This is a genomic window from Pseudomonas sp. Fl4BN1, from assembly GCF_009908285.1.
Taxonomy (GTDB): Bacteria; Pseudomonadota; Gammaproteobacteria; order Pseudomonadales; family Pseudomonadaceae; genus Aquipseudomonas.
In genome coordinates this window covers 114,843-345,528 of the sequence record NZ_JAAARM010000003.1, presented here as the reverse complement: position 1 = coordinate 345,528, position 230,686 = coordinate 114,843, and the positions used below count along the sequence as shown (strand labels likewise).

The 230,686-nt window shown below is 63.0% G+C and carries 197 protein-coding genes and 5 pseudogenes (2 of these 202 only partly in view); 134 read left to right on the top strand and 68 right to left on the bottom strand.

All coding sequences use genetic code 11. The features are described 5' to 3' along the window. The 8 genes from GV818_RS05395 to praB form a co-directional block, all read right to left on the bottom strand. Window positions 1-2,487: the 5' end (the start) of a TcdA/TcdB pore-forming domain-containing protein gene (locus GV818_RS05395; RefSeq protein ID WP_161775980.1), read on the bottom strand. 6,462 nt of this gene lie to the left of the window's left edge; the window shows 2,487 of its 8,949 coding nt (coding positions 1-2,487); its start codon is at window positions 2,485-2,487; its stop codon lies off the left edge, out of view. A gap of 115 nt (window positions 2,488-2,602) precedes the next feature. Next, on the bottom strand, window positions 2,603-4,750 hold the full coding sequence (locus tag GV818_RS05390; protein ID WP_161754673.1) for a type I secretion system permease/ATPase: 2,148 nt from the start codon (window positions 4,748-4,750) through the stop codon (window positions 2,603-2,605). Between the two features lie 2 nt (window positions 4,751-4,752). After that, window positions 4,753-6,141: an HlyD family type I secretion periplasmic adaptor subunit gene (locus GV818_RS05385; RefSeq protein WP_161754675.1), complete on the bottom strand. Its 1,389-nt coding sequence runs from the start codon at window positions 6,139-6,141 to the stop codon at window positions 4,753-4,755. Then, a complete protein-coding gene (locus tag GV818_RS05380; RefSeq protein WP_161775979.1) occupies window positions 6,138-8,270 on the bottom strand; it encodes a peptidase domain-containing ABC transporter in 2,133 nt (710 codons plus the stop codon). The genes GV818_RS05385 and GV818_RS05380 overlap by 4 nt, the downstream gene beginning before the upstream one ends. A gap of 234 nt (window positions 8,271-8,504) precedes the next feature. Then, window positions 8,505-8,909: a DUF2251 domain-containing protein gene (locus GV818_RS05375; RefSeq protein WP_161775978.1), complete on the bottom strand. Its 405-nt coding sequence runs from the start codon at window positions 8,907-8,909 to the stop codon at window positions 8,505-8,507. Window positions 8,910-9,015: 106 nt separating this feature from the next. Then, complete coding sequence (locus GV818_RS05370; protein ID WP_161754680.1) at window positions 9,016-9,849, bottom strand: enoyl-CoA hydratase/isomerase family protein; 834 nt, start codon at window positions 9,847-9,849, stop codon at window positions 9,016-9,018. A 186-nt stretch (window positions 9,850-10,035) separates the two neighbouring features. Further along, window positions 10,036-10,983: an ABC transporter substrate-binding protein gene (locus GV818_RS05365; RefSeq protein ID WP_161754682.1), complete on the bottom strand. Its 948-nt coding sequence runs from the start codon at window positions 10,981-10,983 to the stop codon at window positions 10,036-10,038. A 196-nt stretch (window positions 10,984-11,179) separates the two neighbouring features. After that, window positions 11,180-11,671: an alkane oxidation protein activator PraB gene (gene praB, locus GV818_RS05360; RefSeq protein WP_161754684.1), complete on the bottom strand. Its 492-nt coding sequence runs from the start codon at window positions 11,669-11,671 to the stop codon at window positions 11,180-11,182. 335 nt (window positions 11,672-12,006) lie between these two features. Here praB and GV818_RS34060 point away from each other — a divergent pair, with 335 nt between their 5' ends. Both GV818_RS34060 and GV818_RS05355 read left to right on the top strand, forming a co-directional pair. Next, on the top strand, window positions 12,007-12,168 hold the full coding sequence (locus GV818_RS34060; RefSeq protein WP_178124725.1) for a hypothetical protein: 162 nt from the start codon (window positions 12,007-12,009) through the stop codon (window positions 12,166-12,168). Between the two features lie 56 nt (window positions 12,169-12,224). After that, window positions 12,225-12,812, top strand: a complete 588-nt coding sequence (locus GV818_RS05355; RefSeq protein WP_372242052.1) for a helix-turn-helix domain-containing protein — start codon at window positions 12,225-12,227, stop codon at window positions 12,810-12,812. A gap of 71 nt (window positions 12,813-12,883) precedes the next feature. Here GV818_RS05355 and GV818_RS05350 read toward each other — a convergent pair whose 3' ends face one another. Continuing rightward, window positions 12,884-13,387 (bottom strand): hypothetical protein, encoded by a 504-nt coding sequence (locus GV818_RS05350; RefSeq protein WP_178124724.1) that lies wholly within the window; start codon window positions 13,385-13,387, stop codon window positions 12,884-12,886. A 397-nt stretch (window positions 13,388-13,784) separates the two neighbouring features. Here GV818_RS05350 and GV818_RS05345 point away from each other — a divergent pair, with 397 nt between their 5' ends. The 6 genes from GV818_RS05345 to GV818_RS05320 all read left to right on the top strand — a co-directional run bounded on the left by GV818_RS05345 (window position 13,785) and on the right by GV818_RS05320 (window position 18,064). Beyond that, window positions 13,785-14,594, top strand: a complete 810-nt coding sequence (locus GV818_RS05345) for an AraC family transcriptional regulator (RefSeq protein WP_161775977.1) — start codon at window positions 13,785-13,787, stop codon at window positions 14,592-14,594. A gap of 82 nt (window positions 14,595-14,676) precedes the next feature. Further along, window positions 14,677-15,312, top strand: coding sequence for a LysE family translocator (locus GV818_RS05340; RefSeq protein WP_372242051.1), 636 nt, complete (start codon window positions 14,677-14,679; stop codon window positions 15,310-15,312). Window positions 15,313-15,471: 159 nt separating this feature from the next. After that, a complete protein-coding gene (locus tag GV818_RS05335; RefSeq protein ID WP_161754692.1) occupies window positions 15,472-15,888 on the top strand; it encodes an NUDIX hydrolase in 417 nt (138 codons plus the stop codon). A gap of 17 nt (window positions 15,889-15,905) precedes the next feature. Continuing rightward, window positions 15,906-16,853: an alpha/beta hydrolase gene (locus GV818_RS05330; RefSeq protein ID WP_161775975.1), complete on the top strand. Its 948-nt coding sequence runs from the start codon at window positions 15,906-15,908 to the stop codon at window positions 16,851-16,853. A 126-nt stretch (window positions 16,854-16,979) separates the two neighbouring features. Further along, window positions 16,980-17,585 (top strand): SCO family protein, encoded by a 606-nt coding sequence (locus GV818_RS05325; protein WP_161754696.1) that lies wholly within the window; start codon window positions 16,980-16,982, stop codon window positions 17,583-17,585. After that, a complete protein-coding gene (locus GV818_RS05320) occupies window positions 17,585-18,064 on the top strand; it encodes a copper chaperone PCu(A)C (RefSeq protein ID WP_161754698.1) in 480 nt (159 codons plus the stop codon). Before GV818_RS05325 ends, GV818_RS05320 begins: the two co-directional genes overlap by 1 nt. A gap of 175 nt (window positions 18,065-18,239) precedes the next feature. On the opposite strand, the gene GV818_RS05315 is transcribed toward GV818_RS05320, so the two are convergent. Then, window positions 18,240-18,857, bottom strand: a complete 618-nt coding sequence (locus tag GV818_RS05315; protein WP_161775974.1) for a class I SAM-dependent methyltransferase — start codon at window positions 18,855-18,857, stop codon at window positions 18,240-18,242. 74 nt (window positions 18,858-18,931) lie between these two features. After that, a complete protein-coding gene (locus tag GV818_RS05310) occupies window positions 18,932-19,849 on the bottom strand; it encodes a LysR family transcriptional regulator (RefSeq protein WP_161754702.1) in 918 nt (305 codons plus the stop codon). Between the two features lie 161 nt (window positions 19,850-20,010). On the opposite strand from GV818_RS05310, the gene GV818_RS05305 reads away from it, so the two are divergent. The 4 genes from GV818_RS05305 (at window position 20,011) to GV818_RS05290 (ending at window position 27,221) form a co-directional block, all read left to right on the top strand. Continuing rightward, a complete protein-coding gene (locus tag GV818_RS05305) occupies window positions 20,011-21,702 on the top strand; it encodes an AMP-binding protein (RefSeq protein ID WP_161775973.1) in 1,692 nt (563 codons plus the stop codon). A gap of 32 nt (window positions 21,703-21,734) precedes the next feature. Next, window positions 21,735-25,007, top strand: coding sequence for a carboxyl transferase domain-containing protein (locus GV818_RS05300; RefSeq protein ID WP_161775972.1), 3,273 nt, complete (start codon window positions 21,735-21,737; stop codon window positions 25,005-25,007). A gap of 132 nt (window positions 25,008-25,139) precedes the next feature. Continuing rightward, the gene (locus GV818_RS05295; protein WP_161754708.1) at window positions 25,140-26,618 is read left to right on the top strand and encodes an alpha/beta hydrolase; all 1,479 of its coding nucleotides are present in this window, start codon (window positions 25,140-25,142) and stop codon (window positions 26,616-26,618) included. Between the two features lie 90 nt (window positions 26,619-26,708). Then, window positions 26,709-27,221, top strand: coding sequence for a sn-glycerol-3-phosphate transporter (locus GV818_RS05290; protein ID WP_161755271.1), 513 nt, complete (start codon window positions 26,709-26,711; stop codon window positions 27,219-27,221). A 198-nt stretch (window positions 27,222-27,419) separates the two neighbouring features. Here the strand turns inward: GV818_RS05290 and GV818_RS05285 are convergent, their stop codons facing one another. From GV818_RS05285 to GV818_RS05270, 4 genes are all read right to left on the bottom strand, one after another. Continuing rightward, window positions 27,420-27,689, bottom strand: a complete 270-nt coding sequence (locus GV818_RS05285; protein ID WP_161754710.1) for a hypothetical protein — start codon at window positions 27,687-27,689, stop codon at window positions 27,420-27,422. A gap of 31 nt (window positions 27,690-27,720) precedes the next feature. Further along, entirely contained in the window at window positions 27,721-28,191 is a 471-nt protein-coding gene (locus GV818_RS05280; RefSeq protein WP_368668872.1) for a hypothetical protein, read from the bottom strand. Continuing rightward, entirely contained in the window at window positions 28,185-28,640 is a 456-nt protein-coding gene (locus tag GV818_RS05275; RefSeq protein ID WP_161754712.1) for a glucosaminidase domain-containing protein, read from the bottom strand. Before GV818_RS05275 ends, GV818_RS05280 begins: the two co-directional genes overlap by 7 nt. Window positions 28,641-28,715: 75 nt before the next feature. Next, window positions 28,716-29,150 carry a tetratricopeptide repeat protein gene (locus GV818_RS05270; protein WP_161754714.1) on the bottom strand — a complete coding sequence of 145 codons (435 nt, stop codon included), beginning with the start codon at window positions 29,148-29,150 and terminating at the stop codon, window positions 28,716-28,718. A 265-nt stretch (window positions 29,151-29,415) separates the two neighbouring features. On the opposite strand from GV818_RS05270, the gene GV818_RS05265 reads away from it, so the two are divergent. The 4 genes from GV818_RS05265 to GV818_RS05250 are packed head-to-tail and all read left to right on the top strand — an operon-like array spanning window position 29,416 to window position 33,353. Continuing rightward, complete coding sequence (locus GV818_RS05265) at window positions 29,416-30,432, top strand: iron ABC transporter substrate-binding protein (protein ID WP_161754716.1); 1,017 nt, start codon at window positions 29,416-29,418, stop codon at window positions 30,430-30,432. Window positions 30,433-30,436: 4 nt separating this feature from the next. Beyond that, the gene (locus GV818_RS05260; RefSeq protein WP_161775971.1) at window positions 30,437-32,047 is read left to right on the top strand and encodes an ABC transporter permease; all 1,611 of its coding nucleotides are present in this window, start codon (window positions 30,437-30,439) and stop codon (window positions 32,045-32,047) included. After that, entirely contained in the window at window positions 32,044-33,114 is a 1,071-nt protein-coding gene (locus GV818_RS05255; protein ID WP_161754720.1) for an ABC transporter ATP-binding protein, read from the top strand. The genes GV818_RS05260 and GV818_RS05255 overlap by 4 nt, the downstream gene beginning before the upstream one ends. A 26-nt stretch (window positions 33,115-33,140) precedes the next feature. Further along, a complete protein-coding gene (locus tag GV818_RS05250) occupies window positions 33,141-33,353 on the top strand; it encodes a FecR/PupR family sigma factor regulator (RefSeq protein ID WP_161754722.1) in 213 nt (70 codons plus the stop codon). A gap of 10 nt (window positions 33,354-33,363) precedes the next feature. On the opposite strand, the gene GV818_RS05245 is transcribed toward GV818_RS05250, so the two are convergent. Further along, on the bottom strand, window positions 33,364-34,305 hold the full coding sequence (locus GV818_RS05245; protein ID WP_161775970.1) for a site-specific integrase: 942 nt from the start codon (window positions 34,303-34,305) through the stop codon (window positions 33,364-33,366). A 461-nt stretch (window positions 34,306-34,766) separates the two neighbouring features. Between GV818_RS05245 and arnB the strand changes: the two genes are divergently transcribed. The 11 genes from arnB (at window position 34,767) to GV818_RS05190 (ending at window position 46,649) form a co-directional block, all read left to right on the top strand. Continuing rightward, window positions 34,767-35,906: a UDP-4-amino-4-deoxy-L-arabinose aminotransferase gene (arnB, locus tag GV818_RS05240; RefSeq protein WP_161754726.1), complete on the top strand. Its 1,140-nt coding sequence runs from the start codon at window positions 34,767-34,769 to the stop codon at window positions 35,904-35,906. Window positions 35,907-35,911: 5 nt separating this feature from the next. Then, window positions 35,912-36,931 (top strand): undecaprenyl-phosphate 4-deoxy-4-formamido-L-arabinose transferase, encoded by a 1,020-nt coding sequence (gene arnC / locus GV818_RS05235; protein WP_161754728.1) that lies wholly within the window; start codon window positions 35,912-35,914, stop codon window positions 36,929-36,931. Continuing rightward, window positions 36,928-38,934 (top strand): bifunctional UDP-4-amino-4-deoxy-L-arabinose formyltransferase/UDP-glucuronic acid oxidase ArnA, encoded by a 2,007-nt coding sequence (gene arnA / locus GV818_RS05230; protein ID WP_161754730.1) that lies wholly within the window; start codon window positions 36,928-36,930, stop codon window positions 38,932-38,934. Before arnC ends, arnA begins: the two co-directional genes overlap by 4 nt. Further along, a complete protein-coding gene (gene arnD, locus GV818_RS05225) occupies window positions 38,934-39,818 on the top strand; it encodes a 4-deoxy-4-formamido-L-arabinose-phosphoundecaprenol deformylase (protein WP_161775969.1) in 885 nt (294 codons plus the stop codon). The genes arnA and arnD overlap by 1 nt, the downstream gene beginning before the upstream one ends. Beyond that, a complete protein-coding gene (gene arnT, locus GV818_RS05220; protein ID WP_161775968.1) occupies window positions 39,815-41,464 on the top strand; it encodes a lipid IV(A) 4-amino-4-deoxy-L-arabinosyltransferase in 1,650 nt (549 codons plus the stop codon). The genes arnD and arnT overlap by 4 nt, the downstream gene beginning before the upstream one ends. Next, window positions 41,461-41,805 (top strand): 4-amino-4-deoxy-L-arabinose-phosphoundecaprenol flippase subunit ArnE, encoded by a 345-nt coding sequence (arnE, locus tag GV818_RS05215; protein ID WP_161754736.1) that lies wholly within the window; start codon window positions 41,461-41,463, stop codon window positions 41,803-41,805. The genes arnT and arnE overlap by 4 nt, the downstream gene beginning before the upstream one ends. Next, complete coding sequence (gene arnF, locus GV818_RS05210; RefSeq protein WP_161754738.1) at window positions 41,802-42,215, top strand: 4-amino-4-deoxy-L-arabinose-phosphoundecaprenol flippase subunit ArnF; 414 nt, start codon at window positions 41,802-41,804, stop codon at window positions 42,213-42,215. The genes arnE and arnF overlap by 4 nt, the downstream gene beginning before the upstream one ends. Then, on the top strand, window positions 42,212-43,576 hold the full coding sequence (locus tag GV818_RS05205; RefSeq protein ID WP_161754740.1) for a UDP-glucose dehydrogenase family protein: 1,365 nt from the start codon (window positions 42,212-42,214) through the stop codon (window positions 43,574-43,576). Before arnF ends, GV818_RS05205 begins: the two co-directional genes overlap by 4 nt. Then, window positions 43,577-45,202, top strand: coding sequence for an ArnT family glycosyltransferase (locus GV818_RS05200; RefSeq protein WP_161775967.1), 1,626 nt, complete (start codon window positions 43,577-43,579; stop codon window positions 45,200-45,202). Window positions 45,203-45,244: 42 nt separating this feature from the next. Further along, entirely contained in the window at window positions 45,245-45,760 is a 516-nt protein-coding gene (locus GV818_RS05195; RefSeq protein WP_161775966.1) for a GNAT family N-acetyltransferase, read from the top strand. Window positions 45,761-45,950: 190 nt separating this feature from the next. Next, window positions 45,951-46,649 (top strand): HPP family protein, encoded by a 699-nt coding sequence (locus GV818_RS05190; RefSeq protein WP_161775965.1) that lies wholly within the window; start codon window positions 45,951-45,953, stop codon window positions 46,647-46,649. 76 nt (window positions 46,650-46,725) lie between these two features. Here the strand turns inward: GV818_RS05190 and GV818_RS05185 are convergent, their stop codons facing one another. Beyond that, entirely contained in the window at window positions 46,726-47,589 is an 864-nt protein-coding gene (locus GV818_RS05185; RefSeq protein WP_161775964.1) for a LysR family transcriptional regulator, read from the bottom strand. Window positions 47,590-47,971: 382 nt separating this feature from the next. Between GV818_RS05185 and GV818_RS05180 the strand changes: the two genes are divergently transcribed. The 5 genes from GV818_RS05180 to GV818_RS05160 all read left to right on the top strand — a co-directional run bounded on the left by GV818_RS05180 (window position 47,972) and on the right by GV818_RS05160 (window position 53,198). Beyond that, window positions 47,972-48,385 carry a GtrA family protein gene (locus GV818_RS05180; RefSeq protein ID WP_161775963.1) on the top strand — a complete coding sequence of 138 codons (414 nt, stop codon included), beginning with the start codon at window positions 47,972-47,974 and terminating at the stop codon, window positions 48,383-48,385. Then, on the top strand, window positions 48,372-49,364 hold the full coding sequence (locus GV818_RS05175; protein WP_161754753.1) for a glycosyltransferase family 2 protein: 993 nt from the start codon (window positions 48,372-48,374) through the stop codon (window positions 49,362-49,364). The genes GV818_RS05180 and GV818_RS05175 overlap by 14 nt, the downstream gene beginning before the upstream one ends. Further along, complete coding sequence (locus GV818_RS05170; protein ID WP_161775962.1) at window positions 49,361-50,770, top strand: ArnT family glycosyltransferase; 1,410 nt, start codon at window positions 49,361-49,363, stop codon at window positions 50,768-50,770. Before GV818_RS05175 ends, GV818_RS05170 begins: the two co-directional genes overlap by 4 nt. A 165-nt stretch (window positions 50,771-50,935) precedes the next feature. After that, window positions 50,936-52,042: an enoyl-CoA hydratase/isomerase family protein gene (locus GV818_RS05165; protein ID WP_161754755.1), complete on the top strand. Its 1,107-nt coding sequence runs from the start codon at window positions 50,936-50,938 to the stop codon at window positions 52,040-52,042. A gap of 4 nt (window positions 52,043-52,046) precedes the next feature. Then, window positions 52,047-53,198 (top strand): acyl-CoA dehydrogenase family protein, encoded by a 1,152-nt coding sequence (locus GV818_RS05160; RefSeq protein ID WP_161754756.1) that lies wholly within the window; start codon window positions 52,047-52,049, stop codon window positions 53,196-53,198. Between the two features lie 132 nt (window positions 53,199-53,330). On the opposite strand, the gene GV818_RS05155 is transcribed toward GV818_RS05160, so the two are convergent. The 8 genes from GV818_RS05155 to GV818_RS05120 all read right to left on the bottom strand — a co-directional run bounded on the left by GV818_RS05155 (window position 53,331) and on the right by GV818_RS05120 (window position 64,480). Then, window positions 53,331-54,914: a type VI lipase adapter Tla3 domain-containing protein gene (locus GV818_RS05155; protein ID WP_306108690.1), complete on the bottom strand. Its 1,584-nt coding sequence runs from the start codon at window positions 54,912-54,914 to the stop codon at window positions 53,331-53,333. After that, complete coding sequence (locus tag GV818_RS05150; protein ID WP_161775961.1) at window positions 54,914-57,085, bottom strand: T6SS effector phospholipase Tle3 domain-containing protein; 2,172 nt, start codon at window positions 57,083-57,085, stop codon at window positions 54,914-54,916. The genes GV818_RS05155 and GV818_RS05150 overlap by 1 nt, the downstream gene beginning before the upstream one ends. A 333-nt stretch (window positions 57,086-57,418) precedes the next feature. Beyond that, complete coding sequence (locus GV818_RS05145; RefSeq protein WP_161775960.1) at window positions 57,419-58,192, bottom strand: enoyl-CoA hydratase; 774 nt, start codon at window positions 58,190-58,192, stop codon at window positions 57,419-57,421. A 21-nt stretch (window positions 58,193-58,213) separates the two neighbouring features. Further along, window positions 58,214-59,341, bottom strand: a complete 1,128-nt coding sequence (locus GV818_RS05140) for an acyl-CoA dehydrogenase (RefSeq protein ID WP_161775959.1) — start codon at window positions 59,339-59,341, stop codon at window positions 58,214-58,216. A 12-nt stretch (window positions 59,342-59,353) separates the two neighbouring features. Beyond that, window positions 59,354-60,544 carry an acetyl-CoA C-acyltransferase gene (locus tag GV818_RS05135; RefSeq protein WP_161754764.1) on the bottom strand — a complete coding sequence of 397 codons (1,191 nt, stop codon included), beginning with the start codon at window positions 60,542-60,544 and terminating at the stop codon, window positions 59,354-59,356. Window positions 60,545-60,556: 12 nt separating this feature from the next. Further along, window positions 60,557-61,318: an SDR family NAD(P)-dependent oxidoreductase gene (locus GV818_RS05130; RefSeq protein ID WP_161775958.1), complete on the bottom strand. Its 762-nt coding sequence runs from the start codon at window positions 61,316-61,318 to the stop codon at window positions 60,557-60,559. A gap of 14 nt (window positions 61,319-61,332) precedes the next feature. After that, on the bottom strand, window positions 61,333-62,997 hold the full coding sequence (locus tag GV818_RS05125; RefSeq protein WP_161775957.1) for an AMP-binding protein: 1,665 nt from the start codon (window positions 62,995-62,997) through the stop codon (window positions 61,333-61,335). 460 nt (window positions 62,998-63,457) lie between these two features. Continuing rightward, on the bottom strand, window positions 63,458-64,480 hold the full coding sequence (locus GV818_RS05120) for an AraC family transcriptional regulator (RefSeq protein ID WP_161754770.1): 1,023 nt from the start codon (window positions 64,478-64,480) through the stop codon (window positions 63,458-63,460). A gap of 390 nt (window positions 64,481-64,870) precedes the next feature. Between GV818_RS05120 and GV818_RS05115 the strand changes: the two genes are divergently transcribed. From GV818_RS05115 to GV818_RS05085, 7 genes and pseudogenes are all read left to right on the top strand, one after another. Further along, entirely contained in the window at window positions 64,871-66,142 is a 1,272-nt protein-coding gene (locus GV818_RS05115; protein ID WP_256679420.1) for an ABC transporter substrate-binding protein, read from the top strand. Window positions 66,143-66,298: 156 nt separating this feature from the next. After that, window positions 66,299-67,225: a carbohydrate ABC transporter permease gene (locus tag GV818_RS05110; RefSeq protein WP_161775955.1), complete on the top strand. Its 927-nt coding sequence runs from the start codon at window positions 66,299-66,301 to the stop codon at window positions 67,223-67,225. Between the two features lie 10 nt (window positions 67,226-67,235). Further along, window positions 67,236-68,066, top strand: coding sequence for a carbohydrate ABC transporter permease (locus GV818_RS05105; protein WP_161775954.1), 831 nt, complete (start codon window positions 67,236-67,238; stop codon window positions 68,064-68,066). 23 nt (window positions 68,067-68,089) lie between these two features. Then, window positions 68,090-69,193 (top strand): ABC transporter ATP-binding protein, encoded by a 1,104-nt coding sequence (locus GV818_RS05100; RefSeq protein WP_161754780.1) that lies wholly within the window; start codon window positions 68,090-68,092, stop codon window positions 69,191-69,193. 18 nt (window positions 69,194-69,211) lie between these two features. Next, a complete protein-coding gene (locus tag GV818_RS05095; RefSeq protein ID WP_161775953.1) occupies window positions 69,212-70,687 on the top strand; it encodes a mannitol dehydrogenase family protein in 1,476 nt (491 codons plus the stop codon). Beyond that, window positions 70,687-72,183 carry a xylulokinase gene (xylB, locus tag GV818_RS05090; protein WP_161775999.1) on the top strand — a complete coding sequence of 499 codons (1,497 nt, stop codon included), beginning with the start codon at window positions 70,687-70,689 and terminating at the stop codon, window positions 72,181-72,183. Before GV818_RS05095 ends, xylB begins: the two co-directional genes overlap by 1 nt. A 13-nt stretch (window positions 72,184-72,196) precedes the next feature. Further along, a pseudogene (locus GV818_RS05085) lies at window positions 72,197-73,133 on the top strand (carbohydrate kinase family protein). Between the two features lie 151 nt (window positions 73,134-73,284). Here GV818_RS05085 and GV818_RS05080 read toward each other — a convergent pair. Next, window positions 73,285-74,586 (bottom strand): OprD family porin, encoded by a 1,302-nt coding sequence (locus tag GV818_RS05080; RefSeq protein ID WP_161775952.1) that lies wholly within the window; start codon window positions 74,584-74,586, stop codon window positions 73,285-73,287. Between the two features lie 645 nt (window positions 74,587-75,231). On the opposite strand from GV818_RS05080, the gene GV818_RS05075 reads away from it, so the two are divergent. The 17 genes from GV818_RS05075 to GV818_RS04995 all read left to right on the top strand — a co-directional run bounded on the left by GV818_RS05075 (window position 75,232) and on the right by GV818_RS04995 (window position 93,694). Then, entirely contained in the window at window positions 75,232-76,584 is a 1,353-nt protein-coding gene (locus tag GV818_RS05075) for a UDP-glucose dehydrogenase family protein (RefSeq protein ID WP_178124723.1), read from the top strand. Then, window positions 76,581-77,600, top strand: coding sequence for an NAD-dependent epimerase (locus tag GV818_RS05070; protein WP_161754789.1), 1,020 nt, complete (start codon window positions 76,581-76,583; stop codon window positions 77,598-77,600). The genes GV818_RS05075 and GV818_RS05070 overlap by 4 nt, the downstream gene beginning before the upstream one ends. A 63-nt stretch (window positions 77,601-77,663) precedes the next feature. Beyond that, window positions 77,664-78,416: a sugar transferase gene (locus GV818_RS05065; RefSeq protein WP_161755279.1), complete on the top strand. Its 753-nt coding sequence runs from the start codon at window positions 77,664-77,666 to the stop codon at window positions 78,414-78,416. A 1-nt stretch (window position 78,417) separates the two neighbouring features. Continuing rightward, the gene (locus GV818_RS05060) at window positions 78,418-79,062 is read left to right on the top strand and encodes a CpsD/CapB family tyrosine-protein kinase (RefSeq protein ID WP_161775951.1); all 645 of its coding nucleotides are present in this window, start codon (window positions 78,418-78,420) and stop codon (window positions 79,060-79,062) included. A 22-nt stretch (window positions 79,063-79,084) separates the two neighbouring features. Next, window positions 79,085-80,104: a polysaccharide biosynthesis/export family protein gene (locus tag GV818_RS05055; RefSeq protein ID WP_161775950.1), complete on the top strand. Its 1,020-nt coding sequence runs from the start codon at window positions 79,085-79,087 to the stop codon at window positions 80,102-80,104. Window positions 80,105-80,115: 11 nt separating this feature from the next. Continuing rightward, window positions 80,116-81,708, top strand: coding sequence for a GumC family protein (locus tag GV818_RS05050; RefSeq protein ID WP_161775949.1), 1,593 nt, complete (start codon window positions 80,116-80,118; stop codon window positions 81,706-81,708). Beyond that, window positions 81,693-82,820 carry a glycosyltransferase family 4 protein gene (locus GV818_RS05045; protein ID WP_161775948.1) on the top strand — a complete coding sequence of 376 codons (1,128 nt, stop codon included), beginning with the start codon at window positions 81,693-81,695 and terminating at the stop codon, window positions 82,818-82,820. The genes GV818_RS05050 and GV818_RS05045 overlap by 16 nt, the downstream gene beginning before the upstream one ends. After that, the gene (locus GV818_RS05040; protein ID WP_161775947.1) at window positions 82,817-84,184 is read left to right on the top strand and encodes an O-antigen ligase family protein; all 1,368 of its coding nucleotides are present in this window, start codon (window positions 82,817-82,819) and stop codon (window positions 84,182-84,184) included. Before GV818_RS05045 ends, GV818_RS05040 begins: the two co-directional genes overlap by 4 nt. A 138-nt stretch (window positions 84,185-84,322) precedes the next feature. Continuing rightward, window positions 84,323-85,288, top strand: coding sequence for a glycosyltransferase family 2 protein (locus tag GV818_RS05035; RefSeq protein WP_161775946.1), 966 nt, complete (start codon window positions 84,323-84,325; stop codon window positions 85,286-85,288). Beyond that, the gene (locus GV818_RS05030; protein ID WP_161754803.1) at window positions 85,281-86,417 is read left to right on the top strand and encodes a glycosyltransferase; all 1,137 of its coding nucleotides are present in this window, start codon (window positions 85,281-85,283) and stop codon (window positions 86,415-86,417) included. The genes GV818_RS05035 and GV818_RS05030 overlap by 8 nt, the downstream gene beginning before the upstream one ends. A gap of 1 nt (window position 86,418) precedes the next feature. Continuing rightward, a complete protein-coding gene (locus GV818_RS05025) occupies window positions 86,419-87,417 on the top strand; it encodes a polysaccharide deacetylase family protein (protein ID WP_161775945.1) in 999 nt (332 codons plus the stop codon). Beyond that, window positions 87,414-88,721 carry a lipopolysaccharide biosynthesis protein gene (locus GV818_RS05020; protein ID WP_161775944.1) on the top strand — a complete coding sequence of 436 codons (1,308 nt, stop codon included), beginning with the start codon at window positions 87,414-87,416 and terminating at the stop codon, window positions 88,719-88,721. The genes GV818_RS05025 and GV818_RS05020 overlap by 4 nt, the downstream gene beginning before the upstream one ends. Continuing rightward, the gene (locus GV818_RS05015) at window positions 88,721-90,649 is read left to right on the top strand and encodes a hypothetical protein (protein WP_161775943.1); all 1,929 of its coding nucleotides are present in this window, start codon (window positions 88,721-88,723) and stop codon (window positions 90,647-90,649) included. Before GV818_RS05020 ends, GV818_RS05015 begins: the two co-directional genes overlap by 1 nt. Further along, window positions 90,646-91,350 (top strand): GNAT family N-acetyltransferase, encoded by a 705-nt coding sequence (locus GV818_RS05010; RefSeq protein ID WP_161775942.1) that lies wholly within the window; start codon window positions 90,646-90,648, stop codon window positions 91,348-91,350. The genes GV818_RS05015 and GV818_RS05010 overlap by 4 nt, the downstream gene beginning before the upstream one ends. Then, entirely contained in the window at window positions 91,347-92,474 is a 1,128-nt protein-coding gene (locus tag GV818_RS05005; protein WP_161775941.1) for a GNAT family N-acetyltransferase, read from the top strand. Before GV818_RS05010 ends, GV818_RS05005 begins: the two co-directional genes overlap by 4 nt. Continuing rightward, window positions 92,471-93,250 (top strand): carbohydrate deacetylase, encoded by a 780-nt coding sequence (locus tag GV818_RS05000; protein WP_161775940.1) that lies wholly within the window; start codon window positions 92,471-92,473, stop codon window positions 93,248-93,250. The genes GV818_RS05005 and GV818_RS05000 overlap by 4 nt, the downstream gene beginning before the upstream one ends. Window positions 93,251-93,439: 189 nt before the next feature. Beyond that, window positions 93,440-93,694: a DUF2790 domain-containing protein gene (locus GV818_RS04995; RefSeq protein ID WP_161754817.1), complete on the top strand. Its 255-nt coding sequence runs from the start codon at window positions 93,440-93,442 to the stop codon at window positions 93,692-93,694. Between the two features lie 60 nt (window positions 93,695-93,754). Here GV818_RS04995 and GV818_RS04990 read toward each other — a convergent pair whose 3' ends face one another. Continuing rightward, window positions 93,755-94,018, bottom strand: coding sequence for a DUF1652 domain-containing protein (locus GV818_RS04990; RefSeq protein WP_161754818.1), 264 nt, complete (start codon window positions 94,016-94,018; stop codon window positions 93,755-93,757). A gap of 515 nt (window positions 94,019-94,533) precedes the next feature. Between GV818_RS04990 and eco the strand changes: the two genes are divergently transcribed. Further along, window positions 94,534-95,010, top strand: coding sequence for a serine protease inhibitor ecotin (gene eco, locus GV818_RS04985; RefSeq protein WP_161754820.1), 477 nt, complete (start codon window positions 94,534-94,536; stop codon window positions 95,008-95,010). Window positions 95,011-95,038: 28 nt separating this feature from the next. Continuing rightward, a complete protein-coding gene (locus GV818_RS04980; protein ID WP_161754822.1) occupies window positions 95,039-95,344 on the top strand; it encodes an NIPSNAP family protein in 306 nt (101 codons plus the stop codon). Between the two features lie 46 nt (window positions 95,345-95,390). Here GV818_RS04980 and ilvA read toward each other — a convergent pair. After that, window positions 95,391-96,386 (bottom strand): annotated as a pseudogene (gene ilvA / locus GV818_RS04975) (threonine ammonia-lyase, biosynthetic); the annotation flags it as partial. 315 nt (window positions 96,387-96,701) lie between these two features. Between ilvA and GV818_RS04970 the strand changes: the two are divergent. Next, window positions 96,702-96,902, top strand: coding sequence for a ParD-like family protein (locus tag GV818_RS04970; RefSeq protein ID WP_161754827.1), 201 nt, complete (start codon window positions 96,702-96,704; stop codon window positions 96,900-96,902). Next, entirely contained in the window at window positions 96,899-97,663 is a 765-nt protein-coding gene (map, locus tag GV818_RS04965) for a type I methionyl aminopeptidase (protein ID WP_161775938.1), read from the top strand. The genes GV818_RS04970 and map overlap by 4 nt, the downstream gene beginning before the upstream one ends. A gap of 113 nt (window positions 97,664-97,776) precedes the next feature. On the opposite strand, the gene GV818_RS04960 is transcribed toward map, so the two are convergent. Beyond that, a complete protein-coding gene (locus GV818_RS04960; protein WP_161754831.1) occupies window positions 97,777-99,363 on the bottom strand; it encodes a RimK family protein in 1,587 nt (528 codons plus the stop codon). Window positions 99,364-99,456: 93 nt separating this feature from the next. Here GV818_RS04960 and rimI point away from each other — a divergent pair, with 93 nt between their 5' ends. Further along, window positions 99,457-100,563 (top strand): ribosomal protein S18-alanine N-acetyltransferase, encoded by a 1,107-nt coding sequence (rimI, locus tag GV818_RS04955; RefSeq protein WP_161775937.1) that lies wholly within the window; start codon window positions 99,457-99,459, stop codon window positions 100,561-100,563. A gap of 102 nt (window positions 100,564-100,665) precedes the next feature. Here rimI and GV818_RS04950 read toward each other — a convergent pair whose 3' ends face one another. The 3 genes from GV818_RS04950 to lpxO all read right to left on the bottom strand — a co-directional run bounded on the left by GV818_RS04950 (window position 100,666) and on the right by lpxO (window position 103,433). Next, a complete protein-coding gene (locus GV818_RS04950; protein WP_161775936.1) occupies window positions 100,666-101,817 on the bottom strand; it encodes a PQQ-dependent sugar dehydrogenase in 1,152 nt (383 codons plus the stop codon). A 77-nt stretch (window positions 101,818-101,894) separates the two neighbouring features. Then, complete coding sequence (locus GV818_RS04945) at window positions 101,895-102,266, bottom strand: hypothetical protein (protein WP_161775935.1); 372 nt, start codon at window positions 102,264-102,266, stop codon at window positions 101,895-101,897. A 267-nt stretch (window positions 102,267-102,533) separates the two neighbouring features. Further along, window positions 102,534-103,433, bottom strand: a complete 900-nt coding sequence (gene lpxO, locus GV818_RS04940) for a lipid A hydroxylase LpxO (protein ID WP_161754839.1) — start codon at window positions 103,431-103,433, stop codon at window positions 102,534-102,536. Between the two features lie 364 nt (window positions 103,434-103,797). Here lpxO and GV818_RS04935 point away from each other — a divergent pair, with 364 nt between their 5' ends. The 3 genes from GV818_RS04935 (at window position 103,798) to GV818_RS04925 (ending at window position 107,830) form a co-directional block, all read left to right on the top strand. Beyond that, window positions 103,798-104,550: an alpha/beta fold hydrolase gene (locus tag GV818_RS04935; RefSeq protein ID WP_161775934.1), complete on the top strand. Its 753-nt coding sequence runs from the start codon at window positions 103,798-103,800 to the stop codon at window positions 104,548-104,550. Between the two features lie 228 nt (window positions 104,551-104,778). Continuing rightward, the gene (locus tag GV818_RS04930) at window positions 104,779-106,368 is read left to right on the top strand and encodes an ABC-F family ATPase (RefSeq protein ID WP_161754843.1); all 1,590 of its coding nucleotides are present in this window, start codon (window positions 104,779-104,781) and stop codon (window positions 106,366-106,368) included. Window positions 106,369-106,642: 274 nt separating this feature from the next. Next, window positions 106,643-107,830 carry an MFS transporter gene (locus tag GV818_RS04925; RefSeq protein WP_161775933.1) on the top strand — a complete coding sequence of 396 codons (1,188 nt, stop codon included), beginning with the start codon at window positions 106,643-106,645 and terminating at the stop codon, window positions 107,828-107,830. Window position 107,831: 1 nt separating this feature from the next. On the opposite strand, the gene GV818_RS04920 is transcribed toward GV818_RS04925, so the two are convergent. Both GV818_RS04920 and GV818_RS04915 read right to left on the bottom strand, forming a co-directional pair. Further along, complete coding sequence (locus tag GV818_RS04920) at window positions 107,832-108,869, bottom strand: alpha/beta hydrolase family protein (protein WP_161754847.1); 1,038 nt, start codon at window positions 108,867-108,869, stop codon at window positions 107,832-107,834. 255 nt (window positions 108,870-109,124) lie between these two features. Then, window positions 109,125-109,736 (bottom strand): FMN-dependent NADH-azoreductase, encoded by a 612-nt coding sequence (locus tag GV818_RS04915; protein WP_161754849.1) that lies wholly within the window; start codon window positions 109,734-109,736, stop codon window positions 109,125-109,127. 131 nt (window positions 109,737-109,867) lie between these two features. Between GV818_RS04915 and GV818_RS04910 the strand changes: the two genes are divergently transcribed. Next, window positions 109,868-110,776, top strand: a complete 909-nt coding sequence (locus GV818_RS04910; RefSeq protein WP_161754851.1) for a LysR substrate-binding domain-containing protein — start codon at window positions 109,868-109,870, stop codon at window positions 110,774-110,776. An 11-nt stretch (window positions 110,777-110,787) separates the two neighbouring features. Next, window positions 110,788-111,132: an MmcQ/YjbR family DNA-binding protein gene (locus GV818_RS04905; RefSeq protein ID WP_178124731.1), complete on the top strand. Its 345-nt coding sequence runs from the start codon at window positions 110,788-110,790 to the stop codon at window positions 111,130-111,132. Here the strand turns inward: GV818_RS04905 and GV818_RS04900 are convergent. Beyond that, window positions 111,129-111,551 (bottom strand): DUF1294 domain-containing protein, encoded by a 423-nt coding sequence (locus GV818_RS04900; protein WP_161754855.1) that lies wholly within the window; start codon window positions 111,549-111,551, stop codon window positions 111,129-111,131. The two genes, GV818_RS04905 and GV818_RS04900, sit on opposite strands and share 4 nt — an antisense overlap. Then, window positions 111,548-112,378, bottom strand: coding sequence for an undecaprenyl-diphosphate phosphatase (locus GV818_RS04895; protein WP_161754856.1), 831 nt, complete (start codon window positions 112,376-112,378; stop codon window positions 111,548-111,550). The genes GV818_RS04900 and GV818_RS04895 overlap by 4 nt, the downstream gene beginning before the upstream one ends. A 293-nt stretch (window positions 112,379-112,671) precedes the next feature. Between GV818_RS04895 and GV818_RS04890 the strand changes: the two genes are divergently transcribed. The 9 genes from GV818_RS04890 to GV818_RS04850 all read left to right on the top strand — a co-directional run bounded on the left by GV818_RS04890 (window position 112,672) and on the right by GV818_RS04850 (window position 120,752). After that, entirely contained in the window at window positions 112,672-114,306 is a 1,635-nt protein-coding gene (locus GV818_RS04890; RefSeq protein ID WP_161755281.1) for a methyl-accepting chemotaxis protein, read from the top strand. A gap of 79 nt (window positions 114,307-114,385) precedes the next feature. Next, on the top strand, window positions 114,386-114,949 hold the full coding sequence (gene pnuC, locus GV818_RS04885) for a nicotinamide riboside transporter PnuC (RefSeq protein WP_161754858.1): 564 nt from the start codon (window positions 114,386-114,388) through the stop codon (window positions 114,947-114,949). Beyond that, a complete protein-coding gene (locus GV818_RS04880) occupies window positions 114,946-115,470 on the top strand; it encodes an AAA family ATPase (RefSeq protein ID WP_161775932.1) in 525 nt (174 codons plus the stop codon). Before pnuC ends, GV818_RS04880 begins: the two co-directional genes overlap by 4 nt. A gap of 329 nt (window positions 115,471-115,799) precedes the next feature. Next, complete coding sequence (locus GV818_RS04875; protein WP_161775931.1) at window positions 115,800-116,243, top strand: hypothetical protein; 444 nt, start codon at window positions 115,800-115,802, stop codon at window positions 116,241-116,243. A gap of 1 nt (window position 116,244) precedes the next feature. Continuing rightward, entirely contained in the window at window positions 116,245-116,823 is a 579-nt protein-coding gene (locus GV818_RS04870; RefSeq protein ID WP_161775930.1) for an adhesin, read from the top strand. A gap of 63 nt (window positions 116,824-116,886) precedes the next feature. Further along, a complete protein-coding gene (locus tag GV818_RS04865) occupies window positions 116,887-117,873 on the top strand; it encodes a heme utilization protein (RefSeq protein WP_161775929.1) in 987 nt (328 codons plus the stop codon). A gap of 63 nt (window positions 117,874-117,936) precedes the next feature. Then, window positions 117,937-118,617 carry a C39 family peptidase gene (locus tag GV818_RS04860; RefSeq protein WP_161754869.1) on the top strand — a complete coding sequence of 227 codons (681 nt, stop codon included), beginning with the start codon at window positions 117,937-117,939 and terminating at the stop codon, window positions 118,615-118,617. Window positions 118,618-118,665: 48 nt separating this feature from the next. Further along, window positions 118,666-119,406 carry a hypothetical protein gene (locus GV818_RS04855; RefSeq protein WP_161775928.1) on the top strand — a complete coding sequence of 247 codons (741 nt, stop codon included), beginning with the start codon at window positions 118,666-118,668 and terminating at the stop codon, window positions 119,404-119,406. Between the two features lie 47 nt (window positions 119,407-119,453). Continuing rightward, window positions 119,454-120,752, top strand: coding sequence for a transporter (locus GV818_RS04850; RefSeq protein WP_161754873.1), 1,299 nt, complete (start codon window positions 119,454-119,456; stop codon window positions 120,750-120,752). Between the two features lie 76 nt (window positions 120,753-120,828). Here the strand turns inward: GV818_RS04850 and GV818_RS04845 are convergent, their stop codons facing one another. Next, the gene (locus GV818_RS04845) at window positions 120,829-122,154 is read right to left on the bottom strand and encodes a sigma-54 dependent transcriptional regulator (RefSeq protein ID WP_161754875.1); all 1,326 of its coding nucleotides are present in this window, start codon (window positions 122,152-122,154) and stop codon (window positions 120,829-120,831) included. Between the two features lie 353 nt (window positions 122,155-122,507). Between GV818_RS04845 and GV818_RS04840 the strand changes: the two genes are divergently transcribed. Continuing rightward, on the top strand, window positions 122,508-122,774 hold the full coding sequence (locus tag GV818_RS04840) for a hypothetical protein (RefSeq protein ID WP_161754877.1): 267 nt from the start codon (window positions 122,508-122,510) through the stop codon (window positions 122,772-122,774). Between the two features lie 190 nt (window positions 122,775-122,964). On the opposite strand, the pseudogene GV818_RS04835 reads toward GV818_RS04840, so the two are convergent. The 4 genes and pseudogenes from GV818_RS04835 to paaY all read right to left on the bottom strand — a co-directional run bounded on the left by GV818_RS04835 (window position 122,965) and on the right by paaY (window position 128,347). After that, window positions 122,965-125,113 (bottom strand): annotated as a pseudogene (locus tag GV818_RS04835) (phosphocholine-specific phospholipase C). Between the two features lie 352 nt (window positions 125,114-125,465). After that, entirely contained in the window at window positions 125,466-126,476 is a 1,011-nt protein-coding gene (locus GV818_RS04830) for a poly(ethylene terephthalate) hydrolase family protein (RefSeq protein ID WP_161775927.1), read from the bottom strand. 290 nt (window positions 126,477-126,766) lie between these two features. Then, entirely contained in the window at window positions 126,767-127,690 is a 924-nt protein-coding gene (gene paaX, locus GV818_RS04825) for a phenylacetic acid degradation operon negative regulatory protein PaaX (protein WP_161775926.1), read from the bottom strand. 63 nt (window positions 127,691-127,753) lie between these two features. Next, on the bottom strand, window positions 127,754-128,347 hold the full coding sequence (paaY, locus tag GV818_RS04820; RefSeq protein ID WP_161754886.1) for a phenylacetic acid degradation protein PaaY: 594 nt from the start codon (window positions 128,345-128,347) through the stop codon (window positions 127,754-127,756). A 365-nt stretch (window positions 128,348-128,712) separates the two neighbouring features. Here paaY and paaF point away from each other — a divergent pair, with 365 nt between their 5' ends. From paaF to nhaB, 16 genes are all read left to right on the top strand, one after another. Beyond that, window positions 128,713-129,486: a 2,3-dehydroadipyl-CoA hydratase PaaF gene (gene paaF, locus GV818_RS04815; protein ID WP_161754888.1), complete on the top strand. Its 774-nt coding sequence runs from the start codon at window positions 128,713-128,715 to the stop codon at window positions 129,484-129,486. Between the two features lie 45 nt (window positions 129,487-129,531). Next, entirely contained in the window at window positions 129,532-130,323 is a 792-nt protein-coding gene (gene paaG, locus GV818_RS04810) for a 2-(1,2-epoxy-1,2-dihydrophenyl)acetyl-CoA isomerase PaaG (protein ID WP_161775925.1), read from the top strand. Window position 130,324: 1 nt separating this feature from the next. Next, entirely contained in the window at window positions 130,325-131,842 is a 1,518-nt protein-coding gene (gene paaH, locus GV818_RS04805; protein WP_161775924.1) for a 3-hydroxyacyl-CoA dehydrogenase PaaH, read from the top strand. Further along, window positions 131,835-132,284 (top strand): hydroxyphenylacetyl-CoA thioesterase PaaI, encoded by a 450-nt coding sequence (gene paaI, locus GV818_RS04800; protein ID WP_161754894.1) that lies wholly within the window; start codon window positions 131,835-131,837, stop codon window positions 132,282-132,284. The genes paaH and paaI overlap by 8 nt, the downstream gene beginning before the upstream one ends. Beyond that, window positions 132,277-133,485 carry a 3-oxoadipyl-CoA thiolase gene (gene pcaF / locus GV818_RS04795; protein WP_161754896.1) on the top strand — a complete coding sequence of 403 codons (1,209 nt, stop codon included), beginning with the start codon at window positions 132,277-132,279 and terminating at the stop codon, window positions 133,483-133,485. Before paaI ends, pcaF begins: the two co-directional genes overlap by 8 nt. A 103-nt stretch (window positions 133,486-133,588) precedes the next feature. Continuing rightward, the gene (gene paaK / locus GV818_RS04790) at window positions 133,589-134,908 is read left to right on the top strand and encodes a phenylacetate--CoA ligase PaaK (protein WP_161754898.1); all 1,320 of its coding nucleotides are present in this window, start codon (window positions 133,589-133,591) and stop codon (window positions 134,906-134,908) included. Between the two features lie 178 nt (window positions 134,909-135,086). Continuing rightward, entirely contained in the window at window positions 135,087-136,076 is a 990-nt protein-coding gene (gene paaA, locus GV818_RS04785) for a 1,2-phenylacetyl-CoA epoxidase subunit PaaA (protein ID WP_161754900.1), read from the top strand. 42 nt (window positions 136,077-136,118) lie between these two features. Continuing rightward, on the top strand, window positions 136,119-136,400 hold the full coding sequence (gene paaB / locus GV818_RS04780) for a 1,2-phenylacetyl-CoA epoxidase subunit PaaB (protein WP_161754902.1): 282 nt from the start codon (window positions 136,119-136,121) through the stop codon (window positions 136,398-136,400). An 8-nt stretch (window positions 136,401-136,408) separates the two neighbouring features. Next, the gene (gene paaC, locus GV818_RS04775; RefSeq protein ID WP_161754904.1) at window positions 136,409-137,170 is read left to right on the top strand and encodes a 1,2-phenylacetyl-CoA epoxidase subunit PaaC; all 762 of its coding nucleotides are present in this window, start codon (window positions 136,409-136,411) and stop codon (window positions 137,168-137,170) included. Then, complete coding sequence (gene paaD / locus GV818_RS04770; RefSeq protein WP_161775923.1) at window positions 137,157-137,690, top strand: 1,2-phenylacetyl-CoA epoxidase subunit PaaD; 534 nt, start codon at window positions 137,157-137,159, stop codon at window positions 137,688-137,690. The genes paaC and paaD overlap by 14 nt, the downstream gene beginning before the upstream one ends. Before the next feature lie 33 nt (window positions 137,691-137,723). Next, window positions 137,724-138,800: a 1,2-phenylacetyl-CoA epoxidase subunit PaaE gene (gene paaE, locus GV818_RS04765; RefSeq protein ID WP_161754909.1), complete on the top strand. Its 1,077-nt coding sequence runs from the start codon at window positions 137,724-137,726 to the stop codon at window positions 138,798-138,800. An 84-nt stretch (window positions 138,801-138,884) separates the two neighbouring features. Beyond that, window positions 138,885-139,193 carry a DUF485 domain-containing protein gene (locus tag GV818_RS04760; RefSeq protein ID WP_161775922.1) on the top strand — a complete coding sequence of 103 codons (309 nt, stop codon included), beginning with the start codon at window positions 138,885-138,887 and terminating at the stop codon, window positions 139,191-139,193. Further along, window positions 139,190-140,836, top strand: coding sequence for a cation acetate symporter (locus GV818_RS04755; protein ID WP_161775921.1), 1,647 nt, complete (start codon window positions 139,190-139,192; stop codon window positions 140,834-140,836). The genes GV818_RS04760 and GV818_RS04755 overlap by 4 nt, the downstream gene beginning before the upstream one ends. 29 nt (window positions 140,837-140,865) lie before the next feature. Beyond that, window positions 140,866-142,119: an OprD family porin gene (locus tag GV818_RS04750; RefSeq protein WP_161775920.1), complete on the top strand. Its 1,254-nt coding sequence runs from the start codon at window positions 140,866-140,868 to the stop codon at window positions 142,117-142,119. Window positions 142,120-142,174: 55 nt separating this feature from the next. Further along, window positions 142,175-144,229: a phenylacetic acid degradation bifunctional protein PaaZ gene (paaZ, locus tag GV818_RS04745; protein WP_161775919.1), complete on the top strand. Its 2,055-nt coding sequence runs from the start codon at window positions 142,175-142,177 to the stop codon at window positions 144,227-144,229. A 147-nt stretch (window positions 144,230-144,376) separates the two neighbouring features. Continuing rightward, window positions 144,377-145,879, top strand: a complete 1,503-nt coding sequence (gene nhaB, locus GV818_RS04740) for a sodium/proton antiporter NhaB (RefSeq protein WP_161754919.1) — start codon at window positions 144,377-144,379, stop codon at window positions 145,877-145,879. Between the two features lie 87 nt (window positions 145,880-145,966). On the opposite strand, the gene GV818_RS04735 is transcribed toward nhaB, so the two are convergent. From GV818_RS04735 to gnd, 3 genes are read right to left on the bottom strand one after another with little or no spacing between them, the layout of a single operon-like run. Beyond that, window positions 145,967-146,788: a Cof-type HAD-IIB family hydrolase gene (locus GV818_RS04735; protein ID WP_161775918.1), complete on the bottom strand. Its 822-nt coding sequence runs from the start codon at window positions 146,786-146,788 to the stop codon at window positions 145,967-145,969. Next, window positions 146,785-148,302: a glucose-6-phosphate dehydrogenase gene (gene zwf, locus GV818_RS04730; protein ID WP_161754924.1), complete on the bottom strand. Its 1,518-nt coding sequence runs from the start codon at window positions 148,300-148,302 to the stop codon at window positions 146,785-146,787. The genes GV818_RS04735 and zwf overlap by 4 nt, the downstream gene beginning before the upstream one ends. Further along, the gene (gene gnd, locus GV818_RS04725) at window positions 148,299-149,279 is read right to left on the bottom strand and encodes a phosphogluconate dehydrogenase (NAD(+)-dependent, decarboxylating) (RefSeq protein ID WP_161754927.1); all 981 of its coding nucleotides are present in this window, start codon (window positions 149,277-149,279) and stop codon (window positions 148,299-148,301) included. The genes zwf and gnd overlap by 4 nt, the downstream gene beginning before the upstream one ends. Before the next feature lie 404 nt (window positions 149,280-149,683). Here gnd and GV818_RS34055 point away from each other — a divergent pair, with 404 nt between their 5' ends. From GV818_RS34055 to GV818_RS04705, 5 genes are all read left to right on the top strand, one after another. Then, window positions 149,684-149,860 (top strand): DUF6026 family protein, encoded by a 177-nt coding sequence (locus tag GV818_RS34055; protein ID WP_178124722.1) that lies wholly within the window; start codon window positions 149,684-149,686, stop codon window positions 149,858-149,860. 272 nt (window positions 149,861-150,132) lie between these two features. After that, entirely contained in the window at window positions 150,133-151,875 is a 1,743-nt protein-coding gene (locus GV818_RS04720) for a phosphoethanolamine transferase CptA (RefSeq protein WP_161775917.1), read from the top strand. A 304-nt stretch (window positions 151,876-152,179) separates the two neighbouring features. Next, a complete protein-coding gene (locus tag GV818_RS04715; protein WP_161754931.1) occupies window positions 152,180-152,404 on the top strand; it encodes a hypothetical protein in 225 nt (74 codons plus the stop codon). A gap of 397 nt (window positions 152,405-152,801) precedes the next feature. Continuing rightward, window positions 152,802-153,476 (top strand): heavy metal response regulator transcription factor, encoded by a 675-nt coding sequence (locus tag GV818_RS04710; RefSeq protein ID WP_161775916.1) that lies wholly within the window; start codon window positions 152,802-152,804, stop codon window positions 153,474-153,476. Continuing rightward, complete coding sequence (locus tag GV818_RS04705; protein ID WP_161775915.1) at window positions 153,473-154,900, top strand: heavy metal sensor histidine kinase; 1,428 nt, start codon at window positions 153,473-153,475, stop codon at window positions 154,898-154,900. Before GV818_RS04710 ends, GV818_RS04705 begins: the two co-directional genes overlap by 4 nt. Here GV818_RS04705 and chrA read toward each other — a convergent pair. From chrA to GV818_RS04670, 7 genes are all read right to left on the bottom strand, one after another. Beyond that, window positions 154,897-156,090 (bottom strand): chromate efflux transporter, encoded by a 1,194-nt coding sequence (gene chrA / locus GV818_RS04700; protein WP_161775914.1) that lies wholly within the window; start codon window positions 156,088-156,090, stop codon window positions 154,897-154,899. The genes GV818_RS04705 and chrA overlap by 4 nt on opposite strands. Further along, the gene (locus tag GV818_RS04695) at window positions 156,090-156,581 is read right to left on the bottom strand and encodes a GNAT family N-acetyltransferase (RefSeq protein ID WP_161754940.1); all 492 of its coding nucleotides are present in this window, start codon (window positions 156,579-156,581) and stop codon (window positions 156,090-156,092) included. Before GV818_RS04695 ends, chrA begins: the two co-directional genes overlap by 1 nt. Window positions 156,582-156,738: 157 nt before the next feature. Continuing rightward, window positions 156,739-157,866: a cell division protein ZapE gene (gene zapE / locus GV818_RS04690; RefSeq protein WP_161775913.1), complete on the bottom strand. Its 1,128-nt coding sequence runs from the start codon at window positions 157,864-157,866 to the stop codon at window positions 156,739-156,741. Window positions 157,867-157,936: 70 nt separating this feature from the next. Further along, entirely contained in the window at window positions 157,937-158,278 is a 342-nt protein-coding gene (locus GV818_RS04685; protein ID WP_161775912.1) for a nuclear transport factor 2 family protein, read from the bottom strand. 52 nt (window positions 158,279-158,330) lie between these two features. Next, window positions 158,331-159,047 carry a helix-turn-helix transcriptional regulator gene (locus GV818_RS04680; RefSeq protein WP_161754946.1) on the bottom strand — a complete coding sequence of 239 codons (717 nt, stop codon included), beginning with the start codon at window positions 159,045-159,047 and terminating at the stop codon, window positions 158,331-158,333. Between the two features lie 195 nt (window positions 159,048-159,242). After that, a complete protein-coding gene (speB, locus tag GV818_RS04675; RefSeq protein ID WP_161754949.1) occupies window positions 159,243-160,202 on the bottom strand; it encodes an agmatinase in 960 nt (319 codons plus the stop codon). A 10-nt stretch (window positions 160,203-160,212) separates the two neighbouring features. Next, window positions 160,213-161,307 (bottom strand): polyamine ABC transporter substrate-binding protein, encoded by a 1,095-nt coding sequence (locus GV818_RS04670; RefSeq protein WP_161775911.1) that lies wholly within the window; start codon window positions 161,305-161,307, stop codon window positions 160,213-160,215. 101 nt (window positions 161,308-161,408) lie between these two features. Here GV818_RS04670 and GV818_RS04665 point away from each other — a divergent pair, with 101 nt between their 5' ends. The 3 genes from GV818_RS04665 (at window position 161,409) to GV818_RS04655 (ending at window position 164,577) form a co-directional block, all read left to right on the top strand. Next, a complete protein-coding gene (locus tag GV818_RS04665) occupies window positions 161,409-162,308 on the top strand; it encodes a LysR family transcriptional regulator (protein ID WP_161754953.1) in 900 nt (299 codons plus the stop codon). A gap of 199 nt (window positions 162,309-162,507) precedes the next feature. After that, entirely contained in the window at window positions 162,508-163,947 is a 1,440-nt protein-coding gene (locus GV818_RS04660; RefSeq protein ID WP_161754955.1) for a nucleobase:cation symporter-2 family protein, read from the top strand. 168 nt (window positions 163,948-164,115) lie between these two features. Beyond that, on the top strand, window positions 164,116-164,577 hold the full coding sequence (locus GV818_RS04655; protein WP_161754957.1) for an LEA type 2 family protein: 462 nt from the start codon (window positions 164,116-164,118) through the stop codon (window positions 164,575-164,577). A 7-nt stretch (window positions 164,578-164,584) separates the two neighbouring features. Here the strand turns inward: GV818_RS04655 and glsB are convergent, their stop codons facing one another. Next, window positions 164,585-165,493 carry a glutaminase B gene (gene glsB, locus GV818_RS04650; RefSeq protein WP_161754959.1) on the bottom strand — a complete coding sequence of 303 codons (909 nt, stop codon included), beginning with the start codon at window positions 165,491-165,493 and terminating at the stop codon, window positions 164,585-164,587. A 522-nt stretch (window positions 165,494-166,015) separates the two neighbouring features. On the opposite strand from glsB, the gene GV818_RS04645 reads away from it, so the two are divergent. Then, window positions 166,016-167,269: a ferredoxin reductase family protein gene (locus GV818_RS04645; RefSeq protein WP_161775910.1), complete on the top strand. Its 1,254-nt coding sequence runs from the start codon at window positions 166,016-166,018 to the stop codon at window positions 167,267-167,269. On the opposite strand, the gene GV818_RS04640 is transcribed toward GV818_RS04645, so the two are convergent. After that, a complete protein-coding gene (locus GV818_RS04640) occupies window positions 167,245-168,807 on the bottom strand; it encodes an MFS transporter (RefSeq protein ID WP_161775909.1) in 1,563 nt (520 codons plus the stop codon). The genes GV818_RS04645 and GV818_RS04640 overlap by 25 nt on opposite strands. A gap of 127 nt (window positions 168,808-168,934) precedes the next feature. Here GV818_RS04640 and GV818_RS04635 point away from each other — a divergent pair, with 127 nt between their 5' ends. Continuing rightward, window positions 168,935-169,849 (top strand): LysR substrate-binding domain-containing protein, encoded by a 915-nt coding sequence (locus GV818_RS04635; RefSeq protein ID WP_161775908.1) that lies wholly within the window; start codon window positions 168,935-168,937, stop codon window positions 169,847-169,849. Continuing rightward, on the top strand, window positions 169,846-170,394 hold the full coding sequence (locus tag GV818_RS04630) for a GNAT family N-acetyltransferase (protein ID WP_161775907.1): 549 nt from the start codon (window positions 169,846-169,848) through the stop codon (window positions 170,392-170,394). Before GV818_RS04635 ends, GV818_RS04630 begins: the two co-directional genes overlap by 4 nt. A 13-nt stretch (window positions 170,395-170,407) precedes the next feature. Here the strand turns inward: GV818_RS04630 and GV818_RS04625 are convergent, their stop codons facing one another. After that, window positions 170,408-171,328 (bottom strand): carbon-nitrogen hydrolase family protein, encoded by a 921-nt coding sequence (locus GV818_RS04625; protein ID WP_161775906.1) that lies wholly within the window; start codon window positions 171,326-171,328, stop codon window positions 170,408-170,410. Window positions 171,329-171,412: 84 nt separating this feature from the next. Between GV818_RS04625 and GV818_RS04620 the strand changes: the two genes are divergently transcribed. Next, complete coding sequence (locus GV818_RS04620) at window positions 171,413-172,348, top strand: LysR family transcriptional regulator (protein WP_161775905.1); 936 nt, start codon at window positions 171,413-171,415, stop codon at window positions 172,346-172,348. Here GV818_RS04620 and GV818_RS04615 read toward each other — a convergent pair. Next, window positions 172,320-172,574 (bottom strand): hypothetical protein, encoded by a 255-nt coding sequence (locus tag GV818_RS04615; RefSeq protein WP_161754974.1) that lies wholly within the window; start codon window positions 172,572-172,574, stop codon window positions 172,320-172,322. The two genes, GV818_RS04620 and GV818_RS04615, sit on opposite strands and share 29 nt — an antisense overlap. A 240-nt stretch (window positions 172,575-172,814) precedes the next feature. Between GV818_RS04615 and GV818_RS04610 the strand changes: the two genes are divergently transcribed. Continuing rightward, window positions 172,815-173,135: a DUF883 family protein gene (locus tag GV818_RS04610; protein ID WP_161754976.1), complete on the top strand. Its 321-nt coding sequence runs from the start codon at window positions 172,815-172,817 to the stop codon at window positions 173,133-173,135. 64 nt (window positions 173,136-173,199) lie between these two features. Here the strand turns inward: GV818_RS04610 and GV818_RS04605 are convergent, their stop codons facing one another. Then, window positions 173,200-174,237 (bottom strand): Ldh family oxidoreductase, encoded by a 1,038-nt coding sequence (locus GV818_RS04605; RefSeq protein ID WP_161754978.1) that lies wholly within the window; start codon window positions 174,235-174,237, stop codon window positions 173,200-173,202. 330 nt (window positions 174,238-174,567) lie between these two features. Between GV818_RS04605 and GV818_RS04600 the strand changes: the two genes are divergently transcribed. Further along, complete coding sequence (locus GV818_RS04600) at window positions 174,568-175,572, top strand: FecR family protein (RefSeq protein WP_161775904.1); 1,005 nt, start codon at window positions 174,568-174,570, stop codon at window positions 175,570-175,572. A gap of 49 nt (window positions 175,573-175,621) precedes the next feature. On the opposite strand, the gene pvdQ is transcribed toward GV818_RS04600, so the two are convergent. Beyond that, window positions 175,622-177,958, bottom strand: coding sequence for a bifunctional acylase PvdQ (gene pvdQ, locus GV818_RS04595; protein WP_161775903.1), 2,337 nt, complete (start codon window positions 177,956-177,958; stop codon window positions 175,622-175,624). A 296-nt stretch (window positions 177,959-178,254) separates the two neighbouring features. Here pvdQ and GV818_RS04590 point away from each other — a divergent pair, with 296 nt between their 5' ends. After that, entirely contained in the window at window positions 178,255-178,635 is a 381-nt protein-coding gene (locus tag GV818_RS04590; protein ID WP_161754985.1) for a fe2+ zn2+ uptake regulation protein, read from the top strand. A 17-nt stretch (window positions 178,636-178,652) separates the two neighbouring features. On the opposite strand, the gene GV818_RS04585 is transcribed toward GV818_RS04590, so the two are convergent. Beyond that, on the bottom strand, window positions 178,653-178,841 hold the full coding sequence (locus tag GV818_RS04585) for a hypothetical protein (RefSeq protein WP_161754987.1): 189 nt from the start codon (window positions 178,839-178,841) through the stop codon (window positions 178,653-178,655). A gap of 171 nt (window positions 178,842-179,012) precedes the next feature. Here GV818_RS04585 and GV818_RS34345 point away from each other — a divergent pair, with 171 nt between their 5' ends. Continuing rightward, window positions 179,013-179,141, top strand: coding sequence for a hypothetical protein (locus GV818_RS34345; protein WP_256667397.1), 129 nt, complete (start codon window positions 179,013-179,015; stop codon window positions 179,139-179,141). 97 nt (window positions 179,142-179,238) lie between these two features. Here the strand turns inward: GV818_RS34345 and GV818_RS04580 are convergent, their stop codons facing one another. Beyond that, entirely contained in the window at window positions 179,239-180,153 is a 915-nt protein-coding gene (locus GV818_RS04580) for a LysR family transcriptional regulator (protein WP_161775902.1), read from the bottom strand. 120 nt (window positions 180,154-180,273) lie between these two features. Between GV818_RS04580 and GV818_RS04575 the strand changes: the two genes are divergently transcribed. After that, a complete protein-coding gene (locus tag GV818_RS04575; RefSeq protein ID WP_161775901.1) occupies window positions 180,274-181,269 on the top strand; it encodes an aldo/keto reductase in 996 nt (331 codons plus the stop codon). 55 nt (window positions 181,270-181,324) lie between these two features. On the opposite strand, the gene GV818_RS04570 is transcribed toward GV818_RS04575, so the two are convergent. Then, complete coding sequence (locus tag GV818_RS04570; protein WP_161754992.1) at window positions 181,325-181,858, bottom strand: hypothetical protein; 534 nt, start codon at window positions 181,856-181,858, stop codon at window positions 181,325-181,327. A 465-nt stretch (window positions 181,859-182,323) separates the two neighbouring features. On the opposite strand from GV818_RS04570, the pseudogene GV818_RS34915 reads away from it, so the two are divergent. The 19 genes and pseudogenes from GV818_RS34915 to GV818_RS04480 all read left to right on the top strand — a co-directional run. Further along, window positions 182,324-183,457 (top strand): annotated as a pseudogene (locus GV818_RS34915) (cache domain-containing protein); the annotation flags it as partial. A 15-nt stretch (window positions 183,458-183,472) separates the two neighbouring features. Continuing rightward, a complete protein-coding gene (locus tag GV818_RS34910) occupies window positions 183,473-184,318 on the top strand; it encodes a methyl-accepting chemotaxis protein (protein ID WP_372242050.1) in 846 nt (281 codons plus the stop codon). 79 nt (window positions 184,319-184,397) lie between these two features. After that, complete coding sequence (locus tag GV818_RS04560; RefSeq protein ID WP_161775899.1) at window positions 184,398-184,853, top strand: SRPBCC family protein; 456 nt, start codon at window positions 184,398-184,400, stop codon at window positions 184,851-184,853. Window positions 184,854-184,938: 85 nt separating this feature from the next. Further along, window positions 184,939-186,720 (top strand): copper resistance system multicopper oxidase, encoded by a 1,782-nt coding sequence (locus GV818_RS04555; protein ID WP_161775898.1) that lies wholly within the window; start codon window positions 184,939-184,941, stop codon window positions 186,718-186,720. Further along, window positions 186,710-187,654, top strand: coding sequence for a copper resistance protein B (locus GV818_RS04550; protein ID WP_372242047.1), 945 nt, complete (start codon window positions 186,710-186,712; stop codon window positions 187,652-187,654). The genes GV818_RS04555 and GV818_RS04550 overlap by 11 nt, the downstream gene beginning before the upstream one ends. A gap of 71 nt (window positions 187,655-187,725) precedes the next feature. Further along, entirely contained in the window at window positions 187,726-188,103 is a 378-nt protein-coding gene (copC, locus tag GV818_RS04545) for a copper homeostasis periplasmic binding protein CopC (RefSeq protein ID WP_161775897.1), read from the top strand. Between the two features lie 3 nt (window positions 188,104-188,106). Beyond that, on the top strand, window positions 188,107-189,045 hold the full coding sequence (gene copD, locus GV818_RS04540) for a copper homeostasis membrane protein CopD (protein ID WP_161775896.1): 939 nt from the start codon (window positions 188,107-188,109) through the stop codon (window positions 189,043-189,045). Window positions 189,046-189,202: 157 nt separating this feature from the next. Next, on the top strand, window positions 189,203-189,652 hold the full coding sequence (locus GV818_RS04535) for a DUF411 domain-containing protein (protein WP_161775895.1): 450 nt from the start codon (window positions 189,203-189,205) through the stop codon (window positions 189,650-189,652). Then, window positions 189,649-190,086, top strand: coding sequence for a YqaA family protein (locus tag GV818_RS04530; protein WP_161775894.1), 438 nt, complete (start codon window positions 189,649-189,651; stop codon window positions 190,084-190,086). The genes GV818_RS04535 and GV818_RS04530 overlap by 4 nt, the downstream gene beginning before the upstream one ends. A 17-nt stretch (window positions 190,087-190,103) precedes the next feature. Then, a pseudogene (locus GV818_RS04525) lies at window positions 190,104-190,417 on the top strand (alpha/beta fold hydrolase); the annotation flags it as partial. Between the two features lie 15 nt (window positions 190,418-190,432). Then, the gene (locus GV818_RS04520; protein WP_161775893.1) at window positions 190,433-191,386 is read left to right on the top strand and encodes a D-2-hydroxyacid dehydrogenase family protein; all 954 of its coding nucleotides are present in this window, start codon (window positions 190,433-190,435) and stop codon (window positions 191,384-191,386) included. Window positions 191,387-191,881: 495 nt separating this feature from the next. After that, on the top strand, window positions 191,882-193,450 hold the full coding sequence (gene glgA, locus GV818_RS04515) for a glycogen synthase GlgA (protein WP_161775892.1): 1,569 nt from the start codon (window positions 191,882-191,884) through the stop codon (window positions 193,448-193,450). Window positions 193,451-193,463: 13 nt separating this feature from the next. Then, the gene (treZ, locus tag GV818_RS04510; protein WP_161775891.1) at window positions 193,464-195,260 is read left to right on the top strand and encodes a malto-oligosyltrehalose trehalohydrolase; all 1,797 of its coding nucleotides are present in this window, start codon (window positions 193,464-193,466) and stop codon (window positions 195,258-195,260) included. Beyond that, window positions 195,257-197,338 carry a 4-alpha-glucanotransferase gene (malQ, locus tag GV818_RS04505; protein ID WP_161755015.1) on the top strand — a complete coding sequence of 694 codons (2,082 nt, stop codon included), beginning with the start codon at window positions 195,257-195,259 and terminating at the stop codon, window positions 197,336-197,338. The genes treZ and malQ overlap by 4 nt, the downstream gene beginning before the upstream one ends. Then, a complete protein-coding gene (locus tag GV818_RS04500) occupies window positions 197,335-200,121 on the top strand; it encodes a malto-oligosyltrehalose synthase (RefSeq protein WP_161775890.1) in 2,787 nt (928 codons plus the stop codon). Before malQ ends, GV818_RS04500 begins: the two co-directional genes overlap by 4 nt. Window positions 200,122-200,142: 21 nt before the next feature. Then, a complete protein-coding gene (locus GV818_RS04495) occupies window positions 200,143-200,430 on the top strand; it encodes a DUF2934 domain-containing protein (RefSeq protein WP_161775889.1) in 288 nt (95 codons plus the stop codon). Window positions 200,431-200,543: 113 nt separating this feature from the next. Continuing rightward, the gene (gene glgX, locus GV818_RS04490) at window positions 200,544-202,706 is read left to right on the top strand and encodes a glycogen debranching protein GlgX (RefSeq protein ID WP_161775888.1); all 2,163 of its coding nucleotides are present in this window, start codon (window positions 200,544-200,546) and stop codon (window positions 202,704-202,706) included. Window positions 202,707-203,081: 375 nt separating this feature from the next. Continuing rightward, window positions 203,082-203,840, top strand: coding sequence for a PIG-L deacetylase family protein (locus tag GV818_RS04485; RefSeq protein WP_161775887.1), 759 nt, complete (start codon window positions 203,082-203,084; stop codon window positions 203,838-203,840). Window positions 203,841-204,102: 262 nt separating this feature from the next. Beyond that, the gene (locus tag GV818_RS04480; protein WP_161755025.1) at window positions 204,103-204,792 is read left to right on the top strand and encodes an alpha/beta hydrolase; all 690 of its coding nucleotides are present in this window, start codon (window positions 204,103-204,105) and stop codon (window positions 204,790-204,792) included. 108 nt (window positions 204,793-204,900) lie between these two features. Here GV818_RS04480 and glgB read toward each other — a convergent pair whose 3' ends face one another. From glgB to GV818_RS04465, 3 genes are all read right to left on the bottom strand, one after another. Next, window positions 204,901-207,132: a 1,4-alpha-glucan branching protein GlgB gene (gene glgB / locus GV818_RS04475; RefSeq protein ID WP_161775886.1), complete on the bottom strand. Its 2,232-nt coding sequence runs from the start codon at window positions 207,130-207,132 to the stop codon at window positions 204,901-204,903. Then, window positions 207,129-210,476 carry a maltose alpha-D-glucosyltransferase gene (gene treS / locus GV818_RS04470; RefSeq protein WP_161775885.1) on the bottom strand — a complete coding sequence of 1,116 codons (3,348 nt, stop codon included), beginning with the start codon at window positions 210,474-210,476 and terminating at the stop codon, window positions 207,129-207,131. Before treS ends, glgB begins: the two co-directional genes overlap by 4 nt. Before the next feature lie 153 nt (window positions 210,477-210,629). Next, window positions 210,630-212,624, bottom strand: a complete 1,995-nt coding sequence (locus GV818_RS04465) for an alpha-1,4-glucan--maltose-1-phosphate maltosyltransferase (protein WP_161775884.1) — start codon at window positions 212,622-212,624, stop codon at window positions 210,630-210,632. Window positions 212,625-213,502: 878 nt separating this feature from the next. On the opposite strand from GV818_RS04465, the gene ccoG reads away from it, so the two are divergent. The 6 genes from ccoG (at window position 213,503) to GV818_RS04435 (ending at window position 219,951) form a co-directional block, all read left to right on the top strand. Beyond that, window positions 213,503-214,918 (top strand): cytochrome c oxidase accessory protein CcoG, encoded by a 1,416-nt coding sequence (ccoG, locus tag GV818_RS04460; protein ID WP_161775883.1) that lies wholly within the window; start codon window positions 213,503-213,505, stop codon window positions 214,916-214,918. A 164-nt stretch (window positions 214,919-215,082) separates the two neighbouring features. Beyond that, on the top strand, window positions 215,083-216,492 hold the full coding sequence (mapR, locus tag GV818_RS04455) for a GntR family transcriptional regulator MpaR (RefSeq protein WP_161755034.1): 1,410 nt from the start codon (window positions 215,083-215,085) through the stop codon (window positions 216,490-216,492). A 197-nt stretch (window positions 216,493-216,689) separates the two neighbouring features. Then, window positions 216,690-217,745, top strand: coding sequence for a hypothetical protein (locus GV818_RS04450; RefSeq protein WP_161775882.1), 1,056 nt, complete (start codon window positions 216,690-216,692; stop codon window positions 217,743-217,745). 14 nt (window positions 217,746-217,759) lie between these two features. Continuing rightward, a complete protein-coding gene (locus GV818_RS04445) occupies window positions 217,760-218,548 on the top strand; it encodes a PoNe immunity protein domain-containing protein (protein WP_161775881.1) in 789 nt (262 codons plus the stop codon). A gap of 14 nt (window positions 218,549-218,562) precedes the next feature. Then, the gene (locus GV818_RS04440; RefSeq protein ID WP_161755040.1) at window positions 218,563-219,354 is read left to right on the top strand and encodes a PoNe immunity protein domain-containing protein; all 792 of its coding nucleotides are present in this window, start codon (window positions 218,563-218,565) and stop codon (window positions 219,352-219,354) included. 42 nt (window positions 219,355-219,396) lie between these two features. Continuing rightward, window positions 219,397-219,951: a hypothetical protein gene (locus tag GV818_RS04435; RefSeq protein ID WP_161755042.1), complete on the top strand. Its 555-nt coding sequence runs from the start codon at window positions 219,397-219,399 to the stop codon at window positions 219,949-219,951. Between the two features lie 92 nt (window positions 219,952-220,043). Here the strand turns inward: GV818_RS04435 and GV818_RS04430 are convergent, their stop codons facing one another. The 5 genes from GV818_RS04430 to GV818_RS04410 form a co-directional block, all read right to left on the bottom strand. Next, window positions 220,044-220,790, bottom strand: coding sequence for an SDR family oxidoreductase (locus tag GV818_RS04430; protein ID WP_161775880.1), 747 nt, complete (start codon window positions 220,788-220,790; stop codon window positions 220,044-220,046). 137 nt (window positions 220,791-220,927) lie between these two features. Next, complete coding sequence (locus tag GV818_RS04425) at window positions 220,928-223,003, bottom strand: putative bifunctional diguanylate cyclase/phosphodiesterase (RefSeq protein WP_161755046.1); 2,076 nt, start codon at window positions 223,001-223,003, stop codon at window positions 220,928-220,930. Between the two features lie 329 nt (window positions 223,004-223,332). Further along, entirely contained in the window at window positions 223,333-224,826 is a 1,494-nt protein-coding gene (locus tag GV818_RS04420; protein WP_161775879.1) for an efflux transporter outer membrane subunit, read from the bottom strand. Then, a complete protein-coding gene (locus GV818_RS04415; RefSeq protein WP_161755050.1) occupies window positions 224,823-227,930 on the bottom strand; it encodes an efflux RND transporter permease subunit in 3,108 nt (1,035 codons plus the stop codon). The genes GV818_RS04420 and GV818_RS04415 overlap by 4 nt, the downstream gene beginning before the upstream one ends. A gap of 91 nt (window positions 227,931-228,021) precedes the next feature. Then, a protein-coding gene (locus tag GV818_RS04410; protein WP_161775878.1) for an MdtB/MuxB family multidrug efflux RND transporter permease subunit crosses the window boundary here: on the bottom strand, window positions 228,022-230,686 show its 3' portion. It continues 434 nt past the right edge of the window; 2,665 of the gene's 3,099 nt are visible here — the last part of the coding sequence; the start codon falls outside the window, past its right edge; it ends in the stop codon at window positions 228,022-228,024.

Sequence of the window (230,686 nt, the reverse complement as noted above, 5' to 3'; positions counted from 1 at the left end):
GTCCGGTCCCTGGGGTTCATAACGGGCGGCCACATACAGGGTCTCGAAGAACGAGTGATAGCCGTTGCGGATCATGAAGGCCGCGTTGGCCATCTGGAACTGCCAGTACTGCTTGACGCTCAGGGCACCGCCGAACAACTCCGGCAAGACGTTGCTGACGGTCTGGGTGGTTCCGGAAATACCGCCCACGAACGGCGTGTCCAGGTCACTCATGTAGCGGCTGGCGGGATTCGCCGGGTCGGGACGGAACTGGTTGTAGCTGCGGTACTTGTCGTCCTCGATCAGCGATGTGGCAGCAGCCTGGGCCTGCTCCGGGTGGGTGTTGAGGATCAGCTTGTCGGCGCCGGTGGGCGGTGCCAGCTCGGGGTGGCCATTGACCGGCGCCGCAGCCTTGGAAAAGCTGTCGGCCGCCGGCCGCAGGGCATGGAACAGCGCCTGTTTGCGCAGGCTGCGGCCCTGGTCGCCGGCCAACTGCGCCTCGACCCCGGGGCGCAGTTGGGCATCGCCCGCCTCCAGCCCTGCGGGGCCCCGCAACAACAGGTTCAGCAGCTTGCTGTCCAGGGCGCGCTCCACCGCCACCTGATCGAAGACATGCACCTTGGGGTTGCCAGGGTGCTGTTCGGCGTTGGCAGTGGCGACCCGCTGAGTTTCTGTCTCGAACGCCTGCGCCCGCCATTGCTCATACAGCGGTGCCAGCAACAGCTTGGCCTGGGCAATGTCGCTCTGCACATAACCGCCCTGCAGGACCTTGGCCAGCGCCGGGGTCTGGGCCAGCTTGTCGGCCAGGCCGAACAGCAGCCCGTCGCTATCCCGGCTCTGCCACACCGACGCGGCGAAGGACTGCTCCCAGAGCACCTTGTTCAGGTTGTTGCCCTTGATATCCCGCAGGTTGGCACGGATGTGTTGCGGCATCAGCACCCCGGCCGGGGTGATGTGGTTGCGCTCCAGCAGGCGGCTCAGTTGCTGGATGAAGTTCGCGCGCTCGCTGCTGCCTTCGAACAGGCGGCTGGCCTCGGTGCCACCGTCGCGCAGTTGTTCCAGCTTGTCGAAAAACGCCGCGTTGTACTGGTACAGGGCCTTGGTCTGGGCCTTGCTCAGGTGGCTGCTGCTGACCTTGTCGCCGTCGACGCTCATCAGCGCAAACGGCGTGGCGGCGCGGAACTCGCCGCCCTGGGGCATTTCCAGCAGGTACTGGCGCTCGGTGAAGCCCACCGAGCGTTCCAGCTCGTGGATGTTGACGAAGACCCCGTCGCGGTCCGGCTGGTAGCTGTTCTGCCGGAAGTCTTCGAGGCCGATGGTCTGGAAGCTGGTGATGTCGGCGTTCTGGTTGATCAGCTCGCTCAAGGCACTGCCCAGGGGCACTTCGCGGCGGACGCTGGTGCTCGGCGACTGGCCCGATACCTGGACCCCGACCTGGTTGGGCACCTTGCGATCGACGCTGGTCAGCAGCAGCGTGTGGCCGTCACTCAGGACCTGGGCCTTGAAGCCTTCGCGCAACGAGCTTTCCGACACCAGGTGGTGGGCAAAGTACTGCTCGACGAAGCCGGTCTTGACCAGCACCGAGCGGATCGGCGCATAGGTCGGTGAGCGCATGGACGGCGGCTCGTTCTTCAGCCGGTACTGTTGCTGCCAGGCCAGGGAACGGGCCGCGGTGCCGAAGGAGAAGTTCAGCACCCCATCGGTGGGCACCACCAGCCGCCCGCCGTCCAGGTAGAAGTCCTTGAAGCGCCCGTCGGTACTGGCATTGACCAGCGCCACGTTCATGCGGATGTAGCCCGGGCGTTCTTCCATCATCAGCAGGGAAATATTCACCGGCAGATCGTCGGAAGCCCGGGGCGGCTTGGCCAGCGCTGCGAGGCTCGCGGCCTGCTGCTTGGGCGCGGCCTTGAGCAAGGCGTCGTAGCGGGCACTGACCTCCTTGTAGGCCTGCAACTCGGAGAACAGGTTCACGTAGGTCTGGCTGAAGGTGGTGTCGGCCACCTGCACCTCGAGTTGCTGCTCCAGGCCCTTGATCCGCTTGGCGAGCTTGCCCTGCTTGGCCGGCCCATCGGCGGTCAGGCCCTTCAGGTCGGGTTTTTTCCCGCCGGCGGAGCCGAGCACGCCCAGGGCCTTGGTCCAGGTCTTGTCATAGCGGCTGACGGCCGCGTCCTGCCGGCTGTACAACAGAATGTCGCGGTCCAGCTGCTGCTTGTAGGCGCTGGTGGCCGGGGTGTCGGCGATGGCGTTCATCTCTTTGCGCCGTTGTTGCAGGGTCTGCAACTGGTCGCCGAGGGAGACCGGGTTGTCCTGCATCTGAAAGTGCTGGGCGGCCAGCACGCTGAGGGTGCTCTGCTGCATATCCAGCAGGCGCTCGCCGACCTCGCCGATGTACGCGGCGCGCTCGTCGGCACTCATGTTGAACCATTCGGTTTGGCGCCCGGCGGCCTTGATCTGTTGATCGATCAGGGAATTGAGCAGGCGCGTGAAGTCCTTGGACATGGAAGCCATTGCAGTGATCCTTTGTCTGTTTTGAGCAAAGCCCTTCGCGTTGCGAAAGGCTGCCTAGGGGAATGCGGGGTGGGGAGACATGACTGGTGGGTGAATCCTCCTGCCGTCGGTGGGGTCAGTCCTTCATCTGCAGGGCCCACTGCCGGGCATAGAGCCCGTCCAGGGCCAGCAGCTGTTGGTGTGTGCCTTGTTCGAGCACCCGGCCCTGATCGATGACCAGAATCCGGTCGGCATGGCGCAGGGTATTGAGGCGATGGGCGACACTGATCACCGTGCGGCCGCGGACGATGCCCTGCAGGTTGGCCATCACCGCCGCTTCCGACTCGTAGTCCAGGGCGCTGGTGGCTTCGTCGAGCAACAGGATCCCGGGGTTGGTCAGCAGGGCCCGGGCCAGGGCAATGCGTTGTCGCTGGCCGCCGGAGAGCTGGCCGCCGCGTTCTCCTACCTGGGTCTCGTAGCCTTGGGCCAGGGCCTCGATAAAGCTCGCCGCCCCCGCCAGGCGGGCGGCGTGCTGCACCTCGGCATCACTGGCCTGGGGCCGGCACAGGCGGATGTTCTCGGCCACGCTGCCGGCGAACAACACGCTTTCCTGGAGCACCACGCTCATGTTGCGGCGCAGGGCCACCGGGTCGGCGATGGCCAGGTCGATGCCGTCCACCATGACCCGCCCGTGCTGCGGCACATACAGGCGCTGCAACAGCCGGGTCAGGGTCGATTTGCCGGAACCGGAAGGCCCGGTGATGCCGACGAACTCCCCCGGGCGGATCTCCAGGTCGAGCTGACGCAGCACCTCCTGGCCGTCTTCCTGGTAACGAAAGCGCACCCCCTGGAAACTCACCCCGCCCTGTAGCGCCGGCACCGAAGCCAGGCCACCGCTGCCGTTTTCGCACTCGGTGTCGAGAATGTCGCCCAGGCGGCGCAGGGAAATCAGGGTGTGCTGGAAGTCCTGCCAGACCTGGGCCAAGCGCAGGATCGGCTCCACCACATGCCCGGCGAGCATGTTGAAGGCCACCAGTTGGCCGGGGCTCAACTGTCCGTCCAGCACCAGCATCACCCCCCACCAGAGCAACAGCGCTGAGGTGAGTTTCTGGATCAGGCCTATGCCCTGCCCGGCCCAGATGCCGACGATGCGGGTGTGGAAGGCCGCCCGCACATAGGCCGCCAGTTGGCGCTGCCACTGCTGCTGGAAGCCGCTTTCGATGGCGCCGGTCTTGATGGTCTCGATGCCGGTCACGGCCTCGGTGAGGAAGGCAGTGTTGGCCGCATTCAACTCGTACTCGCGCAAGGCGCGGCTGCGCAGCAAGGGCCCCACACACAGCCAGAACAGGAAATACAGGGCCAGGGAACCCACCACCACCCAGGTCAGCAACGGCGCGTAGCTATACATCACCGCGATGAACATCCCGCAGAACGCCAGGTCCAGCACCAGGGTCAAGGCCGAGCCGGTGAGGAACTGGCGGATCTGTTGCATCTCGCCGACCCGGGCGATGATCTCGCCGGTCTGGCGCCCCTGGAAATACCCCAGCGGCAACTGGATCAGGTGCTGGTAGAGGCGCGCCGACAACTCGGCGTTGATCTTGCTCGCCACATTGCTGAACAGCCAGGAACGCAAGAGGCCGAACAGCGGCTCGAACAGCGCCAGGGCCAGCATGGCGATGCCCAGCACTTGCAGGCTCGACAGGCCGCGGCTGACCAGCACCCGGTCGATGATGTTCTCGAACAGCAACGGGGTCACCAGGGCCACCCCTTGCAACATCAGCGACACCAGCAGCACGCTGCGAAACTGCCGCCCGTGCTTGAGGATCGACGGCAGGAACCAGGACACCCCAAACCCCTGGGCCTTGGCCTGCACATGCTGCTCGGCCAGCAACAGCACCTGGCCCTGGGGCGGCCAGAGCTGGGCCAGTTGCGCCCGAGACAGGGTCTGGCATTGCCCCAGCAGCGGCCAGTAGACGCGCAACTGGTCACCTTCTACCGCGTCCAGCACCGCCCAGCCGTTGGTCGTTTCCAGCAGGGCCGGCAACGGCAGGTGGTCCAGGCGCTGCACCTGGCTGTTCACGGCCCGGGCGCGCAGGCCGATCCAGCCGGCGCAGCGCCGCAGGTCAAGGCTGTCGGCCAGGCCCTCGACCCGCCCCAGGCGGTGCGTCAGTTGCGCCACGCTGATGCTCAAATCAAAACGCCGGGCGGCCCAGGCCAGGGAGTGCAGGCCGGTGTCGAGCAACGTCGGCAAGAGTTCGTCGGCGGGGTTGCAGGCAGTGGTCATGCTCAACGCTCCCGCAACGCTTCGGATTGATACTCGCGAATCGGGCTCAGCAGGTAATTGATCACCCGCCGCTCACCGGTGCGAATCTCGCCGGTCACGCTCATGCCGGCCTGCAAGGGCATCCAGCCCTGCCCTGCGGCGATTGCCGCGCGCTCCAGGCGGATGCGGGTGGGGAACACCAGCCCCAGCTGCTCGTCCTTGATGGCATCCCCCGAGACATGGGCCACGGTGCCGCGCAAGGTGCCGTAGCGGGTATAGGGGAACGCATCCACCTTGATCTCCACCGGCTGCCCGGCCCGAACGAAACCGACGTCCTTGTTCAGCACCATGACCTCGGCATCCAGCTCGGCGCCCTCGGGCACGATCACCAGCAACTGCTGCGCCGCCTGCACCGCGCCGCCCAGGGTGTGCACCGCCAGTTGCTGGACCACCCCGTCCACCGGTGCCAGCAGGGTCTGCAGGCGCTGGCGGTCGCGGCCACGGATCAACTGCTGCTCCAGCACGGCGATGTCCTGCTGGCTGCGGTTGAGCGCTTCATGCTGTTCGCGCTGGGTCCGGGCCAGGAAGCTGTCGCGCTGCTCCCGGCGATTGCTGGCCTGGGCCTTGAGCACCTGCAACTCGGCCTGTTGCTGGGCCAGTGAACGCTCGACGTCCAGTTGCTCCTTCTCCTGCTCCAGCAATTCCACCAGGGGCATCAGTTGCTCGGCGGCCATCGCCCGGCGTGCATGGAGCCGTTTGCGGACATTGCTCGCCAGCTTGCCCAGGGCACTGATCTCGCTGCCCCGGGCCTGCTGACTGGCCTGGTTGATGGCGATCTCGGCGTTGAGGCTGTCGAGGTTGGCGCTGATTTCCTTCCAGGTACTGAGCAGTTGCTCCCGGGCCGCCGCTGCCTGTTGTGCATCCAGCCCCGCAGGCACCTGATAGCTGTGCAATGGCTCCGGGGTCAGCAGTGCCCGGGCCCGGGCCAGCTCCAGACGCTTGAAGTCCAGTTGGGTTTGCAGCTCGCTCAATTCGGCGTCGATGCCGATCGGGTTCAACGCCACCAGCACCTCGCCGGCCTTGACCCGCTGCCCGTCGCGCACATGGATGGCGCGCACTTCCCCAGCCTCGTGGGCCTGGATCACCTTGGTGTAGCTGGAGACCATCAGGCGCCCGGCGGCGCTGGCATGAATGTCGAGAAAGCCGAGGATCGCCCAGCCCAGGGCCAGGAGGATGCTGAAGATCAGCAGCAACGCCGTGGCCCGCGCCCAGGGCGCCGGCGGACGCTCGACAATTTCCAGGTAGCCGGGCTGGAATTCGTATTCGTCGCGGTTGCGCTTGAGCAGCGCCGGCGCCTGACCCAGGCGCTGACGGGCACGGCGCAAGGTGCGCAGCAGTGAGCCGAAAATCATGCCTCCTCCTTGCGCAGCGCCTGTTGCAAGGCCCACAGCCGCGAGTAGCAACCGCCGTTGGCCAGCAGTTGCTGGTGGCTGCCCGACTCGCTGATGCGCCCCTGTTCCAGGGCGATGATCCGTTGGCAATGGCGCACCGCCGACAGGCGGTGGGCAATGATGATCACCGTGCGGTCCTGGGCGATGCTTGCCATGTTGTCCTGGATCAGCGCCTGGGATTCGTCGTCCAGGGCGCTGGTGGCTTCGTCGAAGATCAGGATGCGCGGGTCGCCCATCAGCGCCCGGGCAATGGCGATACGCTGCCGCTGGCCACCGGACAGCGAGCTGCCGGCTTCGGCCAGCACCGTGTCGTAGCCCAGGGGCAGGCGCAGGATGAAGTCATGGGCCCCGGCCAGGCGCGCAGCGTCGATCACGCTTTCCAGGGAGGCGGTGGGATGGCGCAAGGCGATGTTGTGCCGCACGCTGCGATTGAACAGGTAGTTTTCCTGCAGCACTACGCCGATCTGGCTGCGCAGCCAGGCCGGCGGCAATTCGGCCAGAGGCTGGCCGTCGATCAGGATGCGCCCGGCATCAGGGGTGTAGAGCTTCTGCAGCAGGCGGGTCAGCGTGCTCTTGCCCGAGCCGGACGGCCCGACGATGCCCAGGGTCTGTCCGGCGGCGATATGCAGGTCGAGGCCGCGCAGCACCAGCGCCAGTTCCGGACGGTAGCGGAAAGCCAACTGCTCGATGCGCACCTCGCCGCGCAACGGCTGCTCTGGGGGGCGGTCGCCCTCGGCCTGCTCCACCGGCAGGTTGAGCATGTCCCCCAGCTTGTCCACCGATACCCGCACCCGGACGAACTGCTGCCAGACGTCGATCAGTTTGGCGATGGGCTGGCTGACGTGGGACAGCATCATGTTGAAGGCGATCAATTGGCCGATGGTCATCTGCAGGTCGATGACCTTGCTCGCGCCCCAGCAAATCACCGCCACCGCGGTGACTTTCTGCAGCAGCATCACCGCCTGGCTGATGGCGCTGCCCAGGGTCTGGCTGGCGAACCCGGCCTCGACCATTTCCGCGGTCTGCGATTCCCAGCGCCGCTGCATGCGCGGCTCCACTGCCAGGCTCTTGATGGTTTCGCTGCTGCTCACGGTCTCATTGAGAAAGGCAGTGTTGCGCGCGGCACTGTAGAACTGCTGCTCGATGCGCTTCTCCAGCGGGCCGGTGCTGACCCAGGCCAGCAACACATACAGCGGCAGGGTCAACATCACCAACAGCGTCAGCGGCCATGAGATCCAGGCCATGACGGCGAAAAACACCAGGGTGAAGGCCACATCGACACACAGGGTCAGCAGAGAACCGGTGAGGAACTCGCGGATGCTGTCCAGCTCCTGGACCCGAGTGATGATCGCGCCGACTTGACGCTGCTTGAAGTACAGCAACGGCAGGCCGAGCAGATGGCGGAACAGCTTGACGCCAAGACCGATATCGATGCGATTGGTGGTGTGCGCCGACAGGTATTCACGCAAGCCCTTGAGCAGCACCTCGAACAGGCCGACCACCACCAAGGTCATCACCAACACGTCGAGAGTCGACAGCGCCCGGTGCACCATGACCTTGTCCATGACCGCCTGGAAGAATAGCGGGGTCGCCAGGGCCAGTACCTGCAGCAACAGCGAGCAGAGCAATACCTCACCCAAGACCCGCCGGTGGCGCAGCAGCTCCGGAATGAACCAGGACAGATCGAAACGCAGGCCGCCCTGACGCAGACGAATCACCTCCCCGCTCCACTGCTCGGCCAACTGCGCACGGTCCATCACGTCAGGGGTCTGCACTGAAGGTCGCTGCACCAGTGCCTGGGTGTCAGAGAGCCGGGCCAGCAGGATGAAATCGCCGTGCCGGTTGCGCCAGACAAGGGGCACCATCTTCGGGGTCAGCCTGGTCAATGCCAGGCGTTCAAGGCGTAGTTCGACGCCGGCGGTTCGTGCGTAATCCCTGACCGCCCGGCGCAGGTCAAGCGGCGGGGCTGGGGCCGGGGGGGCGGCTTGCGGCGCGCGCTCCTGGGTCAGTTGCAGCAGCAGGTGGCAACAGGCCAAGGCTGAATGAACGGCCGCACCGGCTGGGGATGAAGTGGCAGACAACCGCGTCATAGCGCAGCGTCCGTTAAGCATTGGCAGCAGGGTGTTGCAGAACTGACTGGCATAGACCGCTCGTTTCTTGCTCCAGAGAGCGTGGAGGCACGAACGAAGTCTGAGTCAGAAAACTGACGATGATAATCAGCGTTTGGATTGAAGCGTTTTAACTAAAACTTGAAGTCTTCCCGGAAAAACACCTTCCGCTTCGATTGAAATCATGAAAAAAGCCTGGCAATGCCAGGCTTGTCATCAAGCAAACAGATTGAGCGCGGCGTCGTCCCATTGATGACCGCCTTCGGACCAGCCTTTGCCCATCTGCGGTGGGAAGCCGGATCTGCAATATCCCTGCCTGGCGTCGAAATCGAATACCGCGTGGGGATAATCGTTGATCAGCAGCACCGCCTTGCGGTGGTCGATGGACCAGCCGATTTTCACCACCGATGGCTTGTCGTTGTCGGAAACATCGGCAACGTTGTAGATATGCAGCGCATCGTGAATCGGGTTGTCGGCGATGGCAGTATCCAGTGCGTAGAAGTAAGCGGTGTGCCCATCGTCTTCAAAAACTACGACCAACGAGCCTTCCTCTGCGGGAGCCTCCAGTACCAGATCCTGGCCTACATTCAGTTCACTTTCAGCTGCTAGATAAATGGGCATTGCGGCAATCCCTGTCCTGTTGAGTGTTGAAAGGCACGCATGATGACAACCCGGAGTAATTCCGGCAATCGCCAAGCCGAGGTCGACTTGGGCGTGCCCTTGGCACTCAGTCCCTGACAATTCCCGGTGTCCTGGATGGCTGTCGGGCCGAGCGATCGGGATGGTCACGCTCGATGAACTGGCGCAAACCTTCCTGGGTCTCGGGCTGATGCACCGATCGATTGAAGCACTGGGCTTCGATCTTCAAGCCCTCGGCAAGGGGGAGCCCGTAACCTCGAATCGCGGCTTCCTTATCTGAGCGCATGGCCGGTTGTGGCAGGCCGGCAAGGACATTGGCGAGTTCCATCGCCCGTTTGAGCGAGCGTCCGCTAGGCACCACTTCGTTGACCAGGCCGATACGGTACGCCTCCTGGGCATCGATCACCTTGCCCGTCAGAATCAATTCCATGGCCCGTCCCATACCGATGATCCTCGGCAAGCGCTGGGTGCCTCCGTCCGCCAGGCCGATGTTCCAGCGGCGGCAGGTGACGCCGAACGAGGCATGCTCTTCGGCGATACGCATATCGGCAAAACAGGCCCATTCCAGGCCACCGGCATAGGCCACGCCGTTGATTGCGGCGATCACCGGCTTATAGAGGTCGGTCCAGCGGCTGGGGCCGATGATGCCCGGGCGTTCGCCACGGTCATGGGCGGCGATTTCCTCAGCGCTGGAAGGCACCAGTTGCGCCGCCGCCTTGAGATCGCCGCCGGCACAAAACGCCCTGTCGCCGGTGCCGGTGATGATCGCTACCAGGGCGCTTTGGTCCTCGCGAAAGCGGGTCCAGGCTTCGATCAGTTCACGGTGGGTGACAGGTCCGATGCAGTTGCGCTGCTCAGGACGGTTGAAGCGAATGACGACCACCGGTCCATGTTGTTCGTAGGCTATTTCGCTGAATGTCATACACGCTCCGGTCAACTCTTCCTTGGGCCAGGACGCGGCGCCTGGCTGCCTGGAAGGATTATAGGAGCAGGATTGAGTGCTCATTGCTGACCTTCCAGTGCCCTGCCCGGCACGTTGCCTGGCGACCCAATGCCCGGGGCTCAGCCATCGCCGGCAAGCCGGCTGCTACAAGGAGTGGCAGGCGGTTCAGTCCGCCAGGGCCTGCTGGAAGGAAGGGTCGATGATCGACGCGGTGGCCAGCGGTGCCGGCAGTGCTTTGACCTTGAACAGGAAGTCTGCGGTGCTTTGCAGGTCTGCCGCAGCCTGTGGGTCCACAGGCCCCAGGGTCAGGTGTGCCTGGCGCAGCCAGTGCCGAGACACGTTCTGGTCGAGGTTGGCTTTTTTCGCCCAGAGATCGGCGTATTCGTCGGTGTGGTTGTCGACCCAGGCCCGGGCCTTTTTCAGGCGTACCAGGAAGTCGGCAATGGCCGCGTGTTTGTTGTCGATGGCTGCAGTGGATGCGGCCACAGCGCTGAGGCCAGGCATCAGGTTCTTGGCGGTGAGGATCGGGCGCGCGCCGGAGAACACGATCTGCTGGGAAATGTAGGGTTCCCACACCGGGAAGGCGTCGATGCCACCCTGCGGCAAGGCGGCTGCAGCGTCGATCGGCATCAGCTTGATGAAGTCCACGTAGTTTTCCGGCAGGCCGGCCTGCTCCAGGGCTCGCAGGGTCAGTTGCTGGCTCCAGGCACCGGGCCAATAGGCAACCTTTTTGCCCTTGAGGTCGGCGATGGTTTTCACTGGCGAGTCCTTGGGCACCAGCAGCGCGATGGTGTCCGGGTTCTGCCGAGAGACCCCGATCAGCTTCACCGGCGCCTGTTTGGCCGCCAGGAACAGGAAGCCCGAATCACCGAGAAAGCCCAGGTCCAGGGCGCCACTGTTCAAGGCTTCGGCCAGGGGCGCGGCCGCCTGGAAATGTTTCCACTGCACCTTGTAGGGCGCGCCTTCGAGTACCCCGGAAGCCTCCACCGAGGCACGGATGTTGTAGTAGTTCTGGTCGCCGACGTTCAGCTCCAGTGGCTCGGCGGCCTGGGCCAGGGGAGTGACGAGCAAGGCACTGACGAGCAATTCGCGCAGGCGTCGTGAGAGGTTCATGGGGCGGTTCCTTGGGCAGGGATCAGGGGATTCATATAGACCATAACGATCTTTACAGACCATCCTGAAATTCTCTTTTTGCATAAGCTAAGAGAGCCTGGAACTTGCCCCGCCTGCAGCGCACAGCAGGCAGCGTCGAGAACCCCGGGACCGAAGGTCCCGGGGCAGGTGCAACTGGGCTAACAGCGACCGGGGATCAATTCACCACCGTCAGCAACGGCAAAATCGCCACATCCAGGGAGATGAGCTTGCAATAGCCCCCCAGCGACTGGTTGGAGGCGTTCAAGCTGGAGGAGGCATTGTTCCATTGGATACGGATGGTATTGATTCCGCAGTTCGAGGAGGTCCCGGTCAGGGCCAGCCCCATCTCCGAAATGCCACCGCTGAGCTGGCTGTCCATGTACATCGGCCAGGAAAGACTCTTGGCCACCAGCAGTGAGCAAAAGGGCGAGCTGCCCGAGAACCTGGCCGAAGTGATTTTGGCGCTGTTCAGCGGATTGACCGAGCCATCGATGTTGATGTTGCAGACGATTGTCTGCTGGAGGGTCGCGGGGGTTTGCAAACGAATGGTGCCATGCCCCTGGAAACTCGCCACGGGAGTGAAGTGCGGGTCAGCCACTGCGGACGATGCAGCAGCGCAAGCCAGTATCAGCGTACTGGCGACAAACAGGCGATTCAGGTTGTTCATTGTTATTCCTCGCAGGTAGGGCGATGCAGATCGCCGGGTAATGGCCGTGATCGAGAAGTCACGAGAAACGGCAGGACATCCCTTTCCAGCCAAATTTCAGAGCAATTACCGCTGCGCACGGGCAGCCAGGAGGTACGCGATAGCAGCACATTTCCAGCGAATTCAAAATACACATTTAAAAATATTTTTGAATCATTGGTCGGATCCAGTCGAAATCGGCCTTTTATAGAATCAGAAAGAATTAATAAATGAATATTGATTATTTATGGCTATATGAAAATCCACGTACTCTTCAGCTCACCCGAGACTCCTCGTCATCACAGTGAGTGCCCACCATGCAGCCGACTGACAACCTCATCGACCTGGCCCGCTACCGCAAACGCAAACAGGCTCAGCAACGGGCACAACTGATGTGGGAAATCTATGCGCGCAATGCCGCCTGCCAGGCCGGGCAATGGGCCCAGGCCCAGCACGGCAATGAGCCCTGCCACGGGTGAACGCTCAGGACCCCTCGCGCTTTCTGGCCGGCGATGCCTCGTCGCTGCTGGACCTCGTGCCCCTGCATGCACAGGACGAAGACCCCATCAGCCAGCGGGTTGCACAGAACCTGCTGCGCTTGCGTGGCAAACGCCACCTGTCCCTGGATGCCCTGGCCCGCCAGTGCAGCGTGAGCCGGGCGATGCTGGCGCAGATCGAGTCCGGACGCAGCGTGCCGTCGATCAAGGTGCTGTGCAAAATCGCCAAGGGCCTGAAGGTTTCGGTGGCGGCCTTTCTCGAGCATCGGGCCTTCGAGGGCGTGGCGCTGCTCACGGCGAGCCAGAGCAAACGCCTGGTCAGTGCCAATGGCGCCTTCGTCAGCCGTGCGCTGTTTCCCTTCGACGTGGCACGCCAATCGGAATTCTACGAGTTGCGCATCGCGCCCTTGGGTGAAGACCGCTCCGAAGGCCACGGGCCGGGCGTCCAGGAGAATCTGGTGGTGGCCCAGGGGGTGCTGGAAATCAGCGTCAACGAGGAGCGTTACTTGCTGTCGCCGGGCGATTCGATCCTGTTCTATGCCGATCAGCCCCATCGCTATCGCAACCCGGCAGACAGTGAGGCCGTGGCCTATCTGGTGGTGACCCACCCCGAACGCCTGGACTGATCGGCCCACGCAATAAAAAGCCCGGCGGGGGAGTCATCCCCGCCGGGCTTTTGCGTGAAGCCGTTGCTGGCTTAGCAGGTGCAGCACATCATCGGCATGCCATTGCAGCTCATCATCATCGGCATGCTGCAATCGTTCATCATCTTCATCATCAGGGTGCAGCTGTTCTGCATCATGTCCATGTTCATGCCGGCCATGGGCATCAGCTTGCACAGCATGCCGTCGGCCACCAGGGTGCATTCCATCACGCACTTCATCGAGGGCATCGGCATACCCACCATCGGCATGGGCATCATCATGTTCATCATCGGCATGGCCATGGCCGCCTGGGACATGCACAGCATGCTCATGTTGGCGCAGTGCATCATCATCGGCATGCCGCAGTTCATCATCATCTGCAGCATTTCGGCGCTGTTCTTGAACATCGCCATGTCCATGCCCGCGGCCGGCATCATCTTGCACTGCATGCCGTCTTCGAGCATTTCGCAGCTCATGGTCGCCATCATCATCGGCATACCCATCATTGGCATCATCGGCATGGCGCTGTTCATTGGCATCTGCATGGCGTTCAGCATGATCTTGTTCCCTGAAGTATCGATAGTTGGATGAAGCGAATGGAGCGGATTCTAAGCAGCGCCGCAGGATCGGCAAGGGGCCGGTCCTGCAGCGGCGACGGCTGTCGCGACCCGCTTTTCAGCGTGGCGCAGCCGAGAATGTCCGTTGCAGCAGCGACCTGTATTTCATAGCGGATGGAAATGGCTTTTCAGCGTCATTGCGTCTGCTGTGGATATGTGAAAAACAGCTATTTACATAACCCGGAGAAATAAACGTTCTAACCGAGCCGGATTTTTTCCCCGCCGTACTCCCAGGGGCGCCGACTGGCCGGCGAGCACCCTGCTCCGGCCCACACTGGTCCCCGTACAGTCTTGCCTGTTAGCCTACCTCCCGCTCCCCTTACCGCAGACCTGCACCATGACCCCCACAGCGCAATTCTGGCGTGACCCGAACCTGCCTTACGTCGAAAGTCGCCGGGCCTGTGACAGCCGCGCCAACTACAAGGCCCACAGCCACCCGACGGTATCCATCGGTGCCGTGGACCGTGGGGTCAGTGTGTTCAGCGGTGGCGCCGAGGGGCCGACCCTGATCCGGGCCGGCAGTGTGGTGTTTGTTCCAGCCGATTGCGCCCATGCCTGCAACCCCCAGGCCGACAGCGCCTGGAGCTACCAGATGCTGCATCTGCAGGCCCGCTGGGTCGAGGACATCCGCCAGGAGTCGCGGCAGGGCCTATCGACGCCGCTGTGCCAGGTGCTGCTGAGCCACAATGACGACTTGTACCGGCGCTTCAGCCAACTCAACCAATTGCTGTTTTCCAGCGCCAGCTGGCAGGACAAGGAAGCTGCGCTGATCGAGTTCATCGGCGATTTCCCAGCCCGCGGCCAACCGGTGATTGCCCTGGCGGCCGATCCGGCCCGGGCCAGCAACGGCGTACGCCGGGTCATGGATCTGCTGCAGCAGGACCCACAGGCCATGTGCCCCCTGGAGCAGTTGGCAGAGTTGGCCGGTATCAGTCGCTATCAGTTGATCCGCGCATTTCGCAGCGCGACCGGGATGACGCCCCACGCCTATCAGTTGAATCAGCGGATCATCCAGGCCCGGACCTCGCTGCAGGCCGGAGAGGCCTCGGCGGCCCTGGCCCAGCGTCTGGGATTTGCCGACCAGGCGCACTTTCAGCGGGTATTCAAGGCCCATGTCGGTGTCACTCCGGGGCGGTACAAAGCCTAGGGCCGCGCAATTTTCTTCAATACCCGGATCACCGGGCGCAGCAGACTTCCAGCCACTCAGGTCTCTGGAAGTCTTACCGATGATTCAACAGTTTCTGCTGGTTGCCGCCGCGCACTTTCTCGCCCTGCTCTCCCCCGGCCCGGACTTTTTCCTGGTGGCACGGATGTCCATGGCCTCAGGCTGGAAGCCAGCCACCGGTGCCTGCCTGGGGATCGCCCTGGCCAACGGTCTGTTTATTGTCCTGGCCTTCGGCGGGGTCTCGGTGTTTCGCCCGGACAGCCAGCTGTTCCTGGTGATCCAGCTGGCCGGGTGTGGCTATCTGCTCTATATGGGCTGGCTGTTCATCCGCCACGCCGGCGGCAGTTCCCTGGCCGGTGTGGCCAGTCCCGGCGAAACCCGGGCATTGAACCTTGCCACTTGGTGGCGCGGCCTGGGCATGGGCTTTGTATCGGGCATCCTCAACCCGAAAAACGCCTTGTTCTATGTCAGCCTGGCGTCTCTGGTGGGGAACCAGACCAGCCCCGCCTGGAAGCTGATCTACGGCTTGTGGATGTTCAGCGTGGTGCTGCTGTGGGACCTGTTGGTGGCGCTGGCCATTGGCAATGCGACGGTGCGTGAGCGTTTTTCTCGAGTCCTGCCCTGGTTGGAAAGAGTCACCGGGGGGATCCTGATCCTCCTGGCCCTGGTGGTTATCGCGGCCACTTTGCTGCGCCATTGAACAGGCGGCGCAGGCTTCGCGCGCTATAAAGAAAATTACAAATAAGCAACAAAGCAACACTCTGTTGTCATCCTCGGCAGTCGATAGTGTCGGATCGCTCAGCAGGCCGCCGGGCAACCTCCAGCGCCTGTTACACCTGCGCCGCCAAGGAGAATTGCCATGCCACAACAGCCTCGCCTGGGGTGCGGCGCCGCCATCGTCCGCGATGGTCAACTGCTACTGGTCAAGCGCCGGCGCGATCCCGAAGCCGACTGCTGGGGTCTGCCCGGCGGCAAGGTCGACTGGCTGGAACCGGTGGAACAGGCCATGCGCCGGGAAATCCTCGAAGAGCTAGGGCTGACGCTGCAGGGCGTCAGCCTGCTGTGCGTGGTGGACCAGATTGACCCCGAGCGACAGGAACATTGGGTGTCGCCGGTGTACCTGGCTTCAGCCCCGGCCATGCAGCCACGTAACTGTGAGCCGCAGAAACACAGCGCTATCGCCTGGTTCGAACTGGATCGCTTGCCCAAGCCCCTGACCCTGGCCACCCGTGCGGCCGTCCGGGCACTGGTGCAGATGGCGGCGGTGGAAAATTGAAGCGCGGCGTGCGCTGGATGGCAGCAGGGTGGCTGATCCTTGCCGCTCTGGCCCAGGCCGATACGCTATTGCCGACGCCCGCGCAGCAGCGCCAGGCCCGGCCCGACGGCTCACAGATCGCCTACTACCTGCTGCAGCGCACCGAGGCCAGATCAGCCAAGGCCTTGCTGCTGATCATCCAGGGTTCGGACTGCAACAGCGTGACGCGTATCCCCAGTGTCTATCGGCATCTGGCTCAGGCCATGCCCGAGGCGGACGTGTTGACCGTGGAGAAGTACGGCCTCGATGCCAGGTTGCCCTACAGCAATGAGGCCGAGCGCGCGGATTGCCCAGCGTCCTACCTCAAGCACGACAGCCCGAGCCAACGTGTGGAGGACCTGCTGGCGGTCATCGGTCAACTGCGCAAAAGCCACGCCTACACGCGCATCGTCGCCCTGGGTGGCAGCGAAGGTGCAGTCATCGCTCACGCCTTGGCGGCCCGTTCGAACTGGATCGACGCCACCGTGGCCTTCAATGGCGGCGGCCAATGGTTCCTCGACGACCTGTTGCACAGCGTGGCCGTCAGCCCATTGTCGGCGGCGCAGAAAAGCGAGTCGCGCGCGAGCCTGCTGGCGTTTACCCGGCAAGTGCGCGATCAGCCCCCGGAAGGCCTGCAAGTGAGCGGGCATGGTGCCCGCTGGTGGCAGGAGGTGTTGCGCCTGGATCAATTGGCGTTGCTGCAAGCGACTCGGACCCCGGCCTTGATCATTCAATCGGCGGCCGATGAGTCGGTGTCGGTCCTGGCGGTAACGAGCATGATCAGCAAACTGCGCCAAGCGGGCCGACCGGGCCTGGCGTTTCACTTCTATCCCGGGCTCGACCACCGCCTGATGGACGCCGATGGCCGCAGTCGCATGGCGGATGCGGTGCAGGACATCGCCTCGTGGCTGCGTCAATTACAGGCTCCCGAGCGCGAACCTGGCTGAATCCGCCAGCCCCGGACTGCGACCGATAGCCGCAGGCATTGGTCTAATTAGCCCGCCGTGGCTTTCGTCTGTTTGCTACCATGCGCGGGTTTTTTGCCTGTCTGGCTGTTCAAAGGGCGTTATTTCATGAGTGTTTTGCTGACTCGCCGCACCCTGCTCACCAGCGCCGGGGTCCTCGGCCTGGGCCTGCTCGCCGGTTGCGACAACAGTCCCCGACTGTCCTTCAAATACGGCAAGGACCTGAGCAATCAGATTCTCGGCCGGACCTTCAAACTCACCGATTCCCAGGGCGAAACCAAGTCGCTGTCCAGCTACCGTGGCCTGATGCCGATGATCTTCTTCGGCTTCACCCAGTGCCCGGCGGTCTGCCCCACTACGCTGGCCCGTGCCGCACAGGCCAAGAAGCTGATGGGCCGTGATGGCGACCGGCTGAAAGTGGTGTTCATCACCCTCGACCCGGAGCGCGACACGCCTGAGGTGCTGGATGCCTACGTCAAGGCATTCGACCCGAGCTTCGAAGCGTTGTACGGCACCCTGGAACAGACCGCGGCCACCGCCAAGGAATTCGGCGTGTTCTACGAAAAGATTCCCAGCGGTTCGACCTATACCCTGTCCCACACCGCCACCAGTTTCGTCTTCGACTCCCGGGGCACCCTGCGCCTGGGCCTGTCCCAATCCCTCAACGCCCAAGAGTGCGCGCAAGATCTGCTCACTGTCATGGAGGTTTGTTAATGAATTCGCCACAACGCCCATCCCGTATCAAGCACGCTCTGCTGTTGATCTCCCTCTTGGGCCTGGCCGGCACTGCCAGCGCCGCGACCCAGGTCGACAACGCCTGGGTCCGTGCCACCGTGCCCGGCCAGCACGCCAGCGGCGCCTTCATGGACCTCACTGCCAGCACTGACAGCAAGCTGATCGCGGTGCAATCGCCCGTGGCCAAGAACGTGCAGATCCACCAGTCGAGCATGCACAACGATGTGATGAGCATGCAGCAAGTGGACGCCGTGGCCCTGCCGGCCGGGCAGAAAGTCAGCCTGGACAGCCACGGTTACCACGTGATGCTCATGGAGCTGACCGGGCAGATCAAAGCCGGCGACAAAGTGCCACTGACCCTGACTGTGGAAAACGCCAAGGGCGAGAAGGAAACCATCAAGGTGCAAGCCGAAGCCCGGGCGCTGAATGCGCCGGACCACAGCATGATGATGCACTGAGATAACCGGCTTCAGGCCAACGACATGCTCAAGCGCAAGCGGTTCATCAATGCAAGCGACGCGGTCATGCAATCGCTGGCGAGACGCCCGGCGTTCATCCTCGGGTTCCTTTGAGCTACGTGCGCTGGGCATCTGCCTGCGCGACATCGCCAAGCAACACGGCGCGATCTGAACCTCAGTAAATCGCTCGTGCCAACCACACCGTCAGCCCGTCACATTGCGGATCTTCACTGACCTGCTGGACCACCTCGAAGGCATGGGTGTCCAGCAAGGTGCAGTACTCCCCCGGGTCCAGGCTGGCGTGGTACAACGCCTCGCCCTGGAACTCGCCAATGGCCTCGCCGGCCGCCGGGCCGCTGGTGAACATCAGCGCGCATCCCGGTCCGGCATGGCGCTCGAACAGCGCAAACATCTCGCGCTGATCGTCCGGTGTCAGATGAAAGAAACTGTTCCAGGCGAGGATTCCGTCAAAGCTCTGGTCCAGGGCCAGGCTGCGCATGTCGGCGTTGATCCAGCGCTGTCCGTGATAGCGCTGGCGGCACAGGTCCAGTAGCGCGGACGAGCTGTCGACGCCGGTCAATTGGTAGCCGTTATCGATCAGGTGGCCTGCTATTGGCCAGCCGGAACCGCAGCCCAGATCCAGCACCTGCCGGCCCTCCCCCATGACTTCACGAAAGCGCTGCAGCCAGACCTGCTCGCGCTGGAACGCCGCCGGGTTGGCCTGACGAGCCTGATCCCAGGCCTCGGCGTGACGCTGGTACAGGCTGACAATCTGGCGTGCGGACTCATGCATGTGGCGGCTTCCGTGGGTGGGCTCGGCGCGGGATTACACCCCAGGGACCTTGCGGGCACAAGCGCCGGAGCGATTCAGTCCCGTCCCGCCAGCGCCAGCAGCTGCTCGCGCAACCAGCGGTTGGCCGATTCGTTCTGCATCGGCTTGCTCCAGTACAGGTTCAGGCACACCTCGGGCAGGGTCAGGGGCATGTCGAGGATCTGATTGTGCAGCCCGGCATTGATCAGTCGCGCATTGTTGCGGGTCAGGGTCAGCAGCCCGTCGCCCTGGGCCACCAGTTGCGCAGCCGTGAGGAAGTGCTGGCAGTGCTGGCCAATGCGCCGCCGCACCCCCAGGTGCCCCAGGGCCAGGTCTTCGACGCAGATGCCGCGGCGCCTTGAAGTGACCGCCACGTGCTCGGAGGCCAAGTAGCGCTCCGCTGTCAGCTCGCCGTGAAACCCCGGCCCGGCCATCACACAGAAGGAATCCTGCAGCAATAGCTGCTGTTGCAGCTGTGGATCGGTCAGGCGCGACAGCTCGATCGCCAGGTCGATGCGCCCGGCAATCATCTCCAGTTTCAGGTCGGCCCAGTGCACGCTGGTGCTGCGCACTTCCAGGTGCGGGGCCAGTCGATTCAGGTGCGCCAGGATCCTCGGCAGAATCACCGGTTCCAGCTGCTCCGGCATGTTCAGGGTGAAGCACCGCCGGTCCTGCAAGGGGTCAAAGGCCTGGGCCGGGTTGAGACTGCGGCGCAAACCGCTGAGGGCGTCCTGGATCCCCGGCGCCAGTTGCTTGGCCAGGGGCGTCGGCGCCACGCCATAACCTTCGCGGACGAACAGCGGGTCATCCAGTTGCACCCGCAGCCGCGCCAGGGCGTGGCTGATGGCCGACTGACTGAGGTGCAGCACCGAGGCGGCACGGGTCAGGTTGCGCTCCTGGTACACCACCTCGAACACCCGGAACAGGTTCAGGTCCAGCCGGCTCAGCCCCGACCATTCATGCGGTGAGTTCATGGTTGTGCCCTCGCAGTCTCGACCCGCAGCAGGCTAGCAGCCGCTTGCGAGCGGTAGAACCATGTAGCGCATTCATGAATCTCGATGAATAACCGTCGGTTCTGCCGGGCGTCGGACGCTGCCTAAGATAGCCCTGCCGATAACAATAAGCAGGAGGCACCGTGGACCTTGCAGCCTATCAGCAACACCTTCGCGCCTTGCAACAAGCGGCCTGGCCCGCAGGGACGCCGCGCGCCCCGCAGTATCCCCATGGCCAGCAACCGCTCACCGAATACCTGCGGACCTGGGCGCAGCGGCAAGGGGCTGCGGTGGCCCTGGACTTCTATGGCTACCAGCTGACGTTTGCCGAGTTGGACCGGCTCTCCGATCGTTGCGCGGCGCTGCTCTGCGAGCTGGGGGTGGCCCCGGGGGATCGGGTCGCGGTGTACATGCCCAACTGCCCGCAATTGCACATCGGTTTCTGGGGCATTCTCAAGTGCGGTGCGGTGTACGCCCCGGTCAGCCCACTGGCGCGGGCCCTGGAGCTGGAATACCAGCTTAAGGACAGCGGCGCGCGGGTCATCCTGTGCTTCGACCAGTTGCTGGACCTGGTCGCAGCCGTGCAGCAATCCTGTGCCTTGCGCCAGGTCCTGGCCAGCAGCCTGTCAGAGCTCTGCCCGACGAACCCGAGCATCCCGGTGCCGGACCTGCTACTGGCACCCAAGCGCCTGGATGCCGGGGTAATCGATTTCTATCCGGCCCTGGAGGATTGTCGCGCAGTCACCCCCGCGCACCGCCCTGCCCTTGAGGACATCGCCGCCCTGAACTACACCGGCGGCACCACCGGCATGCCCAAGGGCTGCATCCATAGCCACGGTGACATGCTCTACACCTGCGCCAGCTTCGTACCCGTGGCCCTGGGGCTGGAACCGCACAGCGTGATGCTGAATTTTCTTCCGGAATTCTGGATCGCCGGGGAAAACGCTGGCCTGCTATTTCCTGTCTACGCCGGCTGCCGCCTGGTGTTGCTGGCCCGTTGGGAGGCCCTGGGGTTCATGGCGGCGGTCGCCCATTACCGGGTCAGCCACTGCGGTTTGTTGGTGGACAGCGCCGCCGAAGTGCTGGAACACCCCGCCGTCGCCGACTTCAACCTGAGTTCCCTGCGGGCTACCGGCTGCATCTCCTTCGTCAAGAAGCTCACCCCGGATTATCGCCAGCGCTGGCGCACGCTGACCGGCTGCACGCTGTTCGAATTCAGCTTCGGCATGACCGAAACCCACACCTGCGACACCTTCACCGCCGGCCTGCAGGCCGACGACTTCGACCTCAAGAGCCCGCCGACCTTTGTCGGCCTACCGGTGCCGGGCACCGAGTTCAAGGTCTGCGACTTCGATAGCGGCGCCCTGCTGCCCCTGGGTAGCGAAGGCGAACTCTGTGTACGCAGCCCGTCCTTGTTGCAGGGCTACTGGCAACGTCCCGAGGACTCCGCCGCGGTACTGCGCGACGGCTGGCTGCACACCGGCGACCTGGGGCAGATCACTGCACAGGGTTTTATCCGCTACCTGGGGCGACGCAAGGAAATGCTCAAGGTCAACGGCATGAGCGTGTTTCCCAGCGAGCTGGAAGCACTGTTCGGCCAGCACCCGCAGGTGTTGGCCTGCGCGGTGATCGGCCGCAGCGATGAGCGTCGCGGCCAGCAACCGGTGGCCTTTGTGGTGCTCAAGCCGGACGCGCCCCAGGACCCGCAGGCCCTGGCCAGCTGGTGCCATGCGGTAATGGCGGCCTACAAGGTCCCGGAAATTCGCCTGGTCAGTGCCCTGCCCATGACCGCCACCGGCAAGGTCAAGAAGAACGAGCTGGAACACCAGCTTTGAGTCGCCCTTCCCTATTGTGAGAACTGACTGCCATGTTCCAGAGCCTGTTGATCGCCAATCGTGGCGAGATAGCCATCCGTATCGCCCGGGCTTGCGCCGACCTGGGCATTCGCAGCGTCGCGGTGTTCGCCGAGGACGACCACGCCAGCCTGCATACGCGCAAGGCCGACCTGGCCCTGGCGCTGAATGGGCGTGGCGTCGCGGCCTACCTGGATCGCCAGCAACTGATCAGCATCGCCCTGGCGCAGGGCTGCGAGGCGATTCATCCGGGCTATGGCTTTCTGGCGGAGAACGCCGATTTCGCCCTGGACTGCAAAGCTGCCGGGTTGACCTTCATCGGTCCTGCGCCCGAGGTGCTGCAACTGTTTGGCGACAAGGCGGCGGCCCGCGCTTTGGCCGAGGACTGCGGGGTGCCAGTGCTCGGCGGGATCAATCAGCAAGTGACCCTGCAACAGGCTGCGGCCTTCTTTGAAGAGCACCGCGCCCTGATGCTCAAGGCCTTGGCCGGCGGTGGTGGCCGCGGCATGCGGGCTGTCACCGAGCGCGGGCAATTGGAACAGGCCTTTATCCGCTGCCAATCCGAGGCCCAGGCCGCGTTCGGCAACGGTGCCTTGTATGTCGAACAGTTGCTGCAACGGGCACGGCACATTGAAATCCAGGTCGTGGGGGACGGCAGTGGCGCGGTCAGCCATCTGTGGGAGCGCGATTGCAGCCTGCAACGCCGTCACCAGAAGCTGGTGGAAATCGCCCCCAGCCCGGACTTGTCCGATGGCCTGCGCCAGCAGTTGATCGCTGCCGCGCTGAAACTGGCCAGCCGGGTGCGTTACCAGGGCATTGGCACCTTCGAATTTCTCCTCGACCAGGACCGGCCGGGGAGTTTCTATTTCATGGAAGCCAACCCACGAATCCAGGTGGAGCACACGGTGACCGAGGCCATCACGGGCGTCGATTTACTGCATAGCCAACTGCGGCTGGCGACGGGCGCGTCCTTGGCGAGCCTGGGGCTGGACACGCCACCGGCGCCCCAGGGTTATGCGTTGCAGGTGCGGATCAACCTGGAGCAGCAGCTCGCCGACGGCGGCACGCGCCCGGTGGCTGGCACCTTGAGTGCTTACGAAGCGCCCAGTGGCCCGGGCCTGCGGGTCGACGGTTATGGGTATGCCGGGTATCCGGTCAGTCCCAGCTACGACTCGTTGCTGGCCAAGCTGATCGCCCATGGCGCGGATTACCCCAGTGCCCTGGGACGGGCCTATCGCGGACTCTGCGAGTTCCGCCTGGAAGGCGTGGCGAGCAACCTGGGGCTGTTGCAAAACCTGCTGCGGCATCCGGCGGTGGTCGGGTATCAGCTCAGTACCGGGTTCGTCGAAGCGCACTGGGCGCAGTTGCTGCAAAGCGGCGCCGAGCCTCACCGGTCGCTGTTTTTCGAGCAAGTGCTGGCGGCCCCGGACACTCCGAGTGCTGGTGCTCAGGCACCCGCGGGCACCTTGGCAGTCAGTGCGCCAAGTACCAGCGTACTGGTGAGCCTGGAGGTGGCCGAGGGCGACCAGTTGCAACGTGGCCAGCGAGTCGCGGTGCTGGAAGCGATGAAGATGGAGTTCGAGGTCAAGGCCCAGTGCAGCGGTATCGTCCGGGCCCTGGCGGCGCAGGTTGGTAACGCGGTGAGCGAGGGGCAGCCGTTGCTGTTTCTGGAACCGGCCGAAGTGCTCGGCGACAGCCAGTGCAGCGAGGAGCCGCTGGACCTTGAATGGATCCGCAGCGACCTGGCCGAGGTCCGCGAACGCCACGGGTTGCTGCAGGACGCGCAGCGTCCGGAGGCGGTGGCCAAGCGCCGCAAGAATGGCCAGCGCACCGCCCGGGAAAACCTCGACGACCTGCTGGACCCCGGCAGCTTCATGGAGTACGGCGCCATGGCCCTGGCCGCCCAACGCCGCCGGCGCAGCGCCGAGGAACTGCAGGCCCTGAGCCCGGCCGATGGCCTGGTGGGCGGCATTGGCACGATCAACTCCGAGCACTTCGACAGCACAGGCTCCAGGTGCCTGGCGCTGGCCTACGACTACACCGTGTTCGCCGGGACTCAAGGAGTGATGAACCACAAGAAGACCGACCGCCTGCTGGGCCTGGCTCAGGAATGGCGGCTGCCGGTGGTGCTGTTTGCCGAAGGCGGTGGCGGGCGCCCCGGTGACAGCGACTTCGTCGGGGTCGCGGGCCTGGACTGCCACACCTTCGCCGCCATGGCCCGGCTCTCTGGTTGGGTGCCAACAGTGGGCATCGCCTCAGGACGCTGCTTTGCCGGCAATGCCGCATTGCTCGGCTGCTGCAACCTGATCATCGCTACCCGCAATGCCTCGATCGGCATGGCCGGCCCGGCGATGATCGAAGGTGGCGGTCTGGGCCGTTTCAGCCCGGAACAGGTGGGCCCGGTGACGGTGCAAGGGCCCAACGGGGTGATCGATGTCCTGGTACAGGATGAAGCCGAGGCGGTACGGGTGGCCAAGCAATACCTGGGCTACTTCCAGGGGCCGCTCAAGGACTGGCAGTGCGCGGACCAGCGTGAACTGCGCCAGCTGATCCCGGAAAACCGCCTGCGGGTCTATGACATACGCCGGGTGATCGAAACCCTGGCCGACCGCGACAGCGTGCTGGAACTGCGGCGGCAGTTCGCCCCGGGGCTGATCACCGCGCTGATCCGCATCGAGGGCCGTGCCTTTGGCCTGCTCGCCAACAACCCCGCAGTGCTGGGCGGGGCCATCGACGCAGCGGCCGGCGACAAGGCCGCGCGCTTCATGCGCCTGTGCCAGGCCTTTGGCCTGCCGCTGGTGTCCTTGTGCGACACCCCGGGGTTCATGGTTGGTCCCGAATCGGAGCAGCAAGCCACGGTGCGCCATGTGTCGAGAATGTTCGTCAGTGCCGCCAGCCTCACGGTGCCGTTCTTCACCCTGGTGCTGCGCAAGGGCTACGGCCTCGGCGCCCAGGCCATGGCCGCCGGGAGTTTCCACAACCCGTTGTTCACCGTCGCCTGGCCCAGCGCCGAGTTCGGCGCCATGGGCCTGGAAGGCGCCGTTCGCCTGGGCTTCTCCAAGGAGCTGGCGGCCCAGCCCGATGCGCAATCGCGCCAGGCGCTGTTCGATAAACTGCTGGCCAAGGCCTACGCCCAGGGCAAGGCCTTGAACATGGCCAGCTATTTGGAGATCGACGCCGTGATCGACCCCTTCGACAGCCGTTGCTGGTTGCTTCGCGGATTGCAGGCCGCGCCCCAGGCGAAGCCGTGGACCGAGCGCGAGCAGGGGTTTGTCGATACCTGGTAGCCGGCCGCTCCTGCAGAGCGCCCGGGGGTCGATGCAGGAGCCTGTTATTCTTGGCGGGTCATGACGCATCAGAAGCGTTCTGATCCGGGTATCGCTGCTCGGCTCCATGTCATCTGCAAGAGTTGATACCCCGTGATAGCACCTGCCCTGTCTCAACTGCTCAAGCGTGGCGCGCTGACCCTTGGCGTCTCGATCCTGGTCCTGCTGGCCTGGCGGATCTACGACACTGAGCGTGGCCCGGCGCTGCAACCCTGGCACTTGCGGGTGCCCCACGAACTCAGCGTCGAACAGCTCGACAACGCCGACTGGTCGACCTGGCTCAAGGCCGAGGATCAGGTGTTCGCCGAGGTCAAGCGCGAGGTCACCGACACCCTGGACCCTGCCCAGGTGCCGCCCTTCAACCGCTACCGCGCGGACAGCCGGGTCTATCCACCGCGGTTTGCCACAGACTGGAACCGCTCTTACCTGCTGCGCCCGCCTGGTACGCCACGGGGGGTGGTGGTGCTGCTGCACGGCCTGACCGACTCGCCCTACAGCCTGCGCCACATCGCCCAGCGCTACCTTGAACACGGTTATCTGGCCATCGGCCTGCGCTTGCCGGGCCACGGCACAGTGCCGGCGGGCCTGACCGATGCCCACTGGCAGGAATGGCTGGCGGCCACGCGCCTGGCACTGCGCACCGCGCGGGCCGAGGTGCCGGCCCCCGCGCCGTTGCACATCGTCGGTTACTCCAACGGTGGCGCCCTGGCGGTCAAGTACGCGCTGGATGCCTTGAGCGATGCGCAATTGCCAGAGGCCCAGCGACTGGTGTTGATTTCACCGATGATCGGCGTCGCTCAGTCCGCGCGTTTTGCCGGGCTGGCCGGCTGGCCCGCGGTGTTTCCCGCGTTCAGCAAGGCCGCCTGGCTGAACCTGCGTCCTGAATACAACCCGTTCAAGTACAACTCCTTTCCGGTCAATGGCGCGCGTCAGTCCTGGCTGCTCACCGATGCCCTGCAACGCCAGTTGCAGGCTTTGGTGGGCGACCCGCGCCTGACCCGGCTACCGCCGATTCTGAGCTTCCAGTCCCTGGCCGACGCCACCGTCAGTACCCCGGCCCTGGTCAGTGGGCTGTACCGCCAGCTACCGGCCAATGGCAGTGAACTGGTGATTTTCGATCTCAATCGGGTCCAGGACTTCGAAGGCCTGCTGGACCCGGCCAGCGTCACTTCCCTGGCCAATCTGTTGCCGGCGCCACCGCGCAACTACGCGACCCAGGTGCTGACGAATGAGGGTACCGGCACGGCCAGGTTGGAAGCCGTCAGCACCGCGGCCCTGAGCCTGGACAGCCGTCGGCTGCCACTGGAACTGACTTACCCGCCGGGGGTATTTTCCCTCTCGCATGTGGCGTTACCGTTCCCCTCGGACGACGGCTTGTATGGCACCCAACCCGCCGCCAACGAGGATTTCGGCGTGCATCTGGGCACCGTGGCCGCCCGCGGCGAACGAGGGGTGCTGGTGGTGCCCATGGATGAGCTGATGCGCCTAACGTCCAATCCGTTCTACTCCTACCTGATTCAGCGTATTGATATGGATATAGACAAAGCCACAGTGCCTTCATTGATTCACTGAATAGACAAATGTTAGCGTGCGCCCCCTTTTGCCCCCTTGATTTCCGAGGGGGCACAACTGCCACTACGGCAGGGAAATGCGATGAAACCGATGATTCGACCCTGGGCCCTGCGCCTGTCTCTCCCGAAACGCCGCACTGTTTGCACGACCGTCGGCGCGGCCTTGCTGTCACTGAGCGCCTTGCAGAGCGCGCAAGCCGATCAACAGCAGGACTACTGGCTCGTGCAGACCAGCGTCTACACCAATCATTGGAGCAATGATCCTGATCACAACAACCATCAAGACCTGATCGGCCTTGAGCGCAACTACGCCGATGGCGAATTGTGGGGGGTGAGCACCTTTCGTAACTCATTCTCCCAGCGTTCCTACTACGCCTATGTCGGCAAGGCTTGGGAAAACGCCGAGTGGCCGGTGTATGCCAAGCTCAGCGGCGGCCTGATCCAGGGCTACAAGGGTGAGTACAAGGACAAGATCCCGCTGAACCACCTTGGCGTGGCGCCGGTGCTGATTCCGGCGATCGGCGTGCATTACGGCCCGGTAGCCAGCGAACTGGTGGTGCTCGGCACGGCAGCGGTGATGGTCAACGTTGGCTATCGCTTCTGAACCACGAGGTGCTCAGGTGATACGCGGCCCAGCGTGGTAGCAGCAGACGCTGGCTGCTTCCCTCCCCCAAGCCGATCAAGGAACGTCATAGAGCGCGGGCATCAAGGATTGGGCCAAGCGCGGGCATTCATTGCGCCGCATCGAGCGCTTAGGGGCCTAGTGCAGCGGCCACCGCTTCGAGCACCATCGCCATCACACCTACGCGGTCGGCCGGAGCCTGGCGCAATCGGGAGCCAGGTTCTTCACCCGGTTGCGGGTCACCGCCTCGATCAACAGCCGCGACCTGCCGATTGCCTTCACTTCGTCTACAGCGAGCCGCTGGCGGCGTCCATTTTCCTGTTGATCGTCGCCGGCATTGCTCTGACCGACAGCCTTGGCCTGATCACCTGCGCCGCGACTGGCGCGGCAGCGTACTGCGCGGTGGTCCAGTTGGCCGCCGCGACCTGAAACCGCAGCGCCCATAACCACCAAGGGCTCTTGAAGGCCGCTGGCCCACTGCCTATTGTTGATCCTCACAACCCAGGCCCTGGCGCTGGGGTTCTTCATCGACCAGGGTCTTGCCGGTACGCGCCATGATCTGAGCCTGCAAGGTGCGCAACTCGCTGCCCGTGAGGCGCTTGCAGCGGTTGATTTCCCAGACATCACCGGTGGCGATGCTCACCGAGAACAGTCCCCAGTACTCGGTGGCGCCGGCCTTGGGGGCGTTGTAGCCCAGGCTGAAGTCGAAGTACCCCGGATGTGGCGGCTGGCCGTGCTCATCCTGCAGGTCGCCATCGACAAACACCCCGGGCTTGTTCAATGAATAATCCTGGTACTTGAGGGCTACCTGCAACACCGCCTGGGCCTGCTCACGCGTCAGCCCCGACGCCTTGACCTCGGCGGGCTGCAGGGTGCCGGCAGCACAGGCCGCAAGGGTCACGCTCGCCAGGGACAGGCTCAACATCCAGCCCCGCACCTGTCTGATCAGCACGCCAAACGTCCTCTGACCGCGACGATGATGTCCGCCAGGTACTTGGCGAAACCGTTGCGTCCACCCGTGGCCGCATCACCGCTGTTATAGCCGCTGAACACCAGGGCCTGGGCGAACGCCATGGGATCGCGCTTGCTGCGCACCGCTGAGCCATAGCGTAAGGCGAAGGACTGGGCGCATTGCTGGAAGGAGTCGAAGGTTGCCACCTTGATGCTGGCATTGCCCTGGGGCGACTCGGCACTGCGTTGCAAAGGTGCCGGCGCGTGCAGGGAGAAATAGTTGTTCAGTTCCCGGGCAATCCGCCCGGTGCCGTACTGACTCTCCTGGGCGGCCAGGCCAAGGATGTTTTCCACTGGCAGGTCCAGTTGCTCGGCAATCGGTTGGCAGACGGCCTTGTACTTGCTGACAAAGGTCACGGCGCTGATGTTGTTGCACAGTTTGGCGCTCAAGAAGGCGGCCTCTTTTGAGTGTGTGATTACATGTCCATTGTTGCTTGAGGCCGGGCCCGAGTGTCCGGGCGCCGGCTACAGCTTGGCCCGGGTCGCCAGGAACTGCAGGTAGCGGGGATCATCATGGGCGAATATTTCCTCACCGGCGCCCATATAGGCGCGCATCAGTTGATCCGCCGCCTGGTCGTCATTGCCGGTTTCGAACAAGACCTGCCCCAGGCGCAGATGCAAGAAGGGATTGCCCAGTGCATCGGGACAGGTCATCGCATATTCCAACGTTGCGCGCGCCTCCTGGAATTGACCTGACAGGAACAGCGCATCGGCGATGGCAGCCAGCACCCAGGTGGCCGCTTCCCAGTCATTCTGCGGTTCGGGGAGCAACTTCCAGGCAGCCTGGTAGTGCACCAGGGCTTCGCTATAGCGCTCTGCCTCGGCCAGCTTGTCGCCATTGGCACACAGGGCCTGAAGCTGTTCATGAAGCGAATCGGGCAATTGCCGATCTTCGTGCATGGCACGCAATCCTTTGCTGGTAATGCCGGCTCTGTTCAGCGACCGGCGAATGACTGTGCGGCGAGGGCGCAGCCTCTGATAGGTGGCTACGAATCAAAACAGAAATGACATGGATTCACCATAAATTTGACGAATTTTTCTTGTTTGCATATCTACATTGCGCGCAGATTACATATGCAAATGATTCGCATTGTTTTAGTGGTCCCGATGGACCCTGTGCGTGGTTCAGACGCATTCCAACAACAACCGCAGGAGCTGCAATCAGATGACCGTTCGTCTCTCTTCCTTATTCAAGCGCGCATTGCTGGCCAGCGCCTTTCTCGCCGCTGGGCATGCCTACGCCGCGTCCGATGCCGACGGCATCCTGGTCTACAACGCCCAGCACGAAGGCCTGACCAAGGCCTGGGTCGAAGGCTTCACCCGGGACACCGGGATCAAGGTGACCCTGCGCAACGGCGATGACAGCGAAATGGGCAACCAGCTGGTGCAAGAAGGCAAGGCCTCGCCGGCTGACGTGTTCCTCACCGAGAACTCCCCGGCCATGGCCCTGGTGGATAATGCCGGGCTGTTCACCAAGGTGGCACCCGCCACCCTGGAGCAGATCGACGCGGCCTATCGTCCGGCCCACGGCAAATGGGTGGGGATTGCCGCCCGCTCCACGGTGTTTGTCTACAACCCGGCCAAGCTGAGCGCGGCCGAGTTGCCTAAATCCCTGCTGGACCTGGCATCGTCGAGCTGGAAAGGCCGCTGGGCAGCCTCGCCGGCCGGCGCCGACTTCCAGGCGATTGTCAGCGCGGTGCTGGAACTCAAGGGCGAAGCCGCGACCCTGGAATGGCTCAAGGGTGTGAAAGCCAATGCCGCGGTCTATCGCGGCAACAGCGCGGTGCTCAAGGCGGTCAACGCCGGCCAGGTCGACAGCGGCGTGATTTATCACTATTACAGTTTCGTCGATCAGTCCAAGACTGGCGAAAACAGCAAGAACACCGCCCTGCACTACTTCAAGCACCAGGATCCGGGCGCCTTTGTCAGCCTCTCCGGCGGCGCGGTGCTGGCCTCCAGCAAGCACCAGGAACAGGCCCAGGCATTCCTCAAGTGGATCACCGGCCCCCAAGGGCAGAATGTGCTCAAGACCGGCAACTCCTATGAGTACGCGGTGGGCCTGGGCGCTCAGTCCAATCCCAAGCTGGTACCGCTGGCCGAACTCGATGCGCCCAAGGTCGACGCAGCGAAACTCAACAGCAAAAAGGCCGTTGACCTGATGACCCAGGCCGGAATCCTTTAAGCCCATGGCCGACGACTTGACCCTGCCCCGTCCCGGCGCAGTCAGCGCGACCACTGCGCCAGCCTTGAGCGGCTATCGGCGGCGCGCCCTGGGTAAATCCTCGGCGCCCTGGCTGATGGGCGCGGCACTCCTGGTTTCGCTGCTGGCCCTGCTGCCTCTGGGTTTTGTGGTCGGCATCTCGATCCAGACCGGCTGGGCGACCATCGCTCAGCTGGTGTTGCGGCCGCGGGTGGCGGAGCTGCTGTACAACACCCTGCTGTTGCTGATCCTGACTCTGCCCCTGTGTGTGCTCTTGGGCGTGGCCCTGGCCTGGCTGACCGAGCGCACCGACCTGCCCGGACGACGTGCCTGGTCGCTGCTGGCCGTGGCGCCCCTGGCGGTGCCGGCGTTCGTCCACAGCTATGCCTGGGTCAGCCTGTGGCCCGCGCTGCACGGGCTGCCTGCGGCGGTGCTGGTGTCGGTGATTGCCTATTTTCCCTTTGTCTACCTGCCGGTCGCTGCGTCCCTGCGCCGGCTCGACCCGGCCATCGAGGATGTTGCCGAGTCCCTGGGACTCAAGCCCCAAGCAGTGTTCCTGCGGGTGGTACTGCCGCAACTGCGGCTGGCGATTGGCGGCGGCATGCTGCTGGTGGGCCTGCATCTGTTAGCGGAGTACGGTCTGTACGCGATGATCCGCTTCGATACCTTCACCACTGCCATCTACGACCAGTTCCAATCCACCTACAACGGCCCGGCGGCAAACATGCTGGCGGGGATTCTGGTGCTGTGCTGCCTGGTGCTGCTGAGCCTGGAGTCCGCTACTCGGGGCCAGGCGCGCTATGCCCGGGTCGGCTCCGGTGCTGCACGAACCCAGCGCATCCAGGCCTTGCGCGGCGGGTCCCGGTACGGCGCATTGGTCGTACCGATCCTGACCAGCGTCCTGGCCCTGGGGGTACCACTGCTGACCCTGGGCAACTGGCTGCTGGCCGGCGGTATCGAGGTCTGGCAGGTGCCGGAGTTGCTGCCCAGCCTGCGTCAGACCCTGATGCTGGCAAGCCTCGGCGCCCTGCTGATTACCTGCGCGGCGGTGCCCATGGCCTGGCTGTCGATTCGCGCGCCCGGCCCGTTGCTGCGACTGCTGGAAAGCTGCAACTACATCACCAGTTCCCTGCCGGGCATCGTCGTCGCACTGGCGCTGGTGACGATCACGGTGCAGTACGCCCGGCCGATCTACCAGACCAGCATCACCGTGCTGCTGGCCTATGGACTGATGTTCCTGCCCCGGGCCCTGGTCAGCTTGCGGGCCGGTATCGCCCAGGCTCCGGTGGAGCTGGAGAATATCGCCCGCAGCCTGGGCCGCACCCCGGCGCAGGCGCTGTGGCGCATTACCCTGCGTTTGGCCGCGCCAGGGGCGGCGTCCGGCGCGGCCCTGGTGTTTCTGGCCATCAGCAATGAGCTCACTGCCACCCTGCTGCTGGCCCCCAATGGCACCCGGACCCTGGCCACCGGCTTCTGGGCCAGGACCAGCGAGATCGACTACGCCGCCGCGGCGCCTTATGCGTTGATCATGATTGTGCTTTCACTGCCGTTGACCGGCCTTCTCTACCATCAATCCAGACGTACGGCGGGCCGATGAACACTCTCGAACTCCATGCACTGCACAAATCCTTCGGCAGCGTGCCGGCGGTCGACAACATCAGCCTGAGCTTGCCGGCCGGCAGCCGCACGGCGATTGTCGGGCCTTCCGGCTCCGGCAAGACCACCTTGCTGCGGATGATCGCCGGCTTCGAGTTTCCCGACAGCGGCCGCATCACCCTCAACGACCAGGTCCTGGTGGATGGCCGTGGCGCGGTACCGGCCCATCAGCGCCTGATCGGCTATGTGCCGCAGGACGGTGCGCTGTTTCCACACCTGAGCGTGGCGGCCAATATCGGCTTCGGCCTGCCGGGCAAGCAGGCGGCCAAACAGTCGCGCATCGCCGAGTTGCTCGACATGGTCGCGCTGGACGCCAGCCTGGCCGCGCGCTGGCCACACGAGCTGTCAGGCGGCCAACAGCAGCGGGTAGCGTTAGCTCGGGCCCTGGCCCAGCGCCCCAGGCTGATGCTGCTGGACGAGCCCTTTTCTGCCCTCGATACCGGCTTGCGGGCCTCGATGCGCAAGGCCGTGGCCCGCTTGCTGGCGGACGCCGGGATCACCAGCGTGCTGGTCACCCATGATCAGGCCGAGGCCCTGTCCTTTGCCGACCAATTGGCGGTGATGCGCCAGGGTCGCTTGATCCAGGCGGGGGCGCCGCTGGAGTTGTACCAGCGCCCGCGAGATGCGCAGACCGCAATGTTTCTCGGTGACGCGGTGCTGCTGCCGGCACAGCTCGACAATGGCATGGCCAACTGCGACCTGGGCTTGGTGCCAGTCCGCGATCACTCACTCAAGGGCCCGGCGCGGATCATGCTGCGTCCCGAGCAACTGCAACTGAGCGCCGACGCTCCGGAAGCCGGGGATGGCACGGGCTGTGTCGGAGTGGTCAGCGACTGTGATTTCGCCGGCAACACCTGCACCCTGAGCATTCGCATTGCCACGGCCAGCGGTGCCGAACAACTGCTGCCGGTTCGCAGCTCGGGGCTGCATGCACCACAGACCGGCAGCCGCGTGCGAGTAACCACTCTGGGACATGCCCATGTGCTGGATGCGCAGCCCGCCAATTGAGCACCACCTTGAGCCAGGATTGAACGATGACTGAGCCCGCTGGCGAAACAGGTGACTACCTGATGATGCAGGCCGCCCACTGGTGCATGCGCCTGCGGGAAGCCGATTGCAGCCTGGAGGAGCGCCGGGCGTTCGAAGACTGGCTACAGGGCGATCCGAGTCATGCCTTCGAGTACGCCAGGATGCTTGAGGTCTGGGACCTCGCCGGACAGCTGTCGCCGTCGGTTCTCGCTCCTTGAGCCTGAGCCTTCACAGATCGAAACGGTCAATGGCCCGGCGGCGCTCGTTGTCGTCACGCATATCGTAACTGGCGGTGGTCTGGATATTGGTGTGGTGCGCCAGCTTCTGGGCAATTGACAGGTCATGCTCCTCGATCACCCGGGTAATGAACGAACGGCGAAAATCGTGGGGCATGATGCGCACCCCGACCTGGGCGCCCCGTTGCCGGGCAATGTAATAGATCGCGTGCTTGCTGATGCGCTCGCGGGTGATGTGGCCGCCACGACGAATCCGGTTGAACAGGAACAGGTCATCCCCCTGCCCTTCGGGCAATTGCGCGCGCCGCAGCTCCAGCCAGGCCTGCAACTTGTCGAAGGCCCAGGTCGGGGCGTACTTGATCAACTGCTTGTTGCCCTTGGCCAGTACCTGCAGGCTGCGCTGGGCGAAATCCACCTGGGCCAGGTCCAGGTTCACCGACTCGGACTTGCGCATGCCCGAGCCGTAGAGCACCGCGATGATTGCAGCATCGCGCACGCCCTGGGGACGTGGGTCGGCGGCGCACACCGCCAGCAAATCCTGGATCAGCCCGCGCTTGAGATTGCGCCCCCGGGACAGGCGCGTACCGCTGATGGCCTTGACCGAACGCATTTTCAGCAGGTGGTCCTGGCTGATCAGGCTGGCACGCCAGGCCTCGTTCATCACCCCGCGCAAAGCGTTGACGTACAGCGACGAGGTGTTGGGCGCATAGCCGTCGCGGCGCAAGGTGGCTACCAGCGCGGTGACCTGCTCGGGCTGCAACTGGTGCCAGGGAATGTCCTCCAGGTTGAGGTCTTCGTAACCCAGGCGGTCAGCAGCATCCTGCAACACATAGCGCAGGGTCGACTGGCTGGAAGGTGCCAGGCGTGCCAGGTACAGGCAAAGCGGGTTGGCAGTGGCGCCGCTACCGGCGGCATTGAACGCCGACACAGTCATAGGGTCTCCGAGATCAAGGGTTGCACTGGGTGGCACCTGGGGGCGCTGATAAAAAGCCTGGTGGCGCCCCCTTTTCTATCCGCTGGAAACCCGCTAAAACAGTCACCGGCGCTCAGTTGATTAATAACTTTACAAACAAACTGAACACTTGCTGTCTGGTTGGCAGAAAAACGGACTTTTGCCTTATTTTTCATATTAGTTTCACATTTTTGCGCTTAATCTCAGCCCCGGCAGCCCGCCTTCCGAGTGCAGCATTTTCTCAGATTGCAAAGATAACACCTTGATCCACATTTACTTTTCACAAACATAGTCTTTACTGAGGCGCTGCATGGAACGCCACGCTGGCTTGATAACAGGATGTGCCTAGATGACTGCATGACCTCCCCGCTCCCCCTGAATCACCCGTTCTTTCGCTGCACCCCGTATTTCCGGCTTTTGCATTGTGTAAACCCGAGGTAACCATGAACCAGGCTTTCCTTCCTTTCTCGCGCCCGAGTATCGGCGAAGAAGAGATTGCTGCCGTAGAGCAGGTTCTGCGCTCCGGTTGGATCACCACCGGCCCGAAAAACCAAGAACTCGAACAGCACTTCGCCGAGCGCGTTGGCGCCCGTCATGCCGTGGCCCTGTCCTCGGCCACCGGTGCGATGCACATCACCCTGCTGGCCCTGGGCATCGGCCCGGGTGACGAGGTGATCACTCCCTCGCAAACCTGGGTCTCCACCGCCAACATGATCTGCCTGCTGGGCGCGACCCCGGTGTTCGTCGATGTCGACCCCGACACCCTGATGAGCGACGCGGCGACCATCGAGGCGGCCATCACCCCGCGCACCAAGGCGATCATTCCGGTGCACTATGCCGGCGCCGCCTTCGATCTGGACCCGTTGTACGCCCTGGCGGACAAACACGGGATCACGGTGATCGAAGATGCCGCCCACGCCGCTGGCACCACCTACCGTGGACGGGCAATCGGTGCCCAGGGCACGGCAATCTTTTCCTTTCACGCAATCAAGAACATGACCTGCGCCGAAGGCGCGATGTTCGTCAGCGATGACGAAGCCCTGGCCAACCGAGTGCGCATGCTCAAGTTTCACGGTCTGGGCGTAGATGCCTACGATCGCCTGACCCACGGCCGCAAGCCCCAGGCCCAGGTGATCGAGCCGGGCTTCAAGTACAACCTGGCGGACATGAACGCCGCCATCGCTCTGGTGCAACTGCAGCGCCTGGACGAGATCAACGCCAAGCGTGAAGTACTGGCCCAGGCTTACCTGGAACGCCTCGCCGGTTTGCCGGTACAGCCCCTGCACCTGCCCCAGTACCCGCAGCAGCATGCCTGGCACCTGTTCATCCTGCGGATCGACGCCGAACGCTGCGGCATTGACCGCGAAGCCTTCATGAAGGGCCTGCAGGAGCAGAACATCGGCACCGGCATTCACTTCATTGCGACCCATATGCATACCTATTACCGACAGCGCTTTGCGCATGTGCAGTTGCCCCATACCGAATGGAACTCGGCGCGGCTATGCTCGATCCCACTGTTTCCGGACATGACCCTCGACGACGTCGAACGGGTTGCCGGTGCCATTGAAAACCTCTTGGACTGAAGCCTTTGAAACCTTATCCGATTCAGTTCGTGTCGATCGTCATTCCGGTCTACAACGAAGAACAGAGCCTTCCCGAGCTGTTGCGGCGCACCGAAGCAGCCTGCCGCCTGCTCAAGCACGACTTTGAAATCGTCCTGGTGGACGATGGCAGTCGCGACGAGTCGGCGAACATCCTGCAAGCGGCCGCCGAACGCGAAGGCAGCCCGGTGGTGGCGGTGATCCTCAACCGCAACTACGGCCAGCACGCGGCAATCATGGCCGGCTTCGAGCAATGCCGCGGCGACGTGGTGATCACCCTCGACGCCGACCTGCAGAACCCGCCGGAAGAAATCCCGCGCCTGGTGGCCCAGGCCGAACTCGGCTACGACGTGGTCGGCACCGTACGCAACAATCGCCAGGACTCGGCCTTGCGCCGCTGGCCATCGAAGCTGATCAACCTGGCGGTGCAACGTTCTACCGGGGTTGCCATGAGCGACTACGGCTGCATGCTGCGGGCCTACCGCCGGACCATCATCGACGCGATGCTGGCCTGCACCGAGCGCAGCACCTTCATCCCGATCCTGGCCAACAGCTTCGCCCGCCACACCACCGAGGTACTGGTGGAACACGCCGAGCGCGAACACGGCGACTCCAAGTACAGCCCGATGCGCCTGATCAATCTGATGTTCGATCTGATCACCTGCATGACCACCACGCCCCTGCGGCTGTTGAGCATCATCGGTTTCGGCATGGCCGGCATCGGCGCCCTCTTCGCCCTGGCGCTGATCTTCCTGCGGTTGATCTTCGGCGCCACCTGGGCCGGCGACGGCACCTTCGTGCTGTTCGCGGTGCTCTTCGTGTTCACCGGTGGCCAATTCATTGGCATGGGTCTCTTGGGTGAATACCTGGGGCGCATGTACAGCGATGTGCGGGCCCGCCCGCGTTTCTTCATCGAAAGAGTCTTGCGCAGCCAGCCCGCGGCCCCTGCCCCCGCTGTGACTGTTGACGGTTTATCTTCCACCCATACTGATCAGGTTTCGCCATGAGCAATAAAGCTGTCGTCTTCGCCTACCACGATATCGGCTGTGCAGGCATCGAAGCCCTGCTCAATGCAGGTTATGAGATCGCTGCGGTCTTTACCCACGCCGATGATCCCAAGGAAAACACCTTCTACGGCTCGGTTGCTCAACTGTGCGCACGCAAGGGCATTGCCGTGCATGCTCCGGAAGATGCCAACCACCCGCTGTGGATCGAGCGCATCAGCAAGCTCGACCCCGACTACCTGTTCTCCTTCTACTACCGCAACCTGCTGAGCGAGCCGCTGCTGGCCACCGCCCGTAAAGGCGCGTTCAACCTGCACGGTTCCCTGCTGCCGCACTACCGTGGTCGTGCACCGGCCAACTGGGTCCTGGTCAAGGGCGAAACCGAGACGGGCGTGACCCTGCACCGCATGGTCAAGCGCGCCGATGCCGGCGCCATCATTGCCCAGGAACGCGTTGCCATCGAGCGCAGCGACACCGCGCTGAGCCTGCACCACAAACTGCGTGACGCGGCCGCCAGCCTGCTGCGCGACACCCTGCCGGCACTGGCCCAGGGCAAGATCAACGAAACCGCCCAGGACGAATCCAAGGCCAGCTACTTCGGTCGTCGCACCGCGGCGGACGGCAAGCTGGACTGGAAACGCCCGGCCGAAGAACTGTTCAACCTGGTGCGCGCGGTCACTCAACCTTATCCGGGTGCTTTCTGCGACGTGGGCGAGCACAAGCTGATCGTCTGGAGCGCCGAGGTCATGCAGGGCAACGAAGGCCAGGCCCCAGGCCGGGTCATCAGCGTCGACCCACTGCGCATCGCCTGTGGCGAAGACTCCCTGGTGATCACTTCGGGCCAGCGCAACGCCAACGGCCTGTACCTGGGTGGCCCGCAACTGGCCAATGAACTGGGCCTGGTGGACGGTTCGGTGCTGCGCGGCGCTGAATCCGGTCGCAAGCCACGTCGTACTCGCGTACTGATCCTCGGCGTCAACGGCTTTATCGGTAACCACCTGTCCGAGCGCCTGCTGCGTGACGACAAGTACGACGTCTACGGCCTGGACATCGGCTCCGATGCCATCGAGCGCCTGCGCAGCCACCCGAACTTCCACTTCGTCGAAGGCGATATCAGCATTCACTCCGAGTGGATCGAATATCACATCAAGAAGTGCGACGTGGTCCTGCCGCTGGTGGCCATCGCCACCCCGATCGAATACACCCGCAACCCGCTGCGCGTGTTCGAGCTGGACTTCGAAGAAAACCTGAAACTGGTTCGCTACTGCGTCAAGTACAACAAGCGCGTGATCTTCCCGTCGACTTCAGAAGTCTATGGCATGTGCCAGGACAAGAACTTCGACGAAGACACCTCGAACCTGATCGTTGGTCCGATCAACAAGCAGCGCTGGATCTACTCGGTATCCAAGCAGTTGCTGGACCGGGTGATCTGGGCTTACGGCGCCAAGGGCCTGAACTTCACCCTGTTCCGTCCGTTCAACTGGATGGGCCCGCGCCTGGACCGTCTGGACTCGGCACGCATCGGCAGCTCCCGCGCCATCACCCAGTTGATCCTCAACCTGGTGGAAGGCACTCCGATCCGTCTGTTCGACGGCGGCGAGCAGAAGCGCTGCTTCACTGACATCGCCGACGGCATCGAAGCCCTCGCACGCATCGTCGACAACGAAAACGACTGCTGCAACGGCCAGATCGTCAACATCGGCAACCCGGACAACGAAGCCAGCATCCGTCAGCTGGGCGAAGAGCTGCTGCGTCAGTTCGAAGCTCACCCGCTGCGCAGCAACTTCCCGCCGTTCGCCGGTTTCCGCGACGTCGAAAGCAAGGCGTTCTATGGCGCTGGCTACCAGGACGTGGAACACCGCAAGCCAAGTATCGACAACGCCAAGCGCCTGCTGAACTGGGAGCCGACCGTGGAGATGAGCGAAACCATCGGCAACACCCTGGACTTCTTCCTGCGTGAGGCGATGCTCGAAATTGCCGATCGCTCTAAAAAAGAAGTGCGCTGATGCAGGCAGGTCTGCGCATTGATGTCGATACCTACCGCGGCACCCGGGAGGGGGTGCCGCGGCTGCTCGAATCGCTGGACGAAGCCGGGGTCAAGGCGACCTTCTTCTTCAGCGTCGGGCCGGACAACATGGGGCGCCACCTGTGGCGCCTGATCCGTCCGCAGTTCCTCTGGAAAATGCTGCGGTCCAATGCTGCGGGCCTGTACGGCTGGGATATTCTCCTGGCCGGCACTGCCTGGCCGGGCAAACCTATTGGCCGCGACCTGGGGCATCTGATGCGCCAGGCCCTGGCCGCCGGCCATGAAGTCGGCCTGCACGCCTGGGATCACCATGGCTGGCAGGCCAACACCGGGCGCTGGAGTCAGGCACAGCTGATCGAACAGATCCGCCGTGGCGTCGACAGCCTCAACGATATTCTCGGGCAAGCGGTGAGCTGCTCGGCGTCCGCCGGTTGGCGCGCCGATGAGCGAGTCATCGAAGCCAAGCAACAATTCGGTTTTCGCTACAACAGTGATTGCCGCGGCCAGAGCCTGTTCCAGCCACGTTTGGCGGACGGCAGCCTGGGCGCGCCACAGATTCCGGTGGACCTGCCGACCTTCGACGAAGTGGTCGGTCCGGTAGTTGCCGCCAACGATTTCAACCGCTACATCCTCGATCGGTTCAGCCCGGACAAGCTCAACGTCTATACCGTGCACGCCGAAGTAGAAGGGATTCTCATGGCCAACGACTTCCGCCAACTGCTGGCCAGTGCCAAGCAGCGCGACATCCATTTCCAGCCCCTGGGGGACATGCTCCCGGCCGACATTGCCAGCCTGCCTGCGGGCCAAGTGGTGCGCGGCGCCCTGGAAGGCCGTGAAGGCTGGCTGGGAGTGCAAGGCGCATGACCAGACGTTGGGCCCTGCCTCTGCTGTTGATCGCATTTGGTCTGTTCTACCTGCTGCCCATGGCCACCCACGGCCTGTGGATTCCCGATGAAACCCGCTATGCGCAGATCAGCCAGGAAATGCTCCTGAGCGGGCACTGGGCATCGCCGCATTTCATGGGCATCCGCTATTTTGAAAAGCCCGTGGCCGGCTACTGGATGATCGCCATCGGCCAGGCGCTGTTTGGCGACAACCTGTTCGGTGTGCGCGTGGCTTCGGCCCTGAGCACGGGCCTGAGTGTGGTCCTGGCCTATCTGCTGGCCCGGCGCCTGTGGAACGATCCGCGCAAGAGCCTGGCCAGCGCCCTGCTCTACATGAGCTTCACCGTGGTCGCACTGCAAGCCGGCTACGCCAACCTCGATCCGCAGTTCACCTTCTGGGTCAACCTGAGCCTGGTGGCGCTGTGGTTCACCTTCGACTGCCAGACCCCACGTGGCCGCGTGCTCGCCTGGGTGCTGCTGGGCCTGGCCTGTGGCATGGGCTTCATGACCAAGGGTTTTCTTGCCTGGCTGCTGCCGGTACTGGTGGCCCTGCCCTACGCCGTGTGGCAAAAACGCTTGCGCCCACTGCTGACCTACGGTGGCATTGGCGTGCTGGTGGCGATTCTGGTCAGTCTGCCCTGGGCCCTGGCGGTGCATTCCCAGGAACCTGACTACTGGCGTTTCTTCTTCTGGCACGAGCACATCCGCCGCTTTGCCGGTGATGATGCCCAGCATGCCTCGCCCTGGTGGTACTACTTGCCGTTGCTGGTGGGTTTCAGCGTGCCTTGGGTCCTGCTGTTACCGGCCACCTTCAAGCAGGCCTGGCAGCAGCGACGCTTGAGCAGCAGCGGTTTCCTGTTGCTGTGGCTGGTGCTGCCCCTGGCCTTCTTCAGCCTGAGCAAAGGCAAGCTGCCGGCCTATATCCTGCCATGCCTGTTGCCTCTGGCGTTGTTGATGGGCAACACCCTGATGGACCGCCTGGCCGCGGACAAGACCCGGATCATCGGTTTCAATGGTGTGCTCAACCTGGTGGCCGGGCTGTTGGGCCTGCTGGCCCTGGTGTATTTCCAGATGAAGAAACCGGTGTATGTGGATGAGCCACAGCACTTGATCCTGGTGTATGTGCTGTTGCTCGGTTGGATTTTCAGCAACCTGCTGCAGGCCATGCGTCCGAAGACGCTGTGGGCGGCGCCGGCCCTGGGCAGCTTCCTGCTGGTGGCCCTGGCCCCGGCGGCGCTGCCCAACTCGGTGGTCTACAACAAGATTCCCGACCAGTTCATCATCGATCACGTGGCCGAGTTGGGTCAGGCCAAGGCCTTGCTGAGCAACGACCTGGGCGCTGCATCCGCGCTGGCCTGGCGTCTGCGTCGGCCCGACGTGACCCTGTACAACACCGAAGGCGAGCTGAAGTACGGCCTGGCCTATGAAGACACGGCCCAGCGCAAGGTCGACCTGTCCCAGGTCCAGCCCTGGATCGCCGAAGCCCGCAAGCAGGGCTCGGTGGGCGTGGTGATGCGGGTCAAGAGCAGTGACGAAGCCCATGAAGTCGAATTGCTGCCCAAGGACGCCAAGCGTTACGAACAAGGCAATATCGTGATCTTCATCATTCCCCAGAGCCAGCCATGAGCCTGTTGCTGCTACTCCTGGCCTGCGGGCTGACCTGCCTGGGCCAGGTGGCACAGAAGTTCGCCGTGGAGAGCTGGCGCGATCGCCCCTCCTCGGTGCTGGACAAGCTGCGCTCGGCCTGGCTGTGGCTGGCCCTATTCAGCCTGGGCCTGGGCCTGCTGGTCTGGCTGCTGGTGTTGCAACGCATGGAAGTCGGCGTGGCCTACCCGATGCTCAGCCTGAATTTCGTGTTCATCACCCTGATCGCACATTTCGTCTTCCGTGAGCACATCGACCGGCGTCATTGGCTGGGGGTCGCCCTGGTGATTGGCGGCGTGTTGCTGTTGAGTCGCCACGCATGAGCCGGGCCAAGGGATTTGCCTTCGCCATGGGCAGTGTGGCCCTGGTCAGCGGCGCCCAGTTGGGCATGCGTTGGAGCATGACCCGCCTGCCCGCCCCGGACCAGTGGCTGGCGGCCCTGGCCGCCGGCAGCGTCGATCTGGCCGCCTTGGCGGTGGTCGTCGCGGCCATCGGCGCCTACGCGCTGTCGATGCTCTGCTGGCTGCTGGCCCTGCGCGACCTGCCGCTGGGTCGGGCCTATTCACTGCTGAGCATCAGCTACGCCCTGGTCTACCTGCTGGCCGCCAGCCTGCCGCTGTTCAACGAACCGTTCACGCTTTCCAAAACCCTCGGGGTGGCCTTGGTCATCCTTGGGGTCATCACCATCAACTCTCGATCTGCACCCGCGACAAGTCCCAGGAATACCCCATGAAAATCAGCGTATTTGGAAGTGGTTACGTCGGCCTTGTACAAGCCGCCGTGTTGGCTGAAGTCGGCCATGATGTCATCTGCATGGACATCGACGAGAAAAAGGTCAAACAGCTGCAACAGGGACATGTGAGCATCTTCGAACCCGGGCTCGCCAGCCTGGTGAAGGAAAACCTCGAAGCCAAGCGCCTGCACTTCACCAGCGACGAAAAGCTTGCGGTGCAGCACGGCCAGGTATTGTTCATCGCCGTGGGCACGCCTTCCAGCGACGACGGCTCGGCCGACCTGCGCTACGTGTTGTCGGTGGGCGATGCGGTGGCTCGCCACCGCGTGCAGCCGGCGATCCTGGTGGAAAAATCCACCGTGCCAGTGGGCACCGGCGACACCCTGAAGGCGCACATCGAAAAGGCCCTCGACGGCCGCGCCCTGCAGTTCGATATCGTCTCCAACCCGGAATTCCTCAAGGAAGGCTCGGCGGTCACCGACTGCCGCCGTCCGGACCGCATCATCATCGGCTGCGAGCGTGAAGAAGTCCGCGACGTGATGCGCGACCTGTATGCGCCGTTCAACCGCAACCACGACCGCATCATGTTCATGGACTTGCGCAGCGCCGAGCTGACCAAGTACGCCGCCAACTGCATGCTGGCCACCAAGATCAGCTTCATCAACCAGATCGCCGAGCTGGCCGAACACCTGGGTGCCGACATCGAATCGGTGCGCCTGGGCATCGGCGCCGATACCCGCATCGGCTATCACTTCATCTACCCGGGCTGCGGCTACGGCGGTTCGTGCTTCCCCAAGGACATGCGCGCGTTGATCCACAGCGCCCAGGAAGCCCATTGCACCAGTGATCTGCTGCAAGCGGTGGAAGCCATCAACGAGCGGCAGAAACACAAGCTGTTCGAACGGGTCAAGGCCTTCTACAAGGGCGACCTGGCGGGCAAGACTTTCGCCGTCTGGGGCCTGGCGTTCAAGCCCAACACCGACGACATGCGCGATGCGCCGAGCCGGGTGCTGCTGGATGCCTTGTTCGCCGCGGGCGCCGAAGTCCGTGCCTTCGACCCGGAAGCCATGCAGGAAACCCAGAAGCTGTACCCGGACGAATCGAAGCTGATGCTCATGGGCACCCCGGAATCGGTGCTGGTGGGCGCCGACGCACTGATCATCTGCACCGAGTGGCAACAGTTCAAGGCGCCGGATTTCGACTTGATCGAGCAGCGCCTGAAATCGCCGGTGATCTTCGATGGCCGCAACCTGTACGACGCCGAGCGCCTGGCGCGCAATGGCTTCACCTACTTCCCGATTGGTCGCGGCGAATCGCGCAACCTGCCGATTCCTCACCAGCAGTGGTCCACAGAGGCCTGAATGAACACTCACTCCAGCTCCCCTTCGAACACACTTCTCTGGCAATCGTTGGGGCTGGGGTTGGTGGCCTTGCTGCTGTTCTGTGCCGGCGCCGACCATCAGTCGGCGATCGGTTTCGACTCCCGGTTCGTGCTCTTCGCCAAGGAGATGCTGCGCCATGGGCCGGGGTTCTTCCCCACCACCTATGGCCAGCCTTACGCCGACTATTCCAGCGCCTCGACCCTGTTGGTCTGGCTGTTTTCCCTGCCCTCGGGCCAGGTCACCAGCTTCACCGCCTGGTTGCCCACGGCTATCGCCTCGGCGCTGATCGTCAGCCTGATCTATCGCCTGCTGGCGCCCTATTCCAAGACCTGGGCCTTGCTCAGCGTCGCCCTGCTGTTGCTCAGCAACACCTTTATCAGTGAAACCCGCGCGGTATCCCTGGACCAGATGCTCGCCGCCGTGTCCCTGGCGGTGTTCTACCTGGGGTATGCCCATGACCACTTTGGCGCCCGGCGGCACCTGGGCTGGATATTCCTCCTGCTGGTCCTGGGTTTTGCCATTCGCGGGCCTATCGGCCTGGTAATCCCCACCGGCATGCTGTGCAGCTACTACCTGCTGGGCGGCCAGTGTCGCCGCCTGTTCAGCGTCGGCTTCAGTGCCCTGCTGCTGCTGGGTGCCTGCGTTGCCTTGTTGCTCTGGCTGGCCAAGCTCAGCGGCGGCCAAGTCTTTGTCGACGATGTGATCCGCATGCAATTCATGGGACGCATGGACGGCAGCGAAGGCTCCAGCGGCGTGTTCTATTACTTCACCAGCTCCCTGGGCAACTACGCCCTGGCCTTCCCACTGGCAATCCTGGCCTGGATCGCGGTGTTGCTGACTCGCTCCGCCGAACAGGGCACGGCGCTGAAACTGCTGCGCCTGTGCACCGCTGCGGGCCTGGTGGTGATGATCGGCTTGTCGATTCCCCAGGCGAAAAAAGCCCGCTACCTGCTACCGATGCTGCCGATGGCGGCAATCATCGCGGCCTACCCGTTCCAGGCCGGCCGGGGGCGAGTCATGGGCTGTCTGCGCGGATTGATCCAGGGCCTGTGGCTGTTGCTGCCGGGGTTGCTGATCGTCGGGCTGATGGTGTTGCGCCGCAGGTTTCCCGAACATCTGACTGACCTCACCCCGATGCTGCTGGTCTTGGGCCTGTTGCAACTGCTGTCCCTGGGGCTGCTGTTCAAGCGTCAGTGGCGCGCCGTGGGCCTGGCCTACAGTGCGGTGGCCGCGGTCTGGGCCTGTTACATCGGTGTGTTCGAACCGGTGGAACACCAGCTCTATGACACCCGGGCATTCAGCCACGCGGCCATGCAATTGATCGAAGCGGACCCGGCGCCGGTGATCCTGCACCGCATGGGCAAGGACGCCAAGGCGATCAAGTTCATGGTCAACCTGGACCAGGACCTGCAACCACAGTTCACCGATCAGCCCGCCGCCCTGGCCCAGGTGCCGGGCCCGGCCTGGGTGATCATCGACCAGAGCGATCTGGCCAGCCTGCAGGGTACGCCCCTGGCGGGACTGACCCCGGTGCTGAGCGGGCGTTTCGACAAGAATGACTTCGTCCTCCTGCACCTGCCCAAGAGCGTCAGCGCACAACCCTGAAAGCGTTGCACAGCCCCTCGCAGGCTCCTTACACTCGCGCCCATGACTATTGTGATTCGCCGGGCGCGAGTGCCCGATGCAGCCTTTCTTCCCGCCATTGAAACCTCAGCCGCCGAGCTGTTCCGCGAGGATCCGCAACTGGCCTGGTTGGCAGAGGCGGAAGTGGCGGATGTCGCCAGCCATCAACAGAACATCCAGCGCCACCCGGTCTGGGTCGCGGTGACGGTGGACGGTGTGCACTGCGGTTTTCTCAACGCCGAAACCTGTGACCGCGAGTTGCATGTATGGGAGGTTTCCGTCGCCCGTGGCTACCAGGGCCGGGGCATTGGCAAACGGCTGCTGCAGGCGGCGCGCGAATATGCCCAGCAGCAGCGGCTGGATGCCCTGACCCTGAGCACCTTCCGCCAACTGCCGTGGAACCAGCCTTTCTATCAGCGCCTGGGCTTTGTCACCCTGGAGGCCGGGCAATTGGCGCCGCGCTTGCGCCAGGTCCTGGCCGATGAGGCCCGGCATGGGCTGCCCGTAGAACGCCGGTGTGTCATGCGCCTGACTTTGTAGGGTTCTGCCTGCCCAGGTAAAGTGCAAAAATATTGCACTTAAACAGCATTATTATGAATTTGTAAGCCAACGGATTCCTCGGCAGACTGTGCCGGTTCCTCCCCCAAATGCTGGAACGTTCAAGGGCTTTCTGGTGCTCCAGACAAGCCCTTCTTTTTGCCTGCTGTGCTGGAAATGGATCATTTTGCCAATGTTTGCCCGCTGGAAACCCGCCGCCATCAATACCCGCCCCCTGGAATGGAGCCGCGCCGCCATCGGCATGGCCCTGGGCATCCTGTTCAGCGTCTGGCTCTGCGCCCAAGTCTTCGGCATGCCAGTGGCACTGCACCTGATCGGCCCACTTGGCGCTTCGGCGGTGCTGTTGTTCGCGGTGTCTTCCGGTGCCCTTGCGCAACCCTGGTCGATCCTCGGCGGCTACCTGTGCGCTGGCGTGGTAGCCCTGTCGGTGGCCCATGTCCTGGGGCGTACCCTGGGCAGCGCCTGCCTGGCAGCGGGCATGGCCCTGGTGCTGATGTGCTGGTTGCGTTGCCTGCACCCACCGGCCGGAGCCCTGGCCCTGACTCTGGTGCTGGCGGACCCGGCCAGCATGGCCCTGGAATGGCGGGAACTGGGGCCGGTGATGCTGGCGGCGGCCAGCCTGTTATTCAGTGCCCTGGCCTACAACAACCTGACGCGGATTCGCTACCCCAAAGGGTCGAGCGATGTCCCCGTGGTCCTGGCATCCGCCAGCGACAACCTGGCGATTACCGCCGAGGACCTGAAATTGGCCCTGGCGGAGATGGAAGAGTTTTTCGACGTCACCCCCGAAGACCTCGAACAACTGATCCACGCCAGCGAAGCCCACGCCCGGCGGCGCAGCATTGGCCAGGTCCTGTCGTCACGCCCCTGAAACTACCGTCCTCAGCATATTCCGCGTGGACGCCGGCTTGCCCGCGCAAGCGCGCCTCAGAGCGGCAGGGCTCGGGTCATACCAGCGGTGACCAGCGCTGGGACCAGTCGTGGTCATGCTCGATCACCTCACGCAAGACCTCGAAGGCCTGCTGCAACGCCGCCGAGTCCCGTTCGCGGGCGTACAGCAGGTAGGTGGGAAAGCTGAACTCCGGTGCCTTTTCCACCCGCTCCAGCACACCACTGTCCAGATAACTCTGGACCACCCGGGTACGGAAATAACCACTGCCGCCGGCATCCAGAATGAACTGCAAAGCCAGCGGCCCCAGGTTGAAACCGACCGCGGCCTTGGCCTGCTCCGGCAAGGCGGCATCGTGCTGACGACGGAAGTCCTCGCCCCAGTCGATATACACATAGGGATCGGGGCGCCCTGCCAGGCGTACCTGAATCAGCTTTTCTTCGAGCAATTGCTCCACCTGCAATCCCGCTGAATACAACGGCTGGAACACCAGCGCCGCGTCCAGTACCCCCAGCTCCAGTTGCCGCTGCAAGCTGGCACCTTCGGCAATCTGGGTGCGCACCGCGTGGTTGGGCAGCGCCTGGCGCAGACGCCGTACCCAGTTGAGCATCAGAGGGTTGCACAGGCTCAGTTCACCGCCGATGTGCAGCACGTTGCGATAACCCGCCAGCAGCGGCAGGTCGCGCTGGGCAGCTTCCCAGGTCTGCACCAGTTGATTGGCATAGACGATAAACGCCTCGCCGTCGGCGGTCGGCCTGGCGCCGGCGCGGTTGCGCACCAGCAGCTTGCAGTTGAGCTGGCCTTCCAGATTCTGCACCCGGGCGCTGATGGCCGTCTGGGTCAGGTGCAGGCGCTCGGCAGCGGCGATCAGGCTGCCGCTGCGGACGATTTCCAGGAAGGTCCGGGCCAGATCAATGTCCATGGTGCCTCGTCGTTGCAAAGTCGAGCGCCATTGTAGCCGCGACGCCCAAAAGACGCGCCATTGTTCCCGCAGCAACCGATGTTCCTGCACCGGTTTGAGGTCTTGATGCCATTACCGATCAATAAATAAAGAATCAACTAAATGACGAATCAATAACATTGTCGTTATTTAAATTCAGCAAGTTATTATTACCAGTCTGACATCTTGCAAGTGCTTTCATGGCCGACAACAAATAACATTTTTGCAACTATAAGTCTTGAAACATTTTATCGTCAAAACAAGTAGCCTTTTTACTAGGCAGGCGTCGATTAATGAGCGCTTATGGCAGCATAATCGCCATTCCGATCACCACAGCCTTCTCTGTTAAATACAGGAGCATTTGATGTTGCGTTTCCTGGAGAGCATTCAACGACAACACTCCATTCAACTTCCGCGCTACTTGATCGTTGGTGGCTTGGCCACGGCGAGTCATTACTGCATGTTCCTGTTGCTGATCAACTTTGTGGCGCCACTGCCCGCCAGTCTGGCGGGCGCAGTAGCCGGCACGCTGATCAGCTATCAGGGCAACAAGCGTTGGACCTTTGCCCAGGGTGCGCAGGCTCCGTGGCATGGCCAGATGCTGCGATTCTGCCTTACGGCCTTCGCTTACAACCTGGGAAACGCGCTGATGATGTTGCTGTTACTGGATCGCTGGCCCCAGTCGCCATTGCTGGTACAGATGTTCAGCACGGCAAGCCTGACACTTGTCAGCTACTGGATTAATCGAACCTGGACATTCAAGCATGAAACGTTCTGATGATGTGAATGCTCTGGGAACACGCCTCTTGAGCGTGGTGATCTGCTGTTATAACGAAGCTCATGTATTGCCGGAGTTTCATGCCCGATTGATGTCAGCCATGAGAAAGTTACAGATTCGCCATGAAGTCCTGTATGTAAACGATGGCAGCAACGACGGCAGCCTGACTATCTTCGACGAACTCTGCCAGACACCACAGGTGCGTTGCCTTAATCTCTCTCGCAACTTTGGCAAGGAGTCGGCCATGGCCGCGGGCATTGACCATGCCGGTGGCGAGGCCATCCTGTTTATCGATGCCGATCTGCAAGATCCTCCGGAGTTGATTCCATTGATGGTCGAGCATTGGCTGGCCGGTTGCGACATCGTCAACATGCAACGCAGCGATCGGCGCGGCGATACCGCCGGCAAGCGCATCAGCGCCAGGTTGTACTACCGCCTGCTAGGGCTACTGGTCGACCGATATGCGGTCCCGCAGGACGTCAGTGATTTCCGTCTGATTGGCGCTGCGCCATTGCAGGCTCTGCGGGCCATGCCCGAACGTGCGCGCTTCATGAAGGGCATGGTCAACTGGCTGGGGTTCAAGACCATCGAGTTGCCTTATGACCGCGTAGCCCGTGGCGCCGGTCAATCCAAGTGGGGGCCGCTGGCCCTGGTCGACCTGGCGATCGAAGGCATCGTGGCCTTTTCACGCAAACCCCTGCGCTGGTTCAGCTTGCTCAGTGCGTCGATCTTTGTCCTGACCCTGCTCTACATTGCCCAGCAGATCGGTACCGGCAGCCTGGATATTCATGATTTCATCCTCGGCGTCGGCGCCATGCTGGCCTTGGGCGTGGCCCTGGTTGGCGAATACATCGGTGCCACATTGAGCGAGGTCAAGCGCCGCCCGGTGTACCTGCTCAGCAGCACCTTCGGCGGGTTTTCCAAGCGTCTGGCAGCGCCAGCGACCCGGCAGCTTGGCAAAGAAGAGCAAAACGGATGAGCCGACTTTCCATTCGTACGTTGTGGTGGCTGCTACTGGCGATCCTCGGCTTGCGCCTGATCAGCCTCGGGTTGTACCCGCTGATGGATACCTCTGAGGCCCGTTATGGAGAAATGGCCCGCAAGATGCTCGAACTCGATGATTGGGTCACCCCGATGTTCGATTACGCCGTGCCGTTTTGGGGCAAGCCGCCGCTGGCCTTCTGGAGTCAGGCGCTGAGCATGCAACTGCTGGGTGTCAACGAGTTCGCGGTGCGTTTTCCCGCCTGGTTGTTTCACCTGGGCAGTTGCCTGCTCATCCTGCGATTTGCTCGTGAGGAGCACGACCTGCGTACCGGCCTGTATGCAGCAATCATCTTTTCCAGCACCACCCTTGGTTTTCTCAGCGCCGGCGTGGTGCTGACCGATCCGGCCCTGGGCTTTGCCCTGCTCCTGGCAACCTATGGTTTTTGGCGTGGCACGGTGCGGGGTGATCGGTGTTGGGCGCTGGCCGGGTTTTTCGGCCTGGGCTTGGGCTTGCTGGCCAAAGGGCCATTGGTCCTGGTGTTGGTCGGGGCCCAGGCCGGGCTTTGGACGCTGTTCAATCGACAATGGCAAGCGCTCTGGCGCCTGCCGTGGGTGCCGGGCCTGGGCTTGATGCTGTTGGTGGCCGTGCCCTGGTACGTGCTGGCGGAGATACGCAGCCCTGGTTTCCTCGACTATTTCCTCGTGGGTGAGCACTGGAAGCGTTATGTGGTCAGCGACTGGGCCGGCGACCTGTATGGCAGCGCCCACGCTCGACCCGCGGGCAGCATCTGGCTGGACCTGCTGCTGGCGCTGTTTCCCTGGAGCCTGTGGTTGCCGTTGTTATGGCTGCAGCGCCGGCAATACCTGGCCCAGCCTCGCTACTTCAGCTTCGTGGCCTTATGGGCATTGGTCACCCCGGCGTTTTTTACCCTGTCGGGAAATATCCTCTGGACTTACGTCCTGCCGGCGTTGCCAGCGTGGAGCTTGTTGCTGGCGACGGCCTGGCCAACCTGTCAGCCCACCGCAGGCCGTTTTGCCCAGGCTGCGGCGCTGGGCAGCGGGCTATTGCTCCCTGTCGGCTTGTTGCTGGCAGTCATCGAGGGGTCGCTGTTCGCCCGGCCGAACAATCAGCAGGCGCTGGCGACCGCCTGGACAGTGCTCCAGGCAAGCGAACCCGGTCCGCTTTACTACTGGGGGCGACGCTCGTACTCAGGGGAGTTCTACAGCGCTGGCCAGGCTCGGCAAATAGAGGATTTTTCCTTGCTGCCAAACACCCCCCGGTTCTATCTGGCACGCCGCGAAAAGGACCTGAAGCACGGACTTGCCGAGTTGGCGTCATTGGCTTGCACCGAACAGTTGCGGGCCAGCCAGAGTGTGCTGTTCAAGTGTGTGAGGCGCTGAACGGCGCCGACTTCCGGCAGGCCAGGGCGTGTTTTTTCCTTGATGTAAAAATGCACAGTCAACCTGCAGTTTTTACGGTTGTACTGGGCAAATTTGCACTGTTACGATCCGTCGATGCTCGCGCGCGAGCCTCATGTAAAAAACAATAAAAGCAGGGAGTTAGTGATGACTGCTCAGGTTTCATCCCAGGCGCCACGGGAACTCGACGCCACCCCGGACGAAGTGCTGGTCGAGGTGCGCAACCGCATCGGCCACCTGACCCTCAACCGCCCCGCCGGTCTCAATGCCATCACCCTGTCGATGGTGCGTACCTTGCAGCAACAATTGGATGCCTGGGCCCAGGACCCGGACGTGTATGCCGTGGTCTTGCGTGGCGCCGGTGAAAAGGCCTTCTGTGCCGGCGGCGACATTCGCTCGCTGTACGACAGCTACCAAAACAGCGGCACCCTGCACGAGGATTTCTTCGTCGAGGAATACGCCCTGGACCTAACCCTGCACCGCTACCGCAAGCCGATACTGGCCCTGATGGACGGTTTCGTCCTCGGCGGTGGCATGGGCCTGGTGCAAGGTGCCGATTTGCGCGTGGTCACCGAGCGCAGCCGCCTGGCAATGCCGGAAGTGGCCATCGGTTACTTCCCGGATGTCGGCGGCAGCTATTTCCTGTCGCGGATTCCCGGTGAACTGGGCACCTACCTCGGCGTCAGCGGCGTGCAGATCCGCGCCGCCGACGCCCTGTATTGCGGCCTGGCCGACTGGTACCTGGAGAGCGACAAGCTGAGCCTGCTGGAGCAGCGCCTGGATCGCCTGCAGTGGGGCAACTCGCCGCTCAAGGACCTGCAAGGCCTGTTGGCCAAACTGGCCGTGCAAACCCTGGCCAATGCCCCTCTCGAAGCCCTGCGTCCGGCCATTGATCACTTCTTCGCCCTGCCCGACTTGCCCAGCATCGTCGAGCAATTGCACAGCGTGACGGTGGCCGACAGCCACGCGTGGGCCCTGGCTACCGCCGACCTGTTGCAGAGCCGCTCTCCCCTGGCCATGGCTGTGACCCTGGAGATGCTGCGCCAGGGTCGCCAGTTGAGCCTGGAACAGTGCTTCGCCCTGGAACTGCACCTGGACCGCCAGTGGTTCGAGCGCGGCGACCTGATGGAAGGCGTGCGCGCCCTGATCATCGACAAAGACAAGACCCCGCACTGGAACCCGCCGACCCTGGAGGCCCTTGAAGCCGAACGGGTAGCGAGCTTCTTCAGCGGTTTTGACGGCAGCGGGAGCTGAACTCATGCACGACATCGAATTGACCGAAGAACAAGTAATGATCCGCGACATGGCCCGGGATTTTGCCCGAGGCGAGATCGCGCCCCATGCCCAGGCCTGGGAAAAAGCCGGCTGGATCGACGACGCCCTGGTGCGCAAGATGGGCGAACTGGGCCTGCTGGGCATGGTGGTGCCCGAGGAATGGGGGGGCAGCTATCTCGACTACGTGGCGTACGCCCTGGCCGTGGAAGAAATCTCCGCTGGCGACGGCGCCACCGGGGCCTTGATGAGCATCCACAACTCGGTGGGTTGTGGGCCAATCCTCAACTACGGCAGCCAGGAGCAGAAACAGGCATGGTTGCCACGCCTGGCCAGTGGCGCGGCCATCGGCTGCTTCGCCCTGACCGAACCCCAGGCCGGTTCCGAAGCCCACAACCTGCGTACCCGCGCCGAACTGCGCGACGGCCAGTGGGTGATCAACGGTGCCAAGCAGTTCGTCAGCAATGGCAAGCGTGCGCAGCTGGCCATCGTCTTCGCCGTGACCGATCCGGAGCTGGGCAAGAAAGGCCTGTCGGCGTTCCTGGTGCCCACCGATACCCCGGGTTTTGTGGTCGATCGTAGCGAACACAAAATGGGCATCCGCGCTTCCGACACCTGCGCCGTGACCCTCAACCAGTGCACGATTCCCCAAGCCAACCTGCTGGGAGAACGGGGCAAAGGCCTGGCGATTGCCCTGTCCAACCTCGAAGGCGGCCGCATTGGCATCGCCGCCCAGGCCCTGGGCATTGCCCGCGCCGCCTTTGAAGCGGCCCTGGCCTACGCCCGGGAGCGGGTGCAGTTCGACAAACCGATCATCGAGCACCAGAGCATCGCCAACCTGCTGGCGGACATGCACACCCGGCTCAATGCCGCGCGCTTGCTGATCCTGCACGCCGCGCGTCTGCGCAGCGCCGGCCAGCCGTGCCTGTCGGAGGCATCCCAAGCCAAGCTGTTCGCTTCGGAAATGGCCGAAAAGGTCTGCTCCTCGGCGATACAGATTCATGGCGGTTATGGGTACCTGGAGGATTATCCGGTGGAGCGTTACTACCGTGATGCGCGGATTACCCAGATCTATGAAGGCTCGAGCGAAATCCAGCGCATGCTGATTGCCCGGGAGTTGAAGCACTACCAACTGTGAGCGCCGCAGCTTGAGATGAAAAATCGCAGCCTTGGCTGCGATTTTTTATTTTCGCCACAGAGACCCTCTTCTCAGGGAAGCGTCCTCTGCCTTTGATCTGTATCCATCAAAGCTACGGTTGAATACCAGCCGCTAGAGATCATCCATCCAGTTATCTTTAGGCCTCAACTCAGCCAGGAACTCTTCCAGCGTGTAATCCTCTTCCACCACCGGCATGCGCGATGCCGCCGCTGGGGCTGGTTTTACAGGGGTGTTGTCTTCACTGCTGGCGGTCTGCGGCATCAGCGTCACGCCAAAATGGTGACTGCCAACAGGCTTTTGACCGGGTGTGGGTGAGGTGACAGCGATGATCGTTGCCTGGTCCTGGCGACGCATGGGCATCACCACGCTGGTGTCGGCATTCAGGTAACTGGCCATGGTCGCCAAGGCAATGCCCACGAAAGGAGACGCTGCGCCGGTGTCCCCCAGGCGCTGGGTGAGGTCGTAGCTTTCTCGCGAGTCGAGCAGGTCCAAGGCGCTATGGGCAACGCTGAGGGCCGGTATCAGTTCGGCCAGTGGCGTCCTGTTCAAGCCAGCGTCGTAGAACAAACGAGAGGGTTTTGGGGTGAGTTCGTCGGTGGCCTTTTTCCAGCCTGTGGCCAGTTGTGCGCTCAAGGCATCGGGCTTTAGGCGCTCGCCATTATCCGGGCGTTGCAGTGAAATCGTGACGGGGCGATGGATCTTGGCCAGTACCGGCAGTGCATCCCATTGCTCAAAGGCCCGCTTGGTCCAGGGTTGGGGAATGAACTCCGAGGGTTGGAATTCCACAGCGGGTTTACGCCAGCCCCAACCGGTGAACTCGGGGTCGATGGGGTTTTTGTTTGTCTTGGCGAACTGAGCGTAGTAGCGCAGCCACTCGACCCGCTCGGGACGTCCGATGACCAGAGCAACCATTGAGTCGGTGAGTTCACCTTGCTTACGTGGCCCAGGCCCACCAATCAGTGGAGCCTTTTTGGCTGACAGCGCATATGACATGCTGAAACCTTCATTGGCGTAAACCAATACCGCCGGAAGATCTGGATTGCGCTCAAATATCTGGAACAGGAACTCCATCACACCCTCGGGAGTATCGTTACAGACGATACCGTCCTGAAAATTACGAATTCGATGCCAATGCAGCCCCGCAGGTGTTCGCATGTCATTGACCATGACAGACAGGCTTTCTTGAGTCCTTTCAGGAGTGAAACGCAGATTCGGTTCTTTAGGATTCCAGCCACGAACCACAGTGATGGTGGGGATTGGCCACTTCTCCATAAAGTCCCTTAGTCCCAACTCCAGTGCGTCCGTTTCCCGCTTGTCATAGGCCATATCCTTATCATCGGAAGTCTGGGGATACTTCGTGGGGTCCATAGGCAAGATGCTGCCAACGTGCAGGGCTTCGAACTGCGTAGCGTTTTGTTGTTGCAGAGCCTGCCAGGCCTGGCCTTGCCTAAATATATCCAGACTTACACCAATGCTGAGGACATCCAAGGTTTCCAAGCGAGGTGAAGTAACGGGGGCACGATAACGAGTATCAGCAGACATAGAGGCTGCCTCCTTGGCAGGGACATAGGCAGAAACGGGTGTGGCGGGGCTGGAAAAACAACGAGTCACTGCAAGCGGGAGTTCGGCCGCCTGGCCCACATGACTGCTCATGAGCAGGCAGGTAATGGATAAGCACGAGAATATGCAGCGCATCAGACTTCTCCTCCAGAACGGACGGGTTTTCCGCGTTGATACTCACTCCAGGTCTGAGAGGCCACCAAGCTGGGCATTTTGGTCTTGCCAACAATGTCCGGCAATGCGCCACTCGTGCGATACGCCACTGTGGAGTCGATCAGGTCTCGACTCTTGCTCTCCTCTTGACGATAGAGTTTCTCCACATCCTCATCGGGAAGGTCTAGCTCTGTATCAAACTGAGAGTTCGCACTAGCTCGAGTTCTTTTCCAATCCAACCGCCAATCCGCCACCCGACACAAATACGCATAGAACGTCACATCATCCACGCTCTCCCCCGCCCCAATCGCCACGTCATACGCCAGCACCCGCCGGCTGTGCTGCGGATTGTTCGGGATACCCGAGTGGAACGACTGCGCTTCTCGAAACTCGTCGCCTTGCAGGCGCAAGCCGGCTTCGTACGGCGTTTCTCCCCGGGTAATCAGTACCTGGCCATTGCCCAGAGCCCGTGAGGTAAACACATGGGCACGCTGGGACATCTCGTAGAGATCATCACGGGCCTTTTTCACACTAACGGGATCACGGCCGTACTTGAACGCTACGGCCTCCTCCAGGGTCTCTTGGCGTGCATATTTCGGATCCTTGGGATTCCAGGCTTTCTTGATCAGCAGCGACTTGTCATTGCTCAGGCCAATCAGCGCATCGATGGGGTCCAGATTATCCATGATCTGGTACAGACCACTGTCCGACTCCACCCCCGGAGCAGTTACAACGCCATCCGTGGCGAAGTCGGCCTCTGTCGGCACGGGCAATAACGGGGCGGTCAACAGTACTCGCATACCCGGTTTGAGAGTGCCCCTTCCACTGCGGTCCATTAGCCCTAAACCGCTGTCTTCCCAGGTTGCTTCGCCCTCAAGGATCAACGGGTAGACGTAAGGAGGCAGATGTTTGCCGATCGCTTCCTTTTCGCCATTGCGCTTGCGCAAGGTAAAGATCCGCTGATGAAACTGTATCGGCAGCAGCGTCCGCACCGCCTGGCCGTCAACGCTATCGTCGACGCCGCGCCAGCCGATCCCCTGCACGTTGGAAAGGCCCACGACCTGATCCTGAGGGGTGAAGTAGAGGTAGATACTGCCGCGGTTGTCGCGCTCGTTGAACGAGACTTTTTCACCGTCGATGGTGGTGTGCGACGCAGGCCCGCCGCTCCAGCCCGACCCGCCAATGGCGCCATAACCCTGGCAGTTTTTCAGGGCGACGCTCGACAGCGCCGGAACCGAATTAGGGCTGTGGGCAATGAATTGCAGGATGCCATTGAGGGTCGCGATCCGTGCCCCGGTGGTTTGTTGCCCAAGCCAGTTCTGCAGCTTGTCGTTGAATGGCTGGTACAGGCTGTAGGGCGAGTTGAGCATGATCACGCCGTCGGCCGGGCGTACCGTTTCATCCTTGAGAAAGGCATGCGCCAGCAGGTTGAGCAGTGTGCCCTGGCTATGCCCGACGACGTTGATGGTGTCATTCGGGTAGCGTTTGCGGATGATCTTGATCAGCATCGCCAGGCGCATGGCGGCCAGCACCATGTAACGGCGCCCCGCAGCTGAAAACAGCGGATGACTGCGCTGGCCCCCAATCATATTGAGGGGAATGATGCCAAACGGAAAACCGTTGAAGCCTTCGCCCCACATGTCCGGCAGATTGGTGGTGGCGTTGGCGAATTGGCCGCCTTCCTTGGTGCCGCTCTTGTCCAGGCGGTTTCTATTGCGGTCCATCCACTCGCCGTGAGGGGCATCCTTGATGATCTTCCCCTCTTCCTCGCGAAACCCCCAATAGAACGGGATCACCACGCTTCGCGTGTCCGCGCCATTGGCCGCGGCACTGAACTTGCGCCGGTAATACACCGCATCCGGGTTGCTGGCCTTGCCACCATCGTCCTCGGGCAGGCTGTAGCTGGCAGAGCGCAGGAACCCCGGGTTGCTCATGCCGTTGGGCAGCACTGACGGCATGTCCAGGCGCTCATTCAGCCCCGCACACAAGCCGCGCTCGATGCGCTCGTAGCAACCGGCCAGGTCGTTGACCCCATGCACGACGATGGTCACGCAGGGCTTGGGCGGAGTCGCGATCAGGTGCACATCACCACCGCCCGGCATGGTGATCGCCTGGCCGGTGCAAATGGTCCTCATCCGAACGGCGTCATTCATTGTGCATTCGCTCCTTGATGGCCTGAAAGACAACCTTTACGTCGTCCAGCCGGGTCACGTCCAATCCACTCAGGGACGAGGCTTGCGCAGCAAGGCTGAATGGTTTGGCCGTGACGACACGGGCGCCAGACCTGACCTTCTACTGATGCTGGGCAAAAAAATCCGGCGTCAGACCATAACAAAAGCGCCAGCGAATAAATCTAGGAACTGTCTCAAAGGCGTCCTGACCGCTGCGCGGCCCACTGTCACAGGTACTTCCAAGGCAAAAAATCGCAGCCTTGGCTGCGATTCTTGTACCTCTGGAACTGGCTTGCTGAGCGCGTGCCCTGGGCGTTACTGGTCCTTGAACTGCGGGTCGCGCTTGGCGATGAAGGCCGCCATGCCCTCTTTCTGGTCCTGGGTGGCGAATGCCGCATGGAACACCCGGCGCTCGAAGCGCACGCCTTCGGACAGGCTGACTTCGAAGGCGCGGTTCACGCTTTCCTTGATCATCATGCTCACCGGCACCGATTTGCCGGCAATCAGCGCGGCCACTTTCAGGGCTTCTTCCAACAACTCATCGGCGGGCACGATACGCGCGACAATCCCGCAACGCTCGGCTTCCACGGCATCGATAAAGCGCCCGGTCAGGCACATTTCCATGGCCTTGGCCTTGCCCACGGCGCGGGTCAGGCGCTGGGTGCCGCCCATGCCTGGCAATACGCCGAGGTTGATTTCCGGCTGGCCGAACTTGGCGTTGTCACCGGCCAGGATGAAGTCGCACATCAGCGCCAGTTCGCAGCCGCCGCCCAGGGCGAAGCCGTTGACCGCGGCGATGATCGGCTTACGGCGGTTGGCCACTCGGTCGCTGTCGCTGAACAGGTCGTCGAGGTAGATCTGCGGGTAGCTCAGTTCGGCCATTTCCTTGATGTCGGCACCGGCGGCGAAGGCCTTCTTCGAGCCGGTGATAACGATGCAGCCGATTTGCGGGTCGGCTTCCAGGCGATCCAGGGCCTGGTTCACCTCACTGACGATCTGCGCATTGAGGGCGTTCAGTGCCTGGGGACGATTGAGGGTGATCAGGCCGACCCGGCCCTTGATGTCCAACAGAATGGTTTCGTAGCTCATGAATCAGCTCCTGCTAAAAAGTCAGAGGTTGCGCGAAATGACCATGCGCTGAATGTCGCTGGTGCCTTCGTAGATCTGGCACACCCGCACATCACGGTAGATCCGCTCCAGCGGGAAGTCGCTCAAGTAGCCATAGCCGCCCAGGGTTTGCAACGCCGCAGAACAGACCTTCTCGGCCATTTCCGAAGCGAACAGCTTGGCCATCGAGGCCTCCACCAGCGCCGGCTTGCCGCTGTCGCGCAGGGCCGCGGCGTAGTGCACCATCTGCCGTGCCACGGCGATCTGGGTGGCCATGTCTGCCAGGCGGAAGGCGACCGCCTGGTGTTCGATGATCGGCTTGCCGAAGCTTTCCCGCTCACGGGCGTAATCGCGTGCGGCCTCGAACGCGGCCCGGGCCATGCCCACCGATTGTGCAGCGATGCCCACGCGCCCGCCCTCAAGGTTGGCCAGGGCGATCTTGTAGCCTTCGCCCTCCTCGCCCAGGCGGTTGGCCACTGGCACCTTGACGTCCTCGAAGAGGATCTGGCAGGTGTCGGAAGCATGCTGGCCGAGCTTGTCCTCGACCCGCGCGACCTTATAGCCAGGGGCATCGGTGGGCACGATAAAGGCGCTGATGCCACGCTTGCCGGCTGCCGGATCGGTGACCGCGAAGACGATCACCACCCCGGCGTTCTGCCCCGATGTGATGAACTGCTTGCAGCCATTGAGCACGTAGTGGTCGCCATCACGGCGGGCCCGGGTTTTCAGGCTGCTGGCATCGGAACCGGCCTGGGGTTCGGTCAGGGCGAAGGCACCCAGCATCGCGCCGCTGGCCAGAGGCTTGAGGAACTGCTCCTTCTGCGCATCGTTGCCGAACTTGAGGATCGGCACGCAGCCCACTGAGTTGTGCACGCTCATGATTGTCGAGCAGGCGCCGTCGCCGGCGGCAATTTCTTCCAGGGCCATGGCGTAGGCCAGGTAGCCGGTGTCGCAGCCACCCCACTGCTCGGGCACCAGCATGCCGAAGAAGCCCAGCTCGGCCATTTCGCCGATGGCCTCCCGGGGAAACCGGTGCTCACGGTCCCAGTCGGCGGCAAAGGGCTTCAGCCGTTCCTGGGCGAATTGCCGGGCCGCGTCACTGATCTGCAGTTGTTCGTCATTGGGCAACATCGCTAGTCCTCGTTACAGGCATTCAACGGCCATGGCCGTGGCTTCACCGCCGCCGATGCAGATGGCAGCAACACCGCGCTTCAGGCCTTTCTGGCGCAGGGCCGACAGCAGGGTCACCAGGATCCGCGCACCGGAAGCACCGATCGGGTGGCCCAGGGCGCAGGCGCCGCCGTGGACGTTGACCTTGGCATGGGGAATTTCCAGCTTGGCCATGGTCACCAGGCTGACTACCGCAAAGGCTTCGTTGATTTCGAACAGGTCGACTTCGTTCAGCGACCAGCCGGTCTTCTTCATCAGCCGCTCGATAGCGCCCACTGGCGCCACCGGGAACAGCCCCGGGGTGTCGGCGAACGCCGCATGCCCGTGAATCACGGCCAGCGGCTTGAGGCCACGCTGCTCGGCTTCGGAGCGGCGCATCAGGACCAGGGCCGCAGCACCGTCGGAGATCGAGCTGGAGTTGGCCGCGGTCACGGTACCGCCGTCGCGGAACGCCGGCTTCAAGGCGGCAATCTTGTCCAGCTTGGCCTTGGGCGGTTGTTCGTCGTCGCTGATCAGCTTCGATTCTTTGCCGATCATCACTTGCAACGGCACGATCTCGTCCTTGAACAGGCCATCCTTGATCGCCTGCTGGGCACGGGTCAGGGAGGTCACGGCAAAGGCGTCCTGGGCTTCGCGAGTAAAGCCGTGGGTCTCGGCGCAGTCCTCGGCAAAGGTGCCCATCAAGCGGCCCTTGTCGTAGGCATCTTCCAGGCCGTCGAGGAACATGTGGTCAAGCACCCGGCCGTGGCCCATGCGGTAGCCGCTGCGAGCACGGTCCAGCAGGTACGGGGCGTTGGACATGCTTTCCATGCCACCGGCGATCACCACCTCGGCACTGCCGGCCAGCAGCATGTCGTGGGCCAGAATGGTCGCCTCCATGCCGGAGCCGCACATTTTGTTCAGGGTGGTGCAGCGGGTGCCCTTGTCCAGGCCCGCGCCCAGGGCTGCCTGGCGCGCCGGGGCCTGGCCGAGGCCGGCGGCGAGCACGCAGCCGAACAGCACTTCCTGTACCGCATCGGCCGCGATGCCGGCACGCTGCACTGCGGCGCGGATCGCCTCAGCCCCCAGCTGCGGGGCGCTGAGGCCTTTCAATTCACCCTGGAAACCGCCCATGGGGGTACGAACAGCACTGACGATGACAATCGGATCTTGAGCAATGGACATGATGAATCCTCCTTATTTGGCGGCCATGCGCAAGGCACCGTCGAGACGGATCACCTCGCCGTTGAGCATGCTGTTTTCAATGATATGCCGCACCAGCGCGGCGTACTCGACGGGCTTGCCCAGGCGTGGCGGAAACGGCACGCCGGCGGCCAGGGAAGCGCGTACTTCGTCGCTCATGCCGGCCATCATCGGGGTTTCAAAAATCCCCGGGGCGATGGTCATCACGCGGATGCCGAAGCGTGCCAGTTCACGGGCGACCGGCAGGGTCAGGCTGGCGATGGCGCCCTTGGACGCGGCATAGGCGGCCTGGCCGATCTGCCCGTCGAAGGCGGCGATCGATGCTGTGTTGATGATCACCCCGCGCTCGCCGTCGGCGTCGGCCGGGCTCTCGGCGATGGCTGCCGCGGCCAGGCGCAGCAGGTTGAAACTGCCGATCAGGTTGACGTTGATCACCTGGCTGAAGCTGGCCAGGGCATGCGGGCCGTTCTTGCCCAGGACCTTCTCGCCACGCACGATGCCGGCACAGTTGACCAGGCCGTTGAGCCCGCCAAAGGCCTTGACCGTGGCCTGCATCGCCGCTTCGGCCGCAGCCTCCTGGCTGATGTCGGCGACCACACTCTGGCAACCCAACTGCAGGGCCTTGGCCGCTACCGCCTCGGCATTGAGGTCCACCAGCATCACCTTGGCGCCGGCCGCCACGAGCATTTCGGCACTGGCTGCGCCGAGCCCTGAAGCACCGCCGCTGACGAGAAAAACCTTGTTTTCGATCTGCATCATTTCAGTCCTGTTTACGCTGAAGCGGTGGACGCCGCGGCCTCTTGAGCCTTGGCGATTTCCTGGTTGCGCAAGATAAAGCGCTGCAATTTGCCGCTGGGGGTTTTCGGCAAGTCGCTGACAAATTCGATTTCACGGGGGTAGGAATGGGCCGCCAGGCGCTTGCGCACATGCTGGCGCAGCTCCTCGGCCAGTTCCGTGGTAGCCCGGTACTGCTCGCTGAGCACCACGAAGGCCTTCACCAATTCGGTGCGCTCCGGGTCAGGCTTGCCCACCACCGCCGCTTCCACCACGGCCGGATGCTCGATCAGTGCGCTTTCCACGTCGAACGGACCGACCCGGTAGCCGGAGGTGGTGATCACATCGTCACTGCGGCCAACGAAGCTGATGCTGCCGTCCTGGTTCAGCTCGACGGTGTCGCCGCTGAGGTAGTAGTCACCGACAAAGGCCTTGGTCGGCACCCCGGCGTAACCGGCGAACCAGCACATCGGCGACTGGCTGCGGTCGATGGCGAGAATCCCCGGCTGGCCGACGCCGAGCTCCTGGTACTGCTCGTCCAGGACCACGATGCGGTGCCCCGGCGAGGCGAAACCGGCGGCGCCGACATGCACCGGATGCTCCAGGCCGTGGTGGTTGCACAGCACCATGCCCAGCTCGGTCTGGCCGTAGTGGTCGTGGATCACCACGTCCAGTTGCTCGGCGAACCAGCGGATGACTTCAGGATTGAGCGGCTCGCCGGCGCTGCTGACGATGCGCAGGCGGCCCTTGATCGAGCGGGCGAACTGCTCGCCACCGGCGATCAGCAGGCGGTAGGCCGTGGGCGAACCGGTGAGGTTGGTAATGCCGTACTTGTTGATCACCCGGCAGGTGCTTTCCAGGGTGAAGGGGCCGTCGTAGAAGGTGATCGGGTGGCCCAGGCCCAAGGGCCCGGTAACGCCGAAGTAGATGCCGTAGGCCCAGCCCGGGTCAGCGACGTTCCAGAACGCATCCTCGGGGCGCAGGTCCACCGCGTCACGGGTGTAGCTCTGGAACGCAACGATAGCCTTGAGCGGTACTTCCAGGGCCTTCGACGGGCCGGTGGTGCCGGAGGTGAACATCAGCAGGAACGGGTCTTCGCCGGTGAGCAGCAGCGGCTCGCACTGGGCCGGGTATTGCTCCAGTTCAGCCCAGAAGCTGAAATCACCGCGCACGATGCCCTGGCCCTTGGCTCCGCCGACGGTGACAATGGTCGGGCATTCAGCGACTTCCGCCAGCTTGGGCCGGTTCCCTGCATCGCTGACCACCAGCTTGGCCTTGGAACTGTTGAGGCGGTGCTCGATGGCCTTGGGGCCGAAAGCGGTGAACAGCGGCTGGTACACCGCGCCGATGCGCCAGGTGGCCAACACCGTGATCAGCAACTCGACATTGCGCGGCAGCAGCCCGGCGACCTTGTCGCCCTTGCCTACCCCCTGGGCCAGGAAGAAGTTGGCCAGGCGTGCGGCCTTGTCCTGCAGTTCGGTGAAGGTGTAGCTGGCGCTGCTGCCGTCCCGGCCCTCCCAGAACAGTGCGATACGACCGGGCAATGCATGCCGGTCACAGCATTCGACACAAGCGTTGAGCGCCGACAGCGAACCCGCCAAGGCGGCATCGACGGTGTGCTGATAGTTAAAATCTTCGGTGGCAGACAGGTAGTTGCGCATTGCCAGAATCCCTCACTGTTCTTATTAGGATGGGAACCTCATGAAAATCAGGCAAATACTGGCGCTAGAGCCCGCGCGGGACAATGGTCAAAGCTATCAAGTTGCGTGACCGGTTTGGCCAAGAACCTGCTGTGCCCACCGGCATCGCAGCCCAGGGTGGCCCGGGCGTGTTCGTTGTAGGAGCTGGCTTGCCAACGAAGGCGTCGGCCAGGGCGGCACAAGGCTTAAGGGCCTCTTCGCCGGCAAGCCGGCTCCTACGATGGGTCGGCGGGGTTTGTTGTAGGAGCTGGCTTGCCAGCGAAGGCGTCGGCCAGGGCGGCACAAGACTTCAGGGCCTCTTCGCCGGCAAGCCGGCTCCTACAGGAGGCTGGCGGGGTTTGTTGTAGGAGCTGGCTTGCCAGCGAAGGCGTCGGCCAGGGCGGTACAAGGCTTCAGGGCCTCTTCGCCGGCAAGCCGGCTCCTACAGGGGGTTGGGGTCGTTGAGGATCAGGCTGCGGTAGTGCCCGGGGTTGGAGCCGGACCATTTGCGAAAGGCCTTGTAGAACGAGCTGGTGTCGGCAAAACCCAGGCGCCCGGCAATCTCGGCAAAGCTGATCTGCGGCTCTGCCAGCCAGACAATCGCCAGCTCCTTGCGCACGCTGTCCTTGAGCGCCTGGTAGTTCTGGCCCTCTTCCGCCAGACGTCGGCGCAGGGTCGAGGCGGACATGCACAGGCTCTGGGCCAGGCTTTCGCTCTCCGGCCACTGTTCCCCGGGCAGTTGCCGCAGTTGATGCTTGATCCGGCTGGCCAGGCTCTCGGGATCGCGGTACTTGACCAGGATATTGGCCGGGGCATGGGCCAGGAAACGCTTGAGTTCTTCTTCGCTGCGCTTGATCGGCAGGTCCAGGCAGTCGGCGGCGATGATCATCCGCGTGCGCGGGCGATCAAAGCGCAGGTTGTCGGAAAACATCACCCGGTAGTCGTCGCAGAAATCCGGCTCGGGGCAGCGCAGCTCGATGGCCAGGATCGGGATGCGCCGGCCGGCCAGCCAGCAGGCCACCCCGTGGACGATCATCCAGTAGGTGAAATAGGTGAACGCCCGGCGCGGCTCGTGCGGTTCTTCCAGCAGGACGATCTGCGCCAGGCTTTGCTGGTGCACCAGTTGCGCCGGCAGGCGTTCGAACATCAGCGACAGGAACCCCAGCACCGAGTCCAGGCCTGTGGCCAGGGTCGGCTGGGCGATGGCCGAACGACAGAGAAAGGCCAGGCTGCCGGATTTCAGCTGGCGCGGGTCCATGCCGAAAAACTCATCGTCCAGACGCCGCGCCAACAGGCGCCAGAGCCGCGCATAAGCGCCGGCCGGGACCCGGGCCGTGCCCTGCTGCAAACCGGCTGGATCGATGCCGACCTTGTTCAGCACTTCATCGGTGGCCGCGCCCGGCGCACAGCTTTGCAGCAGTGCCTCGCGCACCAGCTGCATGGAGATGGTGTCTTTTTCCGACATCGTGGCCAACGGCTTCCCGGGTGAAAGGATCAGGACGGCCATCTTAGGCAGTGGCCGGGAAAAAGCCAGTGGGCTTTGGGCTAAGTGACGGCACGTCCTGGGCTTGAAAACCAATACGGATCCGCCCCTGCCACACAGCCTTTGATGCCAGCCAAGCCCCGAAAACCGCCAGCCAAGCTCACTCCCCCCGACTGCCTCAGTGCAAAAAAGTACCAATTGAAGTGTCAGGGATGATTTGTCAGCGCCGCGTTAGAGGGCTGTAATCAGCCCACATTCTTCCTCCCTGGCGGAAGACATAACAACAATAATCGTCCTTCTGTCGTCATCACTGGCGCAGAAGAGGAGTGACCGATGAAACCTTGCACCAAAGCTCTGCTCCTCAGCACCTGCATGACCCTCAGCAGCGTCACCTTGGGCGCCCAGACCCTGACCATCGCCACCGTCAACAACAGCGACATGATCCGCATGCAGCGCCTGTCCAAGACCTTCGAAACCGAGCACCCGGACATCAGGCTGAACTGGGTGGTGCTGGAAGAGAACGTCCTGCGCCAGCGCCTGACCACCGACATCGCCACTCAGGGCGGACAGTTCGACGTGCTGACCATTGGCATGTACGAAGCCGCACTCTGGGGCGCCAAGGGCTGGTTGCAGCCGATGCAGGACCTGCCCGCCGCCTATGACCTCAACGATGTTTTCCCTTCGGTGCGCGAAGGCCTGTCGGTCAAGGGCAGCCTGTACGCCCTGCCGTTCTACGCCGAAAGCTCGATGACCTACTACCGCGCCGACTTGTTCAAGGCCGCCGGGCTGAGCATGCCCGAGCGGCCAACCTGGGAGCAGATCGGCGAGTTCGCCGCCAAGCTCAACAAACCCGAACAGGAACAATACGGCCTGTGCCTGCGGGGCAAGGCTGGCTGGGGCGAGAACATGGCGCTGATCACCACCCTGGCCAACAGCTACGGTGCGCGCTGGTTCGACGACAAGTGGCAGCCTGAATTCACCGCCGCGGCATGGAAGAATGCCCTGAGCTTCTACGTCGACACCATGAAGAAGTCCGGTCCGCCCGGGGCTTCCAGCAATGGTTTCAATGAGAACCTGGCGCTGTTCAACAGCGGCAAGTGCGCAATCTGGGTCGACGCCAGCGTTGCCGGCTCCTTCGTCACCGACCAGAGCCAGAGCAAGGTCGCCGAACATGTGGGTTTCACCTACGCGCCGCATCAAGTCACCGATAAGGGCAGCGCCTGGCTGTACTCCTGGTCCCTGGCAATTCCCGCCAGTTCCAAGGCCAAGGAAGCGGCGAAGACCTTCACCACCTGGGCCACCTCCAAGGAATATGCGGCCTTGGTGGCCGAAAAGGACGGTATCGCCAATATGCCGCCGGGCACCCGGGCCTCCACCTACAGCGAGGCCTACATGAGCGCCGCGCCGTTCGCCAAAGTCACCCTGGAATCGCTGAAAGCCGCGGATCCGAGCAAGCCGACGCTGAAACCGGTGCCCTACATCGGCATCCAGTTGGTGACCATTCCCGAGTTCCAGGCCATCGGCACCCAGGTCGGCAAGCTGTTCTCCGCCGCGCTGATCGGCCAGACCACTGTGGATCAGGCACTGGCTGCGGCGCAGCAGACCACCGAGCGGGAGATGCAACGCGCCGGCTACCCCAAGTGACCCGGCGCTTCCTGTAGGAGCCGGCTTGCCGGCGAATGGGCCCCCGAGCCTCATGCCTGGCTGACGGGCGCCTTCGCTGGCAAGCCAGCGCCTACCGTCCGCCGGCAATGCCAGCGCGCTGTCGCGCACTCTTGTACCCAACTGGTTGTGAGCCTCATGAATACCTCGACTGCCAAGCTCCATGTGCAACCGCAGGCGGCATCCCGCAAGCGGCGCCTGGCCAACCCCGGCTGGTTCCTGGTCAGCCCCTCGGTGGCGCTGTTGCTGCTGTGGATGATCGTGCCCCTGGGCATGACCCTGTACTTCTCGCTGATCCGCTACAACCTGCTCTACCCCGGCGAGAATCAGTTCGTCGGCCTGGAAAACTTCAGCTACTTCCTCAGCGACTCAGGTTTCCTCCCCGGGGCCAGCAACACCTTGTTGCTGGTGGGCAGCGTGCTGCTGATCAGCGTGGTGTTCGGGGTGCTGATCAGTGCGCTGCTGGAGGCCAGCGAGTTCTTCGGTCGCGGCCTGGTGCGGGTGCTGCTGATCTCGCCGTTCTTCATCATGCCCACGGTGGGCGCGCTGATCTGGAAGAACCTGATCTTCCACCCGGTGTCGGGGATCCTCGCGGCACTGTGGAAGCTGTTCGGCGCCCAGCCGGTGGACTGGCTGGCTCACTACCCGCTGCTGTCGATCATCATCATCGTCTCCTGGCAGTGGCTGCCGTTCGCCATCCTGATCCTGATGACCGCCATGCAGTCCCTGGACCAGGAACAGAAGGAAGCCGCGCGCCTGGACGGCGCCGGGGCCATCGCGATCTTCTGGCACCTGACCCTGCCCCATCTGGCGCGACCGATCGCCGTGGTGGTGATGATCGAGACGATCTTCCTGCTCTCGGTGTTCGCCGAGATCTTCACCACCACCAATGGCGGGCCGGGCTACGCCTCGACCAACCTGGCCTACCTGATCTACAACCAGGCGCTGTTGCAGTTCGATGTCGGCATGGCTTCCGCCGGCGGGTTGATCGCCGTGCTGATCGCCAATATCGCCGCGATCATCCTGGTGCGGATGATCGGCAAAAACCTGACTGACCAGCCCTGAGGTGCGCGCCATGACCCTGCAACAATCCCGACGCCTGCAAAGCCTGCTGCTGGGCACCCTGGCCTGGGCCATCGCGATCCTGATCTTCTTCCCGATCTTCTGGATGGTGCTGACCAGCTTCAAGAGCGAAATCGACGCCTTCGCTACGCCGCCGCAGTTCATCTTCACCCCGACCCTGGAGAACTACCTGCATATCCAGGAGCGCAGCAACTACGCAAGCTTCGCCTGGAACTCGGTGGTGATTGCCTTCAGTGCCACGGCCCTGAGCCTGCTGATCGCGGTGCCGGCGGCCTACTCCATGGCCTTTTACGAGACCGGCAACACCAAGCGCACCCTGCTGTGGATGCTCTCCACCAAGATGCTGCCGCCGGTGGGCGTGCTGATGCCGATCTACCTGCTGGCCAAGAACTTGGGCCTGCTGGACACGCGGATTGCGCTGATCGTGATCTACACCCTGATCAACCTGCCGATCGTGGTGTGGATGGTTTACACCTACTTCAAGGACATTCCCCGGGACATCCTCGAAGCCGCCCGCCTGGACGGTGCAACCCTGGTCCAGGAGATGCTCCGGGTGCTGTTGCCGATCGCCAAGGGCGGCCTGGCGTCCACCGCACTGCTGTCGCTGATCCTGTGCTGGAACGAGGCCTTCTGGTCGCTGAACCTGACGTCTGCCAATGCCGCCCCGCTGACCGCGCTGGTCGCCTCCTACTCCAGTCCCGAAGGTTTGTTCTGGGCCAAGCTCTCGGCGGTCTCGACCCTGGCCTGCGCGCCGATCCTGATCTTCGGCTGGTTCAGCCAGAAGCAGCTGGTGCGTGGCCTGTCCTTTGGCGCGGTGAAGTAATCATTGAAATCCGGAGAGATTCCATGGCTCATTTGAAAATCCACAATCTGCAAAAAGGCTTCGAAGGTTTCTCCATCATCAAGGGCATCGACCTTGAGGTGCACGACAAGGAGTTCGTGGTCTTCGTCGGCCCTTCGGGCTGCGGCAAATCCACCTTGCTGCGGCTGATCGCCGGGCTGGAGGAAGTCAGCGGCGGCAGCATCGAGCTGGACGGCCGCGACATCACCGAAGTCAGCCCGGCCAAGCGCGACCTGGCCATGGTGTTCCAGACCTACGCCCTGTATCCGCACATGAGCGTGCGCAAGAACATGTCCTTTGCCCTGGACCTGGCCGGAGTCGACAAGCATCTGGTGCAGAAAAAAGTCGAGGAAGCGGCGCGCATCCTCGAACTCGGGCCGATGCTTGAACGCAAACCCAAGCAGCTCTCCGGCGGTCAACGCCAGCGGGTCGCCATCGGCCGGGCGATCGTGCGCAATCCGAAGATCTTCCTGTTCGACGAACCGCTGTCCAACCTCGACGCCGCCTTGCGGGTGCAGATGCGTCTGGAGCTGGCGCGCCTGCACAAGGAGTTGCAGGCGACCATGATCTACGTGACCCACGACCAGGTGGAAGCCATGACCCTGGCCGACAAGGTGGTGGTGCTCAACGGTGGCCGGATCGAGCAAGTGGGTTCGCCCCTGGAGCTCTACCACCACCCCGCCAACCTGTTTGTCGCAGGGTTTCTCGGCACGCCGAAGATGGGCTTTCTCCAGGGTAATGTCAGCCAGATGGACGGCCAGGGCTGTGAGATCCAACTGGCGGCCGGGGCGCGCTTGCGCCTGGCGCAGAGCAGCCCGCAGCTCAAGCCTGGCAGCCCGGTGACCCTGGGCATTCGCCCTGAGCACCTGGAACTGGGGGAGCCAGGCCCCGGCAGCCTGCAAGTCACCGCCGACGTTGCCGAACGCCTGGGCAGCGATACCTTCTGCCACGTCCTGAGCGCCACCGGCGAAGCGCTGACCCTGCGCATCCGCGGCGATCTGGCGAGCCGCTACGGCGAGTCGCTGAACCTGCGGCTGGCCCCCGAGCACTGTCATTTATTCGATGCCGAAGGTGTCGCCGTCCCCCGTTCGCTGCGCGCCGCCGCCTGATCCCCGAGAGCATTCCGCATGAAACTCAATCGCTTCAATCTCAGCCAGCTGCCGCCCCAAGTGAACATCCCCAGCTACACCGCCGCCGACACCCGCCAAGGCATCGTGCACATCGGCGTCGGTGGTTTTCACCGCGCCCACCAGGCCTGGTACACCGATGCCTTGATGAACCAGGGCCAGGGCCTGGACTGGAGCATCTGCGGGGCCGGCCTGCGCCCCGACGACCGCCGTACCCGGGACGACCTGGCGGGCCAGGACTATCTGTACACCCTGCTCGAGCTGGGTGACGGCGAGACCCACGAAGTGCGGGTGATCGGCGCCATCAGTGAAATGCTGCTGGCCGAGGACGGTGCCCAGGCGCTGATCGACAAACTCGCCAGCCCGCAGATCCGCATCGTCTCCCTGACCATTACCGAGGGTGGCTACTGCATCGACGACAGCACCGGCGAGTTCATGCTCCATCTGTCGCAGATCCAGCACGATCTGGCCCATCCCCAGCAACCACGCACCGTGTTCGGTTTCCTTTGCGCGGCCCTGGCCAAGCGCCGGGCAGAGGGGACTCCCGCGTTTACCCTGATGTCCTGCGATAACCTGCCGCACAACGGCGCGGTGACCCGCAAGGCGCTGCTGGCCTTTGCCGCACGGCGCGATGCCGACCTGCATGACTGGATCGCCAGCCAGGTGAGCTTTCCCAATGCCATGGTCGACCGCATCACCCCCATGACCAGCACCAGCCACCGCCTGCAGCTGCACGACCAGCACGGCATCGACGATGCCTGGCCGGTGGTCTGCGAACCGTTCGCGCAGTGGGTCCTGGAGGACAAGTTCGTCAATGGCCGTCCCGCCTGGGAACAGGTCGGCGTGCAATTCACCGACGACGTCACGCCCTATGAGGAGATGAAGATCAAGCTGCTCAACGGTAGCCACCTGGCGTTGACCTACCTGGGCTTTCTCAAGGGCTACCGCTTCGTCCACGAAACCATGAACGACCCGTTGTTCGTTGCCTATATGCGCGCCTACATGGACCTGGACGTGACCCCGCAACTGGCCCCCGTGCCGGGCATCGACTTGAGCGCGTACAAGAACACCCTGGTCCAGCGTTTTTCCAACCAGGCGATCGCCGACCAACTGGAGCGCGTGTGCAGCGACGGTTCATCGAAACTGCCAAAATTCACCGTGCCGACCCTCCGCCGCCTGATCGCCGACGGCCGTGATCTAGAGCGCGCGGCGCTGGTGGTGGCGGCCTGGGCCCTGTACCTCAAGGGCGTCGATGAAAACGGCGCGAGCTACCGGATCCCCGATCCCCGGGCCGAGTTCTGCCAGGCCCTGGTAGCGGATGACACCTTGCTGAGCCAACGACTGCTGGGGGTAGAAGAAATCTTCGGCCCGACGATTGCCCGCTCCACCGCGTTCGTCGATGCCTTCGAGCGCTGCTTCAACAGCTTGCGCGAGCACGGTGTCAGCGCGACCTTGCAGCAGGTGCTGGCCCGATGATGAGCACGCCAGCGCTGTACCTCGGTATCGATTGCGGTACCCAGGGCACCAAGGCCCTGATTCTCGACAGCCAGAGCGGTGAAGTCCTGGGTCACGGCAGCGCGCCCCACAGCCTGATCAGCGACGCCAACGGCCGCCGAGAACAGGACCCCGCGCAATGGCTGCAAGCCTGCATCACCGCCACTCACCAGGCACTGCACGCCAGCGGCGTCGATGGCCAACAGATTCTCGGTGTCGGCGTTGCCGGCCAGCAGCACGGCCTGGTGCTGCTGGATGATCAAGGCCAGGCGATGCGCCCGGCAAAGCTCTGGTGCGACACCGAGACCGTCGGGCAAAACCAGCGCTTGCTGGATTACCTGGGGGGTGAGCAAGGCTCCCTGGATCGCCTGGGCATCGCCATCGCCCCCGGCTACACCCTGTCGAAACTGCTCTGGACCCAGGAACAGCATCCGCTGCTGTTCCAACGCATCGCGCACATCCTGCTGCCCCACGATTACCTCAACTTCTGGCTCACCGGGCGCAGTTGCAGCGAATACGGCGACGCCTCCGGTACCGGTTACTTCAATATTCGCAGCCGTGACTGGGACCGTGCCCTGCTGACCCACATCGACCCTGGCGGAGGCCTGGAAAATGCTTTGCCGGAATTGCTCCAGGCCCACCAGCCGGTGGGCCGGGTGCTGCCGCAGATCGCTAGGCAACTGGGCATCAATCCCCGCGCAATGGTGGCCAGTGGCGGTGGCGACAACATGCTGGGGGCCATCGGCACCGGCAACATCGAGCCCGGCATCATCACCATGAGCCTGGGCTCGTCCGGTACGGTCTACGCCTACGCCGCGCAACCGCCTGTCAGCCCCCAGGCCGGGGTGGCAAGTTTCTGCTCCTCAAGCGGCGGCTGGTTGCCATTGATCTGCACCATGAACCTGACCAACGCCACCCGCCTGGTGCGCGAATTGCTGGCGCTCGACCTGGAGACCTTCAATCAACGGGCCGCCCAGGCCCCCATCGGCGCCGAAGGCCTGTGCCTGCTGCCGTTTTTCAACGGCGAGCGGGTTCCCGCCCTGCCCCATGCCCGGTGCAGCCTGCTGGGCATGACCCTGGATAACCTGACCCAGGCCAACCTGTGCCGTGCGGTACTGGAAGGCACCACCTTCGGTTTGCGCTACGGTCTCGACCTGCTGCGCGCGGGTGGGCTGCAGAGCCAGAGCATCCGCCTGATTGGCGGCGGGGCAAAAAGTCCGCTGTGGCGGCAGATGGTCGCCGATATCATGCATACCCCAGTGATCTGTCCCCGCGAGGTCGAAGCCGCGGCACTCGGGGCGGCGATCCAGGCCGCCTGGTGCCATGGTCGCCAGGCGGATCCGGCCTTGAGCCTGGGGCAACTCTGCGAGCGCTGCGTGCACCTTGATCCAGGCAGTGAAACCTGGCCCCGAGCCGAACACGTGAGCGCCTACGGGCCGCTGTATGAAAGCTATCGACAGCATCTGGCAACCCTTTGAAGAGCGAATGACTATGTATCTGGTTTGTGGCGAGGCACTGTTCGATTTTTTCAGCGTGGATCAGGCAAGTAACCGGGCCAATACCCTGAACTTCCAGGCGCTGGCCGGCGGATCACCGTTCAACGTGGCAGTGGGATTGCGCCGACTGGGCATCGACGTTGCGCTGTTGGCCGGGCTGTCCCGGGATTACCTGGGACAGCGCCTGCGCCAGGTGCTGGAAACCGAGGGCGTGAATACCGACTACCTGCGCGAGTTCGACGCGCCCACCACCCTGGCGATGGTCGCGGTTGGGGCCGACGGCTCGCCCCACTACAGCTTTCGTGGCGAAGGCTGCGCCGACCGCCTGCTCTTGGAAGCGCACCTGCCGGTGCTGGATCAGCGAGTACGCGGGCTGCACATCGGCTCCTTCTCCCTGGTGGTGCAACCGATCGCCGATACCTTGCTGGCCCTGGTCCGTCGCGAGCGCGGCCGGCGCTTGATCAGCCTCGATCCCAATGTACGGCTCAACCCGCAGCCGGATATCCAACTGTGGCGCCAACGCATTGGGGAGCTTGTGAAGCATGCCGACCTGATCAAGGTCAGCGATGAAGACCTGGCCCAGTTGTACCCGGGACAGGCGCCTGAAGCGCTGATCCAGGGTTGGCTGGAGCACAGTGCCAAGCTGGTGTTCCTGACCCGGGGCAGCCATGAGCGCGACCGTTTTCAGTCGCGCTCATGGCAGTTGGTCGGTAGCCGCGCAAAAAGTCACGGTGGCCGACACGGTGGGCGCCGGCGACACCTTCCAGGCGGCGTTGATTGCCTGGTTGACCGAACACCGCCTGGATTCGGCCCAGGGCCTGGACCGCTTGAGCCGCGAGCAGATCGACGCCCAGTTGCGATTCGCCGTGGGCGCCGCGGCCCTGACCTGCACCCAGACCGGCCCCGAACTGCCCTACCGCCACCAGCTGTAGGCTCGGCGGCACAGTGTCACGCGGGCCGGCAGAAAGGCCCGCAAAACGTGCACCGATGCCAGCAGCGCCTTGGTTGGCAAGCCTACGCCCACAACCGCCGGGGACAATCGCAACCGCGCAACAGTCGGCTTGCCGGTAAAGGCCGGCAGGATCAGAGGATCGAAAAGTTGTAGCTGACGATCAGGCGGGTCTCGTCCATGTCACGGGCAATTTTCTGGTAGTTGCTGCGGTAGCTGGCGTTGCGCAGGCGCAGGCTGACGTCCTTGAAAGTGCCACTCTGCACCACGTACTTGAGCTCGCTGTCACGCTCCCACTCGCGGCCTTCGCGCAGGCTGCCCGGGACCTTGATGTGGTCGCCGCTGACGTAACGGGTGAGGAAGCTCAGGCCATTGAGGCCAATGGCCTTGAAGTCGTAGTCATAGCGCAATTGCCAGGAGCGTTCCTGGATCGCGGCAAAGTCGTTTACCTGGACGTAGTTCACCAGGTACGGGTTGCTGCCATCCAGGTACGGCATCGAGTTATCACCGTACATACGCTGCCAGCCGGCGCTGAACACGTGCCCGCCAAGGCTATAGCCGAGCATGCTGCTCAGGGCCCGGTTGTCGATGCTGCCTGCTCGCTCGGCGCCGCTGTCGGCGCTCTTGAACAGGCGCAGGTCAGCTTTCAGTACGCCAGGCCCCAACGGTTGGTTCGCCAGCAAACCGACAAAATGCTGACGGTAGATGTCTTGCAGTTCGGCGTAGTGGTACTGGCCGCTCAGGCGGTCGTTGAACTTGTAGTCCGCGCCGTAGGTGTCGAAGTGGTCCGCGGTGGTATTGCAGGCATAGCGCTTGTTCTTGCAATGCACACGGATGTCCTGGGCATCGGTGGAATCCCGGGCGGTGTATTGGTCCAGGCGCGCGGCGGTCAAGGTCAGGTCCTTGATCTCCCTGGAGGTCAGTACCGCGCCATTGAACATGGTCGGCAGCAGGCGCCCGTCGTTGTACTTGAGCAATGGCAAATCCGGCAATTGCGCGCCGTACTTGAGGACGCTCTGCGACACCCTGATCTTGGCGGTCAGGCCCAGTTTGGCGTACTGATCCGCCGAACCTCGCGGGTCGTGCCCGCTGGACGGCAGCAGGCCGCTGTTGCTGCGATCAGGGCTGGAGTCCAGCTTGACCCCCAGCATCCCCAAGGCGTCCAGGCCAAAACCCACGGTGCCTTCGGTGTAGCCCGATTGCAGGTTGAGAATCAAACCCTGGGCCGACTCCTCGCGCTTGGAAGCTCCCTGCTCGGTGTTGCTGTGACCGTCACGAAAGTCCCGATTGAAGTAGACCGTACGCGACTCCAGCTTGGCGCTGGCGTCCTCGAAGAAGCCTCCGGCATTGGCCAGGGGGGTAAAACCCGAGCACAGGACGGCAGCTCCGAGGCCCAGCAACGGGCACGGTTTGAGTAAAGGGAAAGGGGGACGCATGAACAGGCTCCAGCAGAAAATCAGTGACGCGAGGTAAAGAATGACCCAGGGGAAATTCACCCTGCGAATCAGCGATCACAGGTTGAATTGATTGAATCAATGAAGGCCGACAATGATGGCAGATGGCCCCGGCCGTCCCAACCCGACTTTAGTCTGACTCGCGGGTCGAAAAATCCGCACCATCAGCACTCGATTCAACGTGGGCATAACCGTGGATAAACTGATCAATTCCGCCAATTTTCAACCCGGCAGAAAGCGTCAATAAAGCTGTCCGACTGATCAGGAAACACATCGGCAATACCTGTTCTCTTCTCGATAATGGCCAAAAAGCATCAACCTTTTGTCTTAGATTGCTACCGCTTGTCGGATTTATTGTTTTTTTTGAACAAGCAAACAAGTATTTGACAGTTTCTATGACGACCATCATCAATAGGTATAACTAGTTGTTTTATAAGGTATTTATATTTTTAATAAAATAAATAATACGCCTGCGTCATTTATGTAACACCGACAAACGTCAATTAAACGTCTCAACCCTATGGTAGTGTCAAAAAAAGAACGCAGTAGCGGCTATGTGTCGCATGCGGTTTTCCGGAAGGTGAGCTACGCCCTCACCCCACACTCATCATGGACGAGGTCGTTCCCTTGGAAGTCAGCGTTTTTGGTACTGGCTATGTCGGTCTGGTACAAGCAGTAGCTCTCGCCGATGTCGGGCACAACGTGGTCTGCGTCGATATCGACAGCCACAAGATCGCCCAGCTGCAACGTTCTATTCCACCGATTCACGAACCGGGCCTGACGACCCTGATTGAAGAGAATCAAAAAGCCGGTCGACTGCACTTCACCACCCAGGCCAGCGATGCCGTAGGCCATGGCCAAGTGATCTTCATTGCCGTCGGCACCCCCTCCAATGAAGACGGTTCTGCGGACCTCGACCATGTCTTGGCGGTGGCCCGGCTCATTGCCTGCCTGATGTCCAGCGACAAAACCCTGGTGATCAAATCCACGGTGCCGGTGGGTACTGCTGACCTGGTGGTCGAGACTGTTGCCGAACAACTGGCGGACCTGGGCAAGTCCCAGCTGCGGGTGCATGTGGTCTCCAATCCGGAGTTCCTCAAGGAAGGCTCGGCAGTCGCCGACTGCATGCGTCCGGACCGGATCATCGTTGGCTGTGCCCACGACCTGCCCCGCCAGCAATTGACTGAGTTGTACGCACCGTTCAACCACAACCATGACCGCTTGATGTTCATGGATAACCGCAGCGCCGAACTGGTCAAGTACGCGGCCAACGCGATGCTTGCCACCCGCATCAGCTTCATGAACGAGATGGCCAACCTGGCAGAGCGCCTGGGCGTGGACATCAACGCCGTGCGCAAGGGCATCGGCGCCGACCCGCGCATCGGTTATCACTTCATCTACCCCGGTGCCGGTTTCGGTGGCTCGTGTTTCCCCAAGGACCTGCGAGCGTTGATCCACACCGCAGAAAGCCACGGGCTGGAGCCGCACATGCTCAAGACCGTGCGCGACGTCAACGAACAGCAGCGCCATGTGCTGTTTCGCAAGCTCAAGGCACACCTGGGGGACAACCTCCAAGGCAAGGTCATTGCGCTCTGGGGCCTGGCCTTCAAACCCAACACCGACGACATGCGCGAAGCCACCAGCCGCTACCTGATGCAAGCGCTGTGGGAAGCCGGGGCCAAGGTGCATGCCTACGACCCGGAAGCCATGACCGAATGCCGGCGCCTGTACGGCTATCGCGACGACCTGCTGCTGTGCGCTACCCGCGACGACACCCTGCAAGGTGCCGACGCCCTGGTGATCTGCACCGAATGGAAAGCCTTTCGCGTGGTGGACTTCAAGATGCTGCGCGACTCGCTCAAGGATCGCCTGATTGTTGACGGTCGCAACCTCTATAGCCCGCAACAAGCTGCGGACGCCGGCCTGCACTACCTGAGCATCGGTCTGCCGTATCGCGTTCCGGAGGCGCTCGACGCATGAATATCCTGATCACCGGGGCCGCCGGTTTCATCGGCGCCCATACCGCACTGCGTTTGCTCAAGGATGGGCATCAGGTCACCGGGCTGGATAATTTCAACGACTACTACGACCCCCAGCTCAAGCGCGACCGAGTGCGCTGGGTGGAGCAGCAAGTGGGGCACTTCCCCCTGCAACGCCTGGACCTGGCCGACAGCGAGGGCCTGGAACGGCTGTTCGCCGAAGTCCGCCCGCAGGTGGTGATCAACCTCGCCGCCCAGGCCGGAGTGCGCTACTCCCTGGAGAATCCCAAGGCCTACCTGGACAGCAACCTCAGCGGCTTTCTCAACCTGCTGGAGATGTGCCGGCGCTACCCGGTAGAGCACCTGATCTACGCCTCTTCCAGCTCGGTGTACGGCGCCAACCAGCAGACCCCGTACAAGGTCAGCGACAACGTCGACCACCCGTTGTCGCTGTACGCGGCGAGCAAGAAAGCCAATGAACTGATGGCCCACAGCTACAGCCATCTGTTCGGCGTGCCGGCCACCGGCCTGCGCTTCTTTACCGTGTACGGCCCCTGGGGCCGGCCGGACATGTCGCCGATCCTGTTTGCCGATGCGATCAGCCAGGGCCGACCGCTGAAGTTGTTCAACTACGGCATGCACCAGCGCGACTTCACCTACATCGACGACATCGTCGAATCCCTGGCACGCCTGCTGGGCAAGCCGCCGGTGCGCGATCCGCTGTGGAACCGCGAACAGCCAGACCCGTCCACCAGCATGGCGCCCTGGCGCCTGTTCAACATCGGTGGCCAGCGCCCAGTGGAGCTCAAGGACTACGTGGCGACCCTGGAAAAACTCCTCGGCCGTCAGGCTCAGGTGGATTACCTGCCCCTGCAACCCGGGGACGTACTCAACACCTGCGCCGATGTCAGCGCCCTGGAAAACCTCACCGGTTTCGGGCCACAGGTGCCGCTGGAGGAAGGCTTGCGCAGCTTTGTCCAATGGTACTTGAGCTACTACCAACGCGGCGCGTCCTGAACCGACGCCCCGCCCCTGCGCGTTTCCCCCCAACCTTTTGCAATGGATGTACTTCCGGTGGATATGGAAAGACCCTTCTCATCGCCTGCAACCGAGGTGCCGGCCCCTGCTCGCATCGACCGGCGCAACGATCCGTTCCGGCGCAAGGTCCAGGCCGCCATCGACCTGCAGCACCATGGCTGGATCACCGGCCGCGACGGCGGTCGCTCCTGGACCCTGTCACGCAGCAAGCGCCTGACCTCGGCGCTGCTGGCGGCGCTGTTGCTGGTGCTGTTGTCGCCACTGCTGCTGGTGGTGGCGCTACTGATCAAGTTCACCAGCCCCGGCCCGGTGTTCTTTGTGCAGCTGCGTACCGGCTTTCGTGGCCGGCGCTTCGGCATGTACAAATTTCGCACCATGGTGGTCAACGCCGAGGCCTTGAAGGACTCGGTGCGCCACCTGAACAAGCACGGCCCGGACTCGGTGGACTTCAAGATCGACCGCGATCCACGGATCACCGGGATTGGCGGTTTCCTGCGCCGCACCAGCCTCGACGAACTGCCGAACCTGATCAACGTGGTGCTCGGCCAAATGCGCATCGTCGGTCCGCGCCCTACCTCGTTCCATGCCCAGACCTACAAGGCACACCACCTCGGCCGGCTGAGCATCTACCCCGGGATCACCGGGCTGTGGCAGGTGTCCGGGCGCAGCGACGTGGATTTCGACGGTCGGGTAACCCTCGACATGACGTACATCTTCCAGCAGAGCCCCTGGCTCGACCTGAAGATCCTGATCAAAACCCCCTTCAAGGTCCTCAATGGCCACGGAGCAAGTTGAAATGGCGGCAGCAACCTTTGCCAGTCTGAATATCCAGAGCCCCAGCGAAAGCAACCTGGCGGTGACCGTGCTCGACCAGGAGCTGCGGGTGATCCTGCTCACGGCGGCCAATCGCAACAGCGGCATCACCAGCAGCAGCCTGAGCATGGCCAACGAACTGGCGCGCACCAGCCGCGGCCGGGTGTTGCTGGTGGACACCAGCCTCTCGGAAAACAGCCTGACCCGGCGCCTCGACCTGGATGACCGTGCGGGTTTTCTCGACCTGGCCCTGGCTGACACTCCGCCGACCCTGGCCTTCTGCATCGAAAGCCGCGACGAATTGAACTTCGACTTCCTGCCCCTGGGCCGGCGCCAGCAATACGCCGAGCGCCTGACCCCGCAATTGCTGCGCGAAGTGTTGCAGAGCCTGGCCAAGGAATACCGCTTCGTGATCATCGATGGCGACCCGGTGTACAGCAGCGGCGACATCCTCACCTTGAGCACTCAGGTGGATGGCGTGGTGCTGGTGGTACGCAGCGAGGAAACCCGCTGGGAAGTGGCCCAGGCCGCGGCGCAGCGCTTGATCCAGGCCGAAGCGAAATTGATCGGCAGTGTGTTCAACGCCCGCAAGTACTACATGCCCAAGTGGGTTTATGACCGTCTCTGACCGGCACAAGGAACGTGTAACCATGAACAAACCCATACTTTCCCTGCTGAGCCTGTCGCTGCTGGTGGCCCTGGGTGGCTGCATCAACCGCGAGCCGCAGCAGATGCCAGTGCAGATTCTCAGTGCCGCGGCCGATCAGGCCCAGCTCACTGAAGTCATGCCCATCGAACAGGTGCTGCGCCCGCAGGACGTGCTCGATGTGATCTTCCACATCGGCACCACCAGCCAGAGCCGCTATCTGGTGCAGCCTGGTGATCAGGTCGACGTGAGCTTCCTCACCGCCCCGGAACTGGGGGGCAGCAAGCTGGTATTGCCCGACGGCAGCATCGACATGCCCTACGTGGGCAATATCCAGGTTGCCGGGCTATCGGCGGAACAGGCGCGCCAGGTTCTGGAGACGCAGTACGCCAAGGTCTTGAAGAAGCCGCAGATCACCTTCTCGATTTCCCACGCCATGGCTCAGCTGGACAATCTGCGCACCAGCCTGACCAACCCCGCTACCGGCCTGAGCCGCGAGATCGTCGTGGGTTCCGACGGCCGCGCCAGTTTCCCGCTGCTGGGCAGCCTGTCCTTGCAGGGCAAGAGCCTGAGCGAGCTGCAGAGCCTGATCAACCAGCGCTACGCCAAGGAAGTGGGAGCAGTGAGCGTCGATGTACTGCTCAAGACCACCGCCGCCAACGAAGTGTTCGTCATGGGCGAAGTCGGCCAGCCGGGAGCCTACCCGATCCGCCGGCCGATCTCGGTGCTCGAGGCCCTGACCCTGGCCAAGGGCGCCGGACCCACCGCGCGCCTGGACTCGGTGGTGATCATGCGGCGCAAGGGCAACCAGGTCGAAGCGCGGGTCTATGACGCCGATGCGGCGCTGGACGGCAAGGCCTTGCAGTTCGCCTACCTGCAGCCGGACGACATGCTCTACGTACCCAAGACCCGCCTGGCCAAGGCCGGGGCCCTGAGCAAGCAGCTGGCTGACGTGATCATGTTCCAGGGTGTCGGGTTCAGCTTCGGCTACCGCGTCGACAACAAAGAAACGAAAAATAACTGAGCCCCCTCTTGATGACCAAGATCGAAAACTACCTGCACGAGTTCCTGCTCGTGTTCTTTGTCAATCGACGCCTGATCAAACGGGTGTTCCTGGGCTTCGCGCTGATCGCCCTGCTACTGCCGCTGGTGCTCAAGCAGAGCTTCGAGGTCACTGCCGAAGTGATTGTGCAGTCCAAGAAGCTGTCGCAGACCGACGCCAACACCATGCTCACCCCGGACTCCGACAAGTTCATCCCGCCGTCGCTGGCGGACATGGAGACCGAGAGCAATATCCTGCGTTCGCCGACCCTGATCCGCACCACCATCGACCAGCTGCGCCGCGAGGGCCAGTTCGGTGGCAGCGAGGGCCTGTTGAGCAAGCTGATCGTCAAGCCGATCAAGAACGGCCTGATCGATCCGCTGCGCAATCATGTGATCAATCCCGTGCGCGGCTTCTTCGGGCTGGCCGTGGATCCGGTGCGCGACACCAGTCTGGATGCCTTCACCGACCAGGCGGTCAAGGACCTGAAGATCGGCACCCTGCCCGGCTCCAACGTGATCTCGGTGGTCTACAGCAGCCCGAATGCCGCCGAAGGCACGCGCTTCGTCGAGCGCCTGCTGGCCAACTACCTGAAGAATCGCCAGGACCTGCAATCCAACGAACTGCCCGAAGCCTTCTACGAACAGAAAAAGGCTCAGTACCAGTCGCGCCTGGATGACCTGGAAGGCAAACGCCAGGCCCTGCTGGAAGCGGCCCATGCCTCCGACCCCAAGGAAGAAATCACCTTCCGCCTGAACGCCATCAACACTGAAGAGCAGTCCCTCAACGGCTACCGCGACCAGGCCCTGGAGAACCAGCGCCGCCTGGACTACCTGCAGAAGAACCTGGCGGCTGCGCGCAAGGCCAACCTGACCGACTACACCTTCCCCTTCGCCTTTGCCAACACCGTGGACAACGTTGCCTACGAAGACCGCGAGATCAAGCAACTGGGCGAGCAGCTGACCAACCTGGTGACCCAGTTCGGCACCACGGCCGACACCTACCGGGCCGACAGCGTACCGATGCAGCAGCAGCGCGAGCAGATCGTGCGGGCCCGGGCGCAGTTCCTCAAGGTGGTGGAAAACCGCGTGCGCGAGCGCAGCAGCGACCTGCAGATCACCCAGTCGGTGATTGCCCAGAAGAGTGCGCGGATCAACGAGTACAAGACCCGGGTACGCGACCTGCAGGAAGTGCTGAGCAAACTGCGTCAGCTGGACACCGAAATCGATGCCTTGCACAAAGCCTTCTTCACCTACACCCAGCGCTACGAAGAAAGCCGCGGCGAACGCCTGATCAGCGGTGAACTGTCCAACGCGCGGGTTCTCAGCCAGCCCTATGAACCCAGCGAAGCGGCGTTCCCCAAACCGATGCTGATCATTCCCCTGGGCCTGCTCACCGGCCTGCTGCTGGCCATCGCCCTGGGCTATGTCTACGAGTTCTTCGACCACCGCTTCAAGCACCCGGCCCAGGTCAGCGATCACCTCGGCCTGCCGGTGCTGATGGTGCTCAACGCGGTTGAAGAGCAGCAGGTCAATCCCTATCCACGCTGGACCTGGCGCTGGGCCTGGTATTGGGCCAAACAGTGAACGACCTGAGCCGGGCCGTGCAGCCCATCGTGCACCTGATCCACAGCGGCGGCTTCTATGGTGCCGAACGCATGCTGCTGGATCACTGCCTGGTCACGCCGGGGCAGCACCGGGTGGTGTTCCTCAACGCTCCGGCAACACTGCTGGAACGTTTTGCCAAGGCCGGTGTGCCAAGCCACAACTGCCAGTGCTTGAAAGAGTTGCTGGCTCACCTGCGGCACCAGCCTGGGCTGCTCAACGCCCACAACTTCAAGGCCCAGGTGTTCGCCTGGGTTTGCGCCCGGCGCCTGCACCTGCCCCTGGTGCTGACCCAGCACGGTTTCACCCCGCGCAGCCTGAAACAGAAGCTCTACACCTGGATCAGCCTGCGCCTGTGCCGCAGCCGCCAGGTACGCCGGGTGGCCTGCGTGGCCCAGAGCATTGCCCAGTTGCACGTGCAGGCGGGCGTGGCCGAGGCCAAGCTGCGGGTGATCCCCAACGGCCTGCCGGAGCCCAAGCTGACCCTGCCGGCGAGCACCGATGGCCCGCCGCTGCGCGAGCCCGAAGTGCGCCGCGACGAGGCCGAACCCCTGGTGGGTTTTGTCGGCCGCTTGAGCGCGGAAAAAGGCCCGGACCTGTTCCTCGATGCGCTGATTGCCCTGTGCCACCAGCGCCCCGGGCTCAAGGCCGTGCTGCTGGGCGACGGCGAGCAGAACCAGGCCTTGCGCCAACGTATCGAAGACGCCGGGCTGGCGTTGCGGATCCTGTTGCCGGGTTATCAGAACGACATGCAGCCCTGGCTCAAGCGCCTCAACGTATTGGTGCTCAGCTCACGCACCGAGGGCACGCCGATGATCCTCCTGGAAGCCATGCAGGCCGGCACCCCAGTGGTGGCCTTTGCCGTGGGCGGCATTCCCGATGTGCTGCAACACCGGCACAACGGCCTCTTGGCCAAGCCCCTGGACAGTGCCGAGCTGGAACGCCGCATCGGCGAGCTGCTGGATGATCCGGGCTTGGCCGAGGAACTGGCCGGCGCCGCCCGTGTTACCCAGCGCAAGTACTATCACCTGCCCACCCTGGCCCGCAGCTGGGATGAGCTGTACCGCGTCGCCAGAGAGGCCACCCCGGTATGATCGCCGCCCCGTTCCTCGGACTTCTGTTGGGCCTGGCCAGCTTGCTGCTGCTTGCCAGCCCGTGGCCGTTTCTCGCGCCGCTGGTGGTGGTCGGGTTATTTGGCCTGGCCGTGCTGTATCGCCGCCCAGGCTGGGGCCTGCTGGGGATTTGTGCCCTGGTGCCCTTCGAGGGCCTGTTCAAGGACAGCGCGTTTTCCGGGGCCAAGCTGCTGGGCGCCTCGCTGATCCTGATCATGCTGTTCAAGCTGCTGTTGCGGCAGATCCCCGAAACCCGCTTGCGCAGCAATCTGTGGCGGGCCCTCGGGCCGTTCCTGCTGTGCCTGCTGCTGAGCCTGATGTACAGCGAGAATCTGCTGGTGTCCCTGGACAACCTGCGGGAGCTGGCGGTGGGCCTGGTGCTGTTTTTCGTCACCCTGCTGATCGCCCGCGAGATCAACCTGTTGATGCTCTGCCGGCTGTTGGCGGTGAGCGTGGCAATCACTTGCGTGATCGCGTTGATTTCCGCCAAGTACCAGGTGGGTGGCCGGGCTATCGGCCTGTTGCAGGACGCCAACTATTTCGCCCTGTTGATCGCCATGGCGGTACCACCGGCGATCTTCCTTGCCTTGCGCTCGCCCTACTGGCCGGTGCGGCTGTTCTGGGTCGGCATCAGCCTGACCCTGATGGCCGGCATGACCAAGACCGACTCGCGCTCCGGCCTGCTGGTGGTGCTGTTCACTATCGCCATCGGCGCCTGGCACTACCGCGACCGGCTCAAGGGCCTGCGACCCAAGCACCTGGGGTTCGCCATGTTCGCCGTGGCGATCGTCGTGCCCCTGGGGATTGCCGCACTGCCGGCGGACTATGTGGCACGGATCAAGTCCCTGGGCATGCTCAAGTCCGGTGCCCACTCGGAAGACACCTCTCTGGGCCGGCGCACCTCCTACCTGGTAGTGGGTGGCCAGATGATCCGAGAAAACCCGCTGCTGGGCTCGGGCCTGGGCACCTTCCCGATTCATTACGCACAGACCGGTTTTGCCAGCAGCTTCTCGGAAAACATGAACGAGCCGGACCTGTTCCGCCGGGCCCACAACACCTACCTGGAACTGTTCAGCGAACTGGGGATTCCCGGCGGCCTGAGCTTTGTGGTGCTGATGCTCATGGGCCTGCGCAATTTCGAGCGGGCACGCCAGGGGTTTCTCGCCCGTGATCAGCGCGAGCAGGCCGATATCGCCACCCACCTGGGCTTGAGCCTGCTGGCCATGGCGGTGTTCCTGCTGTTTCTCAGCGCGCCGAACCACAAGTACCTGTGGATCTTCCTGGCCCTGTCCAGCGTGCTCCGGTTGCAGGCCGAAGAAGCCCCGGCGCGCCGTGCCCCGACCTGATCGGTAGTCCCTGAGCCTCCCTCCTGCGCCGCTTGCGAGCGGCGCCAGGCGGTATGGCCAACACCGAGCAAGGCCGAAAAAACAGCGCCGAGACAAGGCGTCCATGACAACAACGCAATCTGGCCAAGGGAGGCAAAGATGCAAAGGATCAGCGTGATAGTGCCCATGTACAACGAGGTACGTCACATCACCCGGACCCTGGACAGCGTGCTCCGCGCGGCCAGGGCTGCCGCCGTCGACTGCGAATTGATCGTGGTCGACAACGGTTCCACCGACCAGGGGCCGCAACAGGCCCAGGCGCTGGGCGCGCGGGTCCTGCTCTGCCCGGGGATCAGCATCGGGGCCTTGCGCAATCGCGGAGCGGCCGTCGCCACTGGCGATTGCCTGGCATTTCTCGATGCGGATATCGAGGTCCCCGAGAACTGGCTGCAACTCTGGCAACAGGCCTTGGCCGAACAACGCGCCGAGGTCTTCGCTCTGGACTGCGCAGCGCCTGCCAGCGCTCCCTGGTTCGCCAGGGCCTGGCAACGTCGCAGTCTGGCCGGCGGCCAGCAAGCCCGCCTGCTGCACTGGATGCCTACGCCCAATCTGTGCCTGCAGCGGGTCTGGTTCGAACGTGTCGGCGGCTTTGACGAGCAACTGCGCACTGGCGAAGACAAGGACTTTGGCTTGCGCCTGCACGCTGCCGGCGCCCGCCAACTGAGCCAGCCGCAACCCCAGGTGCTGCATTGGGGGTTCGAGGGCAGTTGGGGCGAATGGGCCGGCAAGGAGCGCTGGCGCCAGGGCAGCCATGTGCAACTGCTAAAGGGCAGTGGCCTCAACCTGCGTTTGCTGCGTTTTCCCCTGTTGTGCCTGGCCTGTGCGGCACTCAGCCTGCTGGCCCTGCTCGGCCTGCTGCTGGGGCGTCCGGCCCTGACCGCGCTGTGCCTGTTGCTGGGGGGGCTGGTGCCCCTGGTCCTGGCCCTGCGCCAAGGCCTGCGTCAGCGTGATCCGCTGTTTGTCCTGCAACTCTGGGTCCTGCACTGGGTGCGTCTGCACCTGGGGGCCGTGGCACTGATTCAGGGTCTGTTCAACCGTTCTGCTGTGAGGCCTGACCGTGGCTAAAATAATTTTCTGGCTGTGCCTGTTACTGCCCTTCTATGCCTGGGTTGGTTATCCGCTGCTGTTGGCCCTGCTGAGCCTGTTCGTCAAACCGCGACCGCAGGAACCAGGCCCGCCCCTGTCGGTCAGCGTGATCATTGCCGCGCATAACGAAGGCCCGCACATCGAACACAAGCTGCGCACCCTGCTGCAACAGGATTACCCGGCCAGCGACCTGCAGATCATCCTCGCCAGCGACGGCTCCAGTGACGACACCGTGGCCACCGCCCTGGGCGTACGCGATTCGCGGATCGTGGTCCTCGACCTGCCCAGAGTGGGCAAGGCCGGGGCCCTGAACGCCGCCGTGGAGCTGGCGCGCAACGACATCCTGGTGTTCACCGACGCCGACAACCAGTGGTCCACCGATACCCTGGGCAAACTCTTGGCGCCCCTGGCCGATCCGCAGGTCGGGGCCTGCGGCGGGCACATGATCATCCCCAACCCGGGGCACAACCTGAGCCTGGGAGACAGCCTGTACCGGCATTACGAGGCCTGGTTGCGCCAGGCGGAAAACCGTACCGGCTGCATGGTTTCCGCCGACGGCGCATTGCTGGCCCTGCGCCGCGAGCTGTTCCAGCGGATTCCCGCCGAGGTCAACGATGACTTCTTCATCAGCACCTGCGCCCCGGTGGCCGGCAAGCGCATTGTCTATGTCGAAGAGGCCCAGGTACTCGACCAGGGCGTCGACGAAGCCGGCAAGCAATACCGCCGGCGCCTGCGGGTCACCGTCGGCGGCCTGCAGAGCCTGGCCCAGCGGCGCGAGCTGATGAACCCGTTGCGCCACGGCGCCTACGCCATTGCCCTGATCAGCCACAAACTGATACGCCGCCTGGCCCCGGTGTTGTTGCTGCCGCTGCTGCTCAGCAGCCTGTGGCTGTGGAACGCCGGAGCCTTCTACAGCCTGAGCCTGATCGCCCAGGTGCTGGGTTACGGTGCCGGGGTGCTGGGGCTGCTGGACAGTCGCGGGCGCCTGCCCAAGGTGTTTCGTCTCGCCGGCTTCGTGCTGGTGACCCTGGCCGGCATGAGCATGGGCCTCTGGCAGTTTCTCCGCGGGCGGCGTTATGCCCTGTGGAACCCACAACAGAACCGCTGACATGAACTTCAAACAATCCCTCAAGCGCCTGCTCGGCAGCGCCTACCTGCACAGCCTCGGCCGCGCCCGCCTGAGCGACGCCGGGGTGGTGCTGATGCTGCACCGGGTACTGGCCGACTCCACCGCCGCGCGCAAGCCCCACCGGGCTCCGTTGTGCGTTGGCCAGGATCATTTCGAGCATCTGCTGCGCTGGTTGCGGCGGCATTTCGACTGTGTGCCGCTGCAGCACTTGCTGGAGTATCCCGGTGGCGATCGGCCGCGAGTGGCACTGACTTTCGACGATGGCTGGCGCGACAATGCCGAGGTCGCCTATCCGCTGCTGGAGCGTTACGAGGTGCCGGCGAGCATCTTCCTGTCCACCGATTTCATCGGCAGCCAGCAAGGTTTCTGGTGGGAATCGATTGGCGAAACCCTGTGGCAGCACGGCGCCAGCCCCGCAGCACAGCCGCTGCTGGTGCAGTTGCGGGCGCTGCAACTGACGCCCCCGCCCAGCTTGCTGCAAACCGACGACAGCGACGCTCGCAGCCGAGCACTCGGGGGCTTTTTGCAATGCCTGAAAAACCTGGCTCCCGAGACCCTGCAAGCCCTGGCCGACAGTTGCCCCGCCGCCAGTGCCCCCCACAGCCTGGACTGGGCCCAGGTCGAGCGCCTGGAACGCTCTGGGCTGGTGCGCTTTGGCCCCCACGGCGCCAGTCACGGCATCCTCACCCGCCTTGACGGCCCAGCGTTGCGCAGCGACCTGCACCGTTCCCACGCGGCCTTGCAGGAACACTGCCAGGCGCCACTGGGGGTGTATTGCTACCCCAATGGCGATCACAGCCCCGAGGTGCGCGCAGCAGTCGCCGAGCTGGGCTATCGCTACGCCCTGGGCACGCGCCCCGGCTTGATCGAGGCCGACGGCAATCCGCTGCTGGCCTTGCCGCGCATCGATGTCAGCCACGCCAGCGCCGGGCGCCCGGGCCTGCTGGCCTGGCGCTTGCTGCAGGGAGCGCGGGCATGAAGCGCGGCAGCTACCTCTGGCACCTGGCCCTGAGCATGGGCACGCGGCTGGCGATGATCGGCCTGCGATTACTGCGCAACGTGTTGCTGGCACGCCTGCTGGGGCCCGCCGATCGCGGCCTGTTCGCCCTGCTCAGCACCTTGCCGGACCTGATCGCCGCGCTCACCAGTGGCGGCCTCAACACCGCTGTCGGTTATGAGGCGGCGCGCCAGCGGCCCATGGGGCTGTTGCTGACCCAGGTGCTGATCTACGGCTGCCTGCTGGCCGGCTTGCTGACCCTGGCCGGCCTGGCCGTGAGCAACACCTTGGGCAGCCAGTGGGAGATCAGCCTGCAACTGGGGGACCTGGCCTGGCTGTTGTTGCTGGCGGTGCCGATCACTGTGCTCAAGAGCGGCTTGCTGACCCTGCACAACGCCGATGGCCGGGTCGAAGCCTTCAATGCCCTGCGCCTGCTGGAATCCCTGGTGCCGCTGCTGTTGTTCGTCGGCCTGTGGTGGATCTGGCGCGACCAGCCGCTGTCCGCCGCACTCATCAGTTGGCTGGGCGGCACCGTGTTGGTGGTGGTGGTCGGCTGGTGCTGGTTGGCGCGTTTTCATGATTTGCGCCTGCGCTGGCAGGCCGGGGAACAAGGCAAGCTGCTGCGCTACAGCGCCCAGAGCCATCCTGGGGTGCTGTCCCAGCAACTGATGCTGCGTTCGGACTACCTGTTTATCGGTGCCCTGCTCGATCCGGCCGCCCTGGGCTGGTATGCCATGGCCAGTGCCGCCGCCGAGCTGTTGCTGATCATTCCCGAGGCAGTGACCACACCCTTGATGAAGCGCCTGCTACAACAGGGGGCCGGCATCGAGCAACTCACCGCCCTGGCCCTGCGCCTGACTGCCACGGTCATGCTCGGCGCCTGCCTGTGCATGGCGCTGATCGGCCAGTGGCTGATCGTCACCCTATTCGGCGCCGAATACGCCCCGGCGTACAGCGCGCTGCTGGCCCTGCTGCCGGGGCTGTTCGGCCTGTGCTACGCGAGCATCCTGCGCCTGGACCTGCTGGGCAAGCAGCGTCCTGGGGCCCTGTCATTGCTGTTGGCCGGCGGTGCCCTGCTGAACCTGGCGCTCAACGCCGTATTGATCCCGCACCTGGGCATCGTCGGCGCCGGCCTGGCCTCGTCCATCGCCTACCTGGCGGTGAGCCTGGTGATGCTTGGCCTGTATTGCCACCTCAGTGGTGTGGCCTGGTACCGCACCCTGATCCTGCTACCTGGAGACATTGTCTACGTGCGTCACTTATTGCGTCCTAAGGAAAAGGCCTGATGAAACCCTGCTCCCTGCTCGCCCTGATGCTGATCTCAGCGGCTTCATCCCTGCACGCGGAGCCCATGCAATGGGCGGATATCCGCGACGGCAGCCTGTATCTGCAGGCCGCTGCCGCAGACACCCTGCAATTGCGCTGGAGCCCGGCCTGGCAAAGCGATGCCAACCAGGAACAGCTGTACCTGCTGGGCCCCGACGGCCAGTTGCTGCAACAGTTGGAAATCCGCGCCGATCAACCTTATGGCCAACGGGAAGTCCAGCTGCCGGCCGCCCAGGGTGACTATCGGCTGCAAGTCCCGGGCTACAGCTTCCGTAACTTCAAGGTCAACCACGACAGCGCCACTCGCGGCCAATTCGAACCAGCCAAGGTACATTTCAGTGCCGACGTCCCCAGCGGCGTCGAGCTGTACTTTCGCGTGGCGGCTGGCGAGCAGGCGGTGCTGGCAGGCAAGTATTACGGCGGCGTCAGTGTGCTCCAGGCTTCACGCCTGAGTGACGGCCAACTGGTCCGGCTCAAGCTGGTGGAGCACCCGCAGTACGGGCAGTTCGACCAGGCCGCCTTGCCGGTGGCCCAGCAGGACGAAGTCTGGCGCTTGTCGCTGGGCGGTTCGGGCAAGGTCGGGTTCTGGCTCGACGGCACCGCCAACCTGTTCGCCCAGGACCTGCGCCAACTGCACCCGCTGCAGTGGGCACCGAGCCGGGTCGAGCTGACCCTCAAGCCCCAGGTACGCGGCCCCAGCCCGCACCTGGGGATCGCCCTGCCCTATGCCGAACCCCCGCAGTCGACGTTCGAATTGCTGCGGGCCCTGGGTCCGCGGTCCGCCAACTTCTACAGCTTCGTCGATGTGATCAAGCAAGAGCCGCAGCGGGAAATCGCCTTCCGTCGGTTGTACCGCGAGACGTTCAAGATCGACCGCGACATCACCTTGCTCGCGGGCACCGGCCGCCAGGCAGTGCTGGAGGCCGGCAGCCAGACCTTTGCCGGACTCGATGCCTGGCTGGCCGACAGCGTCCAGTTGGGTAACCAGGGCTTGCACTACCTGGCATTCGCCGACGAGCCCAACCTCAACTACCCGAGCTACGCGGTGTTTGCCGCGTATTTTGCGCGGATGCTGGAACACACCAAGGCCAACCCTGACGCCCGTGCCGCGGGTGTACGCATTGCCATGCCGGTGAGCTCGCGCTTGCTCGATGGACCCTTCCGGGTCGGTGCCGGGCAACGCCGGGGCATCGACTGGGCCCGGCAATTGCTGGCCGAGCACGGCGCCGATATCGATGCCCTGGCCTGGCACGAGTGGATGGTTCGCGATCTGCTGGCCACCCGCCGTTATCGCGCCAGCGTGCGCGCCGCAGCCGACCTGGTGGGGCTGGACGAGCACGGCCGGCCGCGCAAGGCACTGTTGCTGAGCCAGACCAATATCTCCAGCGGCCCGGACCTCAGCCCCTATCAGCAAGACACCCACTACGCCGCCCTGTGGTGGGCCTCGGTGGTGATCAACGCTTCCCAGGACGGCCTGCTGGACATGCTCAACTGGTTCCAGGCCGCCGACGAGCCCGAGTACCCCAAGGGCATGCTGTCCCAGCAAGATGCCCAGCGCTTCAGCCTGAAGCCGGTGGCACGGGCCCAGCAGTTCATCCAGCAGCATTGGCTGGGCGAAGTGCAGAGCCTCGATAACCCGGCGTTCGAGGTGGATGCCCTGGCCCTGCGCGACGGCCCGCGCCACAGCCTGTTGGGCGTGGCCAAGACGCCCCGTGCCTACACCATTGACCTGGCAGGTGCACTGGATATCTGCCAGTCGAACCCGAGCCTCGAACTGCTGGGCCCCGATGGCCGCAGCCGCGCTGCAGCGGTGCAGTGCAGCGATGGCCGGGCGCAGTTCCAACTGCCCGCTGAAACCCTGTTTGCCTTGACCTGGAAAACCCTATGAATCGCTTGACCGGCCTGTTGGCCAAAATCCGCCGCAAGGGCCTGCGCGGCAGCCTGCGGGTGTTCTGCGAACGGTTCTTTTTCTACCACTGGGAACTGCTGACCCTGGAGCGTTCCCTGACCCTGCCGGTGCCCTGCCCCATCAACCCCAGCCGCTGGCCCCAGGTGCGTATCACCACCGACCTGCTGCCGGCTTTCGACAAGTACTTCAAGGCCCAGCTGCCAGCCATTCGCGGCCTGCTGAACAAGGGCAGCCGCGGCAGCGCGCACCTGGATGAAGACGGTAACGTGATGATGATGGTCTGGGTCAGCGAGCGCGATTACTACGACGACCAGTTGTACCGCTGCTGGATGCGCATGCCGCCAGGCTGCCTGTACCAGTTCGCCGGTGAATGTGCGCCGCCGTTTCGCGGTTCGGGGGTGGTGATCCTGGCGCAGAAGATGCTCTGGGACGAGTACCGTGAGCGTGGTTTCAAGGCCACCCGGGCCTTGGTCAATGTGCGCAACGAAGCCGCGCTGAAAATGCACATGCGCCTGGGTTTTCAGGAGATCGGTGAGTCCTTGCACGTCTATTGCCTGCTGCGGTGCCTGCATTTCCATCGCCGCCGCCCCTATCACCAGACCCGCCTGCATCATCTGCGCCGGGGGCGCCTGGCCCAGCATCCGGTCTCTTCCAGCCAGACTGATAAGGACCTCTCGTGAGCTTTCGGTGGCAATGGTGCGCAAGCCTTGCGGCAGCAGATTTCCCCGTGGCGGCCTATGAACAGCTGCGCCAACGCTGCGTTGACGCCACGCCCTTCAACCGCCTGAGCTGGTTGCAGGGTGCCGAACAGGCGCTCGATGGCCGACAACACTTGCAGATTCTGCTGGGCTGGCAAGATCAGCAACTGCTGCTCTGCCTGCCACTGATCCGCGGCCGCGAGCGCAAGGCCGGACTGCCCCTGCAGGTGGTACGCCATTTGGGCCACCCCCTGAGTGACCGCCTGGCGCTGCTGGTCGCAGACCCGGCGCAAAGCGCGATGCCCGAGGCGTTGCAGGAAATCCGCCGGCAGATGCCCCACGACCTGCTGCAGTTCCACGAACTGGTCAATGCCGCCAGCCTGCTCGCGCCTTGGCGTCGGGCCAGTTGGTACAGCGAGCAATCCTTGAGCTGTCGCGCGCCGGAACACTTGATCGTCGACAGCGACCGTGGGGAAGCCAGTGGCACTTTGCGCTATGAACTGCGGCGAGCGAAGAAACGCTGCGGGGAAATCGATGCCCGAGTGGTGCGCATGGCGCCCGAGGCAGATGGCATCGATAGTGTTCTGCAGAGGCTCAGTGAGGTGGAACAGGCCAGTTGGAAAGGCGCCGACGGCCTGGGGATTTTCTCCGGAGAACAACGCCAGCAATGGATGCAGACGGCGTTGCGCGGGCTGGCCGCCGAGGGCTGCGTGCGGGTGGTGATGCTCGAACATCAGGGGCACTGCATCAGCTATCGTCTCGGCCTGCTGGAGCGCGGTCGCCTGTATGACTACAACATCGCCTTCTTGGCCGAGCACGCCAACCTCGGCAGTGGCCGGTTGCTGCTGGACGAGTGGATTCGCTGGGGGCTGGACGAAGGCTGGCAGTGGGTGGATGCCTCTCGGGTCAGCCTCAGTCGCTCCAGCCACCAGTTGCATGAACGCATGAGCGGCCTGGTGGAGCACCAGCGCTGGAGCTTTTACTCCTGGCGCCCCCTGGGCCTGCTGGCGGGCGTCGCCGAACGCCTCTGGCAATACCTCAAACCTCGCCTCAAAGCCTGGCGCGAACGCCGCCAGGCCGGCACTGCACAAGGGGCTCACCGATGAACTACACCCTGTCCGTTCCACGCGTGCACCGGGTCATCGTCAATGCTGACGACTTCGGTCTCGACCTGGACTACAACCAACTGACCCTGCGCGCCTTCAAGCGTGGGGTGATCAGTTCCGCCACCCTGATGGCCAACATGCCGGCCTTCGAGGATGCCTGCCGCCTGGCCCACGAACATGCCTTGCTGGGGCGCATCGGCTTGCACTTCAACCTGACCTATGGCGAGCCACTGAGCCCGGCGATCCGCACCCAGCCGTTGTTTTGCGACGCCAAGGGGCAGTTCGATCTCAACCTGCCGCGCTCGGCCTTGCGCCTTTCGGCCCCCGCGAGCGAAGCCGTCAGGCAGGAGCTGCAGGCCCAGTGGCAACGCTGTGTTGATCAGGGGCTGCGCCCCAGCCATATCGACTCGCACCAGCACGTGCACAATATCTGGCCGATTGGCGTGATCGTTGCGCGCTTTGCCGCCCAGCAGGGTGTGCCGGTGCGCCTGGCTCGCAATCTCGGCGGCAATATCGGCCCGCTCAAGCGACTGTTCAAAAGCTCGCTGAACCGGCGGATTTGCGGGTTATCGGGATTTGGCATGATCACGGTATGCACGCCCAAGGACCTGCTGGACGGATTTCGTCCCGAGGGCGTGGTGGAAGTGGTGGCCCATCCGACGCAATTGGCCGATGGCGATTTTGGCGACGACTACCTGCCGCCGGAGCAGTCACTGGAGCAACTGCTGAACATGGCCCTGCCCAGGCATCAGCGGATTGCCTACAGTGAACGGTGAAGCGCGAGTGGGAAAGCGGGCGCGATAGTCAGGATAATCATTAGCTCCCTACTGACTTAATCGGCGGTTAATCCTGCAGGTCAACAGTGTCCTCGACCGCGCTAACTCAGATCTTTCTGATGCGCTGCGCGGCAAGTTCTACGCCTGATGGGCGCTGAACTGACGTTCAGTCTGTAGAGGAGAAGCGCCATGAACCTGCGTATCGGCTTGACCGCTGTCCTGCTGCTCAGTGCCGCCAGCGGCCTGGCCCAGGCGGACAGCACCACAGCTGTGCCCTATCACTATGGAATGCCTGTGCACGTGGCCAAGGTGATCTCGATGAGCGAACCTGAAACCCAGGATTGCAAAGTGATCACCGCCGACATGAAGTACATCGACAATGCCGGCAAGCCCGAGGAGATCACCTACCGCAAGCTGTCGGACGCCTGCAGCAATCAGAATTGAGGCACGAAGTGCAGTATTGAGTCTGGCGAGGGAAGCGCTTCCCTCGCCATGGTGGCACCCTCAATGAGCCCGTTTGAGGGCCGTGACATGCCCCGGGTTGTGGGCCAGGTCGTAACGTAATTCAGCAATCAGTTCATTGATTTCACGGCAGCCATTGAGGTGCGCGGCGTCGATGCCGGTCACCACCAGGTCGACCCGGTCGGTCTCATGGTCACCGAAGACTTTCACTGTCATCGACAGGTCAGGGCTCAGGGTGCATTGGCAACGTTTGGGCAGGAAACTGCTTTCAATGATGTTGCGCAGTTCCAGGGTAGATAAAAACATGGCGACTCTCTCCTTTTTTCGAGACGGCCAATCAATTGGCAAACAGCTTCACAGCACTGACGTCCGTGTTCGGTAGTGATCCGGCTCGGTCCTGATAGTCCTTGCAGACAGAGCCAAGTCACAGACTAAGCCGCTTTTACGCCCTTGCTAAATTCGATTTCGCTCTGAGTACCGGGCTTTTGGACCTGAATCGGCGATCGCCGGCAAAGGCCGCAGCCGGCTCCCTCTATCTGCCTGCAAACGGTGATTTTCAGGGCCTTGCTCAGCGCGGTCTGAACGTTCTGGAGCAGGAAGCGTGCCTGGATCGACGTTGCGTCGCCGCCTGTCAAATCAACGCCTTGGCAATTCCGAGCCATACCAGGTGCAAGAAACAGCCTTGACCACCTTGCAACATATCCGGTGATATAGGCGGGTTTGCATGGGCGCTTTCGCGCCCTGCAGAATGCCCGGGTTGGGTTTAACCTTCGGCTCCAGCCAAACGGCTGGATGCCCTGCTCAACAAGCCAGGAGGCGTTATGCGTCTGATCCCCCTTTCCACTGCAATTGTGCTTTCGATCCTGTCGGTGTCGGCCTTGGCCGCCAAGCTTGAAGACACCGCGCCCTACCCCAAGGCCGAAGACGGCTTCACCCGCCAGGTAATCCACCTGCCCAAACAGCCCCATGAAGATCGCTACAAGGTCGAGATCCTCGCCGGCAAGATCCTCACCGTGGACTGCAACCAGCAGCGCCTGGGTGGCAACCTGGAAGAGAAGAACCTCGAAGGCTGGGGCTACCCCTACTACCGCCTGGAAAAAGTCAGCGGGCCTATGAGCACGCTGATGGCCTGCCCCGACGGCAAGACCCGCAAGGATTTCGTAGCAGTGATCGGTGAAGGCTTTGTCCTGCGCTACAACAGCAAACTGCCCATCGTGATCTATGCCCCCAAGGACGTCGAGGTGCGCTATCGCCTGTGGAGCGCCAGCGACAAGGTCGAGCCCGCCCGTCAGGAATAATCCGCCGTCATTACCAGGAGCACTGTCCTTGATTACTTGCCACGTCAAATATGTGATCGATCCTTACCAGTTGGCCGAGTTCGAAGCCTATTCCAAGGCCTGGATCGCGGTCGTCCGGCGCTTGGGCGGCACTCACCATGGTTATTTCCTGCCATCCGAGGGCGCCAGCAATATTGCCTACTGCCTGTTCAGCTTTGCGTCACTGGCAGATTACGAAGCCTATCGCCAGGCGGCCTTGACCGATGCCGAAAGCGTGGCCCTGGTGGCCTCGGTGGTGGAGAAGAAGTTCATCCTCAACTACGAGCGCAGCTTCATGCGCCCCCTGTTGTCCTGAGGCCCGTCGCAGCCGGCAAGCCGAGCGCCGGCTACAAGGGGGGGCACAGCGCCGCACGCTCGACCACATGGCGCAGGCTGTCGAAGTTGATGTTGGCTCCCGAGTCGATGGCCACCAAGGTCTGCCCAGTGGCCCCGCTTTGCGCCACGTACTCCTTGATTCCGGCCACCGCCAACGCTCCCGAAGGCTCGGTGATCGAGCGGGTGTCATCGTAGATGTCCTTGATCGCAGCACACAGTTGGTCATTGCTGACGCTGATCACCTGGTCCACGTGGTGCCGGCAGATCTCGAAACCATGCTCGCCGATCTGCGCCACCGCAACGCCGTCGGCAAAGGTGCCCACTGTCGGCAAGATCACCCGCTCCCCGGCCGCCAGCGCTTGCTGCAGGCAATTGGAGTGCTCGGATTCGACGCCAATGATACGGACCTCTGGCCGCAGGTATTTGACGTAGGCGGCAATCCCGGCGATCAGCCCGCCACCGCCCACCGGGACGAAGATCGCGTCCAGCGCTCCCTGCTGCTGACGCAGGATCTCCATGGCCACGGTGCCTTGCCCGGCAATCACCAGCGGATCGTCAAAAGGAGAGACGAAAGTCCCGCCCGAGCTCTGCGCAAGGCTCAGGGCATGGGCCAGGGCAAAGGGGAAGCTTTCGCCATGCAGGATCGCCTCGGCGCCTCGGCTGCGCACGCCCAACACCTTGAGCCCGGGAGTGCTGGCGGGCATCACGATGGTCGCCTTGATGCCCAGTTCACGCGCCGCCAAGGCCACTCCCTGTGCGTGATTGCCAGCGGACGCGGTGATCACTCCGCGTTGTCTTTGCTCATCACCAAGCTGTGCCAGGCGGTTGTAGGCACCGCGGATCTTGAAGGAAAAGGTCGGCTGCAGGTCTTCGCGCTTGAGCAAGACCTGGTTGCCCAACCGTTGCGACAGCGCCGGTGCCACCTGCAGGGGCGTGCAGATCGCCAGGTCATACACCGGCGCGGCAAGAATCATCTTCACATAGCGCGCCAGCAAGGCCATGTCGGCGCTGGGTGGGGCCATGCTGGCAAAACGACTGAGTGGACTCATGGTGGATCTCCTGGCGGTGTTCAAAGCCCGGGAGACAGAGAGAAAAAACCCGCCTCCAGGGCGGGTTGGGTGCAGTCGTCAGCAAGCCCGCCAATAAGGAATGGCGGTAATAATGCTTGGCTGGGAACGCAAGGATGGAAAACTCATGGCTGGAAATTAACCAATCCGGATGGCGGCTGCAAGCACCAGGCAACGGGTTTTTCTGTTGCTGCGTGAAGCTTGCCACTTGAGCCGGCATATACGAAACATATATGCTTCGTATATTTCCTCAAGAGAGCCGCAATCAACATGGGCATCGTCAAGATCTCCGATGAACTGCACGAGCAGATCCGTGTGGCCAGTGCCGCGATGGATCGCTCAATCAACGCCCAGGCCGAGTTCTGGATGAAGATTGGCCTCTTGGCCGAGCTCAATCCGCACCTGGCCTATAACGACCTGATCAATGGGTTGCTGCTGAACAAGCCTGATCTGCTCCGGGGTCGCCCATGACTCAGGCTCTGATCAAGACCCCGGAGCAACTGGCGCTGATGCGCGAAGCCGGGCGCCTGCTGGCCCAGGTGTTCACCTTTCTCGACGGCTTTGTCGCCCCTGGCCTGTCCACCATGGAACTGGACAGCGCGGTGGAACAGCTGATCCGTCATGAGCTCAAGGCGCGCCCGGCGAGCAAGGGCCAATACAACTACCCCTACTGCATCAACACCTCGATCAACGAGGTGGTGTGCCACGGCATGCCCCACCCCAAGGCGCTGCTCAAGGACGGCGACATCATCAATATCGACATCACCCTGGAGAAGAACGGCTACATCGCCGACTCCAGCAAGATGTACCTGATCGGCAACGTCGGGCCCAAGGCCAGGCGCCTGGTGGACACCACGTTCGAGGCCCTGTGGGCGGCAATCAAGGTGGTGCGCCCGGGGGCCCGGCTGGGCGACATCGGCCATGCCATCCAATCCCTGGCCGAAACCAAAGGCTACAGCGTGGTCCGCGAATACTGCGGCCACGGCATTGGCCGGCAGATGCATGAAGAACCGCAGGTCCTGCATTTCGGGCGGCCCGGCACGGGCCTGGAGTTGCGTGAAGGCATGGTCTTCACCATCGAGCCGATGCTCAACCAGGGCAGCGCCCGGGTGCGTGGACTCAAGGACGGCTGGACCGTGGTTACCCGCGACAACGGGCTCTCCGCCCAGTGGGAACACACCGTGGCGGTGACCCGGGACGGCTTTGAGGTGCTGACCCTGCAGGCGCAATAAACTCCGCACGTTCGTGGCACTGTCGATCCGCAGAGGCACAGCCAGTGTCCGCCAGCCGAGGCACCGCCTGCACGCCGCCAGAGGCTGGTGGATATCCGTGGGTCGACGCCACCTCACCAGGCCTGGCCGCGGCGCTTGAGCTCCAGGCGGCGGACGAACTCCTCCAGCACCAGGGAGTACAGATCGTCCTGCAGGTAGGCGTCTTCGATGCCGGCATCGAGGTTGGGGTTGTCGTTGACCTCGATCACCACCACCTTGTCGCCGGACTGCTTGAGGTCGACTCCGTACAGGCCGTCGCCGATCAGGTTGGCGGTCTTCACTGCCAGTTCCACCACCGCTCGCGGTGCTTCGTGGATCGCCAGGGTACGGCACTCGCCGTTGATGTCCTGGCCCTTGGCCTTGTGGTTGTAGATCTGCCAGTGGCCCTTGGACATGAAGTACTGGCAGGCAAAGATCGGCTTGCGGTTGAGCACGCCAATACGCCAGTCGTACTCGGTGTAGAAAAACTCCTGGGCCAGCAGCAGCACCGAATGTTCGAACAGTTCGGCAGTCGCCTCGAGCAGCGCCTGCTGGCTTTCAACCTTGATCACCCCGCGGGAGAAACAACCGTCTGGAATCTTCAGCACCAGCGGAAAGCCCAGGCGCTCGCCGACCCGTTCGAAGTCTTCCGGTCGCTCCTTGTAGAGGATTTCGGTGGCGGGCATGGCCAACTGATGCCCCTTGAGCAGGTCGCTGAGGTAGACCTTGTTGGTGCAGCGCAGGATCGATGCGGGGTCGTCCATCACCACCAACCCTTCGCTTTCGGCTTTCTTGGCAAAGCGGTAGGTGTGGTTGTCGACGCTGGTGGTTTCGCGGATCAGCAAGGCGTCGTATTCGGCCAGGCGAGAGTAATCCTTCTTCTCGATCAGCTCGACATCGATCCCCAGGCCCTTGCCCACCCGGATAAAACTCTCCAGTGCCCTGGCGTTTGAGGGTGGCAGCGCTTCCTGGGGATCGTGGAGTATCGCCAGGTCATAACGTGCCAGCCGCTTGGAGCGCGGAACACGCCAGACCTTGCGACTGAAACTGTCCAGGGAGTTGGCGAATTGATCTTCCTGGTCTTCGCGCAACTTATGCAGCGCACCAAACTTTACACCTTCGATGTGCCAACTGTTAGTTCGTTTGAAATCAACTAGCAAAATTGGGCAAGGGAACAGTTCAAACAATTGGCGAGCCAATTCTTGCAGCGGCTCGATATGCGTCTTGCCGAAATAGAGCGTCAGGGTAAACCCTTCGGTATCGCTGTACAGGTGATTGCTCAGGGCTTTTTCCAGGGTTTTATCCAGATCGTCCAAGGCCAGTCCGTAGAGCGCCTTGCGGGTCAGTTCACTGATCGTCCGCACCGTTGGAATCACCCGGTGACCCCGGGCTTCCGCCAGCAGCGAGCAGTAGTAGCCGTGCCCCAGGTACTTGTAGCTGCGGCACAGGTTGATCACTTGAAGCCTTTTCCCCGGCTCGCTTTCGCGGCTTTGCTCGAGGTATTCCTGGGCGGTGAGCATGTCTTCGCTGGGGAAGTAGGAGGCCCAGTCTTCCTTGCGCTCGACAATGATGATGACCTGGCTGGAAATCTTATCGACTTGAGTAAAATAACCTGTCGAAGTGATTGTCGCCGGCAAACTTTGCTCGGATACTTCTCGCCAATGACCTTGTACCGCTGACATAAAGTTCGCTCTCGCTGAAGAACCTGACCCTTTCTATTAAGCACGAACTTTTTCCGAAGTCTCGTTCCGTTACGCAACTTTTACGGCGGTTATATGGATCTTGTCTTTCGCACTGCAACCCCAGCCGACCTGCCGGCTTTGGTGAGCCTGGAACAGCAATGCTTCACCAGCGACCGGCTGACGCCACGCAGCTTCCAGTGGATGATCAACCGCGCCCACGGGCAATTGCTGGTGGCCGAACACCAGAAGCGCTTGTTGGGTTATGCCCTGGTGCTGTTTCATCGTGGCACCTCACTGGCGCGCCTGTACTCCATCGCCATTGCCGAGGACGCCCGGGGCCTGGGCCTGGGCAAACGCCTGCTGCAACGGATCGAAGCCTGTGCCCTGGCCCATGACTGCGCTTACCTGCGGCTTGAAGTGCGCAGCGACAACCCGGCGGCAATCGCCTTGTACGAGCGCCATGGTTATCGGCGTTTCGCCCGGATCCACGACTACTACGAGGACCATGCCGATGCCCTGCGCCTGGAGAAACGCATCCTTGAGCACCGCGAGACCCGCAGTATCCGCGTGCCGTACTACCAGCAGACCACCGACTTCACCTGCGGTCCGGCCTGCCTGTTGATGGCCATGGCTGCACTGCAACCATCAAGGCCGCTGGAGCGCCGCGAAGAACTGCAGATCTGGCGTGAAGCCACCACCGTATTCATGACCGCCGGGCATGGCGGCTGCAGCCCCCAGGGACTGGCCCTGTCCGCCTGGCGCCGTGGCTTTGCCGTGCGTCTGCAGGTCAACAGCGCCGGGCCGCTGTTTCTCAACGGCGTGCGCGACGAGCATAAAAAGGACGTCATGCGCCTGGTCCACGACGAGTTCTGCAAGGAATTGGATGCCAGCGAGGTGCAGCAGGTGCTGGGCGGTCCGCTGGACTTGCCGAGGTTATTGGCGCAGGGCGGCCAGCCCCTGGTACTGATCAGCAGCTACCGCCTGACCCGCTCCAAGGCGCCGCACTGGGTGATAGTGACCGACTGCGACGAGGAATTCGTCTACTTGCATGATCCGGATGTCGATCACAGCCAACACCGGCAGCCGATGGACTGCCAGCACCTGCCGGTGAGCCACGGCGAGTTCGACAAGATGTGCAGCTTTGGCAGCAGCAAGCTGCGAGCCGCCGTAATCCTCAGCGTAACGCCGCGCCCATCGTAGGATGCCGGCTTGCCGGCGAAGAGGAGCGCAGCGCTGCAGCCTCCTCGTCGACACCTTCGCTGGCAGCTCAGCTCCCGTGCAAGCCGGCTCCTGCAGGACGGGTTATTCCAGGCCGACCTTGTACAGCACCCCCTGGTCTTCGTCGGTGAGGATATAGAGGTAGCCGTCCGGCCCCTGGCGCACGTCACGAATACGCGCCTTGAGGTCGCCTAGCAGACGCTCTTCATGCTCGACCCGATCGCCATCGAACTGCAGGCGGATCAGCTCGCGGCTGGCCAGGGCGCCAATGAAGACGTTGTGCTGCCAGGGCTTGAAGCGCTCACCGGCATAGAACGCCATGCCGCTGATGCCGGGGGATTTCTCCCAGACATGGTGCGGTGCCACGCTGCCCGGTGCAGTCTGGCCGCCGGCCTCGGGAATTGGCTGGCCGGAATAGTCGATGCCGTGGGTCGCCTGGGGCCAGCCGTAGTTCTTGCCACGTTCGATGATGTTGATCTCGTCACCGCCCTTGGGCCCGTGCTCGTTCTCCCACAAGGTGCCATTCCAGGGGTTGAGCGCCGCTCCCTGGGGGTTGCGATGGCCATAGCTCCAAATCTCCGGGCGCACCCCGGGCTGCCCGACAAAGGGGTTGTCCTCCGGTACCCGACCGTCCGGGTACAGGCGCACAATCTTGCCCTGGAGCTTGTCCAGGTCCTGGGCGGTAGGCCGGTCGTTGTTTTCCCCCAGGGTAATGAACAGGTAGCCATCACGGTCGAACACCAAGCGTGAACCGAAGTGGTTGCCCGTGGACAGCTTCGGCTCCTGGCGGAAGATCACCTGGAAGTCCTTGAGCCCGCTCAGGTCCTCGGCCAGCCGGCCGCGCCCCACCGCGGTGCCGGCGGTGCCCCCTGCGCCACCGCCTTCGGCGTAGGACAGATAGACCATGCGATCCTGTTTGAAGTCCGGTGACAACACCACATCCAGCAAGCCGCCCTGACCATTGGCCCAGACTTGCGGTACCCCGCTCAAGGGCGCCGAAAGCTGGCCTTGCGGGCTGACCAGGCGCAGGTTCCCTGGCCGTTCGGTGACCAGCATGCCTTGACGATCCGGCAGGAAAGCCAGGGCCCAGGGATGGTTCAAGCCGTGTACCAGCGGTGTCAGGCGCACGCTGCCCTGCTCACTGGGATACGACTGGGAGCTGGCGGCCGAAGCCGGCACGGTGCTGCCCAGCACAATGCTGGCGCACAAGGTGGCGAAGAGAGTTTTACCCAGCATGTTCGCTTCCTTTTATCGATCAAGAGATTCCCTGGCAACCGTGTACGAGGCCGCTGCTAGCTTCCCACGCAAGCGCCTCAGCGCCGGTTGCTGTCGTCGTCTCGAGGGTTGTGCACCCGGGGATCGGGGGCTGGTGGCTGGACGCCGCCGCGTGGGTAGCCGTTGCCGATGCCGCCATTTTCCAAGGTCGGTGGTCGGCTGATCGGGGCCGTACCGGGGCCCCGAATACCCGGGTTGCTGGGCTGGGTGCCCTGCATGCTGTTGGGATTGGCTCGGCGAATCGGGTTGCTGTAAGGATCGTTGTTGCCGCTGTTGGGCAGATTTTGTGCCAGCTGCAAGGTGCTGGGGAGCTGGCTGGGCGGGAGCGCTCCAGGGGTAGCGGCCCAGGCTGCGCCGGTGGCCGAACCCAACGCGATGATGGCCGCTAAGCCGCGAACCAGACTGTTCATGACAAGCCTCCTGAGGCGTGACGGGGTATCGAATACGATTCCACGCTACGCCCAGGGTTCGGCTTTGTTAATTAAATAATCCTTCAGAACATGTAACACCCGGTATCTGCAAGGAGCCAGGTGTGCAGTCCACGGGGCTCTTTGCCATGGCGGGCGGCTTGCCGGCGAACAGGCCCTCAAGGCTTGCATCGCCCCCGCGCAGCCATCATTGGCAAGCCAGTTCCTGCAACCGCAGGAACCAACGAGAAAGCCGCGACACTGGCAGTGTCAGATATAGATGAACAACAACAGCAGCGCCGCGAAGATCGCCCACTTTTCCAGGTAGTAACGAGTGCGATTGCGCTTCTTCAGTTCCTTGCCCCGCAGGCGAATCTTGTACAGCTTGGTGAAGGCGCGATTGAGCCCCCCGGTCTTGTCACCGGCGTCATTGGGTGCACCTGCAGCGGACATCACGGTACGGCTGAACCAGCCGTTGAATGCCGCAGCCCAGCGATACTTCATCGGCCGCTCGACGTCGCAGAACAAAATGATGCGGTTCTGCTGCGTGGTGTTTTCCGCGTAGTGGATATAGGTCTCGTCGAACATCACCGCTTCGCCGTCACGCCAGTGATAGCGCTCGCCATCGACCTCGATGAAGCAGCCTTCGTCATTGGGCGTGGACAACCCCAGGTGGTAGCGGTAGGAGCCGGCATACGGGTCGCGGTGACGCACCAGTCTGGAGCCCGGTGGCAACTCGGCGAACATCGCCGCCTTGATCGAACCGATGCTCTGCACCAGTTCGGTAGTACGCGGGCACAGCTTCATCGCTGAAGGATGGCTGTCGCCGTACCACTTCAGGTAGAAGCGTTTCCAGCCGGTCTTGAAGAATGAGTTGAAACCCACATCGTTGTACTGGTCGGAGCGTTTGATCTCACCGGCCTGCAACAGGCTCTGCCCCTCGGCGCGGATCTCTTCCCAGTGCTCTTGCAGCGTGCTCATTTCGGGGAAGTCGGCTGGATCCAGATAAGGCCGGTTGGGGTGCTTGGAAAACAGATAGAGGAAGCAGTTGATGGGGGCCAGAAAGGTTGAGTGATCACTCAGTTGGCGACCCAGTTTATGGCGCACGCGCCCCCGCAGGTGTACGTAGGCAATGGATAGAACGTATACAGCGGCAATGATGAGTTTCACGGAAATGTCACACGTCAGAAGAGAACATGCTGCGCCCCTGAAAGCCCGGAGGGCCAAAGGCAAGTGGCAGCGTCTGCGTTGAAAAAAACGTAATCGGCTACGGTCTTCGTCGCCGACCCGACCCTCGGCGTCTGGCCGTCTGCTGGCATTTTAGCCACAGTTTGTAACCAATGGTTAACTCAAATTTGTGAAAAGCTGTGGTGCTTCTGTAGGAATATGCGTGTATTGCGCCAGGCTTTGATTCAGCTCAATGGAAGTCGCTCGACGGCTCTACCCCGTACTGGCCAGCTGTGTTGGCCGTGATTACCGGGGTATCCTGCACGCCGCTGACCTCCCCCTCTCCCCGGCAAGGATCGCAGAACCGATGGACTTAACACTGAGCCCGACCCTGATCCTGCTACCGGGCATGGACGGCACCGGCAGCCTGTTCGAGCCCTTGCTACAAGCCCTGGACCCGGCTTGGCCGGTACAGATCGTGCGCTACCCCAGCGATCAGCCCCTGGATTACCCGGCCCTGATCGCCCGGGTGATGGCGCAATTACCGACGGATCGGCCTTTTGTCCTGTTGGGCGAATCCTTTTCCGGCCCGGTAGCGGTGAGTGTTGCCGCCAAGTGCCCGAGCGGGTTGATGGGGCTGGTGCTCTGCAGCAGCTTTGTCTGCAATCCACGGCCCGGATTGGCGCCCCTGAGCCCGCTACTCAAGTTCCTGCCGCTGCAGCGCCTACCTTTCTGGCCGATGGACGCCCTGCTGCTGGGTGGTTTTTCCACGCCAACTTTGCGCACAGCGCTGGCCGCCGCGATTGCCCAGGTGCAGCCGCAGGTGTTGCAGGCCCGGCTGCAGGCGGTGATCGCGGTGGATGTACGCCAGGCCCTGGCCACCTTGGAGCTGCCGCTGCTGTACCTGCGCGCCCGTCGCGATCGCCTGGTGCCTTCCTCTGCTTCGGCCCTGGTCCTGCACCTGCGCCAGGATGCCCGAGTCGTGGCCATCGACGCGCCTCATTGCCTGCTCCAGGCCGCGCCTGTCGAGGCTGCGCTGCACTTGCAGCAGTTCATGCAGCGGCTGCTGAACACCAGGGCCGTGGCCAGCGGCGGATCGAGTATCGGCCATCCGAGCTAAATTCCCTGCCAGAGCGTCATACAACTGCTCGTTTACATATGCGACAATGCGCACAAATTCCAACATGCACCCCGCACCTTTTGCTCGGCAACCTGGCCTCGATGCCGGAATGTTGCGCTCGACGTACGCCCGCTGGCTCAGTTCCACACCCAGACCGGCCCGACCTGGAAGGCTCCAGATCGCGCTCTGTGGATTCGGCCCAGCGCTAAATCATTGGTAGGTAAGTAATTGATCTCCACAGCTAACATCACCATGCAGTTCGGCGCCAAGCCGTTGTTCGAGAACGTTTCGGTCAAGTTCAACGGTGGCAACCGTTACGGCCTGATTGGCGCCAACGGTTGCGGCAAGTCGACCTTCATGAAAATCCTCGGTGGCGACCTCGATCCGTCGGGCGGCCAAGTCATGCTGGAGCCGAACGTGCGCCTGGGCAAACTGCGCCAGGACCAGTTCGCTTACGAAGAATTCAGCGTACTCGACACCGTGATCATGGGTCACGAAGAGCTGTGGAAGGTCAAGGCCGAGCGCGATCGCATCTACTCGCTGGCGGAAATGACCGAGGCCGACGGCATGGCCGTTGCTGAACTGGAAACCGACTTCGCTGAAATGGACGGCTACACCGCCGAATCCCGCGCCGGTGAGTTGCTGCTGGGCCTGGGTATCGGCATCGAGCAGCACAACGGCCCGATGAGCGAAGTGTCGCCAGGCTGGAAACTGCGCGTATTGCTGGCCCAGGCGCTGTTTTCCGATCCGGAAGTGTTGCTGCTCGACGAGCCAACCAACCACCTGGACATCAACACCATCCGCTGGCTGGAAAACATCCTCACCCAACGTTCGAGCTTGATGATCATCATCTCTCACGACCGTCACTTCCTGAACAGCGTCTGCACCCACATGGCTGACCTGGACTACGGCGAGCTGCGCCTGTTCCCGGGCAACTACGACGAATACATGACCATGGCGACCCAGTCCCGCGAGCAGTTGCTGTCGGACAACGCCAAGAAGAAAGCCCAGATCTCCGAGCTGCAATCGTTCGTCAGCCGCTTCTCGGCCAACGCCTCGAAAGCCAAGCAGGCCACTTCCCGCGCCAAGGCGATCGACAAGATCCAGCTGGCCGAAGTCAAGCCGTCGAGCCGCGTCAGTCCGTTTATCCGCTTTGACCAGACCAAGAAGCTGCACCGCCAGGCGGTCATCGTCGATCGCATGGCCAAAGGCTTTGACGGCAAGCCGCTGTTCAAGGACTTCAGCTTCCAGGTTGAAGCTGGCGAGCGCGTAGCGATCATCGGCCCGAACGGTATCGGCAAGACCACCCTGCTGCGCACCCTGGTCAACGAACTGACCCCGGACGCAGGCACCGTGAAATGGACCGACGCGGCCGAGGTCGGCTACTACGCCCAGGACCACGCTTCGGACTTCGAAGACGAATCCAACCTGTTCGACTGGATGGGCCGCTGGACCAAGGAAGGCGAACAAGTGGTTCGCGGCACCCTGGGCCGCATGCTGTTCTCCAACGACGAGATCCTCAAGTCGGTCAAGGTGATTTCCGGTGGTGAGCAAGGGCGCATGCTGTTCGGCAAGCTGATCCTGCAAAAGCCCAACGTACTGGTGATGGACGAACCGACCAACCACTTGGACATGGAATCCATCGAGGCGTTGAACCTGGCGCTGGAAAACTACCCGGGCACGCTGATCTTCGTCAGCCACGACCGTGAGTTCGTATCGTCCCTGGCCACCCGCATCATCGAGCTGAGCCCAAGTGGCGTGATCGACTTCAGCGGCACCTACGACGACTACCTGCGCAGCCAGGGTGTGGTGTTCTAAAAGCAGCGGCACGTTTCAAGCTACAAGCGTCAAGGGAAAAGCCCCGTCCAGTGTGACGGGGCTTTTTCGTATGCGCGGTCCTCCCCCTGAACCTTGTACATCGGTCATCGCCGTCACTGGCGGCAAGAGCTGGCTTGCAGGTTTCTCAACCTCGCACGGCATCGGGCAATTGCCACTGCCGGGCCGACAGGGAATAGATCGTTAGCCTGCTTCCTTTTATTTTCATGGCACGCGATGATGCATCTCTCTAACCGCCGCCCGCGAACGAGCCTTCATGCCCGAGCCACAAACGCCCGCTCAAAGTTCCATGGCGATCACCCTGCAGATCGTCTCCATCGTCTTCTATACCTTTATCGCCTTTATCTGCATCGGCCTGCCGATTGCCGTGTTGCCGGGGTATGTGCACGGGCAATTGGGCTTCAGTGCAGTAGTCGCGGGGTTGACCATCGGTTCCCAGTACCTGGCGACCCTGCTCAGCCGGCCCATGGCCGGGCGCATGTCGGACACGGTGGGCACCAAGCGCTCGATCATCTACGGGCTCTTGGGGATCCTGCTCAGCGGTGTGCTGACACTGGTTTCCGGGCTGCTGGAAAGCCTGCCACTGCTGAGCCTGAGCATCCTGCTCGGGGGCCGTGTGCTGTTGGGCGTGGCCCAGGGATTGATCGGAGTCGGCACCATCAGCTGGTGCATGGGCCAGGTCGGTGCCGAACATACTGCACGATCGATTTCCTGGAACGGTATCGCCTCCTACGGCGCCATCGCGATCGGTGCACCGCTTGGGGTGGTGATGGTCGAGCAATACGGTTTTGCTAGCCTCGGCATCGCCCTGTCGAGCCTGGCGCTACTGGCCCTGATACTGATCCGCAACAAACCCTCGGTGCCGGTGATTCGCGGTGAGCGCTTGCCGTTCTGGGCGGTGTTCGGGCGCATCGCGCCCTTCGGTGCCAGCTTGAGCCTGGCCTCCATCGGCTACGGCACCCTGACCACCTTCATTACCCTGTTCTACCTGAGCCGCGGCTGGACTGGCGCCGCTTATTGCCTGACGGTATTCGGGGTGTGCTTTATCTTCTCGCGGTTGCTGTTCATCTCCTGCATCAGCCGTTTTGGGGGGTTTTCCTCGGCGATTGCCTGCATGTGCATCGAGACCCTGGGGCTGATCCTGCTCTGGCTCGCACCCTCCACTGCCTGGGCACTGATCGGCGCCGGGCTTACCGGGTTCGGCCTGTCGCTGGTCTACCCGGCACTGGGGGTGGAAGCCATCAAGCAGGTGCCCAGTAGCAGCCGCGGCGCCGGCTTGAGTGCCTATGCGGTGTTTTTCGATCTGGCGCTGGCGATCGCCGGCCCGTTGATGGGTGCGGTAGCGCTGAACCTGGGGTATTCCTGGATCTTCTTCGGCGCCGCTCTGCTCTCGGTCAGCGGCCTGGGGCTGACCTTGCTGCTCAAGCGCCGGGCCGGCGCCTGAGTCACTGATCCGCGGTCTGCATCCCTGCCCGGCTCGGCCTGCTCAGGGTATGGGCGAAGAACTTTCCAGCTTCGGAAATCAGGTTGCGGTGAATGTCCTCGCGGTCGACGCCATCGGCATCGGTGCACAGGGCCGGCATGGCGGCCATTTGCTCAGCGGTGCACGGCGCCATGAACACAAAGTGCCCGGCACCGGCCAGCAACTTGAAGTCCGGCGCCACCGGCAGCTTGCGCGCCAGGGCGGCGGCGTTCTTGTCCAGGGCCACCAGCTTGTCACCATCACCGCTGTACAGCAGCACCGGCACATGCACCCCGGCCAGGGTATGACGGCCGAACTTCAAGCTCAGGGGCGCCATCAGCATCAGCGCATGCACCCGTGGATCGGCTACTGGCTGCAAGTCGTCGCGGTCGACAATCAGTTCGCCCCGGGTATTGCAGGCATCGCCGTCATCGGGACGCTCCTGGCAGTAGCGCCGCAGCCGGCCCAAGTCCGGCATGGCCCCGGAGAGGATCAAGGCTGTCTCGCCACCGGCGGAGTAACCGATCACCCCCACCTGATCGGCGTCGACAAAAGGTGACAGCATCGGGTCGCCCAGGGTTGCGGTAATGGCTTCGGAGATCTGGATCGGCCGCCCATAGAGGTTGCTCAAGGTCCCCAGGCGGCTGTGATCCTTGGAATTGTCCCCGGGGTGAATCACCGCCACCACGACAAAACCTTTACGTGCCAGGGACGTGGCCAGGTCGTGCAGGGCCAGCGGCGTGCCGGTGTTGCCATGGGACAGCATCAGCATCGGGAAACGGCCGATGGCGATCTTCGCATCCCGGGACGCGGCGATCTGATAACCCTCGAGATTACTGGCATGTTCGATGCCGGTGGACGGATAGAACGCAATTGCGCGCATCGGTTGCAAGTCCAGGGGATCGAGAAAGCTCATCTCATGGAAACCGACGCTCCAGTGCGGGTGTGGCGCAGGTGCGGCCTGCACTGAAATCAGGCTGCTGAGCAGGCAAATCAGTAACATTGCACAAAGACGTTTCATCACTCGCCCACCTTTGCTGCTGGATCGAGAAAGCGCTTTCCCCCAGCCATCCCTTGCCGCCAAGGCCTTGAAGCGGTAACGGCCTGTCACCATGGATGCACAGAAAGGGGGCATTACTCCCTGCTCTGCATAACCTGGGCCAGAAACACTGAAAAACACCAATAAAAAAACTCCGCACCCTGCTCACTTAAAACAGTGAGCAGAGTACAGAGTTTAGTGGTGCTTACCGCGTCTGGAAGCGTCTTTACACAAGTATTACGCGGCAGCGAAGAGCTGTTCGCTGATCTGCACCTGAGCGTCATTCATGGCTTTGCTGCGCATCTCTTCACCGTAGGCCAGGCCGTGGGCACGAACGAATTCGATATCGGTGATGCCGAGGAAGCCGAACAGCACTTTCAGGTAGTCCTCATGGGCAACACCGGTGGCTTGACCGGCGTGCAATCCACCGGAGGTGGAGACCACGATCAGCTTTTTGCCACCGCACAGGCCTTCGGGACCGGCTTCGGTGTAACGGAAGGTCTGGCCAGCGACGGCGATGCGGTCGATCCAGGCCTTGAGCTGGGTCGGGATGGTGAAGTTGTACATCGGCGCAGCCAAGACCACCGCATCGGCATCGAGGAACTCGGCCAGGGTCTGGGCGCTGAGTTCGGCCTCGTGCTTTTGTGCAGCATCACGCAGTTCGGCGGCGGTGCCGGCAGCTACCAGGGTGGCGGCGGAAAAATGATTGATCGCATCGCCGGCCAGGTCACGGTAGGTCACCACGGCGCCCGGCTGCGCGGCCTTCCAGGCTTCAACCACGGTGTGGCTCAGCTGGCGGGAGGCCGAGTTGTCACCAAGAATGCTCGAATCGATATGCAACAGTTTCATCAGGAATCTCCAAGTGAGGACCGCCACTGAGCGATCGGATGCTGGCAATCCTACAGGTGAAACCAATAGCTGATTAGTCAGCATAAATGCGATAGTTCGTCCTATCAGCAGGACAATAGAGCCCTACTCCCATGCAAGACCTCAACGACCTGTATTACTTCGCCAAAGTGGTCGAAGCCGGTGGCTTTGCCGCGGCCGGGCGCCTCCTGGGCATTCCCAAGTCGCGCCTTTCGCGGCGCATTGCCGAACTGGAGGAGCGCCTGAAGGCGCGACTGCTGCAACGCACCACCCGCCAATTGAAGCTGACCGCCGTAGGCGAGCGTTACTTGCGCCACTGCCAGGCAATGCTGCTGGAAGCGGAAATGGCCGACGAAGCCGTGGCCAGCATGGCCAGTGAACCCCGGGGTCGTCTGCGAGTGTCGAGCCCGGTAGGCCTGGCCCATGAGTTGATGACACCCCTGGTGAGTTCCTTCCTGGAGAAGTACCCGCAGGTGCAATTGGAGATGCTGCTGCTCAACCGCCGCGTCGACCTGATCAACGAAGGCATCGATGTGGCCCTGCGGGTACGCGAACAGGGCGATGAGGATCCGCTGCTGGTGAGCCGTCGCCTGCGTCCGGCACAGACGGCGATGGTCGCCACTCCCGCGTTCCTGCGGGACAACCCGGTGGAGCATCCCGAGGACCTGCGGCGCCTGCCGATACTTGGCGCACTGGAAGCCGATCGCCTGGTGCACTTGCGCCTGCTGGACCAACAAGGCAACGCCTGTGAGCTGGCCCTGGAGGCACGCCTGGGTATCGACGATTTCATTGTCCGTCGAGCCTGCGCCCTCGCCGGCCTGGGCTGTACCATGCTGCCGATGCTGTATTGCGAGGAAGAACTGGCCAGCGGTCAGTTGGTCCAGCTACTGCCGCAGTGGTCGTTGCCCGGCGGCTGGCTGCAAGCGGTGTATCCTCACCGCCGGGGGGTGTTGCCGGCCGTACGGGCCTGGATCGAACACCTGAGCGAATCCTTCGAACGCTGTGGAGAACGACTGTTGTGAAAGCCGGAACCCTGAATGAGCAGCAAGTGGCGCAATTCTGCCTGGCCCTGCCAGGTGCGCGGGAAGACTACAAGTGGGGTGGCGTACGAGTCTTCTCGATCGCCGGCAACAAGATGTTCGCCGTGCAGAACCTGCGGGGCGACTCCCTGGCGTTCAAGGTCGATCAGCAACTGTTCCTCGGTCACGTCGATCGGCCGGGCATCGCCCCGGCGCCCTATCTGGCCCGAGCGCACTGGATCATCATGCAAACGCCCTACCCGCTGGGCGCCGAGGAACTCAAGGCGTTGCTGCAGCGCTCCCACCAACTGGTGGCAAGCAAGTTGCCCAAGCGGGTCCAGACCGGCCTCTTGCTCTAGAGCAGCGTCAGCAGGCTGTTCTCCAGGAACAGCCGGTCGATCCAGTACACCTGATGCAGCGCCACGATCAACCAGAACAGAGCCTGGTAGGACACCTTGCGGGTCTTGTGGCGCAGCAGTTGCTGCGCCAGCAAGGCACCGGGCCAGCCACCGGCCAGCTCCAGTGCGTGCAGGACATTCTCCGGGACTCTCTGACCCTCGACCCGGGCTCGGCGCTTGTCGTGCCAATACACCAGGAACGTCAGCAGGCTGACCACGCCATAGGCGGCCAGGGGAATCAGCGAGATCCCCCGCCACCACAGGGACAATGAGCCAAACAGCGGCAGCCCGCACAACAGCACAAACGCCAGCAGCTTGGCCCGTGGATGCTGGATGCGCACGCCGTTGCCAGAGCGCGAATCACCACGCGAGGCCGTCATGACTTGGCCGCCGCCCAGTCGATCCAGCCGAACTGCCAGGTCGCCAGGATCAACAGGCCGAAGGCGATGCGGTACCAGGCGAACGCCGCATAGCTGTGGCTGGCGATGAATTTCAGCAGGCCCTTGACGGCGATCATGGCGAAGATGAAGGCGGTGACAAACCCTATGGCGAACACCGGGAAATCATCGGGCTGGAACAGGTGCCGGTATTTGTAGCCGGAGTACACCGCAGCACCGACCATGGTCGGCATTGCCAGGAAGAACGAGAACTCGGTGGCCGTCTTGCGTGACAGGCCGAACAACAACCCGCCGATAATCGTCGAGCCGGAGCGCGAGGTGCCTGGGATCATCGCCAGGCATTGGGCACAACCGACCTTGAGCGCATCTTTCCAGGTAATTTCATCCACGCTCTCGGCATGCACCTGATGCTGCCGGCGCTCGGCCCAGAGCATGATGATGCCGCCGATCACCAGGGCCGTGGCCACAGTGATGGGATTGAACAGGTAGGCATGGATCAGGTCGGCAAAAATCACCCCCAGCACCACCGCCGGGAAAAAGGCGATCAGCAGGTTGACGGTGAAGCGCCGGGCCTTCGGCTGGGTCGCCAGGCCGCTCACCACCTCGAGGATCTTGCGCCGGAACTCCCAGACTACGGCCAGGATCGCGCCCAATTGAATGATGATGTTGAAGGCTATCGCCCGCTCGCCACCGAAATTCAGCAAGTCGGCCACGATAATCTGGTGCCCGGTGCTGCTGATGGGTAAAAACTCGGTCAGGCCTTCGACAATCCCGAGTATCAATGCTTGTGCGGCGGTCCAAAGATCCATCCATCCCCCATGAGGCTATGCTCCTGGCATGCCTCTTTTTAAGTAGTCAAAGCGTTCACTGCGTCGAGCGCCACCGAGATTTCGGTGCCTGTAAGCTAAACACAAGCCCATGAAAATCCTCTGAAAATTTCAGAAAGATTGAGGTTTTGCGCGAAGCCGCCGAAATCCTAGCAGACAGGCGCAAAACGCGCCGCGATGTTATTGGACTTCCGTAGGGTTGGCGCTCAGAGGCAGGCATGCTTGGATGCTCGCGGCCTTTTATGACAAGAACAAGAATCTGGAGTGACCGGATGATGAATAGCTTACGCAAGATGTCCATCAGTCAGCGCCTGTGGCTGATCCTGATCGTCGCCGTACTGACCCTGGTGACCCTGGGCGTGATGATGCTGCAGCAGATTCATGGCGACCTGTACCAGGCCAAGGCACAGAAAACCCAGCATGTGGTACAGACCGCTGCTGGCGTGCTGAATTACTACCATGGCCTGGAAACCGCCGGCAGCCTGAACCGCGAGCAGGCGCAACAGCAGGCGCTGCAGGTGATTCGCGGGCTGCGCTATAACCAGAGCGACTATTTCTGGATCAACGACCTGACGCCGGTGATGATCATGCACCCGGCCAACCCCAAGCTCGACGGGCAGAACCTGGCGGCCGTCAAGGATCCGGACGGTTTCGAAGTGTTCAACCAGATGGTCAGCCTGGCCAAGGCCAAGGGCGCCGGCATGGTGGACTATCGCTGGCCCAAGCCCGGGGCCGAGCAGCCGGTGCAGAAAACCTCCTATATCCAGCTGTTCCAACCCTGGGGCTGGATCATCGGTTCCGGGGTGTACATCGATGACCTGCAGGAGGAGTTCTATGCCCAGGTCCTGCGCGCCTCCTCCGTCGGCCTGGTGATTGCCCTGCTGATGGCTGGGCTGGTGGTGTTGATCGTGCGCAGTATCGTCAGTCCGCTGCGGGAAACCGTGCACGCCATGGCCAATATTGCCAGCGGCGAAAGCGACCTGACCCGCAGCCTCGACACCCACGGCCAGGATGAAGTCACCGAACTGGCCCGGCACTTCAACGGCTTTACCGCCAAATTGCGTGGGGTGGTGACACAACTGCAAACCAGCGCTGGTGCCCTCGAGCAGTCCTCCAACGAGCTGGGCAGCAATGCCTCCGAGGCTCAGGAGCGCAGCCAGCAGCAATCCCAGCAAATGGAACAGGTGGCCGCTGCCATCAGCCAGGTCACCAGCGGGGTCCAGGACGTGGCGAAGAACGCCGAGCATGCCGCCAGTGAGGTTCGCGAAGCCGAGGCCCAGGCCCAGCAGGGGCAGGTCAATATCGACGGCAGCCTGCAACAGATCGAGCAGTTGTCAGCGACCATCAACCAGGCAGTGGAAGTGATTCGCACCCTGGCGACGGAAAGCACCCAGATCGGCACGGTACTGGAAGTGATCCGCTCGATTGCCGAACAGACCAACCTACTGGCCTTGAATGCTGCCATCGAAGCGGCGCGCGCCGGAGAACAGGGCCGCGGCTTTGCCGTGGTGGCCGATGAGGTGCGCCTGCTGGCCCAGCGGACCCAGCAATCCACCGCAGAAATCCAGGGCATGATCGAACGCCTGCAGAACCACTCGGAAGCCGCGGTCAAGGTCATCGGCGACAGCAGCCGCGCCTCGCAATTGACCATCGAACAGGCCGGGCTTGCCGGCGCCAGCCTCAATGCCATCGGCCAGGCCCTGCGCACCCTCAATGGTTTGAACGCGTCGATTGCCAGCGCCACCATGCAGCAGGCCCATGTGGTGGAGGACATCAATCACAATGTCAGTCAGGCCGCGGGACTGTCCCAGGGCACCGCGTTGGCGGCCCAGCACTCCAGTGTCGCCAGCCGTCATCTCAAGGAGCTGTCCGAGCAGCTCAATGGCCTGCTCCGGCAGTTCCGCGTCTGAGCCAAGGGTCCCGGGCTAACGCCCGGGGCCCAGTCTGGGTACAATCCGCCCCCTCCTCTATTTCCCCCAAGGAATCGCCATGTCCGGGCTTGAACTGTTTGCCGCTGCCCTCGGCGTTATCGCCGTCTGGCTAACGGTCAAGCAGAACCCCTGGTGCTGGCCCATCGGCCTGGTCATGGTGCTGCTCTACAGCTGGATCTTCTACGAGGTCAAACTCTATTCCGACATGCTGCTGCAGGTGGTCTATGCGGTGCTGCAACTCTATGGCTGGTGGCAGTGGACCCGCGGAGGTGAACAGCATCAGGGCCGTCCGGTCAGCCAGTTGCAGGGCCCGGCGCTGCTCCAGGGGCTGGCCCTTGGGGCACTGGGCAGCCTGTTGCTGGGTGCGGCCATGGCCCACTGGACCGACGCCGCGCAACCCTGGTTGGACGCTGCCCTGACCGGCTTCAGTCTGGTGGCGCAATGGTGGATGGCGCAGAAACGCGTGCAATGCTGGCCGTTGTGGGTGGCCGTGGATGTGATCTTCGTCGGCCTGTTCATCTACAAAGAGCTGTACCTGACCGCAGCCCTTTATGCGCTGTTCACCCTGATTGCACTCCAGGGCTGGCGCGCCTGGCGGGCCGACCCGGCCCTGCAATCATGAAGGTGCTGGTCCTGACCGGCCCCGAATCCAGTGGCAAAAGCTGGCTCGCGGCCGAGCTGCAAGCCCACTTCGGCGGTGTCCTGGTGGGTGAGTATGTACGGCACTTCATCGAGCAGCAGCGCCGTGACACCTGCTTCTCGGACATCCCCGAGATCGCCCGCGGGCAATTGGCCTGGGAAGATCAGGCGCGGGCACAACGGCCCGCCCTGCTGATTCTCGACACCCATTTGCTGAGCAACCTGCTGTGGAGCCAGACCCTATTCGGCGACGTCCCAGACTGGCTTGAGCCGCAACTGTTGGCCCGTCACTACGACCTGCACCTGCTGCTCTCCCCGGAGGATGTCGCCTGGAGCGACGATGGCCAACGCTGCCAACCGCAACTGGCTGAACGCCTGGTCTTCTTCGAGGCCACGCGGCAGTGGCTGGAGCAGCACCAGCAGCCTTATCGAGTCATTCGCGGCGATTGGCAGGCGCGTCGGCACCAGGCTTTCGAACAGGTCCGGCAACTGCTGGAGGCTTGACTGGGGAGCATGCCTGAAGGCCGCAAGTGTCCATTGCTGAAACACTTCCCTGGCCATCAGGCCGCTATTTCCCGGGGTAGCGCGTGCTGCCGGGGAAACTGTTAAGCCACTGATACAACCCCGCAGCAACCCCTGTTCCAGAGCATTCCCCCAGCCATGGCCAATGGCCGCCGGAGGAACTTGTCTCATTCCTGAAACAGTCACGCCGACGCACTCCCCTTAGCCATCCCAAGCCATTGATTTTTTTATAAAAATCAAAAGCGGCACGGCTTCTGCTCTCTTCCTCCCAACGCTGACTAGGGCCAGCACTGAGAAGAAGGAATGCCGCCGTGGGGAATCTGAATACTCGTTTCACCCGCCTACTGCTGATCGGTTGCACCATCAGCGCGGTGCACTGCCTCCCGGCTCTGGCGGCAGGCAATGGCGAGATCGTCCTTGAGCGCGAAGTACACCCCACCGCTATCGGTCGCCCTATGCAGCTCGACCCCAACCCCACCACGGTCAACGCCAATCCATCCGGGTTGGTCTCTGGCACGCTCAATAGCGAGATGAGCGACAACGAGTTCGCCGGGGTCAGCAGCGGCTCATTGATCCACCGCACCGTGACACCCAACGGCACCGGTGTCGCCGGGCTGAATGTGGTGACCAATCCGGACGGCTTACCCGGCATGACCGCCGGCCACGGTGGTGGTTCCGGCGCTTCGATCTCCGGCTCGATCAGTCGCTCCATCAGCTCCGGCATGGCGCCCTTGAGCAATATCGGAGGCCACTGAGATGAGACATTCGCTGATCCTCCTCGCCCTGCTCGGCTGCGCCTCGGCCATGGCCGATAGCGGCGGCCAGACCCAGGACACCGCGACCCTGAGCAACTCCGGGGCGGGCTATACCGGCAACTTCAACATCAACCAGGCTGCCGGCGACCAGCAACAGCAAACCAACGTGCGGGCCATCGCCATCGGCACCAATGCCAATGCCAGCACCAGCGTGACCCAGAAAATCACCACGCCAGCCGATCGCTCGGTCAACGCCAGCAGCACCATCGGTGGCAACTCTTTCAGCAACGGCAACGGCGCACTGGGCGTGAACCAGTCCTCCGGGGCCAATAACCAAATGGTCAATGCCTTGCGGATCAGCATCAGCGCCAATCCGCAAAGCGTCGACGACAGCGCGCTCTCACAGCAGAACGTTGCGCTGTTACCAAACTCAGGAGCATCTGGCTCTCAGCAAGGCAGCCGCCAGGTCGTTACCAGCGACCAGGCCTTCACCGGCAGCCGGGGAGTGATTCAGGTGAACCAGAGTGCCGGGGTGGGGAACCGAATGGCTAACACCCTGAGCATCCGGGTCGCCGATTGACCCGTCGTAGTGCGATTAGAAAGTACCAACACTTAACTCACTAATAAGCACCGGAGAAACACCATGAAACCAACAATGGCTCTCAAACCACTGGTTTTCGCACTGGCCGCCGTCATGGCAATGGCAGCTCAGGCAGGTGGTAACGATCATGGTAACAACGGCGGTCATGGCCACGATCATGGCGATCAGGGTCCAGACCTCAGCACTCTGCTGCAAATCACCGCTGGGGCCGGTGCTGCAGTGATCGACGTCCAGAACAGCAACACCAACGTGGTGAAAAACCAGGGCACCCTCAACAGCGGCAAGATGGACAACTCCCTCAATGGCTCCAACGGCAACATGGGTGCCAACGTCGCAGCCGGCGACGGCAACCAACAAGACAACGCCGCCGCCCTGGCCACCGCCGATGAGACCTTCATCTTCGGTAGCGCAGTAGCCGCCTCCAGCGCTACTCAGGTGAACAACAACAACTACGTGAAAAACTCTTCGACCCAAAACAACGCCGTGCTCAACAACTCCGGCAACAACGGCTCCGGCAACATTGGCATCAACGTCACCGCCGGCGACTTCAACCAACAGAAAAACAACCTGGCAATCGCCGTATCCGGTGGTCGCGTAGCCACCGCCGCGGCTTCGGCCAACCAGTCCTCGACCAACTTGGTGGTGGATAACAAAGGTGTCCAAGCCTACAAAAAAGACACCCTTACTGGCAGTTTCGTTGCCTCCGGCACCTACAAAGGCACCGGCAGCGGCAAGATCGAAGGTGGCGACGATCATGGCGGTGGCCATGGTTATGGCGACAACAAAGGCCACGGCAACGACGATCAGAAACTCACCTTCAAAGAACAAGGCACTATCGAACTGGCTGGCTACTGGACCCAGCAAGTGCTGACCAAAGACGGCTGGAAAAACCCAGTGGTCAACAACGCCAGCATGACCGGCTCGATGAACGGCTTCTCCGGCAACGGCGGCGCCAACGTCTCGGCCGGTGTGGGCAACCAACAAAGCAACTCGCTGTCCATCGCCGCTGGCTGCAAAGCCTGCATGTAGTCGCGATCGTCACGAAAGCCCCGGAAACGGGGCTTTTCCACAGTCTCACCAGGCGTAACGATCATGCGTACTGCGATCATCATTCTACTGCTGAGCCTTTGCGGCACCGTGCATGCGGCACAGATGGCGGTTGCCGGACTTCCCGACGGTGGCCTGATATTCAAGAAAGTGCAGAGCGTGCGTGAGCGCAGGTTCAGCGACATCGTCGAACAGAAAACCGATTTCAGCTGCGGCGCCGCCGCACTGGCCACCATCCTGCGTCAGGCTTACTGGCTGGATGTCAACGAGGAACAGGTGATCAAGGGCATGCTGGTGAATTCGGATCAGAAACTGGTCCAGACCCAGGGCTTCTCGATGCTTGACATGAAGCACTACGCGGAAAGCATCGGCATGCGTGCCAGGGGTTACAGGATTCCTCCTGAAAAGCTTGAGGCGGTGACCATTCCGGTGGTGGTGCTGATGGAAATACGTGGCTACAAGCACTTTGTGGTGATGCAGCGCGCCCAAAAAGACTGGGTCTACATCGGCGACCCAGTGTTGGGCCACAAGCGCTACAGCCATGAAGACTTCGTCAAAGGCTGGAATGGCATCGTCTTCGCCATCATCGGCCCCGGCTACGACAAGGCCAACGCCTTGCTCGACCCGCCAGCTCCCCTGACCGCTAAAAACAAGATTGACAGCTTCTACCCGGTCAAAGATGCAGAGCTGATGGATTTCGGTTTCATCCAAAGCGACTTCTTCTAGAAGAGCACTCAACGAAAAAAAGGGGGCAGGACGCTCCAGGAGCAGCAGATGAAGACTTCATACTGGTTGGCTGCGGCCTGCCTGGCAGCAGCTCTTCCGGCCCATGCTGGTTTCAAACCGATCGAAATTCAGGACCAGGAACTCTCGCAGTTGCGTGGCCGTTATGTGATGCCGGGACGGATCATAAGTTTCGGCATCGTCATGAGCAGTACCTGGCGTAATGGCAGTGGCGACCTGATTGGCGCCACCAGCACCCTGCAGGTCCAGCAAGCCACCGTAACCCCGCAATTCTATGTCACCACCATCAACCAGACCGGCAACGGCACAATCCCCTCCCTGGGCACCGGCAACGTCATCGGAGGCGCAGGCCTGGCTGCCAACCAGGGCGTGACACAGAGCGTGCGTGCCGCAGGTGACGGCAACACGGCCTACAACAATGTCAGCATCAACGTGAGCGAAGCCAATCAGGCTCCGGTCATACTCAGCAATCCGGGCCAGGCCTTGCTGAGCGGCCAGACCATCACGGGCAGCGGTCCCGCCGGCAGTGTTTCGGTTTCCGCAGTCAATGGCGGGGTCCAGATGGCGATCCTGGCCAACAGCAATCAAGGCAATACCCTGCAGCAGGTGGCCCAGGGCAACGTCCTGCAGAACACCCGGCTGCTAGGTAACAACAACCTGGTCAATAACCTGACCCAACTCAATGTAGTGCTGCAAAACAACGGCCCCAGCACCGGAGCGCTGGACTGCAACCTGACCACGCTCAATGGACTGCGCAACATGAAATTCTGAACTACGCTCCTTTCGACCATTGGGGTTCACAAGGGAAGGTTTATTTCATGTATCGATCGGTTTCACTGCGCGCGGTGGTGTGTTTGAGCACGCTATTTCCGGCGGCAGCGCTGCAAGCAGCGCCCGACGCGGATGTAGCAACCCTAAAACAGGAACTTCTGGAGCTGAAGCAACGTTACGAAGTGCAGCAGAAGGCGCTGGCAGTGCTGGAACAACGTGTACGACAGGTTGAGGACCAGCCTGTAGCGCCACCGCCCAAGCGCCTGGCAAAATCACCGGCCGACTTGAAAGGCAACCAGCAAGTTGCCGGCAGAGGGGCCGCAGCAGCGTCCGGGGGCGCTGCCGGGGGAGCAAGCTACGGTCAATCACTCAAGGATGACTCGGCACCGGCGCAGAGTGTGACCAACCTCTACGACGAGGCCAGCGGCTTCTTTGGCGGCGGTAAGTTCAGTATTGAAACAGGCTTGACCTATGCCCGCTACGACACTCGCCAACTGACCCTCAACGGCTTCCTGGCACTGGACTCGATCTTTCTCGGCAATATCAACCTGGATCGAATCAAGTCCGACACCTGGACCATGGACCTGACCGCTCGCTACAACCTCAATAACCGCTGGCAGTTCGACATCAACGCGCCAGTGATCTACCGCGAGTCCACCTACCAGTCAGGGGGAGCCAACGGTGGTAGCGGCGGGAGCCTCGCCGAAGAAACCATCACCCGTAACCCGACCTTGGGTGACGTCAACGTCGGGGTCGCCTACAAGTTCCTGGATGAGTCGGACAACCTGCCTGACGCCGTCTTCAGCCTTCGGGTCAAGGCCCCCACGGGCAAGGATCCTTTCGGTATCAAATTCGTCACATCACCCAAGAGCGACAGTCTGAAAGTGCCTGAGAGCCTACCAACCGGTAACGGCGTCTGGGCCATTACCCCCGGGATCTCCCTGGTCAAGACTTTCGACCCGGCGGTGCTGTTCGGCAGCCTGTCCTACACCTATAACATGGAAGATTCCTTCAGTGACCTCAGCCCCGACCCGGCGGTCAAGGCCCCCGGCAAGGTGCAACTGGGCGACAGCTTCCAGATTGGTGCGGGTGTAGCCTTTGCCCTTAACGAGAAGATGAGTATGGCGTTCTCGGTATCTGACCAGATCCAAAGGAAAAGCAAGATCAAGTACAACGGCCAGGACTGGCAATCGATCGTTTCCAGCGATGCCAACGCTGCCTACTTCAACGTCGGCATGACCATTGCCGCTACCGAACACCTGACCATTGTGCCCAACCTGTCCCTGGGCATGACCCAGGACGCGCCGGACTTTACCTTCAGCCTGAAATTCCCGTACTACTTCTGAGGCTCATCACGTCACAAAAAAACGCCAAGGCCCGCTGCGATCCTCATCGCAGCGGGCCTTGGCGCTTCTCCCCGCCCTAGCGGATCTGGTGCTTGTGCAGCAAACGGTAGAACGTCGGACGCGAGATACCCAACACTCGCGCAGCCACGCTGAGGTTGTCGCTGTGCCGGTTCAGCACATCGCACAAGGCCTGGTGTTCAGCACGGTGCTTGTAGTCTTCAAGGGTGCCCATCGCCAGATCCTGGCCCAGCAAGCTGTGTAATCCCAGGTCACTGGCCTGGATCTGCCGCCCTTCGGCCAGTACCAGACCACGCCGGACACGGTTGGCCAACTCGCGGACATTGCCCGGCCAATCATGCTTGCCCATGGCGACCAACGCATCCTCACTGAAACTGCGCGGGCGCCGTCCGGTTTCCTGACTGTAGAAATGTGCGAAATGACTGGCCAGCATCCCCAGGTCACCATGACGCTCGCGCAAGGGCGCGGTGATCACCTGCAGCACATTCAGCCGGTAATACAGGTCTTCACGGAAGCGCCCACTGGTGATGGCCGCCTCCAGATCCACATGAGTCGCGGCCAATACCCTGACATCCACTGGAATGGGCTGACTGCCGCCGACCCGCTCGATATGTTTTTCCTGGAGGAAGCGCAGCAGATTGGCTTGCAGTTCCAAAGGCAGGTCGCCGATTTCATCGAGAAACAAGGTGCCGCCGTGGGCCGCCTCAATGCGTCCGACCTTGCGCTGATGGGCACCGGTAAAGGCGCCCTTTTCATGGCCGAACAGTTCGGACTGGATCAAGTGCTCCGGAATCGCCCCACAATTGATCGCGACAAAGGGCTTGTCATGACGCTGGGACTGGCGATGCAGGGTACGCGCCACCAACTCCTTGCCTGTGCCGCTTTCCCCGCGGATCAGTACCGGTGACTCGGTGGGTGCCAATTTGCTCAGCAGCTTGCGCAGATCACGGATCGGCCGGCTGTCCCCCAACAATTCGTGCTCGGGCTGGTCGACATGAATCGAACCCTGCCCGCGCAGGCGCGCCATGCCGAAGGCCCGGCCCAATGTCACCTGGACCCGAGACACATCGAACGGCAAGGTATGAAAGTCGAAAAACCATTCGCAGACGAAGTCACCGACCTTTTGCAGGCGCAGCACTTCCTGGCTCAACACCGCGATCCACTCAGTGCCGCTGTGGCTGATCAGGTCCTTGACGGCTTCCGGCCGCTCCAGATGAAAGGGTTGCAGGCGCAGCAGGCCGACATCACACGAGCGCTCTCGGGCGGACTGCAGGTCACAACTGTCGACATCCCAGCCTACGGTGCGCAATCCAGGTACCAGGCGATGACAGTCATCACAAGGGTCGACCACCAGCAAACGGCGCTGCACGGGAGCTTCGAGCATGACTGTTCCTTGGCGCCAAAGAGTGGAAAAGTTATTAGAAACAGTGGTTTGTCAAACCTGGCTGTAACATTAGCAAGAACTTGACAGCTGAATGTATCAATTGCTTATAGCGCTGCTTACCAAAGGAACTAATGTGCGGGCTTAACATCGTTGCGAGCGACTGATTGTCGCAGCTATTTGTTAAAAACCCCATAACTAAGGGCTCTGCCACAGGGTGTGAGCTCGAAAGTTGTAAAAACTTGTTTTTCCGTGTGACCTGATCGATACCTCGGTGCATCAGTACAAGTGACCAGCCGAACGGTAAGCCCAGCCGACGGCACATCATTTGATTGGGCACATAGAGAGAAGACCCCATGAACGCCCCGCTCCGTATCAACGAAGCACTTTTGATCGCCGACCGCGCATTCCAGCCTTTCCAATGCGTGGCCTGGGCCCCACAGGACGGACATGGCGAGCTGAGCCTGAGCGTCATCGACCGTACCAGCACCCGTATCGGTCACACCCAGATTCCCAGCAGCGCCTACTCCGATCCTGCTCAGTTGGAAGACCTGTTGAAACAAGCCCGCGCCGAACTGAGCCAGGACGGTTACGCACTGCAGTCCTGGGCGATGCCCAAGTAAGTGATGTTGCTAACGGATCACCGCAAGCGGTGATCCGTTATTTAAAGCAAACAACTAAGCAGGCTATCTATCTAACCTGGCCACAACTTCTACCCTCAGGGTATTAGTTGTTTTTGCCGTAATGAATTCAGCAAGCCCGCCCGCTCTCGGCGATGGGCAACAGTGCTTGCCGATCCCTGCAAAAGAACCATCATTGCCGCCCCATTAAAGGATCGCTGATGCTATGCATCCCGGTCTCCAGTCTCCCGGCAATCCTGCGCAACCAGCCACCGTCACTGTGCAGCGTCAGGTCGTACCAGCCACCGCTGGACTGACAGGCGAAGACTTGGCGCAACTCCCCTCCCGCCGGTATTACAAGAGTCCATGGACCTTGCTGAGTGTAAGGACAGCGATCGATGCTGATGGAAATCCCTTGGTCCCGCGGATTACTCAGGGTCAGTTGCAATTGGTTGTTGCTGGAAGTCACCAGCAGTTCAGGCTGGCGTTGTTGCAGATTGCCGTGAAAGCTACGGTGAAAACCGTTGGGGCCCAAGACCCAGAGCTGGTAGCTCTCTAGCACCGACCAGGTGTCCTGGAGTGCCTTGCCGGCCTCCACTGTATAGCGACGAGGAATGTCATTCAGGTGCAGGCCGTCATAGACGTGGAACACCACCCCCCTGCCCCCCTGTGTTCTGCAGGCTCAGCGACAACGTCCGAGCCTTGGCATCGACCTGACTGTCGACATGCAGGCGATAGGGCAATGCCCGTGAGGGTCGTGCCAGGCGCTTCTGCTCCGGTGGCAATTGCTGGCTGGCCGAAGGCAGCGGTACCGGAAGCAGTTTTTCCTGGCGTTGGCGCAGGCTGTCTGCGGCCTGGCGGGTGGTGGTCTGCAGGGCCGGAAGCGGCTCGTGGTTGGGGTCGACGAAGTTGAACGCCGAAGTCAGGTCGCCGCAGACCGCACGGCGCCACGGGCTGATGTTCTGCTCCCTGACGCCGAAGCGCTTCTCGAGAAATTGCAGCACCGAGGTATGGTCGAACACTTGCGAGTTGACCCAACCGCCGCGGCTCCAGGGTGACAGCACCAGCATCGGCACCCGCGGCCCAGGCCCATATACACCGCCATCGGGCCGTGGTTGCTGGGTCGAACCGGCCGGCGCCGGATGCTTGAACAGCTCGCTATCGAAACCCAGGGTGGACTTGCCGGCAAAGCTGCCGTCCGGGCGCTGGGAAGGTGCCGAAGGCGACGGCACATGGTCGAAGAAACCGTCGTTTTCATCGTAGGTCAGCAACAGCACGGTCTTGCTCCAGACCTCGGGATTATTGGTCAGCGCCAGGAGAATCTCCTGAGTGAACCAACCGCCCTGCACCGGGCTCGATGGGCCGGGATGCTCGGAGTAGGCCGCCGGCGCGACAATCCAGCTGACCTGGGGCAGCTTGCCGGCCTGCACATCACTGCGAAATCCGCCAATGATCGCTTCCAGGTTGCTGCCACTGCTGGCCGGCAGGGTATTGCCATTGCCTTTGTACAGAGGAGCCGCGGCGTTCAAGGCATCGCTGTAGGGCACAAAGGCGTTGAAGTCCTTCGGCGGCTGCGCCGGGTTGCCCACCTGCACGCTGGCGGCACGGTACTGGCGAAAGCCCGCCAGTGGGTTGTCGCCGAAGTTGTCCGGTAAATGCTGGTAAACCTTCCAACTGACGCCTTGCTCTTCCAGGCGCTCGGGGTAGGTCTTCCAGGTGTAGCCGACGTTCACCGCTCCCGGGCCGTCCCATTCGTTGACCACCGCAGCGACCTGCCCACCGGTTGGGCCGTTGCTGCCGGTCCAGAGAAACAGCCGGTTGGGGTTGGTGCCGGCATGCACCGAGCAGTGGTAGGCGTCACACAGGGTGAAGGTGTTGGCCAGGGCGAACTGGAACGGCAACTCCTGCTCGCGGTAGTAGCCCATGGAGGTGGCGGTCTTATGGGTCGGCCAGGCGCTCATGCGCCCGTCGCTCCAGGCCGAATGGGCATCCGCCCAGGAATGCGGCGTGCCACTGACACGCTGGGCATTACCCCGAGCACTGTCCAGGTGATAGGGCATCACCCGCCGGCCCTTGCCCTGCTGCTCCCAGACTTCGCGCTGACCGGGTAGCGGAATGGTGAAACGGTCGCTGAAACCGCGAACGCCGGGAAAGGTGCCGAAGTAGTGATCGAAAGAGCGATTTTCCTGCATCAGGATGACCACATGCTCAACGTCCTTGATCGTCCCCGTGCGGTTGTTGGCCGGTATCGCCAAGGCCTGGCGAATAGCCACTGGCAAGGATGAAAAGAAAGAACCGATGGCGGCCGCTTGCAAGAGCTTCCTGCGTGAAAGACTGGGCATGGCTTATAGAGTCCTTGTGGTTGCAGTGCGATATATAACGCTGCATGCAAGGTATTCATTTCAAATAACAATGCAGTGACATTGGTATTGCAGTTATTTCATCCATGACTCAAGAACCGGATTTCAGTTTTGCTGACCTGCTCGCGAATAACCGATAATTGCCAGAAACTGGAAGAATATTCCATGAACAAAACACCCGATTTCACGAAGGGCCAGATCGAACCGGTCAACCTATGAATAAATGCCTATAGGCATGACCATGACTACAAACTTGAGCCGAGAGCAGTTAACACCTGCTCTCGAGCGTTCTCATGCAAACAGCCTTTCCAGCAACCTAACTCGGGCAACCACCTTATTGAAGGTTATCCGCCACTTCATTGCGTTGAACTCGCAGTGGATTGAACAGCAGACGGATAAACTGCGGGTCCCGGGAGAGCTTATAGTCTTCGCCGACAAAGTACTCCTTGGCCGCCGGCTCATTCTTGCCAATGTATAGGATCCATGCAGTGGTAATACCCGCGAACTCGTCTTCCCTGATACTTCTCACCGGGCTGAAATGCGTGGCGTTATGGGCCGTAGCGCTCCACCCCGGCACTGTGCGGATCAACCCGCCCTGCCAGATTCGCGGCCAGGCCCACGCCGGCACCACCACGTCCGCGGCTCCCGTGAGTACCAAGGTAGGAGTCTTCACCGTAGAGCCAAGCCCAATCGGCCCGGGTTCGATCGGAAGCGAACCTATGAAGCTCAGCTGCGGGTCGATAGCCTTCAAGGTCTCTGGCAAGAGACTTGACGACAGAATCGATGCTCCACCTCCCGCCGAGTGCCCCGCCACGATGGTGCGTGACAGATCGACCTTGCCGAACAGCGGCGAGGTCGGGTCCTGGTTGAGCTTGCTCAATTCAAGCGCACCGAGTACATGCATGGTCGGTGCGGTATTGATGAAGTCGGAGGAAATGATCACGATAAAGCCATAACTCGCCCACAGCCTCAACAAATCCGTATATTGCCCCTGATTGGAAAGAATACCCCCTACAAAGTTGACTACCGGCAACTTATCCAGGGTCTTTATATTGCTCGGATAATAGACGCTGGTTGAAATCGGACTGGAAAAACCGTAGGGAAAGGATTGATTGCACTGAAGACTGTTGTCCAAGAGCATGATTCTGGCCAGCACCCCCAGCAAACCGCGACAATCACTCAGGACGGCATTGGTACTGACACTGTAGGGGCCCGGAGACTTGGCATACTGATCATTTGCCAGCCCGAACGCCGGAACAAGTTGCGAAGCGCTGGCCAAGCCACCCCCAACAACAAACATACCGACCAGGCAAAGTTTTACCGCGAAGTTCCGTATCACTCTCATTGAAATTCCCTTTATCTGTCTGCTTTCCCTGCAGGACCGAATACCGGTGTCTGGTCATGCTCTCCTTACTGCAAATCACCTGAACTTCCACATGAAGTCATCCAGCTGCAATGCTTCTGAAATACTCTGGATTTAGTTGCGCGCTAGATGCATGCGTCCCTAGGATAGGACAAATTAAAAGGTCGATGGTTATTTAAGTTCAGCCCCTGCACCGCAGGTTCAAGGTACTGGACAGCGTCGTGCGAGACACACAACGCCACGGATGCCTGGACCAGGATGGCGCAGGCCGATCAGGTCAATCCGCCAAAGCGCCGGTAGAAGCTCTCGCCGACATCCGGTAACGGGCCATCGGCGTTTTCCAGGGCGGTGGCCAGCCATTCTTCAGCCTTGGCCTGGATCAGCCGGTAGATATTGCGACACAGCTGACGCGCCGCGCGGCCTTCCCAATCCCCCGGGAGCAGCTCGTCCGGCAGTTGCGGGTCCCGCAGCAGCAGTTTTCGGTACTCATGGATCAACAGCAGGCGGGCCAGGAAGCAGTCGGCCGGTTGCAGTTGCTCCTGTTCGCGCAAGGCTTGCCAAAGCGGACGGAACAGTTGGATGAATTCACTGTAGTGGGCCGCCAGTTCATCAATGTTCCAGCTCTCGCGCACTTGCAGGCGCAAGGCTTTGGAACCGAGCGCGTCCTGGGCGGTGGTTTCGAAGACGATGGTTTCTTCCTGCGCACCCAGGTCGCTCAAGGTGGCGTTGATGTCCGCGCGATCGCTGCGTGGGCACGCCAGCAGCACCGGGGAGATCGCCCCAAACCCTTGCCACTCCAACTCTTCGCGCACCTGCTTGCGTTTATCCTGGCTCAGTTGCGAGAGCATGACCAGCCACCAGGAGCCGTCCCAGGCCGGCACGCTGGCGTTATAGACACGCTTGAAGGCTTTGTCGAAGCGCCGGCGACCAGTGCCGGTGAGGCTGTAATAGCTGCGACGGCCGACTTTCTCCGCGCTCAGCCAGCCCTCCTTGCTCAAGCGGAAGATCGAGGTGCGGATCAACCGTTCATTGATGCCGATGGGTTCCAGCAACTGGATCAAGCTACCCAACCATACGGTTCCACCGTGAGGCTCGATGGCATCACCGTAGAGGGTAATGATCAGCGAGCTGGCACGAATCGGGGTCTGCTCCTGAAAACGTTTGATCAGATGATTCAATGGCACTAGGGACGACATGGGCGTACCAGGAAAAAGGAAGAAATATACCGGATTTCAGCGGGCTACACCCTCGCCCGGCCTTTATTGTGTGCCCTTGGGGCGAAAACCGCTGGCGCCGATGCGCGGCCGATCGGCTTCGACCGCACTCAAGGGCTCGCAAGCCTGCATCCGGGTCAGGCAACGCTGGGCCAGTTGCTGATACTCGCGGGTCCCGGCCTGCTTCCAGGCCAGCTCCGCATCGCTGAGGGTGCGTTTGACGCTGGCCGGCGTGCCCATCACCAGTGACTGGGGGGGGCACTCAAACCCCGCCTTGACGAAGGCCGCCGCAGCGACAAATGAACGCGGGCCGATCCTGGCGTTGTCCATCACCACCGCATTCATGCCCACCAGCGCATCGGCGCCAATGCGGCAGCCGTGCAGCACCGCGCCGTGGCCAATATGACCGTTGCGCTCGACCACTGTGTCGCTGTCAGGAAAACCGTGCATCACGCAGGTGTCCTGCAGATTGGCGCCCTCCTCCAGAATGATCCGGCCGAAGTCGCCCCGCAGGCTGGCCAGGGGCCCGACATAGCAGTGAGGACCGATGATCACATCGCCGATCAGTACCGCCGAAGGGTGAACATAAGCGCTGGGATCGATCACCGGGGTCAGGCCATCGAGGCTGTAGCAGGTCATTGAAGAGGTCCTTGTGCAGCATCGCCAAGAGGAGTGAACAAAGCTAATGCAAGTCTCCCGCATTTTGTATCACATCAATTCATAACAACAAAACAATAAAACGTATCGTTTATACCCCCATCGACAAGTCACATCGCCTAGAAGATCAATGCCTTAAAGCGCCAATGAACAATAGGTAGCCTGCCATCTCGCTGCCAACGCCGACATTTTCAGGCCGTAGCAAAAACCAACAACAAGACACATTAAATCAATCTTAATGTTGCATTACTGTATCGCTTTGGCGATATACTCGGTCAAAACCGGCTACCCAAGCCGATCCAATAATGAGCTGGCCCCTGGCCGCCGTGCACCCGAGGGCATCCGCCATGCCTCAATGCCTTGTCGTTGAACGCCTCACCGGCGGCGTTCAACTGATTACCTTGCAGCGCCCCCAGGCGCTGAACGCCCTCACCACTCAACTGCTGGACGAACTGGCCACCGCCTTGAGCGAAGCCCAGGCCGACGACGGTACCGGGGCGGTGGTCCTGACCGGCAGCGCCAAGGCCTTTGCCGCCGGCGCGGATATAAAGGAAATGGCCGAACGCGACCTGGTGGGCATGCTCAACGACCCGCGCCAGGCATCCTGGCAACGTATCACCGCCTTCAACAAACCGCTGATCGCTGCAGTGAACGGTTTTGCCCTTGGCGGCGGCTGTGAACTGGCGATGCACGCCGACATCATCATCGCCGGCGAAGAGGCCCGTTTCGGCCAGCCGGAGATCAACCTTGGGATCATGCCCGGCGCTGGCGGTACGCAGCGCCTGCTGCGGGCCGTGGGCAAGTCACTGGCCATGCAGATGGTCCTCAGCGGTGTCGCCATCGACGCCCGCCACGCCTTGCGTGCTGGCCTGATCAGTGAAATCACCCCCGCCGAACTCACCGTCGAGCGCGCCCTGCAACTGGCCCGCCTGATTGCCAGCAAAGCCCCGCTGGCCGTGCGCCTGGCCAAAGAAGCAGTGCTCAAGGCCATGGACACTGACCTCGCCAGCGGCCTGCGCTTTGAGCGCCAGGCCTTTACCGTGCTCGCTGGCACCCAGGACCGGGAGGAAGGTATCCGCGCCTTCCAGGACAAGCGCAGCCCCAATTTCAGCGGATTTTGAGCCCGAATCACCGATTCGCACGACCTTCCAGAGAGCGCCAAGACCATGAACTTCGAACACATTCTGTTTTCCGTCGAAGCGGGCGTTGCCCTGCTCAGTCTCAATCGACCCGAACAACTGAACAGCTTCAATAGCCAGATGCACGGCGAAGTCAAAGAAGCGCTCAAGCAAGTGCGCAGCAACCCCGACGTGCGCGTGCTGCTGCTGACCGGCGAAGGCCGCGGCTTTTGCGCCGGCCAGGACCTCAGCGACCGCAATGTCGCCCCGGGCAGCGCGGTGCCAGACCTGGGCGAGTCCATCGAGCAGTTCTACAACCCGCTGATCCGCCAACTGCGCGACCTGCCCCTGCCAGTGATCTGCGCAGTGAATGGGGTTGCCGCCGGCGCCGGGGCCAATATCCCGCTGGCCTGTGACCTGGTGCTGGCAGCCCGCTCTGCGAGCTTTATCCAGGCTTTCTGCAAGATCGGCCTGATTCCTGATTCCGGTGGCACCTGGACCCTGCCGCGCCTGGTGGGCATGGCCCGGGCCAAGGCCCTGGCCCTGCTCGGCAATCGCCTGAGCGCTGAACAGGCCGAGCAATGGGGCCTGATCTACCAATGCGTGGATGATGCCACCCTGCGCGATGAAGCCTTGAAACTGGCGCGCCACCTGGCCACCCAGCCCACTTACGGCCTGGCGCTGATCAAGCGCAGCCTCAATGCCAGCCTGCAAAACACCTTTGATGAACAGCTGGAGCTGGAGCGTGACCTGCAACGCCTGGCCGGGCGCAGCGAGGACTACCGCGAAGGCGTCAGCGCCTTCATGGAAAAACGCACGCCAACCTTCAAGGGGCGTTGAGATGTCAGCACTGACCAAGGAAGCGCGCATCGCGGTCATCGGCGCCGGCGCCATGGGCGCTGGGATTGCCCAGGTGGCCGCCCAGGCCGGGCACCGCGTACGGCTACTGGACCAGCGTCCCGGCGCGGCAGCCCAGGCTATCGCCAACATCGACCAGCAACTGAGCAAGCGGGTGCAGAACGGCAAGCTCGAGGCCAGCGCACGCCAGGCAACCCTTGACCGCCTGCAACCGGTGGAGAGCCTGGACAAATTGGTCGACAGCGACCTGATCATTGAAGCCATCGTCGAGAGCCTCGAGGTCAAACGCCAGCTGTTCCAGGAGCTCGAAGGCCTGTGTCACCCCAGTTGCATCCTGGCCAGCAACACCTCTTCACTGTCGATTACCAGTATCGCCGCCGGCCTGCAGCACCCCGAGCGCTTGCTGGGCCTGCACTTTTTCAATCCAGCGCCGGTCATGGCCCTGGTCGAGGTGGTCTCCGGGCTCGCCAGCGACCCAGCCTTGGCCCAATGCCTGTACGAAACCGCCCGTAACTGGGGCAAGAAACCTGTACACGCGCGCTCCACCCCCGGCTTCATCGTCAACCGTGTGGCCCGGCCCTTCTATGCCGAAAGCCTGCGCCTGCTGCAGGAAGGCGCCGCCGACTGCGCAACCCTGGATGCCTTGCTGCGCGAGGCCGGTGGCTTTGCCATGGGCGCCTTCGAACTCACCGACCTGATCGGCCACGACGTCAACTACGGGGTCACCTGTTCGGTGTTCGCCGCCTACTACGGCGACACCCGCTTCCAGCCCTCGCTAATCCAGAAGGAGTTGGTGGACGCCGGCCACCTCGGCCGCAAGAGTGGCCAGGGTTTCTACCGCTACGCCGCCGACGCCCAGCGGCCAGCGCCAAGCCAGTTGAGCAGCAGCGCCAAGGTCGAGGGCTGCGTGGTCGAGGGTGACCTGGGCATGCTCGGCGAACTGCTGCCGCGCCTGCGCCAGGCCGGGCTCGAGATCATCCAGCGTGACGGCAGCGGCCTGCTGCGGGTTGGCGATGCGGTGCTGGCCTTGAGCGATGGTCGCATGGCCAGCCAGCGCGCCCGCGACAGCGGCCTGCGCAACCTGATCCTGCTGGATCTGGCGCTGGACTATGGCCAGGTCCAGCGCCTGGCCATCAGTTGCAGCGCCGACACCAGCGCCCTGGCCCAGGACCAGGCCGTTGCCCTGTTGAATCGGGCCGGGATCCAGGTCTGCCGCCTCAGTGACACCCCGGCGCTGGCCGTACTGCGTACCGTGGCCATGCTTGCCAACGAGGCCGCCGACGCCCTGCTGCAAGGCGTCGCCTCGGCTGTCGACATCGACCTGGCCATGCGCGCCGGGGTCAATTACCCGCAAGGTCCCCTGGCCTGGGCTGATCGCCTGGGGTTGGGCTACTTGCTTCAAGTCCTGGAGCACCTCCAGGGCGCCTATGGCGAAGACCGCTATCGCCCGTCCCTGCTGCTACGGCGCCGGGTAGCCGAAGGGAGAAACCTGCATGACTGACCACCTCGCGATGAACCTCGCCAGCCGCTGCGCACAAAGTCTGTTCCAACGGGATTCGGCCAGCCAGGCCATGGGCATGCGCTTGCTGTCGGTGGCCCCCGGTGCCACACGGCTGGGCATGAGCGTGCGCGACGACATGCTGCAGGGCCACGGCACCTGCCATGGCGGCTACCTGTTCGCCCTCGCCGACTCGGCGTTCGCCTTTGCCTGCAACAGTTATGACGAGGCCACGGTGGCCATTGGCTGCAGCATCGACTACATCGCCCCGGCCCGCCTGGGCGATACGCTCACCGCCGATTGCATTGAGCAAAGCCGCAGCGGACGCACCGGCAACTACCACGTCCGCATCGAGAACCAGCAGGGGCAGTTGATCGCTCTGTTCCAAGGCAAATCCTACAAAGTGCGCGGCCCGGTGCTGACGCAGGAGACTCCCCATGAATGACGCACTGATCATTGATGCAATCCGCACCCCCATCGGTCGCTATGCCGGCGCCCTCAGCAGCGTGCGCGCCGACGACCTCGGGGCCTTGCCGCTGCAGGCGCTGATTGCGCGCAACCCCCAGGTCGACTGGAGCCAGGTCGATGAGGTGATCTACGGTTGCGCCAACCAATCCGGCGAAGACAATCGCAACGTCGCACGCATGTCGGCGCTATTGGCCGGGCTTCCAGTCAACGTACCGGGCACCACCCTCAACCGTTTGTGCGGCTCGGGCCTGGACGCCGTCGGCACCGCCGCACGGGCAATCCGCTGCGGCGAGGCCGGGTTGATGCTGGTGGGCGGCGTGGAATCCATGTCCCGCGCGCCACTGGTGATGGGCAAGGCCGAGAGCGCCTTTTCACGCCAGGCACAGCTGTTCGATACCACTCTGGGCTGGCGCTTCGTCAACCCGCTGATGGAGCAGCAGTACGGCATCGACTCCATGCCGGAAACCGCCGAAAACGTTGCCGAGCAGTTCAATATCTCCCGCGCCGACCAGGACGCCTTTGCCCTGCGCAGCCAGTTGCGCGCGGCGGCGGCCCAGGCCAGCGGGCGCCTGGCCGAGGAAATCGTTGCCGTGACGATTGCCCAGCGCAAGGGCCCGGCCAAGGTGGTAGAGCACGATGAACACCCCCGTGGGGATACCACCCTGGAACAACTGCAAAAGCTCGCCACACCCTTTCGCCAGGGCGGCAGCATCACCGCCGGCAACGCCTCTGGACTCAACGACGGGGCCTGCGCTCTGCTGCTGGCCAGCCCGGCCCAGGCCAAGCGCCATGGTCTGAAAGCCCGCGCCCGAGTGGTGGCCATGGCCACGGCCGGGGTCGAGCCACGGATCATGGGCATCGGTCCGGTACCGGCGACCCGCAAGGTCCTGGAGCTGGCCAACCTGAGCCTGGCAGACATGGACATCATCGAACTCAACGAAGCCTTTGCCGCCCAGGGCCTGGCTGTACTGCGGGAGCTGGGACTGGCGGACGACGATCCGCGGGTCAACCCCAACGGCGGCGCCATCGCCCTGGGCCACCCCCTGGGCATGAGCGGCGCACGCCTGGTCACCACCGCCCTGCACGAGCTGGAAGCCCGCCAAGGTCGCTATGCCCTGTGCACCATGTGCATCGGCGTCGGCCAAGGTATTGCCCTGATCATCGAGCGAGTTTCGTAACAAACAAAAAACGATCTCCAGGGAGCCCGAAGGTATCCTTGGCGCATGCACTCAAGACCGGTCCATGGACGGGTCGCAAGACAAAAACAATTCGAGTGAAGTCATGAACATGCCATTAGCCAAAGCCGTGCCCAACAGCCTGCTCGACCCCATGGAAACTGCGAGCATCGACCATCTGCGCCAGCATCAACTGGAACGTTTGCGCTGGAGCCTGAACCACGCCTACAACAAGGTACCGCTGTACCGCCAGCGCTTCGACGAAGCCGGTTTGCACCCGGATGACATCCGCCACCTGGAAGACCTGGGCAAGCTGCCTTTCACCACCAAGTCCGACCTGCGCGACAACTACCCCTACGGCATGTTCGCCGTGCCCATGCAGGAGGTGGTACGCCTGCACGCCTCCAGTGGCACCACCGGCAAGCCAACCGTGGTCGGCTATACCCAGAACGACATCGACACCTGGGCCAATGTGGTGGCGCGCTCGATCCGCGCCGGCGGTGGCCGCCGCGGGGACAAGGTGCACATCTCCTACGGCTACGGCCTGTTCACCGGCGGCCTGGGCGCGCACTACGGCGCCGAGCGCCTGGGCTGTACGGTGATCCCCATGTCCGGCGGCCAGACCGAGAAGCAGGTACAGCTGATCAAGGATTTCCAGCCGGACATCATCATGGTCACACCGTCCTACATGCTTAACATCGCCGACGAGATCGAGCGCCAGGGCCTGGACCCGCACAAACTGGCCCTGCGCCTGGGAATCTTCGGCGCTGAACCCTGGACCGCCGAGCTGCGCGGCGCCATCGAACAGCGCCTGGGCATCACCGCACTGGACATCTACGGCCTCTCGGAAATCATGGGGCCTGGCGTAGCCATGGAGTGCGCCGAGACCAAGGACGGGCCAACGATCTGGGAAGACCATTTCTACCCGGAAATCATCGACCCGGTCACCGGCCAGGTACTGCCGGATGGGCAGATGGGCGAGCTGGTCTTCACCTCCCTGAGCAAGGAGGCACTGCCGATGATCCGCTACCGCACCCGCGATCTGACACGCCTGCTGCCCGGCACGGCACGACCGATGCGGCGCATCGACAAGATCACCGGCCGCAGCGACGACATGCTGATCATCCGAGGGGTCAACGTATTCCCGACCCAGGTCGAGGAGCAGGTGCTCAAGGTCAAGCAGCTGTGCGAATGCTATGAGATCCACCTGTACCGCAACGGCAACCTCGACAGTGTCGACGTGCACGTGGAACTCAAGACGGAACATCAGCACCTGGGAGAAGCTGAGCAGAAAGCCATCTGTGGCGACCTTAGCAAACACATAAAGAACCATATCGGCATCAGCTCACGTATCATTTTACAGCCTCAATTCAGCATCAAGCGTTCTGAGGGCAAGGCCTGCCGAGTTATCGACAACCGCAAGTAATCACCACAGATCCTGGGAGCCCCGCTAGTGCGGGGCTTTTTTGTGCCCGGCTGAAAAACCTCACTGACAAAGCGATACAAAAACAATTACGACACCTTATTTTATGTTTGATATTTATTTTTGTATCACTTATAAAGTCTTCCATGCCCAGGCACACACTCACGGCGGGAGACAACACATGTACGCACAGCTGGTAGAAACCGGGGTCAAGCGCATCAAGAGCCTTGAGGAGATGTCCGAGCAGGAACGCACCTTCCAGGAAAAGATCGACCGGGAAATCAAGATCGAAGCCAAGAACTGGATGCCCGAGGCCTACCGGCAGACGCTGGTCCGGCAAATCTCCCAGCATGCCCACTCGGAAATCGTCGGCATGCTGCCCGAGGGCAACTGGGTCACCCGTGCCCCGACCCTCAAGCGCAAGCTGCAACTGATGGCCAAGATCCAGGATGAAGCCGGCCACGGGCTGTACCTGTACAGCGCCATGGAAACCCTGGGTGCCGATCGCGACGAAGAAGTGGCCAAGCTCCACAGCGGCCGCGCCAAGTACTCAAGCATCTTCAACTACCCGACCCTGAACTGGGCGGACATGGGCGCCGTGGGCTGGCTGGTGGATGGCGCCGCAATCGTCAACCAGGTGGTGTTGCAGCGCACCTCCTACGGCCCCTACTCCCGGGCCATGGTGCGGATCTGCAAGGAAGAGAGCTTCCACCAGCGCCAGGGCTACGAAATCCTCCTGACCATGATGCGCGAAGGCAACCAGGCGCAAAAAGACATGGTCCAGGACGCCATCAACCGCCTGTGGTGGCCGGCCCTGATGATGTTCGGCCCGAGTGACGAACACTCGCCCAACAGTGCCCAGTCCATGGCCTGGAAGATCAAGCGCCAAAGCAACGACGAGCTGCGCCAACGCTTCATCGACCAGACCATCCCGCAGCTTGAACTGCTGGGTTGCACCTGCCCCGATCCGGACCTTGAGTGGAACGCCGAGCGCGGCCACTACGACTTCGGTGACATCCAGTGGGACGAATTCTACGAAGTGCTCAAGGGCAATGGCCCGTGCAACCAGGAACGCCTCGCCACCCGGCGCAAGGCCATCGAGGACGGAGCCTGGGTCCGCGCAGCCGCGGTCGCTCATGCCCGCAAGAAAACCAATAAAAACGCCGCCTGATTCGCCCAACCGCGATCCAACGCCTGATGTGGAGACACCCTGATGTCTGAATGGACCCTGTTCGAAGTCTTCGTGCGCAGCAAGCACGGCCTCAACCACAAACACGTCGGCAGCGTGCATGCCGCCGACAACACCATGGCCATCGAGAACGCCCGTGACCTCTACACCCGCCGCAGCGAAGGCGTGAGCCTATGGGTGGTGCCTTCGGCGCTGATCGTCGCCTCGTCCCCGGACGACAAGGACCCGCTGTTCGATCCCGCCGACGACAAGGTCTATCGCCACGCCAGCTTTTACGAGCTGCCGCCTGAAGTCGGACACATGTGAGGCCGACCATGACCATTCAAACCGATCTGCTCCCCTACCTGCTGCGCCTCGGCGACAGCGCCCTGATCCAGGGCCAGCGTCTGTGCCAATGGTGCGGACGCGCGCCGGCCCTGGAAGAAGAACTGGGCCTGATGAACGTCGGCCTCGACCTGGTGGGCCAGGCCCGCAACTGGCTGGACTACGCCGCGGAACTGCTGGATGACGGCCGCGATGCCGACCGCCTGGCATTCCATCGCGATGAGCGCGCCTACCGCAACCTGCTGCTGGTGGAACAGCCCAACGGCGATTTCGCCGTGACCATGCTCAAGCAGTTCCTGTATGACGCCTGGCACCTGCAAGTGCTCAAGGGCCTGAGCACAAGCGGTGACGAGCGCATCGCCGGGATCGCCGCCAAAGCCGTCAAGGAAGTCACCTATCACTTGCGCCGCTCCGCTGAATGGGTCGAGCGCCTGGGCGACGGCACCGAGGAAAGCCACCAGCGCATGCTCGATGCCATCCCCTTGCTGTGGCGTTTTACCGTCGAGCTGAGCAGCGCTGACGACAGCGAAAATCGCCTGCACCAGGCCGGCCTGATCCCCGAAACCGCAGCAGTCGCCGCCGCCTGGCAGGCGCAAGTGGCCGAGACATTTGCCAACGCCACCCTGCCCCTGCCCGCCGCCGCCAGTTACTTCTACCTTGACGCCCGTCGCGGCCTGCACAGCGAACACCTGGGCATTCTGCTGGCAGAAATGCAGTCCCTGCCGCGAGCCTACCCCGATGCGACCTGGTGAGCTGATCGCCAGCGACCAGGGCGCCCGCGCGGTATACGCCGGCGACCTGGACGCTGCCTGGGCGACCCTGAATCAGGTCATGGATCCGGAAGTGCCGGTGGTCAGCGTGGTCGACCTGGGCATCGTCCGCGACCTGGACTGGCGCGACGGTCACTTGCACGTGGTGGTGACCCCGACCTACTCCGGCTGCCCGGCCACCGAGGTGATCGAAAGCGATATCCGCGCCGCCCTGGAGCTCGCCGGATTTCGTGCCCCACAGCTGCAACGCAAGCTGACCCCGGCCTGGAGCACCGACTGGATCACCGAGACTGGCCGCCAGCGCCTGCGGGCCTATGGCATCGCCCCGCCAGAGTCCAGCACCAGTAAACGCAGCCTCCTGGGGCAGAGCCCACACGTGGCCTGTCCACAGTGCGGCAGCGAGCACACCGAGCGCCTCAGCGAGTTCGGCTCAACCGCCTGCAAGGCCCTGTATCGCTGCCGCGAATGCCTGGAGCCGTTCGACTATTTCAAGTGCATCTGAACGGCCGCCGGCCGTGTCAGAGGGAGAGTCACCATGAGTAAATTCCACAGCCTGACGATCAAGGATGTACGCAGCGAAACCCGCGACGCGGTGTCCATCGCCTTCGAGATTCCGCAACACCTGCAGGACAGCTTCCACTTCACCCAGGGTCAGCACCTGGTGATGCGTACCCATATGGATGGCGAGGAAGTGCGCCGTTCCTATTCGATCTGCACCGGGGTCAATGACGGCGAATTGCGCATCGCGATCAAGCGCGTGGCCGGCGGACGCTTCTCGGCCTTCGCCAATGAACAGCTCAAGGCTGGCCAGCAACTGGAAGTGATGCCGCCCGCCGGGCACTTCCACGTTGAACTCGATCCGGCCCACCACGGCCACTACCTGGCAGTCGCCGCTGGCAGCGGCATCACGCCGATCCTGTCGATCATCAAGACCACCCTGGAAACCGAACCCCATAGCCGCGTGACCCTGCTTTACGGCAACCGCTCCAGCTCCAGCGCACTGTTTCGCGAACAGCTCGAAGACCTGAAGAACCGCTACCTGCAACGCCTGAACCTGATCTTCGTATTCAGCCGCGAGCAACAAGACATCGACCTCTACAACGGCCGGATCACTGCCGACAAATGCCAGCAGTTGTTTTCCCGCTGGCTCGACGTCAAGACCCTGGACGCGGCCTTTATTTGCGGTCCACAGGAAATGACCGAAGCGGTACGCGACAGCCTCAAGGCCCAGGGCATGCTGGCCGAGCGCATCCATTTCGAACTGTTTGCCGCCGCCGGCAGCCAACACAAACGTCAAGCCCGTGAGGCCGCGCGGCAGATTGATGCCGCCGTCAGCCAGATCACCGTGATCAGTGACGGCCGCGCCCTGGCCTTCGACCTGCCGCGCAACACCCAGAGCATCCTCGACGCCGGCAATGCCCAGGGTGCCGAGCTGCCCTATTCGTGCCGGGCCGGGGTGTGCTCGACCTGCAAGTGCAAGGTCATCGAAGGCGAGGTGGACATGGACAGCAACCACGCCCTGGAAGACTACGAAGTGGCGGCCGGCTACGTGCTGTCCTGCCAGTCATACCCGGTCAGCGCCAAGGTGGTGTTGGACTTCGACCAACTCTAGACAGCTGCGTGCACAGGCGCCGGCTCACCGGCGCCAGCAAGGCCTACGCCCAAACAATAAAAACAACAGCAAGAGAGCGCCCCCATGACCCCGCAAGAAATAGAACAAATCCGCCTGCACCCGGACTTTATCCAACTGGTACGACGCAAACAGAAGCTCTATTGGTCCCTGACCCTGGCCATGCTGGTGATCTATTACGGCTTCGTGCTGCTGGTGGCGTTCTCCCCCAGCACCCTGGGTCGGTCGCTCAATGGCGGAGTGACCACGGTCGGCATGCTGGTGGGCGTAGTGATCGTGCTGCTGGCCTTCGCCTTGACCGGCTTTTATGTCTACCGCGCCAACCATGTGATCGACCCGCTGAATGAAAAACTCAAGCAGGAGTGCGCTCAATGAAAGCACTGCCGGCGTTATTCCTGCTGCCCGGCCTGTTGCTCAGCGATCTTGCGCTGGCCGCAGAAGGCAGTGCACGACCGTTGAACTGGAACGCCATCGGCATGTTCCTGGTGTTTGTGCTGTTTACCCTCGGAGTCACGCGCTGGGCCGCCCTGCGCACCCGCTCGGCCAGTGATTTCTACACCGCCGGCGGCGGCATGAGCGGCTTCCAGAACGGCCTGGCGATTGCCGGCGACATGATTTCCGCAGCGTCCTTCCTCGGCATCTCGGCAATGATGTTCCTCAACGGCTACGACGGCCTGCTGTATGCCCTGGGGGTGTTGGCCGGCTGGCCGATCATTCTGTTCCTGATCGCCGAGCGCCTGCGCAACTTGGGCAAATACACCTTTGCCGACGTGGTCTCCTACCGCCTGGAGCAGACGCCGGTGCGCCTGACCTCGGCCTTCGGCACCCTGACCGTGGCGCTAATGTACCTGGTGGCGCAGATGGTCGGCGCCGGCAAGCTGATCGAATTGCTGTTCGGTATCAGCTACCTCTATGCAGTGATGCTGGTGGGCGTGCTGATGGTGTTCTACGTGACTTTCGGCGGCATGCTGGCGACCACGTGGGTACAGATCATCAAGGCGGTGATGCTGCTGTTCGGCACCACCTTCATGGCCTTCATGGTGCTCAAGCACTTTGGCTTCAGTATCGAGGCCATGTTCGCCGGGGCCACAGCGGTACACACCAAGGGCACGGCCATCATGGCCCCTGGCGGCTTGCTGTCGAACCCCATCGACGCTATCTCCCTGGGACTGGGCATGATGTTCGGCACCGCCGGCCTACCGCACATCCTCATGCGCTTCTTCACCGTCAGCGACGCCAAGGAAGCGCGCAAGAGCGTGTTCTACGCCACCGGTTTCATTGGTTACTTCTACCTGCTGCTGATCGTGGTCGGCTTTGGCGCCATCGTCATGGTCGGCACCGAGCCCGAGTACCGCGACGCCAGCGGTGCCATCGTCGGCGGCGCCAACATGATCGCCGTGCACCTGGCACAGGCGGTGGGCGGCAACCTGTTTCTCGGTTTCATCTCGGCGGTGGCCTTCGCCACCATCCTCGCGGTAGTGGCCGGGCTGGCCTTGTCCGGCGCGTCGGCGGTGTCCCACGACCTGTATGCCTGTGTGATTCGCAAAGGCCAGGCCACGGAAAAACAGGAAATCCGCGTCTCGCGGATCGCCACTCTGTGCATTGGTGTGCTGGCGATCATCCTCGGCCTGCTGTTCGAGTCGCAGAACATTGCCTTCCTTTCCGGGCTGGTACTGGCGATTGCCGCTTCGGTCAACTTCCCGGTGCTGTTCCTGTCGATGTTCTGGAAAGGCCTGACCACCCGTGGTGCCGTCAGCGGCAGCATGGCCGGGCTGGTCTCGGCGATTGTCCTGCTGGTGCTCAGCCCCGCGGTGTGGGTCAACGTCCTGCACCACGAACACGCACTGTTCCCTTACTCCAACCCGGCCCTGTTCTCCATGAGCCTGGCATTTGCCTGTGCCTGGCTGTTCTCGGTCACCGACCGTTCGGCTCGGGCAGATCTGGAACGCGGGCGCTACCTGGCGCAGTTCATCCGCTCCATGACCGGGATCGGCGCTTCCAGCGCCAGCAAACACTGACATTGGCTTGATAACAGGGAATAAAAATAATGCACCCCGTTTACCTCAATGCGCGCAAAACTCCGCTGTACCTGCTGACGGCCGCCAGTCTGCCGCTGTTCGCCCCACCGGCCCAGGCCGACTTTGTCAGTGACAGCAGCGCGCGCCTGGAAATGCGCAATCACTACATCAACCGCGACTTCCGCCAACACAACGCGGCGCAGTCCAAGGCCGAGGAATGGGCCCAGGGCTTTACCGCGCGCATCACCTCCGGATTCACCGAAGGCACCTTCGGTTTCGGCCTGGATGCCCTCGGCGAATTGGGGCTCAAGCTTGATTCCAGCCCCGACCGCCGTGGCACTGGGCTGCTGCCATATGGGCGCGACAGCCATGAACCGGCGGACCAGTTCAGCGAGCTGGGCCTGACCGGCAAGGTCCGCGTGGCCGACAGCGTGCTGAAAATCGGCACCCTGCAACCTTTGCTGCCGGTGGTCACCTACAACGATACTCGCCTGTTGGGCTCGACCTTCCAGGGCGGCCTGCTGACCAGCCAGGACATTCGCGACCTGACCCTGAATGCCGGGCGCCTGACCAAGACCAACCTGCGTGACTCATCGAGCAACGATGACATCGGCTACGGCGCCGCCACCAGCGATCACTTCGACTTCGCCGGCGGCAGCTACGCCTTCAACCCGCAACTGAGCCTGAGCTACTACTACGCCAAGCTGGACCAGATCTATCGCCAGCAATTTGTCGGCCTGCTGCACACCCAGCCCCTGGGCAACGGCTTCAGCCTGCGCAGCGACCTGCGTTACTTCGACAGTCGCGGCGACGGCATCGAGCGCGCCGGGCGCATCGACAACCGCAACTTCAACAGCATGTTCACCCTGGCTCATGGCGCCCATAAAGTCAGCGCCACCTGGCAGCAACTGTCCGGCGACAGTGCCTTTCCGTTCCTTAACGGCGGCGACCCGTACGTGGTCAACCTGGTGACCTACAACACCTACACCCGGGCTGACGAGGACTCCTGGCAACTGCGCTACGACTACAACTTCGCCGCCCTCGGCGTGCCCGGCCTGAGCTTCATGACCCGCTACACCGACGGCCGTCACGCCAAGGCCGGCGCCGTGGACAACGGCCGCGAGTGGGAACGCGACACCGACATCACCTACGTGATCCAGAGCGGAGTGCTCAAGGACGTCAGCCTGCGCTGGCGCAACGTGACCTTTCGCTCGGGCAACGGCCTGACCACCGCCCTGGATGAGAACCGCCTGATCGTCGGTTACACCCTGGCCCTTTGGTAAACCCCAACCGGCGCCGAACGGGCGCCGGCCGTTTTTTTCTTCCGGAGCAATCGTGATGACTCACGCCCCTACGCTGCAAAGCTTCATCGCCGGTCGCTGGATTGGCCAACACGCTGCCCAGGTCCTGCGCAGCGCGATTGACGGCCACGAACTGGCGCGCATCCACGAAGAACGCCCGGACTTTGCCGAAGCTGTCGAGCACGCTCGGCGCCAGGGTGTCGCGGCGCTGATGGCGCTGGATTTCCAGCAACGGGCGCAACGGCTCAAGGCCCTGGCCCTGTACCTCAGCGAGCGCAAGGAACAGTTGTACGCCCTGTCCCACCACAGCGGCGCGACCCGGGCCGACAGCTGGATCGATATCGAGGGCGGCAACAGCACCCTGTTCACCTACTCCGGCCTGGGTTCCCGGGAACTGCCCTCGGGCAACATCGTCCACGAAGGCCCGGCGCTGTCACTGAGTAAACTGGGAAGCTTCGCCGGTACCCATATCCTGGTGCCCCGGGGTGGCCTGGCGGTGCACATCAACGCCTTCAACTTCCCGATCTGGGGCATGTTGGAAAAATTCGCTCCCAGCTTCCTCGCCGGTATGCCGTGCATCGTCAAGCCCGCCAGCTCCACCAGCTACCTGACGCAAGCCGTGGTACGCCTGATGGATGAGTCGGGCCTGCTGCCTGCCGGCAGCCTGCAACTGGTGATCGGTGGCACCGGCGACCTGCTGGACCGGCTGCAAGGCCAGGATGTGGTGACCTTCACCGGTTCGGCCGATACCGCCGCCAAGCTGCGGGTCAACCCCAACCTGATCCGCCATTCGGTGCCGTTCAACGCCGAGGCCGACTCGCTGAACTGCGCCATCCTCGCCCCGGACGTGAGCCCGGACGATGAGGAGTTCGAACTGTTCATCAAGGAAGTCGCTCGGGAAATGACGGTCAAGGCCGGCCAGAAATGCACCGCGATCCGCCGCGCCATCGTTCCGGCCAAGCACATCGATGCCGTGGCCGAACGCCTGCGCGCACGCCTGGCCAAGGTGGTGGTCGGCGACCCATCGGTGGAAGGGGTGCGCATGGGCCCACTGGCTTCCCACGACCAGCAACGTGACGTCACCGAGCGCCTGCAGAGCCTGCTGCGCAGCAGCGACCTACTGTTTGGTGCCAAGGACGGCTTTGCGCCGCGTGGCGAAAACGTCAACCAGGGCGCATTTTTCGCCCCGACCCTGCTGCGTGCCCGCGATCCCCATGCCGAAGGCGGTGCTCACGACATCGAGGCGTTCGGCCCGGTCAGCACCCTGATGACCTACGACGATCTGGATGAAGCGCTGGTCCTGGCCGCGCGCGGCAAAGGCAGCCTGGTGGCCAGCCTGGTCACCAAGGACCCACGCATCGCGGCCCGGGCGATCCCTGTCGCAGCGGCCTGGCACGGGCGCCTGCTGGTGCTGGACCGCGAGTCTGCCGCCGAGTCCACCGGCCACGGCTCGCCCCTGCCACAACTGAAACACGGCGGCCCGGGCCGGGCCGGTGGTGGCGAAGAGCTGGGCGGCCTGCGCGCGGTGAAACACTACCTGCAACGGGCCGCGGTCCAGGGTTCGCCGAGCATGCTGGCAGCTGTCACTGGGGAATACGTGCGCGGCGCCAAAGTGATCGAGACCGAGGTCCATCCGTTCCGCCGTTACTTCCAGGACTTGCAGATCGGCGAATCGCTGCTGACCCATCGGCGCACAGTCACCGAAGCCGACTTGGTGAACTTCGGCTGCCTGTCCGGTGACCACTTCTATATGCACTTCGATGACATCGCGGCCAAGGAATCGCAATTCGGCAAGCGCATCGCCCATGGCTACTTCGTGCTCTCGGCAGCGGCCGGGCTGTTCGTCTCGCCAGCGCCCGGCCCGGTGCTGGCCAACTACGGCCTGGACACCCTGCGCTTCATTAACCCGGTGGGCATTGGCGACACCATCCAGGCCCGGTTGACCTGCAAGCGCAAGATTGACCAGGGTAAAACCAGTCCCCAGGGCATTCCTCAGGGCGTGGTGGCCTGGGATGTGGAAGTCACCAACCAGTTGGGCGAATTGGTGGCCAGCTACGACATCCTGACCCTGGTGGTCAAACGCGACGACTGAGTCCTTTGCCCCCCACACCTCTCCTGGGAGCTGGCTGCCGGTTCCTAGGGGAACCAGAAGATAATTGTGGCAAAAGATTTCATCGTTTCTTGATTCTAAAACCGGCTTGCGGCAAGTTGCGCGCTTCTTACTGCAAAGGAGCAGCCAATGTCCGGTTCAATGGCCCAGGCGTTCGCCCATAATTTTCTCGGCCACTCGCCCCGCTGGTACAAGGCCAGCATTGTCGCCTTCCTGCTGCTCAATCCCCTGCTGTTCTACACCGTCAGCCCGGCGGCGGCCGGCTGGTGCCTGGTAATCGAGTTCATCTTCACCCTGGCCATGGCCCTCAAGTGCTATCCGCTAATGCCCGGCGGCCTGTTGCTGGTGGAGGCCATGCTACTGGGCATGGCCACGCCCCAGGCGCTGTACGACGAACTGGTGCACAACTTCCCGGTGATCCTGCTGCTGATGTTCATGGTGGCCGGTATCTACTTCATGAAGGAGTTGCTGCTGTTCCTGTTCTCCCGGTTGCTGCTGGGGGTGCGTTCCAAGGCGTTGCTGGCGCTGCTGTTCTGCTTTCTGTCGGCATTCCTGTCGGCCTTTCTCGACGCGCTGACCGTCACCGCGGTGATCATCAGCGCCGCTGTGGGTTTCTATTCGGTGTATCACCGGGTGGCCTCCGGCAACGATCCGCGCCAGGACAGCGCCTTTGGTGATGACCAGCAGCTGCCGGCCCTGCATCACGACGACCTGGAGCAGTTCCGTGCGTTCTTGCGCAGCCTGCTGATGCACGGCGCCGTAGGTACGGCCCTGGGTGGTGTGTGCACCCTGGTGGGCGAACCGCAGAACCTGTTGATCGGTCATGAAATGGGCTGGCACTTCGTCGACTTCTTCAGCAAGGTGGCGCCGGTGTCGCTGCCGGTACTGGTGGCCGGCCTGGTGACCTGCGTACTGCTGGAGAAACTGCGCTGGTTCGGCTACGGCACTTTGCTGCCGGACAATGTGCGCCAGGTGCTGGCCAACTACGCCGCGGAAGACAACGCCCAGCGCACCTCGCGCCAGCGGGCGGCGTTGCTGGTTCAAGGTTTGGCCGCGCTGATCCTGATCGTCGGCCTGGCCCTGCATGTGGCCGAGGTCGGGCTGATCGGCCTGCTGGTGATCGTGCTGATCACCGCCTTCACCGGGATTACCGATGAGCACCGGGTGGGCAACGCCTTCAAGGACGCCATGCCCTTCACCGCGTTGCTGGTGGTGTTCTTTGCCGTGGTGGCGGTGATTCACCAGCAGCAGTTGTTCACTCCGTTGATCGAGTGGGTGCTGGCGCTGCCGGCGGATCAACAGCCGGGCATGCTGTTCATCGCCAATGGCCTGTTGTCGGCCATCAGTGACAACGTGTTCGTCGCCACCATCTACATCACCGAAGTGAAGCAGGCCTTTATCTCCGGGCAGATGAGCCGTGAACACTTCGAGACCCTGGCCATCGCCATCAACACCGGCACCAACCTGCCGAGCGTGGCCACACCCAATGGCCAGGCGGCCTTCCTGTTCCTGCTGACCTCAGCGATTGCACCACTGGTGCGCCTGTCCTATGGACGGATGGTCTGGATGGCCCTGCCTTACACCGTGGTGATGGGGTTGCTGGGCTGGTATGCGGTGAGTTACTGGCTGTAAGGACCCAGTGGCCGGCGAAGGCTGCGTCCGATGGGGCAGCCCTTGATGGCGAGAGGGCTTCGGCAGGCCCGGTTAGCACAGCCTGCGTCAGCGCTGGAGGATGTAACGCTCGATCGCCTCGGCGGCGCCGTCTTCCAGGTTGCTGCCGGTGATCACATCGGCCTGGCGCTTGACCTGTTCCTCCGCCTGGCCCATGGCAATCGACAAACCGGCACGCTGGAACATCGCCGGGTCATTGCCGCCATCACCCAGGGCCGCCGTGCGCTCCAGGGGCACTCCGAGGTACTTGGCCAGGGTTACCAGGGCCTGGCCCTTGTCCGCCTGCAACGCGGTGACATCAAGGAAGCGTGGTTGCGAACGGGAGGCCTGGGCCTGCCCAGAAGTCCGCGCCTGCAGCCGGGTTTCCAGCGCCATCAACAACCGATGGTCACTGCTGGCGGCCACAATCTTGTCGATGCGCGGCAGGTACTCGTCGAAACTGCCCACCACTTTCGGCGCATACCCCAGTGCCTGACGCTCAAGGGGCATCAACGGCCCGTCGAGGTCACGCAGTAGCCATTGATCGTCGGCAAACACCCAGGTTTCGATACCCGGTTGCGCTTCGAACAACAGCAAGGCAGTGACTGCCGCTGCCACAGGCACGTGGTGGCGAACCAGGCAGCTGCCATCGGGGTTGACGATGCTGCCCCCGTTGAAGCCCACGGTGGGCAAGTCCACACCCAGCGCCTCGATCTGCTGCAACATGGCCCGGGGCGGACGCCCGCTGGCCAGGCTGAAAGCGACACCGGCATCGCGCAAGGCCCGGACCGCGTCGAGGGTACGCGGGCTCAGGCTGTGATCCGGCCGCAGCAGCGTGCCGTCCAAGTCGCTCAGCAGAAATTCGATGGGGCGCGCCTTCACGCCACTCATCCGAGGGTGTGCCAGACGCGGCCGTCCCGGGCCAGCAACTCATCACCCGCGGCCGGACCATCCTCGCCCGCAGGGTAACTCTGCAAGGCTGCGTCCTGCTTCCAGGCGTCGAGAAAGGGTTGCACCGCACGCCAGCCGTTCTCGATGTTGTCCGCTCGCTGAAACAGCGTCTGGTCACCGATCAGGCAGTCGTAGATCAGGGTTTCGTAACCGGTGGACGGCTGCATTTCGAAGAAGTCGCGGTAGGCGAAGCCCAGTTCGATGTTGGCCATGTCGAGGCTCGGCCCGGGTTTTTTCGCCAGCAGGTCGAACCACATGCCTTCGTTGGGTTGAATCTGGATCCGCAGGTAGGTCGGCGACAGGCGCTCGACCTCGGTATTGCGAAATTGCGCGTAAGGCGCCGGCTTGAAGCAGATGACGATCTCGGTGTCGCGCACACTCATGCGCTTGCCGGTGCGCAGGTAGAACGGCACCCCAACCCAGCGCCAGTTATCGATCATCACCTTCAAGGCGACATAGGTTTCGGTGTGGCTGTCCGGTGCCACGTTGGCCTCCTCGCGGTAACCCGCCAGGGTTTTACCGGCCACTTCACCGGCACTGTATTGGCCACGTACCGAGTTGGTCCGGGCCTCTTCCATGGACCAGGGACGGATCGCCCCCACGACCTTGGCCTTCTCGCCACGCACCGCATCGGCGCCAAAGGCCGCGGGCGGTTCCATGGCCACCATCGCCAGTAACTGGAACAGATGGTTGGGCACCATGTCGCGCAGGGCGCCGGTGTGTTCATAAAAGCTGCCACGGGTTTGGACCCCGACGGTTTCCGCCGCGGTGATCTGCACGTGGTCGATGTAATGGTTGTTCCAGAACGCCTCGAACAGGCTGTTGGAAAAACGGCTGACCAGAATGTTCTGGACGGTTTCCTTGCCCAGGTAATGGTCGATGCGATAGATCTGCTTTTCGCTCATCACCTTGAGCAGGCAGGCGTTGAGGGCTTCGGCGGTCTGCAGGTCGGAGCCGAAGGGCTTCTCGATCACCACCCGGCGAAACGTCTCCGGCCCTTCCTTGAGCAGCCCCGAAGTCGCGAGGCGCTGCACCACTTCACTGAAGAAGCGCGGCGCGGTGGCCAGGTAGAACACCGCATTGCCAGTGCCGCTGGCGGCAATCCGGGCCGCCAGCTCAACGTAGGTGGCGTCATCGAGGAAGTCGCCCTGGACATAGCTGATCCCACGGGTCAGCCGGGCCCAGACAGCGGCGTCCACAGACGCCCCCTGCCCTTGTTTGTTAAGTACTTCATCGCGAAGGAAGTCTTCCAGCAGGGTGGCGAACTCAGCGTCGCTCACTGCGTTGTGGTCGACGCCGACAATCCGCAATCCCTCATCCAGCAAGCCGTCACGGCTCAGGTTGTACAGCGCGGGGGTCAACAGGCGCTTGACCAGATCACCGCGGGCACCGAACAGGAATAGCGTGGTCGGCGGCGCCGGCAACGCCTTGGACTTCTTTCGCGTTGAGGTCATTTCTTCCCAGTCTCCACATGGCCGCCAAAGCCGAAGCGCATGGCCGACAGCACTTTGTCGCCGTAGGTACCTTGGCCGCGCGAACGGTAGCGGGAGAACAACGAGTTGGACAGCACCGGAACCGGCACCGATTGCTCCATGGCGGCCTCGATGGTCCAGCGGCCTTCACCGCTATCGGCCACGGAGCCGGAGAAACCGTCAAGTTTCGGGTCGCTGGCCAGGGCGTCGGCAGTCAGGTCCAGCAACCACGAGGACACCACGCTGCCACGGCGCCAGACTTCGGCGATGTCGCCCACGTTGAGGTCAAAACGCTGGTCTTCCGGGAGGTTTTCCGAAGACTTGGTCTTGAGGATGTCGAAGCCCTCGGCGAAGGCCTGCATCATTCCGTACTCGATGCCGTTGTGGATCATCTTGACGAAGTGCCCGGAACCGGCGGGACCCGCATGGATATAGCCGCGCTCGGCACGGTCATCGGTAGCCACCCGATCCTTGGTCCGCGCAATCGAACCCAGGCCCGGGGCCAGAGCGCTGAACAAAGGATCCAGGCGCAGCACTTCATCGGCATCGCCGCCGATCATCATGCAGTAGCCGCGTTCCAGGCCCCAGACGCCGCCGGAGGTGCCGACGTCGATGTACTTCAGGCCCTTTTGCGCCAGGTCCCGAGCGCGACGGATATCGTCCTTGTAGTAGGTGTTGCCGCCGTCGATGATCACGTCGCCCGGGGCCAGCAACTGGCTCAGGGTGTCGATGGTTTCTTCGGTAGGTGCGCCGGCGGGCAGCATGACCCAGACCGCGCGCGGTTGTTCCAGGCCGGCTACCAGCGCTGGCAGGTCGGCGACGCCCTTGGCGCCTTCTGCGGCCAGGGTGCTGACAAAGTCGCTGTTGCGGTCAAAGACTACGGTTTCGTGCCCATTGAGCATCAAGCGCCGTGCAATGTTGCCGCCCATGCGGCCCAGTCCAATAATCCCCAGTTGCATGTGCTGATGCTCCTACTGCAAAAAATTCAAATCAAAAATGTGTAGCCCATGGGGCCGGGTGAAACTTCAAGGTGCGCAACTATACAAGGCAAAAAGCCCCAAGACAGCGCAATCTTCAGACATAAAGCGACTTTCTGTAGCGACCTGCAGCCAACACGGCCTGCAAAGGCCCCACTCAATACCCCGTCCGACACGGCCTTATTGAGGATTAGTCCCAACACTCTGGACGAAGTTTCCAAATCCTTGGGTGGATAACGACGTAAATCACTTGGAAGGCACAAAGACCCCGAAAAATAAAAAGTTCCCTTTGCCAAAAAAAGAAATAAAATTGCCGCCGATAATGCTTTGCGCAAGGAATGCGGACAACGAAGCATAGTTGAGACACGCCATTTGCGAGGTGAGCAATGGGCACCGTACTACCAGCACGACCTGCACAAACCCTGTACGTCACCATCCGCCGTGACGAACTGCGTCAACTCAAAGACCAGCGCGATCAGTTGCAACAGGAACTTGCCCAGTTGCGCCTGCAACTGCAGCACCAGGAGCAAGCGCAAGCGCTGCACCTTTCCTCCGCGAGCTGAGACTCGAACGTCGAGCGCAGGCCTGCCCTGCGTTCATCTGCAGCCGCCCGTTGTTGCATGCCATGACGTTTTCAGCGCAATAGTTGCCAGCCCCTGTTGAACGCCGGGCAGCGCACCGCTGAACCCACAAAAATCCAACGCCTCTGTCACAAAGTTTTCACACTTGCCTATCGATACTCCAGGCCATTGTGGCCGTTTTGTTACACGAGGACGGCCCTCATGAGCGACGCCCAGCCGGCGCGCAATGATCATGGATTCCTAGGGAGCGCTGAATGGCATTGTTCAAACGCAGTGGTACATCTGCGAAAGGTTTTGACTGGATGGGACTGCTCTGGCTGTTCCTGTTCTTCTGGTATTTCTCGGGCATCACCCAGCTGCTGATCCAGCTCACCGACACCTCCGGATTCACCGGCTTTCGCCAGGCGTTCTTCATGAGTGCCATCTGGCTCGCGCCGATGCTGCTGTTCCCGGCACGCACCAAAGTCATGGCCGCGGTAATCGGCGTAGTGCTCTGGGCCTGTTCCATGGCCAGCCTGGGCTACTTCTTCATCTATCAGCAAGAGTTCTCGCAAAGCGTCATCTTCATCATGTTCGAGTCCAACCCCTCGGAAGCCGGTGAATACCTGACCCAGTACTTTGCCTGGTGGATGCTGCTGGCGTTCATTGCCCACACCGCATTCGCAATCTTCCTCTGGAGCCGCCTGCGCCCGGTCTACCTGCCTCGGGCCCAGGGCCTGATCGCCGCTACGGCGATCCTGCTGGTGATTGTCGGCTACCCGCTGGTCAAGCAGATCTCCCGCGCCGACACCGTTGCCCTTGGCCTGGAAAAATTCGAAACCCGGATCGAGCCCGCCGTGCCCTGGCAGATGCTGGTTGCCTACCGCCGCTACCGTGAGCAACTGGACGGCATGCAAGGCATGCTCGACAGTGTCAGCAAGATCCCGCCACTGACCAACCTCAAGGACAGCATGGCTGGCCAGCCGGCGACCCTGGTGCTGGTGATCGGCGAGTCGACCAACCGGCAGCGCATGAGCCTCTACGGCTACCCGCGCCAGACCACCCCGGAGCTGGACAAGCTCAAAGACCAGTTGGCGGTCTTCAACAACGTCATCACCCCACGCCCCTACACCATCGAGGCGTTGCAGCAGGTACTGACCTTCGCCGACGAAGAAAACCCCGACCTGTACCTCAAGACGCCGTCACTGGTCAGCGTAATGAAGCAAGCGGGCTACAAGACCTACTGGATCACCAACCAGCAGACCATGACCAAGCGCAACACCATGCTCACCACCTTCTCCGAGCAGGCGGATCAGCAGGTGTACCTGAACAACAACCGCAACCAGAACGCCCGCCAGTACGACGGCGACGTGCTCGAGCCCTTCACCAAGGCCCTGGCCGACAGCGCGCCACGCAAGTTCATCGTGGTGCACCTGCTGGGCACTCACATGAGCTACCAGTACCGCTACCCGCCAAGCTTCGACAAGTTCACCGATCGCCAGGGCGTACCAGCCGGCGTGCGCGACGATCAGGTACCCACTTACAACAGCTACGACAACGCCGTCCTGTACAACGACTTTGTAGTTTCCAGCCTGATCAAGGACTACGCCAAGACCGACCCCAACGGCTTCCTGCTGTATCTGTCGGACCACGGCGAGGACGTCTTCGATTCTGTCGGGCACGACACCCTGGGACGCAACGAAGCCAAGCCGACAGCGCCGATGTACACCATCCCGTTCATGGCCTGGGCCTCGCCAAAGTGGCGGGAAACCCATGATTGGAGCTTTGCTTCCGACCTCAGTCGGCCTTACAGCAGCTCGCAGTTGATACACACCTGGGCGGACCTGGCGGGCCTGAGCTTCAATGAGCTGGACCCGAGCCGCAGCCTGGTCAACGACAGCTTCAAGGCGCGGCCGCTGCTGATCGGCGACCCTTACTCGCGCCAGAGCAAGGCACTGATCGACTTCAGCTTGATGAAACCCAAACCGCCTGCCGACGCCGCGGTGGTGCAGCAGTAAGATCTACCTCGGGGGCCGCAATGGCCCCCGATTCGTTCTGCCTCCCCCTTCCCCTCCTCATGGCAGCCCGCTTGCTGACGAACCGGTGCCAGCGCCTTGCTGCGCAGTCAAAGCCACTGCGCAAGCAGAAAACTCCACCCGGCGGTTCGTGCAAAAATGTCGTGCCGACACATGATGTCAAAAATGTAATCTTCGATTCAGGCTGACGTTAACCCTCAGTTAATAGACTTCGGTGAAACTTTGCTCCTCACTTGTTGAGCAGTGACGAAGCAAGTACCGAACACTCTTAAGCAGGAAACGCAGCATGAAACTTTCAACTCTTGTACTCAGTGGCTTGATCCTGGCGGGCTCCAGCGCCGCCTTTGCCGAAGGCGGTTCCGAACGTGTGCAACAGTTTTACGAGAACTTCCGTGTCAGCCAACAACAGGTTCACGGCGATAAAACCGAGAACACCGCACAGGCTGACAAGCAGAAACCCGTCTCGCCATATTCCGCATCGGACGCCAAGCAAAAACAGCCTGACGCCTGATCCCGCGATTTAAGCAAGTCCCACTCTGAACACTGTGCTCCTTTGGCAGAGATGGATGTTTGGCGCCCTTGCGGGCGCCTTTTTTTAATACTTCCCAGCAGCATTCTTTCAAGCCGATGACCAAGACATTACAACTCTGTCATTCACGGCCTTGGCTATTTCAGTTCAATTAACATGCCGCAGCGTGACAGCATTCAAAACATGAGCCTCACGACTTCCTGGCATGCCCCCTTGCCTGAAAACAGCCGCTACCGGTGGTCCCCCCAGCAGCTCGCCGACTATCGGAAGTCTTCTAATTATTTGAATTATTTAAGTTAATTTATTGACCCTGTAGCTACTTTAGGCTTCAGCATCGAGTCATTGGATCCCCCCTGACGATTTTCAAGAGGACATGACAATGCGCATTCTGGTGATTGAAGATGAGCCGAAAACCGCGGACTACCTGCACCAGGGATTGACCGAAAGTGGTTATATCGTCGACCGCGCCAACAATGGCGTGGATGGATTGCACCTGGTTGAACAGCAGCCCTACGAATTGGTGATTCTGGATATCAACCTGCCCGGCAAGGATGGCTGGCAAGTATTGCAACATATGCACCGGCAACATCCCGCGCGGGTCATGATGCTCACCGCTCGAGGACGCCTGGAAGACAAGGTCAAGGGACTGGATATGGGCGCAGATGATTATCTGGTCAAGCCTTTTCAATTTCCCGAGTTGCTGGCCCGAGTCCGCACCTTGATGCGCCGTAGTGAGCCCGTAGCCCAACCGCAAGTCTTGCAAGTTGCCGACTTGCAACTTGATCCGCGGCGTCACCGGGCCTATCGCGGTGACCGGCGTATTGACCTGACCACCAAGGAGTTCACCCTGCTGCATGTATTGATGCGCCACTCGGGGGAGGTGCTGACCCGCACGCAAATCATTTCCCTGGTCTGGGACATGAACTTCGATTGCGACACCAATGTGGTGGAAGTTTCCATTAGTCGCTTACGGGCAAAGATCGATGACGCCAGCGAAGTCAAACTGATCCACACCCTGCGTGGCGTCGGTTATGTGCTGGAAGTACGCCAATGAATTCGCGCCCTCCGCCAGCCCCCAATAACAGCCTGTCGATGCGCCTGGGGCTGACCGTCAGCCTGATGGGCGCAGCACTGGTGCTGCTGCTGGCGACCCTGGCCTACCTGGCCCTGAACCACGAGTTGGACAACCTGGCGCGCAAGGGCCTGGAGAGCAAGCTGGAGCAGATCCAGCACAGCCTCACCAGCGACCTCAAGAGCAGCGATCTAGCGGCCCGCCCTCATTCCCTGCTGGACCTGGTGATGGGCCACGACAACCTGCAACTGAGCATCCTGGGCAACGACCCGCGAGCCGAACCCTTGCTGAATGTCGGCGGCAGCGACCAACAGCCCCTGCCCGAAGCCCTGCGAGCGACGGCCGCAGACGGCTACTTCGATTGGCGCGACAGTCGCGGCGAGCAACTGCTCAGCGCCTCCCGACAAATGAACCTGCGCAATGGCGAACAGGTACAGGTGGTGCTGAGCCTGGACCGCAGCAACGATCAAGCACTGCTCAGCGCCTACCTGCGCTCCACGGTCATCGCCTTGCCGCTGTTGCTGCTGTTGATCGGCATCGGCGCCTGGTGGCTGGTGCAACGGGGCCTGCTGCCCCTGCAGCAGTTCACCCGGGTCGCCGCGAAGGTCACCACCCAGGACCTGACCCATCGCCTGAACCTGGACAAGCTGCCCCGGGAATTGGCGGAATTGGGCCAGGGCATCAATGTCATGCTGCACCGCCTGGATGGCGGCGTGCAGCGGTTGTCGCAATTCTCCGACGACCTGGCCCATGAACTGCGCTCGCCCATCAGTAACCTGATGGGCAAGGCCCAAGTGACCCTGTCCCGGGAGCGCCCCCCGGAGGAATACAAGGGGGTGCTGGAAGCCAGCATCGAAGAACTGGAGCGGGTCACGCGGATCGTCGCCGACATGCTGTTCCTCGCCCAGGTCAGCCAGCCCGCATCCCAGGCCCGCTTCACCCGGGTGTCACTGGGAGAAGAAGCGCGCCGAGTCATGGACCTGTTTGCCCTGAGCGCCGAGGACAAGCAGCTCGAACTGCAGCTGAGGGGGGACGCCTGGGTCCTTGGCGATCGCCTGATGATCCAGCGGGCCATCTCCAACCTGCTGTCCAATGCCATCCGTCACAGCCCGCCCCGGGGTCGGGTCAGCCTGCGAGTCGAGCACCAGTTGCAGAATGTGAGCCTCAGTGTGAGCAATCCCGGGCCGGGCATCGCCGATTGCCACCTGCCCCACCTGTTCGAGCGTTTCTATCGGGTCGACAGCAGCCGCACCCGGGCCGAAGGCGGCACTGGGCTGGGACTGGCGATTGTCCGCTCGATCATGAGCTTGCATCAGGGGCGAGCCGAGGCCAGCAGCGTAGTGGACGAACTGACCGAGTTTTGCCTGGTGTTCCCCAAGCTCGACCCGGCGCTGCATGACAGCTAGGCCAGCCAGGCCCCCAGCGCCGCTCCCAGCAGCACCAGGGCCCAAGGCGGCACCCGGCCACTGCGCAGCAGCGCCCAGGCCAGCAGCACCGCCGCCAGTTCCAGGGGGCCGGTCACGCTGCTGCTCCACAGCGGCTGATACAGCGCCGCCGCGAGCAAACCGACCACCGCCGCATTGACCCCGGCCAGTGCGGCCTGAATACCCTGGCGATGGCGCAGGACCTGCCAAAAAGGCACCACCCCGATCACCAGCAGCAGCCCCGGTAGAAAAATCGCCAGCAGGCAGACCAGCGCCCCCGTCCAGCCATCAATGGCGGCGCCAAGAAAAGCCGCAACGCTGAACAATGGCCCCGGCACCGCCTGGGCACTGGCATAACCGGCCAGAAACAGTTGGCTGCTGACCCAACCCGGCTCCACCACCTGAGCCTGTAACAGTGGCAGCACCACATGACCGCCGCCAAACACCAGGGCGCCAACCCGATAGAAACCATCGAACAGGCTTAACAGCTGGCTTGGCCAGAGCAGCGCCAGCCCGGGCAAAAGCACCAGTAACAGCAACGCCAGGCTCAGCGCCACAATCCCCTGGCGACGATTTGAGCCCGAAGCCCGGACTTCGATCTGCGCCTCGAACACCGGCTTGATCAGCAGCGCCCCCAACAGCGCCGCCAGCACCATCACCGCCAGTTGCACCCCCAGGCCCGGCCAACGCAGCACCAGGACTGCAGCCAGCAACGCGATGACCATCCGCAGCGGACCACGGCACAGGCTCCAGGCCATGCCCCACAGGGCTTGGGCCACTACCGCCACGGCTACCAGTTGCAGGCCCTTGAGCGCTCCCGGGGGAACACCGGAGCCCAGTCCCAGGGCCAACAGGGTCAGGGCCAGCGCCGAGGGCAAGGTGAAACCGGCCCAGGCACACAGAGCCCCCGGCACCCCGCCACGAGCCAAGCCCAGGGCGATGCCGACCTGGCTGCTGGCCGGCCCCGGCAGAAACTGGCACAGGGCGACCAGCTCGGCATACGCCGCCTCCCCCAGCCAGTGCCGACGCTGGACGAATGCCTGGCGGAAATACCCCAGGTGCGCCACCGGCCCGCCGAACGAGGTCAGTCCCAGGTGCAGAAACACCAGGAAGATCTGCCAGGGTGTCTCCGTGGCACGCGGGGCCTCTCCAGGGGATGTGACATCGGGCATTACAAAGCCTTGCTCCAGAACAACATGCGGCCATGGGCGGGGTCGAGCATGGCGCTGGCAAAACCGCAGGCCTGATAGGCCGACTGGGCCTGGGTATTGCCCTCCAGCACTTCCAGGGTGATCTTGCAGCAGCCACGCTGGCGGGCAATGTCCTCGACTTTCTGCAGCATCCGCTTGCTCAGTCCCTGGCCGCGAAAGCTATCGAGCACCACCACGTCATGGACATTCACCAGGGGCCGGCAGGCAAAGGTGGAGAAACCCTCGAAGCAGTTGACCAGCCCCACCGGCTGGCCACCGGCAAAGGCCAGCACCGTGAACGCCTGGGGTCGCTTGGCCAGTTCCGCCGGCAACTGCCCAAGCAGGTCCGCCGCCAGCGGCTGCCCCCCGCCCATGGGGTCCTGGGCATAGTGATTGAGCAGTACGCCTATGGCCTCGGCATGCACCGGGTTGCTGTAACTGGCTTGCAGAACCACGACATCGGCAACGTCCATGTTCATCCTCGATCAACACATGAAAGTGAGCACTCAGGGCTCAGGCAGCCTGGATTGTAGGCTGAGGGATTTGACCAAACGAAGATTCTTCATCTACTCACCACAGAAAAATCTTAAATAATGCTCAGCGCTCGGATCAACTGGAACGGTTTCCCCCTCAGGCGCCCGGCGCTGGGCCGAAACGTTGCAGTTGCATCTCCTGCAAGCGGCTGAGGGTGCGGCGGAAGGGAAACTCCAGGTAACCCTCGGTGTACAGCTGCTCCATCGGCACTTGCGCTTCCAGATAGAGCGGTACCTTGCGGTCGTAGCATTCATCCACCAGGGCGATGAAGCGCCGTACCGCGTCGTCATGGATCGACAGTTGCGGCAGCTCACGATCCCCCGCCGCCACGCGCTGAACACCGTCCTCGGTGCCACGGGCAATACGCCCCGGGCGTTGCTGGGCACTGAGGTTGGGCACTTCACTGAGGAGAATGGCGCGGAACCGGTCACACAGCGCCATGAAATCCATGGCCGAGAACGGTTGCTCGCACAGATCGGCGAAACGGCACCAGATCACCGTCTCGGCGGCCTTGACCACGGTCACTGGGCGGTAGCCAAGCAACAGTGGCTCGCTGGACACCGCCTGCCCTGCGCTCAACTGCTCGAACAGCAGCGCCAAGGCACTGGGCTGCCCCTCGGCGCTGAGCCAATAGCGCTGCGCCACAGCGCCGGGGTGCAGGCGGTGATCCTGCTCGCCGTCCACCGCCAGCACCTGCATGTGCTCGCGGATGGCGTTGATCGCCGGAACAAAGCGCTCACGGTTGAAGCCGTCGGCATAGAGTTGCTCGGGAGGCTGGTTGGAGGTGCAGACCATGACCACGCCCTGTTCGAACATCACCTGGAACAGGCGGCCGAGAATGATTGCATCACCGATGTCGTTGACGAACAACTCATCGAAACACAGCACCCGCACCTCTTCAGCGAGCTCACGGGCCAGGGCCCGCAGCGGGTCGGCGGTGCCGGTCAGCTGGAACGAACGCTGGTGCACCCAGCCCATGAAGTGGTGAAAGTGCTGGCGGCGCGCCGGCACCCTGAGGCTCTGGTAGAACTGATCCATCAACCAGGTCTTGCCCCGCCCTACCGAGCCCCACAGGTACACACCCTGCACCGGCGTGCCTCCCTGGTGCAGGGCTTCATGGCAGCGCTGCAAGGCTTGCACCGCCCGTGCCTGCGCTGCATCGGCGACAAAACCATCGTGCTCCAGTGCCTGCTGATAAGCGCTCAAGGGTGAATCGAATGGCATGGCTGGCAGGCCTCCTGGCAAAGAGCCGCAGTATGCCACCCCGCAAGCACGCGCAGTCAGGCAGAACCGCTCAGCGAGAGATATCCAGGCGCGCGATCTTGCCCTGGGCATCAAGGCGAAAGGTGTAGCGCAAGGCCTGGGGGCTGCCGGGAAAGTCACCGGAAATCAGATTATCCAGCAGCACCTTGCCGGTGCGCTGCTGAACCCCGACGATCTCCAGCCGGGGCCGCAAGCGGCTCCGGGTGTCGTCCATCCAGCGGGCAATCTCCTGCGGCCCGACGCGGTATTCACGCTCGTCGAAAAGCTGCGCCTGGTCGGCGAAGATCGACGCTACCACTGAACTGTCCCCGGTATTGGTCGCCGCCAGATAAGCGATGATGGCCGGGGCCAGCGAAGGGTCGGTAGTGAACATGGAACAAGCTCCTTGCGAGTAGATGAGCGAGCCATGTTAGGACCCCGTCACGTCATTTCTTGTCAGCAGTGAAACGGCCGCCTGCATCCCCTTGCATGCGCTTGCGCCAGGCCCGTAGCCAATCACTGCGGCGCCCCGGATAGGCCACATCCTGCTCCTCGGCGGCGGCGATGCGATCGGTGCGAAAGGTCCGGTAATCTTCACGCAGCTCGCACCAGGCAACTATCACCCGGGCCTCGTTGAGAAAGCCCAGGGCCAGGGGCCAGATCAGCCGCTGGCTGGGGGTCTGGTTGACATCGGCATAGTCGATCAGCAGCTTGGCCTGATGACGGATCGCCAGGCGAAACACGTTCAATGACACCGGATTGTCCGGAAAGCCATAACCTGACGGCCCCGGTAGCAGCGTGGGATTGCGCAAGGCGTCCTGGGCGGCCGGTGCCAGCACCGCGGCGATCTTGGCCATGGCATCGGCGGCAGCCTTGCTCAACACCTCGTCGCCCCGCTGATCGACGTAGCGCAAGCCAAGGACCACGGCTTCGGTTTCATCGGCATTGAGCATCAGCGGCGGCAAGAACAAACCGCTGCGCAGCACATAGCCAACCCCGGCCTCTCCGTAGATCGGCGCCCCCAGGGAGGTGAGCTCGGCAATGTCGCGGTACAGGGTGCGTTCGGAGACCTCCAGCTCCCGGGCCAATGTTGCAGCAGTGACCGCGCGGCTCTTGCCTCGCAGCATCTGCAACAGGGTGAGTAATCGACTGGCTCGCGACACCTTGAGTGAACTCCCGGGAAAAACACCGAGGCAGGATACCAGAGGCTCCTGACAGACAATGTCAGGAGGCCTGTCGCAGCCCTAGCCTGGATGCCCCAGGAGATGCGGCGTGCCCAAGGCCGCCAGCGGTTCGGTGAAAGATCATCAAGCCAGGCCCTCCGGACCTGGCGCAGCGGCGCAAGCAAACGGCAAAGGTCAGACGTCGACCTTATGCCGGGCCGCGTAGAGACAGAGCATTTCCATGGCCAGGGTGGCGCCCGCCAGGGAGGTGATCTCGGCGTGGTCGTAGGCCGGTGCCACCTCCACCAGGTCCATGCCCACCAGGTTGATCCCGCGCAAGCTGCCGAGAATCTCCAATGCCTGGGTGGTGCTCAAGCCGCCGCAGACCGGGGTGCCGGTCCCCGGGGCGAACGCCGGGTCCAGGCAGTCGATGTCGAAGGTCAGGTACACCGGGTGATCACCGACCCGTTCGCGAATCGCCGCGGCAATCGCCTCGCAGCCAAGCCGATGAACCTGGCGCGCATCCAGCACCTGGAAGCCCTGATGGTCATCGTTGGTGGTGCGCAAGCCGATCTGCACCGAGCGCGCCGGGTCGACCAGCCCCTCCCGGGCGGCGTGCCAGAACATGGTGCCGTGATCGATACGCTGGCCTTCCTCGTCGGGCCAGGTGTCGCTGTGGGCATCGAAGTGAATCAGCGCCAGTGGACCGTGCCGGCGATGATGGGCCTTGAGCAGCGGGTAGCTGATGAAGTGATCACCGCCCAGGGTCAGCATCGCGCAGCCGGCGTCGAGGATGCGCCGGGCATGGGTCTCGATGCTCTCGGGCACCGATTGCGGGGTGCCATGGTCAAAGGCGCAGTCGCCATAGTCGATCACTGCCAGGTGTTCGAAGGGGTCGAAGGCCCAGGGCCAATGGCGTTCCCAGGCGATGCCAGCGGATGCTGCGCGGATCCCCCGCGGCCCGAAGCGCGCCCCGGGACGGTTGGTGGTGGCGGTGTCGAAGGGCACGCCACTGACCACCAGGTCGACACCTCGCAGGTCACGGCTATAACGCCGACGCATGAAGCTGGTGATGCCGGCGTAGGTGGTTTCGGCCTGGGTGCCGTACAGGCTGTCGCGGGTCAGGGCCTGATCGTTGAGGTCGGCGATATCCATGGGTGTTTCCTCAGGGTTGGCGGCTACGGAAGGTGCTCCAGATACGCGTGCGCTGACGCATGTCCTTGAGGCTCATGCTGCGGTCGGCGTACAGCCGGGCACGCATCTGGGCAGCCGGGTAAATGTCTGGGTCGTTGCGGATCGCTGGGTCAACCAGGGGCGTCGCCGCCTGGTTGGCATTGGCGAAGAACAGGCTGTTGGTCAGGGCCGCCACCGACTCCGGACGCAGCATGAACTCGATGAAGGCTCGGGCCGCCTCGGGGTGCGGCGCATCCTTGGGGATCGCCAGGTTGTCTTGCCAGACCAGGGTGCCGTTCTGGGGAATGCGGTAAGCCACCTCGAACGGCTTGCCGGCCTTGCGCGCCTGGTCAGCGGCCATGCTGGCATCGCCGTTGTAGGTCAGCGCCAGGCACACGCTGCCGTTGGCCAGGTCATTGATCTGTCGGCCGGTGGCCACATAGAGCACTGCAGGCTGCAGCTGCCGCAACAGCGCTTCGGCCTGGGCCAGGTCGTTTTTGTCCGTGCTGTAGGGGTCCTTGCCCAGGTAATGCAGGGCCAGCCCGATGACTTCCTGAGGCGAATCGAGAATGGCAATCCCGCAGTCCTTGAGGCGTTCGGCGTATTGCGGTTTGAACAGCAGGTCCAGGCTGTCCAGCGGCACGCCCGGCAGACGTTGACGCAGCGCCTCGACGTTGATACCCAAGCCCAGGGTGCCCCAGGTATAGGGCACGCCGTAGCGATTGCCGGGATCGACTGCCGCCAGCTTGCCCAGCAGGTCCGGATCAAGGTTGGCGTAACCCTTGAGGCTGGCGCGGGGGATCTCCCGCAGCGCCCCGGCCGCCAACCCTCGCGCCAGCACGCTGGAAGACGGCACCACCACGTCATAACCGCTGCCACCCGTGAGCAGCTTGGTTTCCAGCACCTCCGGAGCGTCGAAGGTGTCGTAGCGCACCTGAATACCGGTTTCTTCGGTAAACCGCTGCAGGGTCTGCGGGGCCACGTAATCGGCCCAGCTGTAAAGGTTGAGCAGCGGTTCTTCGGCCCGTGACGACGGGGCCATGGCCAATATCGCCAACGGAAGGCACAAGCGCAGCAACGGACACATGACGGGCACCTGCAAGGAGGAAGTAGCGGCAGCTTGCCCGGATGGTTACATTACAAAAATACCAAGCTTGTTACGCTGACATTCACCGGGAGTAATGTTTGATGCTGGGTCAATTGCACGATCTGGACCTGCAGCTGTTACGGCTGTTCGTCAGCGTGGCGCAGTGCGGTGGCTTCAGCGCCGCCCAGGGTGAATTGGGACTGAGCCAGTCCAGCATCAGCCAGCAAATGGCGCGCCTGGAGACCCGTCTCGGCTACCGCCTGTGCAGCCGTGGCAAGGCCGGCTTCAAGCTGACGCCCAAGGGCGAGCAGTTGCTGAGCGCGACCCGCCCGCTGTTCCAATCCATCGAAGTGTTTCGCCATCAGTCCAACGGTGTTGCCGGACGCTTGATCGGCGAGGTGCGCCTGGGGCTGTCCGAAGCCCTGGACCAGTCGGTGTTGCAGAAGGTGGCGGCAGCGATCCGCGACTTTCGCCAGCGCGATGAATCGGTGCGGATCGAGTTGCTCAGTGCCATGCCCGGCGAAATGGAGCGCCTGCTCCTGCAGCAACGCCTGGACCTGGCCATCGGTTACTTCTCAAAGGTCCAGCGGGCCTTTGATTACCGCCGCCTGTTCAGCGAGACCCAGCACCTGTATTGCGCTGTCGGCCATCCATTGTTCAGCGCCGCGGAGCCGGACCTGAGCAGCCTGCAGCATGCCGACCGGGTCGACCATCCTTACCGTTTCCTCGGTCCGGACGAGCCGTTCCAGGGCCAGCGTTGCTCGGCCCGGGCCGAACAGGTGGAAGGCACCCTGGCCTTCATCCTCTCTGGACAGCACATCGGCTACCTGCCCAGCCATTTTGCCCGCAACTGGGAGAACGCCGGCCAACTCAAGCCCCTGGGGCAGCCGCAACTGAGTTTCGAGGTGGACTTCTACCTCGCCCGACACCGCGCCCAGGTGCCGGGCGAGGCCCAGCAAGCCTTCGAGGAAGACCTGCTGCGCGCCTTTGTCCCAGACTAAGCGGGGCTCTTGAGGCCTGCATTGACCTTTTCCGCCTGTTTGCCCTTCTGACAGCGGCACCTTTCTGGCATCCTGCGCCTCCTTTTTTCTGACCGGGTCCGCAAGTCTTGTCCGACGTCATGCTTTTGCGGCCCAAGTCCCGTCCACTTTCCGGCGTGTGCCCCCGCTGTACCCACACGCCACTGGCAGGCCTTTTCCCATGACCACACCTGATCGCTCCCCTCCTCGCTACAAGTCTGACCTGATCTACGGCCTCAACGACCGCCCGCACTTCAGTGCCGCAATCTTCGCCGCGCTGCAGCACGTGCTGGCCAGCTTCGTCGGCATCATCAGCCCGACCCTGATCTTCGGCGGCGTCCTCGGCCTTGAGAGTGAACTGCCCTACCTGATCAGCATGGCGCTGTTCGTTTCCGGCCTGGGGACCTTCGTCCAGGCCCGGCGCCTGGGCCCTATCGGCTCTGGCCTGCTGTGCGTGCAAGGCACCAGTTTCTCCTTCATCAGCGTACTGCTCAGCGCCGGTTTCATGGTCAAGGGCCGTGGCGGCGACACCAACGAGATCCTCTCGACGATCTTCGGCATCTGCTTTGTCGCAGCCTTCATCGAGATGTTCCTCAGCCAGTTCATCGGCAAGCTGCGCAAGCTGATCACCCCGGTGGTGACCGGCACCATCATCACCCTGATGGGCCTGTCGCTGATCAAGGTGGCCGTCACCGACATGGCCGGCGGCTACGGCGCCAGCGACCTTGGAGCTGCGAGCAACCTGGGCCTGGCGGCACTGGTGCTGCTGACCATCGTGGTGCTCAACCGCTTCAATCACCCGATGCTGCGCGTCGGCTCGATCGTCATCGGCCTGACCCTGGGCTTCGTAGTGGCCTGGCTGCTGGGGCGGGTGGACATGGCGGCGTTGCCGGACGTGCCTCTGGTCAGCGTGCCGGTGCCGTTCAAGTACGGTTTCTCCTTTGACCTCATCGCCTTCATTCCCCTGGCGGTGATCTTCCTGATCTCGCCACTGGAAGCCGCCGGCGACCTGACCGCCAACTCGATGATTTCCCAACAGCCAGTCAAGGGCCCGCTGTACATCAAGCGCATCAAGTCCGGCCTGCTGGCGGACGGTTTCAACTCGGCAGTGGCGGCGGTGTTCAACAGTTTGCCAATGGTCACCTTCGCCCAGAACAACGGGGTGATTCAGCTGACCGGCGTGGCCAGCCGCTACGTCGCCTACTTCATTGCCGGGCTGCTGGTCCTGCTGGGGCTGTTCCCGATGATCGGCGCGGTGCTGCAACTGATGCCCAAGCCGGTACTCGGTGGTGCCACCCTGATCATGTTCGGCACCGTGGCGGTGGCCGGGATCAAGATCCTCGCCGAGGCCGGGCTGCACCGGCGCAACGTGCTGATCGTGGCCATCTCCCTAGGCATGGGCCTGGGCGTGGCGGCGGTGCCGGAAGTGCTGCGCGAGCTGCCCAAGGCCCTGCACAACATCTTCGAATCGCCGATCACCGTCGGCGCCATCTGCGCGATCTTCCTGAACATCTTCCTGCCGGAGGAATTTCTCGAGCTGGAAGAGGATGAGTTCGATCCGGAAGCATCGACCCTCAAGGTCATGCAAGACCCGGACATGAGTGCCAAGGCGAACTCCTGAGGCTGCTTGGCGTCTATGCTGCGTGCGGCGCAACATCGGTTGACCGGTGACATCACCGCACTGACTGCGTTGCCATACCGCCCAGGTTGATTGCAACCTGGGCCGGCCGCGACAGGGGCGAAGCACCTTCGCCCTGCTCGACTCGCCCTCACTTCTGACAGGTAACCCATGCGCAAACTCATCACCCTGACGCTGCTGTTCCTCAGCCTGAGCGCCTGCGCCCTGCTGCCCAACCGCGATCCCCTGGCGATCAATGTGGTGGGCATCGAGCCGCTGCCGAGCCAGGACCTGGAAATGCGCTTCGCGGTGAAACTGCGCCTGCAGAACCCCAATGAAAACACCATCGACTACAACGGCGTGGCCCTGGACCTGGAGGTCAACGGCCGCCCACTGGCTTCCGGGGTCAGCGACCAGCAGGGCCATATCGGCCGTTATTCCGAAGACATCCTGGTGATCCCGGTGAGCGTCTCGGCCTTCTCCGTGCTGCGCCAGACCCTCGGCCTGAGCCAAACCCAGAGTCTCGACAACCTGCCCTACGTATTGCGCGGCAAACTGGCCGGTGGCCTGTTCGGCACCCAACGTTTCATTGATCGCGGGCAGATCAGCCTGAGCAACCCGGGCGCCTGGTAAGGCGACCTCAGAACACCGACCAGCCGATCCGCTGGCTCAGCAGTTCGAGCGCGGCCATGCCCACCAGCGAGTTGCCCGCGGCGTTGAGTTCCGGCGACCACACGCACACCGTGAACTGCCCAGGCACCACCGCGACAATCCCCCCGCCGACACCGCTCTTGCCCGGCAAGCCGACCCGATAGGCGAAATTGCCAGCTTCGTCGTACAGGCCGCTGGTGGCCATGATCGAGTTGACCTGCTGGGTCTGCCGGCGCGTGAGGATCTGCTCGCCGCTGTGCTTGCAAAAGCCGTCGCTGGCCAAAAAGCAGAAGGCCCGGGCCAGGTCGACGCAGCTCATGCGCAAGGCGCAATGGCTGAAATAACTGCGCAGCACCGCCTCGACATCGTTGTGGAAATTACCGAAGGACTGCATCAGGTAGGCCATGGCCGCATTGCGTGCGCGGTGCTGATACTCCGAATCGGCCACCCGGCCATCCACCATCACCTGACTGTTGCCCGACAGGCGCCGGGCGAAATCACGCATGGACAAGGCCGGCGCGGCGAAGCGCGACTGGTTGATGTCGCAGATCACCAGGGCCCCGGCATTGATGAACGGGTTGCGCGGCCGGCCGCGCTCGAACTCCAACTGCACCAGGGAATTGAACGGCTGCCCCGAGGGCTCGTGGCCCAGGCGCTCCCAGATTGCCTCACCGGAATGGCCGATGGCCTGGACCAGGCTGAAGACCTTGGAAATGCTCTGGACCGAGAATGGCGTGTCGGCGTCACCGGCGCTGAACACCTGGCCATCGTTGCCATACACGGCAATCCCCAGCTGGTTGGCCGGCACGTCCGCCAGGGCTGGAATGTAATTGGCGACTCGGCCTTGGCCGATCAGGGGGCGGACTTCATCGAGGATCTGGTTCAACAAGGCTTGCATGGTCTGGCTCATCATCACGGGCCCCGATACGGCGACGGGGCTATGGCTGCTAGACGCGCGCCAGGGCCTGCGCAGCACATGCAGCCGGCCTCGCCGCTCAGAAAACCGAGCGTACAGGCTGATCAAAAACTACAGTTCGCGCTGGCGCGCCCGGGCCACTTTCCGCTGGCCAGCGCAGGCGTGTGCAACGCGGGCGCATGCCCCAAGGCACTCTTCGCCGACAAGCCGGGACCCACAGCGGTGCGAGCGGCAGACCAAGGAATGGAAATACAATTGATTTTCGATCATTTTCAACAATTTAGTAAGCAACAGATCGCTGACTTAGATCACCCTGCATCCTGGCTTAGGCGTTAGAATCGCCTCCGGTTGCGCGACCTTAAACCTGTCATAACCACCTTGGCCCCGCACAGAACCGCTCCACGCATCGTCCCCTGCGCCAGCGCCCGCTGGTGTTTCCACGGGCTACCTGCAGCAGTCGATGCTTTCGCCATGACGGCATTTCCCAATCGGAGTCATGCACTTTTGAGAACCTGGCACACCATCGTCGGCATTCTGCTGATCACCACCTGCACCCTGTTGCTGGAGATCCCCTCGGACACCTGGCTGAGCTCCGCCACCCTGAGCCTGATCCTCGGCAGTGCAGCCCTGGCCTACATGGCCGTGTCCTGCCTGCTGGCCGCCCGCTGGGGTTTTGTCGAGCGCCTGTTCGGCGGCCTCGATCGGGTCTATGAAGTGCATAAATGGCTGGGTATCTGGGCCCTGGTGTTTGCCAGCTATCACATGGTGTTCAAGGCCAACCTTGACGTATGGAACAGCGTGCCGATCCTCGAATGGTCGAAGTACTGGACGCGCATGGTGCGCCAACTGAGTTACGTGGCCCTGGGCCTGATCGTGCTCCTGGCGCTGAACCGCAACATCCCGTACAGCCAGTGGCGCTGGTGGCACAAACTCTCCGGGCCGCTGTTCGTGATCGTCATCCTGCATTGGCTGAGCTTCAAGTCGCCCATTGCCCTGGACACGCCGTCGGGCATCTGGCTCACCGTGCTCTGTGCCCTGGGCGTGCTCGGCGCCCTGTACAAGCTGCTGCTCTACCCCTTGGTGGCCAAGGCCGGTGAATACCAGGTCAGCGCCGTCAAGGTGGAAAAGAGCTCCCTGCACCTGGAACTGACGCCCCTGGGCCAGGGCTTTGCCTTCAAGCCAGGGCAGTTCGCCTTTCTGTCGATGCAGGAAAAGGGCCTGCGCGAGCCCCATCCCTTCACCATCGCCAGCGCCCACAGCGAAGACGGGCGCATCGAGTTCGTGATCCGCGCCCTGGGCGACTACACGCAAAGACTGCGCAAGCAGGTGAAGGTCGGCATGCGCGCGGACCTCTATGCCCCCTATGGTCGCTTCAAGCGTCCGCTGGAAGGCGCCCGGGAGATCTGGATCGGTGGCGGGGTCGGCATCTCGCCGTTCATTTCCTGGCTGCAGGACGAGGCCGCCGGACAGTTCGACAAGGCCACCCTGGTGTACTGCTACAACCCGTCCCGGGCTTTTCCCAGCGTCGATACCCTGCAAGGCATGGCCCAGGCCCGAGGCGTGGACTTCGTCGCCAACAGCGGCGGTACCGAGTCGTTGGCGCAGACCCTGAGACACACCGCCGCACAGACCGATCCCCAGCAGATCCAGATCAGCTTCTGCGGGCCCAAGGGCCTGTTGGGCCAGGTCCGCGAACTGATGAACGAGTGCAAGATTCCCGAAGGCAACCTGCACTACGAGTTTTTCGAGTTCCGCTGATCAGTCGACCTCGGCCCTGGGTGGCGTGGCTCATGCAGCGCCACCCGGACCACTGCCGCCGCCAGCAGGGTAATGATCATCAACACCTGCAACAGCTGGCTGAATGCCTCGGCATATGCCTGCTGCAGCGCTTGCGGTTGCAACGCCGGCAAGGATGCGACGCTGGCCGCCAAGTCACCTCCGGCCAGTTGCCGGGCCGCGAGCATCACTGACTCCGCCGGCCCTGCCACAGTGCCCAAGGCGTGCTGGACCAGGCCCGCCAGCAGCGCCACCACCAAGGCCAGGGCAATGCCTTCGCCGGCGACCCGGGTGGTGCTGAAGATGCCGCTGGCCATGCCCGCCCGCTCCTTGGGCACCACGCTCACCGACAACCCGTCCATCAAGCCCCAGGGCAGGCCGCTGCCCAGACCGATCACCAGCAACGGCCAAACCCGCTCGATAGGCGCCTGGCCTGGCCCCACCCGGCTGAGCCAGAACAACCCGCCAGCGGCCACCACCAAGCCCAGGCTCGACAGGTTGCCGGCACTGAACCAGCGGTGGAGCCAGCCCGCGGCGAACGGCACCACCAGCATCGGTGCAGACAAGGCGATCATCAGCATCCCGGCGTCGATCGCGCTGTAGCCCTCGACGCCGATAAAGCGGATCGGCAGCAGGATCAGCAACACCACGTAGCAGTAACACGTGGCGATGGGCAGCACCTGCACCCCGACAAAGCGCGCGTAGCGAAACAGTGACAGGTCGAGCATCGGCCGCGCCGCCCGGCGCTCGACGACAATGAACAGCCACAGGGCCAGCAGCGCACCCAGCAGCAACAGCACGACCCAGGGACTGCTCCAGCCACTTTGCGGCGCCTGCAGGATGCCCCAGGTCAGCAGCACCAGGGCCAGGGTGAAGCTCAAGGTGCCGGGCCAATCCACACCCCGGGCTTCGGGGTCCGTGGACTCCAGCATGCGCGGCACGCCAAAGCCCAGGGACAGGCCGCCGATCAGTGCGCCGGAAAGGAAAATCCCGCGCCAGCCGGCATGCTCGACCAGGACCCCGGCGAGGATCGGCCCGAACGCCAGGCCGACGCCGAAGGTGGTGCCCAACAAGCTGAAGGCCCGGGTTCGTCCAGGCCCGTCGAAGGCTTGGGCCAGGGCCGCCGAACCTCCGGCCAGGGCAGCAGCGCCGGCCAGCCCCTGAACCCCGCGCAGCAGATTCAGCCACAGCAGCGACGGCACGAACACCAGGGCCAGGGAGGTCAGGCCGAACAGCGCCACGCCGAGGCTGAACAGGCGTTTGCGGCCGAACTCGTCGGCCAGGGTCCCGGCCGCCATCAACACACTGCCGAACGTCAGCATGAAGGCGTTGGTGGTCCAGCTCAGGGCCAGGGGACTGCCTCCCAGTTCGCGGCCAATGGCCGGGGTCGCCACCGCCACTCCGACAAAGGTCAGAGGCAGCATCAGCGCCGCCAGGCACACCGCCGCCAGCACGCCGTAGGCCAGCGGTTCGCGGGTCGGGGCCAGGGGCCCCTGGGTCAAGTCGAATTCAGGATTCATTCACACCTCTCAGCCCTGGTAGCCAGGGTTGCTTGAAGAAAAATCCATGGTAGGTATGCCGCAATAGGCAAAAAACAGGGCATTCTTCCGGTCTTTACGGACAAAAACGCTTTAGTCGAGGTGAGCGATGGACAACCTTAGCGGCTTGCAAGTGTTTGTCAGCGTGGTCCAGAGCGGCAGCCTGGTAGGGGCCGGCGAGCGCCTGGGGCTGTCCGCCTCGGCCGTTGGCAAGGCCCTGGCACGCCTTGAGCAACGGCTCGGCGTGCGCCTGCTGAACCGCAGTACCCGGCGCATCAGCCTGACCGATGAGGGCGCGCTGTTCTACGAGCGCGGCCAGCGCATCGTCGACGAGGTACAAGAGGCAGAAGCCGAATTGGCGCGGATCAGCGACACGCCACGTGGCCGCTTGCGGGTCAGCCTGCCGGCCATCGGCTACCGCATGCTGCTGCCGATTCTTCCGGAGTTCTCCGCGCGCTATCCGGACATCGAGCTGGACCTGGACTTCAACGACCGGCTGATCGACGTGATCGCCGAGGGTGTCGACGCGGTGATTCGCAGCGGCGAACTGGCGGACTCGCAACTCAAGTCCCGTAGCCTGGGGCCCTTTGGTTTCGTGCTGATCGGCGCCCCCGGTTATTTCGCCCAGCGAGGCACACCACACACCCCGAGGGACCTGGAACAGCACGCCTGCCTGCGCTACAAATTCCCCGGCGGTACCCAGCTGCAGCAATGGCGCCTGCAATTGCCGGACGCGGCGCCGCCCCTGGTGTTGGGGAGCGCCCTGACCAGCAACAACCTGGAATCGCTGATCCATGCCGCCAGCCAGGGCCTGGGCATTGCCTACGTGCCGGAATTCGTGGTGTGTAACGCCCTCGCCGAAGGCTCCCTGGTCTCGGTGCTCGATGACTACCAGAGCGAACGCGGCAAGTTCTCCATTCTCTGGCCCAGCAGTCGCCACCTGCTGCCAAAACTACGGGTCTTCGTCGATTTTCTCAGCCAGCGGCTGGTCCTCGGCAAGCCCTACAAGGAACCCCAGACATGATCGACAAGGTCCCACTCCTGCACACCGAGCGTTTGCTCCTGCGCCCCCTGGAACTGGCGGATGCCGAGGCCATACAACAGCTGTTCCCGCAGTGGCAGGTGGTGCGCTACCTGAATGCGCTGGTGCCCTGGCCCTACCCGGCCGATGGCGCCCTGTGCTACCTGCGGGACCTGGCCTTGCCGGCCACGGCCCGGGGCGAGGAATGGCACTGGACGATCCGCTTGCGCAGCGCCCCGGAACAGATGATCGGCAGCATCAGCCTGATGCTGGCAGCCGACGATAACCGCGGTTTCTGGCTGGCCCCGCAGTGGCAGGGCCAGGGCTACATGAGCGAGGCCTGCCAGGTGGTGGACGAGTATTGGTTCGAGGTGCTGGAACAACCGCTGATGCGGGTGCCCAAGGCCGCGCCGAACCAGGCCTCGCGGAAGATTTCGGAGCGTGGCGGGATGCGCCTGGTCCGCAGCGAAAGCGGCGAGTTCGTCGGCGGGCGCTTCCCCCTGGATATCTGGGAGATCACCCACGAGGAATGGCGCCGCCGGCGTTGAGCTGCGGCGCCGCTCAGGTAAAACGCACGCCCGGACGAGGTTGCAGGTCCACGCTAAGTTCAAACACATCCGGGCGCGCATAGTGACCGACCACGTCATAGTCATAGCGAGCCCGCACCAGATCGTCGGTGTCGATCTCGGCGCTGAGCAACCCGGCGTGGCCCACCAAGGGCCCGGCCAGCACCTCGCCCATGGGCCCGATGATCACGCTGCCACCGGCGATCAACGGCCGCTCTGCCGGCCAGTGGGCAATCTCCAGCCCCAGGTCCCGGGGTGAAGCCTGCACCTGGCAGGCGCTGACCACAAAACAACGGCCCTCATGGGCAATATGACGCATGCTCGCCTGCCACATCTCGCGCTCGTCCACCGTCGGCGCGCACCAGACCTCGATGCCCTGGGCGTACATCGCCGTGCGCAGCAACGGCATCATGTTTTCCCAGCAGATCACCGCGCCGACCCGGCCGACCTGGGTGTCCTGCACCGACAAGGTCGAGCCGTCGCCCTGGCCCCAGATCAACCGCTCGGTGCCGGTGGGCATCAACTTGCGGTGCTTGCCCTGCAGCCCCGACTGCGGGTCGAAATACAGCGCCGTGCAGTACAGGGTGCTGGCGCTGCGCTCGATCACCCCCACCACCAGGTTGGCCCCGGTGCGGGCCGAGAGACCGGCCAGGGCCTCGGTTTCCGCACCAGGCACGTCGATGGCGTTGGCAAAGTAACGGGCAAAGGCCTCGCGGCCTTCCGGCAGCCGATAACCCAACTGAGTGCCGAAACCTTCACCCTTGGGATAGCCACCCAGCAGCGCTTCGGGCATCACCACCAGTTGCGCGCCAGCGTCGATGATGGCGCCCTCGTAAGACAGGATCTGCTCCAGGGTGGCGCCCTTGCCCTCAGGCAAGGAGCCGATTTGCAGGGCAGCGACGATGGACTTGGGCATGGCGTAACTCCTCGAACGATCAGGTATTGCGCATTCTGCGGCGGCCGCTAATCATCGATAAACCCCAATACAGTGCTTAATGATATGAATCAGATGAATATCGCCAGCGTCGATCTCAACCTGCTCAAGGCCTTCGAAGCCCTGCATGACGAGTCCAGCGCCAGCCGTGCCGCCTTGCGTCTGGGCGTCACCCAATCAGCCATGAGTGCCGCGTTGCGCCGCCTGCGGGCTCTGTATGACGATCAATTATTCGTGCGTACGGGGCGCGGCCTGGCGCCGACCCTGAAGGCCAATCAATTGAAGCCGGTGGTCAGCGACGCCCTGAACAAATGCCGCCAGAGCCTGGCCATGGTCGCCCCGGACAGCGCCGACTATCAGGGCCGCTCGGTGACGGTTGGACTGTCGGATGATTTCGAGATCGCCTACGGCCGGCGCCTGATCGAGGCGGTAGCCCGGCGGGCACCCAAACTGCGGCTGATCTTCCGCCAGACCCACAGCCAGATCGTCGCCGAGGCGTTGTTGCAACGCAGCGTCGACCTGGCCATCAGCTCCGGTGGGTTTGCCGAGCGCATGCTCAGCCGCCAGGTGCTGGGGGAAGGTGACTACCTGTGCCTGGCAGACCCGGCGAGCCTGGCCCCTGGACAGCAACAAATCAGCCTCGACGAGTTTGTCGAACGCGAACACCTGCTGGTGTCATCACAAGGGTTTATCGGAATCACCGATGAAGGGCTGGCGAACCTGGGGCTCAGTCGCCAGGTCTGCGCCTCGACCACACACTTTGCCGCACTGCCCTTTCTGCTCAAGGGCAGCCAGGCGGTGGCGACCATTCCGGCCCATGCCGCTCGGCGCATCGCCGAGTTCACCGGCCTGCAACTGCTGCCCTGCCCGCTGGCGCTGCCGCGTTATCCGATTGAACTGGGCTGGCGTACCAGCCCGCAGATCGACCCACTGCTGGTGAAAGTGCGCGACGCGATTGTCGAGAGTTTTGCGCTTACTTGTTCGCCGCCATCAGCCGATTGACTTCACTGCGCACCATGTTGGAAAACTCCGGCGGCGACATGCCGTCGAGCTCCGCGCGGACCCACTCGGCCCACTTGCCCTTGCGCTTGCCGCGCTCGCCGAACAGTCGCGCGGCCTCGCCCTTGGCCTTGCCCAGGTTGCTCTGCCACAGGTCGAACAGGCGGGACTTCTCATCCTCGAGGGCGGCACGCTCGGCCAGTGGCTTGTCAGCCAGATTGAAACTCATGGGAAATTCCTGCTGCGTAAAATAGCCGACATCTTACACTGTAGGGGCTGACGGGTTTACCCCAGGGTGACGAGCAAGACGCAAAATAGCTGCAACTTTTGCCCTCGCGCCAGACTCCATTGCTGGTCACCCCATCACCTGTAACCGCTGCTGCAGGCTGCGCTCGACTCGCAAGGGAGGCGCTCTACAACGGCTCTGATTGCACACTGCAGCAAAGGCACACTTTCAAGGAAAAACTTCATGGCTCGTAAATCTGCCGCGCAAGCGGAAAACGATCAAATCAAGGACCAGGCATTCAGCGAGTTGCAGGCGCTGATTGAAGAATCGGAAAAACTGCTGAAGAACAGCGTCAACCTGATTGGCGAAGAAGGTGAAAGCCTGCGCCAGCAAGTGAGCCTCAAGCTCAAGCAGGCACTGGACTCAGTGAACAATGTGCGTGAACGCAGCAAGCCGGTGATGGATGCCACCGAACAATACATTGGTGGTCACCCGTGGCAGACCGTGGCCATCTCCGCCGGCTTCGGCCTGGTGGTGGGCCTGTTGCTGGGCCGTCGCTCGTAACCTGAGCAGCCCCTGCAAGGCCAGGCGCGCCAGCGGCCGCCTGGCCTTTTTTGTGCCTGGCATTTCACTCCTGCGCCAACGCCTGCAACTGCTGCAACTGCTCAAGGGCAATGGCGATCCCACGCTGCTGCGAGCGCTCACGCTGCTGATGGCGGCGATCCCCCGGCAAGCGCTTGAGTCCCACGGCGTGCATCTGCCGCACCAACTCCTGGCTGCGTTCGGCAAAGCTCTGCCCGGCGGCCTTGCTCGGATCGATGACAATCAGCAGCTGCCCGGTCCACGGCGTCTTGGCCCCAGGATGGTTGGACCAGTCGAACTCGAACGAGAAATTGCCTCCGGTCAGCGCGGCGGCGAGCAACTCGACCATCATCGAAAGCGCCGAACCTTTATGACCGCCAAACGGTAACAAGGCACCGCCCTCGAGGATCGCCTTGGGGTCCTGGGTCGGCTGCCCCAGGCTGTCGACGCCAATGCCCAGGGGCAGGCGTTCACCCTTTTGCGCGGCGATCTGCACATCGCCGTGGGCGATGGCGCTGGTGGCCAGGTCGAAGACAATCGGCTGGCCGTGGGCCTGGGGCGCGGCAAAGGCAATCGGGTTGGTGCCAAACAGTGGCCGATCGGCGCCGTGGGGCACCACGCAGGTCATGCTGTTGACCACGCTCAGGGCTACCAGCCCCTCTTCGGCAAAAGGCTCGACGTCTGGCCAGAGTGCGGCGAAGTGGTGCGAGTTGCGGATCGCCAGCACCGCGATACCGGCGTTGCGCGCCTTGCTGACCAGCAGTTTGCGGGCGGCGGCCAGGGCCGGCTGGGCGAAGCCATTGGCCGCGTCGACACGCACGAAAGCCGGGGCGACGTCCTCTATCACCGGCAGCGCCTGGCCGTTGACCCAGCCACTGGCGAGGGTCGAGACATAACCGGGGATGCGGAACACGCCATGACTGTGGGCGCCGTCGCGCTCGGCACTTGCGCAGTTCTCAGCCAGGCAGCGGGCCACTTCGGCGCTGCAACCATGGCGTTGGAAGATGGTTTCCAGCAACTGTACGAGTGCTGCCAGCGAGAGGTATTCGGTGGGAGTTTCGATAACCGGGGATGATGCAGACATCTGAAGCTCCAGTGTAATTATTGGAGGGGGCGACAGCGTGTGACTGGGGGATTAAACAACGGCGGGATCAGGGCGTGTCAACCATCTGCTGGGGCTTGCAGAAATGGGGCCAGATTTATGTTTTTGGCGGGGGATTTTATAGGCGGATAACTGGTGGTCTGGAAGGGTATTGCGCCGCATCCCCCCCTCCATTTGTAGACACTTTCGATACACAACGTGTTTTTAGCGGCCCACAGATGAAAATAAGTTCACTTTGATGCGCATTAGCCATGACGGCTGTTCTACAAGGCTTGCCGCGGAGGGTAGAATGTCGGAAATCAGGAAGAGTCAATGAGCGAACAGATCCTCTCAGAAGCCGAATACGACGCCATCACCCAAGCTGCGGCGCAATGGTGCATGCGCTTGCATGAACCCGACTGCAGCGATGCAGAACGTCTGGCCTTTCAGCAATGGCATGATGCCGACCCCCTGCACGCCTTCGAATACGAAGCGATGCGTGAAATATGGGAAGTGGCCGATCAACTGCCCCCTTCCACACTGACCGACACCCCCGTGATCAAGCCGGCCCCTCGGCGCTCCTGGCAACACTACGGAGTGGCTGCGGCGATCGCCCTATGCACCCTGCCCCTGGCGGCCTACAGCGGCTGGGAACTGGGCTGGCTACCGTCGTCCTATGAGCGCTTCGAAGCAGATGACAGCATGCGCAGCGTGACCCTGGCCGACGGCAGCCAGGTGGAGCTGAACTTGGGCAGCGCCCTGACCTACAGCAACTACAAGGACCAGCGCCGGGTCACCCTGAGGAAAGGCGAAGCCTTCTTCAAGGTCAGCCACGACCTCACGCACCCATTCGTGGTCAAGGCCGCCAGCGGCCAGGTCAAGGTGACCGGCACCCGGTTCAACGTCTGGATGTACGAGGACCAGGTGCGGGTCACCCTGCTCCAGGGCTCGGTGCTGGTGAGCAGCAACAGCGCCCTGCCCGGCGCGGGCTTTCGCCTGGAGCCCGGCATGCAGGCTCGCTACAAGGCCGGCGACTTCGAGCCACAAATCAGCCAGACCTACAGCAACGACAGCTCACTGGCCTGGCGTGACGGCAAGCTGGTACTGGACAACCTGCCCCTCAGCGAGGCCTTGCCGCTGATCAACCGCTACCTGGAGACACCGGCGCAGGTCGCCGACAGCAACACCGGCAAGATCCGCGTCGGCGGCATCTACGACACCCGGGAGATCAAGAGCCTGCTGACCTCGCTGCCCAAGGTCCTGCCGGTGTACCTGACCCGTAATCGCGACGGCAACCCGGTGATCAACTCACTGCCACAGTCCCCGCCAAAAAGCTGAAGGCCGCCCCATTGCGGGGGCGGCCTTCGGTTGTCTCAGCCTTCGTTCATCACTTCAGCGCCAAGGGCACCGGCGCCTTGCGCGGCTCGTGGATCAACTGTGACTGATACTGGCCGTCGGCGCGGATCTGCGCCTCGGTGAACGGCAGCACGCGCCACTGATTCCTGGCGAAGGCCTCGGTCTGATCGCGAAAATGCGCTGACGCCGGGTCGCTGGACAGGGAAAACGCCAGCAGCCCCTGTGCCTGCGGGCCTTGCTCATCAAAGCTGACCACATTCAAGTAGCTGGTGCCGCTCACCACCTCGCGCTTGCCGTCAGCACCGGGCACGCTCTGGATAGCGTTGTACACCCCGAGGTTTTCAGGGCCTCCCGGCACCGGGGTCGGCTGACCACCCTGGCTCACTTGCTGGATATCGCCCCAGCGCACATCAGCGCCAAGACCAGCCGCCGCCACTTGTTGCGCCGAGGCCAGCATCGCCTCACGCAGGGCCTGGGCCACCGGCGCACGACCGATGGCCAAGCCACGTGGCGTGTGCTGCGGGTCCTTGGGATCAAAGGCTACTCGCCAAACATCCGGATTCTGCAACAGCGGCTGCATGATGCCCTGGAAATGCACGAAACCCAGGCCCGCTTGCAAGCCGGCGCTGCGGTCCCAGGACTTCAGGCTGGTGCACAGCGACTGCAGCCGCTGAGCATCCTGGCCCAGGTCCTGCTCACAGAACTGCAGCAGGTCCGGCATCACCTGGCCGGCCAGGTACACCTGTTGATCGCTGACCATGTGCTGCAAGTCGCTGACCTGCGCCTTGTGCATCCGGCTCAGGCGATCCAGGGCAAAACGCGCACGCATCTTCAGCGGCACATCCTGCTGGCTGATCACCGGTGAGAAACCTTGCAGCGGCGCCGCCGGGTTGACCATCCAGGCCGAGTCGTTGGAATGCTGCAGGTAGTCATTGCGGGCCAGTTGCGGCAGTTGGCTGGCGGCAAAGATTCCTGGCTGGGCCGCCGCCGGGTCGAGATCCCAGGCGCAGGCGCTGCGGGAGCCATCAAGCACAATGACCTGAGTGCCCACGCGCGGATCGCTGCACAGCGCCAGCTTGGCCTGGGTGACATTGGGCACCACCGACTGGTTCATGTAGACAGTTCGCCCCTGGTCGTCCACTGCCAGGGTATTGACCCAGGGAATACCCTGCAGCTGGTGCACGCTGTCTTGCAGGCCGGCGACGCTGCCAGCCTGGTTCATGGCATACCACTGGGCCAGCACCCGGGTGTTGTCGAGGTTGGCATCACGCAGGCTGTAGGCATATTTGTGGTCCCAATCCAGTTTCCCCGGCCACTGCACGATGGGCCCGAAGACTGAGCTGTAGAGGGTTCGCGACTGGCTCTGCAATTGGCCGTCCGGCCCCTTGCTCTGCAACGTCACGACCTGACGTTCCAGAGGCTGCGAGCGGCCGTCCAGCAGATAGCGGGTCGGGTCCTTGGGGTCCAGTTGCAAGCGGTACAGGGTGAAGTGCTTGGAGGTGTCCACGGTGTGGGTCCAGGCCAGGTGCTGGTTGAAACCGATATTGATCAGCGGCAGGCCGGGCAAGGCCGCCCCCATCACATCCAGCTGCCCTGGAATGGTCAGGTGCATCTGATAGAAACGCATGCCCCCCACCCAGGGAAAGTGTGGATTGGCCAACAGCATCCCGCGACCGTTGAACGAACGCTCGCTGCCGATGGCCACGGCGTTGCTGCCACGGTCCAGGGCGAAGCGCTGCGACCGGTTGGCCGCCAACTGCCAGTCCTTGCCGGTCAACGCCGCCTGTACCGTGGAGCTCGGCGGCGTGGCCCCGGCCAAGGCTTCAGCGAACTGCCCGGCACCGCCTTCCACCAGCAATCTGCGGGTCAGTTTTACCAGGTCCGAGGTCGCCAGCGGCCGCACCCAGTCACCCTGGCATTGTTCGGGCAAGCCCTGGCTCTGGCGTTCCGCCAATTGACGGTTGTAACCCTCGACATAACCCTGCATGCGCTCGCGCACCGCCGGGGTCTGTGCCTGCCAGAACGCGATCACCGCCTCAGGGCGGTTCAGCCAGCTGAAGAACAGGTCGCTACTGAGGTTGTCCCGCTCTTCCAGGGTTTGCCCTTCGGCACCGAAGTACTTCGAACGCTGGGCATTCACCGTCAGCACTTCGTTGGCCATCAAGCACAGGTTGTCCTGCGCATAGGCGTAACCAATGCCATACCCCAGGCCGCGCTCGTCGGCGGCGCGGATATGCGGCACACCAAAGCTGGTGCGACGAATCTCGGCACGAATTTCCTCTGGCTGCGCCAGCGCATGAGCGCCACAGCTGAGGCTGAGAAACAGGGTTGCAAGGCAAAAATGCGGTAACTGCCTGGAAATGATCACGCCGACTCCTGATGCAGAAATACAGAACCAGGACTGGTGTGCAGGAGCGGTGGGCAATGCCGCCAGTCTGGAAATCCAGCCGCGCACGGATCAACCGGCGCCTGCCTGCCCATAAAGACGAAGTCGATGGAAAAAATTTAAGCCGTGGTCCCCCAAGTCACCGTCATGACATGTCAGCGACTTGATACTGACAAATTTTCTACATCTGCAGCCTCATGATTTGCCGTGCTCGTTCGTCTAATGACTAGAGCATCCATCATTCTTTTCCTGATCAGGCTCTGATAAGGAGTTTTTGCATGTACAACCCGCAACTGCCAATGGACGGCATCACCGTGAACAACACGCCTTCCCTGAATGCCGGCGCCGGTGTCTTCGGCAAGAACGCCGAGCGCAACAGTAACGAACGGATCAAGCACCTGCTGAAAAGCTTCGGCCTGCGCACCAGCCTGATACGCCTGAAAGTCATCGATGCCCTGCTCGTCGCCAACCAGAGCGAGCGCTCCCTGGGAGTGCGCGGCATCCACAGCCAACTGCTGGAATTGGACATTCCACTGTCGTTTCTGAGTGTCCGGGAAGTCTTGAAGCGGCTGTGCAGCGAGGGCGTGATCACCCTCAATGCGGACAAGAGCTACAGCCTGCACCAGCAGGCCGCAGCGGTCCTAGATGGCCATGCCTGAGGCGGCCCGCCCCTGGCTCAAGGCTTGACCTTGCGGCGCATCACGCCATTGATCACTACCACGACCACCGCCACACCAATGGCGATGTACTGGAACATCTTTTCGCTGATGACACCGTTGTTTTGCAGGTAGGAAAGGCCAAGCATGATTCCCAGTACCACCAGGGAAATCAGAATCGAGTATTTCAAGCGTTGTGACTGAGTCATTGCAGGGATCCTGAAGCTGAAATTGTATCTGCTGTGTATCAAGGGCGATGCCAAGCACATACCCGGATTCGGGGATGGGCGACACAAATCGGGGTCACATGGTACAGGCGCCAAGGAGTTTTTTCTTGCCTGTCGCCCTGTCGTGTTCCCCGAGCCCTTGAGGATTGATCAATGTTCCGTCGAATCACACTGCTGATTCCCCTGCTGGCCATGCTGACCCTGTCGGGCTGCATCATCATGCCCCATGATGGCTGGCATCACCGCTACTACGATGGCGGCCCGGGCTACTACCACCGCTGAGTCATCCGGCCAGCCCATCGGCCAGCGCCTGAACCCTCTATCCCGTCCAACCCACGCCCGCATCTTGCGGGCGTTTTGCTATGGGCCAGGCAGGCACTCAGGTCCGGGAAATGTGCGCGCCAGAACGGGCGAACAACTCCACCAGCCAGTCGACCAACACCCGCACCCGGGTGGACAGATGGCGTTGCGGCGGATAGAGCGCAGTCAAGGGCATCGCCGGTGGCGCAAAGCCCGCCAGCACTTCCTGCAAGGTAGCGTTGCGCAACTGCCGGGCGACGTTGTAATACGGCGTCTGCACCAAGCCGTAGCCAGCCTCGGCGGCCGCCAGGTAAGCATCGGCGCTGTTGACCGCCACCTGCTTGGGCAACTCGACCTGGCGCAGTTGCTCGCCGAAGAAAAACTCCAGGCCATAACGCTTGCCGCTGACGCTGGAAAAGTACTCCACCACCTGATGCCCCTCCAGGTCCTCCGGGGACTGCGGAATACCCCGCTGACGCAGGTACTCGGGACTGGCACACGTCACCTGCTGCAACTGTGCCAGCGGCCGCGCGACCAAGCTGTCATCCAGGGCCAGACCACCGCGCAACACGCAATCGACGCCTTCACGGATCAAGTCCACAGGACGATCATTGAGGCCGATCTCCAGCTCGATCAGCGGATAGCGCGCAGAAAACTCCGGCAACGCTGGCATCACGATCAACCGGCCGATCCCCACCGGCATGTCGATGCGCAAGAGGCCCCGCGGGTTGTGCCGGGCCGCCGAGAATGCTGCTTCGGTCTCCTCCAGGTCTGCCAGCAAGCGCACACAGCGCTGGTAATAGGCGCTGCCATCCAGGGTCGGGCTGACCTGGCGGGTGGTGCGGTGCAGCAACTGCACCCCGAGGTGGGCTTCCAGCTGCTTGATCAGAATGGTCACCGAGGCCCGGGGCAACTGCAGGCTGTCGGCCGCTCGGGCAAAACCGCCAAGCTCGACGATCCGGGTAAAAACACGCATGGCGTTGAAACGGTCCATGGATCAGAGGCTCGCAATTGTTTAGAAAATCATAATAGTGATAGCTCTTTTAGCCGGTTTATCGGCTTTTTGTCGAGTAGCACAATGAATGCTCTTCCTCCCTGATTGGAGTCTTCATCGATGCACACTCGACAACTGGGCCATAACGGCCCACAGGTTTCCGCCATTGGCCTGGGCTGCATGGGCATGAGCGATTTCTACACCACCGGCAGCGACTCCAGGGAAGCCATCGCCACCCTGCACCGCGCCCTGGAGCTGGGGGTCAATCTACTGGACAGCGCCGACATGTACGGCCCCCACAGCAACGAAGAACTGATCGGCCAGGCCATTCGCGGTAAACGCCAGCAGGTGTTCCTGGCCAGCAAGTTCGGGATCGTCCGCGATCCGGGCGACGCGGCGGCCCGCGGCGTCAACGGCCGTCCGGAATACGTGCGCGCCTCCATCGACGGCAGCCTGCGCCGACTGGGAGTGGAGACCCTGGACCTGTATTACCTGCACCGGGTCGATCCGCACGTGGCCATCGAAGAAACCGTCGGCGCCATGGCGGAACTGGTCAAGGCCGGCAAGGTGCGTTACCTGGGCCTTAGTGAAGCCTCGGCGGCAACTCTGGAGCGGGCGCACCAGGTCCACCCCATCAGCGCCCTGCAGAGTGAGTATTCGCTGTGGAGCCGGGATCAGGAAGACAACGGCTGCCTCGCCGCCTGTCAGCGCCTGGGGGTTGCCTTCGTACCTTACAGCCCGCTAGGCAGAGGGTTTCTGACCGGAGCACTGAAAAGCCCGGACGACTTCGCGGCTGACGACTACCGGCGTTTCAGCCCGCGCTTCCAGGGTGAGAACTTCCAGCGCAATTTGCGCCTGGTGGCGCAGGTGCAGCAATTGGCCGCGGACAAGCAAGTCAGCGCCGGGCAATTGGCCCTGGCCTGGGTGCTGGCCCAGGGTGATTACCTGATTCCAATTCCCGGAACCAAGCAACGGCGCTATCTGGAGGAGAACGTGGCGGCGCTGGAGATTCGCTTGAGCGCCGGAGATCTGGCGTCACTGGAGCAGATCTTCAGCCCACAGAACACCGCCGGAGGCCGCTACCCGGAGGAGGTGATGGCGCTGCTGGATCGTTAAGGCGCGGGGGGGGGGGGAGCTGGCGCGCTCGGCAATCGAGCGCGCCGTTGCCGAATCAGGCTTTGGTGGAGACGTTCTTGTCGGTCACCGTGGTGCCGTTGCCCTTGCCGTAGTTCTGCAGGCCCTGAAGCACATAGATGGCCTTCTTGTACTCGGGGAGCAGGTAGTTGGCGTACTTGTTGCCCTTGAGGTTCTGCTGCTGAAGGTCATCGATCTTCATGGCGAAGTATTCGAGGGCATTGAACGGCTGTTCCGGGTTCTTCGGGATACCGAAGCGGTCAAACTGATCGCCGGCATTGATCAACGTCAGAGCCGTGACGTCGGTGATCATGCCATTGTTCTTGAGAAAGGTGCTCATGCCACCCAGGGACTTGGTGGTGACCTGGGTCGGATCAAACCCCTTGATCTGCTTGTGCATCTTCAGCTGGTCCATCTTGCGGATGTCGAGCACGGTCGGGTTCTGCCCCACCTGGCCCAGCACCTGCCGTACCTTCGCGCTCTGCGAGATCGGCTTGGACGAACTGCCACCGTTCTCTTGTACCAACAGACCCGCCTTGCTGGTCCAGCCGCCGACGTATCCGATTGCCATGCTGAAACTCCTGTAGTCCGGCCTTTCGATCCCCCTGACAGATTGGCCGAACGACGACCTTGAAAGGTCTGACCAGGCATCTGAATCAGGGTGAAAGCCGTGTAGAAACATCTGAATGGGCGCAAGTATCAACGCCGAAGCAGGCCCCAACAACGATTTATTTCCGCAATTTACAATTTTTGTACAATCTCGACACATTCTCTGCAAAGGCTTGATTTAAAGGGCGGCGGGTCTTTTCAGCGACATCCAATCGTCATCTTTTCAGTCTCGGACAACGCCGAAAATCGCAGCGCCCGAGCCATGCATCGAATTCTCCGGCACAACCCAGCCTCAGGTTTTTAAGCCCACGTGCAGTTTTTTGGACGATCGTACTAAAGAGCTAAAAAAAACCGCCGACATCCTGTCGATGCCCTGCAAAGGCTCACCCTCCGCGAATAATAAAAACGCTCGGTAAGGACAGGTCCCATGCCCGCTTTGCGCACGATTCAAGCCCGCTACACGCTGTTCCTGGTGCTGTTCATTGCGCTGATGCTGGTGCTCACGGTGGTTGGCATCAGTCAGTTGGTGGCGCCCAAGCTGCGCCATACCGAAGAACAGGTGGCCCTCAACCGCATCGCCGAAGTGGCGCAACGCATCCAGGGCGAGTTGAACAAGGTCCAGGCCCAGCAGCGCAGCATCACCCAGACCATCCCCCTGCTCGACAGCGACAGCATCGACAAGGTCCTGCCGGGCCTGGTGGACCAGTACGGCGAACAGAAAGTCTTCGGCGGCGGGATCTGGCCCCTGCCCGGCCAGCGCACCCCGGGGCGCAACAAGCACAGCACCTTCTGGCACCGCGACGCCTCCGGCAAGCTGGTGGTCAATACCTTCTGGAACAGCGATCCGGCGCCCAACTACTACGAGCAGCCCTGGTACCTGGGCGGCATGCAGACTGCCTCCGGCCAGTGCGCCTGGGCCGCGGCCTACAAGGACGACGCCAGTGCCGAACCGCGCACCAACTGCGCCATGGCCATCCGCCGCGACGGCCAGCCCTGGGGCGTGTCCACGATTGACGTGACCTTGGGTTTCTTCAACGATCTGGTGGCCCGTCAGGAACAGGCTCTGAGCGCCGAGATGCTGATCGTCGAGGCCGACGGCAAGATCATCAGCAACAGTTCGCGGATCAACGGCCAGATCGTCCTCAAGAACATTCGCGAACTGAGCACAGGCTCGCCCTTCGCCGCCCAGGTCCAGGCGGCCCTTGCGCACCCTGGAAATGGCGCCCAGCGCATCGAGTTCGATAACGCCGGCGTGCCCAGCACCTTTTTCATCCGCGCCATCGAAGGGACGCCCTGGTTCCTCGCCAGCGCCCTGCCGACCCAGTTGATCACCGCCCAGCGCGACGATGTGCTGAGCACCCTGAGCCTGTTGCAGATCCCCATGGTGATCCTGCTGGTGCTGCTGCAGGTCTATGCGATTCGCCAACTGGTGCAGCGAATGACGATCCTCAAGGGCAACATCGACGCCCTGGCCACCGGTGACGCCGACTTGACCCGGCGCATCGTGATCCGTGCCGAAGATGAGTTGGGGGCCATCGGCCACTCGATCAACCGTTTTATCCAGTACCTGCAGAACATGATCGGCGAAGTTACCCAAGCCAACGCAGCCATGGCCGGCAGCCTGCTCCAGTTGCAGCAGAGCTCGTCCCACAGCCAACAGATCCTCCTGCGCCATGCCTCGGAAACCGAGCAGGCAGTGACCGCCATCACCGAAATGAGCAGCACCGCCGACAGCGTCGCCGCCAATGCCGCGCAGACCGCAGACTTCACACGGCGCGCCAACCAGCATGCCGAACGCTCGCGGGTGGTGGTGGGTGAAGCCTCCAGCAGTGTCGTCGCCCTGATCGACGAGGTGGCTGACGCCACCCACAAGGTTGAAGCCATGCAGGCCGACACCCAGCGCATTACCGAGATCCTCGGGGTGATCGGCGCCATCGCCGGGCAGACCAACCTGCTGGCGCTGAACGCCGCCATCGAAGCGGCCCGGGCCGGGGAACAGGGACGCGGCTTTGCCGTGGTCGCCGATGAAGTCCGCGCCTTGGCCGCGCGAACCCAGGACAGCACCTCGCAGATCAATGAAATGCTCGGCCGCCTGACCCAGGGCGTGGGTTCTTCGGTCAGCGCCATGGAAAACACCCAGGCCAGCTGCCAGTCTGCGGCGGACGCTACCGCTCGGGTCAACAGCGGCCTGGACGAGATGGCCGACTCGGTCAGCCAGATCAACAACCTCAGCACCCAGATCGCCACCGCCGCCGAGCAGCAGAGTGCGGTCACCGAGGAAATCAACCGCAGCATGGTAAGCATCCGACACATGGTCGAGGAACTGGTGGACAGCGCCCGGGCCGGAGAAAGCAATACCCAGAGCCTGTTGCAGGCCAATGCTCAAGTCAGCCACCTGATGGGCCGTTTCAAAGTCCGCTGAACGGTCATCCCCCGCCGCTGGCGACCCCAGGCGGCGGGACTATATTGGAGGCTCCGGTCACAAGGAGGTGAGGTGCATCATGGGTCAGCGCCAGTCACATCTGCTGCAAGAGCAGATCCGCCATGAGCTGTACATCCAGGCCAGCATCGACACCGTCTATTACTACGTGACCCAGCCGGACCGTTGGCGCGAGTGGCATCCCTCCTCCCTGAGTACCCAGACCGCCCTCGGCGGTTCCATGCCCGCCGGCCAGCGTTTCAGCGAAGTGATGGACCTGCTGGGGGTCCAGATCCCAATGAACTACCGGGTGCTGATCGCGATTTTCCCCAAGGAATTCAAGAGTGTCTTCAGCTCAACCGCCCTGGATGGCTCGATTCACTACCAATTGAGCAAACAGGGCAACGGCACCTTGTTCCGGCGCACCCTGGAATATTCCACCGACCTGCAACTGGGCGGCCTGCGGGCGCGCATGGAGCAGGTCTCGACCCAGGCCCTGGGCAATCTCAAGCAGCGGCTGGAGCAACTGGCCGACTGACAAATCTGTAATGCCCACCTCAGTTTCCTGACAGCCAGCGCTGATTAGAGTCCTCTCGAATCTGCTGACCGACTGGAAGCCTTCGATGCCGCCCACCTCTTCAAGACACAGCCCCTCTCGACGCACCTTCGTCAAGGCCATCGCCGCCGGCGGCGTACTCGCCGGCTTCGGCCTGTGGCGCAACCCGGTCTGGGCCATCAGCAGTCCGGGCCAACCCCAGGTCGCGGCCGGCACCGACTTCGACCTGTCCATCGCGCAGATGCCGGTGAACTTCAGCGGCCACCCGCGCCAGGCCATGACCGTCAACGGCAGCCTGCCCGGACCGCTGCTGCGCTGGCGCGAGGGCGACCGGGTGACCCTGCGGGTGCGCAACCGCCTGGATCAGCCGACCTCGATCCACTGGCACGGGATTATTCTGCCGGCCAACATGGACGGCGTGCCCGGCCTGAGCTTCGACGGCATCGAACCCGGCGGCCTGTACCGTTATTCGTTCCCGGTCCGGCAGCACGGCACCTACTGGTACCACAGCCATTCCGGGCTGCAGGAGCAGCTGGGGGTCTACGGGGCGCTGGTGATCGATGCCCGGGAACCGGAACCCTTCAGCTACGACCGCGACTACGTAGTGCTGCTGTCGGACTGGAGCGATGAAGCGCCAGGACAGATCCTGCGCACCCTGAAGAAGCAGTCCGACTACTACAACCGGCACAAGCGCACCCTGGGCGACTTCATCGAAGACGTCAGCCGCGACGGCTGGGCCGCCACCCTGGCCGAACGCAAGATGTGGGCGCAGATGAACATGACCCCCACCGACCTGGCCGACGTCAGCGGCGCCACCTACACCTACTTGCTTAACGGCCAGGCACCGGACGCCCACTGGAGCGGGCTGTTCCGTCCCGGCGAGCGCCTGCGCCTGCGGCTGATCAACGCCTCGGCAATGACCTACTTCGACCTGCGTATTCCGGGGTTGCAGATGACTGTGGTGGCCGCTGACGGGCAGCATGTCGAACCGGTGCTGGTGGATGAACTGCGAATCGCCGTGGCGGAAACCTTCGACGTACTGGTGGAACCCGGGGCCGGGGCCCATAGCCTGTTCGCCCAGGCCATGGACCGCAGCGGTTATGCCCTGGGCACCCTGACCAGCCAGGCCGGCCTCAAGGCACCCGTGCCAGCGCTGGACCCACGGCCGTTACTGACCATGGACGACATGGGCATGAGCGCGATGCCAGGTTCGCCACCAGGGGCCATGGATCACTCGGCGATGCCCGGCATGGACTCGGCCGCAATGGCCATGCCGGGCATGGACCACAGCGCCATGAGCAGCCAGGTCCCGCACCCGGCGTCGGAAACCGCCAACCCACTGGTGGACATGCAGGCCATGAACCCCCAGCCCCGGCTCGACGATCCCGGCATCGGCCTGCGCGACAACGGCCGCCGGGTACTGACCTACGCCGACTTGAAAAGCACTTTCGTCGACCCGGACGGCCGCGAGCCGAGCCGCACCCTGCGCCTGCACCTGACCGGGCACATGGAGAAGTTCGCCTGGTCCTTCGACGGCATTGCCTTTGCCGATGCCGAGCCGCTGCGCCTGAAATACGGCGAGCGGGTGCGGGTTGAACTGGTGAACGACAGCATGATGACCCACCCCATTCACCTGCACGGCATGTGGAGCGACCTGGAGGACGAGCACGGCCGCTTCCAGGTGCGCAAACACACCATCGACATGCCGCCGGGCACCCGCCGTAGCTACCGGGTCACGGCCGATGCCCTGGGCCGCTGGGCCTACCACTGTCACCTGCTGTACCACATGGAGACCGGGATGTTTCGGGAAGTCCGGGTCGAAGAACAGGAGGTGCACCATGTCGGCTGATACTCGCGTACTGCGGCCGCTGGCGGGTGGCCTGATCGGCCTCGGCCTGGGCGTGGCCCTGCTGACCTGGCCGGCACTGCCGGTGCATGGCCAGTCCATGCCGGGCATGGATCACCGCGCCATGCCTGAGCAGCAGCCCACGCCACCAGGCATGCCGGACCACGACATGGCGGGCATGGACCATTCGCAGATGCCGGGCATGCAGGTCGCCGCCCCTTTGCACAGTCGCACGCCGATTGCGCCGCTGACCGACGCCGATCGCGCAGCGGTCTATCAAAGTGCCGCCGGCCACGTCCTGCATGGCCAATCGCTGAACGGGTTGTTCCTGGTGGACCAGTTGGAATGGCAGGACGCCGATCAGGGCTCCAGCCTGGGCTGGGAGGTCAACGGCTGGATCGGCGGCGATCGCGACCGGCTCTGGCTGCGCAGCGAAGGCGAGCGCACCCGCGGCGTCACCGAGAGCGCCGAATTGCAAGCCCTCTGGGGTCACGCCGTCAGCCCCTGGTGGGACCTGGTCAGCGGTGTGCGCCAGGATTTCAAACCCGGCGCCCCTCAGACCTGGGCCGCCCTGGGCCTGCAGGGGATGGCCCTGTACAACTTTGAAAGCCAGGTCACCGCCTACCTGGGTGAAGGCGGCCAGGCGGCCCTGCGGCTCAAGGGCGACTACGACGTGCTGCTGACCCAGCGCCTGATTCTGCAGCCCAGCGCCGAGGTCAACATCTATAGCCGTAACGATCCGCAGCGAGAAGTGGGGGCCGGGCTGGCCCAGAGCGAACTCGGCCTGCGGCTGCGCTACGAAATCCGCCGCGAATTTGCGCCCTATATTGGTGTGACCTGGAACCGCAACTACGGCGAGACCGCCGAATACGCCCGTGAAGAAGGCTCCGGCAAAAGTCGAGCACAGCTGGTGCTTGGCGTACGCATGTGGTTCTGAACCCGTCATCTGCCACCAGCGCTTACCCATTCCCTCAACCCATTCACGGTTCACGCCGTGAGGAGCCTTGCATGTCATTCCTCAAAACATCCGGCCTCGGCATCATCCTCGCCATAAGCGTGGCCACAACCACCCAGGCGCACCCAAAACTGTTGTCTTCGGTGCCCGCCGAAGGCGCCGTCGTGGCAGCCCCCGAGGCCCTCGAACTGCGCTTCTCGGAGGCCCTGACCACGCAGTTTTCCGGCGCCCGGCTACTGCAGACCGGGATGCCCGGGATGAGCCATGCGCCATTGCTGGTGAAGGCTGCGGTCCAGCCCGGCAGCAACCCGCAAAGCATGCTCATCAGCCCTGCCGCGGCGTTGAGTCCGGGCCGCTACAGTGTCGAATGGCGGGCGGTTTCCAGCGATACCCACCCGATCACCGGCACCCTCTCCTTCAGCGTCAAGTGAGCCATGGACGACTTCTTGAACCTGGGCCTGCGCCTGGCGTTGTACCTCGACCTGCTGGTGCTGTTTGGCGTTGCCCTGTTTGGCCTCTACAGCCTCAACGAAGAAGAGCGGCAGGACCGCCGGGTGCTGCCGTTTCGCGATCTACTGCTGGCGGCCTCCTGGCTTGGCGGCCTGCTGTCCCTGGCCTGGCTGCTGCAAACGGGCAAAGTCATGAGCGGCGTCGAACAACTGCATCAGTTACCACTGGCGCAGTTGCAAGCCCTGGTGCTGGACACCGATACCGGGGTGGCCTGGACGCTGCGCATCGTCGCCCTGACGCTGGCTGGCTGCGTCGCCACAGGCTATCAACGGCGCCCTTCGGCCAGCCTCTGGTGCATCACGCTCGCGGCCACACTGGCCGTGTCGACACTGGCCTGGACCGGTCACGGCGCCATGGATCAGGGACCTCGGCGCTACCTGCACCTGGGCAATGACATCCTGCACCTGCTGGCTGCCGGAGCCTGGCTCGGGGCACTGCTGGCGTTTGTCCTGCAACTGCGCCGCAGTCGCGGCGCCGAGCGACCGCAGGTACTGCAGCTGGCCCGCAGCCTGAACAGCTTCGAACGCCTCGGCGCGGTGCTGGTACTCAGCTTGAGCCTGGGTGGCGTGATCAATTTCCTGCTGATCGTCGGTGCCTCCCTGGAAGTCCTGCGCTACAGCCTGTACGGCCAGTTGCTGAGCTTGAAGGTGACGTTGTTTGGCGCAATGTTGCTGTGTGCAGCGCTGAATCGGCAGTACCTGAGCCCGCGCCTGCAACAGGCATTGGCGGACGGCGACCCGGATGCCGCGATGGGCGTGTTGCGCCGTAGCCTGCAGCTGGAGCTGCTGCTGGCCCTGCTGGTGTTCGGCCTGGTGGCCTGGCTCGGCACCCTGAGCCCGGAATTGCCCGGCCGGACAGAGTGAAGCTCTGGCGCCTCCTTGTATAACCTTGAAACAAACACCCGAAGCAAGACCGGGAAAAAGCCGCAAAATGCACCACCCCTGGTCTCCACAGCCCCGCTGATCGCCGCATCATCCCTGGCTGTGTCCACGCCTCTTCTGTCTGATAACGAGAACCCTCATGAAAAACCCGCTACGCCTGGCAGCCCTCTCTGTCCTGTTGCTCGGATCCCTGGCCCAGGCCGCCGAGCTGATCCCCATCGACGTGCACCGCGACGCCAACTGCGGCTGCTGCAAAAAGTGGATCGAACACCTCAAGGACAACGGCTTTGCCGTGACCGACCACGTGGAAAGCAACATGAGCGCAGTCAAGCAACGACTGGGCGTGGCACCGCGCCTGGGCTCCTGTCACACCGCGGTCATCGACGGCAAGTTTGTCGAAGGCCACGTGCCTGCCGAACAAGTGCTGGCCCTGCGCAAGCGCAACGATCTGCTGGGCATCGCGGCCCCGGGCATGCCCATGGGCTCCCCCGGCATGGAAGTCGACGGCATGGGCGCCGAGGCCTTCCAGATCATCCGCCTGACCCGTGAAGGCCAGGACGTACTGGTTGCGGACTACCCGGCGCGTTGATCGCAAGCGCCTATCTGGGGCTGTTCCTGGCGGCCTTTGCCGCCGCCACCCTGCTGCCCCTGCAATCGGAAGCGCTCCTGGTAGGGCTGCTGCTCAATGGCCAGTTGGCCGTACTGGGGGTGTGGCTGGTGGCAACCCTGGGCAATGTCCTGGGGTCCCTGGTCAACTGGTGGCTGGGGCGGCGCCTGGAGCACTACAAGGAACGCCGCTGGTTCCCGGTCAGCCCCCGCCACCTGGAACGGGCCCGTGGGCATTACCAGCGGTTTGGCCACTGGTCATTGCTGCTGAGCTGGATGCCGGTCATCGGCGACCCTCTGACCCTGGTAGCTGGGGTCATGGGCGAACCGCTCAAGCGCTTCCTGCTGATCGTCACCCTGGCCAAGGGCGCGCGCTACGCCGTGCTGGTGTGGCTGACCCTGGGCTGGATCGGCTGACATCCTGCTGCCGGGCGGGCACCGGCAAGCACCTGGTGGCATGGAACTCGGCACTGATCTACAACATCTATCTCCAGCCAGTCGGTGCACGACGAGTTCCAGGGCCTGCAGATGCCAAGCCTGCTGCTGATCGGTACAGCCGACAGCACCGTCATCGGTGCTGACATCGCCCCGCCCGCGGTCAAGGCGCGTATCGGTCACTACCAGGAGCTGGGTAAACAGGTACGCCCACTCGACCCTGATCGAGTTCCCGGGGCGGGCTCACGCACCGCAGATGGCGCAACCCGAACACGTTCACCAGGCCCTGCCGGGCTGGTTGAAGCAACCCTGACCCAGGAGCCTGAACATGACGCTGCAGATTGCGGTAATCGATGATTGGCAGGACGTGGCCCGCGAGGTGGTGGACTGGTCGGTGCTGCAGAGCATCGGCACGGTCAGTTTCCTGCATGACTACCCGACCGACCGGGAGACGCTGATCCAACGCTTGCAACCCTTCCAGGTGATCTGCGTGATGCGCGAGCGCAGCGTCTTCGATGCCGCCCTGCTGCGGGAGCTGACGCAGCTCAAATTGCTCCTGACCGGCGGCATGCGCAACGCCGCCCTCGACCTGCAGGCAGCCACGGCCCTGGGCATCCAGGTGTGCGGCACCGACAGCTACAAGCATGCGGCGCCGGAGCTGACCTGGGCGTTGCTGATGGCCCTGACCCGCAACCTGCTCAATGAGGCCAACGCCCTGCGCGCCGGCCATTGGCAACAGGGCCTGGGGGGCGACCTGCACGGCAAGACCCTGGGCATTCTCGGCCTGGGCAGCATCGGCCAGCGGGTGGCACAGTTCGGCCAGGTGTTCGGCATGCGGGTGATTGCCTGGAGCGAAAACCTCACCGCCGAACGCGCAGCCGTGGCCGGGGTGACCTATGTCGGCAAGCGCGAACTGTTCGAGCAGGCCGACGTGCTCAGCGTGCACCTGGTGCTCAGCGAGCGCAGTCGCGGCCTGGTGGATGCCCAGGCCTTGAGCTGGATGAAGCCCCAAGCGCTGCTGGTGAACACCGCCCGCGGCCCGATCGTTGATGAAGCGGCATTGATCGCGGCCCTGCAACAGGGTCGGCTGGCAGGTGCGGCCCTGGATGTGTTCGCCCAGGAACCGTTGCCGCCAGAGCATCCGTTGCGGCACTTGCCCAATGTCCTGGCCACCCCGCATATCGGCTATGTGAGCCGGCAGAACTACCAGCAGTTTTTCGCCCAGATGATCGAGGACCTGCAGGCCTGGCAGGCGGGCCAGCCGATCCGCCGGCTCAACTGACAGCGCCCCAGTCACGCAACGAAGTGCTGTAGCCCGGTGTCGGCACTGCCCATTGTTTGGGCAAGGCCGGCAAGGGCTGCACCAGCCCCTCGCACGTGCTCGGCGTTTTTGCACCGGGGTCATAACGGCCGCGCGCCGGGACGGTGCATGGTCGACCTTTCGTCGGGATGTATCCACCCGACTGCCCCCACTCCCCGCTAAAAGCCTGCACTGCCCGGCACCGCTCTAGGTTCTGTCCTAGACTGAATTTCGCACTGTGACCGGGCAGTCACATTGTCATTGAAAAAGTCGAAACTTTTCGCTTCGGCCCAAGGTCAGGTTAAAGGTAGGGGCACTGCCACTGGTGCATTCCTTGCAAAGGCTCCTCCATCCTTTCTGCTTCAGCGCTCGAGCAGCTCAGGCTGATCGATGCGTGGCACGTTTGCGCGCGACCACAGGAATGGCCGCCGGCAACGCTTGAGACACCAGAACAGATCAATAAGACGGGAGAGACATATGATCAGCGCCGTATTGGACACTCAGGGAGAGCATCCTCAACAGCCTGCCGGTGAACGGCCCGCCCACTCGGTTGCGGTGCCTGGGGGCAAGACGCTACTGCCGCTGGCGCGGCAGAACCCGAACCGCAAGCGGGTGCTGTTCGTCACTTCGGAAATCGCCGACCTGGTGAAGACCGGCGGCCTCGGCGATGTCTCCGCCGCCCTGCCCCGGGCCATGGCCCACCTGCATGATGTACGGGTACTGATCCCCGGCTACCCCCAGGTGCTGCACAGTGAAAACCCGATCCACATCATTGGTGAGCTGAGCGGCCACGCGGCGCTGCCAGCGTGCCAGATCGGCCGCATGGACATGCCCGACGGCCTGGTGATCTATGTGCTGATCTGCCCGGAACTCTACGAGCGCGAAGGCACCCCCTACGGCGCCAACAACGGTCGCGACTGGCCGGACAACCACATCCGCTTCGCCCGTCTGGGGCTGGCCGCCGCAGATATTGCCGCCAACCTGGCACAGATCCACTGGTGCCCCGATCTGGTGCACGCCCATGACTGGCCCGCGGGCCTGGCTCCGGCCTATATGCACTGGCGTGGGCAGCGCACTCCGACCCTGTTCACCATCCATAACCTGGCTTATCAGGGCGTGGTCAGCCTGGCCTCGTGCCCGGAACTGGGGATTCCCGAACATGCCCTGCAGCAGGAAGGCATGGAGTTCTACGGCAAGCTGTCGTTCCTCAAGGCCGGCATGGCCTACGCCAGCCACATCACCACGGTCAGCGCCACCTACGCCCAGGAAATCACCACCCCGGCCTTTGGTTGTGGGCTGGACGGCTTTCTCGCCAGCAAGACCCAGCAGGGCCTGCTCAGCGGTATCCCCAACGGCATCGACGAGAGCTGGGACGCCACCACCGATCCGCACCTGGTGTGCCGCTTCAGCATCGGCGACTGGGACGGCAAGGCCGCCAACGCCGCCCATGTGCGGCAAATGTTCGGCCTCGATGCCAGCAACGGCCCACTGTTTGCCGTGGTCTCGCGGCTGGTCTATCAGAAAGGCCTGGACCTGACCGAAGCGGTGGCCGAGTTCATCGTCGAATCCGCTGGCCAGATCGCCATCATCGGCCGCGGCGAACCGGAAGAGGAACAATCCATGCGCGCCCTGGCGAGGCGCTTCCCCGGGCGCATCGGGGTACACATCGGCTTCAATGAAACCGACGCCCGGCGCATGTTCGCCGGCAGCGACTTCTTGCTCATGCCGTCGCGCTACGAGCCCTGCGGCCTGAGCCAGATGTACGCCCAGCGCTTTGGCTCGCTGCCAGTAGCACGCAATACCGGCGGCCTGGCAGACACCATCGAGAACGGCGTCACCGGTTTTCTCTTCGACGAATCCACGGTCGCCAGCTACCAGCAAGCCCTGACCCGGGCGTTCAAGGTGTTCGCCTACCCGGCGCTGCTCAACGCCATGCGCTGCCGGGCCATGGCGGCGCCGTTCAACTGGTGCAAGGCAGTGGAGCCCTACGCCGAACTCTACGAACAACTGGTGGCCAAGGCCCTGGGGCAAGCGGCCAGACAGTAAGGGGCCTGGACAGATGCCGTTAAGCACTTTGGAAACCTCGAGCCACGGTGCGCTGATGCTGGATGCCGAGCGCACCCGCTTCGCCCTGTGGGCGCCGGATGCGCAGGCGGTCAGCGTCGAACTGGGGGGCGGCCAGTCACTGCCGATGCACCCCCAGCCCGAGGGCTGGTTCATGGTCCAGGCGCGCTGCCCGGCCGGCAGCCGCTACCGCTTCACTATCGACGGCCAGATCCAGGTGCCGGACCCGGCCTCCCGGGCCCAGGACGGCGACGTGCATGGCCCGAGCCTGGTGGTCGACCCCCACAGCTATTGCTGGCAGCACCCCCAGTGGTGCGGCCGCCCCTGGCATGAAGCGGTGATCTACGAACTGCACGTGGGCGTGATGGGTGGCTACCTGGCGGTACGGCAAGCCTTGCCGGCCCTGGTGGAGCTGGGGGTGAGCGCCATCGAACTGATGCCCCTGGCGGAGTTTCCCGGCGAGCGCAACTGGGGTTACGACGGCGTCCTGCCCTTCGCCCCGGAAGCCTCCTACGGTTCCCCCGACGACCTCAAGGCCTTGATCGATGCCGCTCACGGCCTGGGGCTGGCGATGATCCTTGACGTGGTCTACAACCACTTCGGTCCCGACGGCAACTACCTGCAGCAATACGCCAGGGAGTTCTTCCGCACGGACCTGCACACCCCCTGGGGCGCGGCCATCGACTTTCGCCGCCGGCCGGTGCGCGAGTTCTTTATTGAAAACGCCCTGATGTGGCTGCTGGAGTACCGCTTCGACGGCCTGCGCCTGGACGCGGTGCACGCCATCGACGATCCGGACTTCCTGGTCGAACTGGCCCAACGGGTACGCCGGGCAGTGCCGGCCTCGCGCCATGTATGGCTCAACCTGGAAAACGAACTCAACCAGGCCAGCCTCCTGCAGCAAGGTTTTGACGCGCAGTGGAACGATGACGGGCACAACGCCCTGCACGTGCTACTGACCGGGGAAACCGACGCCTACTACGCCGATTTCGCTGAGCAGCCTACCGCGCAACTGGCCCGCTGCCTGAGCCAGGGCTTCGCCTTTCAGGGGCATGCCAATCGCCATGGCGAGGCTCGCGGCGAACCCAGCGGCCATCTGCCCCCAAGCGCCTTCGTACTGTTCCTGCAGAACCACGACCAGATCGGCAACCGCGCATTCGGTGAGCGCCTCAACCAACTGGCGCCAACCCAGGCCCTGCATGCCGCCACCGTACTGTTGCTGTTGTCGCCGATGATCCCGCTGTTGTTCATGGGCGACGAGATGGCGGCCCAGGAGCCGTTCCTGTTCTTTACCAGCCACCAGGGCGAACTGGCGGCAGCGGTGCGCGAGGGGCGGCGCAATGAATTCGCCGCCTTCAGCGCCTTTGCCGACGCGCAGCAGCGCCAGCGCATTCCCGACCCCAATGCGCTCTCAACCTTCAATGCCTCACGCCCGCAAGCACAATTGCAACAAGCCTGCGCGACTCGCGAGCTGTACCGCAGCTTGCTGCGTATCCGCCACCGCGAGCTGATCCCGCGCCTGGTCGGCGCCCGTGCCCTGGAGACCGAGGTACTGGCGGAAGGCGCCTTGAGTGCGCGCTGGCGTCTGGGGGACGGCAGCCTGTTGCGCATCGACCTCAACCTCAGCCCGCACCGGGTCGAGCTGCCGCCCCTGCAAGCCTCGCGACTGTGGTTCGAGTACCCAGCGCACACCCTCGAGCACTGGAGCCAGGGTTACCTGCCGGCCTTCAGTGTGCTGGTGCAACTGGATGACCAGACCTCCCCGAGCGCCCCTGATGGAGAACGCCTATGAACGATGCGCAACTGGAAATACTCGCCAGCCGCGCCGGTCTGGCAGTGGACTGGGTGGATGCCAACGGCCGTGCGCAACGGGTCGAACCGCGGGTGTTGCGCGCGGTGCTGGCAGGCCTGGGGCACCCAGCCGAGAACCCTGTGGAAATCGAAAACAGCCTGCGGCAATTGCACCAGGCCCAACAGAGCCGGCACCTGCCGCCGCTGCTCACCGCGGATGTCGGCCAAGGCCTGGACCTGGCCCGCTATTTTCCGCCCCAGGCCCTCTGTGAACTGCAACTGGAAGACGGCCAGCAACTGTCGTTGCAACTGGATGGGCAGAGTGTGCTGCCCGGTCAGATCCCCGTGGGTTACCACAGCGCGAGCATCGAGGACGAACACTTCATCCTCGCGGTGGCCCCGGAGCGCTGCTACAGCGTGGCTCAAGCGGTGGACCAGGCGACGCCGCGGGCCTGGGGCCTCAGCGTGCAGCTGTATTCCCTGCGCCGCCCCGGCGATGGCGGCTTCGGCGACACCCAGGCCCTGGAGGAACTGGCCCGGCAAGCGGCCGAACGCGGGGCCAACGCGCTGGCCATCAGCCCGCTGCACGCCATGTTCGCCAGCGCCCCCCAGCGCTATAGCCCCTACTCACCCTCCAGCCGTCTGTTTCTCAACAGTTTGTATGCCGCCCCCGGAACGATCCTCGGCGAACGGGCCTGGCGCGCAGCGATCGAAGCCTGCGGCGTCGCTGAACAGCTGCAGGCACTGGAACAGCACCCGTTGATCGACTGGCCCCAGGCGGCCCAGGCCAAGCAACAGGCGCTGCGGGCCCTGTATCAAGGCTTCTGCCACGGGGCGCACCCGCTGCATCAGGACTTCGCCAGCTACCGCCAGGCCGCTGGCGAAGCCTTGGAGAACCATTGCCGCTTCGAGGCCATCCAGGCCCAGCGTGCGACCCGTGGCGAAGACCTCGACTGGCGCCACTGGCCGGAGCACTGGCGCAATCCCGCCAGCCCGGCGCTGGTGCAGTTCGCCGAGGAGCATGCCGATGAAATCAGTTTCCATGCCTTCTGCCAGTGGCTGATCGCCCGCAGCCTGCAACGGGCGCAAAGTGCCGCGCGCAGCAGCGGCATGGGCATCGGCCTGATTGCCGACCTGGCGGTGGGCGCCGACGGTGGCGGCAGCCAGGCCTGGAGTCGCCAGGAACAGTTGCTGGCGGCCCTGACCGTGGGCGCGCCACCGGACATTCTCAATCGCCAGGGCCAGGGCTGGGGCATCTGTGCCTTCTCCCCGGAGGGTTTGCAGCGCCATGGGTTTCGCGCCTTCATCGAAATGCTCCGGGCCAACTTCGCCCATGCCGGTGGCCTGCGCATCGACCATGTGATGGGCCTGCAACGGCTGTGGGTGATCCCCCTGGGCGCGCCCCCCAGTGATGGTGCCTATCTGTATTACCCGGTGGACGACCTGCTGCGCCTGCTGGCCCTGGAATCCCACCGTCACCAGGCCATCGTGCTCGGCGAGGACCTGGGCACGGTGCCCGACGGCCTGCGGGAAAAGCTCGCGGCCCGGGCCATGCTCGGCATGCGCGTGCTGTTGTTCGAACAGGACCATGGCTGCCACTTCAAGCCGATCCTCGACTGGCCGGACAACGCCCTGGCCACCACCAGCACCCACGACCTGCCCACCCTCAACGGCTGGTGGCACGGCCGCGACATCGACTGGAACCTGCGCCTGGGCCTGGTGGATGAAGCCGGTGCGCTGCAATGGCGCGAACATCGCCAGCGCGAACGCGAGGGCCTGCGCCAGGCCCTGGCCCAGGACCCGCAGAATTTCCACGAGCAGGCCCACGAAGCCGATCAGGTGGTGGACGCCAGCGTGCGTTTTCTCGGCCATACCCGGGCGCCCCTGGTACTGCTGCCATTGGAAGATGCCCTGGGCATCGACGAGCAGGCCAACCTGCCCGGCACCCTCGACACCCACCCCAACTGGCGTCGGCGCTTGGCCAGTTCGAGCACACGCCTGCTGGATGACAGCGACGCCGCACGGCGCCTGGAGCTGCTGGCCTGTGCCCGCCAACAAGCCCTTGAGCGTGACCGATGAACCCGCCGGCCGAGCCGTTGCTACGAGCGACCCTGCGCCTGCAATTTCATCAAGGCTTCACCCTCGACGACGCGGTGCCCCTGGTGCCCTATTTCGCCCGCCTGGGCATCAGTCACTTGTATGCCTCGCCACTGCTCTGCGCCCGAGCCGGCTCGATGCACGGTTATGACGTGGTTGACCCGACCCGGGTCAACCCGCAACTGGGCGGCGAAGCGGCCCTCAAGCGCCTGGTGGCTGCCTTGCGCCAGCAGCAGATGGGGCTGATCCTCGACTTCGTCTCCAACCACATGGCGGTGGGCGGTGGCGATAACCCCTGGTGGCTCGACCTGTTGCGCTGGGGTCGCCTGAGCCCTTATGGCGAGTTCTTCGATATCCAGTGGCATTCCCCCGACCCGCTGATGGAAGGCCAGTTGCTCTTGCCATTCCTGGGCAGCGACTACGGCGTGGCGCTGCAGGAAGGCCACCTGATATTGCAGCTGGATGACGACCTGCGGGGCTTTCATGTCCGGCACCACGAGCACCGTTTCCCTGTCTGTCCCGGCGACTATGGGCAGTTACTGCAAGTTGAGGGCGGTTTGCAGGCCGAATACTGCGCCGCTCTGAAAACCCTCGCCGACGGTTTTTCCGCTTTGCGTTTCAACGGCGATGCCCACGCCCAAGCACAACCTTTGCTGCAGTCCCTGGGACAGTTGCTGGAACAGCCGTCGGTACGCCAGGCGATCGAGAGCCACTTGCACCGCTACGACTGCCGCCAGCCAGAGGGTTTGGCGCGCCTGCATCAACTGCTGGAACAGCAGAGCTACCGCCTGGCCAGTTGGCGCACCGCTGCCGACGACATCAACTGGCGGCGCTTCTTCGACGTCAACGAACTGGGAGGCCTGCGGGTCGAACGCCCGGCAGTGTTCGAAGCCACTCACGCAAAGCTCTTCGAGCTGATCGAGCAGCAACTGGTGGACGGGCTGCGCATCGACCATATCGACGGCCTCGCCGACCCTCGGGGGTACTGCCGCAAACTGCGACGCCGGGTTGACCGCCTGCGCCCCGGCCAGCACCTGCCGATCTTTGTCGAGAAGATCCTCGGCACCGGCGAGCGCCTGCACCACGACTGGGGGGTGGACGGCAGCACCGGCTACGAATTCATGAACCAAGTGTCGCTGCTGCAACAGGCGCCCAGGGGCCAGCCATTGCTCGCCGAGCTGTGGAGTCGACACAGCCAGCGCCCGGCGCAGTTTGGCGAAGAAGCACGACTGGCACGCCAGCAGATTCTCAACAGCTCTCTGGCCAGCGATTTTGAAAGCGTCGCGCAGGCCCTGCTGCAGGTCGCACGCCTGGACCTGATGAGCCGCGACCTGACCCTGGGCGCCATCCGCCGGACATTGCAGGCGCTGATCGTGCACTTCCCGGTGTACCGCACCTACATCAGTGCCTGCGGCCGTGCGCCACAAGACCAAGCGTTCTTCGAGCAAGCCATGAGCGGCGCCCGGGCCAGCCTGAGCGAAGCAGATTGGCCGGTGCTGGATTACCTGGAGCGCTGGCTTGGCGGCCAGGGCTGGCGCCGGCAGCCACCGGGTCGCGGGCGCAAACTGCTGCGTCACGCCTGCGTGCGCTTCCAGCAACTGACGTCGCCGGCGGCGGCCAAGGCCGTGGAAGACACGGCCTTCTATCGCTCGGCAGTGCTGTTGTCGCGTAATGACGTGGGCTTCAATACCGAGCAGTTCAGTGCACCGGTGTCGGCCTTCCACGCGGCCTGCGAACAACGCCTGGCGAGTTTCCCCGACAACCTGCTGACCAGCGCCACCCATGACCACAAGCGCGGTGAAGACAGCCGTGCGCGCCTGGCAGTGCTCAGTGAACGCGCCGAGTGGTACGCCGGGCAAGTCGACACCTGGCGCGAGTTGGCCGTGCCGTTGCGCGCCCATCCCGACGCCCCCTCGGCGGGAGATGAATTGATCCTCTATCAGACCTTGCTGGGCAGTTGGCCCCTGGATCTCGGAGCGCAGGATCAGTCAGCACTCGAGCGCTATGCAGAGCGAATCTGCCAATGGCAGCTCAAGGCCCTGCGCGAGGCCAAATTGCACAGCAGTTGGGCGGCCAAGAACCCGGAGTACGAAAACGCGGTCCAGGGGTTTGTCAACGCCCTGCTGCGTTCCCCCCAAGGCCTGGCCTTGCGCCGTTCGATTGCCGCTGCAGCCAACGCCATCGCTCCCGCCGGGGCTCTCAACAGTCTGGCGCAAACCTTGCTGCGCATGACCGTGCCGGGTGTCCCGGACCTGTATCAGGGCAACGATTTCTGGGACTTCAGCCTGGTGGACCCGGACAACCGCCGGCCAGTGGACTACCGCGCCCGGCAGCGGGCACTGGAAAGTTTGCCGGCCCCGGGCGAGTGGCTCGCCCAGTGGCGGGATGGGCGCATCAAGCAAGGCTTGATCGCCCGTACCCTGGAGCTGCGCAGCCAGTATCCACAGCTGTTTCGCCAAGGGCGCTATCAGCCGTTGCCGGTCATCGGCCAAGGCGCCGAACGAGTCCTGGCATTCATGCGTGAATACCAGCAGCAGCGGGCCGTGGTGATCGTGCCGATCCAGGTCGCCGGCTGGCTGAAAGACAGTGCACTGCCCTGGGTCGATGCGCCGCTTTGGGGCGATGCTCGGGTGCAACTACCGTTCGCCGCCTCGGGCCGCAACCTGAATGGACTTTTTTCCACGGCGCTAGTCACACCCAACAGAGAGCTGATGATCAGTGCCGTACTGCAAGACTTTCCGCTCAACCTTTTGATCCAACATTGAGTTCAGTCCAGGAGCATTGCGATGAGTACCGACGACAAACGCATTCGTGAATTCGCTTATCAGATCTGGGAGTCGGAAGGTAAGCCGCAGGGCCACGAGGCCCGCCATTGGGAAATGGCCCGCAAGCTCGCCGAAGCCGAGGCCCTGGCCCCAAACTCGCCATCCAAGGCCAAATCCACCGCTGCCAAGCCGGCGAGCAAGAGCGCAGTCAAGCCCAAGGCCAAGTCGGCCGCTGCCGTGGTGGTGCCTCCGGGTGAAAAGCCCGCCACCAAGAAACCCCGAGCGCCGCGCAAACCGCCAGCCAACTGACGACACTCCTGGCCTCATTGCGATGAACCTGTGGCGCGCCCCAGCACCACAAAGGTTTCGCTCGCCCGGAGAAACCCCGGGCTCGAACCCCGACCTTATTTGCAGGAGCAACCATGAGCAGATCCAAGCAGATCCCGGCGCCTCCCCCCGGGAGTGAACCTTCGCGCATTCGTGAAGGCCTGCCCTTCCCCCTGGGCGCCACCTGGGACGGTCTGGGGGTCAACTTCGCGCTGTTCTCGGCCAACGCCGCCAAGGTCGAACTGTGTATCTTCGACGACACCGGGGAGGTCGAACTGGAGCGCATCGAACTGCCGGAATACACCGACGAGATCTTCCACGGCTACCTGCCCGACGCCCATCCCGGGCTGATCTACGGCTACCGGGTGCATGGTCCCTATGACCCCGCCAACGGCCACCGCTTCAATCCCAACAAATTGCTGATCGATCCCTATGCCAAGCAGCTGGTGGGCCAGCTGCGATGGTCCGAGGCGCTGTTCGGCTACACCATTGGCCACCCCGACGCCGACCTCAGTTTCGATGAGCGCGACAGCGCGCCCTTCGTGCCCAAGTGCAAGGTCATCGACCCGGCCCACACCTGGGGCAACGACCAGCGGGTCAGCGTGCCGTGGGACAAGACCATCATCTACGAGACCCACGTGCGCGGCTTCACCATGCGCCACCCCGCGGTCCCGGAAAACCTGCGGGGCACCTTCGCCGGGCTGATGGTCGACGACGTGCTGGAGCACATCCGCAAGCTTGGGGTGTCATCGGTGGAACTGCTGCCGGTCCACGCCTTCGTCAACGACCAGCACCTGCTGCACAAGGGCATGACCAACTACTGGGGCTACAACAGCATCGCCTTCTTCGCCCCGGACCCGCGCTACCTGGCCAGCGGCAAGATTGCCGAATTCAAGGAAATGGTCGCGCACCTGCACGAAGCCGGGCTGGAAGTGCTGCTGGACGTGGTCTACAACCACACCGCCGAAGGCAACGAGCAAGGCCCGACCCTGTCCATGCGCGGCATCGACAACGCTTCCTACTATCGCCTGATGCCCGACGACAAGCGTTTCTATATCAACGATTCCGGCACCGGCAACACCCTCGACCTGAGCCACCCCTGCGTGCTGCAGATGGTCACCGACTCGTTGCGCTACTGGGCCACGGAAATGCACGTGGACGGCTTCCGCTTCGACCTGGCGACCATCCTCGGCCGCTACCACAACGGTTTCGACGAACGCCACAGCTTCCTCGTGGCCTGCCGCCAGGACCCGGTGCTGCGCCAGGTGAAAATGATCGCCGAACCCTGGGACTGTGGCCCCGGTGGCTATCAGGTAGGCAACTTCCCGCCGGGCTGGGTGGAGTGGAACGACCGCTTTCGCGACACCGTACGGGCCTTCTGGAAAGGCGACGATGGTCAACTGGCGGACTTTGCCGGGCGCATGACCGCCTCCGGCGAGATGTTCGACCAGCGCGGCCGGCGCCCCTATGCCTCGCTCAACTTCGTCACCGCCCACGACGGCTTCACCCTGCACGACCTGGTGTCCTACAACGACAAGCACAACGAGGCCAACGACGAGAACAACCAGGACGGCAGCAACAACAACCTGTCCTGGAACCACGGCGTCGAGGGGCCCACCGACGATCCCGAGATCAACGCCCTGCGCCTGCGCCAGATGCGCAACTGCTTCGCCACCCTGCTGCTGGCCCAGGGCACGCCGATGGTGGTGGCCGGTGATGAATTCGCCCGCACCCAGCACGGCAACAACAATGCCTACTGCCAGGACAGCGAGATCGGCTGGGTCAACTGGGACCTGGACGCCGACGGCAAGTCGCTGCTGAAGTTCGTCAAGCGCCTGATCAAGCTGCGCCTGAACTACCCGATCCTGCGCCGTGGGCGCTTCCTGGTGGGTAATTACAACGAGGACATCGGGGTCAAGGACGTGACCTGGCTGGCCCCCGACGGCAGCGAGATGACCACCGAGCACTGGCAGGACGCCCATGGCCGCTGCCTGGGCATGCTGCTGGACGGCCGCGCCCAGGAAACCGGGATCCGCCGCCCCGGGGCCGACGCCACCGTGCTGCTGGTGGTCAACGCCCACCACGACGTGGTCAATTTCCGCTTGCCCCAGGTCCCCGCCGGGGAGTTCTGGACCTGCATGATCGACACCAACCAGCCGGCGGTGCGCGGCCAGGAACGCTTCGCCTTCGGCCACGAATACTCGGTCACCGGTCGCTCCTTGCTGTTCTTCGAACTCCAGCATGAGGAACAAGAGTAAGTGCGGCGTGCCGACGAATCGGCCCGCAAGCCTTGCAGCGTTCCGGCCGCTGCCGTCGCGGCAAGCCTGCCCCGGCAACCGATAGCCCCCGGGAAGGCCGCGGCAATTCGCGGAGATTCATCGAAAGGGCCTGCCCCGGAGAAAAATGCGTCTACCCTATGTACCGAATCGCAATCGATAAGTTGGCCTGCCCCCTGTGTAGAGGGGCTCGGGCTGGGTATGATTGCGCACCATCACGGCGTTCCAAAGGTATGGAACACCGGTACTTCACGCTGAGGCAACCGCCATGGAATCAGCGTATGTGCAAACCCAAGGCCGCGTTTGAACCTTCGTTCAGCGCCTTAGCGTGCGGCCGCCACAGGGATGTGACCCGTCATGAAAGCCATACCCGCACTCGATAACAGTTGGCCCAGTCAGATCTGGAACACTGCCAGCAGCCTGGCCGACCTCCCGGCCATCAACCTCTCCAACCTGGTCCCGGCCGGCTCCCGGGCGGTGATCGTCGCCCCGCACCCTGGTGACGAAGTAGTCGCCAGCGGCGGCCTGCTGCAGGTGCTCGCGCACCATGGCTACCCTTTGCAACTGATTTCCATCAGTGACGGCAGCGCCAGCCATCCAGGCTCGGAGTTGTGGCCCAAACGGCGCCTGAGTGTCTTTCGCCCCCAGGAAAGTGCCGAGGCCCTGCGCCGCCTGGGGCTGCCCCTGCACAGCCTGAAGTGGATTCGCGGTGGTTTTGCCGACAGCGCCCTGGCCCAGGGCGAGCAACAGTTGGTGCCGTTCATCAGCCGCTACTTGCGGGCCAGCGACGTGGTGTTCAGCACCTGGCGCGCCGACGGCAATCTCGACCACGAGGCGGTAGGCCGGGCGACGGCCAAGGCCGCGGCGCGGGTGGGCGCGCGCTTTCATGAAATTCCGCTCTGGGCCTGGCACTGGTCTGCCCGCGAGGAACACCAGATTCCTTGGGCGCGGGCCCGCAAGCTGCGCCTGGACACCTGGACCGTGGCGCGCAAGCGCCATGCCGTCCACGCCTACGCCAGCCAACTGCAAGCCGAGCCGGAGATCGGCCTGCAGCCGTCGCTGTCGCCCGTGCTGCTGGAGCGCTTGCGCATGCCCTACGAGATCATCCTCATGTAACGGGCCTGAAGGGCCAGATAAGCGGCACGTGCACCTCACGCTCAGCAGCCCCATCCGTCACCGTCACTGGCTCAGGGCAGCGATCCACCTCGGCGACCGCTGGTTGCTGAGCGTGGCAGTGCAATGGCCAGCAGGGGCCGCACATCCGATTCACCGAATAAATCACGCCGCCGCCACAATAGTCGTCCATGCTTTTTTCCGGACCTGGACCCCAGAGCATCCGTCCCGGGGCTGGCCTGGTCCAAGCAGAAGGAGTCAATTGATGAGCGATAAACCCACGATCGTCCTGGTCCACGGGTTCTGGGGCGGCGCAGCCCACTGGAACCGGGTCATAGTCGAACTGCTGAACCACGGCTACGAGAAAATCCGCGCGGTGGAACTGCCCCTGACCTCCCTGGCCGAAGACGTCGAGCGCACCCGCAAGCTGGTGGCCCAGCAGTCGGGGCCGGTGCTATTGGTCGGGCACTCCTATGGCGGCGCGGTGATCACACAGGCCGGGCATGCGGCCAACGTCGCCGGCCTGGTGTACATCGCCGCCTTCGCCCCCGACCAGGGTGAAAGCCCCGGCGGCCTGACCCAGGAACATCTACCTGAAGCGGCAGCCAACCTGGAGCCAGACAGCGACGGTTACCTGTGGGTACGGCCGGAGCGCTTCCAGCAGAGTTTCTGCCAGGACCTGAGCCCGCAAGAGGGCCTGGTCATGGGCCTGACCCAGAAAGCGCCCTTGGCCAGTACTTTCGGCGACACCCTGGGCGCCCCGGCATGGCGCGACAAACCCTCGTGGTACCAAGTGTCCACTGCCGACCGGATGATCGCCCCGCAGAACCAGGAACGCATGGCCGCGCGCCTGAACGCGCGCAAAGTGATCCATCTGGACGCCAGCCATGCGTCCCTGGCGTCCCAGCCGGCTGCCGTGGCGGCGCTGATCATCGAAGCCGCTGAATCCCTGTAAGCGGCCCAGGCGCCATAGCCCTGAGCCTGGGGCTTGGCTACCAATCGGCTGACCCTGCCTGAGCACCGCCACCCCGGCCCTTCAAGCCTGCGGCAGCGGTCCTTGGGGTCAGCTGTCGGGGCGCAGGATCAACACCGCCAGCGGCGGCAGGTTGAGCACCAGAGACAGCGCCTGGCCATGACTGCCCTGCTCTTCACTGAACGCTTCGCCGCCATTGCCATAGTTGGAGCCGGCATACAGCTGCGAATCACTGTTGAGCAGTTCGCCCCAGCGCCCCGCCACCGGTACGCCGACCCGGTAGGCCTGACGCGGCACTGGGGTGAAGTTGGCCACCACCAGCAACGGTTCGCCCGCCTTGCTCCAGCGCAGCCAGGCATACACGCTGTTGATCGCGTCATCGCCGATCAGCCACTGGAAACCCTGGGGGGCATCATCCTGGTCATGCAGCGCCGGATACTGGCGGTACAGGCGATTGAGATCCCCGACCAATTGCTGCACCCCGCGGTGTTCGGGGTACTGCAGCAGGTACCAGTCCAATTGCTGGTCGTGGTTCCACTCGCGCCATTGACCGAACTCGCAGCCCATGAACAGCAGCTTCTTGCCCGGATGAGCCCACATGAAGCTGAGATAGGCCCGCAGGTTGGCAAATTTCTGCCAGCGGTCCCCGGGCATCTTGTCGATCAGCGAATGCTTGCCGTGCACCACTTCGTCGTGGGAGATCGGCAGGATGAAGCGCTCGGACCAGGCGTAGACCAGGCCAAAGCTCAGCTCGTTGTGGTGATGGGCACGGTACACCGGGTCCTGCTGGATGTAGTGCAGGGAGTCATGCATCCAGCCCATGTTCCATTTATAGGCAAAGCCAAGCCCGCCCTGGGCGGTGCTCTGGCTGACCCCCGGCCAGGCGGTGGACTCCTCGGCAATCACCAGCGCGCCGGGAGCTTCCAGGGCCACCACGTCGTTGAGGTGACGCAGGAAGTCGATGGCCTCGAGGTTCTCGCGGCCGCCGTGACGGTTGGGCACCCACTCCCCGGCCTTGCGTGAGTAATCGCGATAGAGCATCGAGGCCACGGCATCCACCCGCAGGCCATCGACATGGAAGTGCTTGAGCCAGTGCAGCGCCGACGCCAGCATGAAACCGTGCACCTCGGTGCGTCCGAGGTTATAGATCAGGGTGTCCCAGTCCTGGTGAAAGCCTTCCAGGGGATTGCCGTATTCATACAGCGCGGTGCCGTCGAATTGCGCCAGGCCATGAGTATCGGTGGGGAAATGCGCGGGTACCCAGTCGAGGATCACGCCGATGTCCGCCTGATGGCAGGCGTTGACGAAAGCGGCGAAGTCGTGCGGCGTGCCGTAGCGGGCACTGGGGGCGAACTGCGACAGCGGCTGGTAGCCCCAGGAACCACCAAAGGGATGCTCCATGATCGGCATCAGTTCGATGTGGGTGAACCCCAGGTCCTTGACGTAGGGAATCAGCCGCTCGGCCAACTCGGTCCAGCTGTACTGGCGGGCTACCTCTCCCAGGTCATCGACTTCGCACTGCCAGGATCCCGCGTGCAATTCGTAGATCGACAATGGCGCATCGGCCCGTTGGCGCTCACCCCGGGCCTGCATCCATTGCTGGTCCTGCCAGTCAACCTGCAACGGCTCGGCGACCCTGGACGCCGTGTCCGGCGGCAAGTGGGTGGCCAGGGCCATCGGGTCGGCCTTGAGCGGCAGAATACCCTCGGCCCCGAGAATCTCGTACTTGTAGGCTTCACCGGACTGCAGCCGTGGAATGAACAACTCCCAGACCCCCGACGGGTGCCGCAGGCGCATCGGGTGCCGGCGCCCATCCCAGACGTTGAAGTCCCCCACCACCGAGACCCGGCGGGCGTTCGGCGCCCAGACCGCAAAGCGTACGCCCTGGACCCCGTCCACGCGAGTCAGCTGCGCCCCAAGGCAAGAGCTGAGGTCGCGATGATTGCCTTCGGCGAACAGATACAGGTCCATATCTCCTAGCAAGGGGCCAAAGCTGTAGGGGTCTTCGCTGACCTGCTCGCCCGTGGCCCACTGAATGCGCAACAGGTACGCCTGGGCCTGGGGAAAATGTCCGACAAACAAACCCGGCACCGTGGCGGCCTGAAGGCTGCCGAGCACCTGTTGCTGCTGGCGTTCCAGCACCTGCACGCTCAGCGCGCCGGGCAGGAAGGCACGGATGAATTGCCCACCAGCGCCATCCTCGTGGGGACCGAGGATGGCAAATGGATCACGATGTTCAGCCCGTACCAGGGCATCGATGGCCTTGGCCGAAGGAAGCAATGCCGTTTGGTTCTTTCCCTGTTCCTTGTTCGAGAAACTCATGACTGCTCTCCACCACTCTCAATATCGGAAAAGGGTTTCAGTTCACGCAACAGCCCGACCAAACCATGCAATGGCACGTGCAGCCAGGCGGGCCGGTTTTCCGCTTCATAGGCCAGTTCATAGGCGGCCTTCTCCAGGCTAAACAGCGCCAAAGCGGCATCCGCTGCCGTCGGTTCCTGCCAGCCATGGGCAAGATTAGCCGTCGCCAGCCGATACGCCTCGACAAAGGTACGTCGCGACGCTTCGAGGTAACGCCGGACCACTCGCTGCTGGGCCACCCCGGCGGTTTGCGAACCCTGCACCGCAAGGGCCTCAAGGGCCAACGCCGCCGCGTAGTCGAAGGAACGCAACACCCCGCTGACATCCTTGTAGGGGCTGTGCTTGGCCCGGCGTTCCACCAGGGGCCGCGCCGGCTCGCCCTCGAAATCGATCAGATAGGCATCCCCCTTGACCACCAGCACCTGCCCCAGGTGCAAGTCGCCGTGAACGCGAATGCGCAAGCCTCCCACCAACTGTCTGGCCAACTGCTGGAGGTGATCGAGAATCTGCGCTTTATGCTGCAACAATCGACTCACCTGTTGTTGATCGGCGACGCTCAGTTGGCCCTGGTGCTGCTTGAGCAACTGCAACCCGCGTTCCAACTGCCCGCCGACCTGGCGATTCCAGGCCTCGACATCCTGATCATTGCTGACCTCTGGAGCGAAATCCGGGTTGCCGTTGGCATCCGCCAGCAGCACATGCATCTCGCCCAGGCGCCGCCCCAGCAGGCCAGCGAAATCCTCAAGCTCTCCCAGGGCGTTGTAATGCTGCTCCTGCTCAGACATGGCGTCTGCCAGTTCATCTCGGATCGCCCGCTCCAGGTTGTTCCGAGTCCACTCCCAGGCATCCCCCTGATTGCTCAGGTAGCCCTGGGCAATCATCAGCAAATGCTCCTCGCCTTGATCATTGCGGCGCACTACCGAGCCCAGCAGCGGCGAGATATGCGCGAAGCCGGCAGCCGTCAGGAAGGCACCCATTTCCAGTTCCGGGTGGACACCTGGCGCCACTTTGCGAATCAGCTTGAGCACCAGGCTGCCCCCCACCACCACTGAAGAGTTGGACTGTTCCGCCGACAGGTAGCGCACCTCGGACTCGGCGGTAAGACCCAGTTCGGCCAACTGCCCGGTGCCCTCGAAGCGAATCCGCCCGGCCTGACTGTCCAGTGCGGTGCCCGCCTGCAGCGCCAGCAGCACGCTGCGCACGAAACTGTCGAGGGCGAAAGCATCGGTGATCAACCCCACCTGGCGTCCGCGGCGCACCCGGGCCATGGCCAGTTGCTGGGGCAAGGCGCTGCTGATCTGGTCTTCCGCCAGCAGGCCGAACGGCAATTGATAAAGGTGGCGGTGGCCCTGGCTGCCGACCTCGATCTCGCTGAGCAATACCGGGTGCTGGGGCTCGCCAAAGCGCACGCCATAGACGATCCGCACCTGCTCGATGGCCATGTCCTTGCCAGCGAACCAGCGACGCTTGGGCAGCCACTGGGGCAGCACGTTGTGCTCCAGGGTGGTGCGCGACGGCACTTCGAGCAATTCTTCGAGGCGTTTCTTCAGCACTAGGGTGGTGAAGTCCGGCAAGCTCTGCGCCGGTTCCACGTGCCAGCTGGGCATCTGGCTCTGCGCCGCCAGGACGAACCAGTAGAAACCGTAGGGCGCCAGGGTCAGGAGGAAACTCAACTGGCCAATCGGCGGGAAGGCATTCCCGCCAAGCATCTCCACCGGCACCATGCCGGCGAACGCCGACAGCTCCAGCTCCACCGCCTGGGCACTGCGCGATACGTTGGCCACACAGAGGATGATTTCATGCTGGCCATCGGCGGCGGTGTATTCCCGGGTGTAGGCGAGGATCCGCCGGTTGCTCGGCGAGAGCATTTTCAGGCTGCCCCGGCCAAAGGCCTTGGACTGCTTGCGCACCGCCAGCATGCGCCGGGTCCAGTTGAGCAATGAGTGCGGGTCGCCGGACTGAGTCTCGACGTTGACCGACGGGTAACCGTAGAGCGGGTCCATGATCGGTGGCAGCACCAGGCTCGCCGGGTCGGCCCGGGAAAAACCGCCGTTGCGGTCGATGGACCACTGCATGGGTGTGCGCACTCCGTCGCGGTCGCCCAGGTAAATGTTGTCGCCCATGCCGATTTCATCGCCGTAATACAGAGTCGGCGTACCGGGCATCGACAACAGCAGGCTATTGAGCAACTCGATACGCCGACGGTCCCGCTCCATCAGTGGCGCCAGGCGCCGGCGGATCCCCAAATTGATCCGTGCCCGGCGGTCGGCGGCGTAGTAATTCCACAGGTAGTCGCGCTCCTTGTCGGTGACCATTTCCAGGGTCAGCTCATCGTGGTTGCGCAAAAAGATCGCCCACTGGCAGTTGGCCGGAATCTCCGGTGTCTGACGCAGGATGTCGGTGATCGGAAAACGGTCTTCCTGGGCCAGGGCCATGTACATGCGTGGCATCAGCGGGAAATGGAAAGCCATGTGGCACTCATCGCCGTCGTCGCCCTTGGCATCCCCAAAATACAGCTGGGTGTCCTCCGGCCATTGGTTGGCCTCGGCCAGGAGCATGCGATCCGGGTAATGGGCATCGATCTCGGCACGGATCTGCTTGAGCACCTCGTGGGTTTCGGGCAGGTTCTCGTTGTTGCTGCCGTCACGCTCGATCAAGTAGGGAATGGCGTCCAGGCGCAGACCGTCGATGCCCATGTCCAGCCAGTAGCGCATCACCGAGAGCACCGCCTTCAGCACCTGCGGGTTGTCGAAATTGAGATCCGGCTGGTGGGAATAGAAGCGGTGCCAGAAATACTGGCCGGCCACCGGGTCCCAGGTCCAGTTGGACTTCTCGGTGTCGAGAAAGATAATCCGCGTGCCGGCGTACTTGTGCTCGTCATCGGACCACACGTAGAAGTTGCGCGCCGCCGAGCCGGGCTTGGCCTTGCGTGCCCGCTGGAACCAGGGGTGCTGGTCGGATGTGTGGTTGATCACCAGCTCGGTGATTACCCGCAAGCCACGTTTATGCGCCTCGGCAATGAAACGCCGGGCATCGGCCAGGGTGCCGTAGTCCGGGCTGACCCCACGGTATTCGGCGATGTCGTAGCCATCGTCGCGCCGTGGCGAAGGGTAGAACGGCAACAGCCACAGGGTGTTGACCCCCAGGTCCTTGATGTAGTCGAGCTTGGCGATCAGCCCGGGGAAATCACCGATCCCGTCGTTGTTGGAATCGTAATAGGACTTCACGTGCACCTGATAGATCACCGCGTCCTTGTACCAGAGCGGGTCATTGATAAAGGTTGCTGGGCGGGGGGTCTTCGCCATGTTCAACTCCTGGAAATGAGGTGAATGCGCCTGTCGGACGGCTGCCTCGGCGACAGAAAAAACCTCAGGGCCTTTACGCAGCAGTGAGGTCGCCGCGAGCGTTGCCTTCGTTCAAAGCCGTTGGCAGCGGCTACGCAGCAGTTCTCGCCGCGCTCAAGGCAAGCTGATACGCCAGATACCGAAGGGTTGCGCCGGCTCGAGGCGCATGAATTGGCTCTTGCCGTACCAGGTCCAGCGGTGGCCGTTCATCAAGTCTTCGCCCTGGATCGCCGCATCGTCGGGCAGGCCCAGCTCCCACAGGGGCAACTCGAAATGCGCTTCCTGGGGGTTGAACGGGTCGAGGCAGACCGCCACCAGTACGAAGTTGCCGCCATCGGCACTGCGCTTGCCGAAATACAGGATCTGGTCGTTCCAGGCGTTGTACAGCTTCAGCCCCAGGTGGCTGTGCAATGCCGGGTTTTGCCGGCGGATGCGATTGAGTTGGGCGATCTCGGCAATGATGTTGCCCGGCGCCGTGAAGTCCCGGGGGCGGATCTGGTACTTCTCCGAATCCAAGTACTCTTCCTTGCCTGGCACCGGCGCCGATTCGCACAGTTCGAACCCCGAATACATGCCCCACAACCCCGAGCCCATGGTGGCCAGCACCGTGCGGATGAGAAACCCGGGACGCCCCGACTCATGCAGGAAGCCTGGGTTGATGTCCGGGGTATTGACGAAGAAGTTCGGCCGGAAGCACTCGCGCCACGGCGACTGGTTGAGCTCGCTGAGATAGGTCGACAATTCGCTCTTGCTGTTGCGCCAGGTGAAGTAGGTGTAGCTCTGGGAGTAACCGACCTTGCCCAGGCGCGCCATCATCGCCGGGGTAGTGAAGGCTTCAGCCAGGAAGATCACCTCCGGGTGCTGGCTGCGCACGTCGCCGATCAGCCATTGCCAGAATGGCAGCGGTTTGGTGTGGGGGTTGTCGACGCGAAAGGTCTTGACCCCCTCCTCGACCCAGCCCATGACGATGTCCCGCAACTCCAGCCACAGGCTGGGTATGGCATCGGCGGCGTAGAAGTCGACATTGACGATGTCCTGGTACTTCTTCGGCGGGTTCTCGGCATATTTGATGCTGCCGTCCGGACGCCAGTTGAACCAGCCCGGGTGCTGCTTGAGCCAGGGGTGATCCTGGGAACACTGGATGGCGAAATCCAGGGCGATCTCCAGGCCATGGTCGGCGGCGGCAGCGAGCAGTCGACGGAAATCCTCGCGACTGCCCAGTTGCGGGTGAATGGCCTCGTGGCCGCCCTCCTCGCTGCCAATCGCGTAAGGGCTGCCCGGATCATCCGGGCCGGCGCTGAGCGAGTTGTTGCGACCCTTGCGGTGGCTGCGGCCAATGGGATGGATCGGCGGAAAATACAGCACGTCGAACCCCATGTCGTGGATCATCGACAGCCGCGAATGAACGTCATTGAAGGTGCCGTGGCGGGCTGGATCGTCGCTGATCGAGCGGGGAAACAGCTCGTACCAGCTGGCAAATTGCGCCCGTTCACGCTCCACATCCACCGGGTATTCGGGGCTCAGGCTGAGGTAGGGCCGGTGATCGGCCTCGGCCATCAATCGGGCACTGTGTTGATTGAGGAACAGCGCCACCTGCTCGGTCTCCAGCAATCCGCCAAGCTGCTGTTGCAGTGCCAGCAGTTGCTCGCGCAACGGCCCTTCGCTGCGCTCGGCGGCCAGTTGCACCTGGCTGCGGCCCTCCAGCAGCTCCAGGCTCACCGGCACCCCGGCCTGGTGTTTCTTTTCCAGCTCGTAGCAGAAGCTGGCGAACTGATCGATCCAGGCTTCGATACAGAATCGGTAGCGCCCCACGGACGGCACCGGGAAGCGCCCCAGCCAACCATCGTTGCCCTGGTCCTCCAGGGCCTGGCTGTCCCAGATGTCCTGCTGTTCGTCACGCCAGCGCACCCGCACCGCCAGCTTGTCGTGGCCGTCGGCGAACACCTTGCACCCTACTTCGACCTGCTGGCCGACCACCGCCTTGACCGCGAATTGCCCGCCATCGAGCACCGGGCGGGTGTTTTCGATGGCAATGCGCGGCAGCAACAAAGCCTGGGACAAGGGCAGGTGCGCCTGGTACTGCTGTTCAGTCGGTTTTTCGGTAGTCATCGAGCATCACCCCTTTCACACGTCTTCGACGCTCTGGTTGCGAGGCTGGCGGCGCCTCGGTGAATCAATGCACTTAGGTTCCGAACCATCGACAGCGGCGAAAGTTCATCGCAATGGATTGTTGAATACAGGAGGAATCAAATCCGCGCCCTCCACGATCCACCGAGGGCGCCGGTCCATCTGCAAGCACAAAGGAGGCCATAGCGATGAATATCCCGATCCCGGCAGCGACTGCCGATCCGAACATCGATCAACCGACCCTGCCCCCTAGCGAACCTGAGCCAGTCGCCGAGCGACAACCGCCGGGCAGCCCCCACCGCGCAAAGTCGATCCGACCAATGCCCCACCCCCGGTGGTGACCCATTCCAGCCCTCAAGCATAGACAGTCCCGCGCCCTATCTCGCAGGAGCCGGCACCTACAGCAAATGCGCCGCAAGTGGATGAAACGCCTGGCCGCCGATCGGTCCACCACGCCGGTTATTTCAACGCACAGACGCTCCAGGTGCGCCTGCCCGACAATGCCGCCGGCCGCATCACCAAGTCACTTGGCGGGGGCGCCAATGCGGGAGCGGATCTGCATCACCGAAGCAGAAGGCGGCGCTTTGACCGTAGCAGGCGCAATCGGCGGGCGGTGCCATATAAAGGCCATCTACGGTGATTCGGTCATTTGGCTGATCTGGATCAGGGTTCCTTGCCAAGGCCTGTGCCAGAGGCCGCTGCGGCCATCCCCAAAGGCACTTGAGGGGGTGCAGCAAGTTGTCGCAGGGGCGCGCAAATATCCATCTGATCCGGTTTTTTATAAAATACCTGAGCCTGTTATGCAAACAGATCCATGGTCATAGTTGCCGTGCCTGATGGAGGCTGATGAGCGAACGACCATGAGCGAAAGAATCCCCGTCCGATTAGTAGAAACCTTCGAACCTTCACACCCTAAACAGATGAAGTCGAAGACCACCGACAAGCAAGTCTTCACCCGTAGTTTCACTGGTTTGTTCCGTACCCTGCGCATGACCGGCGCCGGGTTCCTGTTCCTGATGTTCTTCGGCACTGTCTGGTTGAACTGGGGTGGCCGCCAAGCGGTGCTCTGGGACCTGGCCGAAAGCAAGTTCCACATCTTTGGCGCAACCTTCTGGCCCCAGGACTTCATCCTCCTTTCGGCCCTGCTGATCATCTGCGCCTTCGGCCTGTTCGCCATCACGGTGTTCGCCGGCCGCGTGTGGTGCGGCTACACCTGCCCGCAAAGTTCCTGGACCTGGCTGTTCATGTGGTGCGAGAAGGTCACCGAAGGCGAACGCAACCAGCGGATCAAGCTGCAAGCCGCGCCCTGGGGCCTGAACAAGCTGGCTCGACGCGCGATGAAACACACGCTGTGGCTGGCCATCAGCCTGCTTACCGGCCTGACCTTCGTTGGCTACTTCACCCCGATCCGCCCCCTGGCCCAGGAACTGCTGACCCTGCAGATCGGTGGCCTGAGCCTGTTCTGGGTGCTGTTCTTCGCCGCCGCCACCTACATCAATGCCGGCTGGCTGCGTGAAGCGGTGTGCATGCACATGTGCCCTTATGCGCGCTTCCAGAGCGTGATGTTCGACAAGGACACCCTGACCATCTCCTACAACCCGGTCCGTGGTGAAAGCCGTGGCCCGCGCAAGCGCGATGTGAAACCTGCCGATGTCGGCCTGGGTGATTGCATCGACTGCCAGGTGTGTGTCCAGGTCTGCCCTACCGGCATCGACATCCGCGACGGCCTGCAGATGGAATGCATCGGCTGTGCCGCCTGCATCGATGCCTGTGATTCGATCATGGACAAGATGGGCTATGCCCGCGGCCTGATCGCCTATACCTCGGAGCATGAACTGCAAGGGGGCAAGACCCATCTGCTGCGGCCGCGCCTGGTGGGCTACAGCCTGGTGCTGCTGGTGATGATTGGCGCCCTGGCCATGGCCCTGGTGCAGCGGCCGATGGTGTCGCTGGACGTGAGCAAGGACCGTGGTCTGTTCCGCGAGAACGCCCAGGGGCAGATCGAGAACATCTACAGCCTGAAGATCATCAACAAGACCCAGGAATACCAGCAGTACCGCGTAGCCCTGGTAGATGGCGATGGCTTCGAACTGCAGGGCAAGACCGAGCTGGGCCTGGCCCCGGGAGAAATCACCGACCTGCCGGTTTCCGTGGCGATGATCCAGGACCGCCCGCAAAGCAGCTCCCAGGCCATCACCTTCAAAGTCACCGACAGCGACAAACCCGGGGTCTACGCCGTGGCCAAGAGTCGTTTTGTCGCCCCGATGAACCGCTGAACCTCTAGAATGCCGTGGCGAGAGGGGCGTGCCTCGATTGAGGCCGCCCCTGCGGAGCCACCGGCAATGAGCGTTCACGACCGCCATGGCGGTCAAGTACCTCCCCACTCCCTCGCCACCGCACACACGTTGACTCAATGACCAGACTGGATCTTCAACCGCAGATGAAACGCTACGAAAAATTCGCCGAGGACATCGCCGAACTGATTCGCTCCGGGGTCCTTGGCCCTGGCCAGCGTGTGCCTTCGGTGCGCTACGCCAGCCAGACCTACGGGGTCAGCCCGTCGACGGTGTTCCAGGCCTATTACCTGCTGGAGCGCCGCGGCCTGATCCGCGCCCGCCCGCGCTCCGGCTACTTCGTCAATGCCCATGCGCCGAGCCCGTTTTCCGAGCCGGTGATCAGCAGCGAAGTCAATGAATCCACCGAAGTCGATGTCAGCGAGCTGGTGTTCTCGGTGCTCGACTCGATCAAGGACCCGAGCACCGTGCCCTTCGGCTCGGCGTTCCCCAGCCCGACCCTGTTCCCCCTGCAGCGCCTGTCCCGCTCCCTGGCCAGTGCCAGCCGCGAAATGGACCCGCGGGTGGTGGTCACCGACATGTCCCCGGGCAACCCGCAACTGCGCCGGCAGATCGCCCTGCGCTACATGGTCGCCGGCCTGATGCTGCCCATGGAGGAGCTGCTGATCACCAACGGCGCCCTGGAAGCGCTGAACCTGTGCCTGCAGGCCGTGACCGAACCCGGCGACCTGGTAGCCATCGAGGCCCCGGCCTTCTACGCCAGCCTGCAAGTACTGGAGCGGCTCAAGCTCAAGGCGGTGGAAATCCCCGTGCACCCGCGCGACGGCATCGACCTCGGGGTGCTGGCCCAGACCCTTGAGCGCCACCCAATCAAGGCCTGCTGGTGCATGACCAGCTTCCAGAACCCGATGGGCGCGAGCATGCCCGAGGCGAAGAAACAGGAGTTGGTGGAGCTGTTGCGCCAGCACCAGGTGCCGCTGATCGAGGACGACGTTTACGCCGAGTTGTACTACGGCCAACAAGCGCCGAAGCCGGCCAAGGCCTTCGACACCGAGGGCCTGGTGATGCACTGCGGCTCCTTCGCCAAGAGCCTGGCCCCGGGTTACCGCGTCGGCTGGGTGGCTGCAGGGCGCTATGCGCAGAAAATCGAACGGCTGAAACTGATGACCTCGCTGTGCGCCTCGATGCCGGCCCAGGCGGCGATTGCCGACTACCTGCAGCACGGTGGCTACGACCGCCACCTGCGCAAGTTGCGCTATGCCCTGGAAGAACAGCAGAGCGCGATGCTGGCGGCGATTGGCCGTTACTTCCCGGCCCAGACCCGAGTCAGCCAGCCGGCGGGCGGCTACTTCCTGTGGCTGGAACTGCCGCCGCAGATGGATTCGCTGAAACTGTTCCAGATGGCCCTGGCCCAAGGCATCAGCATCGCCCCCGGGCCGATCTTTTCCCCGACCCAGCGCTTTCGCAACTGCATTCGCCTGAACTACGGCAGTCCGTGGAATGAAGCCATGGAACAAGCCATGGAAACCCTGGGGCGGATCATCCGTTCTTTCTGACCACCAGCCCGTCTGCAGGAGCTGGCTTGCCAGCGAAAGCGTCTTCAGGATCGTGGCACAATCCAAGGCCCCTTTCGCCGGCAAGCCGGCTCCTACGCAGAGGTGCTCGATACGCGGGCCGCCGAACAATCCCCTTGCCCCCGCCCCTCAATTCCTTCAGCATCCGCGCTCCATTTTTCCAGGGACCGGAACACGTCATGGTCGAAGACCTGTATTACGACGACTACCCAGAGGCCAAGGCCGAACTGCTCAAGGCCATTGAACGCGGCCGCCTGCCGCTGCTGACCCAGGAGCTCAACGCCTACGACTGCATCCAGGCGATCTTCGAACTGGATGCGATCAACAACCCCAAGGACGAAGAGGACGCCTTCTTTGACCTGGCCCTGGCCCTGATCGGCTGGATCCCCGGCCCCGGCCAAGGCCTGAAGATCCTGCTGCGCCTGATCAACCGCGCGCCCCAGCGCCACGCCGAAAAGCTCTTCGACCTGATCCGCCACACCCTGCTGGCCTGCCGCCTGAAGACCAGCCCCGAACAGTTGCTGGAGAAGTGCCTGGAGCCACAGCGCCTGGCCGAGGAACTGCCCGAGATCATCAGCGGCGTGCGCGCCTCCTCGACCTTCAACAACCTCACGCCCCAGCAGCAACGCCTGGTGATCCACAACCTCAACGAAGCCCAGGAACACACTGAGTTCCTCATGGCCTCGGTGCAAGAACGCATCGCCCCCTGGGTCGCCGAACAGCGCAACAGCTCGGCCGCCGCCCACAGCCGTGGCCCGGCCCTACAGCCCAAGCCGCAATCCTCACTGGAAGCCGGCACGTCCACCATCAACCGCGCAGCGCCGCCTGAAAGCCGCGATGCCGCAAGCCTCACCCGGGACATCAACCAGGGCATGGAACACCTCACCGGTGAAGACCACTGGCTGGAGCTGAACCTGCATCACCCCAACCTGGAGCCGGTATCCGGCGCCGCCTACCGAGTGATCTTCAGCGACGGTTCGCAAGCCGAAGGCAACCTAGACGAACAAGGCTTCGCCCGCCTGGAGGGCATTCCTCCCGGTCCGGCCAAGGTGTATTACGGCGAAGACCCCCGCCCCTACCTGCGCCTGCCGATCTCGGCCCTGCCCGCCGATGCGCAGCAGCTGGAGGAAGAGCTGGAGCAGCTTGACCTGGAGCCGGCCGAAGTGGACCTGGCGACCCTGCTGCTGGAAACCTCGCAGCGCAAGGCGCCCTTCACCCTGATTCCCGTCTACTGAGGCCAGGCACCCAGATGAACCGCAGACAAGTGTTTCTCAGCCACGCGCATTACCACCGTTACCTGGAAAGCCTGGCGGGCACCGAAGCCCGCTGGCAGATGCACTCGATGACGGCCGACAGCCCCGAGCAGGAAGCCGCCCTCAAGGCCGCAGAAGTCAAGGACGCGCGCCTGGACCACCTGGTCCTGAACTACACCGGCGGTGCGCCCATGGCGGCGTTGGCCCAGGAGCTGGACGGGGTGATCGAAGGCTACGAGGACTACCAGCGCAAGCTGGGGCTCTGCGAAGAGCTGCCGGACATCGCGCCGCTGAACATCGACGACTACCTCGACCAGTACGAGGAATACGTGCAGGTCATCAGCCTGTGCATCCTGCTGCAACGCAGCGACCTGCTGCCCCGGGTGGCGCTGTTGCAGGACCGTGCCGGCTATCGTGCCGAGGACACCCTGATCGAGGACCTGCTCAAGCCCTACCTGGCGGACCGCACAGACCTCGATGAGTGGTACCACCCCATGTACTCGCCCCTGATCTGGGCCATCTACAGCGAAGACCCGGACGAGCCCCGGGAACTGCTGGTGGAGTACTGCAACCAGTGGTACCAGGCCTTCGAGCACGCCTCGTGGTACGACAGCCACCTGGACATGGACGAGGGCGGTTACTACGTCGGCTACTGGGCCTTTGAAGCCGCGGCGGTGGCCTACCTCTACGGCCTGGACGACAGCGCGGTCAAACACATGGTGTTCCCGCGGGAGATGCTCGAATACGCCCGGCGCTTCACCCCGCCGCCGATTCCCCTCCACTGAGGCCGGGTACTGACATGCAACGCAGGCAAGTGTTTCTCGACCACAAGCAGTACCTCATCCTCCTCGAGTTCCTGGCGGGGGCCGAAGCCCATTGGCAGACTCACTCCCTGGAAGAGGATTTCCCCGGACAGGAAGCTTCGCTCAAGGCCTGGGAGGTCAAGCAAGCGCGTCTGGACCACCTGATCCTGGGCTACACCGGCGGCAAGGACATGCAGGAGTTGGCCGATGAGCTGGACGCACTGATCGGCAGCTACGAGGAGCACCAGCGCACACTGGCCCTCTGCAATGAAATACCGGATATCGCACCACTGAACATCGAGGACTACCTCTACCAGTACGAGGAATACGTGCAGGTCATCAGCCTGTGCATCCTGCTGCAACGCCGCGACCTGCTGCCCCGTATGGTGGCGCTGCAGGACCGCGCCGGCTACCACGCCGAGGACACCCTGATCGAGGATCTGCTCAAGCCCTGCCTGCCGGGCCGCGCAGACATTGATGAGTGGTACCACCCTGTCTACACGCCGCTGATCAGGGCCATCTACTGCGATCAACCGGACGAGCCCCGGGAACTGCTGGCGGACTACTGCAACCAGTGGTACGAGGCATTCGAGCAGGCCCCATGGCACGACTCCCACCTGGACGGTGAGTCCTACTTCGGCTACTGGGCCTTTGAAGCCGCGGCAGTGGCCTACCTGTACGGCCTGGACGACAGCGCAGTCAAGCACATGGTGTTCCCGCGGGAGATGCTCGAATACGCCCGGCGCTTCACCCCGCCGCCGATTCCCCGGCCAGCGGCGCAGGACTGATACGTCCCTTTACCTCCCCTCCACACAGGTTATGCATTGCCCATGAAGTCCTGGATCAAGACCCTGCTGATCACCCTGCTCGCGGCCGCCTTGTGCCTGCTGCTGACCCGCCTTGTACTGCCCCCGCTGCTGATGCTCCTGGTGCAGCCGAGCTGGGAAGGCGCTGGGTGGTACTGGGCCAATCTGCTGCTGGCCGGTTTCCTTGCCGGGCTGCTGGTGGCTCCCCTGCTGCGCACCCGGCGTTATTACCCGGTGCCGCTGCTGCTTCTGTTGTCCGCCCTGGTGGTGGTCGGCAGCTGGGCGCAGAACCGTTGCAACGACGCCCAGTTACAGGCCATCGAACAACTGGCGATGCGCAGCGCGAGCCATTCGAACCTGGGTATCTCGAATGAGCAGCCACCGCCTTCGGCGCCAGTGGACTTGAGTGCCGTAGCGGGTGTCTGGGCGGATGAACAAGGCTACGGATTTGGCTACAGCTGCACCCGCCCGGAGGAAACCCTGGGGTACGTACTGCTACTGTCGCTGAGCTTTGGCATCAGCGTGCTGGGGCTGTTGCTGGCCTTGCTGATCGGCCCCGGCCGACGCCACGCCAGGTAGGAACTGGCTTGCCAGCGAAGGCGCCCGCAAGTCCAGTGCAAGACTCTGCGGCCTCTTCGCCGGTAAACCGGCTCCTGCGATGAACCAGGGTGTCAGCGACCGCCGCCCAGGTCGACGAAGGTGCCGGCGGCGTAGGAGGCCTTGTCCGACAGCAGCCAGACAATCGCCTCGGCCACTTCGTCGGGGCGCCCGCCACGGCCCATGGGAATGGCCGACTCCAGCTTGCTGACCCGGTCGGCATCGCCACTCAGGGCATGGAAGTCGGTGTAGATGTAACCCGGACGCACGGCGTTGACGCGGATGCCCTCGCCCGCCACTTCCTTGGACAGGCCGATGGTGAAGGTATCCAGGGCCCCCTTGGAGGCGGCGTAGTCGATGTACTCACCCGGCGAGCCCAGGCGCGCCGCCACCGATGACACGTTGACGATGCTGCCACCCTGCCCGCCATGACGCGGCGACATGCGCAGCACTGCGTGCTTGGCGCAGAGAATCGGCCCCATGACATTGGTCTTCATGATTTTCTGGATACGGAATTCGGACATCTCGTCGAGACGCGACTTGTGCCCCACGGTCCCGGCATTGTTGACCAGGGCGGTGACCCGGCCCAGTTCGCTGTCGACCCGCTGAAACAGGCCGATGACCTCATCCTCGATGCTGACATCGGCACGTACCGCAATGGCCTGGACGCCCAGGGCGCGCACCTGTTCCAGCACCTGATGGGCCGACTGCTCATCGGCCTGATAATTGATGCACACCTTGAAACCCTGCTGCGCAGCCAACAACGCCGTGGCTGCACCAATTCCCCGTCCGCCACCGGTGATGATGATGACTTTGTCCATGCTGCCGACTCCCTCACTGATCAATTCAACGCCAGCCATTAAACACCGCACAGGCCACGATGAAAACCGCATCGATACACGACGCGCGCCCGATAAGCGCCGCCCCAGGCTCGGGCAGCACGCGGACGACCAGCTATTCAGGCCTTGTGTTCGGCCAGGTGGATGCCTTGCATGAAGCCTTCAGGAGGCAACGGGTGGCCAAGGAAGTAACCTTGCAGTGAGTCGCAGCCCAATTGGGTGAGAAAGGTCTGCTGCACGCCAGTCTCCACGCCCTCGGCGACGATGCGCAAACCCAGGGCCTGGCCCAGGGCGACAATCGCCGAGACGATCGCCGCGTCGTCGCTGTCATGCTCCAGGTCGCGGACAAACCCACGGTCGATCTTCAGCTCGTTGGCTGGCAGGCGCTTGAGGTACATCAGGCTCGAATAGCCCGTGCCAAAGTCATCGATGGACAGGTCCACTCCCATGTCCGCCAGTTGCTGCAACACCACCATGCTGACATCGGCGTCATTCATCGCCGTGGTCTCGGTGATCTCCAGGGTCAGGTTGTTGGCCGGCAGTTCATAGCGCTCAAGGGCACCGGTGACGCTCTTGACCAGCCCCACATGACAGAACTGCAGGGCCGAGAGGTTCACCGCGATGCGCCAGTCGGTGTAGCCCTGGACGTACCACTCGCGCATTTGCCGGCAGGCTTCGTTCAACACCCAATCACCGATGGGAATGATCAGCCCGGTCTTCTCCGCCAGTTCGATGAACTTGTCCGGCAACAGCAGGCCATGCTGCGGGTGCTCCCAGCGCAGCAGCGCCTCGGCACCTACCGGCCGGCCGTTGGCGGCATCGAACTTGGGCTGGTAATGCAGGCGGAACTGATGATGCTCCAGGGCATTGCGCAGGTCCTGGAGCAGTTGCAGCTGGCGCCGGGCGTTGCCGTTCATCGAGGCGTCGAAAAAGCTGTAGCCGTTCTTGCCGGTGCCCTTGGCGTGATACATCGCCGCATCGGCATTCATCAGCAATTCCTGGGCGTTCAGGCCATTGCCGGGGTACACCGCGATACCAATGCTGGCGGAAATCTGCAGCTCATGCTCGGCCACCCGGAACGAACGCGACACCAGGCTCACCTGGCGGGCGGCCAGGCGCAAAGCATCATCGGGCTCGCCCAGTTGCACCAACAGGACAAATTCGTCGCCACCGATCCGTGCCAGGGTGTCTTCGCTGCGCAGATCCTCGCGCAAACGCTGAGCAACCTCACGCAGCAACTGGTCGCCCATGTGGTGACCAAAGGCATCGTTGACTGGTTTGAAGCCGTCCAGGTCAATGAACATCAGCGCAAAACAGCCGCCATGGGCGGTCACCCGGTGCATCGCCTGATCGATCCGGTCCGCCAGCAGGATGCGGTTGGGCAAGCCGGTCAGGGTGTCATGCAGGGCCAGCTGGGTAAGTTCCTTGTTGGCCTCGGTCAAGGACTGCGCCAGCACCGCGGTCCGGGCCTCCAGGCGCGCATCCAGCACCGAAGTCAGCAAGGCGATGATCAGCACCGCCAGGGTGGTGATCAACACCAGGTTGTCCAGGCCCTTGCCGCTCAGGCCATTGCCCAGGGCACCGCAGAAACTGCCGTCGCCAAAGCGCGCTGCGGCCATGCCGGTGTAGTGCATGCCGACAATCGCAAAACCCATGACCACCGCCGCGCCACTGCGGGCCAGGCGCACATAGGGGGTGTTCTGGCGCAGGCGGAAGGCGATCCACAACGCCGCCAGCGAGGCGCCGAAGGCAATCAACAGCGACGCGCTGAACAACCGCGGGTCGTAGTCGATGCCCGGCTGCATGCGCATGGCCGCCATGCCGGTGTAATGCATGCCACTGATGCCCGCCCCCATGATCAAGGCGCCGAACAGCAACTGCGACAACGGCAGGCGCGGCTGGCTCACCAGCCACAGGGCAAAGCCGCAGGAGAGGATCGAGATCAGCAATGACAAGGCGGTGAGCGTGATGTCGTAGCCCAGGTCAATTGGCAGGTTGAAAGCGAGCATGCCGATAAAGTGCATGGACCACACGCCGACGCCCATTGCCATGGCTCCGCCGCACATCCACAGATAGGCCGCGCGACCTTTGGTGGTGGCGATCCGTCCAGTGAGATCGAGGGCGGTATAAGACGCGAGGATCGCCACGAAAATGGAGATCACGACCAGTGCGGGGGAGTAACTTCCGATGAGCATGAGCATCTCTTGGTCGTTGTGCCGACAGTCCTGCTCGGCGGCAAAAGCGCAGATTGTACTGATTGCGTGGAAGAACGCATCTACAAAGTGAGCAAAAAGCCATTAGTCAGACAGAACGTTTGGTTCGAGCCGCTCATGCCCTTACAGGCCTTGTGGACATGGGCTCTGCGCCCTTCGACCATGTTCCACGGCAGGCCAGTCGCCCTCCCTGGCCAGTGCCGGCAACGGGGCAAGACCGGGGTCGTGCCCAACCGTCAATGGTTGCCAAATCGCCATGCCCGTAGCGGCCGAGCGCAGCCTGCGCCAGCCGCTACAGCAATGAGTCCGGGCTACTTCTGCTCGCTGACCTGCAACTGGCCATCCCAACCGCCGCCCAGGGCAGCGATCAATTGCACGCTGGCAATCAGCCGGCTCTGCAGCAAGGTGAGGACGCTGCGCTCGTTGCTCAGGGCGGTAGTCTGGCTGGTGACCACGTCCAGGTAGGCGATCAACCCGGCCTTGTACTGGTTCTCGGTCAGGCGCAGGGCTTCGCGGGCCGAATCCAGGGCCTGCTGGCGAACCCCCGCCTCGTCCTCCAGAACCTTGAGCTGGACCATGTAGTTCTCCACCTCGCGGAAACCGTCGAGCACGGTCTGCCGGTACTTGGCCACGGTCTGGTCATACACCGCCTCGGTGCGGTCCACTTCTGCCGAGCGCTGGCCACCGTCGAACAGGGTCATGGCCAGTTTCGGCCCCACCGACCAGAAGCGGTTCGGCAAACTGATCCAGTCGGCATAGGTGCTGCTGCTGTAGCCTCCGGCGAGGCTCAGGGTCAGGTCCGGATAGTAGGCAGCCTTGGCCACGCCGATCTTGGCATTGGCGGCGATCACCGAACGCTCCGCCGAAGCAATGTCCGGACGGCGTTCGAGCAACTGCGATGGCACCCCCAGCGGCACTGGCGGCAGCGCAGGAATGCCCTGGCTTTCGGCCAGGTTGAACTGTGCCGGTGGCTCGCCGATCAGCACCGCAATGGCGTTCTCGAACTGCGCCCGCTGCCAGATCAGGTCGATCAGGTCAGCCTGGGTGCTTTTCAGTTGGGTCTGGGCCTGGGCCACCGCATCCTTGCCGGAAACCCCCGCCTGATACTGGTTCTGGGTCATCGTCAGGGAACGCTGATAGGCCGCCACCGTGGCGTCCAGCAAGCGTTTCTGCTGGTCGATCACGCGCAACTGCAGGTAGTTCTGCACCAGCTCCGACTGCTGGCTCAGGCGCATCGCCGCCAGGTCGGCAAAGCTGGCCTCGGCACTGGCTTCGTTGGCTTCCAGGTCACGGCGCAGCTTGCCCCAGACATCCGCCTCCCAACTCACCCCCAACTGGCTGTTGTAGGTGTCGCGAATACCGCTGCTGGAACTGCTCAGCCCCGAACTGCTGCTGCCGGTGCCCTGGCTGGCCCGGGTCTTGCCAGCACTGAGGTCAACGCTGGGAAAGAATGATCCCCGGGAACTGCGCACCAAAGCCCGGGCCTGGCGGAACTGCGCCTCGGACTGGGCCACGCTCTGGTTGGAGCGGTTGAGCTTGTCGATCAGGCCGTTGAGCTCGGCATCGCCATACAGCTCCCACCAGGCGCCACGGGCCAGGGCGTCACTGGGGTTGGCCTGACGCCAACCCTGGGCTTGCTTGTATTGCACCGGCTCGGCCACCTCGGGCCGCTGGTAGTCGGGACCGATGGCGCAAGCGCTGAGCAACAGTACGCACAGGCCCAGGCTCAAGGCCCGCGAGCCTCGGGCCATGGCCAGGCGCTGGGCCGACAGCGGGAAAACAGGACGGGACGAATGGTCGGTCATAGCGGCGTTTCCAGAGCAGCATCGGTACGGACCCCACGCCAGTGGTTGAACTTGTGGCGCAGGCGATCGAGATAGAGGTAGACCACCGGAGTGGTATAGAGGGTCAGGACCTGGCTGAAGACCAGGCCGCCGATAATGGTCAGGCCCAGGGGCTGGCGCATTTCCGAGCCCTCGGCGCCCCCCAGCAGCAGCGGCAAGGCACCGAGGATCGCTGCCAGGGTAGTCATCAGGATCGGCCGCAGGCGCTGCAGGCAGGCACTGCGAATCGATTGCAGCGGGTCAAGCCCGTGGTGCCGCTCCAGTTGCAGGGCCAGGTCGATCATCAGGATCGCGTTCTTCTTCACCACCCCGATCAACAGGAACAACCCCAGCAAGGAAATCAGGCTGAACTCCCCGCCCAGCACGTAGATCGAGAGCAAGGCGCCAACCCCGGCCGAGGGCAAGGTGGAGAGAATGGTCAGCGGGTGAATGTAGCTTTCATACAGCACCCCCAGCACCAGATACACCGCCAGCAACGCACCGAGGATCATCAACGGCTGGCTCTTCTGGGTCGCGGCGAAGGCGTCGGCGGTGCCGGCCATCTTGACGATCACCTCCTCCGGCATGCCGAGCTTGGCAATCGCCCGCTCAATGGCCGCGGTGCCCTGCTCCACTGTCACCCCTTCGGCCATGTCGAAGGAGATGCTTTCCGAGGCGAACTGCCCTTCGTGGCTGACCCGGTCGTCTTCCAGGCTGTTTTCGTAGTGGGCAATGGCCGACAACGGAATCCGCGCACCGCTGGAGGTGATCACCTGCACCTGGTTCAGGGTGATCGGGTCCTGGGCGTATTTCGGATTGACCTCCATCACCACCTGGTACTGGTTGAGGCTGTCGTAGATGGTGGAGATCTGCCGCTGGCTGTAAGCGTTGTTGAGCACTGCGGTGACCATGTCCATGTCCACCCCCAGGCGCTTGGCCTGGTCGCGGTCGACCATCAGGGTCACCTGCTGCGCGCCACGACCTTCACGGGCATCGATGGCGGTCAGTTCCGGCAAGGCGCGCAGCGCGGTGACCACTTTCGGGTACCACTCGCGCAGGGAACCCAGGTCGCCGCTTTGCAGGATGTAGGAGTACTGCGAGGTGGTCTGCTCGCGGCCGCCGCCGAACTGCAGGTCCTGGTCCGCCATCAGCATCAGTTGGGCGCCGGCGACCTTGGGCATGTCCTTGCGCAGGCGCTCGATGACCTTCTGCGCGGAAAGGTTGCGCTCCTTGATCGGCTTGAGGCGCACCAGCATGAAGGCATTGTTGGTGCCGTTGTTGCCACCGATAAAACCGGCCACGCTCTCCACCGCCGGGTCCTTGAGTACCGCGCGGCGGAAGATTTCCATCTTCGGCTGCATCACCGTGAAGGACAGGCCGTCGTCACCACGGACAAAACCAATCAGTTGGCCGGTGTCCTGCTGGGGCAGGAAGGTCTTGGGCACCACCACATACAGGGCCACGTTGACGCCGATGGTCAGCAGCAGGCTGAACAGGGTCAGGCGCTTGTGTCGCAGGACCCAGTCCAGGCTGGTGGCGTACTTGCCCACCATCCACTCGTTGCTGCGCCGGCTCCAGCGTTGCAGGCCGTTCTCCTGCCCCGGCACATGGGGCTTGAGCCAGCGCGCGCAGAGCATCGGGGTCAGGGTCAGGGACACCACCAGGGACACCACGATGGCCGCCGCCAGGGTGATGGAAAACTCACGGAACAGGCTCTCGATAATCCCGCCCATGAACAGGATCGAGAGGAATACCGCCACCAGCGAGACGTTCATCGACAGTAGAGTGAAGCCCACCTCCTTGGCCCCCAGGTACGCCGCTTTCATCGGCGCGATGCCTTCGTCGATGTGCCGGGAGATGTTCTCCAGGACCACGATGGCGTCGTCCACCACCAGCCCGGTGGCAAGGATCAAGGCCATCAGCGACAGGTTGTTCAGGGAGAAACCGTACAGATACATGATGGCGAAGGTGCCCACCAGCGACACCGGCACCGCCAGGGTCGGGATCAGCGAGGCGCGGAAATTGCCGAGGAACAGGTACACCACCAGGATCACCAGGGCCACGGCGATCAGCAGGGTCATCTCGGCCTCGTGCAAGGTGGCCTTGATCACCGGCGAGCGGTCCATGGCCAGGTTGAGCTTGACGCTGGCCGGCAGCACCGCCTGCAACGCCGGCAGCTGGGCCTTGATCTCGTTCACCGTCTCGATGATGTTGGCCCCGGCCTGGCGGTTGATCACCAGCAGCACCGCGGCGTCATTATTGAAGAAGCCGCTGTTGTAGCGGTCCTCGACGCCGTCGCTGACCTTGGCCACATCCTTCAGGCGCAGGGCCGCGCCGTTGTTGTAATGGATGATCAGCGGCTCGTAATCCTTGGCCTTCTCCAACTGGTCGTTGGCCTGGATCTGCCACAGCCGCTGGTCATCCTCCACCGAGCCCTTGGGCCGACGCTGGTTGGCATTGGCAATGGCATTGCGCACGTCGTCCAGGGCCACGCCGTACTGGTTGAGCAGTTGTGGCTCGAGCTCGATACGCACCGCCGGCAGGGAGCTGCCGCCGACCTGAACCTCGCCCACGCCCTGCACCTGGGACAGGCTCTGGGACAGGATGGTCGAGGCCAGGTCGTAGAGCTGGCCCTTCTCCAGCACATCGGAGGTCAGCGACAGCACCATGATCGGCGCCTGGGACGGGTTGACCTTCTTGTACGTGGGCATGCTGCGCATGCCGCTGGGCAGCAGGTTGCGCGAGGCGTTGATGGCCGCCTGCACTTCCCTTGCTGCGCCATTGATGTCGCGATCGAGGTCGAACTGCAGGATCACCCGGGTCGAGCCCTGGCTGGAGCGGCTGCTCATGGTGTTGACCCCGGCAATCGCCCCGAAGGAGCGCTCCAGGGGCGTGGCCACGGTGGAGGCCATCACCTCGGGGCTGGCCCCCGGCAGGCTGGCCTGGACCACGATCACCGGAAAATCCATCTGCGGCAGCGGCGCCACCGGCAACAGGCCGAAGCTGACCCCGCCCAGCAACATGATTGCCAGGCTCAGCAGCATCGTCGCCACTGGACGCTTGATGAAAGGTCCTGACAGGTTCATCGGCGACGGCTCCACACTTCAAGCTGCACGCAGCGAGGGGAAAACGCGCCAGACATGGACGTGGACTGAGCAGCCCACTTGCCGCTGCGGCTCATACCTGCACCTCTTGGGCGGCTTCGCGCTTGCCGAAGCGACGGCCCAGGCGATCGAAGTACAGGTAGATCACCGGCGTGGTGAACAGCGTCAACACTTGGCTGACCAGCAGGCCGCCGACCATCACCAGGCCCAAAGGCTGGCGCAGCTCCGCACCGGAGCCGGTGGCCAGCATCAGTGGCACAGCGCCAAACAACGCCGCCAGGGTGGTCATCAGGATCGGCCGGAAACGCAACAGCGCCGCCTGGTAGATGGCCTTCTCCGGTTCCATGCCCTGGTTGCGTTCGGCGTCGAGGGCAAAGTCGATCATCATGATCGCGTTCTTCTTGACGATGCCGATCAGCAGGATAATGCCGATGATCGCGATCATGCCCAGGTCATTGCCGCTGAGGATCAGCGCCAGCAAGGCCCCCACCGCTGCCGAAGGCAGGGTCGAGAGGATGGTGATCGGGTGGATGTAGCTCTCATAGAGCACCCCGAGCACGATGTACATGGTCACCACCGCCGCCAGGATCAGCAGCAAGGTGCTCGACAGCGACGCCTGGAAGGCCTCCGCCGCGCCCTGGAAGCGGGTCTGCACCCCCACCGGCATGCCGATCTCCTGCTGCACCTGCTCGATGACGTTCACCGCCTCGCCCAGGGCCACGCCCGGCGCCAGGTTGAAGGACATCATCACCGCCGGGAACTGGCCGATATGGGCGATCGCCAGTTGCGCCTGGCGCTCCTCGACATGGGCCAGGCTCGACAGGCGCACTTGCCCGCCGTCGGTGGTCTTGACGTGGATCTGCTCCAGGGCCTGCGGACCGATGCGCTCGCCGGCCTGGGCCTGGAGCACCACGCGGTACTGGCTGGCCTGGGTGTAGATGGTGGAGATCTGCCGCTGGCCGAAGGCGTCATACAGCGCATCGGTGATGTTCGACACCGAGACCCCGACCCGCGAGGCGGCGTCGCGGTCGATCACCAGGTACACCTGCAACCCCTTGTCCTGCAGGTCGCTGGCCACGTCGGTGAGTTCCGGGCGCTGGACCAGGGCCTCCACCAGGCGCCCGCTCCACAGGCTGAGCATCTCGGCATCCGGTGACGACAGGCTGAATTGATATTGGGTGCGGCTGACCCGGTCTTCGATGGTCAGGTCCTGCACCGGCTGCATGAACAGGCGGATGCCCAGCAGCTTGTCGACTTCCGGCTGGATCCGCGCAATCACCTGGGTGGCGCTCAAGTCACGCTGGCTGTGGGGCTTGAGGTTGATCAGCAGGCGCCCGCTGTTGAGGGTGGCATTGTCACCGTCGACACCGATGTAGGACGACAGGCTTTCTACCGCCGGGTCCTGCAGGATGATCTTCGCCAGGTCCTGCTGGCGCTGGCTCATGGCGGCGAAGGAGATCGACTGTGGCGCCTCGGAAATCCCCTGGATGACCCCAGTGTCCTGCACCGGGAAGAAGCCCTTGGGCACCACCATGTACAGCAGCACGGTCAGGCCCAGGGTGCCGATGGCCACCATCAGGGTCAGGAACTGATGCTTGAGCACCCACTGCAATTTGCGCCCGTAGCTTTCGATCAGCCAATCGATCCAGGCACCACTGGCGCGGTAGAAACGCCCCTGCTCTTCAGGCTTGGGCTCGGGCTTGAGCAGCCGAGCACACATCATCGGGGTCAGGGTCAGGGACACCACCAGGGAAATCAGGATCGCCACCGCCAGGGTGATGGCGAACTCGCGGAACAACCGGCCCACCACATCGGCCATGAACAGCAGCGGGATCAGCACCGCGATCAGCGACAGGGTCAGGGAGATCAGGGTGAAGCCGATCTGCTTGGCGCCCTTGAGCGCCGCCTGCATCGGGCTGTCACCCTCCTCGATGAAGCGCGAGATGTTCTCCAGCATGACGATGGCATCGTCCACCACGAAACCGGTAGCGATGGTCAGCGCCATCAGGGTCAGGTTGTTCACCGAGAAGCCGGCCAGGTACATCACGCCGAAGGTGCCGATCAGCGACAGCGGCACGGCAATCGACGGAATCAGGGTGGCACTGGCCCGGCGCAGGAAGAGGAAGGTCACCATCACCACCAGGGCAATGGCGATGAACATTTCGTGCTGCACATCGGTGACCGAGGCGCGGATGGTCTGGGTACGGTCGGTAAGCACCGTGACTTCAAGGCCCGCCGGCAGGTTGTCGGTGATGCTCGGCAGCAGCGCCTTGATCCGGTCCACCACCTCGATCACGTTGGCCCCGGGCTGGCGCTGGATGTTCAGCAGCACCGCCTGGTTCTCATTGGCCCAGGCCGCCAGACGTTCGTTCTCGGCGCCGTCGACGATCTCGGCAACATCCTTCAGGCGCAGCGGCGCGCCGTTTTTATAGGCAAGGATCAGCTCGGCGTAGTCCTTGGGCGAGGTCAACTGGTCGTTGGCGTCGAGCATCGAGACCCGGGTCGGGCCGTCGAAGTTACCCTTGGGCTGGTTGACGTTGGACGCACCGATCAGGGTGCGCACGTCCGCCAGGTTCAGGCCGTTGGCCGCCAGGGCCTCGGGGTTGACCTTGATCCGTACCGCCTGGCGCTGGCCGCCGGCGATGCTGACCATGCCGACGCCGCTGATCTGGGCGATTTTCTGCGCCATGCGGGTGTCGACCAAGTCATTGAGCTTGGGCAGCAGCATGGTCTTGGAG

Excerpts from the sequence above, each read along its gene's own strand:
- GV818_RS05390 (WP_161754673.1), bottom strand. The coding sequence starts at position 4,750 with ATGACCACTGCCTGCAACCCCGCCGACGAACTCTTGCCGACGTTGCTC.
- GV818_RS05385 (WP_161754675.1), bottom strand. The coding sequence starts at position 6,141 with ATGATTTTCGGCTCACTGCTGCGCACCTTGCGCCGTGCCCGTCAGCGC.
- GV818_RS05380 (WP_161775979.1), bottom strand. The coding sequence starts at position 8,270 with ATGACGCGGTTGTCTGCCACTTCATCCCCAGCCGGTGCGGCCGTTCAT.
- GV818_RS05375 (WP_161775978.1), bottom strand. The coding sequence starts at position 8,909 with ATGCCCATTTATCTAGCAGCTGAAAGTGAACTGAATGTAGGCCAGGAT.
- GV818_RS05370 (WP_161754680.1), bottom strand. The coding sequence starts at position 9,849 with ATGACATTCAGCGAAATAGCCTACGAACAACATGGACCGGTGGTCGTC.
- GV818_RS05365 (WP_161754682.1), bottom strand. The coding sequence starts at position 10,983 with ATGAACCTCTCACGACGCCTGCGCGAATTGCTCGTCAGTGCCTTGCTC.
- praB (WP_161754684.1), bottom strand. The coding sequence starts at position 11,671 with ATGAACAACCTGAATCGCCTGTTTGTCGCCAGTACGCTGATACTGGCT.
- GV818_RS34060 (WP_178124725.1), top strand. The coding sequence starts at position 12,007 with ATGCAGCCGACTGACAACCTCATCGACCTGGCCCGCTACCGCAAACGC.
- GV818_RS05350 (WP_178124724.1), bottom strand. The coding sequence starts at position 13,387 with ATGCTGAACGCCATGCAGATGCCAATGAACAGCGCCATGCCGATGATG.
- GV818_RS05345 (WP_161775977.1), top strand. The coding sequence starts at position 13,785 with ATGACCCCCACAGCGCAATTCTGGCGTGACCCGAACCTGCCTTACGTC.
- GV818_RS05335 (WP_161754692.1), top strand. The coding sequence starts at position 15,472 with ATGCCACAACAGCCTCGCCTGGGGTGCGGCGCCGCCATCGTCCGCGAT.
- GV818_RS05330 (WP_161775975.1), top strand. The coding sequence starts at position 15,906 with ATGGCAGCAGGGTGGCTGATCCTTGCCGCTCTGGCCCAGGCCGATACG.
- GV818_RS05325 (WP_161754696.1), top strand. The coding sequence starts at position 16,980 with ATGAGTGTTTTGCTGACTCGCCGCACCCTGCTCACCAGCGCCGGGGTC.
- GV818_RS05320 (WP_161754698.1), top strand. The coding sequence starts at position 17,585 with ATGAATTCGCCACAACGCCCATCCCGTATCAAGCACGCTCTGCTGTTG.
- GV818_RS05315 (WP_161775974.1), bottom strand. The coding sequence starts at position 18,857 with ATGCATGAGTCCGCACGCCAGATTGTCAGCCTGTACCAGCGTCACGCC.
- GV818_RS05310 (WP_161754702.1), bottom strand. The coding sequence starts at position 19,849 with ATGAACTCACCGCATGAATGGTCGGGGCTGAGCCGGCTGGACCTGAAC.
- GV818_RS05300 (WP_161775972.1), top strand. The coding sequence starts at position 21,735 with ATGTTCCAGAGCCTGTTGATCGCCAATCGTGGCGAGATAGCCATCCGT.
- GV818_RS05290 (WP_161755271.1), top strand. The coding sequence starts at position 26,709 with ATGATTCGACCCTGGGCCCTGCGCCTGTCTCTCCCGAAACGCCGCACT.
- GV818_RS05270 (WP_161754714.1), bottom strand. The coding sequence starts at position 29,150 with ATGCACGAAGATCGGCAATTGCCCGATTCGCTTCATGAACAGCTTCAG.
- GV818_RS05265 (WP_161754716.1), top strand. The coding sequence starts at position 29,416 with ATGACCGTTCGTCTCTCTTCCTTATTCAAGCGCGCATTGCTGGCCAGC.
- GV818_RS05260 (WP_161775971.1), top strand. The coding sequence starts at position 30,437 with ATGGCCGACGACTTGACCCTGCCCCGTCCCGGCGCAGTCAGCGCGACC.
- GV818_RS05255 (WP_161754720.1), top strand. The coding sequence starts at position 32,044 with ATGAACACTCTCGAACTCCATGCACTGCACAAATCCTTCGGCAGCGTG.
- GV818_RS05250 (WP_161754722.1), top strand. The coding sequence starts at position 33,141 with ATGACTGAGCCCGCTGGCGAAACAGGTGACTACCTGATGATGCAGGCC.
- GV818_RS05245 (WP_161775970.1), bottom strand. The coding sequence starts at position 34,305 with ATGACTGTGTCGGCGTTCAATGCCGCCGGTAGCGGCGCCACTGCCAAC.
- arnB (WP_161754726.1), top strand. The coding sequence starts at position 34,767 with ATGAACCAGGCTTTCCTTCCTTTCTCGCGCCCGAGTATCGGCGAAGAA.
- arnA (WP_161754730.1), top strand. The coding sequence starts at position 36,928 with ATGAGCAATAAAGCTGTCGTCTTCGCCTACCACGATATCGGCTGTGCA.
- arnD (WP_161775969.1), top strand. The coding sequence starts at position 38,934 with ATGCAGGCAGGTCTGCGCATTGATGTCGATACCTACCGCGGCACCCGG.
- arnT (WP_161775968.1), top strand. The coding sequence starts at position 39,815 with ATGACCAGACGTTGGGCCCTGCCTCTGCTGTTGATCGCATTTGGTCTG.
- arnE (WP_161754736.1), top strand. The coding sequence starts at position 41,461 with ATGAGCCTGTTGCTGCTACTCCTGGCCTGCGGGCTGACCTGCCTGGGC.
- arnF (WP_161754738.1), top strand. The coding sequence starts at position 41,802 with ATGAGCCGGGCCAAGGGATTTGCCTTCGCCATGGGCAGTGTGGCCCTG.
- GV818_RS05205 (WP_161754740.1), top strand. The coding sequence starts at position 42,212 with ATGAAAATCAGCGTATTTGGAAGTGGTTACGTCGGCCTTGTACAAGCC.
- GV818_RS05200 (WP_161775967.1), top strand. The coding sequence starts at position 43,577 with ATGAACACTCACTCCAGCTCCCCTTCGAACACACTTCTCTGGCAATCG.
- GV818_RS05195 (WP_161775966.1), top strand. The coding sequence starts at position 45,245 with ATGACTATTGTGATTCGCCGGGCGCGAGTGCCCGATGCAGCCTTTCTT.
- GV818_RS05190 (WP_161775965.1), top strand. The coding sequence starts at position 45,951 with ATGTTTGCCCGCTGGAAACCCGCCGCCATCAATACCCGCCCCCTGGAA.
- GV818_RS05185 (WP_161775964.1), bottom strand. The coding sequence starts at position 47,589 with ATGGACATTGATCTGGCCCGGACCTTCCTGGAAATCGTCCGCAGCGGC.
- GV818_RS05180 (WP_161775963.1), top strand. The coding sequence starts at position 47,972 with ATGTTGCGTTTCCTGGAGAGCATTCAACGACAACACTCCATTCAACTT.
- GV818_RS05175 (WP_161754753.1), top strand. The coding sequence starts at position 48,372 with ATGAAACGTTCTGATGATGTGAATGCTCTGGGAACACGCCTCTTGAGC.
- GV818_RS05170 (WP_161775962.1), top strand. The coding sequence starts at position 49,361 with ATGAGCCGACTTTCCATTCGTACGTTGTGGTGGCTGCTACTGGCGATC.
- GV818_RS05165 (WP_161754755.1), top strand. The coding sequence starts at position 50,936 with ATGACTGCTCAGGTTTCATCCCAGGCGCCACGGGAACTCGACGCCACC.
- GV818_RS05160 (WP_161754756.1), top strand. The coding sequence starts at position 52,047 with ATGCACGACATCGAATTGACCGAAGAACAAGTAATGATCCGCGACATG.
- GV818_RS05155 (WP_306108690.1), bottom strand. The coding sequence starts at position 54,914 with ATGCGCTGCATATTCTCGTGCTTATCCATTACCTGCCTGCTCATGAGC.
- GV818_RS05150 (WP_161775961.1), bottom strand. The coding sequence starts at position 57,085 with ATGAATGACGCCGTTCGGATGAGGACCATTTGCACCGGCCAGGCGATC.
- GV818_RS05145 (WP_161775960.1), bottom strand. The coding sequence starts at position 58,192 with ATGAGCTACGAAACCATTCTGTTGGACATCAAGGGCCGGGTCGGCCTG.
- GV818_RS05140 (WP_161775959.1), bottom strand. The coding sequence starts at position 59,341 with ATGTTGCCCAATGACGAACAACTGCAGATCAGTGACGCGGCCCGGCAA.
- GV818_RS05135 (WP_161754764.1), bottom strand. The coding sequence starts at position 60,544 with ATGTCCATTGCTCAAGATCCGATTGTCATCGTCAGTGCTGTTCGTACC.
- GV818_RS05130 (WP_161775958.1), bottom strand. The coding sequence starts at position 61,318 with ATGCAGATCGAAAACAAGGTTTTTCTCGTCAGCGGCGGTGCTTCAGGG.
- GV818_RS05125 (WP_161775957.1), bottom strand. The coding sequence starts at position 62,997 with ATGCGCAACTACCTGTCTGCCACCGAAGATTTTAACTATCAGCACACC.
- GV818_RS05120 (WP_161754770.1), bottom strand. The coding sequence starts at position 64,480 with ATGTCGGAAAAAGACACCATCTCCATGCAGCTGGTGCGCGAGGCACTG.
- GV818_RS05115 (WP_256679420.1), top strand. The coding sequence starts at position 64,871 with ATGACCCTCAGCAGCGTCACCTTGGGCGCCCAGACCCTGACCATCGCC.
- GV818_RS05110 (WP_161775955.1), top strand. The coding sequence starts at position 66,299 with ATGAATACCTCGACTGCCAAGCTCCATGTGCAACCGCAGGCGGCATCC.
- GV818_RS05105 (WP_161775954.1), top strand. The coding sequence starts at position 67,236 with ATGACCCTGCAACAATCCCGACGCCTGCAAAGCCTGCTGCTGGGCACC.
- GV818_RS05100 (WP_161754780.1), top strand. The coding sequence starts at position 68,090 with ATGGCTCATTTGAAAATCCACAATCTGCAAAAAGGCTTCGAAGGTTTC.
- GV818_RS05095 (WP_161775953.1), top strand. The coding sequence starts at position 69,212 with ATGAAACTCAATCGCTTCAATCTCAGCCAGCTGCCGCCCCAAGTGAAC.
- xylB (WP_161775999.1), top strand. The coding sequence starts at position 70,687 with ATGAGCACGCCAGCGCTGTACCTCGGTATCGATTGCGGTACCCAGGGC.
- GV818_RS05080 (WP_161775952.1), bottom strand. The coding sequence starts at position 74,586 with ATGCGTCCCCCTTTCCCTTTACTCAAACCGTGCCCGTTGCTGGGCCTC.
- GV818_RS05070 (WP_161754789.1), top strand. The coding sequence starts at position 76,581 with ATGAATATCCTGATCACCGGGGCCGCCGGTTTCATCGGCGCCCATACC.
- GV818_RS05065 (WP_161755279.1), top strand. The coding sequence starts at position 77,664 with ATGGAAAGACCCTTCTCATCGCCTGCAACCGAGGTGCCGGCCCCTGCT.
- GV818_RS05060 (WP_161775951.1), top strand. The coding sequence starts at position 78,418 with ATGGCGGCAGCAACCTTTGCCAGTCTGAATATCCAGAGCCCCAGCGAA.
- GV818_RS05055 (WP_161775950.1), top strand. The coding sequence starts at position 79,085 with ATGAACAAACCCATACTTTCCCTGCTGAGCCTGTCGCTGCTGGTGGCC.
- GV818_RS05050 (WP_161775949.1), top strand. The coding sequence starts at position 80,116 with ATGACCAAGATCGAAAACTACCTGCACGAGTTCCTGCTCGTGTTCTTT.
- GV818_RS05040 (WP_161775947.1), top strand. The coding sequence starts at position 82,817 with ATGATCGCCGCCCCGTTCCTCGGACTTCTGTTGGGCCTGGCCAGCTTG.
- GV818_RS05035 (WP_161775946.1), top strand. The coding sequence starts at position 84,323 with ATGCAAAGGATCAGCGTGATAGTGCCCATGTACAACGAGGTACGTCAC.
- GV818_RS05025 (WP_161775945.1), top strand. The coding sequence starts at position 86,419 with ATGAACTTCAAACAATCCCTCAAGCGCCTGCTCGGCAGCGCCTACCTG.
- GV818_RS05020 (WP_161775944.1), top strand. The coding sequence starts at position 87,414 with ATGAAGCGCGGCAGCTACCTCTGGCACCTGGCCCTGAGCATGGGCACG.
- GV818_RS05015 (WP_161775943.1), top strand. The coding sequence starts at position 88,721 with ATGAAACCCTGCTCCCTGCTCGCCCTGATGCTGATCTCAGCGGCTTCA.
- GV818_RS05010 (WP_161775942.1), top strand. The coding sequence starts at position 90,646 with ATGAATCGCTTGACCGGCCTGTTGGCCAAAATCCGCCGCAAGGGCCTG.
- GV818_RS05000 (WP_161775940.1), top strand. The coding sequence starts at position 92,471 with ATGAACTACACCCTGTCCGTTCCACGCGTGCACCGGGTCATCGTCAAT.
- GV818_RS04995 (WP_161754817.1), top strand. The coding sequence starts at position 93,440 with ATGAACCTGCGTATCGGCTTGACCGCTGTCCTGCTGCTCAGTGCCGCC.
- GV818_RS04990 (WP_161754818.1), bottom strand. The coding sequence starts at position 94,018 with ATGTTTTTATCTACCCTGGAACTGCGCAACATCATTGAAAGCAGTTTC.
- eco (WP_161754820.1), top strand. The coding sequence starts at position 94,534 with ATGCGTCTGATCCCCCTTTCCACTGCAATTGTGCTTTCGATCCTGTCG.
- GV818_RS04970 (WP_161754827.1), top strand. The coding sequence starts at position 96,702 with ATGGGCATCGTCAAGATCTCCGATGAACTGCACGAGCAGATCCGTGTG.
- map (WP_161775938.1), top strand. The coding sequence starts at position 96,899 with ATGACTCAGGCTCTGATCAAGACCCCGGAGCAACTGGCGCTGATGCGC.
- GV818_RS04960 (WP_161754831.1), bottom strand. The coding sequence starts at position 99,363 with ATGTCAGCGGTACAAGGTCATTGGCGAGAAGTATCCGAGCAAAGTTTG.
- rimI (WP_161775937.1), top strand. The coding sequence starts at position 99,457 with ATGGATCTTGTCTTTCGCACTGCAACCCCAGCCGACCTGCCGGCTTTG.
- GV818_RS04950 (WP_161775936.1), bottom strand. The coding sequence starts at position 101,817 with ATGCTGGGTAAAACTCTCTTCGCCACCTTGTGCGCCAGCATTGTGCTG.
- GV818_RS04945 (WP_161775935.1), bottom strand. The coding sequence starts at position 102,266 with ATGAACAGTCTGGTTCGCGGCTTAGCGGCCATCATCGCGTTGGGTTCG.
- GV818_RS04935 (WP_161775934.1), top strand. The coding sequence starts at position 103,798 with ATGGACTTAACACTGAGCCCGACCCTGATCCTGCTACCGGGCATGGAC.
- GV818_RS04925 (WP_161775933.1), top strand. The coding sequence starts at position 106,643 with ATGCCCGAGCCACAAACGCCCGCTCAAAGTTCCATGGCGATCACCCTG.
- GV818_RS04920 (WP_161754847.1), bottom strand. The coding sequence starts at position 108,869 with ATGAAACGTCTTTGTGCAATGTTACTGATTTGCCTGCTCAGCAGCCTG.
- GV818_RS04915 (WP_161754849.1), bottom strand. The coding sequence starts at position 109,736 with ATGAAACTGTTGCATATCGATTCGAGCATTCTTGGTGACAACTCGGCC.
- GV818_RS04910 (WP_161754851.1), top strand. The coding sequence starts at position 109,868 with ATGCAAGACCTCAACGACCTGTATTACTTCGCCAAAGTGGTCGAAGCC.
- GV818_RS04900 (WP_161754855.1), bottom strand. The coding sequence starts at position 111,551 with ATGACGGCCTCGCGTGGTGATTCGCGCTCTGGCAACGGCGTGCGCATC.
- GV818_RS04895 (WP_161754856.1), bottom strand. The coding sequence starts at position 112,378 with ATGGATCTTTGGACCGCCGCACAAGCATTGATACTCGGGATTGTCGAA.
- GV818_RS04890 (WP_161755281.1), top strand. The coding sequence starts at position 112,672 with ATGAATAGCTTACGCAAGATGTCCATCAGTCAGCGCCTGTGGCTGATC.
- pnuC (WP_161754858.1), top strand. The coding sequence starts at position 114,386 with ATGTCCGGGCTTGAACTGTTTGCCGCTGCCCTCGGCGTTATCGCCGTC.
- GV818_RS04880 (WP_161775932.1), top strand. The coding sequence starts at position 114,946 with ATGAAGGTGCTGGTCCTGACCGGCCCCGAATCCAGTGGCAAAAGCTGG.
- GV818_RS04870 (WP_161775930.1), top strand. The coding sequence starts at position 116,245 with ATGAGACATTCGCTGATCCTCCTCGCCCTGCTCGGCTGCGCCTCGGCC.
- GV818_RS04865 (WP_161775929.1), top strand. The coding sequence starts at position 116,887 with ATGAAACCAACAATGGCTCTCAAACCACTGGTTTTCGCACTGGCCGCC.
- GV818_RS04860 (WP_161754869.1), top strand. The coding sequence starts at position 117,937 with ATGCGTACTGCGATCATCATTCTACTGCTGAGCCTTTGCGGCACCGTG.
- GV818_RS04855 (WP_161775928.1), top strand. The coding sequence starts at position 118,666 with ATGAAGACTTCATACTGGTTGGCTGCGGCCTGCCTGGCAGCAGCTCTT.
- GV818_RS04850 (WP_161754873.1), top strand. The coding sequence starts at position 119,454 with ATGTATCGATCGGTTTCACTGCGCGCGGTGGTGTGTTTGAGCACGCTA.
- GV818_RS04845 (WP_161754875.1), bottom strand. The coding sequence starts at position 122,154 with ATGCTCGAAGCTCCCGTGCAGCGCCGTTTGCTGGTGGTCGACCCTTGT.
- GV818_RS04840 (WP_161754877.1), top strand. The coding sequence starts at position 122,508 with ATGAACGCCCCGCTCCGTATCAACGAAGCACTTTTGATCGCCGACCGC.
- GV818_RS04830 (WP_161775927.1), bottom strand. The coding sequence starts at position 126,476 with ATGAGAGTGATACGGAACTTCGCGGTAAAACTTTGCCTGGTCGGTATG.
- paaX (WP_161775926.1), bottom strand. The coding sequence starts at position 127,690 with ATGTCGTCCCTAGTGCCATTGAATCATCTGATCAAACGTTTTCAGGAG.
- paaY (WP_161754886.1), bottom strand. The coding sequence starts at position 128,347 with ATGACCTGCTACAGCCTCGATGGCCTGACCCCGGTGATCGATCCCAGC.
- paaF (WP_161754888.1), top strand. The coding sequence starts at position 128,713 with ATGCCTCAATGCCTTGTCGTTGAACGCCTCACCGGCGGCGTTCAACTG.
- paaG (WP_161775925.1), top strand. The coding sequence starts at position 129,532 with ATGAACTTCGAACACATTCTGTTTTCCGTCGAAGCGGGCGTTGCCCTG.
- paaH (WP_161775924.1), top strand. The coding sequence starts at position 130,325 with ATGTCAGCACTGACCAAGGAAGCGCGCATCGCGGTCATCGGCGCCGGC.
- paaI (WP_161754894.1), top strand. The coding sequence starts at position 131,835 with ATGACTGACCACCTCGCGATGAACCTCGCCAGCCGCTGCGCACAAAGT.
- pcaF (WP_161754896.1), top strand. The coding sequence starts at position 132,277 with ATGAATGACGCACTGATCATTGATGCAATCCGCACCCCCATCGGTCGC.
- paaK (WP_161754898.1), top strand. The coding sequence starts at position 133,589 with ATGAACATGCCATTAGCCAAAGCCGTGCCCAACAGCCTGCTCGACCCC.
- paaA (WP_161754900.1), top strand. The coding sequence starts at position 135,087 with ATGTACGCACAGCTGGTAGAAACCGGGGTCAAGCGCATCAAGAGCCTT.
- paaB (WP_161754902.1), top strand. The coding sequence starts at position 136,119 with ATGTCTGAATGGACCCTGTTCGAAGTCTTCGTGCGCAGCAAGCACGGC.
- paaC (WP_161754904.1), top strand. The coding sequence starts at position 136,409 with ATGACCATTCAAACCGATCTGCTCCCCTACCTGCTGCGCCTCGGCGAC.
- paaD (WP_161775923.1), top strand. The coding sequence starts at position 137,157 with ATGCGACCTGGTGAGCTGATCGCCAGCGACCAGGGCGCCCGCGCGGTA.
- paaE (WP_161754909.1), top strand. The coding sequence starts at position 137,724 with ATGAGTAAATTCCACAGCCTGACGATCAAGGATGTACGCAGCGAAACC.
- GV818_RS04760 (WP_161775922.1), top strand. The coding sequence starts at position 138,885 with ATGACCCCGCAAGAAATAGAACAAATCCGCCTGCACCCGGACTTTATC.
- GV818_RS04755 (WP_161775921.1), top strand. The coding sequence starts at position 139,190 with ATGAAAGCACTGCCGGCGTTATTCCTGCTGCCCGGCCTGTTGCTCAGC.
- GV818_RS04750 (WP_161775920.1), top strand. The coding sequence starts at position 140,866 with ATGCACCCCGTTTACCTCAATGCGCGCAAAACTCCGCTGTACCTGCTG.
- paaZ (WP_161775919.1), top strand. The coding sequence starts at position 142,175 with ATGACTCACGCCCCTACGCTGCAAAGCTTCATCGCCGGTCGCTGGATT.
- nhaB (WP_161754919.1), top strand. The coding sequence starts at position 144,377 with ATGTCCGGTTCAATGGCCCAGGCGTTCGCCCATAATTTTCTCGGCCAC.
- GV818_RS04735 (WP_161775918.1), bottom strand. The coding sequence starts at position 146,788 with ATGAGTGGCGTGAAGGCGCGCCCCATCGAATTTCTGCTGAGCGACTTG.
- zwf (WP_161754924.1), bottom strand. The coding sequence starts at position 148,302 with ATGACCTCAACGCGAAAGAAGTCCAAGGCGTTGCCGGCGCCGCCGACC.
- gnd (WP_161754927.1), bottom strand. The coding sequence starts at position 149,279 with ATGCAACTGGGGATTATTGGACTGGGCCGCATGGGCGGCAACATTGCA.
- GV818_RS34055 (WP_178124722.1), top strand. The coding sequence starts at position 149,684 with ATGGGCACCGTACTACCAGCACGACCTGCACAAACCCTGTACGTCACC.
- GV818_RS04720 (WP_161775917.1), top strand. The coding sequence starts at position 150,133 with ATGGCATTGTTCAAACGCAGTGGTACATCTGCGAAAGGTTTTGACTGG.
- GV818_RS04715 (WP_161754931.1), top strand. The coding sequence starts at position 152,180 with ATGAAACTTTCAACTCTTGTACTCAGTGGCTTGATCCTGGCGGGCTCC.
- GV818_RS04710 (WP_161775916.1), top strand. The coding sequence starts at position 152,802 with ATGCGCATTCTGGTGATTGAAGATGAGCCGAAAACCGCGGACTACCTG.
- GV818_RS04705 (WP_161775915.1), top strand. The coding sequence starts at position 153,473 with ATGAATTCGCGCCCTCCGCCAGCCCCCAATAACAGCCTGTCGATGCGC.
- chrA (WP_161775914.1), bottom strand. The coding sequence starts at position 156,090 with ATGCCCGATGTCACATCCCCTGGAGAGGCCCCGCGTGCCACGGAGACA.
- GV818_RS04695 (WP_161754940.1), bottom strand. The coding sequence starts at position 156,581 with ATGGACGTTGCCGATGTCGTGGTTCTGCAAGCCAGTTACAGCAACCCG.
- zapE (WP_161775913.1), bottom strand. The coding sequence starts at position 157,866 with ATGCCATTCGATTCACCCTTGAGCGCTTATCAGCAGGCACTGGAGCAC.
- GV818_RS04685 (WP_161775912.1), bottom strand. The coding sequence starts at position 158,278 with ATGTTCACTACCGACCCTTCGCTGGCCCCGGCCATCATCGCTTATCTG.
- speB (WP_161754949.1), bottom strand. The coding sequence starts at position 160,202 with ATGGATATCGCCGACCTCAACGATCAGGCCCTGACCCGCGACAGCCTG.
- GV818_RS04670 (WP_161775911.1), bottom strand. The coding sequence starts at position 161,307 with ATGTGTCCGTTGCTGCGCTTGTGCCTTCCGTTGGCGATATTGGCCATG.
- GV818_RS04665 (WP_161754953.1), top strand. The coding sequence starts at position 161,409 with ATGCTGGGTCAATTGCACGATCTGGACCTGCAGCTGTTACGGCTGTTC.
- GV818_RS04660 (WP_161754955.1), top strand. The coding sequence starts at position 162,508 with ATGACCACACCTGATCGCTCCCCTCCTCGCTACAAGTCTGACCTGATC.
- GV818_RS04655 (WP_161754957.1), top strand. The coding sequence starts at position 164,116 with ATGCGCAAACTCATCACCCTGACGCTGCTGTTCCTCAGCCTGAGCGCC.
- glsB (WP_161754959.1), bottom strand. The coding sequence starts at position 165,493 with ATGCAAGCCTTGTTGAACCAGATCCTCGATGAAGTCCGCCCCCTGATC.
- GV818_RS04640 (WP_161775909.1), bottom strand. The coding sequence starts at position 168,807 with ATGAATCCTGAATTCGACTTGACCCAGGGGCCCCTGGCCCCGACCCGC.
- GV818_RS04635 (WP_161775908.1), top strand. The coding sequence starts at position 168,935 with ATGGACAACCTTAGCGGCTTGCAAGTGTTTGTCAGCGTGGTCCAGAGC.
- GV818_RS04630 (WP_161775907.1), top strand. The coding sequence starts at position 169,846 with ATGATCGACAAGGTCCCACTCCTGCACACCGAGCGTTTGCTCCTGCGC.
- GV818_RS04625 (WP_161775906.1), bottom strand. The coding sequence starts at position 171,328 with ATGCCCAAGTCCATCGTCGCTGCCCTGCAAATCGGCTCCTTGCCTGAG.
- GV818_RS04620 (WP_161775905.1), top strand. The coding sequence starts at position 171,413 with ATGAATCAGATGAATATCGCCAGCGTCGATCTCAACCTGCTCAAGGCC.
- GV818_RS04615 (WP_161754974.1), bottom strand. The coding sequence starts at position 172,574 with ATGAGTTTCAATCTGGCTGACAAGCCACTGGCCGAGCGTGCCGCCCTC.
- GV818_RS04610 (WP_161754976.1), top strand. The coding sequence starts at position 172,815 with ATGGCTCGTAAATCTGCCGCGCAAGCGGAAAACGATCAAATCAAGGAC.
- GV818_RS04605 (WP_161754978.1), bottom strand. The coding sequence starts at position 174,237 with ATGTCTGCATCATCCCCGGTTATCGAAACTCCCACCGAATACCTCTCG.
- GV818_RS04600 (WP_161775904.1), top strand. The coding sequence starts at position 174,568 with ATGAGCGAACAGATCCTCTCAGAAGCCGAATACGACGCCATCACCCAA.
- GV818_RS04590 (WP_161754985.1), top strand. The coding sequence starts at position 178,255 with ATGTACAACCCGCAACTGCCAATGGACGGCATCACCGTGAACAACACG.
- GV818_RS04585 (WP_161754987.1), bottom strand. The coding sequence starts at position 178,841 with ATGACTCAGTCACAACGCTTGAAATACTCGATTCTGATTTCCCTGGTG.
- GV818_RS34345 (WP_256667397.1), top strand. The coding sequence starts at position 179,013 with ATGTTCCGTCGAATCACACTGCTGATTCCCCTGCTGGCCATGCTGACC.
- GV818_RS04580 (WP_161775902.1), bottom strand. The coding sequence starts at position 180,153 with ATGGACCGTTTCAACGCCATGCGTGTTTTTACCCGGATCGTCGAGCTT.
- GV818_RS04575 (WP_161775901.1), top strand. The coding sequence starts at position 180,274 with ATGCACACTCGACAACTGGGCCATAACGGCCCACAGGTTTCCGCCATT.
- GV818_RS04570 (WP_161754992.1), bottom strand. The coding sequence starts at position 181,858 with ATGGCAATCGGATACGTCGGCGGCTGGACCAGCAAGGCGGGTCTGTTG.
- GV818_RS34910 (WP_372242050.1), top strand. The coding sequence starts at position 183,473 with ATGATCGGCGAAGTTACCCAAGCCAACGCAGCCATGGCCGGCAGCCTG.
- GV818_RS04560 (WP_161775899.1), top strand. The coding sequence starts at position 184,398 with ATGGGTCAGCGCCAGTCACATCTGCTGCAAGAGCAGATCCGCCATGAG.
- GV818_RS04555 (WP_161775898.1), top strand. The coding sequence starts at position 184,939 with ATGCCGCCCACCTCTTCAAGACACAGCCCCTCTCGACGCACCTTCGTC.
- GV818_RS04550 (WP_372242047.1), top strand. The coding sequence starts at position 186,710 with ATGTCGGCTGATACTCGCGTACTGCGGCCGCTGGCGGGTGGCCTGATC.
- copC (WP_161775897.1), top strand. The coding sequence starts at position 187,726 with ATGTCATTCCTCAAAACATCCGGCCTCGGCATCATCCTCGCCATAAGC.
- copD (WP_161775896.1), top strand. The coding sequence starts at position 188,107 with ATGGACGACTTCTTGAACCTGGGCCTGCGCCTGGCGTTGTACCTCGAC.
- GV818_RS04535 (WP_161775895.1), top strand. The coding sequence starts at position 189,203 with ATGAAAAACCCGCTACGCCTGGCAGCCCTCTCTGTCCTGTTGCTCGGA.
- GV818_RS04520 (WP_161775893.1), top strand. The coding sequence starts at position 190,433 with ATGACGCTGCAGATTGCGGTAATCGATGATTGGCAGGACGTGGCCCGC.
- glgA (WP_161775892.1), top strand. The coding sequence starts at position 191,882 with ATGATCAGCGCCGTATTGGACACTCAGGGAGAGCATCCTCAACAGCCT.
- treZ (WP_161775891.1), top strand. The coding sequence starts at position 193,464 with ATGCCGTTAAGCACTTTGGAAACCTCGAGCCACGGTGCGCTGATGCTG.
- malQ (WP_161755015.1), top strand. The coding sequence starts at position 195,257 with ATGAACGATGCGCAACTGGAAATACTCGCCAGCCGCGCCGGTCTGGCA.
- GV818_RS04500 (WP_161775890.1), top strand. The coding sequence starts at position 197,335 with ATGAACCCGCCGGCCGAGCCGTTGCTACGAGCGACCCTGCGCCTGCAA.
- GV818_RS04495 (WP_161775889.1), top strand. The coding sequence starts at position 200,143 with ATGAGTACCGACGACAAACGCATTCGTGAATTCGCTTATCAGATCTGG.
- glgX (WP_161775888.1), top strand. The coding sequence starts at position 200,544 with ATGAGCAGATCCAAGCAGATCCCGGCGCCTCCCCCCGGGAGTGAACCT.
- GV818_RS04485 (WP_161775887.1), top strand. The coding sequence starts at position 203,082 with ATGAAAGCCATACCCGCACTCGATAACAGTTGGCCCAGTCAGATCTGG.
- GV818_RS04480 (WP_161755025.1), top strand. The coding sequence starts at position 204,103 with ATGAGCGATAAACCCACGATCGTCCTGGTCCACGGGTTCTGGGGCGGC.
- glgB (WP_161775886.1), bottom strand. The coding sequence starts at position 207,132 with ATGAGTTTCTCGAACAAGGAACAGGGAAAGAACCAAACGGCATTGCTT.
- treS (WP_161775885.1), bottom strand. The coding sequence starts at position 210,476 with ATGGCGAAGACCCCCCGCCCAGCAACCTTTATCAATGACCCGCTCTGG.
- GV818_RS04465 (WP_161775884.1), bottom strand. The coding sequence starts at position 212,624 with ATGACTACCGAAAAACCGACTGAACAGCAGTACCAGGCGCACCTGCCC.
- ccoG (WP_161775883.1), top strand. The coding sequence starts at position 213,503 with ATGAGCGAAAGAATCCCCGTCCGATTAGTAGAAACCTTCGAACCTTCA.
- mapR (WP_161755034.1), top strand. The coding sequence starts at position 215,083 with ATGAAACGCTACGAAAAATTCGCCGAGGACATCGCCGAACTGATTCGC.
- GV818_RS04450 (WP_161775882.1), top strand. The coding sequence starts at position 216,690 with ATGGTCGAAGACCTGTATTACGACGACTACCCAGAGGCCAAGGCCGAA.
- GV818_RS04445 (WP_161775881.1), top strand. The coding sequence starts at position 217,760 with ATGAACCGCAGACAAGTGTTTCTCAGCCACGCGCATTACCACCGTTAC.
- GV818_RS04440 (WP_161755040.1), top strand. The coding sequence starts at position 218,563 with ATGCAACGCAGGCAAGTGTTTCTCGACCACAAGCAGTACCTCATCCTC.
- GV818_RS04435 (WP_161755042.1), top strand. The coding sequence starts at position 219,397 with ATGAAGTCCTGGATCAAGACCCTGCTGATCACCCTGCTCGCGGCCGCC.
- GV818_RS04430 (WP_161775880.1), bottom strand. The coding sequence starts at position 220,790 with ATGGACAAAGTCATCATCATCACCGGTGGCGGACGGGGAATTGGTGCA.
- GV818_RS04425 (WP_161755046.1), bottom strand. The coding sequence starts at position 223,003 with ATGCTCATCGGAAGTTACTCCCCCGCACTGGTCGTGATCTCCATTTTC.
- GV818_RS04420 (WP_161775879.1), bottom strand. The coding sequence starts at position 224,826 with ATGACCGACCATTCGTCCCGTCCTGTTTTCCCGCTGTCGGCCCAGCGC.
- GV818_RS04415 (WP_161755050.1), bottom strand. The coding sequence starts at position 227,930 with ATGAACCTGTCAGGACCTTTCATCAAGCGTCCAGTGGCGACGATGCTG.